The organism is Ruegeria sp. AU67 (assembly GCF_900312795.1).
Classification (GTDB): Bacteria; Pseudomonadota; Alphaproteobacteria; order Rhodobacterales; family Rhodobacteraceae; genus Ruegeria; species Ruegeria atlantica.
In genome coordinates this window covers 169,195-397,089 of sequence record NZ_OMPH01000040.1, presented here as the reverse complement: position 1 = coordinate 397,089, position 227,895 = coordinate 169,195, and the positions used below count along the sequence as shown (strand labels likewise).

At 56.6% G+C, this 227,895-nt stretch carries 217 protein-coding genes, 3 tRNA genes, 2 pseudogenes and 2 riboswitches (2 of these 224 cut by a window edge); of the genes and pseudogenes, 122 read left to right on the top strand and 100 right to left on the bottom strand.

Annotated features, from left to right (window positions below; translation table 11 throughout):
- Together DK510_RS21390 and DK510_RS21385 are read right to left on the bottom strand one after the other, a co-directional pair.
- Positions 1–476, bottom strand: the 5' portion of a protein-coding gene (locus tag DK510_RS21390; protein ID WP_109313815.1) for a shikimate dehydrogenase. The gene continues 358 nt to the left of window position 1, outside the view; 476 of the gene's 834 nt are visible here — the first part of the coding sequence; it begins with the start codon at positions 474–476; its stop codon lies beyond the left edge, outside the window.
- On the bottom strand, positions 473–1,072 hold the full coding sequence (locus tag DK510_RS21385) for a nucleoside triphosphate pyrophosphatase (protein WP_109313814.1): 600 nt from the start codon (positions 1,070–1,072) through the stop codon (positions 473–475). Before DK510_RS21385 ends, DK510_RS21390 begins: the two co-directional genes overlap by 4 nt.
- A 403-nt stretch (positions 1,073–1,475) precedes the next feature.
- Here DK510_RS21385 and DK510_RS21380 point away from each other — a divergent pair, with 403 nt between their 5' ends.
- The 7 genes from DK510_RS21380 (at position 1,476) to DK510_RS21350 (ending at position 8,841) form a co-directional block, all read left to right on the top strand.
- On the top strand, positions 1,476–1,925 hold the full coding sequence (locus DK510_RS21380) for a CopD family protein (protein ID WP_109313813.1): 450 nt from the start codon (positions 1,476–1,478) through the stop codon (positions 1,923–1,925).
- A 122-nt stretch (positions 1,926–2,047) separates the two neighbouring features.
- Positions 2,048–3,319 carry a transcription termination factor Rho gene (gene rho, locus DK510_RS21375; RefSeq protein WP_058275260.1) on the top strand — a complete coding sequence of 424 codons (1,272 nt, stop codon included), beginning with the start codon at positions 2,048–2,050 and terminating at the stop codon, positions 3,317–3,319.
- A gap of 30 nt (positions 3,320–3,349) precedes the next feature.
- Complete coding sequence (mnmE, locus tag DK510_RS21370) at positions 3,350–4,636, top strand: tRNA uridine-5-carboxymethylaminomethyl(34) synthesis GTPase MnmE (protein ID WP_109313812.1); 1,287 nt, start codon at positions 3,350–3,352, stop codon at positions 4,634–4,636.
- 12 nt (positions 4,637–4,648) lie between these two features.
- A complete protein-coding gene (gene mnmG, locus DK510_RS21365; RefSeq protein ID WP_109313873.1) occupies positions 4,649–6,517 on the top strand; it encodes a tRNA uridine-5-carboxymethylaminomethyl(34) synthesis enzyme MnmG in 1,869 nt (622 codons plus the stop codon).
- Positions 6,514–7,128, top strand: coding sequence for a 16S rRNA (guanine(527)-N(7))-methyltransferase RsmG (gene rsmG, locus DK510_RS21360; protein WP_109313811.1), 615 nt, complete (start codon positions 6,514–6,516; stop codon positions 7,126–7,128). Before mnmG ends, rsmG begins: the two co-directional genes overlap by 4 nt.
- Positions 7,121–7,924, top strand: coding sequence for a ParA family protein (locus DK510_RS21355; RefSeq protein WP_058279264.1), 804 nt, complete (start codon positions 7,121–7,123; stop codon positions 7,922–7,924). The genes rsmG and DK510_RS21355 overlap by 8 nt, the downstream gene beginning before the upstream one ends.
- A 20-nt stretch (positions 7,925–7,944) precedes the next feature.
- The gene (locus DK510_RS21350) at positions 7,945–8,841 is read left to right on the top strand and encodes a ParB/RepB/Spo0J family partition protein (RefSeq protein WP_058275136.1); all 897 of its coding nucleotides are present in this window, start codon (positions 7,945–7,947) and stop codon (positions 8,839–8,841) included.
- On the opposite strand, the gene DK510_RS21345 is transcribed toward DK510_RS21350, so the two are convergent.
- The 4 genes from DK510_RS21345 to rph are packed head-to-tail and all read right to left on the bottom strand — an operon-like array spanning position 8,831 to position 11,656.
- Positions 8,831–9,184, bottom strand: coding sequence for a YbaN family protein (locus DK510_RS21345; protein ID WP_058279262.1), 354 nt, complete (start codon positions 9,182–9,184; stop codon positions 8,831–8,833). The two genes, DK510_RS21350 and DK510_RS21345, sit on opposite strands and share 11 nt — an antisense overlap.
- A gap of 3 nt (positions 9,185–9,187) precedes the next feature.
- Entirely contained in the window at positions 9,188–10,339 is a 1,152-nt protein-coding gene (gene hemW, locus DK510_RS21340; RefSeq protein WP_109313872.1) for a radical SAM family heme chaperone HemW, read from the bottom strand.
- Entirely contained in the window at positions 10,332–10,946 is a 615-nt protein-coding gene (gene rdgB / locus DK510_RS21335) for an RdgB/HAM1 family non-canonical purine NTP pyrophosphatase (protein WP_109313810.1), read from the bottom strand. Before rdgB ends, hemW begins: the two co-directional genes overlap by 8 nt.
- Positions 10,943–11,656 carry a ribonuclease PH gene (gene rph, locus DK510_RS21330; protein ID WP_109313809.1) on the bottom strand — a complete coding sequence of 238 codons (714 nt, stop codon included), beginning with the start codon at positions 11,654–11,656 and terminating at the stop codon, positions 10,943–10,945. Before rph ends, rdgB begins: the two co-directional genes overlap by 4 nt.
- 112 nt (positions 11,657–11,768) lie before the next feature.
- Between rph and hrcA the strand changes: the two genes are divergently transcribed.
- On the top strand, positions 11,769–12,833 hold the full coding sequence (hrcA, locus tag DK510_RS21325) for a heat-inducible transcriptional repressor HrcA (RefSeq protein ID WP_109313808.1): 1,065 nt from the start codon (positions 11,769–11,771) through the stop codon (positions 12,831–12,833).
- Positions 12,834–12,843: 10 nt separating this feature from the next.
- Positions 12,844–13,407, top strand: a complete 564-nt coding sequence (locus DK510_RS21320; protein ID WP_109313807.1) for a nucleotide exchange factor GrpE — start codon at positions 12,844–12,846, stop codon at positions 13,405–13,407.
- Between the two features lie 58 nt (positions 13,408–13,465).
- Here DK510_RS21320 and mutS read toward each other — a convergent pair whose 3' ends face one another.
- On the bottom strand, positions 13,466–16,075 hold the full coding sequence (gene mutS, locus DK510_RS21315; protein WP_109313806.1) for a DNA mismatch repair protein MutS: 2,610 nt from the start codon (positions 16,073–16,075) through the stop codon (positions 13,466–13,468).
- A gap of 161 nt (positions 16,076–16,236) precedes the next feature.
- On the opposite strand from mutS, the gene DK510_RS21310 reads away from it, so the two are divergent.
- Together DK510_RS21310 and DK510_RS21305 are read left to right on the top strand one after the other, a co-directional pair.
- Positions 16,237–18,492, top strand: coding sequence for an NADP-dependent malic enzyme (locus DK510_RS21310; protein ID WP_109313805.1), 2,256 nt, complete (start codon positions 16,237–16,239; stop codon positions 18,490–18,492).
- 3 nt (positions 18,493–18,495) lie between these two features.
- On the top strand, positions 18,496–19,368 hold the full coding sequence (locus DK510_RS21305; RefSeq protein ID WP_109313804.1) for a ribokinase: 873 nt from the start codon (positions 18,496–18,498) through the stop codon (positions 19,366–19,368).
- Here the strand turns inward: DK510_RS21305 and msrA are convergent.
- The 3 genes from msrA to DK510_RS21290 form a co-directional block, all read right to left on the bottom strand.
- Positions 19,365–20,036 carry a peptide-methionine (S)-S-oxide reductase MsrA gene (msrA, locus tag DK510_RS21300; protein ID WP_109313803.1) on the bottom strand — a complete coding sequence of 224 codons (672 nt, stop codon included), beginning with the start codon at positions 20,034–20,036 and terminating at the stop codon, positions 19,365–19,367. The two genes, DK510_RS21305 and msrA, sit on opposite strands and share 4 nt — an antisense overlap.
- Before the next feature lie 98 nt (positions 20,037–20,134).
- The gene (locus DK510_RS21295; protein ID WP_109313802.1) at positions 20,135–20,416 is read right to left on the bottom strand and encodes an SCP2 sterol-binding domain-containing protein; all 282 of its coding nucleotides are present in this window, start codon (positions 20,414–20,416) and stop codon (positions 20,135–20,137) included.
- Positions 20,417–20,564: 148 nt separating this feature from the next.
- Complete coding sequence (locus DK510_RS21290; protein WP_109313801.1) at positions 20,565–21,791, bottom strand: argininosuccinate synthase; 1,227 nt, start codon at positions 21,789–21,791, stop codon at positions 20,565–20,567.
- Between the two features lie 141 nt (positions 21,792–21,932).
- On the opposite strand from DK510_RS21290, the gene DK510_RS21285 reads away from it, so the two are divergent.
- The gene (locus tag DK510_RS21285) at positions 21,933–22,700 is read left to right on the top strand and encodes a hypothetical protein (protein WP_109313800.1); all 768 of its coding nucleotides are present in this window, start codon (positions 21,933–21,935) and stop codon (positions 22,698–22,700) included.
- Between the two features lie 61 nt (positions 22,701–22,761).
- Positions 22,762–23,988, top strand: a complete 1,227-nt coding sequence (ilvA, locus tag DK510_RS21280) for a threonine ammonia-lyase IlvA (protein ID WP_109313799.1) — start codon at positions 22,762–22,764, stop codon at positions 23,986–23,988.
- Between the two features lie 109 nt (positions 23,989–24,097).
- Here the strand turns inward: ilvA and DK510_RS21275 are convergent, their stop codons facing one another.
- Positions 24,098–24,421 (bottom strand): Hpt domain-containing protein, encoded by a 324-nt coding sequence (locus DK510_RS21275; RefSeq protein WP_109313798.1) that lies wholly within the window; start codon positions 24,419–24,421, stop codon positions 24,098–24,100.
- A gap of 152 nt (positions 24,422–24,573) precedes the next feature.
- On the opposite strand from DK510_RS21275, the pseudogene DK510_RS21270 reads away from it, so the two are divergent.
- Positions 24,574–25,846: pseudogene (locus tag DK510_RS21270) on the top strand (PP2C family protein-serine/threonine phosphatase).
- Here DK510_RS21270 and DK510_RS21265 read toward each other — a convergent pair.
- Positions 25,843–26,286, bottom strand: coding sequence for an NUDIX hydrolase (locus DK510_RS21265; protein ID WP_058275119.1), 444 nt, complete (start codon positions 26,284–26,286; stop codon positions 25,843–25,845). The pseudogene DK510_RS21270 and the gene DK510_RS21265 sit on opposite strands and share 4 nt — an antisense overlap.
- A 76-nt stretch (positions 26,287–26,362) precedes the next feature.
- Between DK510_RS21265 and DK510_RS21260 the strand changes: the two genes are divergently transcribed.
- From DK510_RS21260 to DK510_RS21225, 8 genes are all read left to right on the top strand, one after another.
- Positions 26,363–27,340 carry an Hsp33 family molecular chaperone HslO gene (locus DK510_RS21260; RefSeq protein WP_058275118.1) on the top strand — a complete coding sequence of 326 codons (978 nt, stop codon included), beginning with the start codon at positions 26,363–26,365 and terminating at the stop codon, positions 27,338–27,340.
- Entirely contained in the window at positions 27,324–27,929 is a 606-nt protein-coding gene (locus DK510_RS21255; RefSeq protein ID WP_109313797.1) for a CoA pyrophosphatase, read from the top strand. Before DK510_RS21260 ends, DK510_RS21255 begins: the two co-directional genes overlap by 17 nt.
- The gene (locus tag DK510_RS21250) at positions 27,926–29,080 is read left to right on the top strand and encodes a CCA tRNA nucleotidyltransferase (protein WP_109313796.1); all 1,155 of its coding nucleotides are present in this window, start codon (positions 27,926–27,928) and stop codon (positions 29,078–29,080) included. Before DK510_RS21255 ends, DK510_RS21250 begins: the two co-directional genes overlap by 4 nt.
- 190 nt (positions 29,081–29,270) lie before the next feature.
- Positions 29,271–31,109, top strand: coding sequence for an ABC transporter ATP-binding protein (locus tag DK510_RS21245; RefSeq protein WP_109313795.1), 1,839 nt, complete (start codon positions 29,271–29,273; stop codon positions 31,107–31,109).
- Positions 31,106–32,938, top strand: a complete 1,833-nt coding sequence (locus tag DK510_RS21240) for an ABC transporter ATP-binding protein (protein WP_109313794.1) — start codon at positions 31,106–31,108, stop codon at positions 32,936–32,938. Before DK510_RS21245 ends, DK510_RS21240 begins: the two co-directional genes overlap by 4 nt.
- 38 nt (positions 32,939–32,976) lie before the next feature.
- Complete coding sequence (locus tag DK510_RS21235; protein ID WP_109313793.1) at positions 32,977–34,200, top strand: class I SAM-dependent RNA methyltransferase; 1,224 nt, start codon at positions 32,977–32,979, stop codon at positions 34,198–34,200.
- Positions 34,201–34,221: 21 nt separating this feature from the next.
- The gene (locus DK510_RS21230; RefSeq protein ID WP_109313792.1) at positions 34,222–35,007 is read left to right on the top strand and encodes an ion transporter; all 786 of its coding nucleotides are present in this window, start codon (positions 34,222–34,224) and stop codon (positions 35,005–35,007) included.
- A gap of 57 nt (positions 35,008–35,064) precedes the next feature.
- Positions 35,065–35,583, top strand: a complete 519-nt coding sequence (locus DK510_RS21225) for a murein L,D-transpeptidase family protein (RefSeq protein ID WP_109313791.1) — start codon at positions 35,065–35,067, stop codon at positions 35,581–35,583.
- Here the strand turns inward: DK510_RS21225 and DK510_RS21220 are convergent.
- From DK510_RS21220 to cysQ, 7 genes are all read right to left on the bottom strand, one after another.
- Positions 35,567–37,012: a nodulation protein NodH gene (locus DK510_RS21220; protein WP_109313790.1), complete on the bottom strand. Its 1,446-nt coding sequence runs from the start codon at positions 37,010–37,012 to the stop codon at positions 35,567–35,569. The two genes, DK510_RS21225 and DK510_RS21220, sit on opposite strands and share 17 nt — an antisense overlap.
- A 6-nt stretch (positions 37,013–37,018) precedes the next feature.
- Positions 37,019–38,719 (bottom strand): beta-1,6-N-acetylglucosaminyltransferase, encoded by a 1,701-nt coding sequence (locus DK510_RS21215; protein ID WP_109313789.1) that lies wholly within the window; start codon positions 38,717–38,719, stop codon positions 37,019–37,021.
- Positions 38,716–39,702: a glycosyltransferase family 2 protein gene (locus DK510_RS21210; protein ID WP_109313788.1), complete on the bottom strand. Its 987-nt coding sequence runs from the start codon at positions 39,700–39,702 to the stop codon at positions 38,716–38,718. The genes DK510_RS21215 and DK510_RS21210 overlap by 4 nt, the downstream gene beginning before the upstream one ends.
- A gap of 147 nt (positions 39,703–39,849) precedes the next feature.
- On the bottom strand, positions 39,850–40,860 hold the full coding sequence (locus DK510_RS21205; protein ID WP_234999189.1) for a glycosyltransferase family 2 protein: 1,011 nt from the start codon (positions 40,858–40,860) through the stop codon (positions 39,850–39,852).
- A 55-nt stretch (positions 40,861–40,915) separates the two neighbouring features.
- Positions 40,916–41,899, bottom strand: coding sequence for a UDP-glucose 4-epimerase GalE (galE, locus tag DK510_RS21200; protein WP_109313786.1), 984 nt, complete (start codon positions 41,897–41,899; stop codon positions 40,916–40,918).
- Between the two features lie 69 nt (positions 41,900–41,968).
- Positions 41,969–42,769, bottom strand: a complete 801-nt coding sequence (locus tag DK510_RS21195) for a 3-deoxy-manno-octulosonate cytidylyltransferase (protein WP_109313785.1) — start codon at positions 42,767–42,769, stop codon at positions 41,969–41,971.
- Positions 42,769–43,566 (bottom strand): 3'(2'),5'-bisphosphate nucleotidase CysQ, encoded by a 798-nt coding sequence (gene cysQ / locus DK510_RS21190; protein ID WP_109313784.1) that lies wholly within the window; start codon positions 43,564–43,566, stop codon positions 42,769–42,771. Before cysQ ends, DK510_RS21195 begins: the two co-directional genes overlap by 1 nt.
- 123 nt (positions 43,567–43,689) lie before the next feature.
- Between cysQ and DK510_RS21185 the strand changes: the two genes are divergently transcribed.
- On the top strand, positions 43,690–44,511 hold the full coding sequence (locus DK510_RS21185) for an ABC transporter permease (RefSeq protein ID WP_109313783.1): 822 nt from the start codon (positions 43,690–43,692) through the stop codon (positions 44,509–44,511).
- Here DK510_RS21185 and DK510_RS21180 read toward each other — a convergent pair.
- Positions 44,508–45,110 carry an alpha-ketoglutarate-dependent dioxygenase AlkB gene (locus DK510_RS21180; protein ID WP_109313782.1) on the bottom strand — a complete coding sequence of 201 codons (603 nt, stop codon included), beginning with the start codon at positions 45,108–45,110 and terminating at the stop codon, positions 44,508–44,510. The two genes, DK510_RS21185 and DK510_RS21180, sit on opposite strands and share 4 nt — an antisense overlap.
- 212 nt (positions 45,111–45,322) lie before the next feature.
- Between DK510_RS21180 and dnaK the strand changes: the two genes are divergently transcribed.
- The 13 genes from dnaK to radC all read left to right on the top strand — a co-directional run bounded on the left by dnaK (position 45,323) and on the right by radC (position 56,892).
- Positions 45,323–47,233: a molecular chaperone DnaK gene (dnaK, locus tag DK510_RS21175; protein WP_058275103.1), complete on the top strand. Its 1,911-nt coding sequence runs from the start codon at positions 45,323–45,325 to the stop codon at positions 47,231–47,233.
- 74 nt (positions 47,234–47,307) lie between these two features.
- Complete coding sequence (dnaJ, locus tag DK510_RS21170; protein ID WP_109313781.1) at positions 47,308–48,462, top strand: molecular chaperone DnaJ; 1,155 nt, start codon at positions 47,308–47,310, stop codon at positions 48,460–48,462.
- 129 nt (positions 48,463–48,591) lie between these two features.
- Positions 48,592–48,697: riboswitch (TPP riboswitch) on the top strand.
- Positions 48,698–48,742: 45 nt separating this feature from the next.
- Positions 48,743–49,546 carry a bifunctional hydroxymethylpyrimidine kinase/phosphomethylpyrimidine kinase gene (gene thiD, locus DK510_RS21165; RefSeq protein ID WP_109313780.1) on the top strand — a complete coding sequence of 268 codons (804 nt, stop codon included), beginning with the start codon at positions 48,743–48,745 and terminating at the stop codon, positions 49,544–49,546.
- A complete protein-coding gene (locus DK510_RS21160) occupies positions 49,543–50,520 on the top strand; it encodes an FAD-dependent oxidoreductase (RefSeq protein WP_109313871.1) in 978 nt (325 codons plus the stop codon). The genes thiD and DK510_RS21160 overlap by 4 nt, the downstream gene beginning before the upstream one ends.
- Complete coding sequence (gene thiS / locus DK510_RS21155) at positions 50,504–50,698, top strand: sulfur carrier protein ThiS (protein ID WP_109313779.1); 195 nt, start codon at positions 50,504–50,506, stop codon at positions 50,696–50,698. Before DK510_RS21160 ends, thiS begins: the two co-directional genes overlap by 17 nt.
- Positions 50,699–50,701: 3 nt before the next feature.
- A complete protein-coding gene (locus DK510_RS21150; RefSeq protein ID WP_109313778.1) occupies positions 50,702–51,466 on the top strand; it encodes a thiazole synthase in 765 nt (254 codons plus the stop codon).
- Positions 51,463–52,059 carry a thiamine phosphate synthase gene (locus DK510_RS21145; protein WP_109313777.1) on the top strand — a complete coding sequence of 199 codons (597 nt, stop codon included), beginning with the start codon at positions 51,463–51,465 and terminating at the stop codon, positions 52,057–52,059. The genes DK510_RS21150 and DK510_RS21145 overlap by 4 nt, the downstream gene beginning before the upstream one ends.
- Positions 52,056–53,018 (top strand): HesA/MoeB/ThiF family protein, encoded by a 963-nt coding sequence (locus tag DK510_RS21140; protein ID WP_109313776.1) that lies wholly within the window; start codon positions 52,056–52,058, stop codon positions 53,016–53,018. The genes DK510_RS21145 and DK510_RS21140 overlap by 4 nt, the downstream gene beginning before the upstream one ends.
- 20 nt (positions 53,019–53,038) lie before the next feature.
- On the top strand, positions 53,039–53,974 hold the full coding sequence (locus DK510_RS21135) for an ABC transporter substrate-binding protein (protein ID WP_109313870.1): 936 nt from the start codon (positions 53,039–53,041) through the stop codon (positions 53,972–53,974).
- On the top strand, positions 53,971–54,645 hold the full coding sequence (gene tenA, locus DK510_RS21130; protein WP_109313775.1) for a thiaminase II: 675 nt from the start codon (positions 53,971–53,973) through the stop codon (positions 54,643–54,645). The genes DK510_RS21135 and tenA overlap by 4 nt, the downstream gene beginning before the upstream one ends.
- Positions 54,642–55,370, top strand: coding sequence for an ABC transporter ATP-binding protein (locus DK510_RS21125; RefSeq protein ID WP_109313774.1), 729 nt, complete (start codon positions 54,642–54,644; stop codon positions 55,368–55,370). The genes tenA and DK510_RS21125 overlap by 4 nt, the downstream gene beginning before the upstream one ends.
- On the top strand, positions 55,367–56,101 hold the full coding sequence (locus DK510_RS21120) for an ABC transporter permease (protein ID WP_109313773.1): 735 nt from the start codon (positions 55,367–55,369) through the stop codon (positions 56,099–56,101). Before DK510_RS21125 ends, DK510_RS21120 begins: the two co-directional genes overlap by 4 nt.
- 35 nt (positions 56,102–56,136) lie before the next feature.
- Positions 56,137–56,892 carry a DNA repair protein RadC gene (radC, locus tag DK510_RS21115; RefSeq protein ID WP_109313772.1) on the top strand — a complete coding sequence of 252 codons (756 nt, stop codon included), beginning with the start codon at positions 56,137–56,139 and terminating at the stop codon, positions 56,890–56,892.
- 3 nt (positions 56,893–56,895) lie between these two features.
- Here the strand turns inward: radC and DK510_RS21110 are convergent, their stop codons facing one another.
- From DK510_RS21110 to secA, 3 genes are all read right to left on the bottom strand, one after another.
- Positions 56,896–58,452, bottom strand: a complete 1,557-nt coding sequence (locus tag DK510_RS21110; protein ID WP_109313771.1) for a phosphate ABC transporter substrate-binding/OmpA family protein — start codon at positions 58,450–58,452, stop codon at positions 56,896–56,898.
- Between the two features lie 24 nt (positions 58,453–58,476).
- A complete protein-coding gene (locus tag DK510_RS21105; protein ID WP_109313770.1) occupies positions 58,477–59,403 on the bottom strand; it encodes a hypothetical protein in 927 nt (308 codons plus the stop codon).
- A 100-nt stretch (positions 59,404–59,503) separates the two neighbouring features.
- Positions 59,504–62,221 carry a preprotein translocase subunit SecA gene (gene secA / locus DK510_RS21100; protein ID WP_109313869.1) on the bottom strand — a complete coding sequence of 906 codons (2,718 nt, stop codon included), beginning with the start codon at positions 62,219–62,221 and terminating at the stop codon, positions 59,504–59,506.
- A 176-nt stretch (positions 62,222–62,397) separates the two neighbouring features.
- Between secA and DK510_RS21095 the strand changes: the two genes are divergently transcribed.
- The 14 genes from DK510_RS21095 to DK510_RS21035 all read left to right on the top strand — a co-directional run bounded on the left by DK510_RS21095 (position 62,398) and on the right by DK510_RS21035 (position 76,541).
- Complete coding sequence (locus DK510_RS21095; protein ID WP_109313769.1) at positions 62,398–63,246, top strand: peptidylprolyl isomerase; 849 nt, start codon at positions 62,398–62,400, stop codon at positions 63,244–63,246.
- Positions 63,247–63,251: 5 nt separating this feature from the next.
- The gene (argJ, locus tag DK510_RS21090) at positions 63,252–64,478 is read left to right on the top strand and encodes a bifunctional glutamate N-acetyltransferase/amino-acid acetyltransferase ArgJ (RefSeq protein WP_108860568.1); all 1,227 of its coding nucleotides are present in this window, start codon (positions 63,252–63,254) and stop codon (positions 64,476–64,478) included.
- Entirely contained in the window at positions 64,475–64,873 is a 399-nt protein-coding gene (gene mutT, locus DK510_RS21085) for an 8-oxo-dGTP diphosphatase MutT (protein ID WP_109313768.1), read from the top strand. The genes argJ and mutT overlap by 4 nt, the downstream gene beginning before the upstream one ends.
- Positions 64,874–64,987: 114 nt before the next feature.
- Positions 64,988–65,182, top strand: a complete 195-nt coding sequence (locus DK510_RS22890) for a hypothetical protein (RefSeq protein ID WP_160116590.1) — start codon at positions 64,988–64,990, stop codon at positions 65,180–65,182.
- Between the two features lie 448 nt (positions 65,183–65,630).
- Positions 65,631–67,574: an AMP-binding protein gene (locus DK510_RS21080; RefSeq protein ID WP_200833269.1), complete on the top strand. Its 1,944-nt coding sequence runs from the start codon at positions 65,631–65,633 to the stop codon at positions 67,572–67,574.
- A 77-nt stretch (positions 67,575–67,651) separates the two neighbouring features.
- Positions 67,652–68,470, top strand: coding sequence for an ABC transporter ATP-binding protein (locus DK510_RS21075; protein WP_058275088.1), 819 nt, complete (start codon positions 67,652–67,654; stop codon positions 68,468–68,470).
- Between the two features lie 29 nt (positions 68,471–68,499).
- Positions 68,500–69,486, top strand: coding sequence for a branched-chain amino acid ABC transporter permease (locus tag DK510_RS21070; protein WP_058279216.1), 987 nt, complete (start codon positions 68,500–68,502; stop codon positions 69,484–69,486).
- 4 nt (positions 69,487–69,490) lie between these two features.
- On the top strand, positions 69,491–69,748 hold the full coding sequence (locus DK510_RS21065) for a hypothetical protein (RefSeq protein ID WP_058275086.1): 258 nt from the start codon (positions 69,491–69,493) through the stop codon (positions 69,746–69,748).
- 3 nt (positions 69,749–69,751) lie between these two features.
- A complete protein-coding gene (locus tag DK510_RS21060; protein ID WP_109313766.1) occupies positions 69,752–70,828 on the top strand; it encodes a branched-chain amino acid ABC transporter permease in 1,077 nt (358 codons plus the stop codon).
- A 75-nt stretch (positions 70,829–70,903) separates the two neighbouring features.
- Positions 70,904–72,184, top strand: coding sequence for an ABC transporter substrate-binding protein (locus tag DK510_RS21055; RefSeq protein WP_109313765.1), 1,281 nt, complete (start codon positions 70,904–70,906; stop codon positions 72,182–72,184).
- A 75-nt stretch (positions 72,185–72,259) separates the two neighbouring features.
- Positions 72,260–73,093: an ABC transporter ATP-binding protein gene (locus tag DK510_RS21050; protein WP_109313764.1), complete on the top strand. Its 834-nt coding sequence runs from the start codon at positions 72,260–72,262 to the stop codon at positions 73,091–73,093.
- A gap of 19 nt (positions 73,094–73,112) precedes the next feature.
- Positions 73,113–74,330, top strand: coding sequence for a phenylacetate--CoA ligase family protein (locus DK510_RS21045; RefSeq protein WP_109313868.1), 1,218 nt, complete (start codon positions 73,113–73,115; stop codon positions 74,328–74,330).
- Between the two features lie 119 nt (positions 74,331–74,449).
- Complete coding sequence (locus DK510_RS21040; protein WP_109313763.1) at positions 74,450–76,114, top strand: iron ABC transporter permease; 1,665 nt, start codon at positions 74,450–74,452, stop codon at positions 76,112–76,114.
- Between the two features lie 76 nt (positions 76,115–76,190).
- Positions 76,191–76,541: a DUF2794 domain-containing protein gene (locus DK510_RS21035; RefSeq protein WP_058275250.1), complete on the top strand. Its 351-nt coding sequence runs from the start codon at positions 76,191–76,193 to the stop codon at positions 76,539–76,541.
- On the opposite strand, the gene DK510_RS21030 is transcribed toward DK510_RS21035, so the two are convergent.
- From DK510_RS21030 to DK510_RS21020, 3 genes and pseudogenes are all read right to left on the bottom strand, one after another.
- Positions 76,538–77,275, bottom strand: a complete 738-nt coding sequence (locus DK510_RS21030) for a C40 family peptidase (protein ID WP_109313762.1) — start codon at positions 77,273–77,275, stop codon at positions 76,538–76,540. The two genes, DK510_RS21035 and DK510_RS21030, sit on opposite strands and share 4 nt — an antisense overlap.
- The gene (locus tag DK510_RS21025; RefSeq protein ID WP_109313761.1) at positions 77,272–78,654 is read right to left on the bottom strand and encodes a M17 family metallopeptidase; all 1,383 of its coding nucleotides are present in this window, start codon (positions 78,652–78,654) and stop codon (positions 77,272–77,274) included. The genes DK510_RS21030 and DK510_RS21025 overlap by 4 nt, the downstream gene beginning before the upstream one ends.
- A 63-nt stretch (positions 78,655–78,717) precedes the next feature.
- Positions 78,718–79,112 (bottom strand): annotated as a pseudogene (locus DK510_RS21020) (hypothetical protein).
- A gap of 138 nt (positions 79,113–79,250) precedes the next feature.
- Between DK510_RS21020 and DK510_RS21015 the strand changes: the two are divergent.
- Together DK510_RS21015 and DK510_RS21010 are read left to right on the top strand one after the other, a co-directional pair.
- On the top strand, positions 79,251–79,901 hold the full coding sequence (locus tag DK510_RS21015) for a carbonic anhydrase (protein WP_109313867.1): 651 nt from the start codon (positions 79,251–79,253) through the stop codon (positions 79,899–79,901).
- Between the two features lie 104 nt (positions 79,902–80,005).
- The gene (locus DK510_RS21010; RefSeq protein ID WP_109313760.1) at positions 80,006–80,542 is read left to right on the top strand and encodes an SRPBCC family protein; all 537 of its coding nucleotides are present in this window, start codon (positions 80,006–80,008) and stop codon (positions 80,540–80,542) included.
- Between the two features lie 36 nt (positions 80,543–80,578).
- Here the strand turns inward: DK510_RS21010 and DK510_RS21005 are convergent, their stop codons facing one another.
- From DK510_RS21005 to DK510_RS20990, 4 genes are all read right to left on the bottom strand, one after another.
- On the bottom strand, positions 80,579–82,636 hold the full coding sequence (locus DK510_RS21005) for a sterol desaturase family protein (RefSeq protein WP_160116589.1): 2,058 nt from the start codon (positions 82,634–82,636) through the stop codon (positions 80,579–80,581).
- A 275-nt stretch (positions 82,637–82,911) separates the two neighbouring features.
- Positions 82,912–83,934: an aspartate-semialdehyde dehydrogenase gene (locus DK510_RS21000; protein ID WP_109313758.1), complete on the bottom strand. Its 1,023-nt coding sequence runs from the start codon at positions 83,932–83,934 to the stop codon at positions 82,912–82,914.
- A 111-nt stretch (positions 83,935–84,045) separates the two neighbouring features.
- The gene (locus DK510_RS20995) at positions 84,046–85,080 is read right to left on the bottom strand and encodes a glycosyltransferase family 4 protein (RefSeq protein WP_109313757.1); all 1,035 of its coding nucleotides are present in this window, start codon (positions 85,078–85,080) and stop codon (positions 84,046–84,048) included.
- 23 nt (positions 85,081–85,103) lie between these two features.
- A complete protein-coding gene (locus DK510_RS20990; protein WP_109313756.1) occupies positions 85,104–86,276 on the bottom strand; it encodes an MFS transporter in 1,173 nt (390 codons plus the stop codon).
- Positions 86,277–86,415: 139 nt separating this feature from the next.
- Between DK510_RS20990 and DK510_RS20985 the strand changes: the two genes are divergently transcribed.
- Positions 86,416–87,558: a DUF3095 domain-containing protein gene (locus DK510_RS20985; RefSeq protein ID WP_109313755.1), complete on the top strand. Its 1,143-nt coding sequence runs from the start codon at positions 86,416–86,418 to the stop codon at positions 87,556–87,558.
- Positions 87,559–87,562: 4 nt separating this feature from the next.
- Here the strand turns inward: DK510_RS20985 and DK510_RS20980 are convergent, their stop codons facing one another.
- Together DK510_RS20980 and DK510_RS20975 are read right to left on the bottom strand one after the other, a co-directional pair.
- Positions 87,563–88,333, bottom strand: coding sequence for an HpcH/HpaI aldolase/citrate lyase family protein (locus DK510_RS20980; protein ID WP_109313754.1), 771 nt, complete (start codon positions 88,331–88,333; stop codon positions 87,563–87,565).
- Between the two features lie 15 nt (positions 88,334–88,348).
- Positions 88,349–89,761, bottom strand: coding sequence for a pyridoxal-dependent decarboxylase (locus DK510_RS20975; protein WP_109313753.1), 1,413 nt, complete (start codon positions 89,759–89,761; stop codon positions 88,349–88,351).
- A 240-nt stretch (positions 89,762–90,001) separates the two neighbouring features.
- Here DK510_RS20975 and hpaR point away from each other — a divergent pair, with 240 nt between their 5' ends.
- Positions 90,002–90,436 carry a homoprotocatechuate degradation operon regulator HpaR gene (gene hpaR / locus DK510_RS20970; protein WP_109313752.1) on the top strand — a complete coding sequence of 145 codons (435 nt, stop codon included), beginning with the start codon at positions 90,002–90,004 and terminating at the stop codon, positions 90,434–90,436.
- Positions 90,437–90,924: 488 nt separating this feature from the next.
- Positions 90,925–91,614, top strand: coding sequence for a fumarylacetoacetate hydrolase family protein (locus tag DK510_RS20965; RefSeq protein ID WP_109313866.1), 690 nt, complete (start codon positions 90,925–90,927; stop codon positions 91,612–91,614).
- A 10-nt stretch (positions 91,615–91,624) separates the two neighbouring features.
- Here DK510_RS20965 and DK510_RS20960 read toward each other — a convergent pair whose 3' ends face one another.
- Entirely contained in the window at positions 91,625–92,839 is a 1,215-nt protein-coding gene (locus tag DK510_RS20960; protein ID WP_109313751.1) for a winged helix-turn-helix domain-containing protein, read from the bottom strand.
- Positions 92,840–92,843: 4 nt separating this feature from the next.
- Positions 92,844–93,869, bottom strand: coding sequence for a LacI family DNA-binding transcriptional regulator (locus DK510_RS20955; RefSeq protein ID WP_108860587.1), 1,026 nt, complete (start codon positions 93,867–93,869; stop codon positions 92,844–92,846).
- A 114-nt stretch (positions 93,870–93,983) separates the two neighbouring features.
- Here DK510_RS20955 and DK510_RS20950 point away from each other — a divergent pair.
- Both DK510_RS20950 and DK510_RS20945 read left to right on the top strand, forming a co-directional pair.
- A tRNA-Arg gene (locus DK510_RS20950) sits at positions 93,984–94,060 on the top strand.
- A 246-nt stretch (positions 94,061–94,306) separates the two neighbouring features.
- Positions 94,307–94,900, top strand: coding sequence for a site-specific integrase (locus DK510_RS20945; protein WP_160116588.1), 594 nt, complete (start codon positions 94,307–94,309; stop codon positions 94,898–94,900).
- A gap of 73 nt (positions 94,901–94,973) precedes the next feature.
- Here DK510_RS20945 and DK510_RS20940 read toward each other — a convergent pair whose 3' ends face one another.
- The 4 genes from DK510_RS20940 to DK510_RS22885 form a co-directional block, all read right to left on the bottom strand.
- Positions 94,974–95,534: an STELLO glycosyltransferase family protein gene (locus DK510_RS20940; protein ID WP_160116587.1), complete on the bottom strand. Its 561-nt coding sequence runs from the start codon at positions 95,532–95,534 to the stop codon at positions 94,974–94,976.
- Positions 95,535–95,636: 102 nt separating this feature from the next.
- Positions 95,637–95,870: a hypothetical protein gene (locus DK510_RS20935; protein WP_109313748.1), complete on the bottom strand. Its 234-nt coding sequence runs from the start codon at positions 95,868–95,870 to the stop codon at positions 95,637–95,639.
- 92 nt (positions 95,871–95,962) lie between these two features.
- The gene (locus DK510_RS20930; protein ID WP_109313747.1) at positions 95,963–96,961 is read right to left on the bottom strand and encodes a glycosyltransferase family 2 protein; all 999 of its coding nucleotides are present in this window, start codon (positions 96,959–96,961) and stop codon (positions 95,963–95,965) included.
- 1,985 nt (positions 96,962–98,946) lie between these two features.
- Complete coding sequence (locus DK510_RS22885; RefSeq protein WP_160116586.1) at positions 98,947–99,120, bottom strand: hypothetical protein; 174 nt, start codon at positions 99,118–99,120, stop codon at positions 98,947–98,949.
- Between the two features lie 99 nt (positions 99,121–99,219).
- On the opposite strand from DK510_RS22885, the gene DK510_RS20915 reads away from it, so the two are divergent.
- The 3 genes from DK510_RS20915 (at position 99,220) to DK510_RS20905 (ending at position 105,032) form a co-directional block, all read left to right on the top strand.
- Positions 99,220–102,168 (top strand): glycosyltransferase, encoded by a 2,949-nt coding sequence (locus DK510_RS20915; protein ID WP_109313744.1) that lies wholly within the window; start codon positions 99,220–99,222, stop codon positions 102,166–102,168.
- On the top strand, positions 102,107–104,110 hold the full coding sequence (locus DK510_RS20910; protein WP_160116585.1) for a glycosyltransferase: 2,004 nt from the start codon (positions 102,107–102,109) through the stop codon (positions 104,108–104,110). The genes DK510_RS20915 and DK510_RS20910 overlap by 62 nt, the downstream gene beginning before the upstream one ends.
- A gap of 256 nt (positions 104,111–104,366) precedes the next feature.
- Positions 104,367–105,032: a class I SAM-dependent methyltransferase gene (locus DK510_RS20905; protein WP_160116584.1), complete on the top strand. Its 666-nt coding sequence runs from the start codon at positions 104,367–104,369 to the stop codon at positions 105,030–105,032.
- Between the two features lie 240 nt (positions 105,033–105,272).
- Here the strand turns inward: DK510_RS20905 and DK510_RS20900 are convergent, their stop codons facing one another.
- On the bottom strand, positions 105,273–109,034 hold the full coding sequence (locus DK510_RS20900) for a glycosyltransferase (protein WP_109313741.1): 3,762 nt from the start codon (positions 109,032–109,034) through the stop codon (positions 105,273–105,275).
- Between the two features lie 365 nt (positions 109,035–109,399).
- Positions 109,400–111,196 carry an ABC transporter ATP-binding protein gene (locus tag DK510_RS20895; protein ID WP_109313740.1) on the bottom strand — a complete coding sequence of 599 codons (1,797 nt, stop codon included), beginning with the start codon at positions 111,194–111,196 and terminating at the stop codon, positions 109,400–109,402.
- Between the two features lie 589 nt (positions 111,197–111,785).
- On the opposite strand from DK510_RS20895, the gene DK510_RS20890 reads away from it, so the two are divergent.
- Genes DK510_RS20890 through glf form a run of 3 tightly spaced genes read left to right on the top strand, consistent with a single transcriptional unit; the run spans position 111,786 to position 114,623 of the window.
- Positions 111,786–112,586 (top strand): glycosyltransferase family 25 protein, encoded by an 801-nt coding sequence (locus DK510_RS20890; RefSeq protein WP_160116583.1) that lies wholly within the window; start codon positions 111,786–111,788, stop codon positions 112,584–112,586.
- Complete coding sequence (locus tag DK510_RS20885; RefSeq protein WP_109313738.1) at positions 112,583–113,473, top strand: hypothetical protein; 891 nt, start codon at positions 112,583–112,585, stop codon at positions 113,471–113,473. The genes DK510_RS20890 and DK510_RS20885 overlap by 4 nt, the downstream gene beginning before the upstream one ends.
- Before the next feature lies 1 nt (position 113,474).
- Entirely contained in the window at positions 113,475–114,623 is a 1,149-nt protein-coding gene (glf, locus tag DK510_RS20880; protein ID WP_109313737.1) for a UDP-galactopyranose mutase, read from the top strand.
- A 137-nt stretch (positions 114,624–114,760) separates the two neighbouring features.
- Here glf and rfbA read toward each other — a convergent pair whose 3' ends face one another.
- Genes rfbA through rfbC form a run of 4 tightly spaced genes read right to left on the bottom strand, consistent with a single transcriptional unit; the run spans position 114,761 to position 118,117 of the window.
- Entirely contained in the window at positions 114,761–115,630 is an 870-nt protein-coding gene (rfbA, locus tag DK510_RS20875) for a glucose-1-phosphate thymidylyltransferase RfbA (RefSeq protein WP_109313736.1), read from the bottom strand.
- Between the two features lie 11 nt (positions 115,631–115,641).
- Positions 115,642–116,514, bottom strand: a complete 873-nt coding sequence (gene rfbD, locus DK510_RS20870; protein WP_109313735.1) for a dTDP-4-dehydrorhamnose reductase — start codon at positions 116,512–116,514, stop codon at positions 115,642–115,644.
- Complete coding sequence (gene rfbB / locus DK510_RS20865) at positions 116,511–117,551, bottom strand: dTDP-glucose 4,6-dehydratase (RefSeq protein WP_109313734.1); 1,041 nt, start codon at positions 117,549–117,551, stop codon at positions 116,511–116,513. The genes rfbD and rfbB overlap by 4 nt, the downstream gene beginning before the upstream one ends.
- The gene (gene rfbC / locus DK510_RS20860; protein ID WP_058272750.1) at positions 117,548–118,117 is read right to left on the bottom strand and encodes a dTDP-4-dehydrorhamnose 3,5-epimerase; all 570 of its coding nucleotides are present in this window, start codon (positions 118,115–118,117) and stop codon (positions 117,548–117,550) included. Before rfbC ends, rfbB begins: the two co-directional genes overlap by 4 nt.
- Positions 118,118–118,571: 454 nt before the next feature.
- Between rfbC and DK510_RS20855 the strand changes: the two genes are divergently transcribed.
- Together DK510_RS20855 and DK510_RS20850 are read left to right on the top strand one after the other, a co-directional pair.
- Positions 118,572–120,380, top strand: a complete 1,809-nt coding sequence (locus DK510_RS20855; RefSeq protein WP_109313733.1) for a hypothetical protein — start codon at positions 118,572–118,574, stop codon at positions 120,378–120,380.
- Entirely contained in the window at positions 120,377–121,177 is an 801-nt protein-coding gene (locus DK510_RS20850) for a hypothetical protein (protein WP_109313732.1), read from the top strand. The genes DK510_RS20855 and DK510_RS20850 overlap by 4 nt, the downstream gene beginning before the upstream one ends.
- A 121-nt stretch (positions 121,178–121,298) precedes the next feature.
- Here DK510_RS20850 and DK510_RS20845 read toward each other — a convergent pair whose 3' ends face one another.
- The 5 genes from DK510_RS20845 to DK510_RS20825 form a co-directional block, all read right to left on the bottom strand.
- Complete coding sequence (locus tag DK510_RS20845; protein WP_160116582.1) at positions 121,299–123,458, bottom strand: hypothetical protein; 2,160 nt, start codon at positions 123,456–123,458, stop codon at positions 121,299–121,301.
- Between the two features lie 86 nt (positions 123,459–123,544).
- Positions 123,545–124,594 (bottom strand): ACR3 family arsenite efflux transporter, encoded by a 1,050-nt coding sequence (arsB, locus tag DK510_RS20840; protein WP_109313730.1) that lies wholly within the window; start codon positions 124,592–124,594, stop codon positions 123,545–123,547.
- Positions 124,591–125,856, bottom strand: coding sequence for an organoarsenical effux MFS transporter ArsJ (gene arsJ, locus DK510_RS20835; protein ID WP_109313729.1), 1,266 nt, complete (start codon positions 125,854–125,856; stop codon positions 124,591–124,593). Before arsJ ends, arsB begins: the two co-directional genes overlap by 4 nt.
- The gene (locus tag DK510_RS20830; RefSeq protein WP_109313728.1) at positions 125,853–126,851 is read right to left on the bottom strand and encodes an ArsJ-associated glyceraldehyde-3-phosphate dehydrogenase; all 999 of its coding nucleotides are present in this window, start codon (positions 126,849–126,851) and stop codon (positions 125,853–125,855) included. The genes arsJ and DK510_RS20830 overlap by 4 nt, the downstream gene beginning before the upstream one ends.
- The gene (locus tag DK510_RS20825) at positions 126,848–127,681 is read right to left on the bottom strand and encodes a helix-turn-helix domain-containing protein (protein ID WP_109313727.1); all 834 of its coding nucleotides are present in this window, start codon (positions 127,679–127,681) and stop codon (positions 126,848–126,850) included. The genes DK510_RS20830 and DK510_RS20825 overlap by 4 nt, the downstream gene beginning before the upstream one ends.
- A gap of 223 nt (positions 127,682–127,904) precedes the next feature.
- Here DK510_RS20825 and DK510_RS20820 point away from each other — a divergent pair.
- Together DK510_RS20820 and bfr are read left to right on the top strand one after the other, a co-directional pair.
- Positions 127,905–127,980, top strand: a tRNA-Thr gene (locus DK510_RS20820).
- Positions 127,981–128,334: 354 nt separating this feature from the next.
- Entirely contained in the window at positions 128,335–128,820 is a 486-nt protein-coding gene (bfr, locus tag DK510_RS20815; protein WP_108860610.1) for a bacterioferritin, read from the top strand.
- A gap of 78 nt (positions 128,821–128,898) precedes the next feature.
- On the opposite strand, the gene DK510_RS20810 is transcribed toward bfr, so the two are convergent.
- From DK510_RS20810 to DK510_RS20780, 7 genes are all read right to left on the bottom strand, one after another.
- A complete protein-coding gene (locus DK510_RS20810; RefSeq protein ID WP_109313726.1) occupies positions 128,899–129,333 on the bottom strand; it encodes a hypothetical protein in 435 nt (144 codons plus the stop codon).
- 213 nt (positions 129,334–129,546) lie between these two features.
- On the bottom strand, positions 129,547–131,475 hold the full coding sequence (gene dxs, locus DK510_RS20805; RefSeq protein WP_109313725.1) for a 1-deoxy-D-xylulose-5-phosphate synthase: 1,929 nt from the start codon (positions 131,473–131,475) through the stop codon (positions 129,547–129,549).
- A 14-nt stretch (positions 131,476–131,489) separates the two neighbouring features.
- Complete coding sequence (locus tag DK510_RS20800) at positions 131,490–132,356, bottom strand: polyprenyl synthetase family protein (protein ID WP_109313724.1); 867 nt, start codon at positions 132,354–132,356, stop codon at positions 131,490–131,492.
- Complete coding sequence (locus tag DK510_RS20795; RefSeq protein ID WP_058272726.1) at positions 132,357–132,599, bottom strand: exodeoxyribonuclease VII small subunit; 243 nt, start codon at positions 132,597–132,599, stop codon at positions 132,357–132,359.
- The gene (locus tag DK510_RS20790) at positions 132,596–133,522 is read right to left on the bottom strand and encodes a histone deacetylase family protein (protein WP_109313723.1); all 927 of its coding nucleotides are present in this window, start codon (positions 133,520–133,522) and stop codon (positions 132,596–132,598) included. Before DK510_RS20790 ends, DK510_RS20795 begins: the two co-directional genes overlap by 4 nt.
- A gap of 64 nt (positions 133,523–133,586) precedes the next feature.
- Positions 133,587–134,288 (bottom strand): response regulator, encoded by a 702-nt coding sequence (locus DK510_RS20785; RefSeq protein ID WP_109313722.1) that lies wholly within the window; start codon positions 134,286–134,288, stop codon positions 133,587–133,589.
- Positions 134,285–134,797 (bottom strand): MarR family winged helix-turn-helix transcriptional regulator, encoded by a 513-nt coding sequence (locus tag DK510_RS20780; protein ID WP_058272723.1) that lies wholly within the window; start codon positions 134,795–134,797, stop codon positions 134,285–134,287. The genes DK510_RS20785 and DK510_RS20780 overlap by 4 nt, the downstream gene beginning before the upstream one ends.
- A 158-nt stretch (positions 134,798–134,955) precedes the next feature.
- On the opposite strand from DK510_RS20780, the gene DK510_RS20775 reads away from it, so the two are divergent.
- The 4 genes from DK510_RS20775 (at position 134,956) to DK510_RS20760 (ending at position 137,946) form a co-directional block, all read left to right on the top strand.
- On the top strand, positions 134,956–135,822 hold the full coding sequence (locus DK510_RS20775) for a branched-chain amino acid aminotransferase (RefSeq protein ID WP_109313721.1): 867 nt from the start codon (positions 134,956–134,958) through the stop codon (positions 135,820–135,822).
- Positions 135,823–135,950: 128 nt separating this feature from the next.
- Positions 135,951–136,901: an AraC family transcriptional regulator gene (locus DK510_RS20770; RefSeq protein ID WP_109313865.1), complete on the top strand. Its 951-nt coding sequence runs from the start codon at positions 135,951–135,953 to the stop codon at positions 136,899–136,901.
- Positions 136,902–137,010: 109 nt separating this feature from the next.
- Positions 137,011–137,376 carry a hypothetical protein gene (locus DK510_RS20765; RefSeq protein ID WP_109313720.1) on the top strand — a complete coding sequence of 122 codons (366 nt, stop codon included), beginning with the start codon at positions 137,011–137,013 and terminating at the stop codon, positions 137,374–137,376.
- 372 nt (positions 137,377–137,748) lie between these two features.
- Positions 137,749–137,946 (top strand): hypothetical protein, encoded by a 198-nt coding sequence (locus DK510_RS20760; RefSeq protein WP_109313719.1) that lies wholly within the window; start codon positions 137,749–137,751, stop codon positions 137,944–137,946.
- Between the two features lie 34 nt (positions 137,947–137,980).
- Here DK510_RS20760 and cobO read toward each other — a convergent pair whose 3' ends face one another.
- The 5 genes from cobO to DK510_RS20735 form a co-directional block, all read right to left on the bottom strand.
- Positions 137,981–138,580, bottom strand: coding sequence for a cob(I)yrinic acid a,c-diamide adenosyltransferase (gene cobO / locus DK510_RS20755; RefSeq protein ID WP_058272720.1), 600 nt, complete (start codon positions 138,578–138,580; stop codon positions 137,981–137,983).
- 57 nt (positions 138,581–138,637) lie between these two features.
- Positions 138,638–139,573, bottom strand: coding sequence for a DMT family transporter (locus DK510_RS20750; RefSeq protein ID WP_109313864.1), 936 nt, complete (start codon positions 139,571–139,573; stop codon positions 138,638–138,640).
- Between the two features lie 44 nt (positions 139,574–139,617).
- Positions 139,618–140,280 carry an HD domain-containing protein gene (locus DK510_RS20745; RefSeq protein ID WP_109313718.1) on the bottom strand — a complete coding sequence of 221 codons (663 nt, stop codon included), beginning with the start codon at positions 140,278–140,280 and terminating at the stop codon, positions 139,618–139,620.
- Positions 140,264–141,364, bottom strand: coding sequence for a chorismate synthase (gene aroC, locus DK510_RS20740; RefSeq protein WP_109313717.1), 1,101 nt, complete (start codon positions 141,362–141,364; stop codon positions 140,264–140,266). The genes DK510_RS20745 and aroC overlap by 17 nt, the downstream gene beginning before the upstream one ends.
- A gap of 94 nt (positions 141,365–141,458) precedes the next feature.
- Positions 141,459–141,899, bottom strand: coding sequence for a 6,7-dimethyl-8-ribityllumazine synthase (locus DK510_RS20735; RefSeq protein ID WP_109313863.1), 441 nt, complete (start codon positions 141,897–141,899; stop codon positions 141,459–141,461).
- A gap of 72 nt (positions 141,900–141,971) precedes the next feature.
- Positions 141,972–142,119: riboswitch (FMN riboswitch) on the bottom strand.
- A gap of 53 nt (positions 142,120–142,172) precedes the next feature.
- On the opposite strand from DK510_RS20735, the gene DK510_RS20730 reads away from it, so the two are divergent.
- Together DK510_RS20730 and DK510_RS20725 are read left to right on the top strand one after the other, a co-directional pair.
- Positions 142,173–142,784: an FMN-binding negative transcriptional regulator gene (locus DK510_RS20730; protein WP_109313716.1), complete on the top strand. Its 612-nt coding sequence runs from the start codon at positions 142,173–142,175 to the stop codon at positions 142,782–142,784.
- 74 nt (positions 142,785–142,858) lie between these two features.
- The gene (locus tag DK510_RS20725) at positions 142,859–143,467 is read left to right on the top strand and encodes a glutathione S-transferase (protein ID WP_109313715.1); all 609 of its coding nucleotides are present in this window, start codon (positions 142,859–142,861) and stop codon (positions 143,465–143,467) included.
- Between the two features lie 52 nt (positions 143,468–143,519).
- Here DK510_RS20725 and DK510_RS20720 read toward each other — a convergent pair whose 3' ends face one another.
- From DK510_RS20720 to DK510_RS20710, 3 genes are all read right to left on the bottom strand, one after another.
- Positions 143,520–143,963: a cytochrome c family protein gene (locus tag DK510_RS20720; protein WP_109313714.1), complete on the bottom strand. Its 444-nt coding sequence runs from the start codon at positions 143,961–143,963 to the stop codon at positions 143,520–143,522.
- Between the two features lie 184 nt (positions 143,964–144,147).
- Entirely contained in the window at positions 144,148–144,681 is a 534-nt protein-coding gene (locus DK510_RS20715) for a GNAT family N-acetyltransferase (protein ID WP_200833267.1), read from the bottom strand.
- Positions 144,678–145,226, bottom strand: a complete 549-nt coding sequence (locus DK510_RS20710) for a helix-turn-helix domain-containing protein (RefSeq protein WP_109313713.1) — start codon at positions 145,224–145,226, stop codon at positions 144,678–144,680. The genes DK510_RS20715 and DK510_RS20710 overlap by 4 nt, the downstream gene beginning before the upstream one ends.
- On the opposite strand from DK510_RS20710, the gene DK510_RS20705 reads away from it, so the two are divergent.
- From DK510_RS20705 to DK510_RS20690, 4 genes are all read left to right on the top strand, one after another.
- Complete coding sequence (locus DK510_RS20705) at positions 145,225–145,440, top strand: hypothetical protein (RefSeq protein WP_109313712.1); 216 nt, start codon at positions 145,225–145,227, stop codon at positions 145,438–145,440. The two genes, DK510_RS20710 and DK510_RS20705, sit on opposite strands and share 2 nt — an antisense overlap.
- Before the next feature lie 148 nt (positions 145,441–145,588).
- Positions 145,589–146,173 (top strand): ubiquinol-cytochrome c reductase iron-sulfur subunit, encoded by a 585-nt coding sequence (gene petA / locus DK510_RS20700; protein ID WP_058272711.1) that lies wholly within the window; start codon positions 145,589–145,591, stop codon positions 146,171–146,173.
- Between the two features lie 15 nt (positions 146,174–146,188).
- Complete coding sequence (petB, locus tag DK510_RS20695; protein ID WP_108860628.1) at positions 146,189–147,520, top strand: cytochrome b; 1,332 nt, start codon at positions 146,189–146,191, stop codon at positions 147,518–147,520.
- A 17-nt stretch (positions 147,521–147,537) separates the two neighbouring features.
- Positions 147,538–148,323: a cytochrome c1 gene (locus tag DK510_RS20690; RefSeq protein ID WP_108860629.1), complete on the top strand. Its 786-nt coding sequence runs from the start codon at positions 147,538–147,540 to the stop codon at positions 148,321–148,323.
- A 79-nt stretch (positions 148,324–148,402) separates the two neighbouring features.
- Here the strand turns inward: DK510_RS20690 and mtaB are convergent, their stop codons facing one another.
- Positions 148,403–149,659 (bottom strand): tRNA (N(6)-L-threonylcarbamoyladenosine(37)-C(2))-methylthiotransferase MtaB, encoded by a 1,257-nt coding sequence (gene mtaB, locus DK510_RS20685; RefSeq protein ID WP_109313711.1) that lies wholly within the window; start codon positions 149,657–149,659, stop codon positions 148,403–148,405.
- A complete protein-coding gene (gene dapF / locus DK510_RS20680) occupies positions 149,656–150,498 on the bottom strand; it encodes a diaminopimelate epimerase (protein ID WP_109313710.1) in 843 nt (280 codons plus the stop codon). The genes mtaB and dapF overlap by 4 nt, the downstream gene beginning before the upstream one ends.
- A 210-nt stretch (positions 150,499–150,708) precedes the next feature.
- On the opposite strand from dapF, the gene DK510_RS20675 reads away from it, so the two are divergent.
- Positions 150,709–150,784: transfer RNA gene (locus tag DK510_RS20675), tRNA-Lys, on the top strand.
- A gap of 4 nt (positions 150,785–150,788) precedes the next feature.
- On the opposite strand, the gene DK510_RS20670 is transcribed toward DK510_RS20675, so the two are convergent.
- From DK510_RS20670 to DK510_RS20665, 3 genes are read right to left on the bottom strand one after another with little or no spacing between them, the layout of a single operon-like run.
- Positions 150,789–151,907 carry a tyrosine-type recombinase/integrase gene (locus tag DK510_RS20670; protein ID WP_109313709.1) on the bottom strand — a complete coding sequence of 373 codons (1,119 nt, stop codon included), beginning with the start codon at positions 151,905–151,907 and terminating at the stop codon, positions 150,789–150,791.
- Entirely contained in the window at positions 151,904–152,077 is a 174-nt protein-coding gene (locus DK510_RS22880) for a hypothetical protein (protein ID WP_160116581.1), read from the bottom strand. The genes DK510_RS20670 and DK510_RS22880 overlap by 4 nt, the downstream gene beginning before the upstream one ends.
- Positions 152,078–152,093: 16 nt before the next feature.
- Complete coding sequence (locus DK510_RS20665; protein ID WP_109313708.1) at positions 152,094–152,333, bottom strand: hypothetical protein; 240 nt, start codon at positions 152,331–152,333, stop codon at positions 152,094–152,096.
- Positions 152,334–152,442: 109 nt separating this feature from the next.
- Here DK510_RS20665 and DK510_RS20660 point away from each other — a divergent pair, with 109 nt between their 5' ends.
- The gene (locus DK510_RS20660) at positions 152,443–152,898 is read left to right on the top strand and encodes a helix-turn-helix domain-containing protein (RefSeq protein WP_234999183.1); all 456 of its coding nucleotides are present in this window, start codon (positions 152,443–152,445) and stop codon (positions 152,896–152,898) included.
- Positions 152,899–152,901: 3 nt separating this feature from the next.
- Complete coding sequence (locus tag DK510_RS20655) at positions 152,902–153,213, top strand: hypothetical protein (RefSeq protein WP_109313707.1); 312 nt, start codon at positions 152,902–152,904, stop codon at positions 153,211–153,213.
- A 64-nt stretch (positions 153,214–153,277) separates the two neighbouring features.
- On the opposite strand, the gene DK510_RS20650 is transcribed toward DK510_RS20655, so the two are convergent.
- From DK510_RS20650 to DK510_RS20620, 7 genes are all read right to left on the bottom strand, one after another.
- A complete protein-coding gene (locus tag DK510_RS20650; protein WP_109313706.1) occupies positions 153,278–154,387 on the bottom strand; it encodes a phospholipase D-like domain-containing protein in 1,110 nt (369 codons plus the stop codon).
- A 21-nt stretch (positions 154,388–154,408) separates the two neighbouring features.
- Complete coding sequence (locus DK510_RS20645) at positions 154,409–155,332, bottom strand: site-specific DNA-methyltransferase (RefSeq protein WP_160116580.1); 924 nt, start codon at positions 155,330–155,332, stop codon at positions 154,409–154,411.
- Positions 155,310–157,199, bottom strand: a complete 1,890-nt coding sequence (locus DK510_RS20640; RefSeq protein ID WP_160116579.1) for an N-6 DNA methylase — start codon at positions 157,197–157,199, stop codon at positions 155,310–155,312. Before DK510_RS20640 ends, DK510_RS20645 begins: the two co-directional genes overlap by 23 nt.
- A gap of 162 nt (positions 157,200–157,361) precedes the next feature.
- Positions 157,362–157,544 carry a ribbon-helix-helix domain-containing protein gene (locus DK510_RS20635; RefSeq protein ID WP_109313703.1) on the bottom strand — a complete coding sequence of 61 codons (183 nt, stop codon included), beginning with the start codon at positions 157,542–157,544 and terminating at the stop codon, positions 157,362–157,364.
- Between the two features lie 140 nt (positions 157,545–157,684).
- The gene (locus DK510_RS20630) at positions 157,685–159,241 is read right to left on the bottom strand and encodes a relaxase/mobilization nuclease domain-containing protein (protein WP_109313702.1); all 1,557 of its coding nucleotides are present in this window, start codon (positions 159,239–159,241) and stop codon (positions 157,685–157,687) included.
- Complete coding sequence (gene mobC / locus DK510_RS20625) at positions 159,235–159,564, bottom strand: plasmid mobilization relaxosome protein MobC (protein ID WP_234999182.1); 330 nt, start codon at positions 159,562–159,564, stop codon at positions 159,235–159,237. The genes DK510_RS20630 and mobC overlap by 7 nt, the downstream gene beginning before the upstream one ends.
- A gap of 118 nt (positions 159,565–159,682) precedes the next feature.
- Positions 159,683–160,459: a helix-turn-helix domain-containing protein gene (locus tag DK510_RS20620; RefSeq protein ID WP_109313701.1), complete on the bottom strand. Its 777-nt coding sequence runs from the start codon at positions 160,457–160,459 to the stop codon at positions 159,683–159,685.
- Between the two features lie 512 nt (positions 160,460–160,971).
- Between DK510_RS20620 and DK510_RS20610 the strand changes: the two genes are divergently transcribed.
- The 7 genes from DK510_RS20610 to DK510_RS20580 all read left to right on the top strand — a co-directional run bounded on the left by DK510_RS20610 (position 160,972) and on the right by DK510_RS20580 (position 165,715).
- Positions 160,972–161,220, top strand: coding sequence for a hypothetical protein (locus tag DK510_RS20610; protein WP_160116578.1), 249 nt, complete (start codon positions 160,972–160,974; stop codon positions 161,218–161,220).
- Positions 161,221–161,348: 128 nt separating this feature from the next.
- Positions 161,349–161,783: a hypothetical protein gene (locus DK510_RS20605; RefSeq protein ID WP_234999181.1), complete on the top strand. Its 435-nt coding sequence runs from the start codon at positions 161,349–161,351 to the stop codon at positions 161,781–161,783.
- Positions 161,780–162,445, top strand: coding sequence for a MotA/TolQ/ExbB proton channel family protein (locus DK510_RS20600; protein ID WP_109313698.1), 666 nt, complete (start codon positions 161,780–161,782; stop codon positions 162,443–162,445). Before DK510_RS20605 ends, DK510_RS20600 begins: the two co-directional genes overlap by 4 nt.
- Positions 162,438–162,803, top strand: a complete 366-nt coding sequence (locus DK510_RS20595; RefSeq protein WP_234999179.1) for a biopolymer transporter ExbD — start codon at positions 162,438–162,440, stop codon at positions 162,801–162,803. Before DK510_RS20600 ends, DK510_RS20595 begins: the two co-directional genes overlap by 8 nt.
- The gene (locus DK510_RS20590; RefSeq protein ID WP_058272852.1) at positions 162,800–163,177 is read left to right on the top strand and encodes a biopolymer transporter ExbD; all 378 of its coding nucleotides are present in this window, start codon (positions 162,800–162,802) and stop codon (positions 163,175–163,177) included. The genes DK510_RS20595 and DK510_RS20590 overlap by 4 nt, the downstream gene beginning before the upstream one ends.
- Positions 163,174–164,310: an energy transducer TonB gene (locus DK510_RS20585; protein ID WP_109313697.1), complete on the top strand. Its 1,137-nt coding sequence runs from the start codon at positions 163,174–163,176 to the stop codon at positions 164,308–164,310. Before DK510_RS20590 ends, DK510_RS20585 begins: the two co-directional genes overlap by 4 nt.
- 379 nt (positions 164,311–164,689) lie before the next feature.
- Complete coding sequence (locus tag DK510_RS20580; protein WP_109313696.1) at positions 164,690–165,715, top strand: porin; 1,026 nt, start codon at positions 164,690–164,692, stop codon at positions 165,713–165,715.
- A gap of 61 nt (positions 165,716–165,776) precedes the next feature.
- Here DK510_RS20580 and DK510_RS20575 read toward each other — a convergent pair whose 3' ends face one another.
- The 5 genes from DK510_RS20575 to DK510_RS20555 are packed head-to-tail and all read right to left on the bottom strand — an operon-like array spanning position 165,777 to position 169,983.
- Positions 165,777–166,319, bottom strand: coding sequence for a DUF3833 family protein (locus DK510_RS20575; protein ID WP_109313695.1), 543 nt, complete (start codon positions 166,317–166,319; stop codon positions 165,777–165,779).
- Positions 166,316–166,933, bottom strand: coding sequence for a DUF3833 domain-containing protein (locus DK510_RS20570; protein ID WP_109313694.1), 618 nt, complete (start codon positions 166,931–166,933; stop codon positions 166,316–166,318). Before DK510_RS20570 ends, DK510_RS20575 begins: the two co-directional genes overlap by 4 nt.
- Complete coding sequence (locus DK510_RS20565; protein WP_109313693.1) at positions 166,930–168,153, bottom strand: MFS transporter; 1,224 nt, start codon at positions 168,151–168,153, stop codon at positions 166,930–166,932. The genes DK510_RS20570 and DK510_RS20565 overlap by 4 nt, the downstream gene beginning before the upstream one ends.
- A complete protein-coding gene (locus DK510_RS20560) occupies positions 168,153–168,698 on the bottom strand; it encodes a hypothetical protein (protein ID WP_234999177.1) in 546 nt (181 codons plus the stop codon). The genes DK510_RS20565 and DK510_RS20560 overlap by 1 nt, the downstream gene beginning before the upstream one ends.
- A complete protein-coding gene (locus tag DK510_RS20555) occupies positions 168,652–169,983 on the bottom strand; it encodes an NAD(P)/FAD-dependent oxidoreductase (protein WP_109313691.1) in 1,332 nt (443 codons plus the stop codon). The genes DK510_RS20560 and DK510_RS20555 overlap by 47 nt, the downstream gene beginning before the upstream one ends.
- A gap of 228 nt (positions 169,984–170,211) precedes the next feature.
- On the opposite strand from DK510_RS20555, the gene DK510_RS20550 reads away from it, so the two are divergent.
- The gene (locus DK510_RS20550; RefSeq protein WP_109313690.1) at positions 170,212–170,937 is read left to right on the top strand and encodes an SDR family oxidoreductase; all 726 of its coding nucleotides are present in this window, start codon (positions 170,212–170,214) and stop codon (positions 170,935–170,937) included.
- Positions 170,938–170,952: 15 nt separating this feature from the next.
- Here the strand turns inward: DK510_RS20550 and DK510_RS20545 are convergent, their stop codons facing one another.
- Positions 170,953–172,605, bottom strand: a complete 1,653-nt coding sequence (locus DK510_RS20545; RefSeq protein WP_109313689.1) for a DUF6504 family protein — start codon at positions 172,603–172,605, stop codon at positions 170,953–170,955.
- Between the two features lie 61 nt (positions 172,606–172,666).
- Positions 172,667–172,951 carry an I78 family peptidase inhibitor gene (locus DK510_RS20540; protein ID WP_109313688.1) on the bottom strand — a complete coding sequence of 95 codons (285 nt, stop codon included), beginning with the start codon at positions 172,949–172,951 and terminating at the stop codon, positions 172,667–172,669.
- Between the two features lie 130 nt (positions 172,952–173,081).
- Here DK510_RS20540 and DK510_RS20535 point away from each other — a divergent pair, with 130 nt between their 5' ends.
- Positions 173,082–174,194, top strand: a complete 1,113-nt coding sequence (locus DK510_RS20535; protein ID WP_058272862.1) for an S-(hydroxymethyl)glutathione dehydrogenase/class III alcohol dehydrogenase — start codon at positions 173,082–173,084, stop codon at positions 174,192–174,194.
- A 94-nt stretch (positions 174,195–174,288) separates the two neighbouring features.
- Positions 174,289–175,014, top strand: a complete 726-nt coding sequence (locus tag DK510_RS20530; protein ID WP_109313687.1) for an NYN domain-containing protein — start codon at positions 174,289–174,291, stop codon at positions 175,012–175,014.
- 41 nt (positions 175,015–175,055) lie between these two features.
- On the opposite strand, the gene DK510_RS20525 is transcribed toward DK510_RS20530, so the two are convergent.
- The 3 genes from DK510_RS20525 to DK510_RS20515 all read right to left on the bottom strand — a co-directional run bounded on the left by DK510_RS20525 (position 175,056) and on the right by DK510_RS20515 (position 179,525).
- Entirely contained in the window at positions 175,056–175,994 is a 939-nt protein-coding gene (locus tag DK510_RS20525; protein WP_109313686.1) for a DMT family transporter, read from the bottom strand.
- 148 nt (positions 175,995–176,142) lie between these two features.
- Positions 176,143–176,556, bottom strand: coding sequence for a group III truncated hemoglobin (locus DK510_RS20520; RefSeq protein ID WP_109313685.1), 414 nt, complete (start codon positions 176,554–176,556; stop codon positions 176,143–176,145).
- Positions 176,557–176,606: 50 nt separating this feature from the next.
- Entirely contained in the window at positions 176,607–179,525 is a 2,919-nt protein-coding gene (locus DK510_RS20515) for an error-prone DNA polymerase (RefSeq protein ID WP_109313684.1), read from the bottom strand.
- Between the two features lie 109 nt (positions 179,526–179,634).
- Between DK510_RS20515 and DK510_RS20510 the strand changes: the two genes are divergently transcribed.
- On the top strand, positions 179,635–180,099 hold the full coding sequence (locus DK510_RS20510; protein WP_109313857.1) for a DUF1203 domain-containing protein: 465 nt from the start codon (positions 179,635–179,637) through the stop codon (positions 180,097–180,099).
- Here DK510_RS20510 and DK510_RS20505 read toward each other — a convergent pair.
- Positions 180,096–181,088 (bottom strand): ABC transporter ATP-binding protein, encoded by a 993-nt coding sequence (locus tag DK510_RS20505; protein WP_109313683.1) that lies wholly within the window; start codon positions 181,086–181,088, stop codon positions 180,096–180,098. The genes DK510_RS20510 and DK510_RS20505 overlap by 4 nt on opposite strands.
- A gap of 87 nt (positions 181,089–181,175) precedes the next feature.
- Here DK510_RS20505 and DK510_RS20500 point away from each other — a divergent pair, with 87 nt between their 5' ends.
- The 3 genes from DK510_RS20500 to polA all read left to right on the top strand — a co-directional run bounded on the left by DK510_RS20500 (position 181,176) and on the right by polA (position 184,951).
- Positions 181,176–181,352: a zinc-finger domain-containing protein gene (locus DK510_RS20500; RefSeq protein WP_108859985.1), complete on the top strand. Its 177-nt coding sequence runs from the start codon at positions 181,176–181,178 to the stop codon at positions 181,350–181,352.
- Between the two features lie 13 nt (positions 181,353–181,365).
- Positions 181,366–182,028, top strand: coding sequence for a YrbL family protein (locus DK510_RS20495; protein WP_109313682.1), 663 nt, complete (start codon positions 181,366–181,368; stop codon positions 182,026–182,028).
- Positions 182,029–182,152: 124 nt separating this feature from the next.
- Positions 182,153–184,951 (top strand): DNA polymerase I, encoded by a 2,799-nt coding sequence (gene polA / locus DK510_RS20490; protein WP_109313681.1) that lies wholly within the window; start codon positions 182,153–182,155, stop codon positions 184,949–184,951.
- A gap of 41 nt (positions 184,952–184,992) precedes the next feature.
- On the opposite strand, the gene DK510_RS20485 is transcribed toward polA, so the two are convergent.
- Together DK510_RS20485 and DK510_RS20480 are read right to left on the bottom strand one after the other, a co-directional pair.
- Positions 184,993–185,223 (bottom strand): DUF2798 domain-containing protein, encoded by a 231-nt coding sequence (locus DK510_RS20485; protein ID WP_082637211.1) that lies wholly within the window; start codon positions 185,221–185,223, stop codon positions 184,993–184,995.
- A 79-nt stretch (positions 185,224–185,302) separates the two neighbouring features.
- A complete protein-coding gene (locus DK510_RS20480) occupies positions 185,303–186,052 on the bottom strand; it encodes a hydroxypyruvate isomerase family protein (protein ID WP_109313680.1) in 750 nt (249 codons plus the stop codon).
- Positions 186,053–186,233: 181 nt separating this feature from the next.
- On the opposite strand from DK510_RS20480, the gene DK510_RS20475 reads away from it, so the two are divergent.
- Entirely contained in the window at positions 186,234–187,172 is a 939-nt protein-coding gene (locus DK510_RS20475; protein WP_109313856.1) for a DMT family transporter, read from the top strand.
- Here DK510_RS20475 and DK510_RS20470 read toward each other — a convergent pair.
- A complete protein-coding gene (locus DK510_RS20470) occupies positions 187,169–187,747 on the bottom strand; it encodes a DUF1285 domain-containing protein (RefSeq protein WP_200833266.1) in 579 nt (192 codons plus the stop codon). The two genes, DK510_RS20475 and DK510_RS20470, sit on opposite strands and share 4 nt — an antisense overlap.
- 64 nt (positions 187,748–187,811) lie before the next feature.
- Between DK510_RS20470 and DK510_RS20465 the strand changes: the two genes are divergently transcribed.
- From DK510_RS20465 to DK510_RS20450, 4 genes are read left to right on the top strand one after another with little or no spacing between them, the layout of a single operon-like run.
- Positions 187,812–188,819, top strand: coding sequence for a MoxR family ATPase (locus tag DK510_RS20465; protein WP_058272869.1), 1,008 nt, complete (start codon positions 187,812–187,814; stop codon positions 188,817–188,819).
- Positions 188,816–189,691 (top strand): DUF58 domain-containing protein, encoded by an 876-nt coding sequence (locus DK510_RS20460; RefSeq protein ID WP_109313678.1) that lies wholly within the window; start codon positions 188,816–188,818, stop codon positions 189,689–189,691. The genes DK510_RS20465 and DK510_RS20460 overlap by 4 nt, the downstream gene beginning before the upstream one ends.
- Positions 189,688–192,450: a DUF4159 domain-containing protein gene (locus tag DK510_RS20455; RefSeq protein ID WP_109313677.1), complete on the top strand. Its 2,763-nt coding sequence runs from the start codon at positions 189,688–189,690 to the stop codon at positions 192,448–192,450. Before DK510_RS20460 ends, DK510_RS20455 begins: the two co-directional genes overlap by 4 nt.
- Positions 192,447–194,486 (top strand): hypothetical protein, encoded by a 2,040-nt coding sequence (locus tag DK510_RS20450; RefSeq protein WP_109313676.1) that lies wholly within the window; start codon positions 192,447–192,449, stop codon positions 194,484–194,486. The genes DK510_RS20455 and DK510_RS20450 overlap by 4 nt, the downstream gene beginning before the upstream one ends.
- A gap of 4 nt (positions 194,487–194,490) precedes the next feature.
- Here the strand turns inward: DK510_RS20450 and DK510_RS20445 are convergent, their stop codons facing one another.
- Complete coding sequence (locus DK510_RS20445; RefSeq protein ID WP_109313675.1) at positions 194,491–195,336, bottom strand: 2-keto-4-pentenoate hydratase; 846 nt, start codon at positions 195,334–195,336, stop codon at positions 194,491–194,493.
- A 115-nt stretch (positions 195,337–195,451) separates the two neighbouring features.
- On the opposite strand from DK510_RS20445, the gene DK510_RS20440 reads away from it, so the two are divergent.
- Together DK510_RS20440 and DK510_RS20435 are read left to right on the top strand one after the other, a co-directional pair.
- Positions 195,452–197,668 carry a response regulator gene (locus DK510_RS20440; RefSeq protein ID WP_109313674.1) on the top strand — a complete coding sequence of 739 codons (2,217 nt, stop codon included), beginning with the start codon at positions 195,452–195,454 and terminating at the stop codon, positions 197,666–197,668.
- 9 nt (positions 197,669–197,677) lie between these two features.
- Positions 197,678–198,139: a VOC family protein gene (locus DK510_RS20435; RefSeq protein ID WP_109313673.1), complete on the top strand. Its 462-nt coding sequence runs from the start codon at positions 197,678–197,680 to the stop codon at positions 198,137–198,139.
- Here DK510_RS20435 and yaaA read toward each other — a convergent pair.
- The 3 genes from yaaA to DK510_RS20420 form a co-directional block, all read right to left on the bottom strand.
- On the bottom strand, positions 198,130–198,900 hold the full coding sequence (gene yaaA / locus DK510_RS20430) for a peroxide stress protein YaaA (RefSeq protein WP_109313672.1): 771 nt from the start codon (positions 198,898–198,900) through the stop codon (positions 198,130–198,132). The genes DK510_RS20435 and yaaA overlap by 10 nt on opposite strands.
- A 35-nt stretch (positions 198,901–198,935) precedes the next feature.
- A complete protein-coding gene (gene recQ / locus DK510_RS20425; RefSeq protein WP_109313671.1) occupies positions 198,936–200,975 on the bottom strand; it encodes a DNA helicase RecQ in 2,040 nt (679 codons plus the stop codon).
- A gap of 78 nt (positions 200,976–201,053) precedes the next feature.
- Positions 201,054–201,341: a YggT family protein gene (locus DK510_RS20420; RefSeq protein ID WP_058272877.1), complete on the bottom strand. Its 288-nt coding sequence runs from the start codon at positions 201,339–201,341 to the stop codon at positions 201,054–201,056.
- A gap of 129 nt (positions 201,342–201,470) precedes the next feature.
- Between DK510_RS20420 and DK510_RS20415 the strand changes: the two genes are divergently transcribed.
- From DK510_RS20415 to smpB, 10 genes are all read left to right on the top strand, one after another.
- Positions 201,471–202,838: an MFS transporter gene (locus DK510_RS20415; protein WP_109313670.1), complete on the top strand. Its 1,368-nt coding sequence runs from the start codon at positions 201,471–201,473 to the stop codon at positions 202,836–202,838.
- Entirely contained in the window at positions 202,835–203,698 is an 864-nt protein-coding gene (gene mepA, locus DK510_RS20410; protein WP_109313669.1) for a penicillin-insensitive murein endopeptidase, read from the top strand. The genes DK510_RS20415 and mepA overlap by 4 nt, the downstream gene beginning before the upstream one ends.
- Positions 203,671–204,555: an esterase-like activity of phytase family protein gene (locus DK510_RS20405; protein WP_109313668.1), complete on the top strand. Its 885-nt coding sequence runs from the start codon at positions 203,671–203,673 to the stop codon at positions 204,553–204,555. Before mepA ends, DK510_RS20405 begins: the two co-directional genes overlap by 28 nt.
- Before the next feature lie 91 nt (positions 204,556–204,646).
- Positions 204,647–205,291 (top strand): queuosine precursor transporter, encoded by a 645-nt coding sequence (locus DK510_RS20400; protein ID WP_109313667.1) that lies wholly within the window; start codon positions 204,647–204,649, stop codon positions 205,289–205,291.
- A gap of 262 nt (positions 205,292–205,553) precedes the next feature.
- Positions 205,554–205,973: an alternative ribosome rescue aminoacyl-tRNA hydrolase ArfB gene (gene arfB, locus DK510_RS20395; RefSeq protein WP_109313666.1), complete on the top strand. Its 420-nt coding sequence runs from the start codon at positions 205,554–205,556 to the stop codon at positions 205,971–205,973.
- 60 nt (positions 205,974–206,033) lie between these two features.
- Positions 206,034–206,780, top strand: coding sequence for an SDR family oxidoreductase (locus DK510_RS20390; protein WP_109313665.1), 747 nt, complete (start codon positions 206,034–206,036; stop codon positions 206,778–206,780).
- Between the two features lie 81 nt (positions 206,781–206,861).
- Positions 206,862–207,875: a P1 family peptidase gene (locus DK510_RS20385; RefSeq protein ID WP_109313664.1), complete on the top strand. Its 1,014-nt coding sequence runs from the start codon at positions 206,862–206,864 to the stop codon at positions 207,873–207,875.
- A gap of 113 nt (positions 207,876–207,988) precedes the next feature.
- On the top strand, positions 207,989–208,402 hold the full coding sequence (locus DK510_RS20380) for a cytochrome c family protein (protein ID WP_109313663.1): 414 nt from the start codon (positions 207,989–207,991) through the stop codon (positions 208,400–208,402).
- A gap of 208 nt (positions 208,403–208,610) precedes the next feature.
- A complete protein-coding gene (gene idi / locus DK510_RS20375; RefSeq protein WP_058272886.1) occupies positions 208,611–209,153 on the top strand; it encodes an isopentenyl-diphosphate Delta-isomerase in 543 nt (180 codons plus the stop codon).
- Positions 209,154–209,200: 47 nt separating this feature from the next.
- On the top strand, positions 209,201–209,677 hold the full coding sequence (gene smpB / locus DK510_RS20370) for an SsrA-binding protein SmpB (protein WP_109313662.1): 477 nt from the start codon (positions 209,201–209,203) through the stop codon (positions 209,675–209,677).
- Between the two features lie 13 nt (positions 209,678–209,690).
- Here the strand turns inward: smpB and glpK are convergent, their stop codons facing one another.
- The 3 genes from glpK to panB form a co-directional block, all read right to left on the bottom strand.
- Positions 209,691–211,169, bottom strand: a complete 1,479-nt coding sequence (gene glpK, locus DK510_RS20365) for a glycerol kinase GlpK (protein ID WP_109313661.1) — start codon at positions 211,167–211,169, stop codon at positions 209,691–209,693.
- 67 nt (positions 211,170–211,236) lie between these two features.
- A complete protein-coding gene (panC, locus tag DK510_RS20360) occupies positions 211,237–212,079 on the bottom strand; it encodes a pantoate--beta-alanine ligase (RefSeq protein WP_109313660.1) in 843 nt (280 codons plus the stop codon).
- On the bottom strand, positions 212,076–212,915 hold the full coding sequence (gene panB / locus DK510_RS20355) for a 3-methyl-2-oxobutanoate hydroxymethyltransferase (protein ID WP_109313659.1): 840 nt from the start codon (positions 212,913–212,915) through the stop codon (positions 212,076–212,078). The genes panC and panB overlap by 4 nt, the downstream gene beginning before the upstream one ends.
- Before the next feature lie 169 nt (positions 212,916–213,084).
- Here panB and DK510_RS20350 point away from each other — a divergent pair, with 169 nt between their 5' ends.
- The 6 genes from DK510_RS20350 to DK510_RS20325 are packed head-to-tail and all read left to right on the top strand — an operon-like array spanning position 213,085 to position 220,583.
- Positions 213,085–214,572: an ABC transporter substrate-binding protein gene (locus DK510_RS20350; RefSeq protein ID WP_109313658.1), complete on the top strand. Its 1,488-nt coding sequence runs from the start codon at positions 213,085–213,087 to the stop codon at positions 214,570–214,572.
- Positions 214,573–214,632: 60 nt separating this feature from the next.
- On the top strand, positions 214,633–215,703 hold the full coding sequence (locus DK510_RS20345; protein WP_109313657.1) for a hypothetical protein: 1,071 nt from the start codon (positions 214,633–214,635) through the stop codon (positions 215,701–215,703).
- A gap of 40 nt (positions 215,704–215,743) precedes the next feature.
- A complete protein-coding gene (locus DK510_RS20340) occupies positions 215,744–216,691 on the top strand; it encodes an ABC transporter permease (RefSeq protein WP_109313656.1) in 948 nt (315 codons plus the stop codon).
- Complete coding sequence (locus DK510_RS20335) at positions 216,688–217,503, top strand: ABC transporter permease (protein ID WP_109313655.1); 816 nt, start codon at positions 216,688–216,690, stop codon at positions 217,501–217,503. Before DK510_RS20340 ends, DK510_RS20335 begins: the two co-directional genes overlap by 4 nt.
- The gene (locus DK510_RS20330; RefSeq protein WP_109313654.1) at positions 217,500–219,098 is read left to right on the top strand and encodes an ABC transporter ATP-binding protein; all 1,599 of its coding nucleotides are present in this window, start codon (positions 217,500–217,502) and stop codon (positions 219,096–219,098) included. The genes DK510_RS20335 and DK510_RS20330 overlap by 4 nt, the downstream gene beginning before the upstream one ends.
- A gap of 33 nt (positions 219,099–219,131) precedes the next feature.
- The gene (locus DK510_RS20325; RefSeq protein ID WP_109313653.1) at positions 219,132–220,583 is read left to right on the top strand and encodes an aldehyde dehydrogenase family protein; all 1,452 of its coding nucleotides are present in this window, start codon (positions 219,132–219,134) and stop codon (positions 220,581–220,583) included.
- Positions 220,584–220,586: 3 nt separating this feature from the next.
- On the opposite strand, the gene pncB is transcribed toward DK510_RS20325, so the two are convergent.
- Positions 220,587–221,879 (bottom strand): nicotinate phosphoribosyltransferase, encoded by a 1,293-nt coding sequence (gene pncB / locus DK510_RS20320; RefSeq protein WP_109313652.1) that lies wholly within the window; start codon positions 221,877–221,879, stop codon positions 220,587–220,589.
- A gap of 165 nt (positions 221,880–222,044) precedes the next feature.
- On the opposite strand from pncB, the gene DK510_RS20315 reads away from it, so the two are divergent.
- A complete protein-coding gene (locus DK510_RS20315) occupies positions 222,045–222,569 on the top strand; it encodes a hypothetical protein (RefSeq protein WP_109313651.1) in 525 nt (174 codons plus the stop codon).
- Here DK510_RS20315 and pncA read toward each other — a convergent pair.
- The gene (pncA, locus tag DK510_RS20310) at positions 222,566–223,159 is read right to left on the bottom strand and encodes a bifunctional nicotinamidase/pyrazinamidase (protein WP_109313650.1); all 594 of its coding nucleotides are present in this window, start codon (positions 223,157–223,159) and stop codon (positions 222,566–222,568) included. The two genes, DK510_RS20315 and pncA, sit on opposite strands and share 4 nt — an antisense overlap.
- Before the next feature lie 97 nt (positions 223,160–223,256).
- On the opposite strand from pncA, the gene DK510_RS20305 reads away from it, so the two are divergent.
- Positions 223,257–224,162 carry a rhodanese-related sulfurtransferase gene (locus DK510_RS20305; protein ID WP_109313649.1) on the top strand — a complete coding sequence of 302 codons (906 nt, stop codon included), beginning with the start codon at positions 223,257–223,259 and terminating at the stop codon, positions 224,160–224,162.
- 76 nt (positions 224,163–224,238) lie between these two features.
- Positions 224,239–224,739, top strand: coding sequence for a potassium channel family protein (locus DK510_RS20300; protein ID WP_058275022.1), 501 nt, complete (start codon positions 224,239–224,241; stop codon positions 224,737–224,739).
- Between the two features lie 7 nt (positions 224,740–224,746).
- On the opposite strand, the gene DK510_RS20295 is transcribed toward DK510_RS20300, so the two are convergent.
- Positions 224,747–225,076 (bottom strand): hypothetical protein, encoded by a 330-nt coding sequence (locus DK510_RS20295; protein WP_109313648.1) that lies wholly within the window; start codon positions 225,074–225,076, stop codon positions 224,747–224,749.
- A 164-nt stretch (positions 225,077–225,240) separates the two neighbouring features.
- Here DK510_RS20295 and betB point away from each other — a divergent pair, with 164 nt between their 5' ends.
- Both betB and DK510_RS20285 read left to right on the top strand, forming a co-directional pair.
- Positions 225,241–226,695 carry a betaine-aldehyde dehydrogenase gene (gene betB, locus DK510_RS20290; protein ID WP_109313647.1) on the top strand — a complete coding sequence of 485 codons (1,455 nt, stop codon included), beginning with the start codon at positions 225,241–225,243 and terminating at the stop codon, positions 226,693–226,695.
- 129 nt (positions 226,696–226,824) lie between these two features.
- Positions 226,825–227,895: the start of an FAD-dependent oxidoreductase gene (locus DK510_RS20285; RefSeq protein ID WP_109313855.1), read on the top strand. 1,374 nt of this gene lie beyond the right edge of the window; the window shows 1,071 of its 2,445 coding nt (coding positions 1–1,071); its start codon is at positions 226,825–226,827; the stop codon falls past the right edge of the window.

The following is a 227,895-nucleotide window of genomic DNA, read 5'->3' as shown; positions in this document are numbered from 1 at the left end:
GTGCGGTTGGTCAGCATAATCTCGGGCACTCCAGCCTCTACCAGGGCCTGCAAAACGGCGCGCGCAGCCCCGCCCGCGCCAAAAACCACGGCTGGCCCGTCCTGCGGGTTCCAGTCGGGCGCCCCTGCAAGCAGATTTTCCATAAATCCGTAGCCGTCGGTGTTATCTGCATGAATCGAGCCATCAGGCTGAAAGACAAGTGTATTCGCCGCACCAACCTTTGCCGCCCGATCTGACACGTGATCCGCGATCTGCAAGGCGGCTTCTTTATGGGGGACGGTTACATTTGCGCCGACAAACCCGGCTTTGGGCAGGGTCCGCAGAACACTCTCCAAATCCTCGGGTGCGACGTCCATAGGGATATAGTGCCCGGGCAGCCCATAAGTCTTTAGCCAATGTCCATGCAGTTTAGGGGATTTTGAATGTCCAATCGGATGCCCAATTACGCCGGCCAATGGAATTTGGTTATCCGTCATTGATCAATCACCCCTTTAACAGCCAGAAAATTCAGCAACTCCAACAAGGGCATACCCAAAACATTAAAATAGTCGCCGTCAATGGTCGCGAAAAGGCGCACACCTTCTTCCTCAAGCTTATAAGCCCCGACCGCATGACGAATACTGTCCCAGTTGCGGTTTATGTAGTCACGCAGATAGGCATCGGAACTCATGCGCATGCGCAGACGTACCTGACCAACATAGCGCCAGATCGGTTCACCATTCTGATAGATCACGGCCGCAGACAACAGCATATGCCGCTTGCCCCGCATTGCCTTCAACTGCGCCAGCGCGTCATGGGGCGTTTCTGGTTTCGACAAAAGCTGGCCATCGAATTCCAACACCTGATCACAGCCCAGAACCATCGCGTCCGGGTTCTTGTCGCTAACCTTGCGGGCCTTCATTTCGGCCAAAGTGTCTGCGATATCCCGAGGGGGAGCGTCTTCGGCCAACAGGGCGCGTTTGGCAGTATCCTCATCCACGCGCGCGGTTTCCACCGTGAACGGCACGCCCGCATTGCGCAAAAGCTGCGCACGGATAGATGACCCCGAGGCAAGGATGATGGGGACAGACATGTGGAAAACCCCTGAGCAAATCGTTGAGCGTTCTAGGATGGTTTGTATGGTTTTCCGGTTGACACGCAACCCCGGGAATTTCGCCTGAAACTTCCCTGAGTCGTTCGAAGACCGTCCTTTTGGGACAAGGATAACTTTGCTTCGCGGGAAAACTGGGATTTCCTGTCTTACCCAACGAGTTATCCCCAGATAAATTTGAATGATTTTGGTGTAAGATACTGAATTTAAATTAAAAAAATTGAAATCAACAGAATCATCTATTCGCGGCACAATTCTATCCACCTGGGGAAAACACTTGCGTAAAAAAGTAATCCACGGAATTTAGTCACCCTACAAAACCATCATCCTTTTTCTTTTCCTATTTTTTTATTAGGGAGGGTTCCAACCAACGTCCGGAGCCAGAATGACCGATCTTCTTTTCACGATTTACCCGTGGGTGAAGTCATTGCACATCATGGCTGTGATCTCATGGATGGCAGGTTTGTTCTATTTGCCCAGACTATACGTCTATCACGTTGAGAAAGCCCAAAAGGTCGAAGGCGCAGAAACCATCTTCTTTGAGATGGAAGAGAAGCTGCTGCGTGTGATCATGCGCCCTGCGATGTATGTAGCGTGGCTCTGCGGGTTGATCATGGTGTTCACGCCCGGCATCGTCGGGTGGGATTGGTCCTGGCCTTGGATCAAGGGTGTTGCTGTAATTGGTATGACCTGGTTCCATCATTGGTTGATGGCGAGACGTAGGGATTTCCTGGAAGGCCGAAATAAGCTCACTGGGCGGCAGTTTCGCATGATGAATGAGGTTCCCACCGTTCTGATGGTTATCATCGTTCTGGCGGTCGTTGTGAAGTTCTGAAGGCCTGTTTGACTCCGACGGCCCGCGCGCTTATGTAGGGATCAACACGCCCGTCCGGGCGGCGTATCTTCCGTACTGAAATTCCACTTCGTGCCGCAATGTCAGCGGCGAAGGTATATATCATGTCCACTGAATCCCTGAATCTGGCCGACCTGAAGGCCAAAAGCCCCAAAGACCTTCTGGCGATGGCCGAAGAGCTGGAGATCGAAAACGCCTCGACCATGCGGAAAGGCGAAATGATGTTCCAGATTCTGCGCGAACGCGCGGATGAAGGCTGGACCGTTGGCGGCGACGGCGTGCTGGAAGTGCTGCAAGACGGCTTTGGCTTTCTGCGCTCGCCCGAGGCAAACTATTTGCCAGGTCCGGATGATATCTATGTCTCGCCCGACATGATCCGCCAGCATTCCTTGCGCACCGGTGATACGGTCGAAGGGGATATCAAAGCGCCTGATGACAATGAGCGTTACTTTGCGCTGATCAAGGTCACCAAGATCAACTTTGAAGAACCGGAAAAAGCCAGACACAAGATTGCGTTTGACAATCTGACGCCACTCTATCCCGATGAACGCCTGAAGATGGAGATCGAGGATCCCACCATCAAGGACAAGTCGGCGCGTGTGATCGATCTGGTGGCCCCGATCGGTAAAGGCCAGCGATCGCTGATTGTGGCGCCGCCGCGGACCGGTAAAACAGTGATCCTGCAGAACATCGCGCATTCGATCGAACAGAACCACCCAGAGTGCTATCTGATCGTTCTGCTGATCGACGAACGCCCTGAAGAAGTTACCGACATGCAGCGTTCGGTGAAGGGTGAGGTTGTATCTTCAACCTTCGACGAACCCGCAACGCGCCACGTGGCCGTGTCCGAGATGGTGATCGAAAAAGCCAAACGTTTGGTCGAACATAAACGAGATGTTGTTATTCTTCTCGACTCGATCACAAGACTTGGTAGAGCATTCAACACTGTGGTGCCATCGTCGGGCAAAGTTCTGACCGGTGGTGTGGATGCGAATGCTCTGCAGCGTCCCAAGCGGTTCTTTGGTGCCGCGCGGAATATCGAAGAGGGTGGCTCGCTGACCATCATTGCCACCGCGCTGATCGACACCGGCAGTCGGATGGACGAAGTTATCTTCGAAGAATTCAAAGGCACCGGTAACTCGGAAATCGTTCTGGATCGCAAGATCGCAGATAAGCGCGTGTTCCCGGCCATCGACATCCTCAAATCCGGCACCCGGAAAGAGGATCTGCTGGTCGACAAGGGCGATCTGGCCAAGACATTCGTCTTGCGTCGTATCCTCAACCCGATGGGCACAACCGACGCAGTCGAGTTCCTGTTGTCCAAGTTGAAACAGACCAAGACGAACGGTGAGTTCTTCGATTCGATGAACACCTGACACCGGTCTTAAACGACGCGAGGCCTTCGAATGGATACGATATTCGCCTTGGCCAGCGCGCAAGGCAAAGCCGGGGTGGCGGTCATCCGCCTCTCGGGACCACACGCGCATTCCGCAGCTGCCAGCTTAACCGGAAGCCCGCTGCCGTCTCGTGGCATGCGGGTCCGTTCGCTGTACGCCACCGATGGCGCGCGGTTGGATGACGGGCTGGTTCTGACCTTTCAAGCCCCGGCCAGTTTTACCGGCGAAGACGTGGCCGAACTGCAGATCCATGGCAGCACCGCTTCGGTGAACGCAGTGATGCGGTGCCTGTCCGACATGGACGGGCTGCGGCTGGCGGAGCCTGGTGAGTTCACCCGACGCGCGCTGGAAAACGGTAAGATGGACCTGACTCAGGTCGAAGGTCTTGCTGATCTGATTGATGCGGAAACCGAGGAGCAACGCAAACAAGCGCAAACTATTCTGGCTGGTGATTTGGGTGTACTGGCGGAACGGTGGCGACGCGATCTGATCCGTGCTGCATCCTTGCTGGAAGCCGTCATTGATTTCGCGGATGAGGACATTCCAACAGATGTTACACCCGAGGTTAAATCCCTTGTGACGGGTGTCATGGCTGATCTGCAACGTGAAGCAGATGGCGTACAGATTGCAGAGCGCATTCGAACAGGGTTTGAAGTCGCGATTGTTGGTCTTCCGAATGCCGGAAAATCAACTTTGCTAAATGCTCTGGCAGGGCGAGAGGCAGCGATTACTTCGGAATATGCCGGAACTACTCGCGATGTGATCGAGGTTCGAATGGATCTTGCAGGACTTCCGGTCACATTGCTGGACACCGCAGGATTGCGGGAAACTGAGGATCACGTCGAAAGCTTGGGAATCGAACTGGCAAGAAAGCGCGCCGATTTAGCTGATTTGCGTGTGTTTCTGACAGATGACCCGAAGGACCTGGGTGTTCAGATGATGAATGGCGATATACAGGTTTTGCCGAAATCTGATCTTCGAGATCCATCCGAAGGTGGAATATCCGGAAAAACCGGGCAGGGTATTGATCAACTCATTTCCCAGATTTCGGATGTACTTAGTACCCGAACTACAAGCAGTGGTATTGCGACGCGGGAAAGGCACCGGGTTGCCTTGATCAAATCGCGGGAATCCCTGAGTTCTGCTATGGCGGTTCTGGAATCAGGTCCTGACTTGTATGATGTCGCAGCAGAAGAATTACGCACGGCAATCCGTGCACTTGAAACCTTGGTTGGCAGAATCGGTGTTGAAGACCTTTTGGATGAGATCTTCTCGAGTTTCTGCCTGGGTAAGTAAGGAGTGTTTCACGTGAAACATTCAGATTTCGACGTGATAGTAATTGGCGCTGGCCATGCGGGTACAGAGGCAGCTCATGCGGCAGCGCGTATGGGTGTCAAGACAGCACTGGTCACATTGTCCGCGTCAGATATAGGCGTCATGTCTTGTAACCCGGCAATTGGTGGGCTGGGTAAAGGCCATTTAGTCCGTGAAATTGATGCCCTGGATGGTGTCATGGGGCGTGTTGCCGATCAGGCCGGCATTCAATTCCGCTTGCTTAATCGACGCAAAGGACCAGCCGTTCAAGGTCCCAGAACACAGGCAGATCGTGGGCTGTACCGCGCGGCCATGCAGAAAGAGACGGAAAAACAGACAGATCTTTTCGTCGTTACCGGGGAAGTTGTCGATTTCCTGATGGACGGGAACCAAGTTTCAGGTGTGAAACTGGCCGACGGTTCTGAAATCAAGAGTAAAACGGTTATCCTGACGTCCGGAACCTTCTTGCGCGGTGTCATTCATATTGGTGATGTATCTCGGCCCGGCGGTCGTATGGGTGATCGCCCGTCAGTCAAATTGGCAGAACGGCTCGACAGTTTCGAGCTACCCCTGGGGCGTTTGAAAACAGGAACACCGCCGAGGCTGGATGGTCGGACGATTGATTGGAGTGATCTGGAACAGCAAGACGGGGATGATGACCCAACCTTGTTTTCATTCTTGTCAACAAAGGTGATTGCCCCACAGATTTCCTGCGGAATCACGCATACAAACGCGCGGACGCACGAAATTATTGAAAAAAACTTATCTCGATCGGCGATGTATGGCGGGCATATTGATGGGGTGGGCCCCAGGTATTGCCCATCCATCGAGGATAAGATCGTACGTTTTGCTGATAAGGAATCACATCAGATTTTTCTGGAGCCCGAAGGTGTCGATGATCACACGATCTATCCGAACGGGATTTCGACCTCTTTACCTCAGGACGTGCAGCTTGAGTATGTGCGTTCAATCAAAGGTCTTGAGGCGGCAGAGATCCTGCAGCCTGGTTATGCGATTGAGTATGACTATGTGGATCCGCGTGTTTTGACATCGACTCTCGCGCTACCAGATGTCGAAGGACTATATCTAGCAGGGCAAATAAACGGAACCACAGGATATGAGGAGGCAGCTGCGCAAGGCTTGGTTGCGGGGTTGAATGCTGCGCTAAAGGTGCTTGGCCGGGAGCCACTGCATTTTACGCGTGCTGACAGCTATTTTGGCGTGATGATCGACGACCTGACAACGCGCGGTGTTGTGGAACCTTATCGCATGTTCACGTCACGCGCAGAATTCCGTTTATCACTACGTGCGGATAACGCAGACCAGCGCCTTACGCCAATTGGGTTGGATATCGGCTGTATTGGCGGTGATCGGAAGAGAGTGTTTACCAATAAAATCGAGAGGCTGTCCGCCGCAAAGTCCCAACTGACGGAAAAAACCTTTACTCCAAAAGAAGTTCGAGCAGCTGGTATCAATGTCAATCAAGATGGAAACCGCAGGGACGGGATGGCTATTCTGGCGTTCCCGGATGTTCACTTTGGTGATCTTGTTCCTCTGATGCCCGAGATTGAGAGTGTTGAGGAGGAGATCCGTCTGCAAGTAGAGCGGGACGCTTTGTACGCAAACTACATTGCCCGGCAACAAAAAGATGTTGAGGCGATGAAACGCGATGAATCATATGAGATTCCACGGGGTTTCGACTATTTTGCGATGGAAGGGCTATCTTCTGAAATGAAGCAAAAGCTTTCAAATGCAAAGCCGGAGAACATTGCACAGGCGGGGCGTGTCGAAGGAGTTACCCCTGCGGCACTGACGTTGTTATTGGCTAAGCTTCGTCGCGATCAGAAGGTCCGTAAGGTATGAATGGGGCCGCTATTGATGATTTGGATGTTTCACGTGAAACATTCGAGCGCCTCACAACCTATGTAGAGCTTGTGAAGCGGTGGAACCCGAAGATTAATCTCGTTTCACGGAAAAGCTTGGATGACATCTGGGTTCGACACATAAAGGATTCCGTACAAGTTTATAGAAGCGCAGGCCCATTCGAAAACTGGGTGGATTTGGGTAGCGGAGGCGGATTCCCCGGGATGGTTTGTGCCGTAATGGCCATTGAAGACGCACCAGATGCCCAGTTCACCTTTATTGAAAGTGACCAACGAAAGTCCGCCTTTCTGCGCAACGTTGCACGCGAGTGCGGCGCGAAATGCACTGTTGTTTCCAAGCGAATCGAAGTGGTTGAACCGTTGAGCGCTGATATCCTTTCTGCGCGAGCTCTTGCCGATCTTCCTACACTATTGTCCTTTTGCGACAGACATTTGAGCAAAAAGGGGCTGGCGCTGTTGCCGAAAGGCGAAAGGTGGAAAAAAGAGCTGGAAGAGGCGCAGGAAGAATGGAATTTCGACGTTGACCCGATTACAAGTTTAACTGAGCCTCAGGCCGTTATCCTTAAAATCAAAGGAGTATCACGTGGTTGATTTGTCTCGTCCCTCAGGGCCCCGGATTATTGCGGTAGCCAATCAGAAGGGCGGGGTTGGGAAAACCACAACAGCGATCAACCTTGCGGCCGGCCTGGCCGAGGCTGGATGCAAAGTGCTGGTTGTCGATCTTGATCCTCAGGGGAACGCGTCTACCGGGTTGGGGGTCGAAGATCGGGATTGGACGACATATGACCTGATACTGGATGACGCGCCTTTAGAGGCGGTCGTTCAGGAAACCGAAATCGAGGGGTTGTTTGTTGTCCCGGCGACGGTTGATCTAAGCTCGGCGGATATTGAGCTGATATCCAATGAAAAACGCAGCTATCTGTTGCATGACGCACTGCGTCAAACCGCAATCGACAAGTTTGACCTGGATTTTGTGCTAATCGACTGCCCGCCTTCGTTAAACCTTCTGACCGTCAACGCTATGGTCGCTGCACATTCTGTCCTGGTGCCATTGCAGAGTGAGTTCTTTGCGTTGGAAGGATTATCGCAATTGATGCTGACTATCCGAGAGGTGCGCCAGACTGCGAATCCGGACCTCAGAATCGAAGGTGTTGTGTTGACCATGTATGACAACCGCAACAACTTGTCCCGCCAGGTCGAAAAAGACGCGCGTGACAATCTGGGTGAGATGGTATTTAAAACCAAGATACCCAGAAATGTGCGGGTCAGCGAGGCTCCGTCTTACGCGTTGCCCGTTTTGCAATACGACTCGGGATCACTGGGGGCGATGGCTTACCGGCACCTGGCCCGGGAAGTCATGCACAAGAACAAGAAAGTCGCCGCCTAAGCGACAGTGAGGAGGGCACCGTGGCCGCCAAAAAAACAAAACCCAGAGGTTTGGGCCGGGGACTTTCCGCTTTGATGGCGGATGTGACGCAGGATACCGGGGGGCTTATGCCCACAGACCCGCGTCGTCCGGATATGAAAGTTCCGATTGAAAAACTGCGAGCGAACCCGAACCAGCCACGCAGAACCTTTCAGCAAGAGCGATTGGATGAGCTTGCGGCCTCGGTCAAGGAAAAGGGCATCATTCAGCCGCTGATCGTGCGTGAGGTTCGCGGCGGCGACTATGAAATCGTGGCAGGCGAACGCCGCTGGCGTGCGGCTCAGATGGCGCAGCTGCATGATATCCCGGTTATCGTGCGGGATTTTGACGACACCGAAGTTCTGGAAGTCGCCATTATCGAGAATATTCAACGCGCAGACCTGAATGCTGTCGAAGAGGCTGCGGGTTACAAGCAGTTGATGGATCGTTTTGGCCATACACAGGAAAAGCTGGCCGAAGCGTTGGGTAAAAGCCGCAGCCATATTGCGAACCTTTTGCGTTTGCTGTCGTTGCCGATGGACGTTCAGAAGCTTGTTGTTGAAGGAAAACTGTCTGCCGGTCATGCCCGGGCGCTGATCACAGCTGAAGACCCCTCTGAGCTGGCGAAGATCGTCGTCAAGGACGGGCTGAGCGTGCGTGCGACTGAAGCGCTGGTGAAAAAACAACAGCAGGGGGATGCTCCTCAGGCGGCGCCGCGGTCCAGAAATCTGAATGCTGGCAAGGATGCGGATACGCGCGCGTTGGAGAAGGATCTTTCGGCCATTCTGGCGATGAAAGTAGCCATCAACCACAAAGCGGGATCGGAAACGGGGCAGGTCGTGCTGACCTACGAAAACCTTGATCAATTGGACGATCTTTGCGCCAAGCTCAGCCGTTAGGGCGGGTCCAGATAAAAATCATAACCCCGCTAAGGACAACTGCCTGAATGATCAGGACGTGGCTTGGAAGCGCAAGAACGACAGACAATCCAAAAACGGCGGCAACCGACAGGGTGGCCGCCTTTTTTGCGGCCGGACGAATGGCGCCCGAGCGTTGCCAATCCAAGATCATCGGCCCGAAGGTTCCATGACTGACCAGCCAAGTGTGCAGTCGGGAGGAAGATCGGGCAAAAAAGAACGCGGCCAGCAAAAGAAACGGGACCGTCGGCAGCAGCGGCAACACAATGCCGACAACAGCCAACCCGACGCAGATCAATCCCATTGCGGCCCAGAGGTACTGCATCGTTTATCCCAATAACTCTCGAATGACCGCATTCAGGACTGCGCGACCATCTTTGGTGGCGATCAATCGGCCGTTTGATCGGTGTATCATACCAAGCTCTTCCAGGTCTCTCAGTTTGTTTTCTGGCAGTGTAAGATCGGAAAGTGCATTGAAACGATCAACATCTAGTCCTTCAGAAATTCTCATACCCATCATAAGGTATTCACTTGCCTGATCTTGCGTAGATAGCAATGATCTTTCTTTCTCGCCGTTTCCTTTTTCAACAGCACTGAGCCAGGCGTTGGGTGACAGATAGGTCTCTGTCGCTATCTTCTGGCCGTCCAGCGTAATACGCCCGTGCGCGCCGGGTCCGACACCGACGTAATCTCCGTAACGCCAATAGATCAAGTTGTGCCGGGATTCTGCCCCCGGACGGGCATGGTTAGAAACCTCATAGGCGGGCAGGCCGTGGGCTTCGCAGATCTCTTGTGTGGCCAGATACATGTCGGCGGCGTGGTCATCCTTGGGCAGTCCACGCAGCTTACCAACTGCATACCGGTCCCCAAAGGCGGTGCCTTCCTCAATCGTCAATTGATAGAGCGAGAGGTGATCGATGGCCATCGACAGCGCCTCGGTCAGTTCTGCTTGCCAGGCCTTCGGGGTTTGATGCTGACGTGCGTAAATCATGTCAAAGCTGACGCGGTCAAAGCAGTCGCGGGCGATATCAAATGCGGCGCGGGCCTCGGAGACCGTGTGGATACGACCCAATCGGCGCAGGTCCTCGTCATTCAGGGCCTGAACGCCCATGGAAACTCGGTTCACGCCTGCATCGCGATAGGCGGCAAACCGGCCTGCCTCGACCGATCCGGGGTTGGCCTCAAGCGTGACTTCCATGTCATTTGCAGGGCGCCAAAGCTTGCGCGCCTCGTCGATAATGGCTGCCACCGTTTCTGGTGCCATAAGGGACGGCGTGCCGCCACCAAAGAAGATCGTGCTTAAAACCCGATCTGGGGTTTCAGATGCCGAGCGGTGCAGTTCAGCTAAATATGCTTTAAGCCATTGTTTTTGATCAATATTTTTCGAAACATGGCTGTTGAAATCGCAATAGGGGCACTTAGCCTCGCAAAAAGGCCAGTGCACATAGAGGCCGAAACCTCCATGCCGCCAGTCATCCACCGAAACAGCCTTGAACAAAGGCATTTACGGCGCGTCCGCGATGGCTGATTTTGTGTTTTTCCGCCGGAACCATTTCCGCACAGGTCACATCGTGCCCGTCCGGTTGGAACATCGGGTCATAACCGAAGCCGTTTTCCCCACGGATGGGCCAGACAAGCTGACCGGGCATGACGCCCTCAAACACTTCGTCATGACCATCGGGCCAGGCCAGAACCAGCGTGCAGCGAAATTGTGCTGTGCGTGGATGAGGCGCCTGTGCGGCCTCGAGCTCATCATGTGCGCGGGTCATCGCCATCAGGAAATCGCGGCCATTGCCGGTTTCTGCCCAATCGGCGGTATAGACACCGGGTGCACCGTCCAGCGCGTCAATGGTGATCCCGGAATCGTCCGACAGGGCAGGCAGGCCGGTAGCTTGTGCCGCCGCATGGGCCTTGATCCGGGCGTTACCGACGAACGTATCTTCGGTTTCTTCAGGTTCCGGCAGGTTCATCTCTGCCGCGCCAACAACCTTCACGCCGAAGGCCTCAAGGAGATGGGTCATCTCCTCAAGCTTGCCTTTGTTGTGCGTAGCCACCAGCAGCCTTTCGCCGTCGAACTTGCGGGTCATGCGGTGGCTGCCTTCTGGGCCGCAACCAACTCACTCACGCCTTCTTCTGCCAGATCAATCAGCTGGTTCATTTGATCACGGCTGAAAACAGAGCCCTCGGCGCTCATCTGCACTTCGATCAATTTGCCGGATCCGGTCATGATGAAGTTACCGTCAACGCCGGCTTCGCTGTCTTCGGGATAGTCCAGATCCAGGACAGGTTGGCCCGCGTAGATGCCGCAGGATACGGCTGCGACGGGATCGACCAGCGGGTCGGAAATGACGTCACCGGCTTTCATCAGTTTGTTCACGGCCAGACGCAGCGCCACCCAGCCACCGGTGATCGAGGCGCAGCGGGTGCCGCCATCAGCCTGGATAACATCGCAGTCCACGGTGATCTGACGCTCACCTAACGCAACCCGATCCACGCCTGCGCGTAGCGAACGACCGATCAGGCGTTGAATTTCTACGGTACGGCCGCCTTGCTTGCCACTGGCCGCCTCGCGCCGCATGCGGGTGTTTGTTGCGCGGGGCAACATACCGTATTCGGCAGTAACCCATCCCAGGCCCGAGCCTTTGATGAACGGTGGCACGCGATCCTCAATCGTGGCGGTGCACAGGACATGGGTATCGCCTATTTTGATCAGGCAGGAACCTTCGGCATGTTTGGTAAACCCCGTTTCGATTGAAACGGCGCGCATTTCGCTTAAATCTCGTCCTGAGGGTCGCATGGAAAATCCTTTGTTTGCTGGGTTGGGGATAACGTCCCGGTGCCTTAGGATGCAACCCCGATTGACCTTTCAGATGTCTGCGATTTAATGCCGATCCAGCAGAGGATTGCCGATGAGCAAAGCAAGTAGAGTTCTGGACGAAATGAATGACCGGTCACGCGAGGTGTTCCGGTTGATCGTCGAGAGCTATCTGGACAGCGGCGAACCGGTCGGAAGCCGCTCTCTGACCCGCACATTGTCGGAAAAGGTCAGCGCCGCCACCGTACGCAATGTTATGCAGGATCTCGAATTTTTGGGTCTTCTCGACAGCCCGCATGTCAGTGCAGGCCGTGTGCCCACGCAGATGGGTCTGCGGATGTTCGTCGATGGGTTGCTGGAAGTGGGTGATCTTGGTGTAGACGATCGGCAGAAGTTGGATGAAACACTAGGCTCTAACGCGGGTGACGTGGGCGGGATGCTGGACCGAGTTGGTTCGGCCTTGTCACACGTGACACATGGCGCATCGCTGGTTCTGACCCCCAAGCAAGAGTCCGAGATCAAGCATATTGAGTTCGTCTCGCTGGCCCATGACCGGGCTTTGGTGGTTCTGGTCTTCGCGGATGGGCATGTGGAAAACCGGCTATTTACGCCTCCGCCGGGTCAAACACCCAGTTCGATGCGCGAGGCGGCGAACTTTTTGAATTCCCTGATCGAAGGACGAACGCTCAGCGAAGTGCTGCGTCAGATGCAAACCCAGATTACCGCGCGCAGGCAGGAAATTGATGTATTAGCGCGCGAGATGGTCGACAGCGGCATGGCGGCCTGGGATGGGGACGGGACAGACTCGGCCCGTTTGATCGTGCGCGGGCGGGCGAATCTGCTGGGGGAGCCTGGCGAAGCCGAGGAATTGGACCGAATCCGAACGTTGTTTGACGACCTGGAGCGAAAGCAAGACATTGCTGAATTCCTCGAATTGACCGAAGAAGGCGAGGGTGTGCGCATTTTTATCGGCTCTGAGAACAAACTTTTCTCACTTTCGGGTTCCTCTTTGGTGGTGTCTCCATATATGAACGCTGATCGAAAGATAATTGGTGCGGTTGGGGTCATCGGACCCACTCGTCTGAATTATGGGCGGATCGTGCCGATCGTGGACTATACGGCGCAACTGGTCGGCAAACTGATTTCCGACCGGAGCTAGAGGGTAAGAGATGGCAGAGCCCAAGAACGAAGAATTTCTAGACGATATTGCAGCCGCCGAGGCGGAAGAGCTGGCCGAGGAATTTGCTGAGATCAGTGAAGAAGCGCTGGAACTTGATGCGCTGCGTGCTGAGCGGGATGATTTCAAAGACAAGTTCATGCGCGCGCTGGCGGATGCGGAAAACGCGCGCAAGCGGGGTGACCGGGCGCGCCGCGATGCGGAACAATATGGCGGATCGAAACTGGCCCGCGACATGCTGCCGGTTTACGACAACATGAAACGTGCGCTTGAAGTCGCGACCGATGAGCAGAAAGAAGTGGCAGGACCCCTTCTGGAAGGCGTGGAACTGACCATGCGTGCGCTGAAGGACGTGTTCCAAAAGCATGGGATGGAAGTGATCACGCCCGAAGTTGGCGACCGGTTTGATCCCAACGTGCATGAAGCGATGTTCGAGGCCCCGGTGCCGGGTACCCGTGCAGGTGACATAATACAGGTGTCCGCAGAAGGCTTCATGTTGCATGATCGCCTGCTGCGGCCGGCGCAGGTTGGGGTATCGTCTACTCCGGCAAGTTAATTGGCTTCGTTGAAGCCAAGCCTTGGGCGAGAGTATTTTTGAAAAGATGAAGGGGCGGTCAGGTTTTGGCCGCCTCTTTCAGTTTGTAGATCAGGTCGAGTGCTTCTCGCGGGGTAAGCTCATCCGGCAGAATATCGTCCAGCATGCCGGTTACCAGAGAAGCTTTGGGCGCTGGCGGTGGCGGGGCGGCTGAAAACAAAGGTAGATCGTCGATCAGGGTCTTTTGCTTCCCCCCTTCGCGTTCGGTTTTTTCAAGTTGATCCAGAACGATACGGGCACGTTCAACGACCGAGGCGGGCAGTCCTGCCAATTGGGCGACCTGCACACCATAGGACCTGTCAGCCGCGCCTTTGTGGACTTCGTGCAGGAAGATCACCTCGCCTTCCCATTCTTTGACAGCAACGGTGGCGTTTTCCACGCCTTCCAGTTTGCCGGCAAGTGCGGTGAGTTCATGGTAATGGGTTGCGAACAGGGCGCGGCATTTGTTGGAGGCGTGCAGATGTTCCAGCGTGGCCCAGGCGATGGACAGGCCATCATAAGTGGCCGTGCCGCGACCTATTTCATCAAGAATAACAAGAGCGCGGTCATCAGCCTGATTGAGGATGGCGGCGGTTTCGACCATTTCGACCATAAAGGTCGAGCGTCCGCGGGCCAAATCATCCGAAGCTCCGACGCGGCTGAACAGTTGGCTGACTAGCCCGACATGCGCCTTTTCCGCAGGCACGTAACTGCCCATCTGGGCAAGCAGGGCAATCAGGGCATTCTGGCGTAGGAAGGTCGATTTACCGGCCATGTTGGGACCTGTCAGCAGCCAGATCGCCGCGCCTTTATCAGCACTGAGATCGCAATCATTGGCAACGAAGGCGTCACCGTTTTGCTGGCGCAATGCCTGTTCGACCACCGGATGTCTTCCGCCCTGAACATCGAACGCGCGCGAGGCATCAACCTGTGGGCGGCACCAATTCTCACCACGTGCCAGATCGGCCAGAGCAGTAGTCAGATCCAGTTCAGCCAAACCGCGCGCGGCTTGATTGAGCCGTGCGGCCTTATCCAGAATTTCGACAGAAAGCTTTAAATAGAGCCGCTTTTCTATCTCAAGCGCCAAGTTTCCGGCGTTTAGAATGCGGGTCTCGATCTCGGACAGCTCCACGGTCGTGAACCGGACTTGGTTGGCGGTTGTTTGGCGGTGGATATAGGTCTCAGAAAATGGAGGACTCAGCATTTTCTCGGCATGGGTGGCCGTTGTTTCGATGAAATAGCCCAGCACATTGTTATGCTTGATCTTCAGTGACGTGATGCCGGTGTGTTCCGCATATTTCTGCTGAAACCCGGCAATGACGGAACGACCTTCGTCGCGTAGGGTGCGGGCTTCGTCCAGTTCGGCATCATAACCCGGGGCGATGAACCCGCCGTCCCGGGCCAGCAATGGGGGTTCGGCCACAAGCGCTTCGTCAAGCAGGTTCAGTAGGTCGTCAAATCCGACCAGATTTAGCAGGGCGGTGGCTAGGACAACCGGCAGGTCTTGACCCGCGCAGAGTTCAGCGATTGCGGCGGCCTGTGTCAGGCCGTTGCGAATGGCGGTCAGATCCCGCGGGCCACCGCGGTCCAGTGACAGGCGGGACAGCGCCCGATCCAGATCCGGGGTTTTGCGCAAAGCCTCCCGCAGGTCTGATGTGATCAGGCCATCGTCGGCCGCAAAAGTTACAGCATCCAGCCGCCCGTGGATGACGTCCAGATTGCGGGATGGGCTCGAAAGCCGTTGGTCCAACAGCCTTGCGCCACCCGGTGTGACAGTACGATCCATCACAGATAGCAGCGAACCAGCGCGGCCACCGGACAGGGATCGGGTCAGTTCCAGATTGCGCCGTGTGGCAGCGTCGATCTGAACGACGCGGTCCTTGGTTTCTTTCAACGGGGTTTGCAGAAGCGGCAGTTTGCCTTTTTGCGTGATTTCCAGATAGTCGATCAGCGCACCCATGGCCGAGATTTCGGCGCGGCCAAAACTGCCGAACGCGTCCAGTGCGCCCACGTGAAACAGCCCGCAGATGCGCTTTTCCGCCGCAGTGCTGTCGAAGCTGGCACGCCCAATTGGGGTCAGCGAGATACCCAGATCCATAACGGGTTCGTTCAGTTTGTCCTGCACACCATCGGCCACGATCAACTCGGATGGAGCCAGCCGGGCCAGTTCGGGACTGAGGCGCACTGAGGTCAAAGGCATAACGTGAAACGCGCCAGTTGAGATATCGGCCCAAGCCAGCGCGGCCTCATCGCGAACCTTGGCATAGGCGGCCAAGAAGTTGTGGCGGCGAGCCTCAAGCAGGGCATCTTCGGTCAAAGTGCCAGGTGTTACGAGGCGCACAACATCGCGCTTTACGACCGATTTAGAGCCTCTTTTTTTCGCTTCAGCCGGGCTTTCCATCTGTTCGCAGACGGCCACGCGAAACCCTTTCCGGATCAGCGTCAGCAGATACCCCTCGGCCGCATGGACCGGTACGCCGCACATCGGAATGTCGGTGTCGTTATGCTTTCCGCGTTTGGTCAAGGCGATGTCCAGCGCTTCGGCGGCGTTGACGGCGTCCTGAAAGAACATCTCGTAAAAGTCGCCCATGCGGTAAAACAGCAAGGCATCGGCATGCGCCTCTTTGATTTCGAGATATTGCGCCATCATCGGCGTGACTGTGGACAAGGCTGACCCCTTTTGGCGTATTCCGGTCGCGACCTTACAAATCCACCCATCTCGACGAAAGGTGAAAAGTATTCTCGTTGAGGCGCGCGCCTGCCTGCGCTATGAGGCAAAAGTCCCGCAGATGTAAAGAAACGACCCATCACATGCCCAAAGCGAAGATCACCAAAGAAGAGGCGCTGGCCTTTCACCTCGACCCGACACCCGGCAAGTGGGAGGTTCAGGCCACCGTTCCCATGACGACGCAACGCGATCTGTCGCTGGCTTATAGCCCTGGTGTCGCTGTTCCATGTGAAGCTATCGCCGAAAACCCAGAGACTGCTTACGACTATACCAACAAGGGCAATCTGGTTGCGGTGATCTCAAACGGTACTGCCGTTCTGGGCCTTGGTAATCTTGGCGCGTTGGGTTCGAAGCCGGTGATGGAGGGGAAATCTGTCCTGTTCAAACGGTTCGCCGATGTGAACTCGATCGATATCGAACTTGATACCGAAGACCCTGACGAATTCTGCCGCGCCGTACGCCTGATGGGGCCGACCTTTGGCGGTATCAACCTGGAAGACATCAAGGCGCCCGAGTGTTTCATCATCGAGCAGCGCCTGAAGGAAGAGATGGACATCCCAGTCTTCCACGACGACCAACACGGCACGGCGGTGATCTGTGCGGCGGGTCTGCTGAACGCGCTGCGTATCTCGGGCAAAAAGATCGAAGACGTGAAAATCGTGCTAAACGGCGCGGGTGCGGCGGGTATCGCCTGTATCGAGCTGCTCAAGTCGATGGGCGCAAAACACGAGAACTGCATCGTCTGCGACACCAAGGGCGTGATCTATCAGGGCCGGACCGAGGGCATGAACCAGTGGAAATCTGCCCACGCGATCACCACCGAGTTGCGCAATTTGGAAGAGGCGATGAAGGGCGCGGACGTGTTCCTTGGCGTGTCAGTCAAAGGCGCGGTGACACAGGATATGGTCGCCAGCATGGCGGACAATCCCGTGATTTTCGCCATGGCAAACCCGGACCCGGAGATCACGCCGGAAGAGGCGCATGAGGTTCGCGTTGATGCCATCGTCGCCACCGGGCGCAGCGATTATCCGAACCAGGTCAACAACGTTCTAGGTTTCCCTTACCTGTTCCGCGGCGCGCTGGACATTCACGCCCGCGCTATCAATGACGAGATGAAGATCGCCTGTGCCCATGCGCTGGCCAATCTGGCGCGCGAGGATGTGCCGGATGAGGTTGCAATGGCCTACGGAAAATCTCTGACCTTTGGCCGGGATTATATTATTCCGACGCCGTTTGACCCACGCCTGATCCACCGTATTCCACCTGCCGTGGCAAGGGCCGGGATGGACACTGGGGCAGCCCGCCGCCCGATCATCGACATGGACGCCTATGAGCTGAGCCTGAAATCCCGCATGGACCCGACCGCCAGCATCCTGCGCGGCCTGAACGCCCGTGCACGTCAAGCGCAAAGCCGGATGATCTTTGCCGAAGGCGACGATCCACGCGTCTTGCGCGCGGCGGTGATGTATCAGCGATCGGGTTTTGGCAAGGCGCTTGTTGTTGGTCGCCCTGACGATGTGAAGGAAAAGCTGGAAGCCGCCGGTCTGGAGGACGCGGTGCGCGAGCTGGAGGTGATTAACGCCTCCACAACCACGCATCTCGAAGCCTATAAGGATTTCCTTTACAAGCGTCTGCAGCGCAGTGGCTTTGATCGCAAGGATATCCATCGTCTGGCCGCGCGGGATCGCCATGTGTTCTCTTGCTTGATGCTGGCGCATGGCCACGCCGATGGCATGGTCACCGGTGCAACGCGGAAATCGGCACATGTGCTGGAACGCATCAATCATGTGTTTGACGCTGATGCCGAACATGGGGCCGTTGGTGTGACGGCGCTGTTGCACAAGGGTAAGATCGTTTTGATTGGTGACACGCTGGTCCATGAATGGCCGGATGAGCATGATCTGGCCAATATCGCCGAACGCTCGGCCTCGGTCGCGCGGCATTTGGGGCTGGACCCACGCGTTGCCTTTGTCAGCTTTTCCACCTTCGGCTATCCGGTATCTGAGCGGGCTGAGAAAATGCACGTAGCGCCCGAGATTCTGGATAAGCGCGGCGTCGATTTCGAATATGATGGCGAAATGACCGTGGATGTGGCGCTGAACGTGGAACAGCAAGAGGCTTATCCCTTCTCGCGTCTGACGGGCCCAGCCAATATCCTGATTGTACCCGCGCGGCATTCGGCCTCGATCTCGACCAAGCTGATGCAAGAGATGGGTGGCGCGAACGTCATTGGCCCGATCCTGACCGGTGTCGACAAGCCGATTCAGATCTGTTCGACTGGCTCGACAGCAAATGACATTCTGAACATGGCCATTCTGGCCTCTTGCGATATTGGATAAACCGTGACGATCTGGAACCTAGGCTCGATCAATGCGGACATGGTCTATGCCCTGCCGCATCTGCCCACTGCCGGTGAAACCCTGGCCGCTTCGAACTTGGAGCGGTTTCTGGGTGGCAAAGGGGCCAACATGTCCGTTGCAGCGGCGCGTGCCGGATCGCGCGTGGCGCATATCGGTGGCATTGGGCCGGACGGGCGCTGGGCCCTGGATCGCATGACCGAATATGGCGTCGACACCCGGTTCATTGCCGAGGTCGAAGTGCCCACAGGTCACGCGATCATTGCGGTGGACGAGCAGGGTGAGAACCAGATCATTCTGTATCCCGGCGCGAACCACGCCATCGAGCAGGATCAGCTGGGACAGGCCTTATCGCAGGCTGGTCCCGGTGATCTGCTGGTCATGCAGAACGAGACCAACGCCCAGGTCGAGGCCGCCCGCATGGGCCGTGATCTTGGACTGACCGTCTGCTATGCCGCCGCGCCGTTTCAGGCTGATGCCGTGCAGGCGGTGCTGCCTTATCTGGACTTCCTGATCCTGAATGAGGTCGAAGCAGAGCAGCTGCGCGAAAGTACAGGCCAATCCGTCGCCGAATTGCCTGTTAAGCATGTACTGGTCACGTTGGGGTCTAAAGGCGCGCGCTACCTACCCAAGGATGGTGAGGCACTTGAGATTTCGGCACACAAAGTGAAAGCCGTGGACACGACCGGCGCAGGGGATACCTTTACCGGTTACGTTCTGGCCGGAATGGACCGCGGGTTGCCGATGCCGCAGGCGATTGCACAAGCAAATCGTGCCGCGGCCCTGATGGTCACGCGGCACGGTACGGCGGATGTTATTCCCGACCTCAAAGAGGTGCTGGAGGCCCGGTTCGGTTAGGACCCGGCGAAAGGTGCGTTGCTACCCCAAAGCTGTTTGACGCGCGCATCCCGACCGCAGGCTTTGCGGTAGGCTTTGTATGCGTTTTTCTGGCGTTTCGGACCAAAGCGGGTGAGCACCAGCTTGTCGCCCTTGTAGTAATCCTGATGGTACGCTTCGGCCGGGTAAAAGGTGCCCGCGTTTAAGATGGGCGTGACTACGGTTTGACCCAGCGCTTGCTGCGCATTGGCTTTGGCTTTCTGCGCTAACGCCTTTTCGCCTGTGTTAGAGACAAATACAGCAGTGCGATAGCTGTTGCCGCGATCACAGAACTGGCCGCCTGCATCGGTTGGATCAACGGAACGGAAGAACATGCTCAGCAGCGTTTCACGAGAAACCCGCGCAGAGTCGAAGGTGATCTGAACAGCCTCGTAATGTCCGGTGCCACCTTTCGTCACTTGGTCATAAGTCGGATTGGCTGTCTTACCGCCGGTAAAGCCGGATACGGCGCCAATCACGCCGGGAACCGATTCAAAATCGGATTCAACACACCAGAAACACCCTCCGGCGACAGTCAAGGTTTCGGTGCCGGCAGCTGGTGCGGGCAGGGCGCGCAGCATCGCGGCCAGAGTGATCAGGACAAACAGAAGCGACGGTTTAACGAAACAGAGGTATGCGGTCCGGGTCATGGCAGATCTCCTTCTGAGATCAGGCTGCCCCGACTTTTCTGCCGTTGCAATCCGCTGACATGGTTTGTCACGCGCTGGTGAGACGAGTTTATCGGCGCTTACCCCAGCAACTGTCCCAGTTTCATCGCCACACCCATATTGCCCGAGATCTTGAGCTTGCCCAATGCCACACCGGTCATCGGGTTCAGCTTGCCGGTCAGTAGCTTGGTCAGGTTTTCCTGCGAAATTCGGATCGTGCAGTCTGCATCCTGATCTTGCGTCGTCGCCTGATTGTCGATCAGCACGATCACCCCGTCATCACCGCAATCGAACTTGAGAGAGCCGTCAAATGACTTGCCATTCAGGCCTTTTTGAATTCCGTCAGCGATGTCCTGAAGCATGGTGTACCCTTTCCTGTTGACCTTTGCGTAAAGACAAACAGGCAAAGCAGGCAAGGGTGACGCTACTGGAACTGACTGGTCAGCGAAGACAAAGAAAAACCCGGCATCCTTTCGGGCACCGGGTTCGTCGTTGCAGCGATGGCATGAATTATTTGGACAGACGCTTCTCGCGCGAGGCCAGCAGTTTCAGACGCAACGCGTTCAACTGGATGAAGCCAGCCGCGTCTTTCTGATCATATGCCCCGGCATCGTCTTCAAAGGTCACGTGTTCCTCAGAATACAGCGAGTGATCCGACCAGCGGCCAACGGTCGAGGCCAGACCTTTGTACAGTTTGACGCGGACGGTACCGGTGACGTGTTCCTGCGACTTGTCGATCGCGGCTTGCAGCATTTCGCGTTCGGGTGAGTACCAGAAGCCGTTATAGATTGCTTCCGCATATTGCGGCATCAACTGGTCTTTCAGGTGCATCGCGCCACGGTCCATAGTGATGGATTCGATGCCACGGTGTGCTTCCAGCAGGACGGTGCCGCCAGGTGTTTCATAGATGCCGCGCGATTTCATGCCAACAAAGCGACCCTCGACCAGATCGAGACGCCCGATGCCGTGTTTGCCGCCATATTCGTTCAGCTTGGTCAGAATGGTTGCCGGGCTCATCGCTTCGCCATTGATGCTGACCGCGTCACCTTTTTCGAAACCGATCTCGATGAATTCGGGCTCGTTCGGCGCATCTTCGGGGTGAACCGTGCGCTGATAGACATAGTCGGGCGCCATATCGGCGGGGTCTTCCAGAACCTTACCCTCGGACGAGGTGTGCAGCAGGTTGGCATCGACAGAGAAGGGTGCCTCGCCGCGTTTGTCCTTGGCAATCGGGATCTGGTTTGCTTCGGCAAATTCCAACAGCTTGGTCCGGCTGGTCAGGTCCCATTCGCGCCAGGGCGCGATCACCTTGATGTCGGGGTTCAGCGCGTAAGCCGCCAGTTCGAACCGCACCTGATCATTGCCCTTGCCGGTTGCGCCGTGGGCAACCGCGTCGGCACCGGTGGCTTCAGCAATCTCAACCAGACGTTTCGAAATCAGCGGGCGCGCGATCGAGGTGCCCAGCAGATACAGGCCCTCATACTGCGCATTGGCGCGGAACATGGGGAAGACAAAATCGCGGACGAATTCCTCGCGGACATCCTCAATAAAGATATTCTCGGGCTTGATTCCCAGCATCTCGGCCTTTTGGCGCGCTGGCTCAAGTTCCTCACCCTGACCCAGATCGGCAGTGAAGGTTACGACCTCACAACCATACTCGGTCTGCAGCCATTTCAGGATGATCGAAGTATCAAGGCCACCGGAATAGGCTAGAACAACTTTCTTGGGCGCGGACATCTGACTTCCCCTTATTCATAAGACGATTGGCCCCTAACGGGTTTTGTGAGCGGGGGCAAGTTATCTGCGTTGACGCAGGGTCTGAATTGGGGTGAAACGGTCGGATAGAGAACAAGGATTGGTTGAGAGGGCGGTTCAAAGATGTTGGGTTGGCAGATTTTTGTCCATTCCGTGCGGATGGTATTTGGAAATATCAAACAGGTGCTGCAGATCACTGTAGGTCCTGCCTTGATCGCAACAGCGCTGATCGTAGCGCTGTTCATGGTGTCAGGCATTCCGTTGGAAGCTTTAGACGAAGGCGCAGGAGAATTGCCACCGGGAGCGTCGGTAGGCGGTATTTTTCTATTCGTTATCGGCCTGATCGCCGTGCTTCTTGTCACAATCTTCTGGATCGCGGTTTCTTGGCACCGCTATATCCTGCTCGAAGAATATCCCACTGGTATCTTCCCATCCTTTCGGTTCGATAGAATTCTCGCCTATCTGGGACGCGCCTTGATGTTGGGAATACTGATGGTAGTCGCGTGGATGCCGATGGGGCTGGTCTTTGCATTGCTTGGTGAAAGCCTCGCAGGTTTGTCGATCATCCTGTTTTTGGTTTACGTGGTCTTTCTGTTGGTGTGCTTCTACCGGCTGTCGATTATCCTGCCTGCAGCCGCCATTGGGGACCCCATCACACTCGGCGAAGCATGGACCAAAACGCAGGGTATTGCAGGCTCGATATTGGTGCTGCTTGTTGTTTCGTTCCTGTTCCAATTTCTTGTGCAGCTTGTTTTTACGGCTCTGGCGATCATTCCGGTGCTGGGAATCTTGTTGACGGTGTTGTTTGGAACTCTGGTTCTCCCGATGATCAACGTCAGCATCCTGACTACCATGTACGGAATCTTCATCGAAAAGCGGAAACTCACCTGAGCGCGCCCGTACACATATGTACTCCTTGCCCTTTCGGCGGTGATGCGGCACTGAAACGTTCATGACCGATTTCATGACCCGCGCCCGCGCCGCCGAACAGGTGATGCGTTCTGTTTTTCCGGCAACGCCGTTGCAACGGAATGCCCACCTGTCCGACCGCTATGGCGCCGATATCTGGCTTAAGCGTGAGGATCTCAGCCCGGTGCGGTCTTACAAGATCCGCGGCGCGTTCAATGCCATGCGCAAGCAGCAAGGGCAGGATCTGTTCGTCTGCGCCAGTGCGGGCAATCATGCGCAGGGTGTTGCCTATATGTGCAAACATCTGAACGTACGCGGTGTCATTTTCATGCCTGTAACCACACCGCAGCAGAAAATCCAGAAGACCCGGATTTTCGGCGGCGACAATATCGAGATCCACCTGACCGGAGACTATTTCGACGACACGCTGGCCGCCGCGCAAGACTGGTGCGTCCAGCAAGGTGGGTACTTTCTGTCGCCCTTTGATGATGAGGACGTGATCGAAGGTCAAGCGTCCTTAGCGGTTGAGATTGAGGAACAGCTTGGACAGGTTCCCGATCATGTCATCTTGCCAGTGGGTGGCGGCGGTATGTCGTCTGGCGTGGCCACATGGTTCGGGGACCGGACGCATTGTCTGTTCGTGGAGCCGGCGGGTGGCGCTTGTCTGCGCGCGGCTTTGGCGGCGGGCCATCCGGTGGCTCTGGATCACGTAGATACATTTGTCGACGGTGCGGCAGTAGGTCGGATCGGTGAAAAGCCGTTTGAGCTGTTGAAATCTCGCCATTTGTCCGACGTTTTGGTTCTGTCCGAAGATCGCATCTGTACCACCATGATCGAAATGCTGAACGTCGAGGGCATCGTGCTGGAACCAGCGGGGGCCATGGCGGTTGAGGCTGTGGGCGACGTGCAAAGCTTTATCCGGGGTAAGACCGTGGTGTGCGTCACCTCAGGCGGCAATTTCGATTTCGAACGCTTGCCCGAGGTTAAGGAACGGGCGCAGAGGTATTCGGGCGTCAAAAAATACTTCATCCTCCGCCTGCCACAACGTCCAGGCGCATTGAAGGAATTTCTGGGCATTCTAGGTCCTGAGGACGATATTGCCCGCTTTGAATACATGAAAAAGTCGGCGCGCAATTTCGGGTCGGTGCTGATCGGTATCGAAACGCGAAAGCCTGAGAATTTTGTGCGCCTGTTTGCACATCTTGATGATGCGGGTTTTACCTATACCGACATCACCGAAGACGAAACGCTGGCGCAGTTCGTGATCTGAAGCCACGATCAATTTGTGTGTCTCTCCGGCCTGTTCAATCTTCATTTCGGTTTCTGGAATTGCCGGGAAATGTAGCGTCGCGAACAGGAAGAAGCCACGCTGACATTCGCTAAAGACTGCCGAGCCCCGCCTTAAATTCGGCGGTTGAGCGTTCAAAAATGCTGAGGATATTGGCAAAGTCGACCGCCTGGCTGTCCCCTTGTGCCGATTGTCGTTCCCCGTCCTGACACAGCTTGGCCACAACCTCGAATCCAAGGCTCAGCGCGCTACCTTTTACGAAATGCAAGTTTTGTTCAAGCTCGGTGCGGGCGGTGTCGTTCCGAAGCCGGGTAAGGGCTTCGTTCACCTCATCAAGGAAGATCTGCACCACTTCATCAAACTCATTGGCGCCAACCTCGTCCCTTAGTTGCCGGACCCTGGACCAGTTGATCATACCATCCTCGCTTTATCTGCCCCGGGGATTTGGTACCGCGGAACCGGTAAAGAGCAGGTTAAGCGGAATGAATTTCGGCTTTCACCCATTGTTAAACTGCGGCGCGATAGGGTCTTCCCATTCCGATAAGCGCCGCTGGGTAGAGGGTTAAGGTGACAAGGGTCAGTCAGGCAGACAGTGGATCAGATCTGGATTTTGGTGTGATCCAAAAGGTGCTTGTTGTCGATGACAGCCGCCTGCAGCGCCGTATTCTGGTCGCCTCGCTCAAAAAAATGGGGCTTCGACGTGCTTGAGGCCGACAGCGGCGACGTTGCGATTGAAATGTGCGCGGCGGACCCGCCGGATCTTGTCCTCAGCGATTGGGTTATGCCGGGGATGAGCGGGCTGGATTTCTGCAAAGCGTTCCGCGCCTTGGACAACAAGCAATACAGCTATTTTATCCTTCTGACCTCCAAAAGCGAAAAGCAAGAAGTGGCGCGCGGTCTGGATGCCGGTGCGGATGGTTTTCTGATCAAACCGCTTGAGGCGGATGAACTGCGGGCGCGTATATCAGCCGGTGCGCGTATTCTGGATATGCAGCGCGAGTTGTCCAAGAAAAATCAGTTGATCGAAACCGCGCTTGAGGAGCTGCGTGTCGCCCATGACGCAATCGACAAGGACCTGATCCAGGCACGCAAGATACAGGAATCGCTGGTACCCGAGCTGACGCGCGATTTCGGCAAGTCCCGGGTCAGCATGTTGCTGAAACCCTGCGGTCATATCGGCGGCGATCTGGTGGGGATGTTCTCTCCGGGTGTGAACAGGCTTGGGTTCCACAGTATCGATGTGTCCGGGCATGGCATCACGTCTGCGATGATGACTGCACGCTTGGGGGGCTATCTGTCCAGCAATCATTTCGACCAGAACGTGGCGATGGCGCGGCGGTTCGACAAATTTTATGCTCTGCTACCGCCGAAAGAAGTTGCCGAAACCCCGAACTCGCGACTGATGGCGGATACGGGGATCGAAGAGTATTTCACGATGGTCTATGCCATCGTAGATCTGCGCAACGGGCATGTGAAAATGGTGCAGGCCGGGCACCCTCATCCGCTGTTGTTATGTCAGGACGGCAGAACGGAATTTCTGGGCGAGGGCGGGTTGCCTATTGGATTGCTGCCGGACGTCACGTTTCAGCGGACCGAGTTCTACATGCAACCCGGCGACAGGCTATTGCTGTATTCCGATGGGTTCACAGAATGCAGCCTCGCCGACGGTGGCCTGCTGGACGAGGATGGCTTGCGACAGATGGCGCTGGATTGCGGGCCGGACCGAAACGGGACGGAGTTCCTGGACGATATGTTCTGGCGGCTGACACAGGCGATAGCGCCTGGCCGAGGTATGGATGATGATGTTTCGGCTGTTTTCTTTGAATACAATGGACACTAAAGCCGCTGTTCATGCAGTCCGGCAAAGTGGCGATCTCCGTCATTGCCCAGCAATTGGACCGCATCGGCGGTGTCCATCCATATGGCTTCATGGAACGGCTCAGACGGTGGACCCATGCGCTGGATGGGACGCGCGCGATAGATATGGCACAGCTTTTCCGCCCACAAATCGTATTCGGGCATATAAGTGAACCGACGAAAAGCGCCGATGCGGCGGGGCGACGCGATCAACCAGCCGGTTTCCTCGAACACTTCTCGGTGCAGGGCAGTGATGGGTGATTCGCCCGGATCAATTCCGCCACCGGGCAATTGCAGATCGGGTCCGGGTTCTGTCTGACAGGTCAGCAAAAGGCTGCGGCCTCGGGGCAGCAACGCATAAACACCCACCCGGCGTGTATATGTTCGCCCGGCCTGAGGGGTTTCACCAAACCGTCTGATCATGTATGGCCCCTTAAAACCCGAATAGTTCGACCTATATGCTGGCGGTATGCCAACCTGTGGCGTGTAAGGAAACCCCATGTCTCTTGGAACAAAAATCGCGTGGGACGACACCGTCCTGCCCTTTCAACTTGATGTATCGGATATGCGCGGCCGCGTGGCCCGTCTGGATGGTGTGCTTGATGGCATCCTGAGCCAGCATGACTATCCAGAAAAGGTCGAGGCTCTGGTGGCCGAGATGGCCCTGCTGACCGCATTGATCGGCCAGACAGTTGCGCTGCGCTGGAAGCTGTCCCTGCAGGTTCAGTCTAAAGGTCCGGTGCGCATGATTGCGACCGACTATTATGCGCCTCAGCAAGAGGGGGAGCCGGCCCGCATTCGCGCCTATGCCAGCTTTGACCGCGACCGTCTGACTGATGGTGCGCCGTTCGATCAAGTGGGCGAGGGGTATTTTGCCATCATGATCGATCAGGGTGAGGGGACCCAGCCGTATCAGGGAATCACCCCTTTGGCCGGTGGGTCGCTGAGCGCCTGTGCCGAGGCGTATTTCGCCCAGTCGGAACAGTTACCGACCCGGTTTTCGCTGAGCTTTGGCAAATCGACCGAACCCGGCGTTGGCGAACATTGGCGCGCCGGTGGTGTCATGCTGCAGCACATGCCTAAGGCTTCGCCCTTCGTGGCATCCAGTGAGGGCGACGGAAACATCCTGACGGCGGATGACCTTGTCGATGGTGAAGAAGGTGAAAACTGGGGCCGCGTCAACATCCTGCTGGATACGGTCGACGATTTGGAACTGATCGGTCCGTCGATTGCACCTACGGATCTGTTGGTCCGGCTGTTTCACGAGGAACAGCCGCGGGTATACGATGCGCAGTCAGTGCAATTTGGCTGTACCTGTTCAGAAGACCGTGTTCGACAGAGCCTGTCGATCTATTCGGCCAAGGACATCGAAAAAATGACCACGCCCGAAGGCGACGTGACGGCTGATTGTCAGTTCTGCGGTGCACATTACGTGCTGGATCCTGCTACGGTCGGATTTGATGCTGACAACGCCTGATCCAACAGATCAGCTGCGGGCGGCCTTGGGCCGCCCCGGCAACGGGTCAAGTGATTTTGACCTGAATCCCGATTTTGCCCTGCCTGAGGGTCGCAAACTGCGCCCTGCCGGTGTTTTGGTTCCGATTTCAGTAGCAGATGGTGCCCCGCGCTTGATTTTGACCAAGCGATCCTCGGCGCTTAAGCATCACCCGGGGCAGATAGCGTTCCCAGGTGGTAAGCAGGATAACGGCGATGCGGACGTAACCGCCACCGCACTGCGTGAGGCGCGCGAAGAGATCGGACTGCCGCAGGAAATGCCGGAAATTCTTGGCCACCTACCGACGCATGAAACAGTGACCTCATTCACCGTCACACCTGTGGTGGCGATCCTGCGGAAACCTTTCCAACCCGTGCCTGAGCCGGGCGAAGTGGCCGAGGTGTTTTCAGTTCCACTTGCACATGTGCTCAACCCTGCGAATTATATCGTTGAATCGCGCCGCTGGCGCGGACAAAGGCGGTATTACTTCACGGTACCATTCGGCCCTTATTACATCTGGGGCGCAACAGCCCGAATTCTGCGGGGATTGGCATCACGGATCAACGAATGACGCAAATTTCAGAAGACTGGGTGACGGAACCTGCAACGCAACGGGTTTGTGCTGTCCTGACCGATGCCGGATACCAAGCCTTGTTTGTGGGTGGATGCGTGCGCAACGCGCTGTTAGGCGCTCCGGTATCGGATATCGACATCGCCACAGATGCGCGGCCTGAAAAAGTGGCCGAGCTGGCTCAGAATGCTGGGCTTAAGGCTATACCCACAGGGATTGATCACGGCACAATCACCGTGGTTAGTCAGGGTATCCCGCATGAGATCACTACCTTTCGCCGTGATGTTGAAACGGATGGCCGTCGCGCCGTCGTCGCCTTTTCGGACAAGGTCGAAGAGGATGCCGCACGTCGCGATTTCACGATGAACGCGATATATGCACGGCCCGACGGGACAATTTTGGACCCTCTAAACGGTTTGCCAAACCTGCAAGCGCGCCGCGTCCGGTTCATCGGCACTGCCGCGAACCGCATTCGCGAGGATTATCTGCGTTCGCTGCGCTATTTCCGGTTTCACGCCTGGTATGGCGATGTCGAGGCAGGGTTCGATCCCGACGCTCTGGCTGCCATTGCGTCCAACTTGGAAGGTCTGGCCGGCTTGTCCCGCGAACGCGTGGGTGCTGAGCTTTTGAAGCTTCTGGGCGCACCAGACCCCGCGCCGTCCGTCGCCGCAATGCGCAGCGCCGGAGTACTGGTGCAGCTATTGCCGGGTGCTGATGATCGTGCATTGGCCCCGTTGATTGCATTGGAACAGCAGGCAGGCGCTGATCCGGAACCGGTGCGGCGACTGGCGGCGATTGCGCCGCCGGAAGTCGCAAAAACCCTGCGCCTGAGCCGCGCGCAATTGCAGCGCCTGACCCGAATGCGGGATGAGGCGTCCAGCCCGGCCAGCTTTGCCGAATTGGGATTTCGGTACGGTGAAACAGACGGGCTGCACGAAGCGCTGTTGCGATGTGCTTTTTTGGAAATGCCTTGGTTAGACTCAATAACGTACGATCTCCACGTTGGTGCGGGCGCGACCTTCCCGATTAAGGCAACCGATCTGATCCCCGAGTTCACCGGTCCTGCGCTGGGCAAGAAACTGGCCGATCTTGAGGCGAAGTGGATCGCCTCGGGGTTCACACTGGGCCGCGAAGATCTGCTTGGCGGATAAAGGAAGTCTCAAAAGGGGATGACAAGTAAAAGAGTTTATGATTATTTGCCCCTGTCACATGAATGGAGGGATGCGAATGTATTACGGGATCTGGGACAGCTAAGGCTGGAACACTTTGACCCGTAGGGGTGGTGTTCTGGCGCCATCTTTCTTCGCATGACTTACTTTTTGCTCAACCGGAGCACTCTCCATGTTTCGCTATTTCGAAAACCTCGTTGACCCTTTTGTTGCCTACAAGGAAACCGACACGCCGCCGACGCGGTTGTGGCCATTCATGCTGGATTACTCGCAACCTTTCATGCGGGTGTTCTTCTGGGCTGGTTTAATCTCTGTCGTTGTTGCGGCAGTTGAAGTTGGCCTGATTTACTACATGGGCCGAGTGGTTGACCTGCTGTCGGGCCCTCCGGCCGAGGTCTGGCAGAACCACGGCACCGAATTTATCTTGGTGGCAGCGTTTGTGCTGTTGCTGCGCCCGATGCTGCATGTCGTGGATGTGCTGTTGTTAAACAACACGATTCTGCCGAATTTTGGCACCCTGATCCGCTGGCGCGCCCACAAACACGTTCTGCGCCAATCCGTCGGTTGGTTCGAGAATGATTTTGCCGGTCGCATTGCCAATCGGATCATGCAAACGCCGCCTGCTGCAGGCGAGGCCGTGTTTCAGGTGTTTGACGCCATCTCATTTTCGATAGCCTATCTGATTGGCGCGGCGATCCTGTTGATGGCGGCGGATCCACGGTTGCTGTTGCCGCTGCTGATCTGGTTTGCGCTTTACGCCGTTCTGGTGCGCTGGACGGTGAAAAGGGTCGGTCCGGCTTCGCAGGCTGCGTCCGATGCGCGCTCGGCTGTGACGGGTCGGGTGGTGGACAGCTATACCAACATCCATTCGGTCAAGATGTTCGCCCATAACGAACAAGAGTTGGACTATGCCCGCGAAGCCATTGAAGAAACGCGTCGTACCTTTCAGGTCGAAATGCGGATTTTCACCATAATGGATGCGGTACTGGTCGCTCTGAACGGTTTGCTGATCGTCGGCGTTGTTGGTTGGGCCATTTCCCTGTGGATGCAAGGGAGTGCATCTGTGGGTGTCGTTGCGGCGGCGACTGCTTTGACCCTGCGACTGAACGCGATGACTGGATGGATCATGTGGGCGCTGACCAGCTTCTTCCGTCAGCTTGGTGTCGTGGCCGAGGGCATGCAAACAATTGCCCAGCCCGTTGACCTGTTAGATGTGCCGGATGCCAAGCTCTTGCAGCTGAGCAAGGGCCAGATCGACATCCGTGATTTGTCACACCATTACGGTCGCAAGACCGGCGGGCTGGATCACATCAATCTGACCCTCAATCCGGGCGAAAAGATCGGTCTGATCGGGCGGTCCGGTGCGGGAAAATCGACCCTAGTTAAGTTGCTTTTGCGGTTTTACGACGTTGAACAGGGCGCGATCCTGATTGACGGTCAGGACATTTCCAGGGTCACGCAGGACAGTTTGCGCAGCCATATCGGTATGGTTCAGCAGGACAGCGCCCTGTTGCATCGGTCGGTGCGTGACAACATCCTCTATGGTCGCCCCGATGCCACCGAAGAACAGATGATCGCCGCCGCCAAACAGGCTGAGGCGCACGAGTTTATCCTTGATCTGCAAGACCCAGAAGGGCGCACGGGGTATGATGCGCATGTGGGCGAGCGGGGTGTGAAACTGTCCGGCGGTCAGCGGCAGCGCGTGACGCTGGCGCGGGTGATCCTGAAGGATGCTCCTATTTTGCTGTTGGACGAGGCGACATCCGCTCTAGATTCCGAGGTCGAAGCGTCAATTCAGGAAACTCTCTACGGTATGATGCAAGGAAAAACCGTGATCGCCATCGCCCACCGGCTGAGCACCATCGCGCAGATGGACCGTATTCTGGTCATGGATGGTGGTCGGATCGTTGAACAGGGCGGGCATTCGGAACTGCTGGCGCAAGGTGGGCTTTACGCCCAGTTCTGGGCGCGGCAATCTGGGGGCTTCCTGAATCCGGAGGCCGCTGAATGAGGATTGCCGACCTCATAAACCCGTTCAAAAACATCGAAACGCCCCCGCCGCAAACGCTGGGGGCGTTCATTCGCTGGTGCCTGTCGGGCGCATGGCCAATGATCTTCGTCGCGGCGTTTTTCTCGGCTACTGCGGGTGCGATGGAGGCGGGCACTGCGTGGATGCTGGGCCTGGTCATTGACGCAGCAACCAGAAGCGGGCCTGGGAACTTTTTGACCGCCAACAACGTCTGGATGATCCTTGGGGTCGTTGCGTTTTTCATGCTACTGCGCCCGGCCCTGTTCGGGCTTTCGTCGCTGACCAACAACTATATCGTCATGCCCAACATCACGCCGTTGGTTCTGGCTAAGCTGAACCGGTGGACACTGGGCCAGTCGGTCACATATTTCGACGACGATTTTGCCGGACGGATCGCGCAAAAGCAGATGCAAACATCCAACGCGATGGCGTCGGTCGTGTCCGAGACGATCAGTGCGATCGTGTTTGCCTTGGCCTCGCTGGCGGGCTCATTGCTTTTGTTAGGGTCTATTCATCCGCTGGTTATGCTGCCATTTGCGGCTTGGCTGGTTGTGTATTTCCTGCTTGTCCGTTGGTATCTGCCGCGCATCCGTAAACGCTCAGCGGCGCGGGCAGGCGCTCGCGCGATGGTGTCCGGGCAAGTCGTCGACACGATCACCAATATCAAAACCGTTAAACTGTTCGCCCATTCGGAATTCGAAGATCATGCTGCGCGGAATTCCATGGTTGATCTGCGAGAAAAGATGTTGGCGTTCGGAAGCCTGTCGGCCAGTTTCCGCTTTATCTTGATGCTGTTGGCCGGGGTTCTGCCGGTTTTGCTGATAGGTGCAACGCTGTGGCTGTGGCAAGCGGGGTCTGCGACAGCCGGTGACATTGTGGCCGCAGGTGCCATTTCCATCCGCATTGCCCAGATGACCGGCTGGGTAAGTTTCACCCTCATGGGTCTTTACGCAAATGTTGGCGAGATCGAGAACGGCATGAATACGCTGGCCAAACGCGAACGGGTTGAGGATCAAACGGGCGCGGCGGAGTTGTCCGTACCCGAAGGCCAGATCACCTTTGACCATGTCAGCTTTGCCTACGGTCGGGATGTTGGCGGTGTATCAGGCCTGAACATGACCGTGCACCCCGGCGAGAAACTGGGCATTGTCGGCGCTTCGGGGGCAGGGAAATCAACCTTGGTTTCGCTGCTGTTGCGCCTGTACGACGGTGAAAAGGGCACGATCCTGATAGATGGTCAGGACGTATCCGGAGTAACGCAGGACAGCTTGCGCCGTCAGATCGGCATGGTCACGCAGGAAACCGCGATGTTCAACCGGTCGGCGCGTGAGAACATTCTTTATGGTCGCCCTGACGCCTCGGAAGAGGAAATGATTGAGGCGGCCAAAAAGGCTGAGGCACATGAATTCATCCTTAGTCTTCAGGATGCCCACGGCCGCACCGGCTATGACGCGCATCTGGGTGAGCGGGGAGTGAAGCTTAGCGGTGGTCAGCGTCAGCGGATCGCGTTGGCGCGCGCCATCCTCAAGGATGCGCCTATATTGGTGCTGGACGAGGCGACCTCGGCACTGGATTCCGAGGTTGAGGCCTCGATCCAGACGGCTTTGCATCGGGTGATGCAAGGCAAGACGGTTCTGGCTATCGCGCATCGGTTGTCCACACTCAGCGAGATGGACCGGATTATTGTCCTGGACCAAGGGCGTATCGTGGAAACCGGCACACATGACGCGTTGTTGGATCAGGGCGGGCTATATGCCCGGTTCTGGCATCGTCAGTCAGGCGGGTTCATTCAGGCTGAAGCTGCAGAATAAGGGTTTTGTTGCCGGCCAAGCCCCGGTATCAGGCCCTCATGACGCAAACTTACACCATTACCCGCCTTGGTCATCAAGGCGACGGCATCGCTGATGGCCCCGTTTACGCTCCGCGTACCTTGCCGGGTGAGGTCGTCAGCGGCACGCTGCTGGATCAATTCCTGACAGATTTCCGTGTCGAAACGCCTTCGGACCAGCGGGTCAAGGCACCGTGTCGTCACTACAAGTCCTGTGGTGGATGCCAGTTGCAGCACGCCGCAGATGGATTCGTTGCGGATTGGAAGGTCGAGGTGGTGCGCACCGCGCTGGCGGCGCAGGGGTTGGAGGCGCCGATGCGCCCGATCCATACGTCACCAGAACGGTCCCGCCGTCGCGCGACGATCGCGGTACGACGGACCAAAAAGGGCACTCTGGCCGGGTTCCATGGCCGCGCGTCAGACACGATCACCGAGATCCCGGATTGCCAGTTGCTCGACCCGGCCCTGATCGCGGCCATTCCGGTGGCCAAAGCACTGGCGATTCTGGGTGGCAGCCGTAAAGGCGTGTTGGCGGTGACGCTAACCTTGTCCGAAGCCGGGCTTGATGTGGCGGTCAAAGGCGGCAAACCGCTGGACGGCCCGCTAGAGCTGGCTTTGGCACAAGCGACCGAGAAACACGGTCTTGCCCGGCTCAGCTGGGATGGTGAAGTAATTGCCATGCGCCAGCCACCCGTTCAGCGGTTTGGTCAGGCAAATGTTGTTCCGCCGCCCGGCGCGTTTCTGCAGGCGACAAAAGACGGAGAACAGGCTCTGTTAAAGGCCGTTTCCGAAGCTGTGGGTGGTTCCAAGCGCATTGTGGATCTGTTTGCTGGCAGCGGCACATTCTCTTTGCCCATGGCAGAGGGGACCGAGGTTCACGCCGTCGAGGGCGAAGCTGCGATGACGCAGGCGCTGGATCAGGGGTGGCGCAGGGCGCAGGGCCTCAAACGGATAACGACCGAGGCACGAGACCTATTTCGGCGACCGCTGATGCCGGATGAGCTAAAGTCTTTTGACGCTGTGGTGATCGACCCGCCACGCGCCGGGGCCGAGGCGCAAGTGACCGAACTGGCGCAAGCCCTGCGCCCGGTGATTGCCTATGTGTCCTGCAACCCGGTGACCTTCGCCCGCGATGCGAAAATTCTTGTTAATGCGGGCTACACACTTGAATGGGTACAGGTCGTTGATCAATTTCGATGGTCGTCACACACCGAACTTGCGGCACGGTTCACCCTGAACCCCTAAGACTTACAGGAGACCACCCGAATGGCGATCACTCAACGCCTGCTGACCCTTATCGAAGCACCAGCTTTCGGGAAGTTCATTACCGGTGTCATCATCTTCAACGCGGTGCTGCTTGGGATGGAGACATCACCGACCCTTATGGAAGCTGCAGGTCCATTGATCGTGACACTGGACAGCCTTTGCCTGACCATTTTCGTTGTTGAAATTGCGATTAAACTGCTGGCCACAGGGCGCAGGTTTTTCACCAACGGCTGGAATGTCTTTGATTTTGTGATTGTCGGCATCGCTCTTGTACCGGGTGGGTCCGGCCTGTCGGTGCTGCGGGCCTTGCGGATTCTGCGGGTTCTGCGTGTCATCTCGGTCGCGCCACGCCTGCGCCGCGTGGTTGAAGGGTTCATTTCGGCCTTGCCGGGCATGGCCAGCGTGTTCCTTCTTATGGCGATCCTGTTTTACATCGGTGCGGTGATTTCAACCAAACTGTTCTCGCAGACTTTCCCGGACTGGTTCGGCGATCTGGGCCTTTCAGCCTATACGCTTTTCCAGATCATGACGCTGGAAAGCTGGTCCATGGGGATCGTGCGCCCGGTGATGGAGATCTATCCTTACGCCTGGCTGTTCTTTGTGCCGTTCATCATGGTGACCACTTTTGCGGTGGTAAACTTGCTGGTCGGTCTGATCGTGAATTCGATGCAAGACGCGCACCATGCCGAGGACGAAGTCAAAACCGATGCCTATCGTGACGAAGTGCTGGAGCGGCTTGAAAGCATCGAGCGGCGCCTGACAGAGCAGCAAAACATCAAAAAGTGATTTCAGTTTTCACATTTTCTGGCATAATACAGAAAAAAAGAGCAGCAGGCAGTGAACATGGATCGTCGAGCATTTGGATTGGGTGCAATGGCAACGCTGAGCCTCTCAGCTTGTGCCTCGGCCAAACCCAGAATTCTAACTTACAACGGACCCGAAGTGACCTCTCTGGTCATCAACAAGGGAACGCGGAAACTATATCTTCTGCACAATGATAAGATCCTGAAAGAATATAGAGTTGATCTTGGATTTGCACCCAACGGCACCAAAGCAAAGCGAGGCGACGGGCGTACGCCGGAAGGCAGCTACCTGATTGATCGGCACAATCCCAATAGCCGCTATCATCTGTCGCTGGGGATCTCGTACCCGAATTCTGAAGATGTCGCGAAAGCGAAGGCCATGGGTGTCGATCCGGGCGGCGATATCTTTATCCACGGACAGCCGAACCGTCGCAAAGAGCGTAAACGCGCTAAAAAGACGTCGGATTGGACTGCGGGCTGCATCGCCGTCAAGAATGACGAGATCGAAGAGATCTATTCAATGGTAAATCGGGGAACGCTGATTACTCTGCGTCCCTAATCGGTTTCCAGGGCCCAAATCCGAACTGCATATAGTCACGCTGGTACGCCTGGGCGGCCAGCGTTTCCAGTTTGCCGTCATAAATCTCGGCCAGCGAGAACGGAGTATCCGGTTCGCTTAGGTCGGGTAAAGGCGGTGTGCTATGCCCCATCCGGCGCGCCAGATCGGGCAGGGCGGTTGTGACTTCATCCTCCCTTAGGACCAGGTCGGGCAATGCGAAGGAAGCCATCCCCTCAAGGGCCTGCGACTGACTGCACCATGCCGCATCCACGCGTATGGCGGTCTGTTGGGCAAGGTTTTGACGCAGGAATGTCAGGAACGCTGAAAACGCCTCGTAATGCTGCTCAACCGGGTAATTGCCATCGCGCAATTGCCCAGGGATCGGAATCTTTAACCGGTTGCGCAGGACGTGTCGGATTTTCGGATACGCGTCGGAACCCGTGTTGAGGATATGTCTGCAAAAAGCGCGATGCGCGCGCGCCAATGGGTGTTGTAGCACGGCGAACTTTCGATGCCCGGGATTGGAAAGAAACCACTGACGCGTCTGTTTCCTGTTCTGATTGGTCAGCAATTGTTCAACATCAACATGGTCCAGCGCGGCCATCCACCTTGCTACCGGGCTTTCCATTCCCCCGCGGATCGGCATGTACATCAGCGGCGTCTTTGGTGCGGCAACGTAATTCGCCACCAATGGACGTCGGCGTGGTTCAAAATTCGGAGTGCTGTGCAGGTTAAAGCTGTCGATCTGTGACAACGCCTGCTCCATCTCATCGGGGTTCGTCACTTTCGCCAGCGCCGGCTCGGGGTTTTGCGGTTTGAGTGTTTCGTCGATCGCCGACAGCCTGCCTGACACACCCAACCAGGCGGCAAGACCATTCAGAAGGTGCACCTGGTTCAGGTCTTCATAAGCAATGTAAAATGGGGTCTGGCCGCTTTGCTGCAAACGCTGCGACAGCATCAGGTGATACTCATGCTGCCGGTTCAGGTATTTCATGAACGCTTCGGCATCGAACTCAACCTGTGCTTCACGGCGACGCTTGATGTTTTTCAGCTGCCACTGCTTGGTTTCGCGCGCAATCTTCAATGAGATGAAGCTGTCCAGAGGGTTTCGGGTCAGAATGATCTTGGCGCAGCGCGGATCGCCCAAAGCTGGCTCTAACACACGTGGATCATGTCCCTGAAAAAGGCGAAACCCGTTCAGTTCCCCTGGTGCCTGCCGGATTGCCTCAAGCAATGTGGAAGGGTCACGATCCCTCTCTTCCACCGAGATGCCCAGCAGAGTGTCGGATTTCAGACGCCCGATGAAATGGGGATTGAACGCCTCGCCATGGCTGGTGACTCCTTCGATGGCGTTCAGGTTCGCCTCTAGCAAGTTGGAACCGGTCCGCATGGCTGCAAGAATGATAAAATAGTCAAATTGGGGCGTCATTTATCTTTACTGCACCAGATAGGGTTTTCGATATGGCCGGACCCGGCCCGTAAAGCTGTCGTCCGGTGGGAAATCGCCCATCAGATAAGGGTGCATGCCCTGGTTCTTCAGGTTTTGCAGGAACTGGCCAAACCCGGACAGATCCACCATTTTTGGCGCTTCGGTCAGGTGGCTGGTTTGGGTGGTTCCGGTATCCTCGACCACGGTCTGCAAAGGCTCGACCGGAGATTCAACGAATTCTGCCAGCGTCCACCTGCGAACCCGCGCCTTGGTCCAGACAGAAGACAGGATTTCCAGTTGCTTGGTTTCGATCTGCTGCAACCGCGCGGCTTCGGCGCGGATATCGGCAAAGTTCTGGTTTGATCGAAACAGCGGGATCGCCCAGGCCCCGGTTATGACGGAAATCAGCGCATTCTTGTCCCGAGCCAAGAGCCAGTTGATCTCTTGCGTGTCAGCGGGGCCGAACTGAAAACACTGTTTTTCGCCACGCGTGTTCCATATCAGGTTCGAAAGGAAAGCCGTTGGGTTGTAGTCCCGCAGCTTTGCGCAATCGCTGAGGCCGCCGTTGACGATGGTTTCTCCGCCGGCGAATTCTGCGCGCTTCGGGTCAAACAGATGCCCGTGGACACGCGCGCCGGTGATGTTGCTCAACCAGGGTTCAAAATCTTCGAACACTTCGGCAAAGCCCTGAAAAACCGAATACGGAGAGGATGTCAGCCCGTTTTCGTTGCCGTGCCTTGGAAACCGGCTTTGCATGTACAACCCGTCGCGCCCACGTGTGCGCCGTTCGACCGCTTTGGAAAACACCCGGTCAATTTTGCTTGGGTTGGGCTCTGTGGGTTTCATGGCGCCGGCCTGATCGGTCAGAAAGGCCTGATACAGGCGATCCGCGTTGGGCCAGGCTTTACGGGCAACAAAACAATCGGACCTGCGCAGTAGCTGCAGGTGGTCGTCATAGAAAATATGCGGACGACCCTGATAGTCGAATTTGGATAGGGTCAGAGACCGGCTTTCGATATGGGTGGAATACAGGCGCGCCAGCGTCTGGAAGTAGCTTTCGTCAGGTATCCAGACGCGCCGAAAATACCGATCATAGGTCTCGCGCTTTGGATCCTGCAATATAGCCGACAGGGTTTGGCGGGTCAGACACCACCACTGGCTACCCATATGCGGCACAAGCCCTTCGGGTATGTGGCGTCGAATGCGCAACGCGCGTTGCAGTTTCACATAGGCGTCAAACAGTTTGCGGTTCTTGCGCCACGAGAACGGAAATCTCAGGGTAAAGCGTTCCTGATCCAAGCCTCCGATGGTCCAGCTCACATCAGAGGTAGTGGCGCTTTCGATGAAATCCACGCGCGGCCTGTCCGAGAGGTAATTGACCAGTTCATCCACTGGCCGCAAAGGAATACAGGACCCCGAAGTCAGGAAAACATGGCGGACATCGGGAAATGTCTCAAGCATCAGTGCGGCGGCAGATTGCGAGGCGGCAACGATGCCCCACCCACCCCAGTTGCAGACATGACGGTCAGAAAACCGGATCAGCGGGTCATTCGCACAGGCGGCTACGAATTCCGCATAGACCTTGTTTGGCACCTTGCGGTCCACATGGATCACCACCGGGCACCCCGAAGACGTCCAGTGGCGGGCCACTTGCCCGGCACGGTTCAGCGCGGTGTGAACCAGCATAATGATGCCCAGATTGCTCATGCCCAGTTTCCTTTTGACATGAGGCCTAAAATCTCAAGTTGTCGCCAGTTGATATAAGCTTCGGACTTGTCGCACCAGAACTCGGGCATGTCCGCCAAATGTTCGGCATAGGCGCGATATTCCCCAGAGCTGCGGTAATGCTGGCCGCGCTCCATCTCTTCCTGGGCCTTCTCGCCCAGTGTGCTGATGAGTTTGGCGTGCAACAACGCGCCGCTTGCTTTTTCGCCACCCCATTCATCAAACACCTGGTTCAATCCGCGTGGCAGCAGCGCATGGGTCGAGCTGACATAGACATAGCGCTTGTCCCATTTCACCAACGGAATCTTGTTCAGCGCAGGCGCTTTTTTCGGCGTGTCCTTAAAGAACACACGCGCGCGAGGTCCGCCTTGAATCCAGAGATTTCCGTAGGTCGGGTTCTTTGTGATAGTATAGTTTCCTGCATCAAACCATTTGGCGATTTCGAACGGGTTTTGCCCCTCGGAATAGATGGCGTCTTCGACCGGCCCTTCGGGATACATGTCGATCAGCATTGCGCTGAAGCTGCGAACAGAGCAGCCGTCCAGCCAGTCGGTTAAGGCACGGATAGGCCGTGTGTCGCAGAACGGGTAGATAAAGAACTCGTCCGGGTCGACTGTTAGAACCCAGTGGCGGTGTGCATATTTGCGTAACAGGTAGTTTGTCCAGTCCACCCCAAACGACGCACGCCTATAGCTTGCATCAGCGCGCCAGACCGACACATCGGGTTGACCCGCCAGATATTCCAGTGATCCGTCATTGCTGGCGTTATCAACGAACAGAAAATGGTTGATGCCCAGCTGCCGGTAGTAGGTCAGAAAATACGGCAGGCGAATTTTCTCATTCCGTATGACGCTGACTAGCAGGACGTCTTTCCGTGTTATCGAATTTGTATTTACGGAAACGGGATTAAGATCGCGCCGCTTTCGAAGGCAACGCAATATACGGCGCTTACGCCGCAATCTCATCCGGTATGAATCCAATAGGCCCACGCGACTGCCCAACCTTTGTTATTTACGCGAGCGTGCCCGGAGCCTTTACAAGCCAGAGTGGTACCGGACAATTGCCGTTTTATGCCATTTTTCCATATTTCGAAGCAACGACTTTAAAAACCGTTAGTTTGAGTTGTGGCTTTCCCAGTCAATTGTTCCCATCAGACCCAGTTGCTGCAATGAGTTCCAACCGGTGTATCGCTTGGACTCTGGCGCCCACATGACGGGGCGATCCGTGATGCCGTCATAGTAGTCTGCAAACTGTTCGGGATCGTGAAAGTGTTGCCGGCGCTCTTTCTCGATCTTTGATTTTTCCACAACTTCGGGCAGGAATTTGGTGTGTAACAAAACACCAGATGGTGCTGTGCCGCCGGGCCCTCCGTAACTGGCGTTCAGATGTCGTGGCAATGCGGAATGGCACGAATTCACATAGGCGTAGCGCCGCGACCACCGGACCAACGGGATTTTGTTCAGCGTCGGAGATCGGCGTGGGGCGTCGGCAAAGAACATACGCTCGCGCGCGCCGCCCTGCACCCAAAGGTTGCCCAGCGGGCTTTGCCGTTGTGCCCGGTAGGGGGCGGCATCAAACCAACTCACCACCTCGGTCGGGTCGGTTTCAGGATCATAGCCTTGTTCCCCCAGCGGGCCTTTAGGGTAAAGATCCAGCATCAGCGCGCCGAATGCCACACGTCCCTGATCATCTAACCATTTCGTCAGGTCCGGTAGGGGCCGGGTGTCATGATCGGGGTAAATCAACAACTCATCCGCATCGACCATCAGAGTCCAGTGGTGGTGCCGATAGCGCATTTGCAACCAAGTCAGCCAATCCAGCCCATAGCGCGACGTGCGATAGCTGTCCCGGGTCTGCCACAGTGACACGTCCGGCTGTTCCTTGAGAAAGGGTACCGAGCCATCGTCGCTGTCGTTGTCGACGATCAGAAAGTGATCAACCCCCAATGCGCGATAATGGCGCAGGAACCAGGGCAGGCGGGTGATTTCATTGCGCAGCGTGGTGAAGGCTAGAATACCACCGGGTTTGATGTTCGCCGTGCGATCGCTCAAACTGGACAATTGATGGCGGCTGCGAAAGGACCGCCACAACAATCGCTGCCGTTTCAGCCGCAACTTGTACATTTGCACCCATGAGATGGGCGGAAGCGTTTCTTCCCCTGTACCAGTCACAATAGGCTCATTTTTCGTAATGGCCGTTCTGATGCCAGCGCCACGCATCGGCAATCATCGTCTCTAATGTGGACCTTTTGGGCGACCATCCAAGTTCCTCGTCAGCGCGCACAGAACCAGAGACCAACTTTGTGCAATCCCCAGCCCGGCGCGGTCCGATTGCATAAGGCACGTCGCGGTTGGTGACGGCATTGGAGTGGCTGATGACCTCCATCACCGAAAACCCCGATCCAGTGCCCAGGTTGAAGACGCGGCTGTCTTTGCCTTGTTCCAACCAGTTCAATCCCAAAACGTGGGCATCGACCAGATCGCAAACATGCACATAATCGCGGATGCAGGTGCCGTCTGGTGTTTCGTAGTCCGTCCCAAAAACGGTCAACCCGTCGCGCTTGCCGTCGATGGTGTCCAGCATCAGCGGCACAAGGTGGGTTTCCGGGCGGTGGAACTCGCCCACCTCGCCATCAGGGTCGGCACCGGCCACGTTGAAATACCGAAAGATCACGTGGTTCAGCCCGTGCGCGGCCTTGAAATCGCGCAGGATGTCTTCGATGGCACGCTTTGAGGCGCCGTAAGCGTTCAGCGGCAGTTGCGGCGTGTCTTCGTCCAGCACCACATTGTCATGCTCGCCATAGGTGGCGCAGGTGGACGAGAATACAAAGTTCTCACATCCGGCGGCCACTGTGGCTTCGATCAAATTCAGCGAACCGGTCACGTTGTTGGACCAGTATTTGCCGGGCTCGGACATGGCCTCACCCACTTGGCTGAGGGCAGCAAAGTGCATTACGGCCACGGGTTCGTATTTGGCGAACACCTCATCCAGTCGAGCGCGATCCAGCAGATCGCCCTGTTCGAACGGGCCAAACTTCACCGCGTCCTGCCAGCCGGTAACGAGATTGTCGAAGGTCACAGGCGTGTAACCGGCTTGAGAAAGCGCCTTACAGGCATGAGATCCAATGTACCCGGCACCGCCAGTGACAAGAATATTTTTCATAGATCGTCCCAAATTGTGATGCCACGCCCGGTTAGGCGTTGTTTTGACAGGGGTTCAGGGAAAATTGGGTCAATCCAACCCCATCGCGGCCATCATCTCTTCGAGTTTCGGCACATCTTGTGGGTTGTTCAATTCCCAGAATTGGCGGCCCTTCGCCTCCACCTCAACGCACAGAACCTTGCGACCATTTTCCATGAAGCGCAGCTGTTCCAGCCCTTCCAATTGCTCCAAAGGTCCCACTGGCCAGGTTGGATAGGCTGACAGCGCATCGGGGCGATAGGCGTAGACGCCGACATGGTGAAACACCGGTGTCGGTTCGGGGCCAGCAAAAGTTTCGGCAGTAAAAGGCACGACTTCTTTCGAGAAATACATTGCGCTGTGATCGGTGGCAAATACGGCTGTTGTGCCGCCGACCCGCCCGTTTTTGCGATCGTTCAGCAGACTGTTCAAAGCATCTCCGTCACAACGCAGAACTGGCGTTGCGACCCCGACGTCGGGCGCGGCGCGCAGACCGGCGATCAGGTCTTCGACAAACCAATGTGGTGTCAGTGGCGCATCCCCTTGCAGGTTCACCACGATCTCATAGCCCGCGCCCAGAGCAGTATGGGCCTCGGAGCAGCGCTCGGTGCCGTTACCGCAGGTCTCGGATGTCATTACCACCTCGGCCCCGAACCGCTCGGCCACGTCGCGGATTCGGTCGTCATCGGTGGCGACAACCACCTTGTCCACACCTGACACAGAACAGGCGGCGCGCCACGATCGTTCGATCAGGGTCATCGCGTTGCCGCTTGCCCCGGTCAGCGGAACCAGGGGCTTGCCAGGGTAGCGGGTCGAGGCATAGCGGGCGGGGATGGCAATCAATACGGACATCAGGCCTCCTTCAGGTCAACGCCCGGAGCGTAGGCGATAAAGAACGGGTTTGCATAGCCGTCCTTGCCGTAGGTCAATGACGAGTGGTCATCGAAACGAACAACCTTGCCGCCCGCACCCGCCAAAACGGCGTGACCGGCGGCTGTGTCCCACTCCATCGTGCGCCCGACGCGGGGATAGAGATCCGCTTCCCCTGTTGCGACCAGACAGAATTTCAGGGACGAGCCCGCGCTTTTGCTGTCCTTGACCTGATATTTGTTGATGTAATCTTCGGTCGCCTGATCGCGGTGTGATTTTGACGCGACGATCAAAAGTGCCGAATTGTCCGGTTCAGACACCGAAATCGGGGTTACGTCGCCGGCCTGAGCCTTGTTCAACGCGCCGGTTTCCTCAGCCGATTGACCGTCAGCTTGCGTGTAGAACATGCGCCCTTTGGCCGGTGCATACACAACGCCCCGAGTTGGCACTCCGTTTTCGACCAGTGCGATGTTCACCGTGAAATCACCGCGCCGGTTGATGAATTCCTTGGTGCCGTCCAGCGGATCGACGATCAGAAATGTGTCGCCTTTTTCGGAATGTGATGCGGCCTGTTCTTCGGTCACAAGCAGAATATCCGGGAACGCGGCGCGCAAACCTGCCGATATCAGGGCATCGGCAGCCTCGTCCGCTTCGGTCACGGGGCTGGCGTCGGATTTGACTTTGACGTCGAAATCATCCGACTCGTAGATCTGCATTATCGTGTCCCCGGCTTCCAGCGCCAGACGTCTGATTACGGGAATAAGGGCGTCGTAGGTCACAAAAATGCTCCGTTGCTGTAGTTTGTTGATCGAAATCCCTGTGGGCCTTATGATGCGGCGGTTACGGAACGGCAAGAATTTCGTGGCAGTTTGCAGGCAGTTCAGCGGGAAAGAGTGTACTGAGTGTTTTATTTTAAGCGAAAACAGACGCTTTTGGGCAGCGCTTTCACGACCGCTGAGCTTATCTATCATGCGGTTGTGCACGGGATACGATCAAAACACGCGAATGCCGTGATCGCGATCATCATCAATATCGTGCAAATTCTCGCACTTGTGACCGTTTTTTATCTGATCTTGTCGATGTTGGGCACACGAGTGGCCAAGATCCGGGGTAACTTTATCCTGTTTCTCTTATCAGGTGTCTTTCTGTTCCTGACTCACATCAAAGCCGTCTCGACCGTCGCTGGCGTGGCTACAGGAAACAACCCGATGATGCTGCATTCTCCGATGAATATGATGGTCGCATTGTTGGCGACCGCCTTCGGATCGCTTTATACGCAATTGGTTTCGATCCTTGTGATCCTCTTCGCCTACAGCGTCATAATTGAGCCGCTGGAGATCCAAGAGCCCGGCGGCGCGTTCTATATGCTGATCCTGGCCTGGTTTACGGGATGTGCAGTGGGTGTTTTATTAATGGCGCTCAAGCCGTGGTTCCCCGGGACCTCTGAAATTCTCAAAAACTTGTACCGACGCATGAACATGATTTTTTCGGGTAAAATGGTTGTCGGGAATGCGCTGGGTGGCTTCTTGCTGAGTTTCTTTGCCTGGAACCCGTTGTTTCACATAATTGACCAATGCCGTGGCTTTGTCTTTCGTAACTACTATCCGCGTAACTCCAGTTGGGAATACGCGCTTTGGGTTGGGCTGGCCTTGCTGACAATTGGATTGCTGGGGATTTTTTACACCCGCCAGCATGTGTCGGCCAGTTGGGGCGCGCGCCGCTAACTCGCCACCCGTAGGGTCAGGTTGATCCGCCCGCCTTTGGGCAACAGCTTGGATGATCCGAAACGGATGCGGTCTACCCCGTGATAGGTCAGACGGGCGGGGCCGCCCATGACCACGACGTCGCCGGAGTTCAACCAGACCGACTCGGTCTTGCCGCCCCGGGTTTCGTTTCCGATGCGGAAAAGGGCATCGTCGCCCAGGGATATCGACAGGACAGGCCAGGAAAAATCGGCCTCGTCCTTGTCTTGATGCAGCCCCATGCGCGCACCTTCGCCGTAATAGTTGATCAGACAGCAATCCGGATCGCGTTGGGTGCTGGCAAGCTTGCGCCAGATGCCCAGTATCGTATCAGGAATGTCGGGCCACACCATTCCTTTAGGGTGCTGCGCCTGATATCGGTAGCCCCCCTTGTCAGTGACCCAACCAAACGCTCCGGCTGAGGTCATGCGCACCGACATTTCCTTGCCCGAGGGCGTAACCGGCCGGAACAGCGGCGCCGATTTCAGAATCGGGCGCAACGCCTCAATCAGTTGCGTTTGTGCCGCAACGTCCAGATAGGCTTTTCTGATGTCAAATCCGCGCAAGAGCAGCCGCGCCATTGAAGATTCCCCAATCCTTGCCAAAACCTTGTCAAAAAGGCCGCAGATTCCCGAAAACCTGCCTTTTACACCGCTTGCAGGCCTCTGATCTCGCCCTTATATACGCCGGGACGCGCGATGGTGTAGTGCTGTTGCGCAAACCAGATCGGGACCGGACGCCATAACGGGTCCGGACCTCGAGACATCGCCTTGAAGAGAAAGGGATTGAACATATGGGAAAAGTAATCGGTATTGACCTCGGCACCACCAACTCGTGTGTGGCCATCATGGACGGCTCTCAGCCAAAGGTCATTGAAAACGCAGAAGGGGCGCGGACCACGCCCTCGATCGTCGCCTTCACCGAAGATGAGCGTCTGGTCGGTCAGCCTGCAAAACGTCAGGCGGTCACCAACCCCGACAACACGATCTTTGGCGTCAAGCGTCTGATCGGTCGTCGTGTGGATGATGCAGAAGTCCAGAAGGACAAGAAAATGGTGCCGTACGCCATCGTGGATGGCGGCAACGGTGACGCGTGGGTGGAAGCCCGCGGTGAAAAATACTCCCCAAGCCAGATTTCGGCCTTCACTCTGGGCAAGATGAAGGAAACCGCCGAGAGCTATCTGGGTGAAGAAGTCACGCAGGCGGTCATCACCGTTCCCGCGTATTTCAATGACGCCCAGCGTCAGGCCACCAAAGATGCAGGCAAAATTGCCGGTCTGGAAGTGCTGCGGATCATCAACGAACCGACAGCGGCTGCGCTGGCCTATGGCTTGGACAAAGAAGAGACCCAAACCATCGCGGTTTATGACCTTGGCGGTGGTACGTTCGACGTGACCATTCTGGAAATCGACGACGGGCTGTTCGAGGTCAAATCGACCAATGGCGACACCTTCCTAGGTGGTGAAGACTTTGACATGCGCATCGTCAACTACCTGGCGGATGAATTCAAAAAGGAACACGGTGTCGATCTGTCCAGCGACAAGATGGCCCTGCAGCGTCTGAAAGAAGCCGCGGAAAAAGCCAAGATCGAACTGTCCTCGACCTCGCAGACCGAGATCAACCAGCCGTTCATCTCGATGGGCGCCAACGGTCAGCCGCTGCACATGGTCATGAAACTGACCCGTGCCAAGCTGGAATCGCTGGTCGGCGATCTGATCAAGAAGTCGATGAAACCCTGTCAGGCCGCATTGAAAGATGCCGGTCTGTCGGCAGGCGACATTGATGAGGTTGTTCTGGTCGGTGGTATGACCCGCATGCCGAAGGTGATCGAAGAGGTCACCAAATTCTTTGGCAAAGAACCGCACAAGGGTGTGAACCCGGACGAAGTTGTTGCCATGGGCGCCGCCATTCAGGCCGGTGTTCTGCAGGGCGACGTCAAAGACGTGGTTCTGTTGGACGTGACCCCGCTGAGCTTGGGTATCGAGACGCTTGGTGGCGTGTTCACTCGTCTTATCGACCGTAACACCACGATCCCGACGAAAAAATCTCAGGTATTCTCGACCGCCGAAGACAACCAGAACGCTGTGACCATCCGCTGTTTCCAGGGTGAGCGCGAAATGGCTGCGGATAACAAGATCCTCGGTCAGTTCAACCTTGAAGATATCCCGCCCGCACCGCGCGGCATGCCTCAGATCGAGGTGACTTTTGACATCGACGCCAACGGCATTGTCTCGGTTTCGGCCAAGGACAAAGGCACCGGCAAAGAGCAGAAGATCACCATCCAGGCATCGGGTGGTCTGTCGGACGAAGATATCGACAAGATGGTTAAGGACGCCGAAGAGAACGCCGAGGCGGACAAGGAACGCCGCGAGCTGATCGAGGCAAAGAACCAGGCGGAAAGCCTCATCCACTCGACCGAGAAGTCGATGGAAGAGCATGCCGACAAGGTCGACCCGACCACCATCGAAGCCATCGAGCTGGCGATTGTCGCGCTGAAGGACGAGCTGGAAACCGAGAATGCCGACAAGATCAAGTCAGGCATTCAGAACGTGACCGAAGCCGCCATGAAGCTGGGCGAAGCCATCTACAAGGCGCAGTCTGAAGAGACCGAGGATGAGCCTGCGGCGGCGGATGCTGCTCCGGCTGGTGAAGACGATATCGTCGATGCCGAATTCGAAGATCTTGACGACGAAAAACGTAAGTAACGGGAAACCGGGCCAATTCGGGCCGGTCCGGTCACCGGGCCGGCCCGATTACGTTGCGGCAGAAGGAAATACTGATGTCAAAACGCGACTACTATGATGTGCTCGGCGTGTCCAAGGGCGCATCAGCGGACGAGATCAAGAAGGGCTTTCGCACGAAAGCCAAGGAATTGCATCCCGACCGTAATAAGGACAACCCGGATTCTGAGGCTCAGTTCAAAGAAGCGAACGAAGCTTACGACGTCTTGCGCGATGCCGAAAAAAAGGCCGCGTATGACCGTTTTGGTCATGCCGCGTTTGAAAACGGTATGGGCGGCGGTGGCCGTCCAGGTGGCGGATTTGGCGGACAGGGCGATTTCTCCAGCGCCTTCTCGGACGTGTTCGACGACCTGTTCGGCGATTTCATGGGTGGCCAGCGCGGTGCTACCGGGGGTGGTCCACGGGCCGCGCGCGGGTCAGACCTGCGTTACAACCTGCGCGTAAGCTTGGAAGAAGCATTCTCTGGTCTGCAAAAGACGATCAACGTGCCTGCCGCCGTGGCCTGTTCAGCTTGTGATGGTTCAGGTGCGGAAGGCGGGGTTGAGCCCACAACCTGCCCGACCTGTTCCGGCATGGGTAAAGTGCGGGCGCAACAGGGCTTTTTCACAGTCGAACGGTCGTGCCCGACCTGTTCGGGTCTGGGTCAAATTATCAAGAACCCCTGTAAGTCCTGCGGCGGCGCCGGGCGCGTCGAAAAAGAACGCGCGCTGTCGGTCAACATTCCGGCCGGTGTGGAAACCGGCACACGCATCCGTCTTGCGGGCGAAGGTGAGGCCGGGATGCGCGGTGGCCCTCCGGGTGATCTATACATATTTGTCGAGGTGTCGGACCACAAGCTGTTCGAGCGCGACAGCGTAAACCTGTATTGTCGCGTTCCGGTCAGCATGGCCAAGGCAGCGCTGGGCGGTTCGATCGAAGTGCCCACCATCGACGGTGGCCGTGGTCGCGTGCAAATTCCGGCTGGCAGCCAGTCAGGACGTCAGATGCGCTTGCGCAGCAAAGGCATGCCCGCCCTTCGCGGCGGTGGCGTTGGCGATATGTTCATCGAACTGGCCGTCGAAACCCCGGTCAATCTGACCGGCCGTCAAAAAGAGCTTCTGCGTGAGTTTGACGATCTGGGCGAAGACAACCACCCGGAATCAAAAAGCTTTTTCTCGTCCGTCAAGTCATTTTGGGACGGTATGAAGGGCTGAACCTGAACACCTGAACATCAAACAGAAGCCGGTCCGTTGAGGCCGGCTTTTGCATTTCATAAGTCCAGTTTGACCGTAATCTGTACCAAAATTGGCCCTTGATTCCCCCGCCATCCCCTGAGAGTGTCGCCCCAACCGTTGGGGTGCCCTGCTTGGGGGCTGAGAGGCGTGAACGCGCTAACCCATCGAACCTGATCCGGGCAATACCGGCGTAGGGAACGGTCTTATAGTGCTTAGACGTTTTCCATGCCCGTTGCCCATTTTGAACCGGAGCAACGACATGGCACCCATTGCCTTAACAATCGCAGGATCTGACAGCGGCGGAGGGGCCGGAATTCAGGCAGACCTCAAGGCCATGTCTGCGCTTGGCGTTTACGGGGCCAGCGTGATTACCGCAGTGACGGCGCAGAATACTCGCGCAGTTACGGCGGTGCATGGCATCCCTGTGGACGTCATTGCAGCGCAGATCGAGGCTGTTCTGACCGACCTGGATGTTGGCGCGATCAAGATTGGAATGCTGGCGACCCCTCAAATCATCCAATGTGTCGCAGATAGTATCGCCGAATTTGATGGGCCGGTAGTTTTGGATCCGGTCATGATTGCGAAATCCGGCGATGCGTTGTTGGCAGAAGAGGCGGTGCAAACCCTGCGCGACGTATTGTTGCCACGCGCGACCGTGTTAACGCCAAACCTGCCCGAAGCAGCCTGTCTGCTGGGCTCTGAGTCTACGGACAGCCGCGAACAGATGATCGCGCAAGGGCAAGACCTGTGTGCACATGGCGCTGGCGCGGTTCTGATGAAGGGCGGTCATGGCAAGGGTGACATCTGCCATGACATATTGATCTCACATTCGGGCGTGATTGCTCAGTTTCAAGCGCCGCGCCGACAGACCCGCAACACCCACGGAACCGGCTGCACCCTGTCCTCATCCATAGCGGCGGGGTTGGCCAAGAGTCTTTCGCTGACCGAGGCCGTGGTGCAAGCACATGACTATCTGCAGGGCGCTATCGCTCAGGCCGATGCTTTGAACATCGGGCAAGGTCACGGGCCTGTTCATCACTTCCATCAGGTTTGGCCCGCGTGACCGTCTGGTCGATCATAGGGGCAGGTGTGGCCGGGTTGGCCGTTGCGTCCGAACTTGTCGCGCGCGGGGCCAAGGTTCAGGTGTTTGATCCCGGCGGTGCACCGGGGCCGCATGGGTGCTCTTGGTGGGCGGGCGGAATGTTGGCACCGTGGTGCGAGTATGAAAACGCGGAGGAACCTGTCCTGCGCCTGGGGCAATTGGCAATCGACTGGTGGGCCAAGCGAACTCAGGTCCACAGGCGCGGCACACTGGTTGTTGCTAACCCACGGGACCTGCCGGATTTACGTTGTTTCGCCCGACGAACGGAGGGATTTTCTGAAGTTGATGACAGAGAAATAACCTTATTAGAGCCTGATCTCCACGATTTCAGAAAGGGTCTCTACTTTGATGCGGAAGCCCAATTGGATCCGCGTCAGGCCTTACTGGATCTGTCACACCAGCTTCAGGATCACGGTGTTGAATTCCACCATGTGCGTGCGCCGACGGGGTTGAACAACGCCATTGATTGCCGAGGTCTGCACGCGCGCGAATACCTGCAGGACTTGCGCGGCGTGAAGGGTGAGATGCTGGTGATCCGGTGCCCAGATGTGACACTGACCCGGCCTATACGCCTGCTTCATCCACGCATGCCGCTGTATATCGTTCCACGCGGCGACGGCGTCTACATGCTGGGCGCAACAATGATCGAATCCGAGGACAGCAGCCGAATTACCGCACGCTCGATGCTTGAGTTGCTGAGCGCAGCCTACGCCCTGAACCCGGCCTTTGGTGAGGCTGAAGTGTTGGAAATCGGTGTCGATCTGCGCCCTGCTTTCCCCGACAACCTGCCGCGTATTCGGCGACTGGGACCGACAATCTACGCCAACGGCCTCTACCGCCACGGCTACCTGCTGGCCCCTGCACTGGCAAAGGGCGTGGCTGACCTGGCGTTGGACAACAAACATTCGGAGATGGTTGATGAAGATCGTACTTAATGGCGAGATGCGCGAGGTGCAGGCCGGAACTCTTGCCGACCTATTACAGGAATGTGGGTTTTCGGGCCGGGTGGCGACGGCTGTGAACGAGGGTTTTGTGCCCACAAGCCTGCGCAAAGCTCGCAATATCAAGGATGGCGATCGGATCGAAGTCGTCGCCCCGATGCAGGGGGGCTGAACGATGAAGACGTTCTATGGCACACCTCTGTCGAACCCGTTGATGCTGGGCACCGCGCAATATCCAAGCCCCGCAATCTTGGAACAGGCATTTCGGGACAGCGGGGCCGGGGTGGCCACCGTATCTTTGCGACGCGAAGCGGGCGCAGGACAAACCTTCTGGCAGATGGTCCGCGATCTGAGCGTTCTTGTCCTGCCCAACACAGCAGGTTGCCATACGGTGAAAGAGGCTGTGACCACCGCTCATATGGCGCGAGAGGTGTTTGACACCAAATGGATCAAGCTGGAACTGATCGGGCATACCGACAGCCTGCAGCCCGACGTGTTCCAACTGGTCGAGGCCGCGCGCATTCTGAGCGAAGACGGGTTCGAGGTGTTTCCGTACACCACGGACGACCTGATCGTGGGTGAGCGCCTTTTGGCGGCGGGGTGTGAAGTTCTGATGCCTTGGGGGGCCCCGATTGGTTCGGGCCGCGGTCTGAACAACGAATACGCCCTGCGCGCAATGCGCGCTGAGTTTCCCGAAATACCACTGGTGATTGACGCTGGTATCGGCCTGCCCAGCCACGCCGCACATGCGATGGAGCTTGGGTATGATGCCGTTCTGCTGAACACCGCGGTGGCACGGGCCGGCGATCCCGCCGCAATGGCCAAGGCGATGAAGCTGGCCATCGAGGCCGGGCGATTGGCCTATCAGGCCGACCCGATCGAAGCGCGCGATATGGCCGAACCCTCGACCCCTGTTATTGGAAAGGCGTTTTTGTCATGAACCTCGACCGGTTTTATCCAATCTTCGACCATTCCGACTGGCTGCGCGGGATGCTGCCCTTGGGCGTGAAACTGGTGCAGTTGCGGATCAAGGACCAAGCGGATGCGGTCGTACGTGAACAGATCGCGGTTTCGCGGGATCTGTGCCGTGCGCATGGGGCTGTTCTGGTGGTGAATGACCATTGGCAGGTTGCCATCGAGGCGGGCTGCGACTGGATTCATTTGGGACAAGAGGATCTGGATGACGCAGATCTGAAGGCGATCCGACGCGCAGGGCTGAAACTGGGTGTCTCGACCCATGACGATGACGAGCTTGAGCGTGTTCTGGCCATGAGCCCCGACTATGTTGCGCTTGGGCCGGTCTACCCAACGATCCTGAAAAAGATGAAATGGAAACAACAGGGCCTGCCGCGTGTCACTGAATGGAAAGCGCGCGTGGGGGAAGTCCCTTTGGTCGGTATTGGCGGGATGAGTGTGGAGCGCGCGCCGGGTGTGTTGCAGGCCGGGGCGGACATTGTCTCAGTCGTGACAGACATCACCTTGAATGCAGACCCAGAAGCCCGCGTACGTGCGTGGATCGAGGTCACCACATGAGCCGCTACGCCCGTCAGATGATCCTGCCGGAGGTCGGCGCGCGTGGACAGGCCCGCCTATCCGGCGCGCGGGTTCTTGTGGTGGGGGCCGGGGGGCTGGCAGCACCGGTTTTGCCTCTGCTGGCTGGTGCAGGGGTCGGACATTTGACCATCATGGATTCCGATGAAGTGGCCCTGTCGAACCTCCATCGCCAGACCTTGTTTGCTGAAGGGGACTGTGGCCGCCCCAAAGCCGAAGTCGCGGCTGAGCGGTGTCAGGACATAAACTCTGAAATTACGATCTCCACGAATAATCAGGCTCTAACTAACCTAAATTCGCAACGTTTTGCCTCACAAGCCGACGTTATCCTCGATTGCGCGGACAGTTATGCGGCAAGCTATACGCTGTCGGATTCGTGTCACGCGCTGGGCAAGCCGTTGATAAGCGCCTCGGTCTTGGGGTTGTCCGGCTATGTCGGCGGTTTCTGCGGTGGCGCCCCATCTTTGCGGGCGGTTTTTCCAGACGCGCCAGGCAGCGGTGCAAGCTGTGCCACTGCTGGTGTGTTGGGTCCGGTCGTCGGAATGATTGGCGCAATGCAGGCGCAAATGGCGCTGAGCGCTATTCTTGGGCTGGACCCTTCGCCATTGGGACAGATGGTTCAGTTCGATGCTCGCACGATGCGAAACAGCACGTTCCGCTTTGACGACGCGCCCGAGCCCAACCATCACTTCCCGTTTGTATCGGTCTGCCAATTGACCACCGATGATCTGATCATCGAGTTGCGCAGCTCGGATGAGGCCCCTGAACCCATTCATCCCAAAGCGCTCCGCGGGTCTTCTGAATTGGTAAAACCAGAGCCTAACAAGAACAAAAGGCTGGCACTGTGCTGCGCCACTGGTCTGCGTGCGTGGCGTACTGCCGAAAAATTGCAACCGGATTGGCCGGGCGAGATCGTTCTCGTCGCGGCCTCAACCTCGTGAACGAAAAGGATACGCGAGATATGAAAAAGCTGATGACAGCAATTGCCCTGCTGGCCGCCGCGCCGGCCTGGGCCGAAGACAAGATGACCGTTCTTCTGGACTGGTTCGTTAACCCCGACCACGGGCCCATCATCGTGGCGCAAGAGAACGGATACTTTGCCGACGAGGGGCTGGAAATTGAGATTGTGCCACCCGCGGATCCATCGGCCCCTCCGCGTCTGGTTGCCGCCGGGCAAGCTGATCTGGCGGTGTCCTACCAGCCGCAACTTCACCTGCAAATCCATGAGGGCCTGCCGCTGAAGCGCGTCGGCACCTTGGTCGCGACGCCGTTGAACTGCCTGCTGGTGCTACAGGACGGTCCGATCAAAACGCTCGCCGACCTCAAGGGCAAAAAAATCGGCTTCTCGGTCGCGGGCGTTGAAGAGGCCGTTCTGGGCGCCATGCTGAACGCCCATGATGTCGCGCTGGATGATATTGAGATGGTCAACGTCAATTTCTCGCTGTCGCCCTCGCTGATGACGGGACAGGTGGATGCGGTGATCGGTGCCTTCCGGAACTTTGAGCTGAACCAGATGGACATCGAAGGCGTCGCGGGCCGTTGTTTCTACATCGAGGAAGAAGGGGTACCGTCTTATGATGAGCTGATCTATGTCGCCAATCCCGACACGATGGATGCCGACAAGGTCGCCCGTTTCCTGGCTGCGACCGAAAAGGCGACCCAGTTCATCGTTAACAACCCGGAAAAAAGCTGGGATATCTTTGCCGCCACCTCACCCGAACTGCAGGATGAACTGAACGCGCGCGCTTGGGTGGATACACTGCCCCGCTTCGCGCTGCGCCCGGCGGGCTTTGATGCAGGTCGCTATGCCCGTTTCGAGACGTTCCTGAAAGACAGCGGCATGATCGACAGCATCAATCCGGTCAGCGACATCTCAGTAGATGTGACCGTGCAATGAGCGACTATGGCAAAGCATTTGCGCTTATGCGCGATGCCGCGCAGGGGCCATGGCGGGATTACACCCGTCATGCCTTTGTCGAAGGGATGAAGAACGGAACTCTGCCGCGTGCGGCGTTTCTGCATTACTTGCGGCAAGATTATGTGTTCCTGATTCATTTCTCGCGCGCCTGGGCGCTGGCAGTCGTGAAATCGGAAACACATGCGGAAATGTTGGCAGCCTCGCGCACCGTGAATGGGCTGATCAGCGAAGAGATGAAGCTGCATATCGGGATCTGCGAAGCTGAAGGCATCCCGCAGGACCAGCTGTTTGCCACGCCGGAACGTGCCGAGAACCTCGCCTATACGCGGTTCGTGCTTGAGGCCGGTTTCAGCGGCGATTTGCTGGACCTGCTGGCGGCGCTTGCGCCTTGTGTGATGGGCTATGGTGAGATTGGCACAAGACTGGCGACCGAGGCGACGTCTGACACCTATCGCGATTGGATCGCCACCTATGCCAGCGATGACTACCAAGATGCCTGCGTGGCGGTTGGGGAATTGTTGGATATGGCTCTAACGAGGCGTATTGGCGAGAATTTCGAAGCATCCCCGCGTTGGACTCGTCTGTGCCACACCTTCCGTACCGCGACCGAGTTAGAGGTCAATTTCTGGCAAATGGGCCTGACCCCATGACCCCAGCCCCCGATCTGACCGTCCGTGGTTCGGCTGCGATTGGCGACGCGTTGTTGTTCGCGCCGTTGACCCTGACGCTTGCAGCAGGGCGGTGGACGTGTCTGCTGGGTGGATCGGGGGTCGGCAAAACCACCATTCTGCGCCTGATTGCTGGCTTGGACACTGGCGCAGAGTTCACTGGACAGATCCGCGCCAGTGACGGGCAATCTGTGCGGGAGCGGGTAGCCTACATGGCGCAGGACGATCTGCTGCTGCCTTGGGCGACTGTGGCGCAGAACGTCCTGCTGGGTGCGCGGTTGCGTGGAGAAAAGCCAGATTTGCGCCGCTGTGATCAGCTGATCGAACGGATGCGCCTGCAGGATCATATGGCAAAGAAGCCCGGCGAACTCTCTGGTGGGCAACGTCAACGCGTGGCCTTGGCCCGCACGTTGATGGAAGATCGGTCCATCGTTCTACTGGACGAGCCGTTCTCGGCCCTCGACGCCCGCACCCGCGCGGATATGCAGGACCTTGCGGCCGAAGCGTTACAGGGCCGAACTGTTCTGCTGGTCACCCATGATCCGGGCGAGGCTGCGCGGTTGGGTCAATCCATCGTGGTCATGACGCAGAACGGCATAACGCCCTGCCAGCCCCCACATGCACCGGCCCCGCGCAAGGTGGACGATCTGGAAACGCTGGAAACGCAAGGCGCGCTACTGCGGCTGTTGCGGGAGGAGGCGGCATGAAACTGCTGTCGGGCCTTGCCGCCACTCTGTTCGCGTTGGCAATCTGGCAGGCAATCGTCTCGGCAACCGGCCTTCCGAAATTCATCCTTCCGGGCCCCGCTTTGGTGGCTGAGACCTGGTGGCAAAACCGCTGGATCATTGCTGAACACACATGGGTCACGGCCGTTGAGGTCATAATCGGCCTGGCCTGCGGGACGGTATTGGGGGTCGTTACCGCGCTGCAACTGGCGAATTCCCGCGCCGCGCGGGTGCTGGTGCAGCCGATGCTGGTGTTCACGCAGGCGTTGCCGGTCTTCGCGCTGGCGCCGTTGCTGACGCTTTGGCTGGGCTATGGTCTGTGGTCCAAGGTCGCGATGGCAGTGCTGATCATCTATTTCCCGATCACCTCTTCCTTTTTTGACGGGTTGATGCGCACGCCGCCCGGATATCTTGATCTGGCGCGGACCATGCAGGCCAGCCGGCGCGCCGTTTTGTGGCACATTCGTATCCCCGCAGCTTTGCCCTCATTGGCTTCGGGCATGCGGCTGGCGGCCGTCTATGCCCCGATCGGAGCGGTGATCGGCGAATGGGTCGGGTCGTCGCAAGGATTGGGGTACCTAATGCTGCTAGCCAATGGGCGGGCCAAAACCGGTTTGATGTTTGCGGCGATGCTGACTCTGGGGGTGTTTTCGATCCTGTTGCACATGGTTGTCCGACGGGCAACTGAAGGCATTGCGGGTGAGATGCGTTAACCATTCAGAAACCGATTCTGCGGCACGGTGGTCCCATGACTCAGGACGCCTTTGCCGAAGCCCCGATGCTGTTTGAAACCGACGAAGCCCCGGTGCAACCGCTGCCGTCTGGTCGCTTGCCGTCGTATATCAAAGATCACCGCAAACGTTTGCGCGAACGGTTCATGTCTGGTGGTTCGGCGGCAATGCCGGATTACGAATTGCTGGAACTTGTCCTTTTTCGCTCGATCCCCCGGCAGGATGTCAAACCCTTGGCCCGAGCGCTGATGGATACGTTCGGCGATTTTAATCGCGTTTTGACTGCGCCCGAGGAGCGGCTGCGGAAAATCAAAGGCGTCGGTGATACGGTGATCACCGACCTGAAAATCCTTGAGGCTTGTGCGCATCGGATGACGCGTGCGCGGGTAATGCAACGGCACGTCATATCAGGCTGGGACGCGTTGCTGGATTATTGCCATACGACGATGGCCCATCGTGAGACCGAGCAGTTTCGCGTGTTCTATCTAGACCGAAAAAACGTTCTAATCGCGGATGAAGAACAGGCCAAAGGCACTGTCGACCACGTTCCCGTCTATCCGCGAGAGGTCGCCAAACGCGCGCTGGAGCTGAATGCCTCGGCGCTAATCTTGGTACACAATCACCCATCGGGCGATCCGACACCTTCGCAATCGGATATCGATATGACCAACCGAATTCAGGATGCCTGCGTCGCGCTGGGCCTGACGCTGCATGACCATCTGATTATTGGCAAATCGAATGAGTTGAGCTTTCGGTCCGAGGGCTATTTGTAAGGGTTACTGAACCCAGACCTCGACCCTACGATTGACTTTGCGACCCCAGTCCGTGTCATCACAGGCCATAGGCATCGCCTCGCCAAATGCGTCCACGGCGATCTCGACGCTATCCGGAATGGCTGTTTCTACCGCCGATAGCACCGCGTTGTGCACGGTTTTTGCCCGCAGCAATGCGATTCTGGCATTGGATGAGGCCGCGCCGTCACCATCACTGAAACCGACAAAGGTCAGTTTGCGCGCGTCGATGGCTCCGGTTTCAAGGGCATGGGCCAATTGCCGGATGTTTGAGCGTGACTGCGCATCGGGTCTTGAGGAACCTGCCTCGAACCGGAACGACAGCGACAGGCGCGATTGCGGGCGCAGCGTGTCGATCATGCGCTGCAACTCTTCCAACCCGACCTCGGCACCACCTGAAACCACTGCGTTGGCCAGACGATCCCCTTGCAACCCGATCCGCATGGTTTCGGGTTCTTGATCCACAAATCCGGCATCGCGGATCGCCATCTGTGCCTCGGCGCTTTGCGAATAGGCCAGGAATTGCCGTGCGATGCGGGGCAGGCGGATTTCCGGCAGATACAGGAACATCGGCGATGTCAGCGGATAGTCTTCGGTCTTGATGGATTGCCGCGTGGCGGTCAGCGCGTGACCGCAACCGCCGGTCAAAGGCAGGCCCCGGGCAGGCCCGACCTCGGCATGGCTGGCGATACCGATGGCAAAAGGGTCATCAGCAACAGCGCGAACCAGATCGCTGCTACGGGTGTGACGGACGATTCCCTCGGCCAGCGTGGATTGAGCGGGGGCCAGCAACCGATCCTCAACCCCTTGCGCCAAACCTGATCGGGCGTCTGGTAAGTGCAGGGAAACGGGCGCATCGGGTCCTCCTAATTCAGACCAGTTTTGGATCTCGCCGGAAAACACGCTCATCAGTTCTGCGGGCGAAATTTGCCGCGCCGGGTTTTCCCGGGCCACAATTGGGACCAGCGCGTCCAGCGCGATGACCCGGGAACGCCTTGCATCTGCCAGATCACCCAGACCAGCGGTCTGCGCAGCCTCCTGTTCCGATGGGCGAATTTCACGCAGTGCCATGACGATATCGGTCTCATCGGCGATCAGATCCGCAAAGCCGCTACCTGTGTTGTTGGGGGCGAAATAGAACCGTCCCAAAGGAGCATCGCGCCCGGTCTGGTGAAGCTCATAGGTGAATGCGCCCGAATCCAAACGCTGCGGCGTCGCCGACATCCCCTCTTGCTGGGCGAAACCAACGATCAGGGCCGGCAGTACCTTTTCCGCCATGACGGAGGAACCAGAGAACCGAACCTCGGCCACGAAATCCGTAAGGTTGGGGCAGGCGGGTCCTTCGCAGGTAACACCCGACCCATCCACTGTCAGCTCACCGAACTGCGTATCCACGCGATAGAACTCGCCATCAAAGCTCAGAAGGTTGCCTGTGACCTCGACCTTGCCGTCTTGCGAGGTCAGCGTGATATCCTGTGCGTGCACATATGACGCCAGAGTCACCGAAATCAGTGTGGCCACTGCCACACGAAAAAATGTCATAAGAAAGTCGAGCCTGCCTGCGGTTTAATTTGCCGCGATTGTCAGGTCTTGGAGCAGATTATTCAACACCAGAAAATCACCGGCCCGCGTGCAATCCGGCATGGGCAGCGTCAAATCGCGCGACCGCAGGCGGCGATCGCCACGCAGCTCGAGTGATTGAACTGCCAAATCCCGGCCGCAATTTGCCTCGGTCACTTCGGCCTCCACCGTCAGTTCGATCGAACCGGTCTGGCTGGTTTCGCCTGCAGGGAAGGAATAAATTTCGATATTCTGCGCGTCGCCGAACGCCTGTTGGCCCAGATGCACGACCTTACCCGCACCTTTCGCGTCAGGGTTCGACGATACATGTCCGGCGGTTCCATAGCTGGCCCCAAATTCCAGCGCATGGATCTGCAGGTCTGTCTCACCCTGCCATTGCAGTGCGATGCGGTTGTAGTTGGCCAGGTCGGGGATGTGAGTGGTGGCTACGGTCCCGGTCTGATCATCTACCGAGATCAGAAAGATCGCATATTCCGACAGGGCCGGGATCGTCAGATCCAAAGCGCCGTTTTTGTCCGTTCGTTGGGTAACTGTTAGTCCGCTGTGATGGATTTCGATCCGTTCATTGCCGTGGCAGGGGGCTTTGACGGTCAGGCGCGCCGCAGCGCCGGGGACGGATTTTGCGCGGGCACTGAGAGTGCAGCTTTTCTGATCAGAGGGGGTCGATCGGGCGGGTTGCAGGGCTCGCCGCGATGCCTTGATGTCGGTGGTTGCATCAGCGGCCGGAAGCGAGGAGGTCAGAACAATTCCTTCCAGCCCGGCAATCACCGAGGACTGATTGGCGGCAGCCACAGTTACAGGAGCCTGCGCGCCATCCGATTGCGCTGGCGATCCATTTTGCATCAGGTAACCAATGGCTAAAGCACAAGCGACGGTGCCGCCAGTGGTCACGTAATTCTTTATTACAAACAAAACACCCTCCCCAGTTGAAGGAGCGAGTCGCATCCTGAAGTTGAATCACGGCCAATATGTGGCCGTGAAACGGACTCAATGTGTTTTGATCAAGGTGACGTCAGGTCAGTCGGCCGTGGCAATGTTTGAATTTCTTGCCCGATCCACACGGGCAGAGATCGTTGCGCGACGGGTTCCCCCAAGTCGAGGGATCGTCTTCGACAAAGCCGGGGCGTGCATCGCCTGAAGCCTGAGCTTCGGCCAGTGCTTCGGCCTTATCGGTAGCTTGATCCACCGCCTGTTGTGCCTGTGCTTGCTGTGCCTGCATCTGTGCCAGCATCTCGCGCTGTTCCTCTTCGGTCAGCGGACGGACGCGCGACAATTGCTGAGTCACGGTTTCGCGTAGACCGTCGAGCATGGACTCAAACAACTGGAAGCTCTCGTTCTTGTATTCATTCAGCGGGTCGCGCTGGGCGTAACCGCGGAATCCAACGACCGAGCGCAGATGTTCCAGCGTCAGCAAGTGCTCACGCCATTTACTGTCGATCGTCTGCAGCAGAACCTGCTTTTCGATGTTGCGCATATTTTCAGGACCAAAGGCCGCTGCCTTTTGCGCCATCATCTCATCGGCAGCATTAACCAGACGCTCGCGCACCTGTTCATCATCGACGCCTTCCTCGGCGGCCCAGTCCTGTACGGGCGCATCGATGGTCAGCTTTTCCTTGATCGCCTCGTGCAGACCGTCGGTGTCCCACTGATCGGCATAGGTTTTTGGCGGCATGTGTTCGTCGATCAGATCGTCGATCACCTGTTCGCGCATGTCCGAGACGATCTCGGACAAGTCATCGGTAGACATGATCTCGCGCCGCTGGCTGAACACCACTTTACGCTGGTCGTTCATCACGTCGTCGAATTTCAGAACGTTTTTGCGCATGTCAAAGTTGCGACCTTCGACCTTGGACTGTGCGCGTTCCAGCGACTTGTTCACCCAAGGATGAACAATAGCCTCGCCTTCTTTCATGCCCAGCGTGGTCAGAACCTTGTCCAGCCGCTCTGATCCGAAGATGCGCATCAGGTCGTCTTCGAGGCTTAGGTAGAACACTGTGCGGCCCGGGTCACCCTGACGGCCCGAACGACCGCGCAGCTGGTTGTCGATCCGACGGCTTTCGTGACGTTCGGATGCCATGACATATAGACCACCGGCCGCCAGAACCTTTTCCTTTTCTTCGGCGTGGCGGGCCTCTTCCTTGGCTCGCAGCTCGGCAGGATCGGCCTCGGGGTTTTCGGCCAGCGCCTGCAGCACATTCATCTCGACATTGCCGCCCAGCTGAATGTCGGTGCCGCGGCCAGCCATGTTGGTGGCAATGGTCACCGCACCATACCGGCCGGCATCGGCCACGATCTGTGCCTCTTGCTCGTGCTGGCGGGCGTTCAGAACGTTATGTTCGATGCCTTCCTTTTGCAGCAGCTGGCTTAGCAGTTCGGATTTCTCGATCGAGGTTGTGCCCAAAAGAACCGGCTGGCCCTTTTCCTGCGCTTCTTTGGTCTCATTGATCATCGCGCCGTATTTCTCATCGGCAGTGCGATAAACCTGATCGTCTTCGTCAAGACGGGCAATCGGCCTGTTGGTCGGAACCTCGACCACGCCCAGACCGTAGATTTCGGCGAATTCTTCGGCCTCGGTCAGCGCGGTGCCGGTCATGCCGCCCAGCTTGTCATACAGGCGGAAGTAGTTCTGGAAGGTCACACTGGCCAGTGTCACGTTTTCAGGCTGAATCTGCACGCCTTCCTTGGCTTCGATGGCTTGATGCAGGCCTTCGGACAGGCGGCGACCTGGCATCATCCGGCCAGTGAATTCGTCGATCAGAATGACGTTGCCGTCACGGACGATATAGTCTTTGTCACGTGTAAACAGCTTGTGTGCGCGCAGACCCTGGTTGACGTGGTGAACGACTGTGGTGCTTTCCGGATCATACAAAGTATGGCCTTCCGGGATCAGACCGTTGGCGTTCAGCTGTTGTTCCAGGAATTCGTTTCCCTCATCCGTAAAGGTCACGTTCCGGGACTTTTCGTCCAACGAGAAATGGTCATCCTGCAGCGACGGGATCAGGGCGTCGATGGCGGTATACAGGTCCGAGCGGTCCTCGGACGGGCCCGAGATGATCAGCGGCGTCCGCGCCTCGTCGATCAGGATCGAGTCGACCTCGTCCACAATCGCGAAATTGTGGTATTTTTGGTAAATCTGATCCAGTTCCGCTTTCATATTATCGCGCAGATAATCAAAGCCCAACTCGTTGTTGGTGGCATAGGTGACGTCACAGGCGTAGGCGGCTTTTTTCTCGGCGTCCGGCTGACCAGACCAAATCACACCGGTGGTCATGCCAAGGGCACCAAACACCTTGCCCATCCATTCGGCGTCACGCTTGGCCAGGTACTCGTTTACCGTGACCACGTGCACGCCCTTGCCGGTCAGTGCGTTCAGATAGGCGGGGAAAGTGGCAACCAACGTCTTGCCCTCACCCGTTTTCATCTCCGAGATATTGCCCTGATGCAGGAACGCGCCGCCCATCAGCTGTACGTCAAAGGCGCGCAGACCCAGCGCGCGTCTGGCACCTTCGCGAACGTTGGCAAAGGCTTCGGGCAGCAGGTCGTCCAGCGCCTCACCATCAAGTGCGCGTTTACGCAGTTCGGCGGTCTTTTCGATCAGGCCCTCATCGGACAGTTTTTCGAACTCAGGTTCCAGCGCATTGATCTTTTCGACCAGCGGGCGGGTCGCCTTGATCTTGCGGTCGTTCGGTGTTCCGAACACCTTTTTGGCGAGCGTTCCGAGTCCCAGCATGTTCACTCCAGCGGATCTGTTCTTGTCTTGGTTGCGACAGGCTTGCCCACCTTGCTTGCAACCCATAGATACGGGGGATGAAAGGCGGCCCTGTCCAAGGCTTCAAAGCGATGTAAGCGGCAGGTCCCAGAGTGTCAACGCCACGCCCCGTCGCGGCAAAGAAATAGGATGATTCCATGCCCAAAGGCCTCACTTTTCTGCCATCGCTGGCTCTTGCTGCCGTGATGGCGATGCCGGTTGCTGCCGAAACCAAGCCGGACGCGGATACGGTTGTCGCCAATGTGAACGGGGATGAAATCACACTGGGTCACGTTATCGCATCTGTCGCGGCGCTGCCGCCGAATTACTCCGAGGTCGAAGATGATGTTCTGTACGAATTCGTCATCGAGCAATTGATCCAGCAGCAATTGCTGGCGCAGCAGCAGGACGATCTGAACCGGCTGAACCAGTTGGGACTGGAAAACGAAGGCCGGTCCATGCGGGCGGTGCAGACAGTAAATGCGTTGCTGGGCGATGTTGTGACCGAAGAGTCAATTCAGGCAGCCTATGACGCGGAATTCGGCAACTTCGAAGGCGAAGATGAGTTCGACGCCAGCCATATTCTTGTAGCCACCGAAGAAGAAGCCAAGGAAATCAAAACCCTGCTGGATGACGGCGGCGATTTTGCCGAGACGGCCAAGGAAAAGTCGACCGGCCCATCGGGTCCGAATGGCGGGTCATTGGGATGGTTTGGCAAGGGCCAGATGGTTCCGGAATTCGAAAACGCCGTTGTTTCGTTGGAAAAGGGTCAGATCTCGGATCCGGTGCAAACACAGTTCGGCTGGCACCTGATCATTCTCAACGACACGCGAAAATCCGAAGCGCCGGGGCTTGATGCCGTCCGTGAACAGCTGGCCCAGTCTCTTCAGCAGGACGCGATTCAAGCCAAGATTGACGAGCTGACGCAGCAGTCGCAGATCGAACGTCCCGCTTTGGACGGTGTTGGCCCCGAGGTCATCCGTCAGATCGATCTGATTCAGGAGTAACCCCAGTGGCCGCGATCACCAAGGTTTCGCCGCTCGCGCCAGCGGGTTTTCCCGATCTGCCTGCCATTGACGGTGTGCGTTTTGCCACCGTCGAGGCTGGCGTGCGTTATCAGGGCCGCACCGACGTAATGTTGGCGGTTCTGGATCCAGGCACATCTGTGGCCGGGGTGTTCACTCGATCGGCCACCCGCGCTGCCCCCGTGCTGGACTGTCAGGACAAGATCGGCGGGTCCAGCGATGGGCCAGCGGCGATTTTGGTGAATTCGGGCAATGCCAATGCCTTTACAGGTCATTATGGTCAAACCTCGGTGGCTGAGGTCACGCAAGCAGTGTCCAAAGCGACCGGCGTTGCAGTGGAACGCGTCTTCACCTCTTCCACCGGCGTGATTGGTGAGCCGCTGCCCCACGACCGCATCGTGGCACAGCTTGAGGCGTTGAAGGCGGGCCTCAGCCGACACGCGATCGAGGACGCAGCGCGGGCGATCATGACCACGGATACCTTTCCAAAAGGGTCCAGCGTAAAGGTCGAGATTGACGGAAGAACAGTCTCTATCGCAGGGATTGCCAAGGGGTCAGGCATGATCGCGCCGGATATGGCGACGATGCTTGTCTACATCTTTACCGATGCACAGGTCGAACAGTCCGCCCTGCAGGCGATGCTGAGCGCCCAAACCGACCGGACATTCAACTGTATTACCGTGGACAGCGACACCTCGACCTCGGACAGCCTGTTGCTCTGTGCAACTGGAGCTTCGGGCGTAGATGCCACCGGCAACCCGGCGTTTGTCGAGGCGCTGGAAAGCGTGATGCTGGATCTGGCGCAACAGGTGGTGCGCGACGGTGAAGGTGCTACGAAATTTGTGGAAATTCGTGTAACCGGTGCCGCGTCGGATACGGACGCCAAGGTGCATGGTCTGGCCATCGCCAACTCACCGCTGGTGAAAACGGCCATTGCTGGTGAAGACCCGAACTGGGGCCGGATCGTCATGGCTATCGGTAAATCCGGTGCCGCCGCTGACCGCGACCTGCTGAGTATTTCCTTCGGTGACATTCTGGTTGCCGAAAAGGGCTGGGTCAGCCCGGATTACCGTGAGGATGACGCCGCCGCCTATATGAAAGGTCAAGACCTTGTGATTGCGGTCGATCTTGGGTTGGGCGAAGGCAAATCCACCGTTTGGACCTGCGATCTGACCCACGGCTATATCGAGATCAACGCGGATTATCGCTCGTGAAGACCTTACTGGTGTCCGCTGTCGCCCTGATCGACATTGAGGGCCGGGTGCTTCTGGCCCAACGACCCGAGGGCAAATCTATGGCCGGTCTCTGGGAATTCCCCGGTGGCAAGATCGAACCCGGCGAAACCCCCGAGGCCGCCCTGATCCGCGAATTGCATGAGGAACTGGGTATAGACACCTGGGCCTCATGCCTCGCCCCGCTGACCTTTACCAGCCACAGCTATGACGATTTTCACCTGCTGATGCCGCTGTTTGCCTGCCGCAAATGGGAAGGCATACCTCAGTCCAAAGAGGGTCAGGCGCTGAAGTGGGTGCGCGCGAATGACCTGCGCAATTATCCAATGCCGGCTGCAGATGTGCCGTTGATCCCGATTTTGCGGGATTGGTTGTAGTGGTTTCTATTCAGATGTTGCTTCAGGTAAATGAAAGATAACTTGTTGCGTCACTCTTTTTTCATCTCAGGGTTGTGTGACAGCAAGAGCATAAACATAGAGGTATGAGATTCAATGAAGTGGTTATCAATTGCTGGCTCAGTAGCAATCCTAGGGATAGCCGCGGCGGCGCAAGCTCGTGACGATTGCCCCGATGCCAACTACAATTTAAGGGGTGAATGGTTTAATCCAATCAATTCGGATGAACCTGCGAATGAATTCCAACTTGTGTTCGAAACACTCGATGATGGCGCATATGGCTGTTACTAAGTTCGGCAAATGTACTTTGACGATGCTAAGCCCGGTGAGGTTTATCTTGCATTTTTAGCTGGCCAAACTGAAGAGAGCCTTTCCGTTGTAATTGCTGCGCCTGATGGCAGGATTACGACGCCCGATGGCCGCCCTAGTGTTAGCCGGGATTCGTTTATTTATTCTTTTGGAATATCAAAAACGGGTCTCACAAAAACCACCTTCGAACACGCCACCTTCAACCTTAGCGTGCGAGGCAGACCGCGCTCCTACGCCCAGATCGAATAGCTTGTTACAATTCGTAAGAATTGAGAAAACATCAGGAAAAAGTTGACGCTGATCTTTCCTGCGTCCCTTATCGGGGCGTTGGCGTCCGGGGTGATACCCGGATCTGCCGTTTCCGGCTCGGAGGAGGGGTCGGATGGGGAGGAGAAAAAGATTGGCTCAGACGCAGTCGGGCGCTGAAGGGATGCACTCTCTTCCGGCGCTGCTACACCGCAATGCGACCCAGTTCGGGGACGCCCCGGCCTACCGGGAAAAGGAATTCGGAATCTGGCAATGCTGGACCTGGGCCGAAACGGCCAGGGAAATCCGTTCGATTGCCCTGGGCTTTCTGGAACTTGGCGTTGAAAAAGGCGACCACATCGCAGTGATCGGGCGCAATCGTCCGGCGCATTACTGGTCGATGGTTGCGGCTCAGATGGTGGGTGCCGTGCCGGTACCGCTTTATCAGGACGCAGTCGCCGAAGAGATGGCCTATGTGCTGGATCATTGCGGCGCAAAATACGTCGTCTGTGGTGATCAGGAGCAGGTCGACAAGGTCATCGAGATTCAGGAGAACCTGCATCAGGTCAAACACATCCTCTACACCGATAAGCGCGGGATGCGGAAATACGATCACAGCCAGATGAACGCATTGGACGATCTGATGGCCGAGGGCAGTGCCGGTCACGCGCGTTTTGATGCGGAACTGGACCGCCGGATTGCTGAGATCGATTACGACGGCACCTGCGTCATGTTGTATACGTCGGGCACCACGGGCAAACCCAAAGGCGTGGTGCTGTCGAACCGGAATGTGATCGAAAGCGCCAAGAACTCCGCTGAGTTCGATCATTTGAACCGGAACGAAGACATCCTGTCTTACCTGCCGATGGCTTGGGTAGGCGATTTCATCTTTTCAATTGGTCAGGCCTATTGGTGCGGCTTTTGCGTAAACTGCCCCGAAAGCGCCGACACGATGATGACCGATCTGCGCGAAATCGGGCCGACTTATTTCTTCGCTCCGCCGCGGGTTTTTGAGACTCAGCTGACCAATGTGATGATCCGGATGGAGGACGCAGGTAAACTGAAGCAGCGCATGTTTCACTACTTCATGGCGCACGCCAAGAAAGTGGGCGGCCTGTTGCTGGACGGTAAACCTGTCGGCTTTGGCGACCGCATGAAATATGCGATGGGCAATATGTTGGTCTACGGGCCGCTCAAAGATACGCTGGGTTATGGCCGCTTTCGCGTTGGCTATACGGCGGGTGAGGCGATCGGGCCGGAGATTTTTGATTTCTACCGCTCGCTCGGCATCAACCTGAAGCAACTTTACGGTCAGACCGAAGCGACGGTTTTCATCACCGTTCAGCCGGATGGTGAGGTGCGCGCCGACACCGTTGGTGTGCCTGCCCCGGATGTCGAACTGAAGATCGACGACAAGGGTGAGATCCACTACCGCTCACCCGGTGTGTTCGTTGAGTATTACAACAACCCGGATTCCACGGCCTCGACCAAAGATGCCGAAGGCTGGGTGGCTACTGGGGATGCGGGGTTCATCGAGGAAAGTTCGGGGCATCTGCGGATCATCGATCGCGCAAAGGATGTGGGCAAGATGGCCGATGGGTCGATGTTTGCGCCGAAATACGTCGAGAACAAGCTGAAATTCTATCCCGATATCCTTGAGGTTGTTTTGTTCGGAAACGGCAAGGACCGCTGCGTGGCCTTTATCAACATCGACCTGACGGCTGTTGGGAACTGGGCTGAGCGCAACAACGTGGCCTATGCATCCTATCAGGAGCTGACAGCGAATCCCCGTGTGTTAGAGACGATTCGTAGCCATGTCGAAGAGGTGAACAAGTCTGTAGCCGCTGATGAGATGTTGTCGGGCTGTCAGGTGCATCGCTTTGTGGTTCTGCACAAAGAACTGGACGCGGATGACGGTGAGATGACCCGTACGCGGAAGGTGCGACGCGGATTTGTCGAGGACAAGTTCAGTGACATCATCGATGCGCTTTATGACGGGTCCAAGCAGGTCTCGACCACGACCGAAGTGACTTATGAGGACGGGCGAAAGGGTTCGATCAGCGCAACGCTTGAGATTATCGATGCACCGGTCGTGCCGGTTGCGCAGCACAAGGTGGCGGCGGAATGAGGGCCGGTCATGCCCGCTTGACCTGTAGTCATCGCCCCGCCCGCCGTCCCGTTATTGCGCAAGTCAGGGAGTGACTGATGCTGGATAATTCCGAAGGATATGTCACCGAAGACGGCCGCAAGATCGGCGGCGTGGTGATGGAGATGAAGAACATCACCCTGCGTTTTGGCGGTGTGGTGGCGATCAAGGATATCTCGTTCGACATTCGTGAAGGCGAGATCCGCGCGATCATCGGTCCGAACGGCGCCGGTAAATCCTCGATGCTGAACGTGATTTCAGGGTTCTATATCCCGCAGGAGGGCGAGGTCTGGTTCCATGGTGCCAAGCGTCCGCAGATGCGCCCTTATGAAGTTGCGCGGCAAGGTATTGCTAGGACGTTCCAGAACATTGCCCTTTTCGAAGGCATGAGCGTGCTGGACAACGTCATGACCGGGCGGCTGAACTATATGAAAACCAACCTCTTTCAGCAGGCCATGTGGAAGGGAAAGGCTGAGGCGGAAGAGGTTGAAAACCGCGAAGCGGTCGAGAAAATCATCGACTTTCTCGAAATTCAGCACATCCGCAAGACGCCGGTTTCCCGCCTGCCTTACGGGTTGAAAAAGCGGGTCGAGTTAGCCCGCGCTTTGGCGGCCGAGCCTAAGCTGCTGCTGCTGGACGAACCAATGGCCGGCATGAACGTTGAAGAAAAAGAGGACATGAGCCGCTTTATCCTCGACGTGAATGACGAGTTCGGCACCACCATCGCCCTGATCGAGCATGACATGGGCGTAGTGATGGACCTGAGCGACCGCGTGGTCGTGATGGATTACGGCAAAAAGATCGGCGACGGTACCCCGGACGAGGTGCGCAGCAATCAGGAAGTCATCGACGCCTATCTGGGGGTGAGCCATGACTGAGCAACTGACAGACATTAGAGGGGGCACACATGCCTGATCAGCTGATTTTCGCGATGGAGGTTTTCCTCAACGGTCTTATGGCCGGTGTGCTGTACGCTCTGGTCGCGCTGGGCTTTGTATTGATCTACAAAGCGTCCGGAATCTTCAACTATGCTCAAGGGGTTATGGCCCTGTTTGCCGCCATGACGCTAGTCGGGATCATGAACGGGCAGGTCCCGTTTGCCCACTTGATCAACGCGACTTTCGGGACCCATATCCACAAGTTCGGATGGAATGTACCTGCGTTTGTGGCGATTATCCTGACGATGGGTGTCATGGTTCTGCTGGCCTGGGCGGTGCAGCGCTTTGTGATGCGGCATCTGGTCGGGCAAGAGCCAATCATCCTGTTCATGGCGACCATCGGCCTGGCCTATTTCCTTGAGGGCGTGGCTGACCTGATGTGGGGATCCGAGATCAAGACATTGGATGTCGGCCTGCCGCAGGGTATCAACCTGTGGATCGATGAGACCACGTTCAACATTTTTGGCTACGGCTTCTTTATCGACAATCTGGACCTTGTGGCGACGGTGATAGCCGCGCTGCTGGTGACCGCACTGGTCGCGTTCAGCCAATACACCAAGCAGGGCCGGGCGATGCGCGCCGTGGCGGATGACCACCAGGCGGCTCTGTCGGTCGGCATCTCGCTGAACTTCATCTGGATTATGGTGTGGTCGGTTGCGGGTTTTGTCGCGCTGGTTGCGGGCATCATGTGGGGCACCAAGTCGGGCGTGCAGTTCTCACTGTCGCTGATCGCGCTCAAGGCGCTGCCGGTGCTGATGTTGGGCGGGTTCACCTCAATCCCCGGCGCTATTGTCGGTGGTTTGATCATCGGTGTCGGTGAGAAACTGTTCGAGTTTGCCATTGGCCCGTTGGTGGGCGGTGCAACCGAAAACTGGTTTGCTTATGTTCTGGCGCTGATCTTCCTCGTGTTCAGGCCGCAAGGTCTGTTCGGTGAGAAGATCATCGAGAGGGTCTAGCGGCATGACCAAGCTGATCGCCATCATCAACGTGATCGCATGGGCCGGGTTCTGGGCTTTTGGCTACATCGCGCTCACTTCGGATGATTTGACCGAAGGCCAGTTGGTGATTGCAGCAATTCTGGCTTTTGCCGGGCTCGCCATGGGCATCCTGGCCTACATGAAACTTGTGCGCGCCTCAGAGGCGAGCGGATATGCAAAAGGCTCCAGGCAGCTGGACGCCGAGGCCCGCAACCGGGCGCAGGAAGAATGGGGAAAGTAAGACATGTTTTATCGTGAGGCCGGGGATTTCAAAACCTCCTACACAGATGACAGCCAGACCTTTCCGATCAAGTTCGACCGGTATCGGTATTATGTGGTTTTGGCGGTGGCGTTTGGGATCATCCCGTTCGTCATCAATGACTACTGGGCCAATGCGCTGCTGTTGCCCTTTTTGATTTATGCCATTGCGGCGATCGGGTTGAACATCCTTGTGGGGTATTGCGGGCAGGTATCCTTGGGTACCGGTGGCTTCATGGCTGTGGGTGCCTATGCCTGCTACAAGCTGATGACCTCATTCCCGGATGTCAGCATGTTCATCCATGTCATTCTGGCTGGCGGTATAACGGCCATTGTCGGTGTGCTGTTCGGCCTGCCAAGCCTGCGGATCAAGGGGTTTTATCTGGCGGTGGCCACGCTGGCGGCGCAGTTCTTCCTTGTGTGGCTCTTTAACCGGGTGCCGTGGTTCTACAACTATTCGGCATCGGGTCAGATCAACGCGCCGGAACGGGATGTGATTGGCATCATCATCACCGGTCCGAATGCCCCTGCCTGGGCCACCTATCTGTTCTGCCTGATCTTCCTGGCTGTCAGTGCCCTGATCGCACGCAATCTGACGCGCGGCACGATTGGCCGGACATGGATGGCGATCCGTGACATGGACATCGCGGCCGAGATCATCGGGGTGAACCCGCTAAAGGCAAAGATGAGCGCCTTTGCCGTCAGCTCGTTCTTCATCGGTATAGCGGGCGCGCTGTTCTTCGCGGTCTATCTCGGCGCGGTCGAGGTTGGCGAAGTCTTTGGCATCCAGAAATCGTTCCTGGTCTTGTTCATGATCATTATCGGCGGGTTAGGGTCTATTTTCGGATCGTTCGCCGGTGCAGCTTTCCTTGTTTTGCTGCCGGTGGTCCTGAAAGTGGTGGGCGTCGACGTTCTGGGCTGGCCCACGGATATCGTGGCACATCTGCAGCTGGTGATCGTCGGCGCGCTGATCATCATGTTCCTGATCCTGGAACCGCACGGGCTGGCGCAGCTGTGGCGTGTGGCGAAAGAGAAACTCAGACTATGGCCGTTCCCACACTAAGGGATTGGCCCAATGAAAAAACGGGCGGAACAAGCCTGAATGCAACATCGGACTAACCAAGGGAGGAGACACCCGATGAAATTGAAACTGGCAACCGCGGCGCTAAGCGCCCTGATGGCTGCAGGACCCGCTCTGGCGGATCTTGTGATCCCCGATCTGAGCTATCGTACCGGGCCTTACGCCGCTGGCGGCATTCCGTTCTCGGATGGCTATAACGACTATTTCACCCTGCTGAACGAGCGCGATGGCGGCATCGGCGGTGTTCCGATCCGGATGGTCGAATGCGAAACCGGCTACAACACCGAAAAAGGTGTGGAATGCTATGAAGCCACCAAGGGCGAAGGCGCTTTGGTGTATCAACCGCTGTCGACAGGCATCACCTATCAGCTGATCCCAAAAGTCACCGCAGACGACATTCCGCTGCACACGATGGGTTATGGCCGGACCTCGGCCAAGAATGGTGACGTATTCAGCCATACCTTCAACTATCCGGCCAACTATTGGGACGGGGCCTCGGGCGCGGTCAATTACCTGCTTGAGGAAAACGGTGGTGACCTTAGCGGCAAGAAAATCGCGCTGGTCTACCACAACTCGGCCTATGGTAAGGAACCGATCCGTACGCTGGAAGAGCTGTCAAAAAAGCACGGCTTTGAACTGGTCGCCCTGCCAGTCGATCACCCGGGTCAGGAGCAGAAGTCGCAGTGGCTGCAAATCCGCCGTGATCGTCCTGACTATGTCCTGATGTGGGGCTGGGGGGTTATGAACCAGGTTGCGGTACAAGAGGCTGCAAACATCCGGTTCCCGATGGAAAACTTCATCGGTATCTGGTGGTCCGGTTCTGAAAACGATGTGCTGCCAGCGGGCGAAGCCGCCAACGGCTACAAGGCGCTGACCTTCCACAACGTAGGCACGGACTTCCCGGTCTTTGACGACTTGCAGACACACGTGGTCGACGCAGGCAAGGCGGCTGGTGCGGGCGATCAGGTTGGTACGGTTCTGTACAACCGTGGTCTTTATGCCGCCGTCCTTGCTGCTGAAGCCATCAAGAAAGCCCAGGAAATCTCGGGCAATGCGGAAATAACTCCGGCCGAGATGCGCGCTGGCATGGAAGCGTTGGAGATGACCGAAGAGAAGATGGCCGAACTGGGCTTGGCGAACTTTGGTCCGACCTTCTCGGTTTCATGCGAAAACCATGGCGGTGACGCCCTTGTGGGTGTGACGCAGTGGGATGCAGCGAACAAGACCTGGACGCTGATCTCGGACTTCAAGCAGACCGATGGTGAAGTGATCGGCGCGCTGATCGATGAAGATTCTGCAGCCTATGCAGCAGAAAACAACATTGAAGGGCGTTGCTAATATAGCGCTTTGAACAAACCGGGGCGGCGGCAGACCGCCGTCCCGAACCCCACACTCGCTTAAGGACATGCGCAGATGCTGGATACGGCACAAAACACTGACACCAAGTCGGAAACCCTGCTTGAGGTCAACAATATCGAGGTGATCTACAATCACGTGATCCTCGTTCTGAAAGGCGTCAGCCTGACTGTGCCCAAGGGCGGTATCACGGCCCTGCTGGGCGGTAACGGCGCAGGAAAAACGACGACGCTCAAGGCGGTGTCGAACCTTTTGCATTCCGAGCGGGGTGAAGTCACCAAGGGAACGATCGAATATCGCGGGACCAGCGTTCACGAAAGCGACCCTGCCGATCTGGTGGAAAAAGGCGTCATCCAAGTGATGGAAGGCCGCCATTGTTTCGAACACCTGACGGTCGAGGAAAACTTGCTGACGGGCGCCTATACCCGCAAGGATGGCAAGGCCGCCATCCAGAAGGACCTTGAACTGGTCTACACATATTTTCCCCGTCTGAAAGAACGCCGCCGGTCGCAGGCAGGCTACACTTCGGGTGGTGAGCAACAGATGGTTGCAATGGGCCGAGCTTTGATGTCACGGCCCGAGACGATCCTCCTGGACGAACCCTCGATGGGTCTTGCGCCGCAGTTGGTCGAAGAGATTTTCGGCATCGTGAAGGACCTGAACGAAAAAGAAGGCGTGTCCTTTTTGCTGGCAGAACAGAACACCAATGTGGCTCTAAGGTTTGCGCATTACGGCTATATTCTGGAATCCGGGCGTGTGGTGATGGACGGCCCCGCCGCCGATCTGCGTGAAAATCCGGACGTGAAAGAATTTTATCTGGGCATGTCCGACGAAGGCCGCAAAAGCTTCCGTGACGTGCGGTCTTACCGCCGCCGCAAGAGGTGGTTGTAAGCGAATGGAGGATCTGGCGATGACCTACTACGACGCTCTCGAAACCCGATCAGCCGATGAACGCTCCGCCGATCAGGCACAGGCGCTGCGTACTCAGATTAACCGCGCCCTGTCCGCTCCGGGCTTTGCCGCGCATCTGGCCGATGCGGATACCAACTCGGTGACCTCGGTCGACGATCTGGTCAAATTGCCTGTGCTACGGAAATCGGACTTGGCAGCGGCGCAGGCGTCCCGCCCGCCATTTGGCGGATTCACCGTCAAGCCGGCGCGGCACTTCCATCATGTGTTTCAGTCGCCCGGTCCAATATATGAACCTGGCAGTACGGATCATGATTGGTGGCGCATGGGGCGTTTCCTGAACGCCGCCGGCGTCGGACCCGGAGATATCGTGCAAAACTGTTTCGGCTATCACCTCACGCCAGCTGGTATGATTTTTGAGAGTGGCGCGCGCGCGGTAGGGGCCGCTGTGCTGCCAGCGGGTACCGGTCAGACCGAATTGCAGGTGACCGCGGCACGCGATGTGGGCTGCACGTCTTATGCGGGCACGCCGGACTATCTGAAGGTCATTCTGGACAAAGCAGATGAGATGGGCGTGGCCCTGAACTTCTCAAAGGCTGTTGTAGGCGGCGGCGCGCTGTTCCCATCTTTGCGTCAGGGCTATGCTGATCGGGGTATTTCCTGCCTGCAATGCTATGCCACGGCCGATCTTGGCAACATCGCCTACGAGAGCGCCGCCATGGAAGGGATGATCATTGACGAACTTGTCCTTATCGAGGTTGTCACCCCCGGCACCGGAACACCAGTAGAGCCGGGTGAGGTGGGTGAGGTTGTGGTGACCTCTCTGAACCCTGATTACCCGCTGATCCGCTTTGCCACGGGTGATCTGTCCGCGATCATGCCGGGCGTGTCGCCCTGTGGGCGGACCAATCTGCGTATTAAAGGCTGGATGGGTCGCGCAGATCAGACCACCAAGATCAAGGGTATGTTTGTGCGCCCTGAACAGGTGGCAGCATTGGTCGATAAGCACGAGGAAATCGTCAAAGCCCGGGTCATCGCCGCGCGTCAGGGAGAGATGGACACGATGACCGTCCAGATCGAAAGTGTGGGAGGCGACGATATGGCCTATGCCAAATCTGTGGTCGAAGTGCTGAAACTGAAAGGCGCAATCGAGGTCGTAACCCCCGGATCACTGCCGAAGGACGGGTTGGTGATCGAGGATCAGCGCGTTTACGAATAACCCCGAGCCATGTCTGCGGCAGTATGTGCCGCAGATTTGTTTTTCCTGCACTGGTGTTTCTTAGCATTTTGGTCGATTAAAGGCTGATCAATAGCCAACGCCAGTTACAATCTAGGTCCATGGCCGAAATCGACTATTCAGAACACGGGAAACGCAATCGTGGCGCGCTGGGCACCCGGATGGTGGCCACTGTGGCCTGTATGGTAGCAGCGGCTTGTCTTCTGCCGATGGTTGCGGTTGTTCTGGCGGCGGTGACGGGGGGTACGGAAACGGTCTCGCATCTGTTCGAGACGGTTCTACCCGGGTATGCACTGACAACCGTGATCCTTGTCGTTCTGGTGGCTATCGGCACGTTCTCTATCGGGGTTGGCGCGGCGTGGCTGGTGACGATGACACGCTTTCCCGGTGTGCGCTTTCTGGAAATTGCACTGGTCCTGCCGTTGGCTTTTCCGGCCTATGTTCTGGCTTATGCCTATACGTTTATTCTGGATCACCCCGGTATCGTGCAGACCACACTGCGCGACGTGACGGGTTGGGGGCCGCGCGATTATTGGTTCCCGGAAATCCGCTCGACCGAGGGCGCGGCGGTGATGCTGATCCTAGTGCTCTACCCTTATGTCTATTTGCTGGCGCGGGCCGCGTTTCTGCAGCAAAGTGCCACCGCTTTTTTGGCCGCTCGTGCGCTGGGCAAAAGCCCGTGGTTGGCATTCTGGCACGTGTCTTTGCCGATGGCCCGCCCGGCCATTGCCGGTGGTGTCCTGCTGGCCATCATGGAAACCATCGCCGATTTTGGAACCGTCGCCTATTTTGGCGTTCAGACCTTTGCCACGGGCATCTACACAAGCTGGTTCTCGATCGGCGACCGGGCGGGTGCGGCGCAGTTGGCTTTGTGCCTGCTGGGCTTTGCGCTGGTCATGGCTGTGGCCGAGCGGACGCAGCGCGGCAAGGCAAAGTACTATCAGGCAGGCAAAAGCCATGCCCCGCTGCCCTCGGCGCAGCTTAAGGGCTGGCAATCCGCAGCAGCCATAACCTTGTGCGCTATTCCAGTGGTGCTGGGTTTTTTGCTGCCGGTCTTCATCCTGATCCAGATGGGTCTGACCTCTGAACAAAACCTGCTGTCTCGGCGATATATCGGGTTCATTCAAAACTCGCTGACACTTGCCGGAGTGGCCGCCGTGGTTACGGTCTGCGCCGCTATCTGTGTTGGGTTCTTTCAGCGACTTCGTCCGGGTCGGGGATCATCGACCACAGGCTATCTGGCGCGGTTGGGCTATGCGGTGCCCGGCGGCGTGATCGCTGTTGGCCTGATGGTACCCTTCGCCAGATTCGACAACGCGCTGGATTCGTGGATGCGCCAAACGTTCGACGTCTCGACTGGTCTGCTGGTGACGGGTTCGATCTGGTTGCTGGTGGCGGCTTATATGGTGCGATTTCTTGCGGCAGCGCTCAGCGCGTATGAAGGCGGGCAGAGTACAGTGCACGCCAATATGGATGCTGCGTCCCGGTCTTTGGGCCAATCGCCGCTGGGCACCTTGCGCCGTGTGCATTTGCCAATCCTGACACCCTCGTTGCTGACGGCCTTGCTGATCGTGTTTGTGGACGTGATGAAAGAGCTGCCCGCGACCTTGATCATGCGCCCATTCAACTTTGATACGCTTGCGGTCCAGGCCTATCGTCTGGCCTCGGACGAACGGTTGGAGGGGGCAGCGGTTCCCTCGCTTGTGATCCTGGCAGTTGGGCTTTTGCCGGTGATTCTGATCTGTCGGCAAGTTGGGCGGCGGTAGGACGAAACGATTCAAAATTACCACACCTGTTGGCACCGGACTTGATTCAAATGCGTTTTCCGGCAAGGCTGAGGGTATGAACATGCAGCCTCCCAGCCGGTTTTCTGCAAACTCGGCCCAGATGCCCGTCGCGTTCGACCGGCGCGAGATGTCACATATACTGTCTGTCTATGGCAAGATGGTCGCCGCCGGAGAATGGCGTGACTATGGCATTTCCAACCTGCGCGATATGGCGGTTTTTTCCATTTTCAGACGTACGGCAGAGCATCCGATCTACCGGGTCGAAAAACACCCTCGTCTGCGGTCCAAACAGGGGATGTATTCGGTGATCGGAATGGACGGGCGTATCTTGAAGCGAGGCCATGACCTGCGCACCGTGCTGCGCGTGTTGGAACGCAAGCTGATCCGGTCGGTTGACCTTGATTAGAGCCTTTTGTGGGCTGTTACAGACCCGTCGCCCTGCTCCAGAATCCGTGTGATTGCTTGATCCATCGGCTCGAACGTCACGTCCATGTGGTAGGCGTTGGCATGAAGCAGCATGTTCTCGCCATAGACCCATGCCACGTGGCCTTTCCAGAACAACAGATCCCCGCGCTTTGGTTCAGTCCCGGCAGGCAGCGCCATACCCAGTTCGCGTTCCTGATCGCTGCTATCACCGGGGCAGGGTATGCCGCAGGCCAGCAAACCGGCCTGAACCAACCCGGAACAATCAATACCGAAGCGACTGTTTCCCCCCCAAAGATAGGGTGTGCCCAGAAACAGCTCGGCCACCGCTACGGGATCGGTCAGGTGAGTTGCGCTGAGTTTGGCGTGAATCGCCGGAATGAACCCCAGTTCTGTTTCCAGAAACCTATTCTGTTCCGACAGCACGCATAATTTGCTGCCGAAACTCAGCGATACGCGGTCCTGGCTTTTCATGTCGGGCTGTTTATAGGCATGTGTCGCGGGCGCGGTGACCCAGTGGGTCTGTTGCGCCTCAGGTCCCAACTGATCGGACCTGACCCAACCGGGATAGCCGTCCTTGTCCGAGGTGATCCGGCTCCATCCATCGGTTTTGTCAACAACATCTACCGGGTCGCCAAACAACAGCTGCCGGTCCCTAGGGCCATTCGGGCTGCGCAACAAATCAACAACCGGATTTACGACGCGCAGGCGGGTCATAGGTTCAGAATCTCGGGCAGGGCGGTCAGCAAGGCACGCGGCCCTTGGCCCAGACCGCCTTTGCTGCGTCCGGGGGCCTTGCTGGGCTGCCAGGAATAGATGTCGAAGTGCATATAGCGGCTGTCACCCACAAAGCGGCGCAGGAACAAGGCCGCGGTGATCGAGCCTGCGAACCCACCTGATGGAGCATTGTCCAAATCAGCAATGCCGGGTTCGATCATCGCCTCATAGGGTTCATGGAAAGGCATCCGCCAGACAGGGTCGGCCGATTGCCGACCAGAGTTGGCCAGCGCGTCTGCCGCGCCATCGTCATCGGTGTAAAAGGGCGCCAGATCGGGGCCAACTGCTACGCGTGCGGCACCGGTCAGCGTCGCCATCGAGATGATCAGGTCAGGTTCACCCTCATCCGCCAGAGCCAATGCGTCGGCCAGAACCAGCCGCCCTTCGGCGTCGGTGTTGTTGATCTCAATCGTCAGACCCTTGCGCGAGGTCAGGATATCCCCCGGACGGAAGGCGTTCCCCGCGACCGAGTTCTCGACCGCCGGGATCAGCACCCGCAGTTGTACAGGCAGCTTTAGTGCCATGATCATCCGCGCCAGACCCAGCACATTGGCCGCGCCGCCCATGTCCTTTTTCATCAAGGACATCGAATTCCCTGGTTTCAGATTCAGCCCGCCGGTGTCAAAGCACACACCCTTGCCGACAAGGGTCAGTTTGGGCCCGGTGTTGCCCCATGTCATCTCGATCAAGCGCGGAGCTTGCGCGGCGGCGCGTCCGACAGTGTGAATCAGCGGGAAATTTTGATCCAACAGGTCGTCGCCTTTGATTACCAAACAGGACGCGCCGAATTCCTGCGCCAAATCCTCGGCTGCGGCCTGCAACTGATCCGGTCCCATGTCCGAGGCCGGTGTGTTGACCAAATCGCGGGTCAGCGCCTCGGCTCTGACCAGCGCCTCAATTCGCACGGCATCAACACCCTCGGGTGCAACGAGTCGCGCCTTGGCGGGTGATTGATTGGTGTAACGGTTAAAGGCATATCCTGTGAGCAGCCAACCAAGGCACTCGTTGCTTATCGCATCAGCGGGCACACCTGATGCGATGTGATAGGTTCCCTTCCGCAAGGCTTCGGCCGCCGCTGCCAACGGGAACCGTTTGCGCGCGCGCTTGCTGCTGTTTCCGTAACCCGCCAAGGCCATTTCAGGCGCACCATCTGATTGCGGGATCAGCAGTGCCTGTCCCATGGCCCCGGTGAATCCATTGGCCTCGACCCACGATGCGATGTGGCTTGGCTGGTCTTGCAGCCAATTGTCGAGATCGGGTTGCGAAATGACATGCAGCGGAACAGAGGGTTCGGACGGCGAAGCGAAGGACAGGATCATGGGTATCTCGGCTGGTTCGAATTGCGCCCAGCCTAGCCGCCCACGATCCGTCCGCAAGCCCCGTCAGAGGGAAAGATCCTGCTGATCCCAGATCACGGTCAGCGTTTCTCACCTACACGGATCAGGCGCGACAGGGTGGCACCCGTCGCGACCGCATCCCCGGCATCCACAGATTGCGCCACATCACCGGCGACTCGGGCCAGCGCGGTCATGCCAATCTGTTCGGCTATGGCCACCAATGACCGGGCGCATTTGCGCAGCGAAGCCCAGTCGCGCTGACGCCAAAATCGCTCGCAGTTTGACAGGCGCACGGCCAATTCCTCGACCGTACGGCACAATACATCCAATGCGTTCTTGTCGCCCAATTGGCGATACAGCCCGTTCAAGCGGTCCGTATCCAGCCGAACGGTTTCCTTTTGTTCAAGCGTGACAATTTTATCCACCACATCTACCCCAATTCTCTACGCCCCCACGGCATAGTTGGACATTGGCGGTAGAATCCTTTGCAAAACCTTGCGTCGATGCTGGAAAATGGGTCGAATTTTCTGCGAATTCAGGTTACAGCAGCCGACAGACAAAAGAACGGGGACATGAGAATGGACTTAGCCAAACCTCTGCCGACCTATCTGGTCAAGCGGTACCACGGATGGAAAGCCACCACCTATTCGGAGAACCAGGTCTGGTATCGCCGCCTGGCCACTGAAGGGCAGCGCCCGCGTGCGATGGTGATTTCGTGCTGTGACAGCCGGGTTCATGTGACATCGATCTTCGGTGCCGATCAGGGCGAGTTCTTTATTCACCGCAATATCGCAAACCTTGTGCCGCCTTACGCCCCTGATGGCGATCACCACGGTACCAGTGCGGCAATCGAATATGCGGTCACGGCACTGAAAGTCGCGCACCTGATCGTTCTAGGCCACTCGCAATGCGGAGGTGTTCAGGGCTGCATCGACATGTGCAAGGGAAAAGCCCCGCAACTGGAGGCGAAAGAAAGCTTTGTTGGCCGCTGGATGGACATCCTGAAACCGAAATATGAATTGGTTGCCGATGTTGAAGACAGCGTCGATCAGGCACGGCAGTTTGAACGGCAGGCAGTCGTGGCATCGCTGGAGAACCTGATGACCTTTCCCTTCGTTTCCTCTGCAGTAGATGACGGCTCGCTGAGCTTGCATGGGCTGTGGACCGACATCGGTGAAGGTGGCCTGCAATGCTATGACCCGGCCGAGAAGAAATTCGTGGTTGTCTAAACGGTCTGACATCTGAGAGTTTTCGAATGGCGCGGATCAGGTCTCTGATTTCGCGACATTTTTTGCTATGATCGAAACAACACTCTTTCGATCAGGAGCGCGTCATGCGATTCATAAAACGTATTTTCATCACTCTGCTTGTTCTTATTCTGGTTCTGGTTGGTGTGTCTTACCTTTTGCCGGGCAAGGCCGAACTGTCCCGCAGCATCATGATCAATGCACCCGCCAGCGCGATCTTTCCTTACGTGAATTCGATGCAGGAAACTGAAAAATGGTCACCTTGGTTGACGCGCGATCCCGAAACCCAGCTGTCCTACAGCGGCCCTGAGGCAGGTGTCGGCAACACCTTGAATTGGGCATCTGAACACCCTCAGGTTGGTACTGGGTCACAGGAAATCGTCGAAAGCGTTCCGGATCAAACCGTCAAAACGGCGATTGATTTCGGTCCGATGGGGTCCGCATCGGCCTCCTTCGATTTAACGCCCGAGGGTGATCAGACTCAAGTGACTTGGGGGTTCGAATCCGATCTAGGCATGAACCCCATGTCACGCTGGATGGGCCTGATGATGGATAAATGGGTCGGCGGAGATTACGAGCGCGGTCTGACAAATCTCAAGGCATTGGTCGAGGGGCAGGGGTAGACTGTTTGCGAAACTCTACTTTGCAACAAGTTGACATTACCGGTTTTCGGCGGATTGAGGAGACCGTTGTGCGACCTTGAGCTGAGATTTGGAAGCGTCTGAAATCCTGTTCCATGCGTTTCTCAGAATTGCCCTGTATTGCTTCAATGGCCGCTCAAAAAGGGCGGCAAATCCGAAACAGATCGCCAGAGTAAGACCAAGCAACCAGAGATCATATCCTAACAGATCTTCCGGCAAAACAGCGTCGAGAAGATGCAGTGTTGGGTAATGCACAAGGTAGAGCGAAAAGCTGCCCCCAGCTATCCAACGTATGCTGCGAGAGGTGAGGCTTTTGTTCCGCATCGGCAGGTCTGCGGTAAGCACTCGGACACCGTGCAGGTGCATTGCAATACAGATTGCAATAGCTGTGTTCCAAAGTACTTCATCGGAGTAGACAAGTACTGCGTCATGGTTGTGATGTTTAATAGCCTGAATCGTGATGTTCTCTAAAGTCTCGGGTACACCGGTCATCTTCAATGCAACCAAGATTAGGATGCTGCCAATGGCCACAAACCATGCTTTAATTCGCGCATAGCTCGAATGTGTATCTGGAGTCTTTTTCCAAACCAAAACACCTATCAACCAGGCTGGGAACATTGCCAACACTGGTATTCCAACCAGTAGGGCAATCAAAGCAACGATGACAATGCGTAATGGGCCTTTAAGGAAGACGATGCTGCCAAACAGTAGGTAAAACCCAACTTCGTAACTCAGCGACCATATTGGTCCGTTTGTGCCCAACCGGACCCAATCGGAAATGCCGGTCCAAAGGTTAGTGATAGTCAAACCCCGCCAAAAAAATTCGCCCACCGGCAGAGATGAATAGTACAAATCTGGATATGCTGTCATGTCGACCCGTGTACCGATTGCGTCAAATATAATGGTCAGGAAAAGCGCTGGGACGAGCACTGAATATATCCTAGAGATACGGTTGAATGCATATCGTCCAAGTGTCTGATCCCGACCTGCCGCATAGGCGATCACGACGCCAGACAGAACGAAGAACACTGCAACAGCATCGCTGGCAACGTTCCAATCACGCAAGAAATAATAGTCCCCACGGGTGAATCGAATGTGCGCCATATGGCCAACCAAAACAGTAAACGCAGCGCTCGCACGCAGAAAGTCCAGCCATAGGGAAAAGCCAGGTTGTATCGATTCTGTGTTTGGCGCGACCGTTTGCGTCATGCCCGCGGATGTACCAATCCGCCCCTCGATCGCATCCCAACTCTCTTTAAATGGAAGAATGAGTGCTGCGGTCAGCGAGGGGTAAGGCTGATCGATCGGCTTTCCGGCTCCATCCGATACACCGAATGTAAGTTTTTCTTGCTCCGATGGGATGTATAGCGTGCCAAACATCCAGTCCCACAGTGCGAACATAGAGCCATAGTTTTTGTCGTGATGCTTGGTAGCAACTGAATGGTGGATTTGATGTTGTGCCGGTGAAATCAGAATATGCTCGATTACGCGGCCATAGCTAATCCAGATATGACTGTGTCGAAAATTTGCACTCAATGCGTTGAACAGGAAGTACAGCGCATTGGCACCACCGATCGTCAGTATATTGATATCACCAAGAAAAACATAAAGGCACAATCCCTGAACGACACCCACAACAATTGAAATCAGAAAATTCCGAAGCAAAGGCTCAATGGGGTGTACCCGCTGAACGGTAAGCGGCGTAAGGACATCCGCCGAGTGATGTACTGCGTGGAATGGCCATAGAAATTTCATCTCATGGTGGGCGCGGTGTGCCCAGTATTTACAGAAATCGCTCGAGGCAACAATTATTAGGGTAGCCACAACAGCTTGTGCCCAACCCGACTGAGCAGGCTCATATTCGTCACCGCCGAGCAAGTTAAGCAGGGCATAGGCCACAGTTGTTGGAAAAAACAACGCCCCAAAAATTCCAAACGCGGCAAACGCCCTGCTGGCAAAAAATAGCTTAACATCAAGCAGGTTAGACCGATGCGAATAGACGTATTTGGGGACAAGCCACTTTGAAAATTTGCCCGGGCTTCCACGGTACCGCCAGATGAAGTATGCGATGATCACAGAGCAGCTGATGTAAAAGATTGAATACCGCACGTTTAGATCGATCGGTGCGCTAAGAACACCCTCAAGAAATGAATTTAATGCATCCAAAATCAGTACTTTCTTAGCGTTTTCTTAAGAATAGTTCCACAATGCGGCATCAATTGGGCTTTTCGTCGACCGAACGCGGGCAACACAGCGCATTGTTTCCGGCGCCTAAGCAACTCAAAAAAGCTCTAAAAAAACCCCGCCTACAATGTGACGGGGTTGGTGGAGCAAAATTCTATGGAATAGTGTCAGCCCTTCTTCAGAACCTCACGGCCCAGAAGTTCCGCAATCTGCACTGCATTCAGCGCTGCACCTTTGCGCAGGTTGTCCGAGACGCACCACAGGTTGATACCATTTTCAACGGTCGAGTCCTGGCGGATACGGCTGATGAACGTGGCAAAATCGCCTGCGCATTCGATCGGCGAGACGTAGCCACCGGCCTCGCGCTTGTCGATTACCATGATGCCCGGTGCTTCGCGCAGGATATCGCGGGCTTCGTCTTCGTCCAGGAACTCTTCGAATTCGATGTTCACGGCCTCAGAGTGGCCAACAAAGACTGGAACGCGGACGCAGGTGGCTGTGACCTTGATCGACGAGTCGACGATCTTTTTGGTCTCGACCACCATCTTCCACTCTTCCTTGGTCGAGCCGTCTTCCATGAAGACGTCGATCTGGGGAATGACGTTGAAGGCGATCTGCTTCTGGAACTTGTTTGGTGGCACGTCCGTAGTGGGATTATAGATCGCCTTGGTCTGATCCCACAGCTCGTCCATGCCTTCTTTCCCGGCACCAGACACCGACTGATAGGTCGACACGACAACGCGCTTAATCTTGGCGCGGTCATGCAGCGGCTTCAGCGCGACAACCATCTGCGCGGTCGAGCAGTTGGGGTTGGCGATGATGTTCTTGTTTTTGTAGTCGTGGATCGCCTGCGGGTTACATTCCGGCACGATCAGCGGAATGTCCGGGTCATAACGATAGAGCGACGAGTTATCGATCACCACGCAGCCGGCTTTGGCCGCCTTGGGGGCGTAGACCTTGGTCGCCTCGGACCCTACGGCAAACAGCGCCATGTCCCAACCGGTGAAATCGAACGTATCCAGATCCTTGGTCGTGAGTGTCGTGTCGCCAAAGCTTACTTCGGTGCCCAGCGAACGACGGCTTGCCAGAACAGCAAGTTCATCGACGGGGAACTGGCGTTCAGCCAGAATGTTCAGCATTTCGCGGCCCACGTTACCCGTGGCGCCGACGACTACGACGCGATAGCCCATTTCATGTCTCCAATGTTAAGGACGCGCGTTCATAGCCGCGTTGCAGCAAATAAAAAAGAGTTTTCGGGGTTTATTTCGCGCAATGACACCGATTTGACGTGGCGCATCGCCTCAGGTGTCGGTCAAAAGGCGTTCATATAGCGCCACAAGCGTCTTTGCCTCACCACTGATGTCGAAATTCTGCTCGACATGGACGCGGGCGACGGCTCCAGAACGCGCAAGGGAATCGCGGTCGGACAACAACTGGGCGGCGGCTTCGGCCAGCGCGGGGATATCACCGGGTTCGACCACACGGCCCAGCGACGGGTCGGTGACGATCTCGGAGAACGCGCCTACATCCGTGGCAACAACCGGCACGCCGCAAGCCATTGCTTCCAGCGGCGTCAGGCCGAACCCTTCCCACCGTTGCGGGGCAATGAACAGGTCCAGCACCTGATACCATTCGGCGATCTGATCGACGGTCACCTCGGGCATGAACAGAATGCGGTCGGACAGGCCCGCCTTGGCGACCTTGTCTTTCAGTTCGGCCAAGAAGCTGGTGTGCTTTTCCGTGGCGCGGCCCATGACGATGCCATGGACGTCGTCGAAGCGGCCGCACAGGTCGATCATTGCGTCGACAAAGGCATCGGTGCCCTTCTGGTGACGAATGCGGCCATAGCAGCCCAGCAATAGACCATCTGGCAAACCCAGCCGCGCCCGAACTGCGGCTTTGTCTTCGGGCGGTGTGAAATCCTGCAAGTTGATGCCATGCATGATGACTTGCGCATCCCTCTCCAGATACCCGGCGGTTTTGCGCGAAGTCGCGACGACCGCGTCCATTTTGTCGATCAGCCATTTGGTGTAGCCGCTATGCGCGCGTTGCGAGGCGCTGGTGAACAGCAGCTTCAATCGCAGCCGCAGCACATTGCGCAGGATCAGGCCCAGCAGCATCTCGGTATTGCGGCGCGCGTGCCAGACACGCAGCGTTTTGCGCGACAGAAAGGGCAGGTGGCCCAGCGGGATATGTGGGATGTCATCCGGCAGACCCGGCCCGGTGGCCGCGATGTCGATCCATTGCACTTGCAGCGGCACCAACCGGGCAATCGTCGCGGTCACACCCGAAAGTCTGCGTTTGAGGTTGGGGGCAATGACGCGCGGGTCGGACATGGACACTCCTGGCAGTTCCAGCGTTAGTCGACGCTGTCGCGGCTGAACAAATAGATCACGCAGCCGATGGCCAGCGTGACCGCAAAAAAGCCGAATATCGCTGTGTAGGGCGCGGTCGGGCTGATGTCCACCGTGGCGGCATGGATGCGGCCGGTGACGAATTGCGCCAGTCCTACACCGCCAATGCCGAAGAGGTTCAGCAAGGTCATGCCGCGCCCAACCAGATGCGGCGGAACAAAGGCCCGTCCATGAGCCATGATGACCGGGAAGCTGGCCCCCAGAAACCCGATCGCTGCCATCAGGACAACCGCCAGCCAAACTGCGTTGTCGACCCAAAAGCACATCAGAACCAGCCCCACTGTGCCCAGCGCGTTGCCGCCAAAGATCACCCATTTTCGGGTGCCCAGCATTCGATCGAGCGGCCCATACGCAAAGGTACCTGCAATCATCGCCGCCCCCATGATCAGGGTCGCTGTCCCGATCTGGGTGGTGCTAAGGCCGAAGATATCGCTGAGGTATGGCCCGGCCCAAAGGCCGCGCGTCGCCGCCGACGGGGCATAGGCCACCAGCATCAGCGGCAAGATCGCCCACAGGGCGGGCTCTTTCAGCAGGTCCAGCACCGATCCCCTGTGTTCGGTCTCGACACGTTTGGGATCATGCACGCTGAACCAGATGCCCAACGCGATCGCGGCGGAAAAAACGGCCAGCGTCCCCATCGTGGCCCGCCATCCCATCAGCTCGACCGCCAGCGCAGTAGGGTACGAGGCAACCAGATTGCCGACCGATCCAACGCCCAGCATGACAGCCGCCAAAGTGGCGAAGCGGGCAGGTGGGAATTCGCGGGCGAAGATATAGTAAGATGCCATCAACACCGGTGAGCAGCCGACCCCGATCAATCCCATGGCGATGGCGATGTGAAATGGGGAGCTGGATAGGGCAAACAATGCCGCTCCGCCGGCACCACCGACCAGCAGCAAGACCGCCGCCGTCAGGCGCGGTCCAACTCGGTCCAGTGCCCAGCCTACGGGCAACTGCATGGCGGCAAAGATCAGAAACCAAAGACCGGACGCAAAGGCCAGATCCTCGGGTGTGGCCCCGATATCGCGCCCCAGATCAACACTGAGAACCGCGAGAAAGGCGCGAAAGAACTGGCTGAGCACATAGCCCAGGCACAACACCACCAGACCTGCCTTCATGAAAACCCTCTCCCCCAAACCGGCGAAGAAATGCTTGGCACGTCACGGTGCCACACACAAGCGCGTGTGCTATACTGATTTTGCCGGACAGTGATCACATTCGGGCTATCCTTGACCCTACCGTTTATCCGAGGTGCCAATGAAAGACGCCCAGGCCGCGTTCTATGACAGTCTTCCCCTGTTGCGGGACTTTACCCGTTTGGTGGATCCGGCGCGTTTCTCTGCTGTTCCGGGCGATTGGGCGTTGGGTGTGGCTGATATCGTCGACTCCACCGGTGAGATTGCAAAAGGACGATACAAGACGGTCAACATGGTCGGCGCGGCGGTGATCTCGGGCATGATCAACGCGCTCCACGGCAAGGAGTTCCCTTATGTTTTTGGCGGCGACGGTGCCGGATTCGCCGTTCCCGCAAGTGAGATCGACACCGCCAAAGCGGTATTGGCGGACCTCAGGCGCTGGGCGGACGCAGAATTCTCGATCTCGCTACGCGCGGCGTTGGTTCCGGTTGCCGAAATTCGTAAGGTAGGAAAAGACCTGCGGGTCGCACGCTATGCGCCGTCTGATGGGGTGGATTACGCCATGTTCTCGGGTGGCGGGTTGGCCTGGGCTGAGGCGCAGATGAAGGCTGGTACCTTTATGGTGCCGCCTGCCAAACCTGGTGCACAGCCCGACCTAACCGGTTTGTCCTGCCGGTGGTCCAACAGCAAGGCACGCAATGGTCAAATCGTCTCGGTCGTCGTTCAGCCCACAGCAAATGCAACCGAGAGTGACTTTGCGGATTTGGCCCGCTCGGTTCTGTCAGCTTCGGAGGGGTTGGAGCGTTCGGGTCATCCAGTACCAGAAGATGGCCCGCCGATCAGCTGGCCACCGCCGGATGTTGGCCTGGATGCCCGCGTATCACGAGCTGGGAACAATTTGTTGCTGCAGCGGATCAAATTGCTGGGCCAGAACTTTTTGATCGCCCTGTTGTTCACATCGGGCAAACGGTTGGGCAATTTCGAACCCGGCCATTACAAGCGCATGGTCAGCCGCAACGCCGACTACCGTAAATTCGATGATGGGCTGAAAATGACGCTGGATTGTGACGCTGCCACGTTGACGCAAATCCGGATGATGCTTGAACAGGCACGCGGACAGGGCAAGATCCGCTATGGGCTGCATGCGCAAGACGAGGCAATGATGACCTGTATCGTCCCCTCGGCGACGCGCGACGATCATGTTCACTTTGTGGATGGGGCATCGGGTGGTTATGCGCAGGCCGCGGCCACCATGTACGCCTGACGCGCTATTTCGCCTTCCATTTCGCCGCCAGCGCCCGGGATGCCTGCGCCAGCAACATCACATCAATGCCGACCGCAAGAAACTGTGCGCCCATTTCATAATAGGCTTGGCTGGCCTCGTCATTGGTGCCCAGAATGCCGGGCGCTTTGCCCGCGGCCCTGATCTTTGTGATGGCATCCGCAATGACAGCGCGCACTTCCGGCGCTGCGTTGTTTCCTTGATATCCCATGTCGGTGGACAGATCCGCTGGGCCGATAAACACTCCGTCGACGCCTTCGACCTTCAGGATATCATCCAGTGCGGCCATCCCGGCGCGGTTTTCCACTTGAACCAAAAGGCAAATTTGATCGTCTGCAGATTGAATGTACTCGGGGATTGAGCCGTACATTGTCGCCCGGGCCGCACCGGCCCCTACGCCGCGCACACCTGATGGCGGATAGTGGCAGTCCCGAACCAACTGTTGCGCCTGATCGGCGGTTTCGACCATCGGTACCAGAACGGTTTGCGCCCCGGCATCCAGCACCATCTTGATCAAAGCGGTGTCGCCAACCGGAACCCGCACCACCGGATGCGAGGAGCTGGCAGCCAACGCCATAAGCTGATCACGGATTGATCGGATATCGTTCGGCGCGTGTTCACCGTCAATGACCAGCCAGTCGAATCCGGCGGTGCCCATAATTTCGGCAGTGATGGATTCCGCAAAACTCATCCAGCAGCCTATCTGCCGATCACCCTGTATTAGAGCCTGTTTGAAGCTGTTTTTTGGGACTGGCATGGCCGGGCCTCCTGTTTATGTCAGTGTGCGGGCGATTTCGGTTATGACGTCATAGGCCATTCGAACATCGTCTTCGGTGGTTTCGAACTGACCGGCCTGAAAACGGATCACCCGATCACCATCCACGCGGGTTTGCGTCAAATAGATGCGGCCGTCGTCATTGATGGCGTTCACCAGGCGCAGGTTCAAATCGTCCAGGTCTGTTTGGCCCGTCGGTGCATAGCGGAACGTCCACAATGACCACATCGGCTGTGTGACGATTTGGAAATCCGCCTCGCTCGCGAGCCGATCATGCAGCGCTACGGACCAGTTCACGTGATTGCGCAGGCGTTGGCGCAACCCTTCCAGCCCATATGCCCGGATCACGAACCATAGCTTGAGCGCCCGGAACCGACGGCCAAGTGGCACAGACCATTCCGAATAGTTGATGATACCGTCCTTGCCATGGGTCTTGAGGTATTCAGGGCTGATCGCCAGCGTCTGCACCAGATCATCGGGGTCTTTCAGGAAATGCGCACAGCAATCGAACTGCACACCCAGCCATTTATGCGGGTTGAAAACGATACTGTCGGCCTGATCCACGCCGGGCCAGTAGTGGCGGTATTCCGGGCAGATCATGGCCGATCCGGCCCAGGCCGCATCTACGTGGGAGTAAAGCCCGTATTCCTGGGCGATCTTCAAACATTCATCTACGGGATCCGTCGCCCCCGTTCCTGTACCGCCAACGCAAAGGATGACGCCCGCCGGATGCAAACCAGAGTCTAAATCGGACTGGATCGCTGCCTCCAGTGCTGCGGGATCCATCCCGCGCCAATCTCCCTTGATCGGAATCCGAACCAGATTGTCTTGCCCGATCCCCGCAACCCAAATGGCACGATCGACTGACGTGTGCACTTCGGCCGAGCAATAGACGCGCAGAGGGTTTTGCCCAAAAAGACCCTGTTGATTTCCCTGCCACTTCAACGCCTTTTCGCGCATCGTTAGCACAGCAGCCAATGTCGCTGACGAGGCGGAGTCTTGAATAACGCCAGCGAATCCCTCGGGCAGGTCCAGCGCGTGGCGCAACCAGTCCATCATCCGTGTTTCCATCTCGGTCGCAGCCGGTGACGTTTGCCACAACATACATTGCGGTGCGATGGCGCTGGCCAGAAACTCGGCTAGGACCGATGGGGCAGAGGCGTTCGAATTGAAATAGGCAAAGAACCTTGGATGTTGCCAATGGGTGATCCCCGGCATCACGATCTGTTCGAAATCCTGAAACACGTCCTCCAGTGGCTGTGCCTGCTCGGGTGGCCGCGCGGGCAGGGCGTTGAGGATATCCCCCGGCTCAGTCCGGGCGCGGACGGGTTTGTCACCTACAGTCAGGTGGTAATCCTGCGTCCACTCAGCAATTCGTTTGCCCCAATCCGAAAACTCATCCCACTTCATCTTAACCCTCAGATTTCTGCCAACCCCGGGATCGGACCGGGACTTAGTTTCTTTGTGCGTCCAGTGATCGTCATTCTGAAGAAAACGTCAATATTAATTGCTTTGTTTACTAATTTTGAGATGCGGCTCGAAGCTGCGGCGTGCCTAAAAGGGCAGTATATTGCACGTTCAAGTTACTGATATCATAACTAAAATTCTTGGACAGTTGCAGTTTGATCCAATTTGGGCAAAAATTCCAATATGACTAGAGACCTGCCTAATACGTCCCGCTCATTGCCGATTGCACTGCTGCGGGCGCGCGAAAGGGTCATGGGGCCCATTCGAAAAATGCTGGCTGATGCGGGTGTTACGGAACAGCAATGGCGCGTTCTGCGTGTTCTGAAAGAAGAAGGCCCTCAAGAGCCAACGCATATAGCGGATCGATCGTGCCTTTTGCTGCCCAGTCTGACGCGCATTCTGCAAAAACTGGAAGCCAAGGATTTGATCCGGCGCCGGGTCCATCCCGAGGATAAGCGTCGTCAGATCATCGATATCACGGCCAAAGGCGAAAAGATCATCCAAGACAACATGCAGGTGACACTACGTCTGGCTGAAGAGATCAAGACTCAGCTAGGCCCGGATCGGCACGAAGCGCTGCTGGACTTACTGAACGATCTGCATGATCTGAAGACCTGATTGCACGTCGCGCATGCAAAGGCTTTTGTCCCCGCCAGAGAAGTATGGATATCCTCCGGCGGGGTGGCCAGACTTTGACTGGACTGCGTGTCTGGCCCGCGGCCGGATGGATTTATCCGGCTCACACCTCAGAGAAACAGCCACCTGAAAATAAGCGGACATCCGGACGCAAAGACCGTGTGGGGGTACAGGTCTTTGGCCGTCGCTCTCTGATTCAGTTGCACTCGCCTACAGGCAAATCACCTGATCAGCGACGAGTGGATTTCGGATATCGCCAGGGAATGAGTGTCAAAACGATGGTGGCGTGATCCATGATACAACCAAAGGTAGCGCGCACCCAAGGCTTTCCAAGGCAAAACTTTGAATTGTGAACAGCCAGCCACGGGGCTAGTTCGCGTGATGGTGATGCCTGGCGCGAACCTGCATGGCTTGTTCAACTGGTCCTGCCAACTTAGAAACAAGCTGCAAGTTGCAGTTAGGGGGCTTTGATACCGGACAGCTTGTTTTCCTTACCCGACCCGATTTCGATCCCGGTTGAGGGTGAATTGTCGACCTATCCCGTGGGGCGCATTTTCTGTGTCGGCCGAAATTATGCGGCCCATGCGGCCGAAATGGGAAATGAGGTCGATCGTGAGGCGTCTTTCTACTTTACAAAATCTGCTCTGAACGCGGTTCTGTCGGGTGCAACCGTGCCTTATCCGCCTGGAACTGAGAATTTTCACCACGAGATGGAACTGGCGGTCGCGATCGGCAAACCCGTTTTCCGTGCGACGCGTGCCGATGCGCTGGATGCGGTTTATGGCTATGGTTGTTCGTTAGACATGACGCGCCGTGACCTGCAAGTCCGCGAACGGAATAAACAGCGCCCGTGGCATTTGGGCAAGGATCTGGAATACGGCACTGTGTTGGCCGCTTTGACCCGCACGGCAGATTGGTCCCCGGACGACAATAAACGCATTTATCATAACGCGAACGGGGAAACGCGACAGGACGCGACGCTGGAAGAGCTGATCTGGAAGATAGATGAGGTCATCTGCCATTTGTCCGGATACTATCACCTGCGGCCCGGTGATCTGATCCTGACTGGTACACCGGCTGGAGTTGGCCCGGTGTTGGTGGGCGATTTCCTGGAAGGCGGGATTGACGGGTTACAGTCTATCAGCCTGAGTCTGATCTGAAAAAAAGACCCTATTTAGGGTCCTTTAACCAATCACGGGCGAATTCCACGTTGTCCAGCCCGGCAAATCGTCGGACTCGGTCGAGCTCTGACTGCAACCTTTTGGTTCTGGCATCGGACCAGCGCACGGATCGTTCCGGCCATAAGGCGCTGATTTGCAGCGCCCCGCAATCCCGGTTGGCTTTCATGTCAATCCGCCCGATCAATCGGTCGCCCTCAAGCAACGGGAACACATAGTAACCGTAAGTGCGCTTTGGGGCAGGTACAAAAACCTCGATGCGATAGTGAAAGCCGAACAACCGTTCGGCACGGTTACGGTCGCGCAGCATGGGATCAAATGGGCTAAGGACCCGAATGCGGCCTGGGGGACGGGGTTCAGCCTCTGCATCCTCGGAAATGGTTGGTCGGGCGATCACTTTGCGCAGCTTGCCGTCCGCGCAAGTCACCTCGATCGCTTCCAATTTTCCCTGAATTAGACCCTGTTCACACCAAGATTTTGCCTCGCTTGTCGTGACAGTATCCCAAAACGCAGCCAATTCGCCCGAGGTTGCAAACCCCAACCGATCAAGCGCCGCGTTGCACAGCCAATCCACCGTCTCCTCGGCATCACAGGGCATATTGCCCAGGCAAAGATGCGTTTCGATCACCCGCTCAGTTAGATCATAGCGCTTTTGAAATCCTTGCCGCCCTATGACCGTCAGTGCGCCCGAGCGCCAAAGAAACTCCAGCGCCGTTTTTGACGGATGCCAGTCCCACCAGCCGCCGGACCCCTTTTTCTCGTCCTTGCCAACATCGGACGAGGATACTGGCCCGTGATCCCGTATATGTTGCAGAACGGTTGCAAATCGCTGCTCGAACCCGTCGCGGCGCCAGTTTTTCCATCGGGACTTCAGCAGATCTGCATCGCGCTGAAACCGCAAATGCCAGTGCGGATAAAACGCCATCGGAATGACAGCGGCGTCATGGGTCCAGTGTTCAAACAGCGCCTTGTCGCTTTCGTACAAGCGTTTGAGATTGCCTGCGCGATAGGATGGGCGCCGCGAAAACAGGATCATGTCATGGGCGCGCGCAACCGTGTTGATGCTGTCCAATTGCACAAAGCCAAGACGATGGATCAGGTCCAGCAATTCCGCGCCTTTTGCGCCGCCCGATGGCGGCTCGGCCAATGCATGACGATCCATGAACAGCGCGCGAGCTGTTCGGTTGTCCAGCCGTTGCAGCGCCACGCGTTCAGCGCCGCTTTAGGGTGTCGCCAAAGCTGATCTTGGGGGTCAGGGTCACACGCGTGTCGACCTCGGCATTGGGATCAGCCAATTGCGCCGCGATGATCTCTGCGGCTGTGCGTCCGATCTCCAACCTGCAGGCGTCCATTGTGGCCAATTTTCGCGGCAGACCCTGCAGAAGCTCGACATTGTTGAACCCGGCAAGGCCGATCTGTCCCGGCACATCAATACCCTGATCCAGCAGATACAGCAGCCCACCTGCACCGATCATGTCATTGGAGTAATAGAGGAAATCCAGATCGGGGGACCGTTCCAGCATGGTCTGGGTCATCTCACGCCCTTTGGCCAGGGCCGATCCACCAGAGTAGAATTCGCGATCCTCGATCTCAACCCCGTGTTTGCCCAGAACTTCGGTGAAGCCTTCGAACCGTTTGCGCGCCCGGTGATCCAGCGGCATTTTCGTTCCCATGAACCCGATATGCTCATAGCCCGCCTTTAGGATCGCCTGCGCCATTTCGCGCCCGGCACGACGATGGGAAATCCCAACCATCGCGTCGACCGGTTTGCCGTCGGTATCCATGATCTCGACCACCGGAATACCAGCTGAATCCAACATGGCGCGCGCGGCCTCGGTGTGTTCGAGGCCAGCAATGATTACTCCGGACGGCCGCCACGAGAGCATCTCGTACAGCACTTTTTCTTCTTTTTCCGGCATATAGTCGGTGACGCCCACAACCGGTTGCAGCTCGGTGTCTTCCAGCACCTGGTTAATGCCGGTCAGAACTTCAGGGAAGACCATGTTCGACAGCGAGGGAATGATCACCGCCACCAAATTCACCCGGCTGGATGCCAATGCGCCCGCAATTTTGTTGGGCACATACCCCAGCTCTTTCGCGGCGGCCAAGACGCGGGTGCGCGTGGCGTCCGAAACATCGCCCCTGTTGCGCAGAACCCGACTGACCGTCATTTCCGATACTCCGGACGCTTCCGAGACATCACGAAGGGTAAGCGGGCGTTTGGTTTCTGTTGTCACTGAGGCACCTGCGATGTTGTTTTGCCCGATGGTAGCGTGAACAGCGCAAGTTTTACAACCGTCGCGCAAAGGCCATGACAAGGTTGAAAAACCGGGCTAAAGAGAGCGTCGCACGGCCCCGTGGCTCAACTGGATAGAGCAGCCCCCTCCTAAGGGGCAGGTTGCAGGTTCGAATCCTGCCGGGGTCGCCAACCTAACTTGCAGCGTTGTCAGTGATTTGCGGGCAAAGCATCTGTTGTTGAATACTGCGTGCAACTACAAGCGCTGCGCCTCCGCTGTACTGACAGCCGTAACGCTGCACTCAGATCGCCCTTCTACGCACGAAGGAGTGATGCGAGATGGCTAAGATAAACAAGTGACCAAGCGGCAAATGGCAGGTAACGGTAAGGTATCAACGACCAAGCTCCAGCAAGTCTTTCACTAAGAGAGCAGACGCGGTGAAGTGGGCTCGCTCAGCCGAGTTGCGAGCTGAGCGTGGTGTTCTGACACAAAGCAACCGTGGCATGTCAGCAAAGTTGACGATCGGCTTTGCCCTTTCAAAGTACAGAGATACTGCAGCGCCGACACATCGCAGCGGAGACCGGGAGCAGCGTTGCATCGATGCTATGTTCAAGCATCATGAGCGGTTCACACGCCTTTGGTTGGACACCCTGACAGTTGCGGAGGTATCCGAGTGGCGCGACGAGCGGTTGCAGAAGGTTTCTGCAAGCCCGGTCGTTAGTGAGTTGACGGTGTTGCAGGGCGCAGTCGGGCGGGCGCCTGATGCTGGTGCCGTGAACGTAGTGCAGCAGGTCAAACGGCCGCGTGTAGATGATCGACAGGAGCGACGGTTGCAAGCTGGTGAGTTGCAAAACTTGCTGCAGGCATGTGACCAAGATCGAAACAAGCTACTTCGTCCGCTTCTTGTTCTGGCTGTGGAGACAGCGATGAGACGTGGCGAGTTGCTTGCGATGCAGTGGCGACACGTTGATCTACTACGATGCACTGTGCTCTTGCCCAAGACGAAGCCAAACTCAAACTGGCTGCAGTGAGTATGGTCGAATTCTCTGTTTAGAGCGCCTTGGAGCAATTGAATTAAGCTGATTCAGCAGTTTTCGATATCTTCTAGCCAGGCATCAAGTGTTTTTTTTCATCGGATGAAACAATTCGCTCCACCAACAATGCCCAATAGGCGCTTTGTAAATTTTCTACAATACTATTTTTTTTGTCTATTACTTCATTAACAATCGAAACTACGTCTTGGCCCCTTAGGAACATTGGAATTTCGGATTCGAAGTCCTTCAAAAGATTGTGTGGATTTCGCTCTTGCACAACTGTAGCTTCTGTAAATCCGAGTTTATATCCTGCTGCCCACATAATCGGTTGGGCCACCAGCCCTCTCAAAATATCCGTAAACCGAAATGTCACGCTTGTAGGCAGATACAAGAGTGCAAAAAGCTCTTTCCGGATTGCTGTATTTTGTGAGTTGAACGGGCAAACTGTATTCTCAGAAAGTACGACAGGCTTATCCGAGTTAAAAATACACTCTTGGTCGCTAGTTAGGCGATAAATTGCATCCACATCTGGGTCATCATCTGCGAGACCTTGCCAGATACCCACGTTACAAGTCAGTTCTCCGCTATTTTCTCGAAGATCGAAAGAGGTTTTTAGTAGTTCAAGAAGCAAGCCTCTCGGCCGAATATTCTGTGCAGTATACCATTGGTAAATGTTTATGAATCCCATGCCTGGCGCAATCAAATGATAGTTGCCCTCAAACTGCGGAAACCCCTAATTGTCCTTTGGTAAATTGTCGTCATCAGTGTCGACGATCATCTCCGCGCCATTCCGCGCTGCAAGCAGATACCCGATCATCTTGCGGCAATAGTGGTCAAAGGGAAGTGCATCAGACAATCTGAACCCCAGCGAAAGCTGCCGTTCAACTGAGAGATACTCAGCGCCATCGCAGGACCAGTTGTCTGGTGTCTTACGGTCCCCGACCACAACAAGATCAACCTCGGTCATACCAGCCAACTGCTCCACTGCTACGCTGGGGTCGAAAATCGTGATTATTACTACTGTTGACTTCGTTATCCTGCTTTCCATTTCGCCATTGGCTAGGTGTCTATCGATTGCAACGTATCGCGCACTAGCGTCATTCTTCTAGGCCGGGCTTGTCTATAGTAAGGATGCTGCTGATTGAGTTCACTGGGAATCATACGTTCGCCAGCACCCTTGGATCTCAGGAACTTTAGATACTGATCAATCTTGTGCCAGGAAGAAATCAGCTGTCCTTCCAACCTAGATAGTTTTTCAATTTCTTGAGCCGACGAAGCTCCCTGGTCAATGTAACCATGCGACCTGAGAACTTGGCGCGCCCTCCGCATTGAGTCTTCTACACTTGTGCTGTGATAGTGAATGACCGTCAACCCGGTATCAATGAAGCCCTCGTTGTCGGTCGAAGAGCCTACGTGACAACCCAGATCGACGCTTACAAAGGACTCTGAATGGAAGAATGACTTTAGATGGGTGAACTGAGAAGGGGTGAATTCCAGCACGTCAACACAGGGTCGCTGACTAAAGGCTTCAACCGGCATAGACCACATTGTAAAGGACGCCTTGTATCGTTGACCTGTCACCGGGAGTCGGTCGAAGAAGGCCTCAATTCCATCAAGCGATATTCTTTTGCGCCGAAACCATTGTTCGAAAAGTTTGTCGAGTGCGCCCGTCACCTTCAAGATACTCTTGCCATCGTATTTTTCGATGAACGCTTTGCGAAACGCATCCAACTTCGGGGATCGGGGTCGCAATTCTGCTGGTGATGCCACGGCAAGAAACTCGTCGGTATCAAGCTTAATGAGAAAGTTGCCTGTGCCTTTGTGCGCATGCATCAGCTGAGTGAGTTCGATTGCTAGATCGTCCAACCCAGAGTTTGAGTGATGGACGTTCAATCCCTTTTGTTTGTAAAGTTCATACACTTGCAGGACTTGCTCATCATCTGAGCCGTCTAGGATGTGGATGTTTTCGATCCCGAACAGATGGGCGTGATAGAGGATCCAGTCCTTGATGAGCTCACCCTCATTCTTTGTCATCAGGAAAATCTTAAGTTTGCTCATAGATATTTTTCCAAATTTTCGTAGGTTGGCAGCCCGTACCTCAAATGGAGAAGTGTAAGTCTCTCGGTTGCTTACTTTTCTGACGCTAAACACCTTAGTTCCAGCGCAACAGCTGTAGCAAAAGCTTCGAGAGAGCGTAGTGGACAGGAACTCTCGACATGCTGATCCTGTCAATTCTGTTTTGCTCAAGAAAATCGATATAGGCCTCTCCAAAGATGCTGACACCGCGAGGATAGTGATAGCGCGTGCCGTCTTCCATGGACTTATTTTTGATTTTAATTCGGTTGTTCTGAATTACCCTGTTCTTAAAAAAAGTTACTCTTAAGTATCAGCAAAAACTGTGAGGTGTACCACGATGTTGGATTGTATCGTGCATCATACGGCATAAGCTGTTCAAATACGTCGATCCGAAATGCGTTAAAGCAAGCGTCAAACCAATCGACAGGTTGTATGTGCAAGGATGTGTTTTCGAGTCCTTGACGATTCACCGACTCAGGAAGTTCAGCGATTTTTGTCGGATTGGTATTATAGTCGAAACATCGAGGAACGCCGATAGCCGGGCGATAGTGTTCAAGAAATCTCTCGAACTCTTGAAATCCTTGTTCCGGAAGCATGCTATCAAATTCAAGATCATCATCCAAAAAAAATAATGTAGTCATATTTGGTAGCTTGCTTGCGAACGTATTCTACCCCAGCGTTTCTACCGGTCGTCCAAGTTGAGTTAGGGGCATAAACTGCTGTGCTCTGCGTTTTTGTTTTCCAGCTAATTACAATAGTTTTCTATCGAATGCACTCATAGTGGCTGGGCAATTCAGCTTCAGTCTGAACGATATATATGCAATTCACCAATCAAGTCCCATTCACAGTGAGTGCCGGCAAAAACCACCTGACCCATAGCTTGCCGGTTGCTGTCAGATGGTAGATAGTCGCATACCTGTCCCCCCTACAACACTTTTTCGAATGCGGGACCAAGTTGCCCGAGACCCCGAGCGCCAAGTGTACATAGGCGGAGTTCCGTGGTCTCGAATTGACGTATTTTGCAGCATGCCATGTGGTGATCCAACGTATCTAACTTCGGTAACCTAACTAAGACTTCAGCCAGTACGGCAGGCCTTAGGTTCAACCCGTCATCTCTCTTCAAAATGATCTCAACTGTTATTTTGGATAGGTTGGATAAGATGGATCAGAAAGGAGCCACACTAGGGGACGCGCGACATCACCGCCTCAGGATCGCCGCACGAGGAACGGGGTTTTGGTTTTGGGCGGGGGGGGGTGAAAATACAGCGCCGGAGGTCATTAACATTTTAACGAAGTTCGGTTTTGAAGCGCTAGATTACTATTTGGTGCGTGGAACTTTTCTCCTGAAGAACAGTCGACTCATTGATCAACGGCCCGCGAACTCAACCTTGCCGATCTGAAACTCCACGGGCATTATTTCGAGATCATTATACTTGCTTTCGAACCAAGGGTGGCTGTTTTTGGAAAGGCGTCGGCAAAATTATATTAGATCCGCCCAGAAAAGGGATCGCCGACTGAGGGCAATAAAAGCGCTGCCACGCAAAACGACATAAGGTTAAATCAATTTTCTGGCGTCGGTCGTGAAAATGATGCCGGAAATTCTAAACGCGGAATCAATCCCACTATCTCCGAATGACGCAGCTTTTGTCATCTTCTGCGGGTCGAAGTACTGTTTTCGGCGCAGCGCTGGGTTTGTTACTATGGGCTCGTAACTGCCGATTCCTAAAATAGGGCAGGAATTTCAATATCAGGAAATCGACAGGACTTCGCATAACAGCTATCTGCGCAAAGTTGCCGTGCGGGATGGGCGCATCATCCGTATTTCGTGGGCTCTCAGCCGACATCCGAGCCTTTCACTCAGGCGTGACGGGCAACTTGGAGACCAATGTCGGCTAAGCGCTGATAAGCGGCCCAATACACCTGCAGCAACCAAGTTTATCAGCAACGGCAGGTCAGGACTCAAACTGCTAGCCTAGCCGGTGGGTGGCGTTACAGACACTGCTGGCGGCGTTCGAGAGATCGCGGTCGACATTCATGATGTGAGGCGGCTTGCCGTGGTGCTTGGCAACCAGGCGCAGGGCCTTGATCAGAGCAGCATCGACTTCGACAAGGTGTTTCAGAATGTCTTCAGGCAGGATCATGCGAAATCTCCCTGTTTATGTGCGGCGGATGTCGGTGGTGGCGGTTATGGACACTAGAACCTTCATATTGTAGGGAGGGTGAGATCGGATAGCGGTCCAATGCAAGCCATTCCCAGAATGCGGATAAAGCGTTGTGTAGCAACACAAAAAAATGAGGATGAGTGGTTGAATAACCCTGAACTCGAAAACCCGACCTCGTATTTTGTCAGCGCTCAAGCCTTTGAGCCTGTAAACTTTCAGACAATGTCCACATGGGTTGAGCATACTCCCTTTGCTGCTTGGCTTATTGAAGCACATCGGCCAAAAACGCTGGTCGAACTGGGAACTATGCACGGGGTTTCCTATTTCGCCTTTTGCCATGCAATCCAGCGTTTAGGCCTAAGTACTCGCGCATTCGCAATCGACACTTGGGAGGGTGACCCGCACACTCAACACTACGGTGAGGATGTTTGGGATTTGGCGAGTGGTTACAACACAAGTCACTTTAGCAAATTCTCGAATCTGATCCGACGAAATTTCGACGATGTGGTCGAAGAGTTCGATGAAGGAGAAATCGACCTTTTGCATATTGACGGATATCACACATATGAAGCCGTCCGTCATGACTTTGAGACATGGAAGCCCAAGCTGTCAGACCGTGCGGTAGTGCTATTTCATGACACCCAGGTCACCAAAGGCGACTTCGGTGTCTACCGGTTCTGGGAAGAAATCCGTTCTACCGCTCCGTCGTTCGAATTCCATCATGGCTGTGGATTGGGTGTCTTGGCCGTGGGAGACAAAGCCTCTGATGGGGTTCTGAGGCTTGCGGCAGCTTCGGATGATCCGGAAACTACGACCCGAGTACGTCGGATCTATGAGACACTTGGACGTGGCGTGTCAGATTCGATCGCGCTACTCAATAGGTCTGAAGAAACCACGAATCTACGGGGGGAGGTCGCGGGTTTACAGCGCCATGCCGTTTCGCTTCAGGAAGTTCTTCAAAACAAAACCCTCGAAATTGAGAACGTTGAGCGTGATATTGCTCAACTATCTCAATTTAACACCGATCTTGTAGAAACCATCAACCACCATTCGCATGAGCTAAGACGTCGAAAGGATTTGCAGGCGCGGAGGGATCGGAGGCGTCTCAAGAGCCGCCTGAAGCGTCTTTTGCAAAGTTTGAGTGGGTCAAAGCGCAAGAAAGAGTTGTTGCGGGTCACTCCAGAAGAAAAAGAGCTATTGGCGACAGGCCTGTTCGACGCGAAATGGTACACCGCTAAGTACGCGGACGTTTTGAATTCTAAGGTGCGACCGGCTCTTCACTATCTGAAACACGGAGCAACGGAGGGCCGCAATCCCTCGGCTGATTTCGATACTGCCATATATCTTGAAGAAAACCCGGATGCCGGTGTCTCGGGCCTCAACCCATTAGTGCATTACGCGTGTATAGGGCACAGGCGCCCTCGCAACAAAGACACGTCGATCCGCTGCGAGCCTCCGGCGGAGCCAGGATCTGTTTCATTCGCGGTCGACCCGCTCATTTCTATCGTCACGCCAGTTTATAATGTCGATCCGGATCTTCTGCGTAAGGCCGTCCACTCTGTGGAACGACAGACCTACGGTAATTGGGAGATCTGCCTTTGTGACGATGGTTCGACTCGTGAAGACACCAAAGAGACCTTACGCAACCTTGCCGTAGAATCCGATCGAATCAAGGTAAAGTGGTCGAGTCAGAACGAGGGCATTGCAAAGGCCACAAACGCGGCAATTGCTTTAGCTGAAGGCGAATTCGTAGGCTTCCTTGACAACGACGATGAGCTTCACCCGAGCTGCTTAGAGGAATATGTTGCTGTCATCAACGATCAGCCGAGCGTCGAGGCAATTTACAGCGATGAGAACAAAATTGATTTGGAAGGACGTCAATCGCAGCCTTTCTTGAAGCCGGATTGGTCACCGCGCTATTTCCTTGAGGCTATGTATGTTGGCCATTTCCTGTTGGCCCGTCGTGACATCCTCCAAAAAATTGGAGGCGCAGACCCTGATTTCGACGGAGTGCAGGATTTCGAACTTATGCTGCGCGTCTCTGAAGTGGCTGAGCAGATAGTGCACATTCCGAAGGTCCTATATCATTGGCGGATGATCCCAGGAAGTGTCGCGAGCGATAGCGAAGCGAAACCGGGTCTTACTAAGCTGCAGGCAGCTGCAACGGCAGGGCACAATTCAAGAACTCAGCGCAATGCGGTGGTGACGCCTCATCCAAACAAGCCTCACAGAGTTATTGTAGGGCCGAGAAAGACCGGTGTAAATCCGCTGGTGTCGATCATAATTCCAACTCGCGACGCGTTCGTACATATTGATCGCTGTCTGACATCTATCTTTACAAAGACCGACTACCCGGAATTCGAAGTGATCGTTGTGGATACCGGCACCACAGACCAAGATGCGCTTGACGCGATGGCTAAGCATCCGATCCTCAAAGAGGACTACAAGGGGCTCTTCAACTATTCTCGTGCGAACAATCAAGGTGTAGCGAGAAGTCGTGGTGAGTACTTGGTATTCCTGAATAACGACACAGAAGTCGTTGATGACCAATGGCTGAATCGGCTGATTTTCGAACTGGCAGACCCTGGCGTTGGCGTCGTAGGCCCGACGCTGCTTTATCCTGACGGAACGATACAGCACGCTGGTGTTTCGCTTGGCCTTCGCGGGACAGCGGATCACGTGCTGCGGCACCGTCAGCCTGAGGAGGACGGCTACTACGGTTCACTTTCTTGTGCGCGCGAGGTTTCTGCGGTGTCTTTCGCCTGTGCGATGGTGCGCGCTAGAGACTTTCACGAGTTAGGCGGGTTGGAAGAGTTCTATGGCACGCACTACCAAGACGTGGATTATTGCTTGCGAGTACTTGAAAACGGACAGCGGGTAATATTCACTCCGCATACACGGCTCATCCATTTTGAAAGCGTCTCAAGAGGAAACGACTACGACTATTTGGACCGTGGAGTGCTGCGTGACAGATGGGCCGCAGAAATCGCGTCTGGAGATAGGTACTCTAGATGGGAAGAGAACTAGAATTAGTGGTGAAAATTTGCGAATAATCTTTGTTTGTCACGGTGCAATCGACACGAACAGCGGGATTCACATCTCGAACTTGGTACGTGTGCTCTCTGATCTTGGTCATTCCTTGATGGTGGCTGTGCCCACTGCCGAAGACTCTCCGGACGTAACTGAGTTGCCATGCGACGTTGTGCATTTTCCGGATGCTCCCTCTTACCGGTTTGAAGGCGGCAAACCAGCGGAAATAGTGCATGCTTGGACACCTCGCCAGCATGTCGCTGCTGCAACCCAGGCAATCTGCGCGGCTCACGAGTGCGGTTATGTCGTACATTTTGAGGACCATGAAGATGAAATAACGGCCGCTGCGCTTGGGATTAGTCCCTCCAAACTGGAAAGCTTCGTGCGACGCGGTAAAACAATTCCGGCTCAATTCGCGCGCCCTCTCGCATCCAACGCCTTTGTAGAGGGCGCATTGGGCGCAACGTCACTTATCGAGCCGTTACTAGAGCATGCTCCAGTAGGTAAACCAGCGCTGGTCATCCATCCTGCGGCGGAAGACAATTTGTTCTACCCGCGCCCGAGATCCGAAGAACTTCTCAAAGAAATCGGGGTTAACCTGGAAAGCCGAGTAATAGTTTACAATGGCAACGTGCATTATTCGAATGTACAAGAGGTCCGGTCGCTTTATCTCGCGGTGAATCTGCTTGGAAGAAGTGGTATGAATGTAACACTCATACGCCTCGGAAAGGATTACGTGCCGCTTCACGAAAATGATAAGGAGGAAATCAGGCGTCACGAAGTCCGGCTTCCTTTTCAGTCCCGGCAACGGGTTGCTGAGCTTTTGACATGTGCGGATGTGCTTGTTCAACCAGGGCAGGCGAATGCCTTCAATCGCTATCGGTTTCCTTCGAAATTGCCCGAGTTTTTTGCCAGCGGCCGCCCTGTTGTTCTCCCACGCGCCAATATCGGATTGTCCGTTGAAAACGGAGTGAACGGCTTGGTTCTAGAAAGGGGAGATGCTTTGGAAATTGCGCATTCAGTGAGGAAAATACTGATGGATGAAGGACTTGCTAAACGTTTGGCGAATGGTGCGCGGAATTTTTACGAAAAACGTTTGTCTTGGTCGCGCAGCGGCAATACCCTTTCAGATCACTACAAGAACTACCCTTTGAATCCTGAAAGCCAGAAAGAGCCAAATACAGAACTCGATGACGTGGCCGAGCACTATGCAACTTGTGGTGTGATGGAGGGATTGGGTTATGCAACTGTGAAAGACTTCTGTGATAGTGTGGACCGGCTGCCGCAACTCGCCGTCCTCAACCAGGACCTGAAAGACGCTCAGAGGCCGTGGATTTTCAAGGCTATCTTGGCAAGTGTACCGCGCGGTGCCAGATTGTGTGAAATCGGCGGAGGCGATCCTTGGGTCGCTGACCTTCTTGCGCGGCTTGGGTACGAGGTGGTGTTGGTTGACCCCTATGACGGACGGGATCGCGGCCCAGACGAATTTGAGGCCATCCGTGCCGCTTATCCACACATTACCTTTGTGCGCGGTTTGTTCCCGGACGCCCTCGTGGAGTTGGATGACCAGACGTTCGATTGCATCTACTCAATTTCGGTTCTTGAACACGTACCTATCGATCTGATCGGGGATCTCGTGGATGCGATCAAGTCTCACAGCAGATCCAACAATAGCCCGACTATCCATGCGATTGACAACGTGCTCATCGGTAATGGCGATAAGGAACACCGAGACCATCTCGTTGAGCTCGTGCGCGGTCTTGGGTTTAGCGCCGACGACGTCGGCACGCTTCTGGAACGGGCGCACAATGATGTCGAGACTTATCTGTTGTCGTCAGAAGCGCATAATCGTTGGCGTGGCCAGATGCCATATGAGGACTTCCCGATGCGACGTTGTATTTCCGTGCAAATCAACGCTCCAGCAAGCGCCTCTGGCTGAGCAACTCGAAGATTCTGACACTCAAGGGTGCGCCAGTCTTTCGCGATCAAAACCAAGCTAAGTAATAGTATTCTGCAGAGTATTTGAAGATGGGGTCAATTACGCCAAGCGTGAGGAATTCGAATTGCGAAGAGTAATTTAGAAGGTAAAGCATCGAATGAAATGCAATTGTTGCGGTTCAGAAGACTGGCAAGACATGGGTTCCAGAAAAGGAGTCCGGTGCGGGCAGTGCAACTCGCTCGAGCGCACACGGTTCTTGAAACTGCTTCTGGACAAGTATGATTTTCCCCGCCCAGGGATACGAGTGTTGCATTTAGCGCCTGAAAAATCGCTTTTTGACGTACTCACCGGTAAGAACGTCAAATATGACCCCGTTGACATAGAGCCCAAGAATTTTCCGTTCTGTTCTGTGCGCAAGTTCGATCTTTGCGTGGATGCTGCAAAACTACCGTCAAACCATTATGATTTGATTATCCATTCGCACGTGATGGAGCACATACCTTGCAATGTTTCAGCGGTCCTTTTTGACCTTCACCGGTCCCTGAAGCCTGACGGGGTACATTTTATGTGCATACCGTTTATGGGCGGGACATCTGCCGAAGACCTTGGAAAAATCAGCAAGGAAGACGCCATTGCCTGGTTCGGTCAAGACGATCATGTTCGCCGGTTTGGCGCGGCAGACGTTCAGCGCAATCTGGGCATGCTCTTCAAGATCCCCCGAAAATACTCAATGCTCAACTTTTCTTCGGCCAAAGAGCTAGACGAGGCCAACGTTCCGGAAAGAGAGCGCCATGGATTTACCGGCTCGTCCATTTTTCCATTGAGGAAAAACGATCTTCTTCTGCAAACACCGGAAACGCATAGCTCATCGAATTCGGAACGAGGTTTCAAGCTTTTCTCTGGAATCTTTGGGCGGGCATAAAGCCGGTCGCTTCCTGCGGTCGACTAATCTTTGTTTTGGATCGGGCCTGTCCAGAGCGAGTTTGAAGATACGACTCGGTTTAGCATGATAACGCGCGGCACTACAGGTGATGCCTCCTTTTGCAGGCATATTCATCTCTTTATACAGTCAAAAGATTGACATTACATCAAAAGGGCGGTCTGGAAACGGCGTCGTGACACGCTTGGATACGCTACCGAATGGCAGTCCTTCTTGATACCGCTAGAGGTCAAACAATGAATTTCTTTGTTTTTCGTATAGCCGCTTAACAGTGCGCTCGTTGTAGCAATAGGTTCGTGCGGCATCTCGGATGGTGTTAAGTTTGGTTCGATCGTCAAAAAGGCCACTTAGTGCCGCAACCCAGCCAACTTGTGTGTTTTCGGCCAGAATTCCGCATTCATGCGTCTCGATCGTCGATCGATAAGACACAACTTTGGATACTACCGGCGCAATTCCCAATGCACCGTAGTCCAGAACTTTCAAATCGGACTTTGCGGAATTGAATGCGCTGTCTTCTAGCGGCGCCAGACCAATGGCGAATTGCCCCAGCTCTCGTAGCCAGCGAACAAAGCGCGGATAAGAACCTTGCGATGAATCTGGCGCAACAACTTTCAACCAAGGACGCTTGGGGGCGTTGGAGGTCACTCCTATTAAGGTCAGAGAGAAGTCGTAACGCGAAGCCAACGTCTCCAAAGCGCTAAAAATCATAGCAAAATCTGAGTCGTGCGTGCGAGTTCCCGCATAAACGAGGCGCAATGGTCCGGATCCCAACGCGAATTCGCTCCGGTAGTTTCGCCAGAGCCGGGGGTCGATGCAATTTTCCAGTACAGTTGGATTTACCTCTGCATAACGTTGCGCCAAAACGTCTGTCGAAACCCAAACCCGCTCGGCGGCGTTCATCACAGTTTCAAAGGCTGCTATCTTTGGTTTGTAGAACTCAAACTCTGGGTGGCGTTCGTCGATCAGTCGAAAATCATCATCGTTGTCCATTATCAGCCGTGTACCCGACGATTTGCATGAGCGGATAAATTCGTCGGCCTGCTTCTCGGTGTCGAACGCGGTACGCTGAACAATGGCGACATCGCCGGACGCTTCCGCCTCACGCGCAGGGATGAGACTAAATTCGACCTCTTCAAAAGCGCTTTCGCTCGTCAATGGGCAATACAGCCGGATAAAGGCACTGCTTTGAGGATAGGTGCCATCCTGCCGGACGATGCCGTTTACTCTGAGCGCGCGCTTTCGCAGAACAGCTGGCGCTGGATTGCGCACGTAAGAATGTTGCCGCAGCGTGGACACATCACCAAGAATGACTTGGGCACGCTTGTCAAAACTGTAGTCGTTCCTAACCAGTTCCGAAAGTTCATTAGTGTTCGTCGCCGATTTAGAAACTGCTTCTTTAAGTTCATCGGGCCCAGTGACTTGCTGAATACCGGACCCAAGCGTATAGGATACCGCGGGAACTTCGTCCGAAATTAGCCGCCCGCCGCAAGCCAACACATCAAAGATGCGGTTGGAAATAAAACCAAATTCCCGCATGGATTGCCAATGATCATTTAAAACCACCGCGGCGCCTTTGTAAAATGACGGCAGTTCCGCGTTGCTTATATTCTCGCCCTTAATCATGTGGGCCGGTAGGAATTGATCCCAAAGCGTCCCGTAAACACCGACATCCACATCTGCCTCCACTGCCCAACGCACGATCGGTCTGTATTCGTTGCGCGAATTTCCAACGAACAGAATATTGGGATCATTGGGTGCCGCTTTAACCGACTGGCTGAACCGATCTGTATCCGTTGCCTGAAGTAGTGGTTTGACAGTTGTTTGCACGATGGGTTGCAGGAAGTTCGCGTAACTGAGAGATGCCACATACACGAGGTCGTATTGCTCCATTTCTTCAAACGAGACCTGATCAGGATGGCTTATCACCCAAAGGATGTTCAACTGGTCAGAGGAGGGTTCAAATCGGCTTAGCCCACGAATACAAAGAAGTACGCTGTCGCCAGTACGCTTGTTCCCCCACTCTTCTAAGAAATCGATCGCGACCTCGCAGCCAAGTTGACGACAGGATTTTGCCAGTGCCTCGGCGTAGTGGTAATCTCCCCATTGTTGTTTTTGTTGCTTGGGCGCAGGAATCTTGATCGATATCTGCGCGGCTTCGCCACGCTGTTCAACGGGCAGAAGTATCCCCATACCCTCAGCGATGCGGTCAAGCGTTTCATGCATCGGTTCTTTGCTGCCCTTGGCGAAAGGCGCGATTTCGATCTCGTGGCTTTCGGGATCTACCAAGCCAACTTTCGACGCGGGGTCGGACGCCATCGAAAGGCCGATTGCCCTTTCCAGGGCGTGCTCTACCTGACCGTCATTCGTGGTATGAACCTGATAAACCGGTGTTTCGAACAAGTACGCCGAAATCTCGGCCAGCAGACTCGGTCGAATCCAGAACATTGAACCGGCGAAGTACCCCCATGGCTGCGACAAGTTTTCTGAAATACTCAGATCACTGATCAGATCGCGCAGCGACCTTTCCGTTTGCCCCGAAGTGGCGGCCTTCCACATCTTGTATGTTTCTTTGGATCCAACCGCTTGGACTGACGGATCATCAAAGGATGACAGGATTGAACGTACCAATTCCTCGGAAGCAAGTACGCCATCCTTCATGATATCCCGCCATGCACTGCCCCAGGGATCTACGTTGCGCTTAGTATGCAGCTTGCAGACCAGATCGTAGTTCAGCAGCGTTGGAATGATGTCGAGGAACGGGCCAATATCGCGGCCAAGGTTTGGATAGAGAAGAACGACCGCGTCCGGGTGCCAAGACTTTATCTGAGCGATGACTGGATTGTCTTCCTGCAAAGGCGTGGTCACGATCAGGTCAAACGGTTTAGGGATATTTTTTAGTTGGTATAGAAACTCGTCAACGTATTCTGCGTAGTATACATGAAATACGACCGCGATCCGCCGTCTTTGATGTTTAATGGCTTCGTTACGGCCCTTGTACAACCGCCGCGTCGCTTCCAACTGTATATCGCAGACCAGGTTCCTATAGTCCGAACTGTGCGCATACTCACTGTTGGTAATTCGATCTATTCGGGAATCATTGCTGTAGTCCACGCCGATATACGGCGCACCAAGGATTGGTGTTTTTGAAGCTAACCTAAGGATCAGATCCCAATCGACTAACCTGCGAATGGACTCATCAAACTTGAAATGAGCAAAGTTGCGGTGCATGCAGAATGCATTCAAGTCGATAGTATTCCTCCTGATGCACGACGTAAGGCTGAAGCTCTCATAAAGGTAACGAGTCGAGCTCTCTTCCTTGTCAATCAGAGCAATACCGCAATAAGCGGCCTGTAAATCATGCGTAATCAAAAAGCGAAGCATAGTCTCCAGATATCCCGAACGCCAGGCGTTGTCGGAATCCAGGAAGAACACCCATTCGTTCCGAACCTGCGCAAGCCCCGTATTCCGCGCTGCTGAAACGCCACCGCGTTCAGTTTTCTTGAAAAAACGAATTCTTTTGTCGCCTACGACATCAACAATTTCAGCTGTATTGTCGTCGCTACCGTCGTCGACAATTATCAATTCCCAATTTGCATGGCTTTGGCGCAGCAAGGAACTGATCGCGGCCGGCAACAGCTGGGCGCGGTTGTACGTCGGCATGATCACCGAAACGGTCATATCCGCGACCGAAGGCCCGGCTTCCCGCAATCTGCTCAGAAATTTTTTCTCTTCTTCGAAATCCCAATTTTCGTGAACTGGATTTTGGACTCCATAGCAGAACTTTAATAGATTTGCTTCGATCTTGATGCGCTTGGGATCGCGTTTTTGAGCAGAGCTATAGAACCTGTCACGGCGCCTCTGTGAAAAGAGCATGTCGTTTTTGGATAGTGAATAAAGCAACCGTGAAATCACTTTCCGATTGAACTGCTTCACAGTCCTGGCAACGAAACTCGGAAAAGTGATTTTGTGATTGAGAAAATTCAAGTCGCCTCGTCCGGCTTAGTTTGCTATTTTTGGCTTTCCTACGTAGGATGCCCTGTATCCATACATTTCAGCTTGAATTCCAGCTATTCGTGCGTTGCTTATTATTCGCACGCCAAGCATTGGTGTTCTTACCTCTGCTGCATTTAAAGCCCATTGCAGCTGGATGACCAGTTTGAATCGTTACCAAGATCAAAAAAACGGAGGCAATGTGTTGCCTGCTGGCGGGCGTTGGTGGAGCTGTTGCTGAGTGGCTTAGAGTAACTGTTCGGGCCGCGTGGCGGGGATAGATTCAATCAATCAGCCTGGAAGACCGGCGGAAACAACTACCCTCTCATGTCTCAAGGTGCCCGTGCGTTTCTTGGCTACTAAGACTGGTCAGAAATTTCAGCCACGGCCTTCGGTTCGCTTTTCCTGAATTGCTGATCAAACAGTTTGCGAAACTGGCCCTCAGCCTGCATTAGTTCATCTAAGTTACCTTCCTCGATAATGGCTCCGTCTTGAACCACCACGATCTTGTCAGCCTCTAGAACGGTGGAGAGACGGTGAGCAATGACGATCACCGTCATATTCGCTGTTAACCTGTCCAAAGCTTCTTTCACAAGCGCTTCCGATTCCGCGTCGAGTGCGCTAGTCGCTTCGTCCAGCAGTAATATCTCGGCGTTGCGCAAGATCGCGCGAGCAATTGCAATCCGTTGCTTTTGGCCGCCGGACAAGAAGGTTCCGTTTTCACCAACCTGAGTGTCATAGCCATTGGGAAAGTCACAGATGAAGTCATGCGCATATGCTGCCTTTGCAGCTTCGATGACCTTTTCGTCTGTCGCGTCTGGCGACGAACAACGCAAGTTTTCCATCACCGAGGCTGAAAACAAGAATGTGTCCTGTCCAACATACGATATCTTTTTTCTGAGCGAAGAAAAGCTGGCGTCCTGCAAGTTTTGGCCGTCTATCTCGACGGATCCTTCATCGGGGTCATAGAACCGCATGATCAAGCCAAAGATCGTCGATTTTCCGCCCCCGGACTGACCAACCAATGCTGTGGTTTTTCCAGCCTCGAAGGTCACGTTCATGTTTTCGATTACCGGAATTGAACCGTGGTATCCAAAGGTGACATTGCGCAAGCCGATCTCGCCGGGCCCGTTCAACAGGTCGTGCGCTTCAGGGCTTTCCTGCATGGTGTCCTCTTGATCCAGCAAGCCAAACAACATGCCAACACCGACCATAGCTGCCTCAATCTGAACACGCATTTTTGATAGACGTTTGGCGGGCTCATAAGCCATCAGCAGTGCCGTGATAAATGACATCAACTGACCAGCGGTCGGTTGTTCCGTACCCGCGATTCCCAAGGTCGAAACGACCAGAACGCCGGCAACGGCTAGACCGGCCAGAAACTCCATTAACGGGCTGGCGATCGACTGCAACCGCGCAATATCGTTCGAGCGTTCTTCGACCTTGAGGATGGCCGTTTCCATACGGGTGATCATCCGATCCTCAAGAGAGAAAACCTTGATGATCTTGATGCCGGCCGAAGTTTCCTGCAGCACACGAATAATTTCTGCCAGCGATTTGAACTCCTGCTGCATGATCGAGCGTACGCTTTTCAAAAGATATCGCACGCCTAGCAATGCCATGGGTCCGACTACGAAAAACATGATGGATAGCACGGGCTGCTGGTACACCATGACGACTACAAGACCCAACAGGGTCAAGGCATCCCGGACAAAACCGGTAACCACGACATCAATCAAATTTCGGGCGGCTTGCGCACCTTGAGTCGTACGCATTAGCAGATCCGAGGATTCATTCTGGGCGAAGAACGAAATGCCATGCCGCAACAACTTACGATAAACGCGATCTTGTTGCATCGCGATGATTCGGTTTCCCGCACGCGCAAGGTAGATGGACTGTATGTAAGAGGCGAACGCTTTGGTCAGGAAAAGCAGAACAACGCCCAGAGCGATCGCAAAAGCCCAATCTTGCATATCAGGACTAGTCATCGCATCAACGATGTACTCCATCATGAAGGCTGAGCCAGCAGTGGTCGCTGCAACGGCGATCATTGCAACGATGGCAACGGCATAAAGAGGACCTTGGGCAAAAAAACTCTCGCCAATGAGGCGGCCCATATAGCCTGATCGCCATTCGGTCCAGGCACGCTTAATCATTGCTTTCTCCAGATCGTGAAATCATGCGTTCGCTCAGTTACCCTATAATCGTTCCCGCCTAAAGCGCAGATCAAATGACGCGACAGAGTTGCCCAATCCTAAGGTTGCGCGGGGGCCTTGGCAGATAAGGGTTGGCGCTGGGTTGTACAAGGTTTTGGTGCTCTCGTTAAACAGGCTGGCGCGATGTATTGTAGGCTTTCGTGCGCCGACCTTTAAGTGGTGTCTATTTGTCTAAGCCCGTAGCTGTCCGCACAGCTTTATAGCGTCTTGTATGCACCTTCTGCTACGCGAGATCCCTTGATTGTGATGGATAGATTGAAGCGTTGGCAGAAGTTCGCGTTAGCCCGCGTGAAGTGGTCGGGTGATTTTCTTTTTGGTTTCATTGTGATATGTATATGTTTGGAAGAAAGGAAGCTCTGACATTGTGGGGCAAATTGCTGTAGCATGAGAGTAACGATTGAATTTCAGCGGTTTTTTGCCGCAGGAAATCCTTGACGCGTAGCGGGAAAAGGGTAGACCAGTTTCGCTTGTGCTTAGTAAATACGGCCCGTAGTAACGCGGTGCAAAAAAAATTATTGGTAATGGAACAGTGTCGATTAAGGCCGTCATTCTGAGTTTGCCGAAAGATGTTGAACGGCGACGATTCTGCGAAAGCGAATTTACCCGCTTTGGCTTGAACCATGAGTTTTGCGATGCCATTGCTGGAGACCAGCTGAACAGCTCTGAGTTGCAGCACATTTATGATGCCGACATGAATCGGATCAAATTCAAACGCCCGCTCAGCCGCAACGAGGTCGCATGTACCCTTGGGCATCGCCGGATATGGCAAGATATTGCGGCCTCTTCCGACTTCGTGAGCCTAGTATTGGAAGATGACGCGACATTCGTGAAAGATCCCAGGCCATTATTCAATGAACTGGCTGAATGTGGCGAATGTTTCGAAGGTGTTATGATAAAGCTGGATGGCATTTCGAGGAACAACGGACAGGTGATTAAATCCGTGGCAGATCAGGATCTTGTCCTGTCGGATCGCCTGCCACCCAGAACCACAGGTTATATCATCGGCCGGCGCGCTGCCGCTCAACTATTGGCGATCGAGGCTCCGATTGCGCGCCCCATCGACATCGACCTGAAATTCTATTGGGAACACAACGTGCCTATCCTCACACTTGCCGAGCAGATGGTCGCAGAGCGCAAAGAGGTAGACAGCACGATTGATCACTGCCGCAGTAAAATGAAACCCGGCTCGCCCATGGCCAGATTCGTTCGAAACCTAATGTACCAGACAAAATACACGTACGGACGGTTGAGCCATCCGTTGAACCCAGACATGATTGAAGGGCTCGGCCCTTTGATGCAGGCCGGCAATCGGGTTCGGAACCGCGCATGAAGAATAGCCTTGTGGTTGTCCGTGCGGGCAACAAGTCATTGCACCATCGGTGGCAAGAAATTCCCTATGAAGATCGCACCTACGATCTTCTGATCAGCTATTTCTCAGACGAGGCATTTGCGGCATTCAAACCTGAACCCGGTGTCGAGGCTGTGCTAGTAAAAGGCGGCAAATGGGATGGGTTGTTCAAAACCCTCGCTGACCGTGACCTTGATAAGTATGACTACTATTGGCTGCCGGATGACGATCTGGACATCAGCGCTACGGATGTAAATGCGCTGTTTGATGCCATGCAGGTTCACGGATTGCGTATTGCACAACCGTCGCTGACCCCCGAAAGCTATTTCTCGCATTTTGTATTCAGCCAATGCCCGGGCTTCGTGCTGCGGTACACAAACTATATTGAGATCATGGCCCCGTGCCTGCACAAGGATATCCTGCAGAAAGCACTGCCGCTTTTTCAGGGCACCATGAGCGGCTATGGTCTGGACTATATATGGTGCCGATGGGCCGAGGCTGGCGCGTTTCGAACTGCCATTCTGGACGAGATCGCGATGCACCACACGCGGCCGATCGGAAAGAACCTGAAAGCTGCGATGGCCGAGTCGAATAACCTCAGCTCAGAGGAAGAAGAGGCCGTTCTAAAGCAGATGTTTGATCTGTCGCGGCGTACCGTTCCGGTCGTCTTTGCCGCGATCCTGCAAGGTGGGCAACCCATCTCGGGTCGTTTGCAGTTGGGATGGCACATGTGCCGGGCGTGGATTTCGGTCCTGCCGAAGTTCCGCAGTGCCAGCGAGGCGCGGTCGGGGATTTTCAAAATTGCCCGCCGTCAGCTGATCAAACCCCTCGACATGACGACGATTTCGATGAAACAGGAAAGCCCCTGATATGCAGTTTTTGATGGTTGGGGCCGGATTGTCTGGGGCTGTGATCGGTCGGGAACTTGCGGAACAAGGGCATGATGTCGCCGTGGTCGACAGCCGTGACCATATCGGTGGAAACTGCCACACAGAACGGGATGCCGATACCGACGTGATGGTCCATGTGTACGGGCCACATATCTTCCATACGGATGACGAAGAGGTTTGGCAGTATGTGAACCAATACGCTAACTTCTTGCCTTATAAGAACCGGGTCAAAACCACCTCGCGCGGGCAGGTCTATTCGCTGCCGGTGAACTTGCATACGATCAACCAGTTCTTCGGCAAGACCATGCGCCCGGACGAAGCGCATGCGTTTATCACCGAAGAGCAGGCCGACACATCCATCACCGACCCGCAGAGTTTCGAGGAACAGGCGATGCGGTTCGTCGGTCGCGACCTTTATGAGGCGTTTTTCAAAGGCTACACGATCAAACAGTGGGGATGTCACCCGTCCGAGCTGCCGGCGTCGATCCTTAAGCGTCTGCCAGTGCGGTTTAACTACGACGACAATTACTTTTTCCATAAATTCCAAGGCATGCCCGAGAATGGGTATACCGACATGATTGGTGGCATCCTTGATCACCCTAGTATCACCGTTAAGCTGAATACCACTTTCGATCGCAACATGGCGGATGGCTTCGATCACGTGTTCTATTCTGGCCCGCTGGATGGCTATTTCGACTACGAGCTTGGGCGCCTGGGCTATCGCACACTTGACTTTGAACGGTTCACCTATGATGGCGACTATCAAGGTTGCGCGGTGATGAACTATGGCGAGGAAGAGGTGCCCTTTACCCGGATTACCGAGCACAAACACTTTTCGCCATGGGAAACGCATGACGGCTCGGTCTGCTATCGCGAGTTTTCCCGCGCGGCGGGTCCGAATGACATTCCCTATTACCCGATCCGTCAGGTAAAGGAAAAAGCGTTGCTTAGTGAGTATGTTGCGCTGGCCGAAGAAACCCAAAACGTCACATTTGTTGGCCGTCTGGGCACCTATCGATATCTGGATATGGATGTCACGATACGCGAAGCCCTCGAAACTGCACGCGCTTCTTCAGCCGCGATCGCGGCGAAACAAATCCTGAAACCGTTTTACGTCGCGCCAGTTTAGGCGCGAGCATCGGGCCGTTTCAGTCCAGTGCTTACTCGTTTTACGTTTTTGACTGATCGGATGGATCGCCTTTGTTCCCGCACCGGCAAAGTTGCAGTTCGTTCCAAATCGTCAGGCGCAGTTATTCGGTGCTAGCTTTAATCGCTCAGCAGCGAATGAAGGTAGGTGCCATAGGTTGATTTTGCGAATAATTTTGCGCGCTCTTCAAGAGCGGCATCATCGATCCACCCATTGCTCCAGGCGATCTCATCAAGGCTACCTGTTTGCATACCCTGACGTTCTGTCAGCGTTCGCACAAAACTTCCCGCCTCCAACAAAGTGCCGTGCGTCCCTGTATCCAGCCATGCAAAACCCCGGCCAATTGTTTGAACATCAAGCAGGTTTTCGTCCAAGTACATCTGCAAAAGCGACGTAATTTCAAGCTCGCCGCGCTCAGACGGTTGGATTTCTTTGGCCCGCGCAGGTGCATCACCATCGAGAAAGTAAAGGCCGGTGACCGCGTAGTTTGACGGCGGGTTTTGTGGCTTTTCAATAATCTGGCGAACCTTTTGGCCCTCAAAAGCAACAACGCCATACCGTTCCGGGTCGGCGACCCGATATGCAAAAACCGTACCACCTTGTTTGTTGGCATCTGCCTCGGCAAGCAGGGTTGGAAGGCCGTGGCCGAAGAAGATATTGTCACCCAAGATCAATGCCGAAGGAGCGCCGGCGAGGAAATCTTCCGCCAGTGTATAAGCTTGCGCCAACCCGTCAGGAGAGTCTTGTACGATCCACGTCAATGACAGCCCATATTGACTGCCATCACCAAACAGGCGAATGAACTGTTCCTGATCGTGTGGTGTTGTGATGATTGCAACTTCGCGGATCTGCGCCAACATCAATACACTGAGTGGGTAGAAAATCATTGGCTTATCGTAAACCGGTAGCAGCTGCTTAGACACGGCCATCGTAATCGGGTAGAGCCGCGTTCCAGAGCCTCCGGCTAGAATAATTCCCTTACGTTGCATGTGTTAACCTTTCAAAATTGGCTTTTTGGACTCTGACCTAATTGCCTCAGCACCTCGGTCACCCCGGCCTTCCAGTCAGGGCGAACAAGCCCATATGTTTTTTCAAGCCGGGAGCAGTCCAGACGCGAGTTTTTGGGGCGGGCAGCCGGCGTCGGGTATGCGCTGGTCGGGATATCTTCAACCGAAATATCTAAGCCTGCCTGTAAAAAAATCTCGCGTGCGAAATCTGCCCAGCTTGCGTCTGGGCTTCCTGCATAATGAAAGAGGCCACCCTCCACACTGGACCCTGCCTCGGCCATTCTAAGCAATGTATCTGCGATGTCTGCGGCAGGCGTGGGGCCCCCAACCTGATCGGCAACTATGGTCAGGTGGTTGCGTGTTTCCGCCAATCGAAGCATCGACTTGACGAAATTGCTTCCATGCGCCGAGAACACCCAACTTGTGCGAAGAATACCATGCCAACCTCCGGCTGCTGCCACCTGTTCTTCGCCTTCCAGTTTGGTCCTACCGTAAACTCCAAGCGGGCTAGTCGCGTCGTTTGTTGTTCGTGCATACGTCCCCGATCCATCAAAGACATAATCCGTCGAGATGTGGATGAAAGGAATGCCTCGTTCGGCCGCCGCATAGGCCATAGAACCAGGCGCATCAGCGTTAACGCGCCGAGTAATATCTTTCTCGTCTTCAGCCTTATCGACCGCAGTATAAGCAGCGGCGTTGATGACCACATCAGCGTTGGTTTTCCTAATGTGGTCAGCGCAATTTTCCGGATGTAAAAGGTCGGCATCCTCGCGACCCATCGCCTCTAATAGGATACCGCGCGCGGGCGCTTGCCGTTGCAATTCTGTAGCAACCTGCCCGCTTCGACCGAAGACGAGTATTTTCATTTGGCGATACCAAGGCGATCACCAACACCATCGCGGGCCAGAAGCGAATTTAACCAAGCTTCGTTGTCCAGATACCATTGGACGGTCTGTTCCAATCCCGTCTCAGGAGTATAGGTTGGGTGCCAGCCAAGGTCTTCAACAATTCGAGTTGGATCAATCGCATAACGGCGGTCGTGGCCAGGGCGATCAGTAACGAAAGTGATCTGTTTAGCATAAGGTTTCTCTGCCGGTCGAAGCCGGTCCAGAATACTGCAGAGCAATTTGACGAGTTCAAGATTTGTCATCTCGTTTTCGCCACCAATGTTGTAGCTTGCACCTACGGCCGCTTTTTCCAGAACAAGCAGCAGCGCCTCTGCGTGGTCCTCGACATGCAGCCAGTCGCGCACGTTGTCTCCCTTACCGTAAATAGGTATCGGCTGCCCAGACAATGCCTTGTGGACAACGACCGGTATCAGCTTTTCGGGAAACTGATATGGACCATAGTTGTTTGAGCAATTTGTCAAAACAATTGGTAATCCATATGTTTCGTGCCAGGCGCGAACAAGGTGGTCCGAGCTCGCCTTCGACGCCGAATAGGGCGAATTAGGTTGGTAAGGACTTTCTTCTGTGAAATACCCGGTTTCTCCCAGAGTTCCAAAAACCTCATCGGTCGAGATATGGTGAAAGCGAAATCCAGATGGCTTGCCCGCATCAGTCCAGTAAGCGCGCGCCGCCTCCAAAAGAACGTATGTACCAGTTACGTTTGTATCAATAAACGCAGCGGGGCCGTCGATTGAACGGTCAACATGGCTTTCAGCGGCCAGATGCATGATCGCATCTGGATTGTGTTTCTTAAGCACAGACGTCATCGCCGACGGGTCGCGAATGTCTGCGTGTTCAAAGGCGTAACTATCCGCATCAGCAACTGTTGCAACGTTGTCGAGGCAAGCCGCATAGGTCAGCGAATCCACGTTGATTATGGAATGACCTTGGGCAATTGCACGACGGACAACCGCGGACCCAATAAATCCGGCGCCTCCGGTGACCAAAAGCTTCATTTTGAGTCCTCAAAAGTGAATGGTGATTCCTGCTCTGACAGGCGCAGAGCAGCCGCATCTTTTTCAGATAGCTTTATTTCGGTTGATTTAAGTGGCCATTCAATGCCGATTTCGGGGTCGTTCCAGTGAACAGCCCCCTCGGTTTTTGGCGCATAAGTGTCCGAACACTTATATACAATTTCGGTGTCCGGTTCCAACGTCATGAAACCATGAGCAAAACCAGCCGGGACGAGCAGCATGCGTCCATTTTCAAAACTTAGCTCTTCGCCTACCCATCGACCAAATGTCGGAGACCCCTTACGAATATCCACCACGACATCGAAGAATTTTCCTCGTCCGCAGCGAACAAGCTTATCTTGCGCTTTCGGTGGCGCCTGGAAGTGCAGGCCTCGGACCGTTCCAATTTCACTGGACACTGAGTGATTGTCTTGAACAAAAACCGTCTTGATCCCGGCAGAAGAGAACTGATCACGGTTGTAAGTCTCTTCGAAAAAACCTCGGTGATCGCCAAATCGCCGCGGCTTAATCAGCTTCACCTCTGGTATAGAGAGGGTTATGAATTCCATAATAGACATTACCTATAGTGCCATCCTGCGGTGCAAGCAGGGTCAAGAATGGGCTAGCTCAATCGCCATCGCTGGACAATATCCAAATAGGCTTATACTCGAAAACGGAGGCCGGGAAAGTCTCAATGTAGAAAGTTGCGTGTTCGCGGGCCTGTCTGCAAGTCAGTTGGCCTCCGAGCGACCGAGCGCTTGTCGTCAACTAAGCAGTTAGTGTCTTCAGAGCTCTTATTGAGGCAATAAGCTATGTCCTCGGACATGCCTCAAGTTGTGTCAGTTATCAAATGCTTGATGTCAGGTTTCAACGCACGATTGCCGTGTGCTCCTGCTCTATGAATTGGAGACCCCGAGGTCATCGGGGATTTAGTTTCAGTCAGTTTCATAGACTACTGGCAGTCGAGTTCGATGCTTGGTATCAACAGCGCTGAAATTTTACTCACCTCGTGTTGGAGGGTCTATGCTGTCGCAGGAACGAAACAAGGCTGAAGTCGTTCGACGGACGGGATACGCGTTTTCGACAATTTCGAACCTCATCGAAAACCACGACGTCATCGCGTTCGATGTTTCCAAAACATTGCTGTCGCGCTGCGTGCTAAATTCGGATGGAGTTTTCCGTTTCATGGAGAAGTCACTCGGAGTCGAAGGTTTCTGTGGCGCAAGACTAAAGGCGGAGCAGCTTGCCGAGCGGCGTTTTGGAACTATTGAAGCATCCGAGATCAGTCTAAACGAGATTTACAGCCTTCTTGCAGTCCTTCTGCCGGACAACATCGTGACGCCTGACAATGAAAGAGAGTGCGAAGAAAAGTTTCACTTTTCAAATCAAGCCTTTGTTATGGTTGCCTCAGTTGCTCGGGAAAAGGGGAAGCGACTGATCGGTATCAATGACACGCAACTGAACAAAGACCAAGTATCGAGGCTCCTGGAGGCACTCGGGATTGAACTGGAAGCGCTATATAGCCCTTTGGATGGTCGTCACTTTCTTTTGAAAGTTGCAGCTAAAGAGGAGGCTGCACCGAACCGTGTTCTGCATTTCGGCCACCGCAAACTCACCAATTTGAACGACAAGGTGGACAGCGCCGTAACAGCAATTTATGTAATTCAACACCGCGATTGTCTAAGGCAGGATGATGCCCCATTTGTTGATCAAGGTCGCGGAGAATACACGTTCACTTCGGACTTGATTTTGGGCCAGATCGCAGCGCGAATGCCTCATGTCGACCCCGAGGAACCCGATCTTTACAGTTTCGGCTTCAATGTTTGTGGGCCGCTTTTGTTGGGGTTTTGTGACTATCTTGCGGAACACTCAATGCAGGAAGAGTTCGATGAACTACTTCTTCCGCCTGGCGAAAGCCACATTTTTGAGCAATCGCTAAGTATTCTGAAACTGCCATTATCTTGTTATTCGATCAGCGATGTGAATGACGTTTTAACCAGTAAATTTTCGAACGCTTCTGACAATGAACGCGAACAGTTGCGGCATCGAATTGAAGCATGGAGGGCTCAAGATTCAAAAAGCATTGCTGTTGTGGATGTTGATGGCAGCGCTCGGGACTTTGATTTTTCGACTTTGCCACGAGTGCATCGGTATTGTATTTTTTGTCAAAGTTCTCCGGATCGCCAGGCAAGAGCATCAGCGTATATGCTTGACGGTTTGAATGCGATGAACACCGATGTGTCGGTAACGGTAGGCACAGTCCTTCTTGATTTGCTGTTTGCTAATCCCAAAATGTCCTTCCCCAAACTGAATTCGGGGACGAATATATCTTTGACTTTGAATGGCCAAATAGAAGCGATCGCCGATGTTGAACTCCTCGCTTCTAATTGCGTCCAACGAGGGGCTCTCGATTTCCTCCGTATGATCGCGCCAAGAAAAGGTACGTTAGATCGCCAAGAACTGAAGGACTTCAACCTTTTCTGTCTTACGCGTCTGATCACAACACCGACTGAACGGGAATATCGGGCATTCGAGAATGTTCCGTTTCCGCAGTGCAAGGGTGAAAGCGAATGGAGAACGATCGAATCTTACTGGAAACCTGAGTCAATCTGGTCCAAATACCTGACCGATTTTCGTCGGCAGATTCACGAGCAGCAGCTGCACAACTACGACCTTATGCTGCCAAATTCCATTAAGGACTTATCTATGCGAGACGACATAGGGCAACTAGATTGGCGTCGCATAATGTACCGCCACCCGCTGAAAATCTCGTACTGGAATTCAGTGCGGCGTTTTCAGCGTCAAAAACAAAATGAACTGGGTCAGAAATGACCGTTTCAAATGGCGACCCATTGAAGATTTTCGTTCCGTTTGTGAATGAAAAGATGGCAACTGAACTGTTCTCTGAAAACAAGTTTTTATTGGATAGCGATATTCATCTGATTGACAATCGCGGTCGATCAGCAGGTCTGCCGACGCTATACAACGAGATTATAGAAAAGCACTTGAACGAGGACATGTGGCTGTTCTTCGTTCATGAAGACTTCGAAGTTCAGGGAGAGTTGTTTGACACAGAGAACTTGGCACACGAAGCAGTCTACGGGACCTTTGGAATAAGACTGGACGGGCATGCACCGGTCGCGTTTGGACAGCATAAGTGTAGTGAAAAAGACGGCTCATCGGTGCTACAGGTTGGTCTGCCGGTTACGTCACCGACTTGGGTTGAAACATTGGATTGCGTGGCGATCTTTATACACACTCGGCTGTTAAGGGATCGGCCTAGGTTGCGGTTTGATGAGGACCTAACGTTCGACCTTTATGCCGAAGACTTTTGTATCAATGCACAAGAGAATTTTGGCGTTCCCGTTATGGTTTTGCCCCTTAAATTTCAACACTACTCTAAGGGATATGTTACAGAGCGTTATTGGAATGGAATAAAACATCTGGGCGAAAAATACCCAAATGTTGGTGTGCCCGGAAGTTGTTCGTTTATTGGAGGGAAATCGCAAGAGCTTGAAACCCATTATACCTATGATTTGCCGGCTAACAGAAAAAAAAGGCGTGATAGGGAGGCGAAAAAAAGCCGGGACTATTTTAAGGCTTTGCGATTATTTAGAAAACGCCCTTAGTTGGGGGGTAATACGTAGCAGGTCATTTGACCCCGTATTACATTCATGGATGCTGGCGAAAGAAAGACGAAGTTAAACCTACTATTGCAATATCGGTGGAGTTTTCGAAATATGTGGGTGGCTATAGTTTAATTTTCTTTCTTTTTCGTAACACAAACTTCAGTAGGGTGTACGAGAAGGGGTTGAGTTGAGATGCATATGCTGCTCGCCACCGACTATTTTTGGCGTTGCGATAATGTGTGTTACGTACACCAATTCGGGTCAAGCTCTCACCAGTTGTGTCTCCCACTCCATCGAAAATTCTGACATTCTTGAATCTATGGGCGTCCAGGCGGTGCGGCTTTCTCAGAAATTGACGCAAGTCGCGTTCATCTTTCGGCTCAGTATATTTAGAAATCGTCTCGACCGACATTGCCCGGAGTACAGACTCGATAGCTTTCAGCGCGGCATCTTGAATTATTTTCGCGCGCCGGAGGTTGGCCGCTTCCAAGTCGCTGACATCAGCAGTGCTCCAAGATATATCACCAGAGGCATTTTCTTGTAATCCAAGGACGCTGCCATGATCTGCTGAACAGAAAAACTCAACGATATCCCGAAAATCGGTAAACCAGGCGGCCAAATGGGACGGAAGCCCATTTGATGCTGTATAGCTTTCATAATCCAGACCGCCGCGCCTTAGGATTGATATGGCGTGAGGACTTGTTCCAAAATACAGACCGAAGACATCCGCTTCCGTGCCCACGATCTCGCAAATTGAACGCTGTAGGCTACCGCGCCAGCCGACATCAAACACAGCGGTCTTCGTGCCTGCAGGAAAGGCTGAACGGTAATATTTCGTCAGAACGTCGCGCTCATGCGCGAAAGATTGATAAAAAGCCTCGGGGCTTTCCCTGAGAAGACCCAAGGCCTGTTTGCGTGTTTTTCTCGTGAGTGGCTCTGTTTCACTCAAGCCGTGATTTGCAAAGATTCCTTTTAGGCTTGGTCCGCCTGAGATCTTGTTCAGGAAGTCTTGCAATGTTTCCGAATTCGCCAAGGTCGTATGAAGCATACCACCAATAGTGTCGGGTTCCAGAACAGTGAATGGCAGCGTGAGTAATCGCCTAGACGCCGCTAAGTACTGCGTGTCATATTTGTCTGGCCACAGCAGTTCGAACGCAACTTTGGGAAACATCCCATCGCGTGCAAGAAATGCAATTCGCGAGATGCCCTTTTTGTCCATCACCTGCTTCATCCAGATAAGCATCGATGTGATCAATGGCGCGACCATTACGGCCCCGACGGCTTCAAAGTACTGGTCCTCGGATAAAGTGCGGAAGTCTAACTTTTCAGCATCGTAATGATGGGTTTCCAGAAAATTTGCGGAAAAAATCTGAGAGACTGGGCGCGTTCCTGCAAGAATATTGGAATGGTGCTTTGGCTTTGGAGATCTGGCAGGTACGTCCTTGCTAGCCAATAACACGTAAGACTGTATACCTGCGCCGGCGGCCATTTTGCCATCGGCATGTCCGTTGTCGCCGATATGTAAAATTTTTTTCCGTGGAACACCGAAGTGCTCAACCACGTCTGCGAACAGGTTGCCCGTGTGTTTGGTCTTCCCTTGCTCATTCGAAACGAAGACGCGTTCCCAGCCTGTTATTCCTTTTGCCTCCAGAACTTTCTCAAGATATTCTTGGGGAAGGTACATATCCGATGTTACGACAAGCCTTTTTTGAGTGTTTTGAAGCTGGTCTACCAACTTGCGTCCAAAGTTGGTGGCGTGAAGCAAGTCCATTTCTGTTTCTAGCTCGAGCTGTCTGATCTGCTTTGCTTGTTCACCGCTGCAATTCGTGAGTTGTTGGAAACATCGATAAATCTCGTCTAACGAAACGTCCTCTAGCCCATTGTGCTCTGCGTCTTCCCGGGCCAATTGTTCGGCCGCGACCCGGTAGTCTTTAAAAAAATCGGTTACCTGTTTTGTTTTTTCATCCCTTTCCATGAAACCAAATGCATCGATTGGAGAGTTGCAATGGCGAAAAAGGAGGGTGTCAAAGATGTCAACAGACAGGAAATCGTAATCTCCGATCTTGGAAAGCACTGCGCTACTGGAAGACACATTCATTGTTTTTTTGCGATTGCTTAAAAGAGCCAAAATAATCTCACGATAATTAGGTTTGTCTGACTTGATGCTTCCGTCAGGGATCGGCAAAAGCACTGACTCATTCTTGCGCAGAAACTCTGTGAATGCAGACGACTTATCAAGCTGAAACTGACAGTCGTCCATTTTCAACATCTGCTGAAGCACGAATAGTACTTCAAGACAAAGCGTTCGTGAACTCGAGTTTTCGGTTCACTTTACGCTTTTGAGTGATCTCCGCGACTGACCATTTGTCAGTTAGAATTGAGTGTTTTCTTAGAGTATTGCGTTTCGACCTCTGGAAACCGCGCGCGCGTTCGGTTTGCAAATGCCACCAACGACAGCATCACCGGGACCTCTACCAAAACACCGACCACAGTCGCCAGTGCCGCGCCCGAGTTCAGACCGAACAGGCTGATGGCCACAGCGACAGCCAGCTCAAAGAAATTGGATGTGCCAATCATTGCGCAGGGTGCGGCGATCCGGTGTGGCACCTTCAGGGCATAGGCTGCACCATAAGCCAGGGCAAATATGCCGTAGCTCTGGATCAGGATGGGTACTGCGATCAGGACGATCACCATCGGTTTGGCCAGAATGGTCTGTCCCTGCAAGCCGAACAGAATGACGACAGTGGCGATCAGGCCCATGACCGACCAGGGTTTGACGCGTGCGGAAAACGCGTCGATAGCCTGGGGCGATCCCAATGTACGGCGCGTTATCAGGCCGGCGATCAGCGGCAAAACGACATACAGCACAGTTGCCAGAACCAGCGTTTGCCATGGAACCTGGATATCGGTCACGCCCAGCAGAAAGGCCACGATCGGGGCGAATGCCACCACCATGATCAAGTCGTTCACGGAAACCTGCACCAGCGTATAGGTCGCATCGCCCTTGGTCAGCTGAGACCAGACGAACACCATAGCGGTGCACGGTGCCGCACCCAGCAGGATCAGCCCGGCGGTATATTGGGCCGCGTCTTCAGGTTCGATCCATGGTGCAAAGACGTGCTCAAAGAACAGAACCGCCAGAAAGGCCATGGTGAACGGCTTAATCAACCAGTTGACCACCAGAGTCACGATCAACCCGCGTGGTTGCCGAGCAACGCCCGCCACTGCGCCGAAATCGACGCCGACCATCATGGGGTAGACCATCGCCCAGATCAGCAGGGCCACGACCAGATTGACGCTGGCCACTTCGGTTGAGGCGATCAGTTGAACCAGGCCGGGTGCAACCAGTCCGATCAATACGCCGCCAACCATGGCCAGCGCGACCCAGACGGTCAGGTAGCGTTCGAAGATGCTCATGTATATGCCTCATTCGTCTGGTCGGTTAGTTTGCCGGATGTCAGGGCGGCCAGCGCGACCATAGCAGCAGCGGTGCCCAGAACCAGTGGAAGCCCGCCAATCTGATAGGTAAGTCCCGACAGGACAGTGCCGACCAGACGGCCAGTCGCGTTGGCCATGTAGTAAAAGCCCACATCCATCGTCACACGCTCGGACTTGGTGAAGGCCAAGATGAGGTACGAATGCAGCGCCGAATTGACGGCGAAGATTGCCCCAAATGCCAATAGGCCCACAACCAGCGTAACGGTCAGCCATGTCTCGGGGCCGGATGAGAGCAGAACCGCGATGCTCAGGGCAGCAGGCACACAGAACAGCGCCGCGGCCCAATTCTTGGCAGCGTAGATCAGATCCCCTTCTGAGCGTTCCTTTGCACGCAGGATTTTTGGCGCGCTGGCCTGAACTGCTCCGTAAAGTATGACCCAAACGGCCATGAACGTGCCGATCATGAAAAATGCGGCACGGTTGCCATGCTCAGTTCCATCCGACAGCACCGCGTAGAAATAGATCGGGATGCCGACCACGAACCACACGTCCCGCGCCCCAAACAGGAAGACACGAGCGGCGGATAGCCAGTTCACATTGGCAGATTTTGAAAAGACCTCGGAGAATTTGGCGCTTTTGCGCCCTTTGGGCAGACCGGTCGGCATGAACAGGATGACGGCGACGAGGAATGCGGCAAGTATGATCGCCATTGCCAGAACGGCCCACTTAAAGCCCACTGTCGCCAACAGTGCCGCCCCAAGCAGAAACCCAAACCCTTTCACAGCGTTCTTCGAGCCGGTCAAAATAGCGACCCAGCGAAACAACCCTCCGCCCTCGGTCGGGGCCAGCAGTTTGACGGCGGATTTTGAGGACATCTTGGCCAGGTCCTTTGCAACTCCGCTGGCCCCTTGCACAATCATCACAAAGACAACTTTTACCGGGATCGCCCAATTAGGGTCTAGTTGCGTAAGAACCAGCAACGCTGCAATCTGCAGTGCCAGCCCTGCATAAAGCGTCGATGTCAGCCCGAACCGCGCCGCGATCCAACCGGCGGCAAGGTTCGTGCCCATGCCGGCGATCTCATACAGAACAAACAGATATGCCAACTGAACCGGCGAGAATCCCATGCTATGAAAGTGCAGCAGCACCAGCATACGCAGGGCCCCGTCGGTCAGCATGAAGGCCCAATAGGCTGCTGTGACCGTGATATAGGCCGACATACCTTCGGGCCTTTGGGTCACAGCGATGCACCAACCATCAGGGCAACGTCGACCAGACGATGCGCGTAACCCATTTCATTGTCGTACCAGGCATAGATCTTCACCTGTGTCCCGTTCACCACCATGGTCGAGGGCGCATCCACAATCGAGGACCGTTCGTCGTTGGTGTAGTCGGTGGAAACCAGCGGCCGCGTCTCATAGCCAAGGATATCTTTCAACTCACCTTCGGCCGCGGCCTTGAAAAGCGCGTTGACCTCTTCGACTGTGGTTTCACGCTCAACCTCGAAGACGCAGTCGGTCAGCGAGGCATTCAGCAAGGGAACCCTCACCGCGTGGCCGTTCAGCCGCCCCTTGAGTTCCGGGTAGATCAGCGTGATTGCCGTGGCCGACCCGGTGGTGGTCGGGATCAGAGAGTTCAAAGCAGATCGCGCCCTGCGCAGATCTTTGGCGGGGCGGTCCACGATGGTTTGCGTGTTGGTCACGTCGTGAATTGTGGTCATCGACCCGTGGCGAATACCAAGGTTTTCGTGGATGACCTTGACCACTGGGGCCAGACAATTCGTGGTGCACGAGGCCGCCGTCACGATGCTGTGGACATCCGGATCATAAGTGGCCTCGTTCACGCCCATAACGATGTTGGCGGTCGGGCCATCCTTGACCGGGGCCGAGACAACAACCTTCTTAACACCCGCTTCGAAATAGGGGGCCAGCTTGGTCTGGGTCTTGAAGATACCGGTACAGTCAATCACCACATCGACACCGTCCAGCGGTAGTTCCGCCAGATCTCTGGTGCCGATAAAGGGTAGGCGGGTGCCGTTGATCGTAACGCTGTCGGCGTCATGCGCGAACGCGGCATCCCAGCGCCCATGAACCGTGTCAAACTCCAGCAGGTGCGCGTGCATTTCGGGATCGCCTATTGCGTCATTGATCCAAGCGATCTTTGCGCCTTTGTCGAGCAACGGTTTCAAGGCCAGTTTTCCCATCCGGCCCAATCCGTTCACAGCATAAGTCGTCATTTCATGTCCTCAGTGGGCGTTCTGCCGATGTCATCAACAGCAGATTGCAGTGCGATCCGGTCGAGGCTTTCGACCGGCAAAGACGTAAAGGCCTCAATCCGGCGCTTGAGCGCGCCATATGCATGTTGAAATGCAAGGCTTTTTTCGGCATCCGTGCCCTCGGCCCTGACCGGGTCCGGCATGCCCCAATGGCCACTGATTGGCTGGCCTTCCCAAGCGGGGCATTCTTCATTTGCGGCCTGATTGCAGACCGTGAAGACGAAATCCATCTCAGGCGCGCCGGGGGTTGCAAATTCGGACATGTTCTTGGACCGCAGGATGGATGTGTCGTGTCCTTTGTCGTCCAGAACTTGCACGGCCATCGGGTTGAGCTCGGATGTGGGTTGCGTGCCGGCCGAGAAAACGTTGAACCGGTCGCCTCCCAACGTGCGCAGCAGGGATTCCGCAAAAATCGAGCGGGCAGAATTGCCCACACACAAAAACAAGACGTTGAACTTACGGTCTGTCGCGGCCTCATTTCCCTGAGAAAATGGCATGCAGATATCAGGGCGACCGCGACAGCAATCGACAATCAGATAATCAAGCATCTGCTGCACGTTTTTCATTTCAATCGAATAGAGCAGCGACGTCCCAGAACGTTCCTGCTTGACCAGCCCCGAACGCTGAAGCGCGTTCAGATAGTTCGACAAGGTGCTGGCCTTCACGTCGAGCTCCGCCGCCAGCTCGCCCGCCGGGACACTGTCAGGAAAACGTCGCATGAGCATGCGAAACACAAGGATACGCTGCGGATGACCCAGGATGGCCAATTGGCCTGCTATCTGTTTTATCATATTTCATGAAATATTAAAATAAGACAATCCAGTCAACCGAAAATACATGGCCATCGAAGGTGAGCGTAAGCGTTGGAACAGGCGTGATATTCTTGCTGGAGCGTGGTGATGGAATGGGCTTCAAGCGATCTGAGCTGTGGGAATCACCATCACACACCGGTAGGCGTCCGAGGATATCGAGACTTGCACGCATCTGCCCGAGGGTTTAAAGGAACCGTCGCTTGCCTCAATAGCTCAGCTGGTAGAGCAGGTCCTTCGTAAGGACAAGGTCGGGGGTTCGAGTCCCTCTTGAGGCACCACTTTCCCTTGGATAGTTAAGCTAGCGGCCTACCTCGTAACTCACTTTTGGTTCGATCCTGCGGGCTATCATCGGATGCTAGCGCAGCTCAATCTCCGAAGCTTTTTGCCTGCGTGATTTTCATCCGCAAGGGCCATGCTTCCGATCGGTAAGCAGGTATCAGGGAATCGTATGTGCGGTGGAAAAACGCTTTCAAGTGACGGGTTCTGATTTAAACGAGAATCGTCAGGAAATTTGCAAATACCTGTTTTAAGACAGATATTTGAAGGTTTTGGGTTAAGCCGCTCTGGTGGTAGCATTCAGCTTTAAAAGTTGTTTCCACGCCACTTCTTAGACATAGCCAAGGAGTTTCATCATGAAAGGTGACAAAAAGGTAATTGAATACCTGAACAAAGCTCTGCGCCACGAACTAACGGCCGTCAGCCAATACTGGTTGCATTATCGCCTGCAAGACGATTGGGGCCTTGGCAGCATGGCCAAGAAAAGTCGAGAAGAATCCATTGAAGAGATGGAACACGCCGACAAACTGATCGAACGGATCATTTTCCTGGAAGGTCATCCCAACCTGCAAAAACTTGATCCCCTGCGGATCGGCGAAAACCCGCGGGAAACGCTGGAATGCGATCTTGCGGCGGAACAAAGCGCGCGCGCGCTGTACAAAGAGGCGAGGGATGTCTGCAAAGAGGCCGGAGACTATGTCTCGATGGGATTGTTCGAAAGCCTGATGTCGGATGAAGAAGGTCATATCGACTTTCTGGAGACTCAGATCGAACTGTATGATCGCGTCGGGCCTGAACTTTTCGCGCAACTCAATGCGACCAAAATGGAAGACGCCGAATAGGTGGTCGTTTTGGCGACGATGGCCGCGGGTATTGGGGTTCCTATCAGCGGGAGGCTGCAGGATTAGGGCGTCGTTGCCCTAAACACATTCCTGAACGCCGAGACCTATCAGGTACTCACCGGTCACGAACAAAAGCTCATTTGGTCCGGCGAACCGCGCTTTGGACATGAACCAGTTTCTGACCGGGTTTGGGTAGTAGCTGGACAGTGACGCGCTTTTCCTGTCGAACTCATCTGCCGTCATTTTCTTTCGGTTCGAGCGATGGGGGCCATGAAAGCCAAAGATAGTCTCGGTCGAAACGCAAACTTCGTCCGCACCCAGCAGCATGGTGCAGCTAGAGTGGCAAAAATCTCCGATGATTTGAAACTGCGCGTTTGTCCGGTTGGCGATTTCGATCTGAACCATGCGATCCACAATCCGCCCGCCCGGATCATTGCCAACCTGAATCTCTTTTGAACTTGTCGGCATGCTCATCAGAAAGAACGACGCCAACGTTGCTATCATGCTTTTCATCCGCCCGCCTGCTCAAGGGTGGAGTTTTCGTTTTTCCTACCATTATCAGAAAAGCGGGCGTGCAGGAACGGCGCGCCGGGACGCATGTGGTTTCTGTGTTCTCAAGTACTCACCCGAAACCGGATGAATTCGACGGCTTCCACAAAATTACACCAAAATCGGCACTTATGGTTTCTTAAACAACGGTGGTTTTTGGGTGCCCAACGTCGTGCCTCAGGCGCGTTTTTCGCCGATGGTTGCTACACCCAGAACGGATAGCACTTTGGCCTCGATCTGTTCGGCATTCAGGCCCGCTACTGTATACATATCAGCGGGGTTGGCCTGGTCGATAAAGGTATCAGGCAGAACCATCGAGCGATACTTGAGCCCCTGGTCAAAGACGCCTTCATCGGCCAAAAGTTGGGCAACATGGCTGCCAAAGCCGCCGATGGCACCTTCTTCAATGGTGATCAACGCCTCGTGGTTGGCGGCCAGATCCAAAATCAGGTCGCGGTCCAAGGGCTTGGCAAATCGAGCATCAGCGATAGTGGGGGCGATCCCACGTGCAGCCAAAGCTTCGGCCGCTTTTTGCACTTCGGCCAGCCGTGTCCCGAAGGACAATAGTGCGACCCGCGCGCCTTCTTGGATGATCCGGCCTTTGCCGATTTCCAGAACTTCACCACGTTCGGGTAAGTCGACGCCGACACCTTCGCCGCGAGGATAGCGGAACGCAATCGGGCCATCATTATGCGCGACGGCGGTGGCCACCATATGCACCAACTCGGCCTCATCCGCCGCGGCCATGACCACGATGCCGGGCAGGTTGGACAAATAGGCGATATCGAACGACCCCGCATGGGTCGCGCCATCCGCGCCCACCAAACCCGCACGGTCGATCGCAAAACGAACCGGCAGGCGCTGAATGGCTACGTCATGCACGACTTGATCGTACCCACGCTGCAAAAACGTGGAATAAATTGCACAGAAGGGCTTCATCCCGCCGGCGGCGAGAGCGGCGGCGAAGGTCACGCCGTGCTGTTCGGCAATCGCCACATCGAAACAGCGTGAAGGGTAGCGTTCCGCAAACAGGTTCAGCCCGGTGCCATCGGGCATCGCGGCGGTGACAGCAACAATTTTGTCGTCGCGCGCGGCCTCTTCGACCAGGGTCTTGCCAAAGACCGATGTGTAAGAGGGTGCGTTTGAAGGTGCTTTCTTCTGCTCGCCCGTCACCACGTCGAACTTCGCTGTCGCATGGCCTTTGTCGCGGGCCTGCTCGGCTGGGGCATACCCCTTGCCCTTCTTTGTCAGCACATGAATGAGGATCGGGCCCGTGGCGCGGGCCTTGACCGTGCGCAGGACAGGCAACAGCTGATCCATATCGTGCCCGTCAATCGGACCGAGATAGGAAAAGCCCAGCTCCTCAAACAATGTGCCGCCCACGGCCATGCCCTTGAGCATCTCCTTGGCGCGCTTGGCGCCCTCGCGGAAGGGTTCCGGCAACAAAGACACTGCACCTTTGGCGGCGGCTTTCAGATCGTGGAATGGCTCTTCGGCGTAAATGCGCGACAGGTAATTGGACAGCGCGCCGACGGGCGGTGCGATGCTCATTTCATTGTCATTGAGAATGACGATTAGGCGTTTCTTCAGGTGTCCGGCGTTGTTCATCGCCTCAAAGGCCATGCCTGCAGACATTGAACCGTCACCGATCACGGCAATCGCGTCACCCAATCCCTCGGGCGTCACACCGCCCAGATCGCGCGCAACGGCAAACCCCAGCGCGGCACTGATCGAGGTTGAGCTGTGTGCTGCGCCAAACGGGTCATAGGGGCTTTCGCTGCGCTTGGTGAAGCCGCTCAGCCCGTCCTTCATGCGAAGCGTACGGATACGGTCGCGCCGTTCGGTCAGGATTTTGTGCGGATAGCACTGATGACCAACGTCCCAGATGATCTTGTCGCGCGGCGTGTCGAACACGGCGTGCAGGGCGGTCGTCAATTCGACCACGCCCAGACCCGCGCCCAGATGCCCGCCGGTGACGGACACGGCTGATATTGTCTCGGTCCGCAATTCCTGCGCTAACTTATGCAACTGTGCGTCCGAAAACTGCTTGAGATCCGCAGGGCGGTTCACAAGGTCCAGCAGGGGCGTATTCGGGCGGTCAGACATGTGGCGTTCCTGGCTTAGCTGTCCCGGGCAATAACGAAGCGTGCCGCGTCCTTCAAGGTTTCAGCATTGGCACCGTAACCATCCAACGCCGCGCAGGCCTGATCGACCAGTTCTACAGCGCGGGATTTTGCGGCGTTCAGACCCAGAAGCGAGACAAATGTCGCCTTGCCCGCCTCGGCGTCCTTTTGCAATCGTTTACCGGCCTTCTCGACATCACCTTCAATATCCAGAATGTCATCAGCGATCTGAAAAGCAAGGCCAAGCGCCTGGGCATATTGGCGCAAGGGTTCGGGATCTGCCTGGGCCAAACGCGCACCGGCGCAGGCGGACCATTCAATCAGAGCACCGGTTTTGCCCGCCTGCAACTTGGTGATCTGCTCCAGTGTCAGGGGCGCGGCCGCTGTTTCAGCCGCCATATCCAGCGCTTGCCCCAGCACCATTCCCTGCGCACCGCTTGCTTTGGCCAGGGTTAGAGCCAATTCAGCACGAATTTCTGCATTTCCGACCTCGGGCCGGGTGCACAGCTCAAAGGCCAATGTCTGCAGGGCATCACCGGCCAGAACGGCGGTGCCTTCGTCCCACTTTAAGTGCACGGTCGGACGTCCACGTCGCAGATCGTCATCGTCCATGCAGGGAAGGTCATCATGGACCAGCGAATAGGCGTGCAGGGCTTCGATGCCTGTCGCAGGCCAGATTGCCTGTGTTGAGTCGATGCCATGCATCCGCGCGCTTTCCATCACGAGAAACCCACGCAATCGCTTGCCGCCCTGGGTGGTGTAGGCCATCGCCCGGGTAACATCCAATTCGTCCAGCGCGCTCAGGACCAGATCGAACTGAGCCTGAATCCGCGCGGCATCCTGCGCCAGAATTTCCTTGAACATTTACTGACCTTCGACAGGCGTCGTCCCGGTTGGCTGCCCATTGGCATCCAAAGTAATGGCTGCGACCTTTTCTTCAGCCCGCTTCAATTCGTCTTCGCAGCGTTTCTTCAACGCGGCACCGCGCTCATACAGCGCAATGGACTGATCCAGCGCCACGTCACCACGCTCCAACTGGCCGACAACGGCCTCAAGCTCTTTCATCGCTTGTTCGAATGTCATCTGATCAACAGGAGTATCGGTCATCGGGCTGCCTTCATCAGTTCTTCCACATGGGCACGAGTGGCCTCGGCAAGGGCGTTCAGATCATACCCGCCCTCCAAAGTCGAGACGATACGGCCCTCACACAGCTCATCGGCGATCTTGCACAGCTCAGCCGTGACCCAGGCAAAATCGCCTGTAGACCAGTTCAAGTTGGCCAGCGGATCGTCCTGATGCGCATCGAAACCTGCCGAGATGATGATCAGTTCCGGATTGAATGCGCGCAGTCTCGGGAAGGCTTGCGTTTCGTAAGCTGTCCGCATCTCGGTCCCACCTGAGCCAGGGGCCAGAGGGATATTCAAAACCGTCTCAAAGGCACCGGTCTCATCCGGGCGACCCGACCCAGGCCACAAAGGCATCTGCTGGCTGGTGATCACCAGCGCGCGGGCTTCATCCCACAGCAAGTCCTGTGTGCCATTTCCATGGTGAACGTCGAAATCCACCACCGCCACGCGCTTTAATCCATGATGATCCAATGCATGCTTGGCCGCCAGCGCAGCATTGCCAAACAGGCAAAACCCCATTGCCGTTTCCGTTTCGGCATGGTGACCGGGCGGGCGGATCGCGCAAAACGCATTCGAGGCTTCGCCGCCCAAAACCATATCCACCGCCCGCACAACCGCACCGGCAGCCCGGTAAGCCGCGTCCACCGACCCCGGAGACATGAAGGTGTCGCCGTCAATCTGTTTGAAGCCATCGGAGGGTCTGTTATTTCGGATTTCACGGATATGGCTTTCCGGATGCACGCGCAGCAAGTCGTCATCCGCCGCCAAAGGGGCGGTTACACGTGTCAGTTCCAAGCCTTCTAATGCGTGAAGAATGTGCTCTAACCGCGCCACCCTCTCGGGGTGACCTTGCGGTGTCACGTGATCAAGGCAATCGGCGTGGGTCAAAAGGGCGGTTGTCATCGGGATCCCATCTTCATCTGGCCAAAATTATCCTCGCCGAAGGCAAGAAAGCGCCGCGGCTGAATCAATCTGGTGCCAGCATATATCCGGCGCCGCGGACGGTCTGCAGGTAACGCGGCTGCTTGGGGTCCTGTTCGATCTTGCGGCGCAGACGGGTGATCTGAACGTCCACCGCGCGTTCCTGCGCCTGACCCTTGTCGCGGCCCAGATCTTCGACCAGTTTGGTTCGGCTGATCGGCTCTCCGGGCTGGGCCGAGAAAATCTTCATCAACTGGCTTTCGGTCGCCGTCAGGCGCACCGGGTCTTCGCCCTGCCACATCTCGCCACGCTCGATATCGTACCGGATCGGACCAAGATGCAGTATCTTCGCCGTCGCGTCCTGCGCAGGTGCTTCCGGCATCCGCCGCAGGATCGCATTGATCCGCAATAACAGCTCTTTTGGCTCGAACGGTTTGGCTAAGTAGTCATCCGCACCGGCCTCAAGCCCGGCAATGCGATGTTCGGTTTCGCCGCGCGCGGTCAACAGCAGGATAGGAGTGGTATGGGTTTCGCGCAGCGCCTTGGTCAGGCTGACCCCATCCTCGCCGGGCATCATCACGTCCAGCACGATCATGTCGAAATCCAACCCCGAAAGCACCCGCCGTGCATGTGCTGCATCCCGTGCAGCCGTGACCAGAAATCCGTTCCGCATCAGAAACTTCTTCAACAGATCGCGAATGCGCTCGTCATCGTCGACGATCAGCAGATGGGCATCCATTTCGTTCATGAGGTGGTATCCCGCAGTTTCGTATAGGCATGACGCATATCAGCATCCATCATTGCTTCAAGCACTTTACGAAACCCCGACACAGCCTCGGGTCCCGCCTTTTTGTACGCCGCTCGCATTCGAACGCGCTGAGCCTCAGACAGTTTGGCCTCTAGCGCCTTGCCCTGTTCTGTCAGAAATAGGTGTCTTTCGCGTTTGTCCACTGATCCGACCCGGCTTTCGACCAATCCGTCGTCGATCAACGTCCGCAAAACCCTGTTCAGAGACTGTTTTGTTACGCCCAGAATGGCCAGAAGGTTGTTGACAGTCGTACCCGGCGCGCGGTTGATGAAGTGGATTGCCCGGTGGTGCGCCCGTCCATAGGCCATTTCGGTCAGTATGCGATCAGGATCTGCGGTAAAGCCGCGATAGGCGAAAAACATCGCCTCTATCCCCTGCCGCAACTGTTCGTCGGTCAAAAACAACAGGCTCTCGCCACCAAAGGCTGGGGCGGGACGGGTATCCGACATAGTATGCCTCATTCGTTACTCTATCCGAGTTTATGTCAGCGTTATTGACATTCCAAGAGTGGACAGGTATCGAATCGCAGTTTTTGCGTAACTTTATGTCCGAAACGGACTTAATTGGCGCAATAATCGGAAATTTGTCCCAGGTCAGGAGGTTTCGCATGGCGGGGTATGATGATCGTGACGGTGTCATCTGGTTGGATGGCAAACTGGTGCCCTGGCGCGAAGCCAATGTGCACATCCTGACCCATGCAATGCACTATGCGTCTTCGGTGTTCGAAGGTGAGCGTGCTTATAACGGCAAGATTTTCAAAAGTCGCGAACATTCTGAGCGTTTGATTGCCTCGGCCGAAGCGCTGGACATGCCTATGCCCTATTCGGTGGATGACATTGAGGCCGCCAAGGACGAAGCGCTGAAAGCCAGCGGTCTGCAGGACGCCTATGTCCGTGCGCTGGTCTGGCGTGGCTCGGGGGAAGACATGGGTGTGGCATCAGCCAAGAACCCGGTCCGGATGGCCGTCGCCGTGTGGCCTTGGGGTGCCTATTATGGTGACGCCAAGATGCAGGGTGCCAAGCTGGATATCGCGGAATGGAAACGCCCCAGCCCGGAAACTATTCCGGTGCACGCCAAGGCGGCGGGTCTGTACATGATCTGCACCATCTCGAAGCATAAGGCCGAGGCCAAGGGCTGCTCGGACGCGCTGTTCATGGATTGGCGCGGTTACGTGGCCGAGGCGACAGGTGCGAATGTGTTCTTCGTAAAAGATGGTGAGGTACATACACCTCTGGCTGATTGCTTCCTGAACGGGATCACCCGTCAGACCGTCATTCAGATGCTGAAAAACAAAGGTATCACCGTCCACGAGCGCCGCATCAAGCCCGAGGAAATGGCCGATTTCGAACAGTGCTGGCTGACCGGCACCGCAGCTGAGGTGACCCCGGTGGGCCAGATCGGCGATTATACGTTCGAGGTCGGAGACCTGACCCGCGAGATCGCCGCCGATTATGAGGCGCTTGTGCGCGCCTGATAACACTCTGATGCATTGACAGAAGCCCTCGCGCTATTGCGGGGGCTTTTTCATTGCCGCTTGTTCATAAAAACATGCAGATCGTCCGCATGGCTGGACGAACGCGCAGCCGCGTCTATCTTACAGCAATGTTGGATCTGCTTAGCGATATACTTACCCGCCTGTCCTTGAAGGGCACGTTTTACTTTCGAACCTCTTTCACGCCGCCCTTCGGTATACAGGTGCCGGCCTATCAAAATGTGGCCAGATTTCACTTTGTACAGCGCGGAGAGTTGAAAGTATTCGTCTCTAACACAGGGCAAACCTTGCGATTGAAGCAAGGCGACCTGATCGTGATCCCGCACGGATCCGCCCATGCGTTATTGTGCAATGAGATTCAACCGCTGGATGCCCTGCCGCTTGAACAGGTGTTGGAAGAGGCCGGGTACAAGGGCGACGGGGTTCTGATTTATGGCGGCGAAGACAAAAGCCGCGATACGCAACTGATCTGCGGTCATTTCTCTTTCACCGGGCCGCCGGGGCGACAGGGAACAGGGCATATGCTGATTGATCGGCTTCCCCCATACATCCTGATCGAAAACTATGGCGAGGAAGCCGGGGCCTGGATCGAAGCCACCCTGCGTATGATCGGGTCCGAGATCAACGGCGCGCGGATTGGTGGTGACCTCATAGCGTTGAAACTGTCCGAGGTCCTGTTTGCGCAGGCCATCCGCGCCCATCTTGAACATCAAAGCCCCAGCGATACCGCGCTTGCCGGGTTCGCCGATTCCCGCATTTCGCGTGCATTGACTGCGTTTCATCATTCGCCCGCGCAAGAGTGGAGCGTCGAGTCTTTGGCACGTGAGGCCGGAATGTCTCGCACTGCGTTCGCACAGCTATTCGCAGACAAGATGGGGACAACGCCCATGCAGTATCTGACCGATTGGCGGATGCAGATTGCGTGTCACGGATTGACTGAGGCCCGCTGGAACGTGGCCGATGCCGCGGCCGAGGTCGGCTATGCCTCGGAAGCCGCCTTTTCGCGGGTGTTCAAAAAGCAGGTTGGCGTATCGCCAGCCGCCTATCGATCAATGCACTGATCGAATTGAAACTCTGGACGATCTGCAACGTTTCACGAACGATCCAGAATTAAACGTTCCGAGATCCTTTCCTAGTTTGAGGTCATCCCATATCAGGAAAGGAACTCTCATGTCTCTCCGCTTTGTCACCCGCAATATTCACGCTTATCTGGACTATCCTGTTGCCATTGCGCTGATGGGGTTGCCCTTTTTGCTTGGACTGGGGCAATCCAACCCGATGGCGTTGTGGCTGTCGGTGGTCACCGGCGTCGCGGCGTTTGTTTTGACGGTGTTGACGGATCACCATTTGGGGATCTGGCGCGTTCTTCCCTACAACTTTCACTTGGCGGTCGATCTTCTGGTCGGCGTCGTTTTCCTGGCCGCGCCCAGCCTGTTTGGGTTTTCGGGAATGGATGCGATCTTTTACTGGCTGAACGGGGCTGCGGTTGTCGCCGTCATCTCGCTTAGCGCACCAGAGCAGGGTGTTACGGCCTGAATCTGACGCACCTTGGGTTCACCGCAACAACGTGAATTTCCAAAACCCCAGAGCCGCTTGTCTCACCGACAGGCGGCTCTCTGGTCTGTTTATTGCGCCGAGTACCAGCATATGTGGCCCTAAAAAGGAGATTTCAGGAAAATGGTTTTCTCAAAATGCCTAAAATAAATTCGTTCACCGCCGTTCAACTGCGGGGTTATCCAGGAAGTGCTATTTTGATCTTGCAAATTCCGACAAAAATAATCAGATAAAGATCAAGGCCAGATGTGTTAGCATCCAGCACGGGGTTTCGAGGCGGTCTGCGGGCTTAGCGTATAGCCTGGTGAGAGCGCGCCACCGCCTCGGAAACGACACGCGCAACAGGAAATGACGATGGGTGACCCACTTGATGAAATCATGGCACGGCACGAAGCGGCCACCGCTTGCGGATGTTGCTGTGACGACGACTATTGCGCCTATGTCGACAAACCCAAAACAGCCCAAGGCGACAGGGCGGCACAAACGCTGCCGGACAGCGCCGCGTGTCGACGCGGATCGGTGAGGTTTCTCAACGAAAACCCGCCAGCTTAACAGCCCCTGAGTGAGGCTGTTAAGACTCTGATGCTTAGAAATCCACGCCGCGCTGGGCTTTGATTCCGGCTTGAAACGGATGCTTTTCCTCGGTCATCTCGGTGACCAGATCGGCATAGTCCCGCAACGCCTGCGGTGCGTCCCGACCCGTCAGGAACACGCTGGTCTTGTCAGACCGTTCTTTCAGCCCATCGATCACCTGTTCAACCGACAGGTATTCGTACCGAAGCGCGATGTTGATCTCGTCCAGTACGATCAGATCGTATTCGCCGCTGGACATGAGGGCGCGTGCCTTGTCAAAGGCGGCGTTTGCGGCGGCAATGTCGCGCTCACGATCCTGAGTGTCCCAGGTGAAACCTTCGCCCATCGTGTGCCATGTCACCAGATCGCGTTCTTCGAAAAAGCGGCGTTCGCCGGTTTTCCACTTGCCTTTGATGAATTGAACAACGCCGACCTTCTGGCCCCAACCCAGCGCACGGATCACGACCCCGAACGCGGCCGAGGACTTACCCTTACCCTTGCCAGTGTTGATCAGCACCAGCCCGCGGTCGGGATCAACTGCCTCGGACACTTTCTTGCGGTGCTGGGCCTGCACCTTTTGCATCTTTTCCTTGTGGTCCTGTGCGTCGCTCATGGGAAACCCTCATCTTGTGTTGGGCACACCCTAGGGGAAGTTCTGCAAAGGTAAAGGTCAGGCTTTGGGATCCGTGACCGCGCGCGTCTTGCCGCGCTCCAAGCCCAGTTGATGTTCGCGCCAGATCACCACGACGTTACCGACAATCACCAGCGCCGCTCCGGCCAGCATGACCAGCGTTGGCAGTTCACTGAACCAGACATAGCCAATGACGATGGCAAACAGCATCGAGGTGTAATCATAGGGCGCCAGCATCGAAGCCTGCCCAAACCGATAGGACGAAGTCACCAGAATCTGCGCCACTCCTCCTATCAGACCAGCCAGAATCAAAAAGCCTGCCTGTTCCCATGTGGGCATGACCCACCCCCAAAAGACGGTCAGCCCGGACAGGATGGTCGCCGTCATCGAGAAATAGAAGACAATGGCCGCAGGATGGTCGACCTGCACCAACTGCCGGATGTGGATCTGCACAAAGGCCCGGGCAACGGTCGCACCCAGAATACACAATGCGCCGAAGGTGGCAGCAGCTTCCATGTTGTTGCCACCCAGTCTGGGCCAGATCATGATCAGGACACCCAAAAGCCCGATGGACACAGCCGCGATTCTGATCTTACGGATGCGTTCGCCTAACATCACCGCGGCAAGGATCAGGGTGAAAATCGGGGTGGCATAGCCAATCGCCGTCGCTTCGGGCAGCGGGATCAAGCCAAGGCCGGTAAATGTAAGCCCCATCGCCGTGGTGCCCAACACGCCGCGCCAGAAATGACCCGAAGGTTTGCGGGCTTTGAACCCTTGCGCCAATTCTCCGCGCGCCATCAGCCAGATGACAATCACCGGAATGGCAAAAAGGGACCGGAAAAACACCATCTCGCCAGGTGGGAAGTGATCGGACTGCGCTTTGACAATCGCCGCCATGACCGTGAACAAAAACACCGCGCTCGTTTTCAGAGCGACGGCCAGCAACGGTCGATGCGATGTTAAGTGTTTTGCCATCGGCGCGAACCTGCGCTTTTGGTAGGGAAAGATCAACGCGTTGTTTACAGATTGGTCCAATCGGTCGGCAGTGGGCTGCCGATCTCTTGCGCGAACTCTTCCAGAAAGCGGATCATGCGTGTGATTCTGCGCTGTGCGATCTCTTTGCCACCCTCGGTCAGCATATCGCCAGGAAGGCCCAGTAGTTTGACCTTCCAGTGGTCGATTGAAAAATGCAGGTCGTCCAGCGGGCGGTTGGCAGCAAAGGGATCTGCCGGATCATAAAGCGACCGTCCCAAAGCACCGGAGACTGAGAAATTCCGGGCAACTCCAATCGCGCCCAGTGCGTCCAGCCTGTCGGCATCGCGCAGAATGCAGGCTTCGGGCGTTTCCGGCGTGATGTTGGCCGAAAAACTATGTGCTTCGATAGCATGTTTGATTGCGTGGATCTGACCTGCAGAATAGCCCAAGTTGATCAAAATAGACTCTGATTCTTCGGCCGATCGGCGCGATGCCAAATGGCGGTCTGGGTCGTCCTTGGACAAGTTTACCAGATCATGCAGATAAGCGGCGGCCAGCAGCACCGGCATGTCAGTCTGGTCGTTTGCAATGGCCTGCGCGTTTACCCAGACCCGGTCCAGATGGGCCAGATCATGCGCAGGGTCGGTTTCCATAAGTTGCGCAACGACGGCGCGCAGGCGTGTGCGCAGATCAGCCGATCCGTCCACGGTTCTCTCCGATCTGGCCGCGATGCAGCAGCAGGTGGTCGAGGATCACGCAAGCCATCATCGCCTCACCCACCGGAACGGCGCGGATGCCTACGCAGGGATCGTGGCGACCTTTGGTGATGATCTCGGTTTCTTCGCCGGATTTAGTGATAGTTTTGCGTGTGGTCAGGATCGAGGATGTGGGTTTGACAGCAAACCGCACAACAACGTCTTGTCCAGTCGAGATACCGCCCAAAATACCGCCCGCGTGGTTTGAGCTGTATTGCGGGCCGTTCTGGCCCATAAAAATCTCGTCCGCATTGGCTTCGCCCGTCAGTTCGGCAGCGGCCATGCCTTCGCCGATTTCGACACCTTTGACGGCGTTGATGGACATCATCGCAGCGGCCAAATCAGTGTCTAACTTGGCGTAAACCGGCGCGCCGATGCCTGCTGGGACGCCACGGGCCACAACCTCGACAATCGCACCAACCGAGTTCCCGGACTTGCGCAATTCGTCCAAGTAGTTGGCCCAGTCTTCGGCGGCTTGTGCGTCTGGGGTCCAGAACGGGTTCTGTTCGATCTGGGACCAGTCGAAATTGCCCCGGTCAATCTTGTGCGGGCCGATCTGGGTCATGTAGCCGGTGATTTGTACATTCGGGGCAATTTGCTTGATCGCTTCTCGGGCCAACCCACCAGCCGCGACACGTGAGGCAGTTTCCCGAGCCGAACTGCGCCCGCCACCGCGATAGTCGCGAATGCCGTATTTCTGCCAGTAGGTGATGTCGGCGTGACCGGGACGGAACTTGTCCATGATATCGCCGTAGTCCTTGGAGCGTTGATCGGTGTTCTCGATCATCAGCTGCACGGGCGTGCCCGTTGTCTGGCCTTCGAACACACCGGACAGAATTTTCACCTGATCGGGTTCGCGCCGCTGGGTGGTGAACTTGTTCTGACCCGGTTTGCGCTTGTCCAGCCAGTGCTGGATCATGCTCTCGTCGATCGCAACACCCGGAGGGCAGCCATCGACGGTCGCACCCAATGCGGGCCCGTGGCTTTCACCCCAGGTGGTGACGCGGAAGAGGTGGCCAAAACTGTTCATTGACATGGGGCATGCTCCTTTGCGCGTCGTGATTAGCTGGCGAGGCCCTTGGCCTCAAGCGGATTTGCGGTTGGGGCAGGGGAACCCCAACCAGCTGTGCCTATGCGGCACGCGTCAACGACGCACGCGTTTGGGTGATCTTCAGGGCCGCCTGCGCAGCCTCGCGACCCTTTTCGACAAAATGCGCGCGATAGATGGCATTGTGGTGATCGGTTTCCTGATACTGGTGCGGCGTCAGCGAGACTGACAGTACCGGAACACCGGTGTCCATACTGGCGCGCATCAACCCATCGACTACGGCTTGCGCGACGAAATCGTGCCGGTATATGCCGCCATCCACGACAAACGCCGCGCAGGCGACCGCGGCGTAGCGCCCGGTTTGGGCCAGATCGCGGGCCAGCAGCGGCATTTCGAATGCGCCGGGGACGTCGAAAACGTCAACCTGTTCGGCGGGGACAAGCTCTAGAAACCCTTCGAGAGCCTGGTCAACGATTTCGGAATGCCAGTTGGCTTTCACAAAAGCATAGCGGGTGTGTGTCATCATGATCTCCTTTCGCAACAGACACGTCACCCAAGGCGATCACGGGCAGGCGCAAGCCAGGGCCGACGCGCTGCACGTTCTCTTTCATCCGGACTATAACCGTCGGCTCTGGCATCTCACCAGATCTGCTGACACCCCGCACACCGGGGCCGCTCGCGGGCTTACGGGTCATCGCCCGCATACCGCCGGTGGGGAATTTCACCCCGCCCTGAGAACAGCCGGACCTTGCCAATGTGCGAAGGGTTCTGCAAGAGGTTTTGCAGGAGGATAGCCATGCACCCCAATCCAGCCTTCCGCGCAGAAGAGACCGAGCGCCACGTTACCTTTGCGCGTGACCGCGCGTTCGGGGTTCTTGCGGTGTCGACGGATGAAGCGCCGTTGATTAGCCACGTGCCGTTTCTGCTGTCTGAGGATGGCGCGCTGGCCGAGCTGCATCTTGTCAGATCCAACCCGATCGTCCGCATGCTGAAAGAGCCTAAACCGGCAAGAATCGCCGTCACCGGACCAGACGGATATGTATCTCCGGATTGGTACGGGATCGCCGACCAGGTTCCGACATGGAACTATGTCGCTGTGCATCTGATCGGTCAGTTAGAACAGCGGCCGCACGCGGAGTTGCTGGACCTGTTGGACCGCCAGTCCGCCTTTTATGAGGCACGCTTGCTGCCTAAACCGCCTTGGACGACCGGCAAGATGAGCCAGGACGCGTTGGATAAGATGATGCGCATGATCGTGCCGTTTCGGTTTCGCATTGACGACATTCAAGGCACCTGGAAGCTAAACCAGAACAAGCCCGATGCAGCCCGCCTGAGCGCGTCAGAACATATCGCAAACGACGGGATCGGGTCCGAGCTTGATGCTCTGCAAAAGTTGATGAGAGGGTGAGGTTGGCGCACCAATTGACGGGTTTTGTTTTGCATTGGGTGATGTAGAGTTCCGGCAATTCAGGGAGATCTCTTATGAAACTCTATTTTAGTCCCACTTCGCCCTATGTCCGTAAGGTTATGGTTTTGTTGCATGAAACAGACCAGTTGCAGGATGTCGAACTGCTGAACGTTGCAACAACACCAATTTCCCCGGCCGAGCCGCTATTGGCCAAGGCTCCGCTGACAAAGGTGCCCGCGTTAGAGCGCCCCGATGGGCCGACCCTGTTCGACAGCCGTGTTATCTGTGCATTTCTGGACGCGCGCGGGCAGGCCGGTCTTTATCAGGACGGTGCCCGGCATTGGGATGTGCTGACGCTTGAGGCGCTGGCGGATGGTATTCTGGATGCGGCGTTGCTGATCACCTATGAGGCTCGGATGCGGCCCGAAGACAAGCAATGGGAGGGCTGGGCCGATGCGCAATGGGACAAGATAGAACGCGCTTGCGCCGCGTTGAACCAGCGGTGGATGGCGCATCTGTCCGGACCGTTGGATATAGGGCAAGTCGCAGTGGCCTGCGCACTGGGCTACGTCGATTTCCGTCACGATGCGCGCGGATGGCGCAAGGGAAATGATGCGCTGGCCGCATGGTACGAGAAGTTTGTCGAACGCCCCAGCATGGCCGCAACGCAACCGCCGGCCTGATCGGGGATCAATGCGCTGGTCGCTCTGACGGCAGAACGACCAGCGACAGACATCATTCGTTGAACGTCGCCAGATAGGCCGCGATGTCATCGGCGCCCTTTTTCAGTTTGACGCTCATGTTTGGGCGCGCGGTTTCGTCATCCAGATATTCCTGGATAAATGCGATCGGGTTTTTGGAATACGTGGCGATATTCTCTTGTGTCCAGACCAGCCCTTTCTGACCGGCGCGGATCATGTCGTCGGTGAACATTCCGATGGGCAAACGTTCGCTTCCGTTCAGGTAATCTGACTCGGTTCCTGCGACGCGACCGACGACGCCGTAAAGATTCGGGCCAGTGATGCCGCCTTTGACCAGAACTTGGCCATCTTTGATGATTGCGTGGCAAGAAGAGCAGCGATTGTAGAGTTTTTCGCCTTTCGCCGGGTCACCGGCCGCTATCGCCTGAAAGGACACGGTCAGTGCGAGGATCATGGTTGGTGCAAAGAGCTTTGACATGAGAGACGTCCTGCAGAGATTGGGATTTCCCGCATTTCGATCATTTGCGTCTAAAGTTCAATCGAAATCAAACATGACTAAGCCTTTGTAAAATATCTATTTTTAACTCAGATTTTCTACATCTATATCCTGCAGAAGCGGCGCGTCTTGCTATGTCGGGTATCACCGTGAATTCGAGCTTAAGTCAAAGGTATCGGTACATATAGGTCGTCGCGTGACGGGATTCTCCGTGCGGGTCGAATGCGAAATCGGGGATGACACCTGCCGGCTTGAACCCGACAGACCTGTAAAGGGATTCCGAGACGTCTCCGGTGCGCGTGTCTAGTGTAATGAGTGTCTTCCCGGCTTCTTGTGCGGATTTCAGGGCTTCTTGCATCAGGGCCTTGCCCAAACCGCGACGTCTGGCATCGGGGTGAACGATCATCTTCGAGATTTCTGCCCGGTGGGGCTGATTTGGGGGCATGGCAAGCAACAGCTGTACCGTACCGATCATGCGACGCTGGTAAAATGCGCCAAACAAGTGCCGCGCGCCTGTTTCAATGGCGGGTTTGACGTCATCCGTCCAGAATCGCGCGGCGCTGTCATGGTCGAGCGGCATCATGAAGCTGATCGCGGCACCATCGGCAACGCTGTCAACAAGCGTGCGGCACAGGTCTGTCAGATTGTTGTCGATATCCGTCGGGTTAAGGCGGAAGACGTTGGGTGTCTGAACGGTCATGACAATGCGATCACGTAAGTGCAGGGACTATGGGTCGTTTCAAATACGGTCTCGCCAAATAAAATATACCGCAGGCAATCCCCTTGTCGAAGGTCATAAGCTTTCCTCTCGACCGTGATTTCGATCTGCCCGGACAAGACATACAGGTGATGCTCTTGCCCAGGAACTGCGGGTGCATCATAGGCGATGCGCTGCCGCGCGGTCAGGGTTCCTTCGATCAATTCAACCGAAAGGTGCCCACTGGGGGGCGAAACGCTGCGACGTTGAAACGCGCGCCCACGATCCGTCCAGAACGGCTGGTCGTGCCGCCGGACGATCGGTTGGAAACTTTGCTCCAACGGGGTAAGTAACTGAGAGATCGGTACTGCATAAACCGTTGCCAGACGGCCTAGCGTCTCGGCGGTCGGGCTGACTTCGTTTTTCTCGATCCGCGACAGGGTGGCGCGACTTAGACCGGTTCTTCCAGCCAAAGTATCGAGGGTCATGCCGTGCTGCTCTCGCAATCCACGCAAATGCGTGGCCAGTTTGTCAGAGGTGGCTTCCATGGAACTTCTCATATACGGAAATATTCCCGAATATGACGAAAAGTTCAAGATGGGCGGATCGGCATTCTGTAAAACCTTTTGGGGCTGGGTCGGTTCTGCACCGTTCTACCCGCCGAAGCGAATCGAATCACATTTGGAAAAGCCGGGGGACCGGAGTGTTTTTGCCAAAAAACAGGTCCGTATCTTGAAACTTTCGCCCCTCGTTGTGACATGAATGCCCTGTTGTGGCGCACTGCGCGCCTATGACCGCTGGACGAACCGAATTCTCCCGGATAGATAGCCGCGATGAGACGCCGCTTTGATGCGGTGCTGATGCATGTTTGCTCGGGTTACCCCCGGGCGCCGGAATCGGAGAAAACCTCGTGTCCCACGCAGAAGACCACGAAGGCACCCGCAGAGATTTCCTCTACTACGTCGCAGGCGGCGCAGGTGTCGTCGCGACGGGTGCAGCCGTATGGCCCCTGATCAATCAAATGAACCCATCGGCAGACGTTCAGGCGCTGTCCTCGATCCGCGTGGATGTGAGCGGCGTTGAGCCAGGTACGCAGCTGACCGTGAAATGGCTGGGTAAACCTGTGTTTGTCCGCCACCGCACAGGTGCCGAAATTCAAGAAGCGCAGGAACAGGACGCCGAAGGCGTTGATGCACTGCCTGATCCGCTGGCCCGCAACTCCAACCTGAACGCGGATGCTCCGGCAACCGACGCCAACCGCGTGATGCCGTCGCCCGAGGGCGAAGCGCCGGGCGCGTGGATCGTTCAGATGGGCGTATGTACGCACCTTGGCTGTGTGCCGCTGGGCGATGCTGGCGACTTTGGTGGCTGGTTCTGCCCCTGCCACGGATCGCACTACGATCTGGCCGGACGTATCCGCAAGGGTCCCGCACCTGAAAACCTGCCCGTTCCGCCCGCTGAGTGGACCGACGCCAGCACCATCAAACTCGGCTAAGGGAGACCCAAACTTATGTCCGGAATTCCCCACGATCATTACGAGCCGAAGACAAACGGCGAGAAGTGGCTGAACAGCCGCTTGCCCATCGTCGGCCTGATTTACGACACCATCATGATCCCCACCCCCAAGAACCTGAACTGGTGGTGGATCTGGGGCATCGTCCTGGCGTTCTGCCTGGCGTTGCAAATCGTCACCGGTATCGTTCTGGTGATGCACTACACCCCGCATGTCGATCTGGCCTTCGCTAGCATCGAGCACATCATGCGCAACGTGAATGGCGGCTATATGCTGCGCTACATTCACATGAACGGCGCGTCGCTGTTCTTTGTTGCGGTCTACATCCACATCTTCCGTGGCCTGTTCTACGGCTCATACAAAGCCCCGCGTGAGATCACGTGGATCATCGGTATGCTTATCTATCTGATGATGATGGGTACTGCCTTCATGGGCTATGTTCTGCCTTGGGGTCAGATGTCCTTCTGGGGTGCGACCGTGATCACCGGCCTGTTTGGCGCGATCCCGTTTGTGGGTGACGCGATCCAGACCTGGCTGCTGGGCGGACCCGCGGTGGACAATGCCACGCTGAACCGCTTCTTCTCGCTGCACTATCTGCTGCCGTTTGTTATCGCGGCTCTGGTCATCGTGCATATCTGGGCCTTCCACACCACCGGCAACAACAACCCCACAGGTGTTGAAGTTCGCCGCACGTCGAAAGCCGATGCCGAGAAAGACACGCTGCCGTTCTGGCCGTACTTTGTGATCAAGGACCTGTTCGCGCTGGCCGTGATCCTGGTCGTGTTCTGGGCCATCGTCGGCTACATGCCGAACTATCTGGGCCACCCGGACAACTACATCGAAGCCAACCCGCTGGTCACGCCTGCACACATCGTGCCCGAATGGTACTTCCTGCCGTTCTACGCGATCTTGCGCGCCTTTACCGGTGAAGTCTGGGTTGTACAATTTGCCAGCTTCATCACCGGTGGCATCGTTGACGCCAAGTTCTTTGGTGTGATTGCGATGTTCGGTGCGATCCTGGCAATGGCGCTGGCGCCCTGGCTGGACACGTCGACCGTACGTTCGGGCAAATACCGCCCGATGTTCAAATGGTGGTTCTACCTGCTGATCATCGACTTCTTTGCCCTGATGTGGCTGGGTGCGATGCCCGCGGAAGAGCCCTATGCGACCTTCTCGCTGATCGCGTCCGCCTACTGGTTCGCCTATTTTTTCGTGATCCTGCCGATCCTGGGTGTCATCGAAAAACCGCTGCCACAGCCAGAGACCATCGAAGAAGACTTCAACGCGCATTATGGCAAGGCTGACGCCGACGCCACGCCGGCCGAGTAAGAAGAGGGACCGGAAACATGTTCAAGAAACTTGCAATCGGTGCCGCGTTTGCTTTGGCCCTTACCCCTGCTGCGTCCTTCGCAGCAGGTGGGGGCGAGCAGCACATCGAAGACTTCCACTTCTCGTTCGAAGGCCCCTTTGGCACCTGGGATCAAAACCAGCTGCAGCGCGGGCTTCAGATCTATACCGAGGTCTGCGCAGCCTGCCACGGCCTGCGCTATGTGCCTCTGCGTGATCTCGAAGCGCTGGGCTATTCGGAAGAAGAAGTCATCGCCTATTCGGCAGACAACTTCGAAGTGTTCGATCCCGAGCTGGACGATTTCCGTCCGGCAATCCCGACCGACCACTTCCCGGTCAATGACGGTGTTGGCGCACCGGACCTGAGCCTGATGGCCAAGGCCCGCGCCGGCTTCCACGGGCCTTATGGTCTGGGGATCAACCAGTTCTTCAAAGGCATGGGTGGTGCGGAATACATCGCCTCGCTGCTGGACGGCTATACCGGTGAAGAGAAAGAAGAGGCAGGCACCATCCTGTATGAGAACAAAGCCTTCCCCGGAGGCTGGATCTCGATGGCGCCCCCGCTGTCCGAAGATCAGGTTGAATTCGCCGATGGCCACCCGGCCACTGTTGAAGCCTTGTCCGAAGACATCGCAGCCTTCCTGATGTGGACTGCCGAGCCAAAAATGATGGAGCGCAAATACTCGGGCTTCGTCGGCGTGCTGTTCCTGTCGCTGTTGTCGGTGCTTCTGTATCTTGTCAACAAGCGCCTCTGGGCAGGCGTGAAAGGCAAGAAACGAGACTGAGTTTCACAGCCCCGCAATGTTTGAACCCCCGCGCTGCCGGCTGCGGGGGTTTTTTTGTTGCAATCGGGTAGGGGCCGGATCAGGCTTGTAGTTGCGTGCCGGTGGCGCTTGTGATTGTTGCCTTCACGATTTGCCCTTCGGGCCGTGGTGCCTCAAAAGCGACCTCGGTGAATTGTTCGGTGCGGCCCATATGCGAGTTTTCCATCAGGATGTGATGAGTTTTGCCGATTTGGGCTTGCAGATGCTGTGTGACCTGCGCCTCACCGGCCGCGCGCAGGCGGGCGGCGCGGTCCTTGATGATGTTCCCATTCACCTGCTGCGGAATGCGGGCGGCCGGGGTGCCTTCGCGCTTGGAATATGGAAAAACGTGCAACCAGGTCAGATCGCAATCTGTCACCAGTTTCAGCGAGTTTTCGAAATGATTATCCGTTTCGGTCGGGAACCCAGCGATGATATCGGCGCCAAAGGTCATCTCGGGGCGCAGCTTGCGGGCTTCTTCGGTGAACCGGATGGCGTCATCGCGCAGATGGCGGCGTTTCATCCGTTTCAGGATCAGGTCGTCGCCATGTTGCAGGGACAGGTGCAGATGCGGCATCAGGCGCGGTTCGGTCGCGATGGCCTGCATCAGGTTCTCATCCACTTCGATCGAGTCGATGGAACTGATCCGCAGGCGTGGCAAGTCAGGCACCAGTTTGAGGATACGCATGACCAGATCGCCCAGCTTGGGTTGCGCAGGCAGGTCGGCGCCCCATGAGGTCAGATCAACGCCGGTCAGTACAACCTCGTTATAGCCCCGATCCACCAACCGCTTGATCTGATCCACAACAACACCTGCAGGGACACTGCGGGAGTTCCCACGGCCATAGGGAATAATGCAGAAAGTGCAGCGATGGTCACAGCCGTTCTGAACCTGTACATAGGCGCGTGAGCGGGTGCCAAAACCGTCGATCAGGTGGCCTGCGGTTTCGGTGACGGACATGATGTCGTCGACCTGCACGGCTTCGGTCTGGCCTATAAAGTCCGCCGCCATGCCTTTCCATGTCTCGGGCTGCATTTTTTCAGTATTGCCAATGACCGCGTCGACCTCATCCATTTGGGCAAAGGTGTCAGGCTCGGTCTGGGCCGCGCAGCCTGTCACGATCAGCCGCGCGTTAGGGTTTTCCCGCCGTAGCTTGCGAATCTCTTGCCGGGCTTTGCGCACCGCTTCTGCCGTGACGGCGCAGGTGTTCACGATCACCGCGTCGGTGAGCCCGGCCTGCGCTGACAGCTCTTTCATCGCCTCGGTTTCATAGGCGTTCAGGCGGCAGCCCAGGGTGGTGAACTTCGGCGCGCTCATTCCAGTGATTCCAGAAATTCAGGTGTCAAAGTGCCCGAGAACACGTGACAAGTGGGCCCGGTCATCCAAACGCCATCGTCGCGCCAGTCGATCCAGATCGTCCCGCCGTCCAGCTCAATTTGTACTTTGCGCTCGGTCAGGCCGCGACGCGCAGCAGCAACGGCTGTGGCGCATGAGGATGACCCCGAAGCCAGGGTGATGCCCACGCCACGCTCCCACACGCGCATGCGGATGTGGTCCGGTCCAATGATCTGCGCAATTTGGACATTGGTTCGTTCAGGATAGAGTGGATGGTTCTCGTAACGCGAACCGAACTCGGTCAGAGGGATGGCTTCGGCATCGTCGACAAAAAAAGTGCAATGCGGATTGCCCATCCCGGTGGCCGTCGGAGCCCCCTCAATGGGCAGTTCCAGCGTGTCGACCTCCTCAGACAACGGAACCTCGTTCCAGTTTAGTTGGGGGTGTCCCATATTCACTGAGGTCAGGCCGTCCCCGGCGTCCTTGGCGTAAAGGGTGCCGCGTTCGGTCGTCAGTGTCAGGTCGGATCTATCCGATTCCTCCATCAGGAAACGGGCGATGCAACGGGTGGCATTTCCACATGCTGCCGAGGTAGATCCATCTGAATTGTAGAACACCAGATGCGCGTCCGACCTGCCGTTTTCGATCACGGCAAGCTGATCGAATCCGACCCCGAATTGACGGTGCCCGATTCCCTGCGCAAGTGCCGGACTAATCCGCGTTGCAGACGCGCGCGCGTCCACAATGACAAAGTCATTGCCCAGCCCGTGCATCTTCATGAAGGGCAAACCAGTGTTCTGTAATCCTTGCATGGCGCGCATATAACCCTGCGCCTGAAAGGAATCCACCCTGCGACGCAGATTCCTTAAAAAAGGGGTTGACCACCCAGCGCCACCTGCCTAATTAGGCCGCCTATCGGGTCGCCGGAAACACTGATTACTCTGGCGATACGAGGTGCAAATAAGGTCTTGAACCCGGTCGGGAAAATGACTTAAAGAGCGCCACGGATCGACAAGATCCAGCAAAAGAGTGGGCCGTTAGCTCAGTTGGTAGAGCAACTGACTTTTAATCAGTGGGTCGCAGGTTCGAATCCTGCACGGCTCACCACTTCTCATAAATTATCCTTTCCCTGCTTGGGGTTGGTGTCGGATTTGACGAACCTCTTGGGAAGGTTCGCCAAATTGCGCTCGCCATTGGGGCGGGCGATCAGTTTCTCGATTGCGGAATCGGCCATGCCTTCGCGTCCAGCGGCCTCGGTGTAGCGCTGCACGAGGGCCAGTGTTTTGTGTCCTGTGACCGCGCCGATCTCGTGTGCGGTTGCCCCAGCCTCGGCCAAGCGCCGCGCGCAGGCCTTACGAAGGCCGTGGGCGGAACACTGGGGCAGATTGGCGTCCTCGGTCCAACGCTGCATGAGATTACCCAGCCCACCTGCTGAACGCATGGTGCCTTTCTGGGTGGCCAGGAAAGGCCGGTCCTTCGGCAGCTTGTCCAGAACCTCGGCCAGGTCCGGGTGGATCGGCACGGAAACCAGCACGCCGCCAGACCGCTGTGTCTTCTGCCGCCGGTACTCGATCTTGCCATTGCGGACGTTCTTCGGACCCAGCTTCACCGCATCCACCCGCGCCGCGCCGGTGTAGAGCATCAACGTCACCGCAGTATGGGCCAACGTGCCCGGCTTGTGGGCCTTGAAGAACTGCGCCAGCTCGTCCTCGTCCCAGGTATGGAAGCCGTCACCGCCCACGCGAAACGGCTTCGTCGCCCGCGCTGGGTTGTCGCCTCGCCAATCCAGTGTGATCGCGAAATCCATCAACTGGATCAGCCGCTTGCGCAGGTTGTTCGCGGCAGTTGGGGTCTCCGCTTTCTCGGCCAAGATCGTCTGCACATGCCGTCGCTGCATTGGCCGCACCGGCTTGTCGCCGTGCTCCTCCCGGAACTTCTCGACGATCCCGCGATAGACCTTCTGCGTGCTGTGCGCGAGATCGAGGAACTCGGGTGAGCGATACCAGAGCGCCACAAGCTGACTGACGCTGTAGGGCTTGGTCCGGTCCGCCCCGATCAGCCCGCGCGTCTTGTGCCCGTTCACCGCGTCCTCATAACGACGGACGAAATCCTCCGACCCGTAGTCGCTCCCCAGTTCTGCTGAAAATCCACCCTTCCGAAACCGCCACCGCCGCTTCCCGTGCCGGTCGAAATAGGCCGTCGCGCCGGGAAACTGCTTGCGGCGTTTCACGGGCGATCCCACGGGTTAATGACCTCGTCGGTCTGCTTCTCGGTGCTATAGATCACAACCTTGCCGTCGCGGCTGATCTCGGACCTGACGACCGGAATACCCGCGTCCCGGTACGCCTTGAGGTATCGTGTCAATTCGCTCTGCGTCAGCGTCGCGCGGGGCATGGCCATGTGGTGCTCCTTTCCGTCAGAGGCTATGGTGCTGCGGCTCGCCCAAGGGCAAGCGCGGCTGGTCGCCGTCGGGGCGTTTCACCCTGGTCGCGTTCTTCTGGAACCGCTCCCAGCCGCTCATGGTCAGAAGCTTGGTTTTCGCGGAAATCTCGACGAACTCCAGCCGTCCATCGTTCATCAACGCGCGAACTTGCGCGGCGCTCAGTCCGACGAGATCACCCAGCTCTTTCGGTGAAAGCAGTTTTTCCTGTGCCAAAACCCTCTCCTTTTCGTAAGGTAGCGCGAATCGGATTGAATGTGCTCGCGCGGGGTGGTCCGATAACAAAACACAACGAATAACGTTCATTTGTGCGTATAGCATCCATATGGACGCAACTGCAAGTGGATTGCTGTCGAAAATGGCGGATCGTCCCTATGACTACCTGAGCGCCTTGGGCGCGCGCATCGCGATTGCGCGCAACGAGTTGGGTATGTCGCAGGCTAAACTGGCTGAAGCGCTCGGAATCTCGTTACGCGCCTACCAGAGCTATGAGCTGGGTAAGCGCTCGATCCCGGTCGAGGCGTTGGTCGAGATGCACCGAAAGTTCGATGTTGACCTGAATTGGATTTTGTTGGGAGTTGAAGCAGTACGTATGAAACATGACATCGCCGCCCTTGAGGAGTTCGAGGTCGCGCTGGACAAGTACCTGTCCGACAGCGGCACAAAGCTGAAAAGCGAAAAGCGCGGGGCGATTGCCGCGCGTTGGTACCGGTCCTTTCTGGAAGGGAAGGAAATCGCCATGGACGACGTCCACACCTGGATCGAACTGTTGAGAGAGTAGCGAATGGACATGAGACAACCCGAGGCGTGGCAACGCCATCAACTGGCGTCAACCGAGCGGATGCAGGCTGACCTTGGCCGCTACACGCGCCCGGTGATGAGCATCATGGCAACCTGCTCCCTGGTCTACCTGATGACCTGGGGGCCACTCTACGCGTTCTGGGAAGTAGACAACATGCCTTGGATTCCGCTTCTGGCCGCGGCCTTCTCCGGCGTTGTAGTCGCAATGACCTTTCCGGCCTTCGCCTTGGCAGTTGGGATTGAAAGCTACTTCTACCGTCGCCTGTGTTCGTCACAGGCCAAACCAGTCAAATAGGCCAAATACGTGATGCTTCAGGCCGTTGGGTGAGTAGTACGAGTAGACGACGTCGCCCGGATGGCTAGATGTATCTCCACCATGTAGCTCGTTCCTTGTCGCTGATACTCATTTGCGTGGATTCATTCTTGAACCCGTCTTCCAGCGTCGCCTTGATCTGATTTCCTTTCGGGCTGCCAACGTCATGAACCTCATAGGTAACGGTGCCGCCACTTTTTTCGAACCTGGCGTAAGGATCGTCGAAGTCCTTCAATTCGGGGATTTCTAGCTTGATCGTGTTCTGCTTATTGTGCGCTTTTGCAGGGTTCAAGCCATGCACTGTACCTGATTGAACGCTCTCGACTTGCGTGATGTCTTTGAAGAACTTGTCGGCCACGCGAAACGGAATTTGGGTTTGCGTCCCTCGTGCCTTGCGCAGTCGCATCAACACAGTAGTGCCTGAGGGATCGGCCTCATGCGACTCACTTGCATTGGTACCGACGGGGGGAGCTGGTTTCTTCTTCGGCTTCTTTGCGGCAATTTTTGGCGGGGCGTAAGTGCGTGACCCGAAAAGCTTTTCGGTAGCAGAACCATCTGATTTCTTTTTGCTTTTTCTTTGTGGGGGTCGAATATTTGCTTCTTTTTTGATGTAGCCGTTGTCCAGAAGCTTCGACAAAAGCGGCTTGTCCAGCTTCAAGGCAAAGCCAGAACTCGTGTCCCGCCACGATGCCATAGCGTCGAGAGCGCTCTCAATGACATCGTCGGTCAGCGCCGTGTCGAGCTGTAACCCGGCCTCGACGTTGGAATATAGGCCTGAAGCGGTCATGTTGTTTGAGCCGACGATCAAACGTGCCTCTTCGACATTTCGAAACAGATAAACCTTTGGATGAAAAACACTTCCAGCTTCATTGTGATAGACGAAAGTTTCGCTTGTTCCATGGTCTTCGAGTTTAACTAGCGCTTTCAGGCCTTCAAACGACGTATTGTGAAGATCAATGCCAACAATGAACCTTAGATGCCCGCCGCTTTTAAGAAACTTGATAAGGCTATCTTCCAAGTGGGAGACGCCCGAGGCTCTCACCCAGGCGACAGCTACATCCAAAGAGTCCCAATACGTCTCGATCCCTGTGACTTCTTGGATTTGCTTCAGAAGCTCAGTACCGAACCGGATAGCAAGCGGTTGGTTATAAAACATTTCTCACCCAGACTGATTTGACTACACCAACGGTAGATGTGTTTCTGGTTCTTCGTCGATAGGCAAATACGGTACTGTCAGCTGGATTCCGTCCATCAGATCAGAGTAATTCTTTGCTTTCGGCCCTTTAGACTTGGTTTTGCTAGGCTTCGAGAAGATTAGGACATATTCGTGCACGTTCTTGAACAAAAAGTTTGGGGGGTAGGGATAGCTGCCAAAAATCGGGCGCTGAGCACCAAACGATCCCCACTTTCCTCCAGTGCCATCTTTTGACCAGATGACCTCGTTCACCATCACGAAGCCCACACTTCGCAAGAGCACTGCGAAATCCGTCGCCAGGGGAAACGTCAACAGACCGTGATCAGTGTGCTGATTCACATTGGCGGTCACCACACACATCTTTCGACCAGGTTGGAGCACTCGATAGCATTCTTCAAACACGGGACGAATTCCGTCCAAGAATTCGCGATAGTTCTGAATGTTACCCAGATTGTCAGGACCATCACCATAGTCGGCCTTGTCCCAATAGGGCGGACTTGTCACGACGAGTCCAATGCTATCGTTGGCAACTGCGTCCATGTTTCGGCTGTCGCCGTGAATCGTATCTAAGGGAACGAAGTCATCTTCATGCCCGTTCCTCAAAGCAGAGCATTCCTTCTTAATGATCTCGACGTATGCAGGGTTCTGTTCAACACAAACAGCTCGCCGGCCGAGGGGGATCGCGGCTTTGGCGGTCGTGCCGGTACCCGCAAACGGGTCGAGAACGGTCTCCCCATAAAAGCTGAAAAGCTTTGTGAGCCGATGGGGAATTTCAGTAGGAAAGGCTGCCGGATGGTCTTTATGCGCTTTGTTCGCAATGGACCAAACTGTTTTCGTGTACTCGCGCCACTCCTCTTTGGTCAGTCGGCTTTTTTCTTTAATTTCAGGCGGCACGCGTTTTGTCATAGGCTTCTTCCCTGTGGTTCTTGAGGTGGTCCGGCTCAAAGAGCCGGGCTTCTGTTGCGATTTCATGGTAGATTGCCAACTCTCGAGCGAGGCGAGCTTCTTGCCCCAACGATTGGAGCAAAACCGCGTCAATCTCGCTCTTGATTTCCGGAGCTGAGCTAGCAGAAAAGGTGTATGAGACCTTTCCTCGGTTGACGCTTCGATTGGGTGCTCGCTGTACTGCTTCCCATAGTTCTTCGCCTAGGTTTGCCAACTGCCCAAGGGTTGAGGAGGCGAAGGCTGATTGTCCGACAGGTATCTTTTGCAGCGTCGCTCGGTTTACGTGGAATCCATCCCCGTGAACATGCCACCACCAAAACACCAAATTGCTTGAAAGAAGAGCATATCCAGCCTTCGCATCTTCTACAGAGCAGAATGACAGCCTGATTAGTGGGTTAGTTGAAAGAACCTCTTCGTCGCCCTTCGCGTGAGAAAATGGACGTGCAATACCCAAAAAGTTATATGCCGTTGGTGCAACAAAGACCTCATGTTCGGCACCGCCAGGGACTTCCCGGAGCGTGGACCTGCCCCATTCCTTAACGATGTGCGACAGGATAAGAGGGTGCTGCGAAAGATCTGCAAGCAAACGGGACTGCATCGTACCATTGATTTTCGGGATTCCTGGGCGAATACCGACTTCCAATTTCGTGTATTCAATAGCCTCCAGCATCCGTTGGCGATCTTGGCCACGCCATTTCCTCAGAGGGCCGGAGTAGACCGACTTGGCGTTTTGTCGCTTTTCCCACAAAATGATCGTGTTCCGCGTTTTGACGTCTTCACCAAACAGAGCATGAGGTTGACGATCAAAATGTGCGAACCTCCAGATGCCGCTCTGGCGCTCAATTAGGTGTCGACACGTGGAAAACTGCCTACCGGAGTTGCACGCGACAGATAGTGGCACCACCAAAGCGCCATGCGCCCGGGAGCCAGCGAGACGCGTCATCTGTTCAATAAAGACGGGGTACAAATCGGCTGTTCGCGTAGGGTTCGCTGCAACAGTTTCGAATCTGTGCGCCAATTCATGCCAGTCATTTCTTGAGCCGAATCTAGCGTAAGGGGGGTTCCCCAAGATGACATCAAATCCCTCGGCGGCAGACGGAAAGACTTCGGAAACTTCCTTTCTGCCTTCCGACTTTGAGGCACATCCATCTGGGTCAATTGACAACGTGTCGATGTGTACAAGGTTCCGTCGCAGCCTGCTCCATGCCTCGAATGGTGAACTTTCGGCTTCAAGCGCTGCGTCTAAACAGTCAACAAGAATGACCGTGGCAGCTCCGTCCAATGCAATCGGGTCAATATCGCACCCAAAAAGGGTGTCACACGCCAAGTGAAAGGTATTGCTAGACGGAGTTCTTTTCACCAATTCAACCAAAGCGGCTCGCAGAAACACACCGGTCCCGACAGCCGGATCGAGGACTTTGGGGGCGCTTTCCAAGGTGCAATCTGAAAAGGCTGAACGCGCCATGAAGGACGCCACGTCTGGAGGTGTGTAGAAAACACCAGCGGTTTTCTTCGCAGTACGTGCGGTATTTGTCGAAGGATCGCGCATCACACTCAGCCGCGAGCCGGGTCCGTGCACCTCAAGGATGTAAGGTAGTAGCTCGTAGACACCTGGCGAATTGGCGATGCATTCCAAGTCAGACCGAATTTCAGCGTCCAGCTTCCGCCAAAATGACTGGCGTGTTGTGCTTAGTCGTATGTCCAGGAACCAACTTAATGCGTACTCGATCCCCAGACCTTGGTTCCTGCCGCGATCAGCTGATGCAGCAAACCAGGCCGAAAGACAGAGCCAGGATGCTCTTTCGACATCCCCAGAGACCTCCTTCATTAACCGGTCCGGAAGCATCGCTATGTCACCATCCAATGCAACGCGTACGCGAGAAACTGCCGCCCTGGCGTGCCGGGCGACACTTTCAACAGCGCTCGAAAGCACGTAGCCGCGTCTTGGAACCCCATGTTGAGATTCTTGATGGTCAATAGTTCGTCGCATTTAGCTGCTTTCCAATCGAGTGCGCGACTTCCTGATCAGGTGTGTCTGGCCTTCGCTTTCCAAGTAATTCGAAATAGCTGCGCGAATGACCCATGCTAGAGACACACGGTTCTGCTCGGCTATGGCCTCAAGTTCGGTAATATCGCTCTCATCCAACATCGCAGTAACGCGGCGCTTTCCCATTGTTAGAGTTCTCCCTTGCCGGTGCCGGGCGTGACATGAGGTTCTTCAAATTGCATCACTTTGAACACAAGCGCTACAACATTTTGTATTAATTTTCGGTAAAATTCGCTAGATGGTGTCCAACGTGCTACATCTCACACTCAATGCGTCAGCCCCCTATCCATCTCGCGCTCCCGTACCTCTAGCTCTGTCTCAGCCTCTCTTCGGCGGCCTTCGCTAAGGTCAAGCTCTCGTTCAACCTCGCGTCCAGCGCGTTGTAGGTGGCCTCTTCGCTCAGCAAGCCACGCAACGCCTGCATTGACGCGATCTGCGAGCGTATGAGCAGCGTCGCGCAGCCCGCGATACCATCCAACTGGGCTTGCAGCCTCTTCGTCGAGCGCGCTTCCAAGCCGCTCAATTCCGCGGCTGAGGTTTCGCAGGCCGTCACCAACCGCTCGACGCAGGCGAGCAAGTCGCGCTCCAAGGCTGTCAGGGGCGTCGTCATTCATCTCTCCTCGATCTTGATGCAGATGACCGGCGTCCCGGCCAGCGTGCAGGTCTTCAGCTCGGTCCTGTCCGGGTCCAGCGTCAGCCAGGTCTGTTCCCCCTGCTCGATCCGCGTCAGGCCCAGCTCCGCCATCTCCGAGCGTGTCAGCAGGGCCGTCCAGAACCAACTCGCGGCCATCATCGAGGCGATCCCCGTCACGATCAGACCCGAGATCACCCAGGGCGAGATCGTCAGCCAGTGCCTGATCTGTTCGGTCCGCGTCTCGAACAAGCTCCTGTTCTCGTTCAGGAAGCGGCGCGTATCGCTCTCGATGGTACGCCGCGCGGCGCTCGCAATACCCGTCAAATCGGTCCTGAAGCTCTCCAGCTGGGATGCCATCGAGGCGGCGTAGTCCTGGCGTATCGTGTCCAGCTCCGCGTTCAGTTTCTCGCTTAGCCGGGTCGGCTTGCCAGTCTTCATGGAAAATCTCTCCTTTCAGGCGCCAGCGTTCGCCGGTCTTGGGGTCCTGGGCGGTCAGGTAGGCCTTGCCCACGCGGGGCAGGTCGAAGCCCGCATCGGCCAGGGCGTCGACCATGCTGGCGCGATCCTCGATCAGACCCATCGATATCTGATCGAGGATCCAGGCATGCAGCTCGTCGCGGCCATAGGCGCGGGTCGGGGCCTCGATGGTGTCGCGCACCTCTTGCGCGCGCTCCAGCTCCATAGGGTCAGCCCAGCCGTGGCGCTGGTTCATGAGGTCGCGCAAGGAATCGAAGGCGTCCTGGTAGCCCGGTGGCGCGATGTTCAAGCTGCGCCCGGTGGTCAGCTCCAGGCGCGGAGTGCAGAAGTGCAGCTCGACGCGGTCCTCGTGGCTGTGCCGGACCCAGAGCATGTCGTATTGCTCGCCGTCCAGCCCTGCGAAGGCCAGCTCTTCGAAGGCGTCCATGACCTCGGCCTGCTGCGCCTCGCTGGGTGCGTCCTCACGGGCAAAGCTGATCACGCCCGCGCGGTAGGTCCACTGGTGGCGGCTGGCGTCGATCAGCGCCTCTGTGCGGCTTGGGTCGCCTCGCAGGACCTCAGGCAAGGGATCGCGCGTTACGGTCAGAGGCTGGCCGTCAGCGTCGCGGACCAGATCGCGGTTGCCGTCATAGGCCAGCACGCGCTCCGCCACGAGGTAGCCGACCGGCCCTGCGCCCGCGCCTTTGCCGTTGGGGAAGAACTTGATCAGCACCGCCGCGCCTCATCAAGGAGCGCGGCAAGCTGGCGTTCGATCACAACGAGGCGGCGCGCGAGGGTCAGGCTGTCGAGGTCGGTGCGGCCCACCAGCATCGCCCGGTTCAGCCAGCGCGCGATCTGGTTGAGGTTGCCGCCGATGCGCCCCATGGCCAGCACAAGTGCCGGATCGACGCGCGGCACAGGCTTGCGTCTGCGCGCCTCCGTCAGGCCTAGCGCCTCGCGCAAGAGCGTCGCGGCGGGCAGGCCAGCGGCCTCTGCCTTGGCGCGCAGCTCGGCCTTCTCGTTGGCTGTGCAGCGAAAGACGAAGGTCTCCGTCAATGGCTCCTTCGCGCGGGTTTTACCCGCGCCGGTGGGGTTCGAAGGGGAGGCTTGCCGCCCCTCGCAAGGTCCCGTGTCATCCGCGCCAGCGTATGACATGGGTCGCCTTGCTGTTTGCTCAGACCGCATGGCGGTGCTCCACGTTTTCTGACGTTTCGCGGATCAATTCTCTGAGCAATTGGAGCTGGTCCTGCCACTCTGCGCTGCCCAACTGGGCGGGTGTCCGTGCCGGAAGCCAGAAGCCCTGGTGATGTTTGTGCGGTGACAGGGGCAGGCTGCGTTCGAGCGTGGTCATCCCCTCCCGGGCCAACCTTTCGTTCCAGTCCTGGACGAAGCAGATGCCCCTTGGGACGAAGACCAGGCGCTGGCCACTAGGGCTGCGTTTTGAGCGCGTTCCGCCGGATTGTCCTTCATCGGGCAAATCCGGCGCGGACGCGCGCCCTTGTTCTGTTCTAAGTTCTTGTTCTCTGTTCGGGGGGCGATCCTGTCCCCCTTTGCTGGACAGCTCTGTCCCGCTTTGCGGACAGGATTGTCCCCCTTTGGCGCGGCGAAGCGGGACAACCTTGTCCCCCTCCCGGCGGCGATCCGTGGCCCGCCGCATGGCCGCTTCGGTCGGACGGTAGCGCGAGGATTTCCCCTTGTTGGTACCGCGCTCTACGGTCATGTAACCCGCCGTCTCGACCTTGTTCAGCGCCCGCTTGACCGACTTGGCGTGCTTGCCTATGGCCGCACCGATGGTCTCAAAGGACGGGCGGCTTTCGCCAGTCTCGTGGTCAGCGTGAGCCAACGCCAGGTAGAGCGCCACGCGCAGGGCGTTGTCGTCCAGCTCGTGGTCCGTGACCATCTCCAGCAGGAATTGCAGCTTGATCTTGCAGAAGGGCAGAAGCTCAGACATGGGCCCCTCCCGCGATTGCGATCACGCCTGCGATCTGGTAGGTTTCTTCAGCAGACTTTTCGATTTGGTCGTTGACGCGGGTGCCAGCCCAGTCAGCGACCTTTCGGTTTCTAGGCCCCCGGAAAAGGTTCGCCAGAGGCGCGAAAAGGCCAATCAAGTCAAGGGGCAGGTTTCTCCGGTTCGCCAGCGCAAGCCGTTGATTTCCCCCGCCCCGCACAGTCCTGCACGGCTCACCACTTTTTCAAAGGATTAGCAAGGATAATGGCTGGCCAACTCTGACACGAGAGCCAACATCATCCTTTATCTGTTTTTAGGTGTGGTTCTGTGTGTTGAACGAGTAGGGCTCTAACCCACGCGCCAGCCAGTGGATGAAGTACTAGACCGCAAAGGGCGAACTGCCGACCGATTTGCATAACGCTGCAATCGAAGGGATGTGGTTCAGGTTGGGATGCAACCCCGCCATTCATTCATTTGTTCAGGGGCTAGGACAGCGCGATTTCGCTGACCCGCTGATGACCGAAAAGTTTGGGACGACCACTATTCCCGGCCAGATCAGCTTCGGCGTGACTGGCGGAAAGAGGCATGATTGGGAATTGAGAAAGGTGGCCGGTTCGATTTATCCGACCAACCAGGAAGACTGGCCTGTTTATACACAGATTTTTGAAAGCCGAAGCATCGTGATTTCAGCCGAACACGGTATGAAATCAAACGCCCTTGAGTGGCTGATCGCTTGTGTGCTTGCGACTGCGCAGGAACGCTGACGTGATACCTAATCACAAACCCAAAGGGTCCCCCTTTCGCCAACCTCTTGCATTGACTATGTGTAGCTGAACGCCAGCGGAGCGTCGCCGGCCCTTGATGTCTGCCTTGAACAATCGGGAGCGCGCCAATGTTCTTTCTCCGTCCGGCACTTGCTGCATTTTGTGTATGTGCATTGCCTGCAGTTGCGATAGCTCAGTCCGAGGTGGCCGCTTCGGAAGGTCTGCAAATTGAGTTGAATACGGTTCAGGATGTCGAAAACGCCTGCCGACTGACCTTTGTCGTGGAAAACCAAACTGGGACAGCCATTGACGAAGCCAGTTTTGAGACAGTGATCTTCGATGCCTCCGGTAGCGTTGTCAGACTTTCTCTATTCAACTTCCGCGACTTACCTACGGAACGACCACGTGTGCGCCAATTCGATTTGCCGGGCATGGCCTGCAGCTCGGTCGGAAAAGCCCTGATCAACGGCACAAACACATGCAAGGTGGCCGGGGCGGACAGTTCGATATGTGAAGACGGGCTGAAACTGCAAAGCCGAACAGATGTGGAGTTGATTGGATGAGCCCCTTTGAAGCATTGCGCGAAATCCTTGATCTGGGAGGACCTGTTGTTGCGATCCTGATCGCGATGTCGGTGGTGACCGTTGCGGTCACGCTTTACAAAGTCTGGCAATTCGCAGCATCCGGGGTCGGGCGTCACCGGGTGTTGTCCGAGGCGCTGGCTGCCTGGGATGCGGGCGATCCGCAAACCGCCCACGCCCGTCTGGACAAAAGCCGCAGTTACCTTGCCCCCCTGGTACGGGTTGCGATGAATGCCTCAGATACGCCGGGTCTGGACCAACGGCTGGATGCCGAGGCCGGTCTGGCGCTTGCCGGGCTTGAGCGCGGCTTCCGACTGATGGACACCGTGGCGCAGCTTGCGCCGCTGCTGGGTCTGTTTGGCACGGTCCTGGGGATGATTGAGGCGTTTCGCAGCCTGCAATCCGCTGGATCGTCTGTCGACCCATCCCTGCTTGCCGGAGGTATCTGGGTTGCCCTGCTGACAACGGCTGTGGGGCTTGCCGTGGCGATGCCGACCTCGATGCTGTTGTCCTGGTTCGAAAGTCGCACGGCGCGCGAACGGGTCTTTGCGGACAAGGCGCTGCGCACAATTCTGGTGCCGGGGCAGGCCGTTCCGCAGGCCGACGATACCCGGGCCGTGGCGACCGCCCCCGGACATGCGTAACACCGCACCCTTCGTACGGCGTCCCATGTCGATGACTCCGCTCATCGACGTGATTTTCCTGCTGTTGCTGTTCTTCATGTTGACCTCGACCTTTGCCAAATATGGCGAGATCGAGCTGAGCAATGCAGTGGGCGGCAGTACGACTTCGGCGACACCGACCGAGCGGTTGTTCCTGCAGTTGGGGTCGGAGCGGCTGGTGCTGAACGGGCAAACGGTCTCTCTCAATGATCTGGAAACGCAATTGGAGGCCGGGCAGGTTCTGGTCAGTTTGGACCCGGATACAACGGCGCAGCGTGTCATCGACGTATTGGTCCGGCTGCGCGGGCGTGACGGGTTAAGCGTTCTGGTGCTGGAATGATCAAGTACAGGCGCCCCAAACGCAGACGCGACTCGACGATTGCCCTAATCAACGTCGTTTTCCTGATGCTAATCTTTTTCCTGCTCACCGGCACGCTGGCCCCGCCGTTAGATCCGGATCTTGAGCTCGTGAACACCGCAGACCTTGAAGGGCGCGAGCCACCTGATGCGCTGATCCTGCACGCCGACGGCACGTTGAGCTATCGTGGAACGCCTACAGATCCCGAAACGCATATGCGTGGCCAAGGGGACGAAGCCGTGCGCATCGTCCCCGACCGAAACGCACCGGGCCCGCGTCTGATCGAGGTGACCGGCGCTTTACGCCGTCTAGGCGCTTCATCCGTCTTTGTTGTGACCGAGAAGGCGCTGGAATGATCCGCCGGTCGGTTATGATTGCGGCGGTGGCCATTCTGGTGTCGCTGTTTTTGCACCTGATGGGGTTAAGCGTGACCGGGCAGCGGCTTGCAGAAGACGCGCCAGGCGGCCAAGCGCCTGAATCAATTGAGCTAAGCACGACATTCGAGGATCTTGCCGAGGTTGTCGCCGAACCGATTGAACCTGAACCGGCCGAGGCACCAGAGCCACCGGTTGAAAGGCTGCCTGAGGAACCGGAAATCCCGGTCAGTGAGGCGCTTGTGGCGTCTGAAAACCCGCAGGAGGTTTACGCGCCTGATATCGGCGAAGCCGAAGTGGTCCAGCCGACTGCCACGGAACCGGTTGAGCCTGATGTGGCAGAGACCGAAAACACATCCGAAGGCGATGCCGCCGCCAGCGAAGATGTCAACGAAACCCCACCGGTCGAGGCGGAAACATCGACCGATGTGCCCGAAGGAATCCCCGAGGCTGTCGCGGTCGAGCCAGAGGTCGCGACCGAGGTCCAGCCCGTATCGCCCCAACCGCAAGAGCTGGCGGCGCTGCCGGTCACCCCGTCGCCCGAGGCCGCGATCCCTGTTGTACCGTTGGAGTCCGAGGCGATTGAGCCGGATGATCCGGTTGATCCAACCGAACAGGATGCAAATGAAGACGTGACAGAATTGGCCGTGACGTCTTCGATCCGGCCGCAGCGCCCTGAACGCCAACCGACGCCGGAACGGCGGGGGGTGCTGAATGGCGCGCGGGACTTCAGCGAGTTGCAGTTTCCGTCAGAGGTGGTTGAATCGCCCCTTTACGCCTACAGGCGCGAAGGTCTGGATGCCTTCACGTCTGGCAGTAGTGGCAGCCGTTCGGGCGGGCGTGGCCCCGGCAATTCGGACACTACCAATTATGCGGGTGAGGTCTTGGTCCACCTGAACCGCGCACCCCCGGTATTTGTTGCTGCCCGGGGGTTTGCTAAGGTGTTTTTCGAAATCAATCCCGATGGCACGCTGGCGTGGGTCGATGTCATCGACAGTTCAGGGTCGTCCGATGTTGACCGGGCCGCAAGGGCGCAAGTGCAGGCGGCCTCGCCCTTTCCGCTGCCGCCAGGTGGGGTCAGCCGCAAGCTGTCTTTCTTCTACACCAGCAATTGATTGGTGGGTTTCATCAGCCGATTTACCCATCACAGAACCTGTTTTGAGCGGGATTTTGCCCGAATCTGCCCATTTTAGGCAGGTTGGATCTGACCTTGGGAAGTCTCAATTGCAAACATGTACGTTTTTTGGCATTTAAAGGGGTGTCGTCGCATTTCTTTGATCAACTTTTTGTAACGAAACACAGCTGATCGCGAAACATACGTAAATACTCAGGAAATTGGGTTTCGTGCGGTATTCTGCATTTGCAAAGATGCAACAAATACCAACTTTGCCCAGAATGAAATGCAGCGAAACCATTGCGCACGCTCGGAATTTTTCCGAGTAGGCCAGCAGTCGCCTTAGCGGCTGCACTCCTCTCAAAACTTGTGGGTTTACCATGAAAAATCTTCTCATTGCATCGACGGCTCTGATTGCAACTGCAAGCGTTGCAGCGGCCGACGTTAAATTCAGCGGCTACGGTCGTTTTGGTATTGGCTACCAAGAAGATCGTACCGGTACTGTTAACAACTTTACCACGGACGCAAACGGCGACATCGTCGCTGATGGCACCGCGGACGTCGACACCGACAACACCATCCTGGTCTCGCGTTTCCGCCTGAATATCGACGGCACCGCAGAAACCGATGGCGGTGTTGAGTTCCAGGCACGCGTTCGTCTGCAGGCTGACGACGATTCCGGCAACGGCGAACAGAACAGCGCGGGTTTGAACGGCGCACGCTTCTCGGTCATTTACGGTGGTCTGCGTGTTGACGCGGGCAACGTTGCCGGTTCTTTCGACAACCTGGCCAACTACTTCGGTAACGAACCGGGCCTGGAAGAGTTCCTGGGTCAGTATTCGGGGGTTGACTACAGCTTCCTGGAGTACACATCGACCGGTTCGGGCGCGAATGCCGTGTTCTTCCAGTACGCAGTTGGCGATTTCGCATTTGGTGCGTCATATGATCAGGCAACTGTTGCTCTGGACGGTGTTCCGCAAGACGCAGACCGTTGGGACATCAGCGCAACCTACACTTTCAACAACATCACTGCCGCTCTGGCTTATGGTCAGACCAAGGCGAACGTGAACAGCGCGAGCGAAAAGCAGTCGCTGACCGTTCTGACCCTGGGTGCAGAATTCGGTGATTTTTCGGGTACTCTGTTTGTAGCTGACGATGACGTTGTTGATGACGCCGAGAACGGTACCGCATACGGTCTGTCGCTGGCATACAATCTCGGCGCCGCAACCACCCTGCAGTTTGCTTACGGTGACGGTTCGGCTGACAACGATACCCGCAATATCGGTATTGGCGCCATCTACGACCTGGGCGGCGGTGCATCGCTGCGTGGTGGTATCGGCGAAATCAAAACGGGTGACGAGGACGGGCGCATCCGCGCTGACTTCGGTGCTCAGTTCAACTTCTAAGTTGAGCTAAACCACAAAGTTAAAGAGCAGGCCTTCGGGCCTGCCCTTTTCTTTTGCTAGCTTATTTCTTCTCAAAGAACAGGATGACCTCGCCCAGCCGGACGCCATAACGCGAGACATAGGCTCGGTTCAGCAGACGGTCATCGTCCAGCAGCCACATCCAGTCGTCAAAGTTGACCCGCATGGTGCCCTCTTTGACCGGCAGGTCGATCTTGTATGTCCAATTGAACGTATCGCCGCGCTCGACCCCGGTGGCGGTTCCCAGAACGCCGGGGGCCGTGCCGGTCCAGGTGTCCTCGCCCGTCTTAGTCAACGTCCAGACACGCTGCTCGGTGGCGCCGTCATCATAGACAAAATCCTCGACCAGGGTCAGGATTTCACCATCCCACGATCCGTCAATATCCACCGTAAAGCGGCGCGGAACGTTGCCCAGAACATCCTGAAACTGGCCATGGGCGACGGTCTTGCCCTCAAAAAACTCTTCAAGGTTCAACTGCCGATCAGACAGAAAGGTCTTGGGAACGCGCGGTTTGGCTGAGCAGGCGGTCAGAACGGCCAGTCCGGCGACTGCCAGGCCCGCAACAAGGACCCGACGCGAGATCATTGCAGCGGCCTTTGTTCTGCGTCCGCATCATAGCCGTTTGAACTGGGGACATGTGCGGATTTAACCTCGGGCGCGGGGCGCATCGTGGCAATCAGCTCTGCGACCTTGATGCCGAACTTGCGCATCTCGGACCGGTTCATGATTACACCGTTTTCGGTCAGGTACATCCAGTCGGTGACGTCCAAAGTGTGCCCACCGGCATCCTCGGGAAGAATAATGCGGTAGGTAAGTTTGACAGTTGATCCTGAAATTGTTCCATGACCTTCACCGACGATGTCATCCGCCGTGGCGATGAACGTATTGCCGGTGCCCAGCGTCAGATACCATTTACGTGTCATCTGTTTGCCGTTGGAATAGGTGAAATGCTCGGCCAACGTGCCGGTGTTGCCATCCCAGTTCCCAACCATACGGGCGACAAAGCTGTTCGACATCTTGCCGTTCGGCCCATAGATCAGCCCCTCGGACAGGATTTCTCCGTTCAGTACCTCTTTCATTTTGAATGCAGGCCCAGTGCCGGTGTAGTCGGCCGGTGTTTGCGACCGGAAGCTCAGGAACCGGTTCTTGGCAATAAACAAAGCGAGAGCGGCGAACAGTAAAACAACAAGCGTTTTCATTTGGCTGAGACCTCCGTGGGCAACGTCAGGACCATGCCAAACGCGCCAAGTTTCAGGATGCAGGGTAGTACCGCATAAGCCAGATTGAGTGTTTCCAGGGCTTGGGCGGAATTTGATTGGCCAGGTGAAAAGCCGCTGCGTTCCAGCAGGGGCAATGTAAAGAAGGCGGCAAGCGCGAGGCCCAGCTTGCCCGCAAAGGACCAGATGCCGAACGCGGCTGAGGCGTTCAGGCCGGCGCGGGTCAAAACGACCGAGAACATGGCCGGCAGGACCACCATATCGGCCCCAAGTGCCGCACCCGAGGCAAGGCAGATCAGAGCAAAGCCCAAAAGCTCACCCGCCGGCAACATCGCAGCACCTATGAAGCTGGCAATAGACAGCGGCATAGCAATGATTAGGGTCTGTTTCGGACCAATGCGATTGCTGAGCTTGGCCCAAAGTGGCACGCTGGCGCCGGCGCTGAGGAAAAACAGGATCAACAAGGGACCCGCCTTGCCCGGCAATTGCAGCCTGTCTTCAGCGAAGAACAGAAACAGGGTTGAGGTAATGGCGACCGGCAAGCTGTTGACCAGCGCCAGCGCCAATAGTCGCAATGCTCCAGCCCGGCCCAGCCCTGCAAAAGACAGGCCCTCGCCAGTAATAGGCGTGCGCCGCCACATTGGGAATGTCAGCGCGATAGTTACGATCGACAGGACGCCCAGAAACAGCCCAAAGGCGGGGTATCCCTGTGCGCTCGCCCCTAAAGCGACGAACAGTGCAGGCGCGCTCGCGGCAATGACAACCCCCGCCAATTGTCCACCTTCGCGGAAGGCTGCCAGTGTCATTAACTCTTTTGCGCCTGGTGTTTTGGCCAGGGTTGCGCTGCGCCCGTAAAGCAGGATGGTCCCGAGGCTGTAGGCCGAGAACAGCAGGATCAGGATCAGGATCAGCGATGTCACGCTTGCGCCCTGTGGCAAGGCAAAGAGCAGCGGAAAGCCAACCGCCAGCCCAACGGCGGCCATAGCGGCGAACGCCAACTGACCCTTCGGCCATCGGTCAATCGCCCAGCCTATCAGCGGGTCTTGCACAAGATCCACAAGCCGGATCAACAGCAGTACCGTTCCAATCACCCCAAGGCTAATCCCAAGGTTAACCGCAGCAAAACGCGGCAGGTGGATGTAAAGGGGAATACCCGCCGCTGCGAGCATCAGCGCATAGAGGCTGACCCGGGGATACAGCATCACTGTCCCTTCAACTGGCGTGTAAAACTTGCAGATCTGGTGTTGTCGCCAAGAAAGATCGACATGAATGTATTTTTGACGCCTGGCCCGGACAGAGTGCAGGTTTTGCGCCCGTTCCGCCAGAAACCAACCTTGTTCGGCCCTTCCGAGATGGCCAGATAGCTGTCGCCTTTGCTGACAGCCTGAAAGCACTGTTCAAGCTGGGCTTGTGTCAGCCCGCTGTTTCCTTGCCGTGTCATCTCGTCCAGCGTGGATTCGACAAGAGCCTTCTGCTTGAGGTTTTTGCGGTAGTTCAGCTGCAATCCGAAATCATCGCTCCAACTGAACGGGGCACCGCCTGGCGTGAACAGCTTTGCGTCATAGATCGGCAGGCCAAGGTAACGGAACGTGGCGGACCCGCGCAGTTCGGCGTTCGGCAATTCGTTCGACACGGTTGACGCTTCCAGCCCGACTGGGGCCAGCAAGGTCAGCGACAGCAGAGCGACGCACCAGACCGAGCTATTCGGCCGCGACAGGGATGACCGGGTCATTTTTGGCAACGCCATTGTCAGCTCCGATGGTTTGCGGGGTGCCATTCAACTGCGCGACAACATGCATCGCGCTGGCAATCCCGTCTTCGTGAAATCCATGCCGGTTATATGCACCGGCAAACCACGTTTTGTTCTGTCCCTGCATGTCGCGAATTTGCCCCTGGGCCTTCAGTGCGGCTTGATCGAAAACCGGATGGGCGAATTCGACTTCGTCATAGATTTTGTCTGCGGGAATATCCGCCGCAACATTGAGCGTTACAAACATCGGATCACTGTCCGGAATGTTCTGTAATCGGTTCATCCAGTAGGTAACGCCGACATTTCCGGCCTGTGAACGATAGGTCCAGCTGGACCAGCAGGCCCGTCTTTTGGGCATTTGGCCGGGATCGCAATGCAAAACAGCCTTGTTGGGTTGGTACTTGATCGCGCTAAGGGCAGCATTTTCTTCGGGTGTGGCGCTGTCGCCCAGAATGGCCAGCGACTGGTCGGAATGGGTGGCAAGGATGATCTCATCATACAGGTCAGCCTGGCCTTCGCTGAGTACGGTCACGCCCAGTTCATCCCTCTGAACATGCTGCACGGGGGAGGCGACGCGGATTTCGCAACTGCGGGCGCGCAATGCAGCCTCGATCCGGCGGACATATTCAATGCTGCCACCTTTGACCGTCCACCACTGATGCTGCTTTGACCGATCACCGGCCAGCAAGGCATGGTTTTGGAAGAACTGCACCAGCGAACGTGCGGGAAAGCGGTCAATGAATTCGACGGGGGTAGACCAGATCGCCCCGCACATGGGCATCAGATAGTTGTGGCGGAACCAGTGGCCCAAACGTAGTTCGTCGATCAGTTCGCCAATCGTAGTGTCATTGTTCTTGGCAGCTTCCGGGGCTTCTTTGCCAAAGCGCAGGATGTCCGAAATCATCTTGTAATAGGCCGGACGCATCAGGTTGCGTTTTTGCGCTGTCAGCGTGCGCAGATTGTTCAATCCGTATTCGAGGCGACCATTGTCGATCGTGGCGCCAAAGCTCATCTCGCTTTTGATCACGGGAACGTTCAATTCATCGAACAGTTTGGTCAGGTTGGGGTAGGTGGAATAGTTGAACACGATAAAACCGGTGTCGACCGGTTGATCGCCGTTTTTACCAGCCATGACCGTTCGGGCATGGCCGCCCAGTCTTGGCTCGGCCTCATAGACCGTTACATCATTGTCTTCGGATAGATAGTAAGCTGCGGATAGGCCTGATATTCCTGCACCTACAATTGCGATTTTCTTGCGTGCGCCCCTTGGTTCGTCGAACATGTGATCCCCTTAGTTAGGCAATTTAAAAGGATTACGCATCAGATGCGTGTACGGATCAATCACGTTGGACTTTTTTTGAACGTGCGTTAAATCGTGATGTCTTGCCCGGTTTTTTGAGCGTTAACGTGATCCAGCTTTGTTGCCGATCCGTAAAATCCTTAAATTGTCTGAAACAACACGAAACCAATGTCCGGGCCATATGTACCCGACAGTCCGGATGGCCCAAGCATGAGCAGTTTTGACGGAAAAACTTATTGGATCGTTGGCGCCAGTGAGGGGCTTGGCCGATCTTTGGCCCAGGCGCTAAGCCGACAGGGGGCAAAACTGATCCTCTCGGCGCGCAATGCGGCGCGATTGGCCGAGATTTGCAAAACCCTTCCGAACGCGCGGGCGGTGCCGTTTGATGTGACCGATCTGGCGGCTGTGCGCCGGGCTGTTGCAGATGTCGGCGTGGTGGATGGGCTGGTCTACAATGCCGGTGCCTACGAGCCTATGAAATCGGCCGATTGGGATACCGAAGCTGTTCTGTCCATGACAGACGTGAACTACCTTGGCGCGCTGCGTGTGTTGGGTGAGACGGTGCCAGGGTTTCTACGGGCCGGACAGGGCGACATTACCCTGATCGGGTCTTTGTCTGGCTATCGCGGGCTTCCGGCTGCTGTCGGATACGCGGCCAGCAAGGCGGCGCTTGTCTCATTGGCTGAAACGATGCGATTTGATCTGGCAGGCACGGGGGTAACTGTTCGGATCGTCAATCCGGGCTTCATTAAGACCCGCCTGACCGAAAAGAACACGTTCAAGATGCCGATGCTGATGACGCCTGAGGACGCGGCGGACCGGGTGGTCAGGGCGATGTCGCGCCGCCGGTTCCGCACCGATTTCCCGGCACCGTTCTCTTGGGTGATCCGTTTGCTGGATTACCTGCCGGATTGGCTGATTTACCGCGGGAAATAGACTCTAATCAGGAGTTTAACCAAACTGCCCCTGACAGAACCAGCCTGCCGACATCGTGCCGCCATGGCCGTAAAACAGCCACAGCCGCTCACCTTGTTCGGTGACCACCACCCAATAGTCACGCACGCCGCTGCGCCAGTTGGGGTCATCCAGCCACCATTCGGGTGCGATCCGTTCCGGGCCGGTGGCCTGGGCCAACTGCCAGTCGCGCCCGCGCCAGCGAAAGGCGGCTGGAACATCCGGGGCTTCAGCGGCCATCACCGGCTCGGGCTGCCACATCTGCAACGGGCGTGGGCGCGACGGGGCAGGCCAGTCACGGGCGGGTTCCGACCACGCCGCCGCCAACGTCTGCGCGGTTTTTTCGGGGATATGTGAGGCCGCCGGGTGCCGCCGGGTGATCACGTCCAACCCGACCCGCGCGCCCAGTTTGCCGATCAGATCATCTACCGCTGTATTGCCCTCCAGCCGCGCGCGAGCCACGCGGCGCGCCTCGGCGTGACCGGCCACGTTGCGGGCATGGATGGGCTCGGTCTGGATCGCCTCAAGCCGCAGCATGTCGATGCCATAGCCTGCGTCTATTTTGTCGATTTTCATCTCTAACAAAGGGCGAATTCGGTGTTTGTCATAGGTTGGACGGGCCAGACCAACTTCGATGATCTCGGCCGCCTGATCGGCGCGATGCGCCTCGAGCCGCAGGGTGCGGACGCCGCGCGCCTTCTCTTCCAGCTTCGCACACAGCGTGGGCAGCACCCGGTCGATGGCGGCCATCACGTCCTCGATCAACCCGATCGGGTTGGGCAGGGTCATCCGCACCGCAAAGTGATGCGGCGGACGCGCGGGGGATACCGGTTCTGGCGCGCTGCCCATTGCCTGATCCAGTCTCATCACCAGCCCGCGCCCGAACCGTCGGGCGAGAGAAGCCCGGGGTTGGCCCAAAAGATCGCCGATCCGGCGCAGGCCCAGCCGGTTCAGTTGTGCCACAACCTGATCTTCCAGCCGCAGCGCCGCAATCGGCAGAGGGCTGAGCGCGCCATAAGATTGCCCTGGTGCTGCGATCCGCGCGCCACCGCCCAGAGCCATCACTTGCGGCGCGGCCCCGCCCTTGGTCCAGTGCCGCCGTTTCCCTGCGCGCGCGCGGGTGGCGCGTGCCTCTTGGCTGATGGCGTCGCCGTTGCGGTCAGACGTGGCCTCTTGCCCCGCATAACGCGCCAGCGCCCAGGCTGCGCCCAACGTGTCGGCGATACCCATCTGCACGCTTAGCCCCATATCGGCGCAATCGGTTTCAATGACGCTCAGCAGCGCCTCCTCCCCGCCGAACAGATGCGTGCAGCCCGACAGGTCGACGATCAGACCATCGGGGATCTCTTCAGCCACCCATGGGCTGAACTTGCCGGCCCAGCGGCGCAGCGCGGTCAGAAACGCGGCCTCGGCGGGGGCGTTGCGGTGTCGCGTGATCAGGGCCGCGCACATGGCATGGGCATCACGCACGGGCTGGCCCACACGCAGACCTGCGGCCTGCGCTTCTGCGTTCAATGAGGTGATCACCTGCATGTTCGACTGTTCCGCAACCACCGCCAAAGGGCCAACATGCAGCCCCCGCGCGGCACGGATCAGCCGTTCAGCCCCCAGACGGGGGAACCACAGTGAGAGTATTCGGCGTTTTGGCATTGGCAGACATCAAAATGTTCCCATTTTGTTCTTACCGTAGAATCATGCCTCGAGTCCACGCTTACCCGCAGGTCAGGCGTTGAATGATTCCGGCTCCGTTCACGAAAACATTCAGCCGGTCGATGCGATAATCCTGTGTGGCAATGTCATCGGGACCCAGAACACGCGACCGTTCGGGCAACTGGGCTTGGATGGTCGAAACCGGTTGGCCGATGGAATCGGCAAAATCGCCGCCCAGGCAAAAGGCCAGATCAACCGGCGCGTCCGTTGAGGCGGGTGTATCCACAGGTGCAGTCGTTTCAGCACAGCCTGCCAGCAGGACCAGCGCGGGAATAAATCGGTGCATTGGCGTTTCTCCTTCTGACAATGTCGTTACTGCAATATCAAACATTTAGCCAACCTGCCACCAAAGCGCAGTTGAAAACACCCTGCAATTGACGCAGGGTCGGGGCAAATAAGACAGGGAGACAACGATCATGCGCACCCGTGCCGCCGTCGCCATTCAGGCGGGCAAACCTTTGGAAGTGATGGATGTGAACCTCGAAGGCCCCAAGGCGGGCGAGGTTCTGGTCGAAATCAAGGCCACCGGCCTTTGCCACACCGACGAATTCACCCGGTCGGGTGCTGACCCCGAAGGCCTGTTCCCGGCCATTCTGGGCCACGAGGGCGCGGGTGTGGTTGTCGACGTCGGTCCGGGCGTCACCAGCCTGAAACCGGGCGATCACGTGATCCCGCTCTACACCCCTGAATGTCGTGAGTGCGAATACTGTCTGCACCCCAAGACCAACTTGTGTCAGGCGATCCGCGAAACCCAAGGCCGGGGCCTGATGCCCGACGGAACCTCGCGGTTTACGACTTTGGATGGTGACCCGATCCTGCACTACATGGGCTGCTCGACCTTTGCCAACCACACGGTTCTGCCCGAGATCGCGCTGGCCAAAGTGCGTGAGGACGCGCCTTTCGACAAGATCTGCTACATCGGATGTGGCGTGACCACCGGCATCGGTGCCGTCATCAACACTGCCAAAGTTGAGATTGGCAGCCGGGCTATCGTGTTCGGTCTGGGTGGCATCGGCCTGAACGTCATTCAGGGCCTGCGTCTGGCCGGAGCGGACCAGATCGTGGGCGTCGACCTGAACCCGTCAAAGGTCGAAATGGCCACCAGGTTCGGCATGACCGATTTCGTCAACCCGTCCGAGGTTGAAGGCGATCTGGTGCCTTACCTGGTCAATCTGACCAAAGGTGGCGCGGATTACACATTTGACGCCACCGGTAATGTCGGCGTGATGCGCACGGCTCTGGAAGCGGCGCACAAAGGTTGGGGTGAATCGATCATCATCGGCGTGGCACCTGCGGGGGCCGAAATCTCGACCCGCCCATTCCAGCTGGTCACCGGCCGCTCGTGGCGCGGCACCGCCTTTGGTGGCGCTCGAGGTCGGACCGATGTGCCCAAGATCGTCGACTGGTACATGGACGGCAAGATCGAGATCGACCCGATGATCACCCACACCATGGGTCTGGACGATATCAATCACGGCTTCGACCTGATGCATAAGGGCGAAAGCATTCGGTCAGTGGTTGTTTACTGATCAAACTTGAAAAATCTGAAAGGGTGGGCTTTTGCCCGCCCTTTTTGTCATTACATTCCTCGTTACGAATAAAATTTATAGTTGAGGGATTGAGGTGACAACAGTAAGGACAGACCGCCTTGCGGTTCTGATTGATGCGGACAACGTGCCCGCAAAACATGCCGATGAGATTTTTGAAGAAATAGCTACTTTAGGCGAAGCTGGCCTGAGGCGCATTTACGGTGATTTTTCTAACGGGTCGCCACTAGGTTGGGACGCTAAGTCATTGGCCAAATATGCCATCGTTCCCCACCAACAATTTGCCAATACATCCGGTAAAAACTCCAGCGATATCGCGTTGGAGATTGATGCCATGGACATTCTGCACTCGGAAAGGTTTGGTGGTTTTGTTCTGGTGTCGTCTGACAGCGACTTCACCCAACTTGCCAGTCGGATCCGGGAACAGGGATTAGATGTTTTTGGTATTGGAGAACGTAAGGCACCCAAAGCCTTTGTCACAGCGTGCAATAGGTTTATTTACGTTGAGAATATCAAAAAAATTGAATCAGTCAGCCAGCAGGCTGAGACTGCGGCCCACCAAAAATCTAAATATGATCTGAACCATGCCTTCCAGTTGATTCACAATGTGGTTCGGAACACAGATGAGCCAGACGGATGGGTTAGGCTTGGGCTCGTTGGCAGCCAACTCAGCAAAATCTACGCGGACTTCGATTCCCGTACTTACGGTTACAAGAGGTTGAGCGATTTGGTGCGTGCGACCGGAAAATTTGAAGAAAAAGGGGCGAACGGCCACTTTATGATCAGGCATAAGGACAGCTAAGAAAGGCCGTCAGAGACCCCTGAGATTGCGTGTTTTTGCCCTTACTCCCCTGGCCGTGACGCCCCGGTATCCGACCGAGGTGACCGCACCCGCAGGACGGGCGTGTTGGCCGAGGTCGTGTTGGTTCTGCTTTCGCGCCACACCACGTAGACGCCGGATGCGATAATGACGCTTGCACCGACTGCAACCCAGACGTCCGGACGTTCACCAAAGAAAGCCATGCCGAAAATCGTAGCCCAGATGATCTGGCTATATTGACTGGGGGCAATAACCCCGGCGGGTGCCGCACGATAGGCCAGAATGATCAGATGCTGGGCGATGACCGAGAACACACCGACCAGCGCCATCATCGCAAGATGCAGCAGGGATGGCGGTTGATAGACGGCAGGCTGTGCAAGGCTCATCACTGCGATGGCCAACAACATGGGGTACAGGATCAGCACGGCTGAGCGTTCTTCATTCCCGATCTTGCGCACCAGAACCGAGGCGAAAGCGCTGCAGAACGCTGCCATCAACGCAGCCAGATGGCCTAGGGTAATGTCGGTGGCCCCGGGACGAAGGACAATCAGGACACCGATCAGACCAACACCGACTGCAGCCCAGCGCTGGGCGCGGACCACCTCGCCAAGGATGGGGATCGACAGGACCGTCACGATCAGTGGAAAGGAGAACAGCAGCGAATAGACCTCGGCCAGCGGCAATACGGAAAAGGAGTAAAACGCGCAGGACATTGCGGTGACCATCAAGCCCGACCGCAGCAGCACCAGCCATGGGTGGCGGGGCAGGAAGTTCCCGGTTGTCCGGTCGGTCAGAATCGTGACGGCCATGGGCACAAAGGAAAACAGCGTGGCAAAAAAGATGATCTGCATCACCGAGTAGACGCCGCCAAGCGCCTTGATCAGCGCGTCATGGCTGGCAAAGACCGCAAAGCCCAAAAACGCATAGCCAAGTCCCCGAAGGGTTGAGTTCTGAGTGCTCATCGTTGTGGCCTCGGGTGATGTCTCGGTGTTGTGACTGTGCCATCACACTGCGTATGTTGCGGGTGGCTTGCCTTTGAGTAAACCCATTTTGGCTGCGCGCATAGTCCTTAATTTACCGCTAACATTGCATGGCCGGTATGATTTGGGATCAACGCAGGATCGGTGGTGCATCCTTGGGTTGACGTGCGGATTGCACGCCCGCTTTCATTCCCACCCCGATGCGACGGGCCAGCGCAACCCAAGGCGTCGCGGTTTCAGAGGGCAGCGTCTGGGTTGCGACCTCTTCGAACAGGTCCAGCCAATGGGCGAAGAACTCGGGCTTTACGTCGGACCGCTCGATATGGACTCGTTGCGGGTTGCCGTCATAACTGCGCTCGAACAAAATCGCGTTGCGCCAGAACGCGGCGATCTTTTCCTCATGTGCGGGCCAATCGTGGACATGTTTGTTGAAGACGGGCCCCAGTACCGCGTCCTCTCGCACTCGGGCGTAAAATGCGTGGACCTGTGCGCTGATCTGATTCGGCGTTGCAGGAAAGCGTGGGGGCAGGGTGGGTCTGGTCATTGGGGTGGTCCGATTTCGACTCTGTTCAGGGGCATTATCCCGTTCTGCGGTCATGCGACAGGCGTGGTTTTGTCGCGCGGGTCCGGTGTCAGAATATGCCGCAGCAGGGCGACGGGATGCGCCCGTAGGCTGAGGCGGGTGGCGACGTAGTCCTCGACCACCTGCTCGCCCAAGGTCATTTTCGGCAGGTAGGCCTCGGGTTCATCCAGCGCCTCCCCCTCCAGATCTTGCGAGAACAGCGGCAGGGGTTTGGCTGTGGCGATCGCTTTGGCCTGCCACAATGCCTCGCGCCGTGTCAGGTCGCAGGCGGCGAAGGCATCCGCCTCGGCCAGCCGTTCGATCACCGATGGTCCCAAACCGGCACGGCGCCAGACATCGTCGACCTGATGGTAGCCATTGCCGCGCGCGGCTGTCAGCCAGCTGGCATCTTCCTCGCTGAGGCCCTTGATCTGGCGGAAGCCCAGCCGCAGCGCCAGCCCGCCCTGACCGTCAGGTTCCATCACATTGTCCCAAAAGCTGGCATTGATGCAGACCGGGCGCACTTGAACCTCATGCTCGCGCGCATCGCGGACGATCTGGGCGGGGGCATAGAACCCCATTGGCTGTGAATTCAGCAGGGCGCAGGCGAATATCCCCGGATGATGGCATTTGATCCAGGCCGAGGCATAGACCAGCAGCGCAAAGCTGGCCGCGTGGCTTTCGGGGAAACCATAGGACCCGAACCCTTCGATTTGCGAGAAGCAGCGTTCGGCAAAGTCGTCTTCATACCCGTTACGCTTCATCCCGCGCAGGAACAGCGCGCGGAATTCGCTGACATTGCCGTGCTTCTTGAAGGTTGCCAGAGACCGGCGTAGCCGGTCGGCCTGTTCCGGGGTAAAGCCTGCGCCGACAATGGCGATCTGCATGGCCTGTTCCTGAAACAGCGGCACGCCCAGCGTTTTGCCCAGCACCTCGCCCAACTCGTCCGAGGGGAAGCTGACCTCCTCCTCTCCGTTCCGGCGGCGGATATAGGGGTGGACCATGTCGCCCTGAATGGGGCCGGGGCGGATGATGGCGACCTCAATCACCAGATCATAGAAATTGCGGGGCCGCATCCGGGGCAGAAAGTTCATCTGTGCCCGTGATTCCACCTGAAACACGCCAATCGAGTCCGCCTTGCACAGCATGTCGTAGACGACAGGGTCCTCGGGCGGCAGGGTGGCGAGTGTATAGCTGGTCTGGTGGTGCTGCCCGATCAGATCAAAGGCCTTGCGGATGCAGGTGAGCATTCCGAGGCTGAGGACATCGACCTTGAGGATGCCCAGCGTGTCGATATCGTCCTTGTCCCAGCAGATGACCGTGCGGTCCTCCATCGTGGCGTTCTCGATAGGAACAAGCTCGTCCAGACGCCCCTCGGTGATGATGAAGCCGCCGACATGCTGAGACAGGTGACGGGGGAACCCGTCGATCTCATATACAAGCATTAGAGTCTGTTTCAGACGGCGATCTTCGGGGTCGAGGCCAATCTCGCGCATCCGTTCCGCCTCAAGCCCCGCGGCGGAGAAGAAGCCCCAAAGCTGAGAAGAGAGCGCTGAGATCGTGTCTTCGGTCAGTCCCATCGCGCGGCCAACCTCGCGGATGGCGCGTTTGCCGCGATAATGCACGACCGTGGCACAGAGGCCGGCGCGATGGCGGCCATAGCGGTCATAGATGTGCTGGATCACCTCTTCGCGGCGCTCATGTTCGAAATCGACGTCGATATCGGGGGGCTCATCCCGCGCCTCGGACACGAAGCGCTCAAAGACCATCGTGCCCATCTCGGGGCTGACCTCGGTGATGCCGAGGCAGAAACAGACGACCGAATTGGCCGCTGAGCCGCGCCCCTGGCAGAGGATGCCGCGCGAGCGGGCGAAATGAACGATATCGCGGACTGTCAGAAAGTAGGGTTCGTATTTCAGCTTGCCGATCAGGGCGAGCTCATGCGCCAGCATCTTTTTCGCCTTCTCGGACGCCCCGGCTGGGTAGCGCCATTGCAACCCTTCATGCGCCAGACGATGCAGGCGTTGGGTCGGGGTTTCCTGCTCGCTGCCCTCGCTGGGGTACTCATAACGCAGCTCGTCCAGCGAGAATGTGAGCTGTTCGCTGAGTTCATGCGCGCGGGCGACGGCCCCCTCATAACCTTTGAAGATGCGCAGCATCTCGGTCTCGGACCGCAGGCGTTGTTCGCCATTGGCCAGCGCGTCTCGGCCCAGCTCATCGACCTTGCGGCGCAGACGGATGGCGGTCAGCACATCACCCAACTTGCGGCGGCCCCCGTGATGCATAATCGGTGTGGCGCTGGCGAGTGCAGGGGTGCCGAGCTGTTTTGATTCAGTCTCTAATAAAGAGAAATATACGCTATCTGCGCCGTCATACCGGGGGTGCATCAACAGATGCATCCGCCCGGCAAAGCGGCGCGTCAGCTGTTGCGCTTGTGTCCGCCAGCCGTCCGCGCCGCCCGGAAAACGGGCCGTTTGTGGCCACAGCAGCAGGTGGAGACCGTCGGAAAACTCCAGCAGGTCGGTCAGGTGCAGGATGCAGTCGCCTTTCTCGGCGCGCAGACGGCCCTTGGACAGGATGCGGCACAGATTGGCCCAGCCCTGCCGGTTCAGGGGCAGGGCGGTAACCGTGGGCGCATCGATAAAGATCAGCCGTGCCGCCGGGATCAGGCGGGGCACCGCGTGGATCGGGTACGAGGGCGGCTTGGGGATGTGATCGGGGCAGGGTGGGCCTATGGAGGTGTTCTGCGCCTCCCACTCCAGCCGCTCGCGCACCTTGCGGGTGATCTCGCGCGCCTGCGTATGGGCGCGCACGATTCCGGCGACCGAGTTGTCATCAGCGATGGCGATGGTGGGCAGGCCCAGGGTGACGGCACGCTCCATATACTCCTCGGGGTGGGATGCCCCGGTGAGGAAGGTGAAATTCGATGTGATCGACAGTTCGGCATACATGACGATTCCGCATTATATTCACGTTTTGTTCTTTTTCGAGTCCTTTGCGCAGGAAACGGGTCGATTGGGTTTGCTCCGATGGGCAGTGTCGGGAAAAAGGAGACCCAAAATGTTCAAAATCACCGCATTGCCCACCGACGAGGTACGCGCCCTTCAGGCCGGTCACCCGGATTCCTATGGCGCAACGCCAGAAAGGGCCGTTTCCACGGGTGCCGGCAACCCGTGTCGCCATTGTTTGCAGAACATTTCCGAGGGCGAAGAAATGCTGATCTTGGCCCACAGGCCTTTTTTAGAGACACATCCATATGCGGAAACCGGGCCGATCTTTCTGTGTGCTGCACCCTGTGAGCGATGCGAAGGGCAAGACCTGCCCGAGATCCTGACCTCGTCGCCCGACTACCTTATTAAGGGCTATGGTGCAGATGACCGCATCGTCTATGGCACCGGGGCGATCACGCCCACGGATCAGATCGGTGCAAAAGTCAGAGAAATCTTTGCCCGGCCAGATGTGGCCTATATCCATGTCCGATCCGCGCGAAACAACTGCTATCAGGCAAGAATCGACCGAGATTAAAGCTTGACCCTATGCATTCCCCGGCGCGGCTGATCCGGATCAACCGCCGGGGCGTCCTCGGAGCGGCTGGACGTCAAGGCGAGGAACACATCCTCTAGATCAGCCTCTTCAGTGCGGACGTCGCGAATGCGGATATTGGCTGCGCGGACGGATTCCAGAACTTGCTCGGCGTTGGTTTGGGCGCTGCGATATTGCAGAACAAGGTTACCATCGTCGCGCAAGGCGGCTTCGACCCCTTTGGTTGCGGGCAGATCGACGACTGGGTTGTCGGGCACGATGACCATGGTACGGCTGTCCATTCGGCCCAGAAGGTTGGCGGTGCTGTCCTGCGCGATTTTTTCACCGTGGTTGATGATGGCAATCTCGTCACACATTTCCTGCGCTTCTTCCAGGTAATGGGTGGTCAGGATGATGGTCATGCCCTGTTCGTTCAGCTTGCGCACATTTGTCCAGAGCATCTGACGCAATTCGATATCCACACCTGCTGTCGGTTCGTCCAGCACCAGGATCTTGGGGTGATGCACCAGCGCCTTTGCCAGCAGCAACCGCCGCCGCATGCCACCCGACAGCGTGCGGGCATAGGATTCGGCCTTGTCGCTGAGACCGACCAGTTCAAGGATCTCATCGCTGCGGCGTTGGGCCTTGGGTACGCCGTACAAACCGGCCTGCACCTCCAACGCGCCGCGGGGGGTGAAAAACGGGTCAAGGTTCAGCTCTTGTGGCATCACGCCAATCGCGGAGCGGGACTGGCGTGGGTTGCGGTCCTGATCGTACCCCCAGATCGACACTGACCCGGCCGATTTCACCACCAGACCAGCCAGAATGTTGATCAAGGTCGATTTACCGGCCCCGTTCGGGCCCAGCAGGCCAAACACCGACCCCTGTGGAATGCTCAGGTCTATGCCCTTCAGTGCCTGTTTCTCGGGCTGGCCCTTGCCACCCCGATAGGTCTTGCGCAGTCCATCGATCCTGATTGCCGCATCGGTCATGAGACCCTTGCCCCCGGTTTGCTCATCGCTCATAAACGCACCTAATGCATGCCCGCGAGGCCGACAACCAATGAAGGATCGCCAGCCGTGACACTTGATGCACCGGAAACCAAGTTCGTCGAAACCGCACGTGTCGCCTGTGACGGCGGCGAAGGCGCATTGGGCCATCCGCGCGTTTGGTTGCAGATCCCCGAAGATACCGGCTGGGTCGAATGCCCGTATTGCGATTGTAAGTACGTACTGTCGGAGCACGACGCGCAATAAATTCGGAGGCCGGATGCTTTTTGCAGTGCAGCTTTTGCGGGTGTCCGATCAGGACCCGATTGCCAGCGGCGGGCATCGAGACGTGTATGCGTGCCCGGGGCAATCTCACTTATTGGTAAAGGTGACGCGCCCGCGCAAACGGCCCAACCGATCCTTTGCAAAACGGTTGATCCGGCGGCTTCTGCCCGATTCTGTATTCCGCAATGCGCTAAAAGAAATCGAGGGCGAGATGAAGGCGGCGCTGAAAAGCGGCACCGACATCGAGCACCTGCCCTTGGCGCGATGTTTTGGCATAGCGCAAACCGACATCGGCCCGGCGATCATTGTGGAACGGATCGAATCCGATGACGGACAGCTCGCACATCCCCTTGCGAAGTTGTGCGAAGATGGAGCGCTGAGCGTTGATGTTCTGAATGAATTGAACAATTTTGCCAAAAAACTGTTTAAACTTCAAGTTGTTGCCCGCGATATTCACGAGACCAACATTGTCTACGGGCTGCGCAATCAAACCCGGATGTTTCTGCTGATCGATGGTTACGGAGAGCGCAATCTTATTCCCTTGCGCACATTGAGCCGAAGATTGAACGACCGATCGCTGCACAAGCAGATGAACGGCATTGCCGAGCGTGTGGGGCTGATCTGGGACAGAACCGGGCAGGAGTTCCGCGTCGCGTGATTGACGGCCTGCGTGAACGTTCCGGCACAGATTTCCGGCCTCATGTGTGGATTGACTACCTTCTTTGCTGGCCACCCGCGCGGGCCTGTGGCAGAACCGTTTCCAACCAGAACGGAGCGCGCGCATGAGCAATTTCGGAAAAGGGTGTCACCTGCATCTGATTGACGGATCGGCCTTTATTTTCAGGGCCTATCACGCGCTGCCGCCACTCACGCGAAAGTCGGACGGGCTCCCGATTGGCGCAGTTTCCGGCTTTTGCAACATGTTGCAGAAATATGTCGAAGGGAACGCTGGCCCGGACGCACCGACCCATGTGGCGGTGATCTTCGACAAAGGCTCGCACACGTTCCGCAACGATATGTATGACCTCTACAAGGCCAACCGTGAAGCGATGCCCGAGGACCTGCGCCCGCAGATGCCCCTGACACGCGAAGCGACGAAAGCCTTCAACATCGCTTGCAAAGAGTTGGAGGGGTACGAGGCCGACGACATCATCGCGACCCTTGCTGTGCAGGCGCGTGAAGCGGGCGGGCGTGTGACAATCGTAAGCTCGGACAAGGACCTGATGCAGCTTGTTGGCGGCGGTGTCGAAATGCTGGATGCGATGAAGAACAAGCGCATCGATCGCGATGGCGTGATTGAGAAATTCGGTGTTGGCCCTGAACGCGTGGTTGATGTGCAGGCACTGGCGGGCGACAGCGTCGATAACGTTCCCGGGGCTCCAGGCATTGGGGTCAAGACGGCCGCCCTGTTGATCACCGAATACGGTGACCTGGAAACGCTGCTGGACCGGGCCGAAGAAATTAAGCAGCCAAAGCGCCGCCAAACCCTGATCGAAAAGCGCGACCAAATCGAGCTGTCGAAGAAACTGGTGCAACTGGACGAGAACACACCGCTGGATTTCACGCTGGACGATCTTGAGGTGAAAGATCCCGAACCTGACACCTTGCTGGGTTTTCTGGCAGATATGGAGTTTCGCACGCTCACCAAGCGGATCGCGGACAAGTTGGGTGCCGAAGCGCCAGCGATTGCCGATGCGCCGGCGCCGGCTGCTGAGGTGGTCGAAGCTGAAGCTATCCCCTTTGATGCGTCGAAATACGAATGTGTGCGGGATGCCGGTGCGCTGCAAAAATGGATCGACCAGGCGTATGAGCGCGGCTGGATCGCCGTGGATACGGAAACCACCGGCCTGAATGAAATGATCGCTGATCTTGTTGGCATCTCCCTGTCGGTTGAGCCGGGCGAGGCGTGTTACATCCCGCTGATCCACCGCGAAAGCGCCAGCGACGATCTGTTCGGTTCAGACGCGCTGGCCGAGGGGCAAATGCCCGTCAATGAGGCCCTGAATCTGCTCAAACCTATGTTCGAAGACCCGTCGATCCTGAAGATCGGGCAGAACATGAAATACGACGCCAAGATTTTCGCCCGCTATGGCGTGAACGTGGCGCCAATCGATGACACGATGCTGATGTCCTATGCAATGCATGGCGGCGAGCATGGGCATGGGATGGACACGCTGTCCGAACGCTATTTGAACCACACGCCGATCCCGATCAAACCGCTGCTGGGTTCGGGTAAATCGGCGATCACATTCGACAAGGTGCCGATTGATGAAGCGACCGCCTATGCGGCCGAAGATGCCGATATCACTCTGCGCCTATGGAAGCAGTTCAAACCGCAACTGCATCAGGTGCAGGTGACAACCGTCTATGAAACGCTCGAACGCCCGCTGGTGCCGGTTCTGGCCGAGATGGAGATGCACGGTATCAAGGTTGACCGCGATGTGCTGAGCCGGATGTCCAACGCATTTGCCCAAAAAATGGCCGGATTAGAGGCTGAAATCCACGAATTGGCGGGTGAGAATTTCAACGTCGGTTCCCCCGCTCAACTGGGCGAGATCCTGTTTGACAAGATGGGTCTGGAAGGCGGCAAAAAGGGTAAGACCGGGAAATATTCGACCGGGGCTGACATTCTCGAAGACCTCGCGACCGAGCATGAATTGCCGCGCCGGGTTTTGGATTGGCGGCAATTGTCAAAGCTGAAGTCGACCTACACCGACGCGCTGCAGACCCATATCAATCCAGATACGGGCCGGGTGCATACATCTTATTCCATCACAGGGGCGAATACGGGGCGCCTGGCCTCGACCGATCCGAACCTGCAGAACATTCCGGTGCGTACCGAGGAGGGTCGGCGCATTCGCGAGGCGTTCATAGCCGAACCGGGCAATGTGCTGGTCAGCCTCGACTACAGCCAGATCGAGCTGCGCATTCTGGCGCATATCGCCGACATTTCGGCCCTGAAACAGGCGTTTTCCGACGGGCTGGACATTCACGCCATGACCGCGTCCGAGATGTTCGATGTGCCGCTGGACGAGATGACGCCGGATATCCGCCGTCAGGCCAAGGCGATCAACTTTGGTGTGATCTACGGCATTTCAGGCTTTGGTCTGGCGCGCAATCTGCGCATCCCGCGTGCCGAGGCACAGGGGTTCATCGACCGTTATTTCGAACGCTTCCCGGGTATTCGCAAGTATATGGACGAAACTGTCGCCTTTGCCAAAGAGCATGGCTATGTGCAGACTTTGTTCGGACGTAAAATCCATACACCTGAGATTAACGCCAAAGGTCCGCATGCCGGTTTCTCGCGCCGGGCGGCGATCAACGCGCCAATTCAAGGAACGGCGGCGGATGTAATCCGGCGCGCGATGGTGCGGATGCCAGATGCGATCAATGGTCTGCCCGCCAAGATGCTGCTGCAGGTGCATGACGAATTGCTGTTCGAAGTCGCCGAGGATGCGGTGGACCCTTTGATCGATGTCGCACGCGACGTGATGGAAGGCGCATCTGATCCAGCTGTGAAGCTGGACGTAAAACTGAGCGTGGATGCCGGACAGGGTGCGAACTGGGCCGAGGCGCATTAGGGCGCTGCTCATCAGGCCCGGCGGGCCCTCATAGCAGCGGGTCAGTCCTGCGGTCTGACCCAGCCCTCGACCATACGTTTTACCGTTGGTCCAAGGGTCAGGATGACGGCGAAGGCGATGGGCCAGCAAAAAGCCCAGGAACCCATCCAGTCACCAAATGTGGACGGTCCGAAACCGACAGCTTTGACCGTGGCGATGCCAGTGACGATACAGGACATGAGGCCGGACATGATCAGTCCGAATACAGCGTGGGCCAAGCGGGCAGGGATCATTTCGGGCATCCTTAAGGTCGCGATGCCCCGGTTTTAGATATTTTCCCCCTGATTTCCAGACGGAATAGGGAATCTGGCGTCACATCCAGCCCAATGAGTGCACGGTTCTGGATGTTGACGGTGTGTATTCGGCGCTAACCCAACCGGAATATCCCGACGCCGTCATAGCGTTAAAAAGCTGAGCGAAATCCGTCGGACCGCGTCCCGGTTCAGAGCGGTCCGGGGCTGCTCCGACCTGGGCATGTACGACCCGTGGATGAAACTGTTCCCAAACCTGCAGCGCATCTCCGTGGATCATATGCGCGTGAAAACTGTCATATTGCAGGCCGACATTCGGGCGATCCACACGATCCAGGATATCAGCAGCCAGGTTGTAATCATTGAGGAAGTAATCGGGCTGAGACACGGGGTTGAGCGGTTCAATCGTAAATTGTTGGTGCGGTGCAAGATCGGCCGCCCATTGCAGGTTGTGCACCATGCATTCAAACGCGTCCGGTCCCGAGGAATAGCCTGACATGATGTGGATCAGCCCCGGGCGGAGAACCTGAGCATAGCGCAAAACACGGCGGATATCCGACTGGAACCGGTCTTCACCACCGGGAACAGCGGCATAACCGGGATCGCCGCCGATGTAATTGGGTGGGGGCGCATTGATCAGCACCAGATCCAAACCGTTGGCCAGCAACGCGCGGTGTGTCTCTTTGGCGGCCAGTTCGTATGGAAACAGAATCTCGACCGCTTTGAACCCGGCCTCTGCGGCGGCCTGAAACCGTTCCAGGTAGGGAAGCTCGGCAAAGAGCAGAGAGATATTGGCGGCGAATTTTGGCATCGGAGGCCTTTGGTTAGCTGGTGCGCTGACCTTATCCGCGAGGCGATTTTAACGAAAGAGACTGAAAACGACAGTTTGTCGAAATTCGACCAGATCGGGCTGACTGAATCAGCGAGGGTCGGGGCAACGCGGCGAATCATTTCAGAACACCGTGCCAACAAAAGGTTCGAACATAATGGCGATGAGCCCAGACCCCGCGCGCGGGAACACCCTTTCTGCGCCTGCCGGCCAAAATTCGGTCCTGTCCGGCAACGGCTTGGCAGTGGCGTCCATGCTGACGTGGGCGGCTGGGTTTCCGGCGGCCGAGGTGCTGTTGCAGACATGGCCGCCAGTTGCGTTGTTGGTTGCGCGCATGGCCATGGCTGTTGCGTTTCTACTCCCGATTTGGGTCATGATAGATGGCCCGGAACGGGTCCTACGCGCCCGTTGGGGACATGCGTTTGTTGTCGGCGGGTTTGGCATCGGTCTGGGGATGTTTCTGCTGATCGTGGCGCAAAAACTGACGGACCCGGTCACAACGGCCATCATTGCCTCATGCGCGCCATTGATTGCGACATTGCTGGAACTTGCGTCTGGTACTCGGCGACTCAAGTGGAATTTTGCTGTTGGGGTTCTGATCTCGGTAGTGGGCGGATTGATCGCCACCAGCGCCGTCGCCCCGGCAAAGTTGGGTTTGGGCGCGGCCTGTGCCGTTGCAGCGACAGCACTGTTTTGCTGGGGTAGCCAGGCAACCTCGCGAGATTTCCCCGAATTAAGCCAGACCGGGCGCGCAGCGGTCACATTTGTTGGCGGGTTCTTCATGGCAACCATCCTGATGGCCGGAGCACATCATCTGGGCATGGATATCGTGCCATCCATTTCTATCGACACGCGTCAAATTGGGATGCTGGCGATCTATTCGCTGATTTCCATGGCGCTCAGCCAGATCCTGTTTGTCGCATCGATTGGCAAACTGGGCGTCGCGCTTACGTCCTTTCACATCAATGTCGCCCCCTTCTACGTGATGCTGATCATGTTGGTGTTGGGCGAAGAGTGGAACTGGACCCGTGCGCTGGGCGCAGGGGTTGTCGCGATGGCTGTTGTTCTGGCACAGGATCGTCGGGTCGCAAAACCGGCCTAGTCGGTCAGGCTGTCCGACCGGACAAGCGGGAAAAACTGCCCACCGGACCAGACGCCAAACCAGCCGTCTTTGTGCGTTGCGATGTCCACAAGACGATAAAAGCTTTTGCGATCTATTCGCGCCTCAAGATTTGCGCGAACCAATACATAAGGTGACGGCTCGTCTGTTTCGGGATCGATGACAATCCGGATCGGGTGATCAGGACCAGCTATCGCGGTATCACCAACACGGGTCGTAAATGTCAGTATTTGGGCCCGACCCTCGCCTGTCGCGTCAAAATCCACGGCCACAAAAGGCGCATCCTCGACAGTGATTCCCACCTTTTCCACCGGGGTCACAAGGTAGTATTTGCCGCCTTCTTTCTTAAGAATTGAGGAAAAAAGCTTCACAAGCTCGAACCGGTTGATCGGCGACCCTAAATAAGTCCAAGACCCATCTTTTGCGATATGGATGTCCAGATCGCCGCAAAACGGAGGATTCCACAGGTGAACAGGGGGTAAACCCCTGGTTTTGGCCGCTTTGACCGAGGCCGCCAGCCCGTCCGGAGAGGGGGTCACAGGTTTTTGTCCGCTCATTGCTTTTGCCATTTCCTTTTCGCGCGATACACTTCAATCATAATAGTCCACGGAAGGGAAAGTCATGACCGAACCTGCCGACCTCGTGTCCGAGATCGAAGCGCTGGAAATCAAACTGCAAGAGGCCAAGGCCTCGATCACCCGTCGCTTTATCGGACAGGAAAGGGTCGTGGACCTGACGCTGACCGCCCTGTTGTGCGGTGGCCACGCCCTGCTGATCGGCCTGCCTGGGCTTGGCAAGACGCGGCTGGTTGAAACGCTGTCGACCGTGATGGGTCTGCACGGCAACCGCATCCAGTTCACACCCGACCTGATGCCCGCCGATATTCTGGGGTCCGAGGTTCTGGACACAGCCGAGGATGGCAGCCGCCACTTTCGCTTTATTTCCGGCCCGATCTTCTGTCAGCTGCTGATGGCGGATGAAATCAACCGCGCCAGCCCCCGGACTCAGTCAGCGCTTTTACAGGCGATGCAGGAACGCACTGTGACTGTGGCTGGCGAAGACCGCGATCTGGGTGAACCATTCCACGTATTGGCGACGCAAAACCCGATCGAGCAAGAGGGTACTTATCCACTGCCCGAGGCGCAGCTGGACCGTTTCTTGGTTCGAATTGACGTGGATTATCCCGATCGACAGACCGAGCGCGATATTCTTTTGGCCACGACTGGCGTGGAAGAGGACGAAGCGCACGAGATTTTCAGCAAGGAAGAGCTGTTGGCCGCTCAGACCCTGTTGCGCCGTATGCCGGTCGGGGACTCTGTTGTGGAACTGATCCTCGATCTTGTCCGCGCCTTCCGCCCCGAAGAGGCGGGTGTTTCCGAACGGGTGGCTGAAACCGTCGCCTGGGGCCCCGGCCCCCGTGCTGCACAAGCGCTGATGATGACAGTGCGTGCCCGGGCGATGCTGCAGGGGCGTTTGGCCCCAAATTCCGAGGATGTGCTGGACATGGCGCGTCCGGTGCTCAGCCACCGGATGGCGTTGAACTTTGCGGCGCGGGCGCGCGGTGACAGTTTGGCTGACCTGATCGACTCGACTGCCGCTGGTCTTGTCCGCACCGAGGCTGCGGCGTGAATGCGGCGCTGACCCTTCGAGAAAGATCTGAGGCCGAGGCGTCCCGGCTGCCGCCGTTGTTGGCACGGGCTGAGCAATTGGCCGGAACCGTTCTGCTGGGCGACCACGGCCGCCGCCGCGCGGGGCTTGGTGATGACTTCTGGCAATATCGCCCTGCTCAGATCGGCGACAGCCGCCGGATGATCGACCATCGGCGCTCTGCCAGGGGGGATCAGCAATTTGTGCGCGAACGCGAGTGGCAGATTGCGCAATCGGTAATGCTGTGGGTCGATCAGGGCGCGTCGATGCGGTTTGCGTCCGACAACAACCTGTCAACCAAGGCCGACCGCGCTCGTCTGCTGGGGTTGGCAACCGCGATCCTGCTGGTGCGCGGGGGTGAGCGCGTCGGCCTGACCGGCACGACCCTGCCGCCACGGCGCGGCAACGCGCAGGTCATCCGACTGGCAGAAGCATGGTCCGAGGATGCTGAGTCCGACTATGCGCCACCCGAACACCGCGCCATGATCCCGCATGCCCGCGCCGTTTTCATTTCCGATTTCCTTGGTCCGCTGGATGAGGTTGAACTGGCCCTCACCAAAGCCGCCGACCGTGGGGTGCGAGGCTTGGTGCTGCAGGTTCTTGATCCCGGAGAAGAGACCTTTCCCTATCGCGGTCGTACGATTTTTGAAAGCGTCGGCGGTTCCGTTCGCCATGAAACCCTAAAGGCCGGAGATCTGCGTGAGCGGTATCTGGAACGGCTTGCCAAGCGTAAGGACGCACTGACCCGGCTGTGCCGCGCGACGGGGTGGCAACTAGGGCTGCATCACACCGATGACAGTGCGCAAGCGGCTCTGTTGTGGCTCTATCGTGCGCTGGATGGGGGAACGGGATGACGGTTCTGGCAGGCATTGGCTTCACCGCACCGTGGGTGTTGATGGGTCTTTTGACCCTGCCGATCCTGTGGTTGATCTTGCGTGCCGTGCCACCCGCGCCGATCCGTCGGTTGTTCCCGGCCGTGACGCTACTGCTGGGGTTAAGGGATGACGAAAGCGTTTCTGACCGCACCCCATGGTGGTTGCTGTTGCTGCGCATGCTGGCGGCGGCGGCGATTATCATTGGATTGGCCGGACCGGTCCTGAACCCCTCGCGCGATCAGGCAGGCTCGGGTCCGTTGCTGCTGGTGCTGGATGCCAGCTGGGCCGGGGCGACCCGCTGGTCAACGACTCTGGATCAGATCGATGTGCAGTTGACCGAGGCCGGGCGCGCAGGCCGTACCGTGGCCATCCTGCGCCTGACCGAACCTGACGCCCCCGTATTCCAAGCCGCCGAAGCATGGCGCGGCCGTTTACCCGGGCTGACGCCGACACCGTGGCAACCGACCCGGGCGCAAGTCGAAATGGCGCTGGCTGCCATGGATCAGGTGGACGGAGGGTTTGCCACCCATTGGTTCAGCGACCGCCTGACTTACGAAGGGCACGAGACGATCCTGTCTGCCCTGCGCGCGCGCGGTGATGTGACAGTCTATCAGGCCCCGTCGCCTGCGGTTGCGATTTTGCCTGCTACATATCAGGACGGCGTTATTCAATTGTCCGCGCAACGGGCGGAACCCGGTCCTGCAGATCGCATCACGATTCTGGCTCAGGGGCGTGACCCCGCCGGTGCAATGCGTGTTCTGCAATCGGCCGAGATGGAGTTTGCCAGCGGTGAGACACAGGCGCAGATAGAACTGTCGCTGCCTTCAGAACTGCGCGCGCGCATCACCCGGTTTGAGATTCAGGGTGAGCGTTCGGCAGGGGCCGTCACGCTGACCGATGATAGCTTGCGGCGGCGCGAAGTCGCCCTGATTGCCGGATCGCTGAACCGCGAAGGGTTAGAGCTGTTGTCGCCGTTGCATTACCTGACGCAAGTGCTGACCCCAACGGCGGACTTCGTCGATGGCGGATTGCTGGAAGTCCTGCCCGCCAATCCCGATGTGATCGTGCTGGCCGATGTGGCGAAACTGGCAGGGTCCGAACAAGCGGCGCTGGTCGAATGGGTGGAACAGGGCGGTTTGCTGCTGCGCTTTGCTGGCCCTCGGATGGCGGCCAGCGATCTTGGCCGGGATGCCGAGGATACCCTGTTGCCGGTGCGTCTACGCAGCGGCGGACGCTCGGTCGGTGGCGCGATGAGCTGGGGCGAAGCCAAAGGGCTGGCACCTTTCCCTGAGAACTCGCCCTTCTACGGGCTGCAGGTGCCGGAAGATGTCACAGTGACCACGCAAGTCATGGCGCAACCAGACCCTAATTTGGCGGATCGGGTCATTGCCTCACTTTCGGATGGCACGCCCTTGGTGACCCGCAAAGCGTTGGGTTTGGGGCAGGTGGTACTGTTCCATGTCACGGCAGATGCGGAATGGTCCAGCCTTCCCTTGTCTGGGCTTTTTGTTGAAATGCTGGACCGGCTGGCGGTGTCCTCAGCGGCGAAATCGCGGCAGGAGTCACAGTTGCAAGGCACCACGTGGGAACCGATTCAGGTTATGGATGGCTTTGGTGTTCTGTCTGATGCCGGAAATCTACCGGGCGTCGATGGTGTTGAGCTTGTGACCAGCCAGATCGGTCCCGATCTGCGACCCGGCCTTTACGAAAGCGGCAAACAGAAATTGGCTCGGAACGTTTTGACCGATGAAACGGTGCTCAGCCCAGCGGTCTGGCCGTCGGATGTTCCAATCAAGGGGCAGGAGATCAGCACCGAAACACCCATTGGGGGCATCCTGCTGAGCCTTGCATTGCTATTACTGACGATCGACGTCATCGCCTCGCTGGCGTTGTCCGGTCGCCTGGGTCTGGCCAGGGCTGCGGCTGTCGCACTAGGGGCGATTTTGCTGGTGCCCGAAGTACAGGCGCAAACGCCCGAAAGTACAGATTTCGCGTTGAGCGCCACACAGGAATTGGTTCTGGCGCATGTTCTGACGGGTGATCAGCAGGTTGACGATATTGCGGCTGCAGGAATGCGCGGATTGGCTCAGACGTTGTTTTTCCGAACCTCGGTAGAACCTGCTGAACCCATTGGCGTGGATCTGGAACGGGACGAGTTGGCGTTTTTCCCGCTGCTTTATTGGCCGATCTCACCCGACCAGCCGCAGCCGTCGGCAGAGGCTTATGCCAAGCTCAACGCTTACCTGCGTTCGGGCGGAATGATCCTGTTCGACACCCGCGATGCAGATGTGGCGCGCTTTGGGGCCGCCAGCCCGAATGGGCGCAAGCTGCAACAGATCGCGGCTCCGCTGAATATCCCTTCGTTAGAGCCTGTTCCGCGTGATCATGTCCTGACCCGTGCCTTCTACCTTTTGCAGGATTTCCCGGGTCGCTACGCGGGCACCGAAGTGTGGGTCGAGTCGGCACCCATGGATGCTGAGCAGATCGAAGGCATGCCATTCCGCAACCTCAATGATAACGTGACGCCGGTGGTGATCGGCGGCAATGATTGGGGTGCGGCCTGGGCCATTGATCGCAACGGTCAGGCACTGCTGCCGGTTGGTCGCGGCTATGCGGGTGAGCGGCAGCGTGAGCTTGCAAACCGCTTTGGTGTCAATCTGGTGATGCATGTGCTGACCGGGAACTACAAATCAGATCAGGTGCACGTGCCTGCCTTGCTGGACAGGTTGGGACAATGACAGGAACCGTCATCTTCGATCCGCTGATCCCCTGGCCCGTTCTGGCCATCGTGGTTGCGATTGCCGTCGCTGGGGTTGCTCTGGCCCTGTGGCGCGGTCTGTCTGGCTGGGCTTTGCGGGGATTGGCGGCGCTGGTTGTGATCGCTGCGCTGTCAGGTCCGGTCTATCAGATCGAAGATCGCGCGCCGCTGACCGATATCGTTCTGATGATAGAGGATGAAAGCGCGAGCCAAACCCTTTCGGACCGGGCGGATCAGACTGCACAAGCCACAAAGGAGTTGGCGGCCGAGATTGAATCCCGTGACAATACGGAACTGCGCCGCATTCGCGTAGGCGACGGAGACGGGGACGAAGGCACCCAAGTCATGGCGGCCCTGAACGAAGCGTTGGCCGAAGAACCACGCGCGCGGATCGCGGGCATTTTGGTGGTGTCGGACGGCATCGTGCATGATGCCGATCAGGCCCCCGACCTGCCCGCGCCCATGCATCTTTTGCAAACAGGGCGTACAACGGATTGGGATCGCCGTTTGATCGTCCGCAATGCACCTGCCTTTGCCATTATTGATGAACCCGTCACCTTGACCCTAAGGGTTGAGGATAGCGGTGCATCGCCCATTGGGGCCTCGACCGCGCCGCTCGAAATTTCGGTCGACGGGGCCGAAGCCGAACAATTCACGATTCCCATTGGTGTTGATGTAGAGCTGCCGATCACGCTGCCCCATGGCGGGCGCAACGTGATTCAGTTCACCGTGCCAGAGGCTGAGGGCGAACTGACCGATCGCAACAACACCGCGCTGATCCAGATGAACGGGGTCCGTGACCGGCTGCGCGTGTTGCTGGTGTCCGGAGAGCCGCATCCGGGCGGGCGAACATGGCGCAACCTGCTAAAATCTGACAGTTCTGTGGACCTGGTACATTTCACAATTCTGCGCCCGCCCGAAAAGCAGGACGGGGTGCCGGTGGATGAGCTTTCGCTTATCGCCTTCCCGACGCGCGAGCTGTTTCTGGAAAAGATCAACGATTTCGACCTGATCATCTTTGACCGCTACAAGCGGCGCGGCATCCTGCCAGCGATCTATCTGGACAACGTTACCAACTATATCAACGAAGGCGGTGCCGTTCTTATTGCTGCCGGACCGGATTTTGCCAGCGCCGACAGTATCTTCCGCTCACCCCTGGCACCGATCCTGCCCGCGCAACCCACCGCGCGGGTGATCGAGGAACGCTATGTGCCGATGGTCACCGATTTGGGGCATCGCCATCCGGTCACGACTGACCTTGGCGACTCGGATAACTGGGGTGCTTGGCTGCGCCAGATCGACGTCAATCACCGCGCGGGTGAGGTGTTGATGACGGGTGTGGATGACCGGCCCCTGTTGGTGCTCAACCGTGTTGGCGAAGGGCGCGTGGCGCTGCTGGCCTCGGACCATGCTTGGTTGTGGAGCCGGGGATTCGAAGGCGGCGGACCGCAGCTGGAATTGCTGCGCCGGTTGGCGCATTGGATGATGAAAGAGCCCGAGCTCGAGGAAGAGGCCTTATGGGCCGAGGCCAATGGTCAGGTGATGCGCATCATCCGTCAGACGCTGGGGGATGAGGTCGGGCCGGTAACCGTAACTCGTCCGAACGGCGAAACGGTCGAGATTACCCTCGATGAGGTCTCTCCAGGGCGGTTCGAAGCACAGTATTTCGGGCCGGAAATTGGCCTCTACCGCCTGCAGGAAGGGGAACAATCCACCGTCATCGGGCTTGGCCCCGCGGCACCCAAGGAATTCGAACGCACGATCGCAACGGCCGAGGTTCTGGAACCTGTGACGGCAGAATTGCGCGGCGGTACAGTGCGTTTGGAGGAGGGTTTGCCGTCGATCCGCAACGTACGTGCCGGGCGTCCCGCATCAGGGCGCGGATGGATCGGTCTGACCCCGCGCGACGCCTATGAAACACGTGACGTGACGCAGGCCGGGCTATTGCCACCTTGGCTTGTATTGCTGCTGGCGGGCGGGTTCCTTCTGGCGGGCTGGCTGCGCGAGGGACGGTGACAGGTCAGTCAAACACCACGCTGACCGTGGGATTGCCTGGCAAGCCGTCGTAAGACACTGATGCCCCGCCTTTACCCTTTGCAGGCGGGAATAATGGCCCGAATGATCCGACGGAAATCAGGTCCCCCGGTTGAAATTCAATCCCTTTGGACATCAGCCAAAGGGCGGCATTGGCCGGATGCCCCAGTACTGCTGTGCCCGGTGCCTGCGCCAGAATCTCGTCATCTGCGGCGCGGAGGGTGACGGTCATATCAGCCAAGGCCTGCACCATAGCTGCCGGATTGGACACAGGGATTTCTGCTCCCATAACACCCAGCTTCGGAGCAACGCCAATTGCTGTCAGCGTGACCGGGGTGATCGGTTCACCCTTGGCAAAGGTCAGGTCCGGTAGCTCGATAAACGGGCGAATGGCTGAGATGCCTTGCAGCACCTCCTCAGGCGACGTGGCCTGATTGATATCCGCTGTGCCAACAACCAGCACCAGATCGGCCTCAAACACGGGTCGCGCACCCCAGTCTGATGGAACGGTCGCGCCGTCATCCAGCATCATGTCGCGGAACAATACGCCCTGAACCGGTTCGGATGCGCCAAATCTTTCTTGTGCCGATGCGCTGGTCAAACCGGCCTTGTAGCCGATGACCGGCCCTAAATGTGGCTCTAATGCAGACACTATGAGCGCTTGCGTGCACAGCGCGTCATTCATTGTGCCATCAGATGAAAGGGCAGGTGTGGGTGCAGCTGAGAGGTAATCCGCGACGAACCGATCGATCTGGCCATCCGTTGCGCAGCCCGCCGCCACAGGATGAGCAAATACGCCACAGGCCAACAACGCGCCGAAGAAACACCGCATATCACACCTCCGTTTTGGCAAGAGTGGCACGAGGTTCGATCATTGGGCAACGGCTTAAACAGTTCTTCACTCTCTGCCCGGATGCTGGACACAGATTGTCCCGGAAACACCAAAGATGAGTCTTGCAGGAAAACTGTCACAGGAACGGCGCGCACGTCTGGCGGCCGAGCGGTTGTTGGAAATGAAACAGGCAGAGCTGTCGGCCGCGAACCGCAAACTGGGCTTGCATGCGATGGCATTGACCAGGCGGATCGGTGAAACCCAGGCCGAGGTTGAAACGGTCCGGGGTGAAAATGAAAAGGTCAAGTCCGATCTGACGGTCGCCAACGCCAAGATCGAGGTGGCCGAGCGCCGCTTGTGGCATTCAATCCAAACCATTCAGGATGGATTCGCGTTCTTTGACGAGGAAAGTCGCCTGATTGGGGCAAACGCGGCTTACTTAAGCGTCTTTGACGGGCTGGAAGAGGTTGCGCCGGGTGTGACCTATCCGAGGATTCTGGAGATCCTGACGACCGAGGGGCTGATTGATCTTGGGTCCGAGCCGACGCCCGGCTGGCGCGATAGAATGCTGCAGAGATGGGCCATGCCACACCCGCAGCCCGAGGTAATCCGGCTGTGGAACGGCCATTACATTAAGCTGATCGACCAGCGTGGTCATGGTGGCGATGTGGTGAGCCTGGCCCTGAACATCTCGGCATCCGTGCGCCATGAGGCCGAATTGACCGCTGCTCGTGAACGGGCCGAGTCGGCAAACCGCGCCAAATCGGCCTTTCTGGCCAATATGAGCCATGAAATTCGAACCCCGATGAACGGCATCGTGGGCATGACCGAATTGCTGACCGAAACACCTTTGGATGAAGAACAACGGCTGTATTTGAACACCATCCGCAATTCCGGTGAAGCGCTTTTGGTGATTATCAACGACGTCCTGGACTATTCCAAGATCGAGGCGGACAAGCTGACCCTGCACCCGGAACAGTTCGACTTTGAACGCTGCATTCTTGAAGTCGCGATGCTGCTGCAACCCAGCGTTCGGGACAAGGGGCTTTCGTTGCTGGTGGATTACGATCTGTTCCTGCCCACATTGTTTGTCGGCGATCCGGGGCGGGTCCGGCAGGTTTTGACCAATCTCGTCGGCAATGCGGTCAAGTTCACGTCCGAGGGCCATGTCCTGATCCGTGTCACCGGTGTGCCGAACCCGGATACCCAATCCTGCGACGTGCATGTTGCAATCGAAGATACCGGCATCGGCATCGACGAAGACAAGATCGGGCACATTTTTGGTGAATTCAATCAGGTCGAAGACGAACGGAACAGGGCCTTTGAGGGGACCGGTCTGGGCCTTGCCATTACCAAGCGACTGATCACATTAATGGGCGGTGCTATCTGGGTGGATAGCGAGCCGGGGCAGGGGTCCTGCTTTGGCTTTCGTGTCTCACTGCCGACCGCTGAAGGTCCGCAACCTGCCCCGCCCGATCTTGACGGGCGCCTGCGCCATGTGATGATCGTCGAGGATTTGGCCGCCAACTGCGCGATCCTGTCCAAACAGCTAGGGCGGCTGGGGGTTCAGGGCACCGTTTGCACGTCGGGGCGAGAGGCGCTGACGGCGCTGGACGACAGTGTGGACCTTCTGCTGTGCGATCATGACCTGCCCGACATGGACGGGCTTGAGCTGGCTGTCCTGCTGAAAGACAGGGGGTGGGGCGCTCTGCCGATTGTCGTGATGTCGGCCAATCCCGGTGTCATTCACGCCCACCCCGCGCGCCACCTGATCGAAGGCGTTCTACAAAAGCCGATCCCCAGGGCTGAGCTATACGCGCGCCTGAAAGCGCTTGGCCACCCACAGGGCGTTGAGTCGCTTTCGGAGACCGCACCGATCAATCAGGCACCTAACCAGCCCGCATGTGAAGGAACGCAGCGTATCATGCGTGTTCTGGCGGCCGAAGATAACCGGACCAATCAACTGATCCTTAAGAAGATTGTCAAAGATCTGAACATCGACCTGCGCTTTGCCGGCAACGGGATCGAAGCGGTGCAGGCGTATCAGGAGTTTGACCCAGACCTTGTCTTTATGGATATCTCGATGCCTAAAATGGACGGCAAACAGGCCACAGCCGAAATCCGGCGCCGTGAGATTGAGACTGGCCGTCATGTTCCTATTGTCGCCCTTACGGCTCATGCGATGGCTGGTGACGATCAGGGAATCTTATCTGCCGGGCTGGATCACTACCTGACCAAACCGCTGCAAAAGCAGACGATTCACCAGATGGTTCTGACCCATAGGCCGGATGATTGTTGCCCGGTTGTTGCAGAGGAAATCCGGGCTGACTAGATTGAACCCATGTCTGAAGATCGTGGATTTCAGCCCCGCGCGCTGGGTGAGATTGCCATCCGCTGTGTGGATATGGCCGCCATGGTCGCGTTTTATGAAAACGTGATCGGGTTAAAGCGTCTTAGCGGTGACCACAACAGCGCGATCACCTTCTTCCAGATTGCGCCCGGATATAGTGGCCACACGCAGGTCCTGGCCCTGTTTCACCACACAGTTGCTCCGCGACTAGGCCTGCATCCTATCGGATCGCAAAAACCGGTGACGGGTGGAGCGTCATCCCTGCATCACATCGCATTGTCGCTGCCATTCGACGAACAAGAAGCAGTGATGCAGTGGTATGACCACCTTGGCCAGCCCTACCGGATCGAGCAGTTCGGATGGATCGGTTGGCGCGGTATCTTCACCGAAGACCCCGAAGGCAATACGGTTGAACTCGTCGCCTATGACCCGTCGATGTTGGATCAAGCCTGATAGGGCCGCACAAAGACGGGTTTGTTTTCTTCTGACAAATCGGGGCGGTATTCATAGCCACCTGAGTCAAAGTCCAGCAGTCCTTTGGGGTCGTCCAGCCTGTGCTGAATGACATACCGTGCCATCGCACCGCGCGCTTTCTTGGCAAAAAAGCTCACGATCTTAGGCGTGCCTGCTTTGTCTTCCATGAAAACAGGGGTGATAACGCGCAGCTTCAGTGCTTTAGGGTCTACTGCGCCGAAATATTCCTGGCTGGCGCAGTTGACCAAAACGTCCGACCCAACCTCAGCACCTTGCGCGTTGAGCGCTTTGCTCAGTTGATCGCGCCAGTATTCATACAGGTTCTTTCCGCGGCGGGTTTTAAGCTTGCTGCCCATCTCAAGCCGATAGGCCTGAATGGAATCCAGCGGGCGCAGCACACCGTAAAGACCGGACAGAATGCGAAGATGATCTTGCGCCCAGGCCATCTCCTCGGCATCCAGCGACGCAGCTTCAAGCCCTTGATAGGTGTCGCCCGCAAAGGCCAGCGCGGCGGGGCGTGTCACATCCGCCTCGGGCGCGTCTGAGAATGCGCGATACCGGTCGCGGTTCAGGCGCGCGAGATCATCGCTTAGGTCCATCAGTTTTTTCAGATCACCCAGTGTCAGATTGCGGGCGGTTTTCGACAGGCGGATGGCATCGTCCTGAAAGTCTGGCTGCGTGACTTCGACATCCCGTTCCGCCCAGTCCAGCCGCTTGGCCGGGGAAATAACTACCAGCATATCCGCTCTCTTTCCTTGCCTGTACTGGGCGGTATCTAGTCCGTCTGTCGCAGCACGTCCAGAAAGGCGGCTCCAAACCTTTCGTGACGGCGGTCACCCAGAACATGTTCCATTGCGCGCGGGTCATCTGACCGCAATTGTGCAACTTTGGCCAGTTGCGAGGCCGAGCAAGTTAGCTGCTTGTCGACGCCCTCCGGACCGCGTGACAGCTGCGACTGCACTTCAAGCAGTTGGTCATAGATATCGCCCTGATCCCGGCCAGCCAATTTGCGGCGCGCGGGATGAACGGCTTCAACCTCACCGGCGACGACTTCAAGAAACGTGTCACCGTAACGCTCCAGCTTTTTCGCGCCGACCCCGCCAATTCGGGCCATATCGTCCAGAGACAGGGGGCGTTTCTCAGCCATTTCGATTAGCGTTCGGTCAGGGAAGATGACATAGGCTGGTACCCGTGCGGATTCGGCCAAAGCGCGCCGTTTGGCTTTCAGGGCCGATAGTAGCGGCGCGTCTTCCTCGGACACCATCATTTTGACCGCCGGGCGGCGTCCGGCCTTGCGCAATGTGTCCTTGCGCAGGTTGATCCGGGCCTCACCCTTCAGGATGGGCTTGGCAGCCTCGGTCATTTGCAGTGCGCCGTGGCGTTCGGGGTCGGGGCGAACTAGGTCATGCCCCATCATCTGTCGGAAGATGGCCTGCCATTGCGGGCGCGACCACTCTTTGCCGATCCCATAGGTCGACAGTTGATCATGACGTCGCGCGCGGATCTTGTCGGTTTCATTGCCCAGCAGGATGTCGATCAGGTGGCCGGCGCCGAACCATTCCTCGGTGCGCAGGATTGCAGACAAGGCCATGCGGACGGGCGTGGTCCCTTCGAACACTTCGGGCGGGGTGTCACACAGATCGCACTTGCCGCAAGGTTCGGCCTGTTCTCCGAAGTAGCCCAACAGAGTCTGACGGCGGCATTCCAATGCTTCGGCCAGACCCAATAGAGAATTCAGGCGTGCATGGTCGGCCATGCGGCGTTCCGGTGGGGCCAACCCTTCGTCGATTTGCGAGCGGCGCAGGCGAATATCGTCGGGGCCAAACAGGGTCAGCGTTTCGGCAGGGCTGCCATCACGTCCGGCACGGCCGATTTCCTGATAATAGGCCTCGATGGATTTGGGCAGGTCGGCATGGGCGACCCATCGAATGTCGGGTTTGTCGATGCCCATGCCAAAAGCCACGGTAGCAACCACGATCAACCCGTCTTCGCGGGCAAAGCGGGTTTCGACGATGCGACGATCCTCGGCCTCCATTCCGCCGTGATAGTGGCAGGCGGAATGCCCTTCGGCGCGTAAGGCCTGTGCCAGCACTTCGGTTTTGTTACGCGTGCCGCAATAGACGATGCCGGATTGCCCTTTTCGGGCACCGGCAAAGTCGAGGATCTGTTTGCGGGGGCCATCCTTGGCTCCAAAGGCCAGGTGGATATTGGGCCGGTCAAACCCGCGCAGGAACTTGTTGGGGGGTGTTCCGTCGAACAGTTTTTCGACAATCTCGTCCTGCGTTTCGGCATCCGCAGTGGCGGTGAAGGCTGCTAGGGGGACGCCCAGCGCGCGCCGCAGCTCACCGATCCGCAGGTAGTCGGGACGGAAATCATGGCCCCACTGGCTGACGCAATGGGCTTCATCCACGGCAATCAGACTGACGTTGATCCGACGCAGCATTCCCAATGCTGACACCGCAGCCAGACGTTCGGGGGCCATATAAAGCAGCTTGAGCCGCCCGACCTCCAGCGCTTCCCACACAGCATCTGTTTCTTCGGGCGTGTTGCCCGAGGTCAGAGCACCTGCTTCAACGCCGGCCTCTTGCAGCCCGCGAACCTGATCGCGCATCAGGGCGATCAGCGGGGAAATCACCACCGTCACGCCATCCCGCATCAACGCAGGTAGTTGGAAGCAAAGGGATTTACCGCCACCCGTCGGCATGATCGCCAGCACGTTTTCACCTGCGGTCACAGCATCGACGATCTCTTCCTGCCCGGGGCGGAAGTCGTCGAATCCAAAGACATCTCGCAGCATCGGTGCGGCGTCGAACATGTGCGGGGTTGCCCTGTTTTAAGGTTTATCTGCTCTTAAGACAGGACAATCACATACTAAGATTCGGTGAACAAGGCCTCAGACAAAATAGCCCACATTGTTGATCAGAATAATCCGCAAAGCATAAACGCCGATCAGTACCACCAAGGGTGTCAGATCGAGTCCGCCCATATTGGGCAGGATGCGACGGATCGGGCCATAAATAGGCTCTAATATGCGATTCAGGCCGTACCAGATTTGTGCGACCAGCTGTTGATGCAAATTAAGCACCTGAAAGTTGATCAGCCAGCTCATGATCACATGGGCCAGGATGATGAACCAGACAATGTCCAGGATCAGCAGAAGGATTTGGATCAGCGACAGCATGGGCACTCCGTTTTCACATTTGCTGAGACGTAAGCGCCCCTGCGGCAAAGAGCAAGTGTAAGCCAACAGAACCCTTGCGAATTAGGCCAAAGCCCCGTCTTATGAAGACAACGATAAACAGGGGCAGTTATGGCAGAAATTTCCAAGCGCAAGCGCATTTGGGGTTGGTGGTTTTTCGACTGGGCCAGTCAACCGTATCACACCTTGCTGGTTACCTTTGTTTTTGGTCCCTATTTTGCCGGGGTGGCGGCAGAGTATTATCTGACGTCCGGTCTGGATGCCGACGCAGCCGATGCGCGGGCGCAGACGGTGTGGGCGAATTGCATGACCATCATTGGGCTGATCATCGCCTTTGGCGCACCGTTGATGGGGGCCATGGCAGATGTCTCGGGGCGCCGAATGCCGTGGATTTTTGCGTTTTCGGTGATGTACGCCGTTGGTTCGGCCGCGCTTTGGTACACGATGCCAGACGGGTCGAATATGTGGCTGATGCTGTCGGCCTTTGGTTTGGGCTTTGTTGGCGCGGAATATGCGTTGATTTTCATCAATTCGCAGCTGCCCGATTTGGGGGACGAAAATGAGGTTGGTGAGATTTCGGGGTCAGGATTTGCCTTTGGCTATTTTGGTGGGCTGATCTCACTTGCGATCATGCTGGCGCTGTTCGTCGAGCAGGCCAACGGCAAGACCCTGATCGGAATGGATCCGCTGTTTGGGCTGGATGCCTCACTGCAGCAAGGCACACGTTTTGTGGGGCCATTCACGGCGGTTTGGTTCGTTCTGTTCATGATCCCCTATTTCCTGTGGGTCCGTGATGATGCGCCCACCGACAAAAAAGGCAGTGTGGGCGATGCGCTGCGCCTTCTGGCCAATTCGATTTCCAATCTGCGCCACCGGGTCAGCCTGGCCACCTACCTTGGATCATCCATGTTCTACCGTGACGCGTTGAACGGGCTTTACACCTTTGGCGGTGTTTTTGCGCGACTGGTGCTGGAATGGGACCTGATCAAGATCGGTGTCTTTGGTATCGTCAGCGTTCTGGCTGCGGCTGCGTTTTCGTGGATCGGCGGTAAGCTGGACAAGAAATACGGCCCTAAACCAGTGATTTTGGTGGCTATCTGGGTGCTGATCTTTGTTTGCATCACCATCGTGTCGATGGACCGCACACAGATCTTTGGCATGTCTTTACCCGAAGGATCCGGCCTGCCTGATCTGGTGTTCTTTGGCTGTGGGGTTCTGATCGGCGGTATGGGCGGTATTCTGCAATCCGCCAGCCGTTCGATGATGGTGCGACACACCGACCCCAAAGCCCCGGTCGAAAGCTTTGGGCTTTACGGTTTGTCGGGTCGTGCCACAGCCTTTGCCGCCCCCTTGCTGATCGGAATAGCCACAACTGTAACCGGCAGCGCAAGACTGGGGGTGTCACCCATCGTTCTGTTGTTTATTCTGGGCCTAATACTGATGCGCTGGGTGAAACCGGAAGGGGATCAGAGCAGATGATTTTATTACGTTTTTTGACGATACTGGCCGCGATTGTTCTGACGAACACTGCTACGGCGCAGCCTCTGGCAAAGCAGTTGTTCGGGGCGCAGAAAGCAAGTTCGCAGCAAAAATCCGCAGCCTTCGGCAGTTATTCGCGTGGATGCGCTGCAGGGTCGGTGCAATTGCCCGAAACGGGACCGACATGGCAGGCGATGCGGCTGTCACGCAATCGCAATTGGGGGCATCCTGAGGCGATTGATTATGTGCAGGACCTTAGCAAGTTCGCGGCAAAGCAGTCCGGGTGGAACGGGCTATATGTCGGCGATATCAGCCAGCCGCGCGGTGGGCCGATGACATCCGGGCACCGCAGCCATCAGCTGGGTCTGGACATCGATATCTGGATGCTGCCCGGCGACAACATGCGCCTAAGCCGCAAGGCGCGTGAGAATATCTCGTCGATTTCGCTGCGCCGGTCGAATGGCGCGTTTGTCAATGGTAACTGGACGAAACAACACCATGCCGTGCTGCGTCAGGCCGCAAAGGACAAGCGAGTTGCACGAATTTTCGTCTTTCCCGGTGCCAAGGCGGAAATGTGCAAAAACGAGAGGGGCAATCGTGCCTATTTGCGCAAGATCAGGCCCTGGTGGGGACATCATTATCATTTCCATGTCCGTCTGAAATGCCCACGCGGCTCTAAAGGTTGCGTTAATCAGGATCCTCCGCCAAAAGGGGATGGCTGTGCCGAGGCGCAGCAATGGGTGAATAATATCCTTAGCCCACCCCCACCCGACCCAAATGCCCCAGCGCCCAAGAAACGGCGCGAATATCGATTGGCCGATCTACCTCAGCAATGTACACAAGTTCTGCAATCCAACTGATCGTCGCGGTATTACTGGCCGGGGCGGCTTGGGCAGTTGATCTCAAGACACCCAACCACCTTGGCAGTTTTACATGGCGTCACACGGCCGAGTGGTTTGGCGGGATTTCTGCCATCCACATCTCGGATGATGGCCGCCATTTGATTGGAATGACCGATCGTTCGACACTGATTGCCGCACAGGTCGAGCGTAATGACGACGAAATTACCGACATTCAGATCACTGAAAATTGGCCTCTCATTTCCAGCAGAGGACGCCCTCTGACTGGTAGGGTCGGGGATTCCGAAGGCATAGCCATTGCCCCTGATGGCGCCCTGTTCGTCTCGTTCGAAGGTATCCACCGCGTGGTGTATTACCCCGCGCCAGGGAACAAAGCGCAGGTTCTGCCGCGGCCCAAGGCGTTCGACGGCTTTGAGGTCAACGGCTCGCTTGAGGCGTTGGCCATTGATCAGCGCGGCCACATTTTCACAATGCCCGAGGAAAACCGAACAGCGAAGGGTGATATTCCTGTCTATCGGTGGGACGGTCAGTCGTGGTCGACGCCTTTCGTTTTGCCGCAACGGGGGGACTTTCTGCCAGTTGCAGCAGATTTCGGACCGGATGGCAGGCTTTACGTTTTGGAACGGGATGTCGGTTGGATCGGGTTCCGTTCGCGTCTGCGGCGATGGGAGTTGAACGGTGACACACCAAGCGCCGAAGAGGTTCTGTTCCAAACTGGGACCGGTGCACATGACAACCTCGAGGGTTTGTCTGTCTGGCGCGACGACGAGGGCCGCTTGCGGGCCACTATGGTGTCAGATGATAATTTTCTGGCGCTTCAGCGTACTGAACTGGTCGAGTATGCTCTGCCCGATTGACACGTCCAAAGCAAAGGTCTAGAAGCGCGGCTTGCCTTGGGACGGTCCCTTGGCCAAGTCGCCGCTACCTTGTCAAAACGGGCATCTGAAAATGCAACGCGCTTATATTCCCGGCATTATTGCCATGGCTACCATTGTTGTGGCCTCGAACATTCTGGTCCAGTTTCTTCTGCTGGACGGCCTCCTGACCTGGGGTGCCTTTACGTTCCCTGTGGCCTTTCTGGTCACGGATATCATGAACCGTGTCTACGGCGTGCAGGCTGCCCGCAGGGTGGTATTCGCCGGTTTCGTCACCGGTATCATCTGCTCGCTGATCGGCACGCAGATCATTCTGCAGGGTGACGGGTTCACCTATACCGCCGTACCGTTGCGGGTCGCGGTTGCGTCGGGCACCGGGTTCCTGATCGCCCAGCTGACTGATGTTGCGGTGTTCAACAGACTGCGCGGCGGTCGCTGGTGGCGTGCGCCGCTGGCCTCGACGCTGGTTGGGTCAGCGCTGGATACGGCGCTGTTCTTCACCATCGCCTTCTCGGCCTCAGTCACAATCTTTGGTGCCGACGCTGACGCGGCAATCAGCTGGGCATGGGAACCCGTTCCCTTCATGCTGACCGGCCCGATGGCACCCCTCTGGGTATCGTTGGCCTTTGCGGATTGGCTAGTAAAACTGTCGCTGGCGATGATCGCGCTGATCCCGTTCAAAGTGATCGTCGCGCGGTTGACCGCTCAGCCGGCGTAAAAAAACGTTTTGAGTTTCGTGCAACTCGTGGCACGATTCCAGTAACCGAAACAGTTTGAAAGGAGGTGATCCAATGTCGAGAAAGGGATTGGAGAGAGGTGTTGGAACAACCGGGGGGATCGCCTGTTAAGGCAGCCCTTGGCGGAGCGCTCGCTCCGGCTGGTCGATTGATCTAACCGACCCAACCTCCTGAGCTTTCGAAGGGCCGTCCCATGCGGGGCGGCCCTTTTTGTTTTCGGATCAGGCCTGTAAGGTCAGCCTCATGTTGCGCATCACCGACGATATCACCCTGCAAGACTGGGAAATGACCGAGAGCTTTGTTCGCTCATCCGGTCCCGGCGGGCAGAACGTCAACAAGGTGTCCACCGCTGTCGAATTGCGGTTCGAGGCGGCGCGCTCACCTTCTTTGCCTGATCCCGTCAAATCGCGGCTCAAGCGACTGGTGGGGCGACGCTGGACCAAAGAGGGCGCGATCATCATTCAATGCGACGAAACCCGCAGTCAGGCGCGCAACCGCGAAATAGCGCGCAACCGGTTGGCCGAGTTGATCACCCGCGCTATGGTTAAACCCAAGCGCCGTATCGCCACCAAACCCACCTACGGTTCGGTCAAGCGACGTCTGGCTTCCAAAAAGGCACGCTCAGACGTCAAAGCCTTGCGCGGTAAAATACCCGAAGATTGATCTGGTATCTTTGCGGCGCATCGCTACTCTGATTTTGCGCAGCTGCAAAAGGACAAGATCATGAGGTTAGAGGGAAAAACCGCAATCGTGACCGGTAGCGCATCAGGCTTTGGTGCCGGGATCGCGCGGAAATTCCTGTCTGAAGGTGCCCGCGTCATGATCGCCGATATCAACGGTGATGCGGCCGAGGTTCAGGCGAATCAATTGGGCCCGAACGCCTTTGCACATCAAGTCGATCTGGCCAACGGCGCATCGGTTGAGGCGATGGCAGACGCAGCCTTTGATCGACTGGGGCATCTCGATATCCTAGTCAACAACGCCGGCGTCACCCACCTTCCCACCCCGCTGGAGGATGTGAGCGAAGAGGATTTCGACCGCGTTTTCAACGTGAACATGAAATCTGTCTATCTGACGGCGCGCGCACTTGTACCGCATATGAAATCGCGTGGTACCGGTGCGATCCTGAACGTGGCCTCGACGGCTGGCCTGTCGCCGCGTCCGAATCTCAACTGGTACAACGCCTCCAAGGGGTGGATGATCACCGCGACCAAGACTATGGCGGTCGAACTGGCCCCATCGGGTGTCCGGGTAAACGCCATCTGCCCGGTTGCAGGGGAAACGCCCTTGCTCAAGTCTTTCATGGGCGAGGATACGCCCGAGGTTCGCGCCAAGTTCCTATCGACCATCCCGTTGGGTCGTTTCTCGACACCCGAGGATATGGCCAACGCCGCCTGTTTCTTATGTTCCGACGAGGCCAGCATGATCACCGGCACAGCTTTGGAGGTCGACGGTGGCCGTTGCATCTGATCCGCTCTTCATCTGGCAAGAAATATCCCCGCCGGAGGCAGCGCGCCTGCGCGCTCTTCTGCTCCAGCATCTGAAGACGCAATGACCTCCGGACCCCGAAACCTGATCACCGATGTTCCCGGTCTTTTGGTTGGAAACGCTCAGGATGACGCGCTCAAATCCGGCGCAACCGTTCTGACGGCACCCAATCCCTTTACGGCGTCCGTTCACGTGATGGGCGGTGCACCGGGCACGCGGGAAACCGACTTGCTGGCACCTGACAAATCTGTGTCGCGCGTGGATGCCATCGCTCTGTCCGGTGGCTCGGCCTTTGGCCTGGACGCCTGTTCCGGGGTAGCTGACGCGCTTAGGGCGCAACACCGCGGGTTTGAGGTTGGCAATGTCGTCGTCCCCATCGTTCCGGGTGCAATCCTGTTTGACCTGCTTAATGGTGGCGACAAAGCCTGGGCCGAGAACCCCTATCGCGCGCTGGGGCGTCACGCATTCGAGGGAGCGTCCGATCAGTTCGATCTGGGTACTGCAGGCGCAGGGACTGGTGCCTTGGCTGCCATGCAAAAGGGTGGGCTCGGATCTGCCTCGTTTGTGATGGAAAACGGGGTCACGGTTGGCGCATTGGTTGCTGCCAATCCGCTCGGCAGTGTCACCACGCCGGGTGACCGCCATTTCTGGACCGCTCCGTTTGAAATCGGCGACGAATTCGGAGGATTAGGGCCTGATTCCAACACGGGTCTTGGTCGTGTCTTGACCAGTCGCAAGGCCAAAGCAATGCGACCCGCCCAGCCGGACAAGGCCAACACCACCATCGCAATTGTTGCCACTGACGCGGCGCTGTCCAAGCCGCAATGCCATAGGTTGGCGGTGGCTGCCCATGACGGGATCGCGCGGGCGATTGTTCCCGCACACACACCAGGCGATGGCGATCTGGTGTTCGGCGTCAGCACAGGCAATCACGACCTTCCAGAGGCTGAACTGGGGCTTCTTGGCCATGTGGCTTCGATCTGTCTGTCGCGGGCCATCGCGCGGGCCGTATTTCTTGCCTCGCCGGCGGCGGGTGATCTTTTACCCTGTTGGTCCGGCTTACATGACTTAAGTTAAGGACGGCCTATATGCCGCAGTGGCACAGTGCCCTCGCGCGGCAATCTGCGCGTTGACTCTTTTTTGCGCCGACGGTCCATTCGGTGCAGCCAATTCGTATCGGAGCAAAAGCTATGAATCGCATTCTCGCGACCGCAATCGTCGGCCTTCTGGCCCTTCCCGCATATGCCGAAGGTGACGCCGAAGCTGGAAAGAAGACTTTTAACAAGTGCAAATCCTGTCACCAGATTGCCGATCCTGAGGGTGAAGTCATCGTAAAGGGCGGTAAAACCGGTCCGAACCTGTATGGGATTGCAGGCCGGACCGCAGGCACCGTTGAAGACTTCAAATATGGTGACAGCATCGTTGCCGCTGGTGAAAACGGTCTGGTCTGGGACGAAACGACATTCGTCGAATATGCAAAGGACCCCAAGGCGTTTCTGAAAGATTATCTGGGTGAAACTTCGGCCAAATCCAAGATGACCTTCAAGCTGAAGAAGGGTGCCGAGGATGTTTACGCTTATATCGTAAGTGTTTCTGGCGAATAAAACCGCAGACCAAACACCGTTTGAGGTTACAAAAGGCCGCAGCCCCTGCGGCCTTTCGTGCGCTTGATAACCGCGTTGAACAGCGCCAATTTGAAAGTGCGCGGTATTTCATGCATTGCACGCATAAATTCGCAGAGCCAAGCCGACCCGGTGGCAGCCAATTTCGAATTTCCGGCCCTTCGGGTGGATCGGCAGCAGGAGACGACAGATGGGAATCATGATCCCGGCCTGGGTTGATGGCGAGTTGACCCCAGTGGACAAGCTTGAGGCGCATGAAAAAGGCCTGCGGCACAAGGCGGTGTCTGTCTTTGTCGTGCGCGGGACCGAAATTTTGATGCAGCGTCGGGCTTTGGGCAAATATCATACCCCTGGCCTTTGGGCGAATACCTGCTGCACCCACCCCGACTGGGGTGAGACACCGTCTGTCTGCGCCGTGCGCCGGCTGCGTGAGGAATTGGGAATTACCGGGCTTTACCCGGAATACCGTCACCGGCTGGAGTATCACGCCGATGTCGGCAACAACATGATCGAGCACGAAGTGGTCGACATCTTTCTGGCCCATGTGCGCGGCCCGCTGAAGATTGAGCCCAACCCGGAAGAGGTCATGGAAATTCGCTGGGTCGATTACCACGATCTTCTGGCCGAAGTGCAGCGCTATCCCGAGCGATTTACACCGTGGCTCAAGATCTATTTGCACAATCACGCCGACACTATTTTCGGACCTGATCTGATTATCTCGGCCACCTCCTGACGGCTACGCCTTGCAAGGGCCGCCCAAGCCGCATAGATCAACGCGTCATGGCTAAGCAAAAGACAGACCCGAATTACAAAGTCATCGCCGAAAATCGGCGCGCACGCTTCGATTACGCAATCGAGGACGATCTTGAGTGCGGCATCATGCTGGAAGGGTCCGAGGTCAAATCCCTGCGTGTAGGTGGGACGAACATCGCCGAAAGCTATGCCTCAGTCGATCATGGCGAGCTGTGGCTGGTCAACAGCTATATCGCCCCTTACGAGCAGGCTAAATCGTTCAAGCACGAGGAACGCCGCCGGCGCAAACTGCTGGTGTCACGTAAGGAATTGTCGAACCTGTGGAACGCGACCCAGCGCAAAGGCATGACACTGGTGCCGCTGGTTCTGTATTTTAACCACAAGGGCAAGGCCAAGATCAAAATCGGTATCGCCAAGGGTAAGAAAAACCACGACAAGCGCGAAACCCAGGCCAAGCGTGACTGGTCACGACAAAAGCAGCGGTTGATGAAGGATCATAGCTGATCCTTCATACCTCTCAGAACGCCATCGCAGCTGATACCGCACGTTTCCAGCGGTCATAGGCGGCATCGCGCTCTTTGGCAGAGAGGTTCGGTTCGAACCGGCGATCCAGCGCCCAGGTTTCCGCAAATCCCTGTTGATCCGGATAAACGCCTGCGCGCATACCGGCCAGCCAGGCCGCGCCCAATGCGGTAGTTTCCTGCATTACCGGCCGGTCAACCTCGGCGCCCAGGTAATCCGACAATCCCTGCATCGCCCAGTTCGACGCGCTGGCGCCACCGTCGACACGCAGGATAACGTCGGTATCTGCACCCCAGTCGCCCTGCATGGCGTGCCACAGATCGCGTGTCTGATATGCGATGCTTTCCAGCGTGGCCTTGGCAAATTCGGCACGGCCTGAATTCCGGGTCAGACCGAACACGGCGCCACGGCAATCGGGTTTCCAATAGGGCGCGCCGAGGCCGGTAAAGGCGGGCACCAGCACGACATGCTGGTTCGGGTCTGCCTTTTGAGCCATCTCGCCGCTTTCTGGCGCGGATTCGATGATCTGCAATGCATCGCGCAGCCATTGCACGGCAGCCCCGGCCACAAAGATTGACCCTTCCAGCGCATAGGTCCGTTTGCCGTCCAATTGATAGGCGATGGTGGTCAACAGGCGGTTCTTCGACTCGACCGGCTTATCCCCTGTGTTCAGAAGAGCAAAACAACCGGTGCCATAAGTGGATTTCATCATGCCCGGCTGGAAACAGGCCTGCCCGATTGTGGCGGCCTGTTGATCACCGGCAACACCTAGAATCGGGATATTTCCTCCGAATAGGGTCGTATTTCCAAAATCCGAGGCACAATCTCGCACCTCGGGTAACATGTTCATCGGGACGTCCAGCAGATCACAAATCTCGGCGCTCCACTCGCCCTTGTGAATGTCGAACAGAAGCGTGCGCGCCGCGTTTGTGGCGTCTGTCGCGTGGCTGCGCCCTTCTGTCAGGCGCCAGATCAGAAAGCTGTCGATGGTGCCGAACATCAGCTCTCCGGCCTCGGCCCGGTCCCGCGCACCCGGCACGGTGTCCAGCAACCATTTAACTTTGGTGCCCGAGAAATAGGGGTCCAGCAGCAGCCCAGTCTGGGCGGTCACGTCATCCTCGCACCCGGCCTGCTTGTAGCGCGCGCAGATCTCGGCGGTACGGCGGTCCTGCCAGACGATCGCGTTGTGGATTGGTGCGCCAGTAGCGCGGTCCCAAACTACTGTTGTTTCGCGCTGGTTGGTGATGCCGATGCCCGCGATCTGATCAGAGGTTACCCCGACGCTATCCATAACTTCGCGGCAAACGCGCAGAACACTGTTCCAGATTTCCTCGGCGTCGTGTTCGACCCAGCCTTCCTGCGGGAAGTATTGAGTGAATTCGTGCTGCGCGGTGCCTGCGCGCTGCATCTCTGCGTCGAACAGAATTGCCCGCGATGATGTGGTGCCCTGATCAATGGCAAGAATGTAGGTCACGCCTGCGCCCCCCGTCGTTTGGTTTTGCGGGACTTTAGCGCAAACAATGACGAACGTGCCAGTGTGTTCAGACAGGAATATTGTCGATCAGCCGCACACCATCAGCCCAAGCTGCTGCGAACAGGCGGGCAGGGCGGTTTGCGTGGGTTATTGGGTCCAGAGTTTCGGCACACCGCAGTTGTATATATTCCACCTGCGTGAAGCCCGCGGCCAGCAAATCGATCTCGGCCTGTGCAGACAAAGGATCAAACGGCGCGCCGTCTTTCAGGGCGGCCGCCAATTCCCGCATGATCCGGTTTTTGTGGGCGGCAATATCCAGCCCTTCGGACGACAGTCGCAGATTGCGCGATGACATGGCCAGACCCGAGGGCTCGCGCACTGTGGGGCATCCAACAACCTCGGTCGGAATGTCGAGATCACGCGCCATTCGGGTCACGATCATCAGCTGTTGATAGTCTTTTTCCCCAAAATAGGCTCTATCCGCCTGCGTTTGCAGGAACAGTTTGGCCACAACTGTGGCAACGCCGTCGAAATGTCCGGGACGGAATTCACCTTCCATCACATCGGTCAGGCCCGCGACGGATACGGTGGTGGCAAACCCCTGCGGGTAAATTTCCTCAGGCTCCGGAACATAGATCGCATCAACGCCGTAGGGGGCCAGTTTCTGCGCATCCTCGTTCTCGGTGCGCGGGTACTTTGCCAGATCCTCGGGGTTGTTGAACTGTTTGGGGTTCACAAAGATCGTGACGATCACCCGGTCACAACCTGCCTTTGCGGCCTCGACCAGCGACAGATGCCCCTGATGCAGCGCGCCCATGGTCGGAACCACGCCGATCTCTTCACCCTTCCGCGTCCATTCCGAGGTCAAGGCACGCAGGTCGGCCAGACGGCGAAAAATTGGGGCGGTCATGTCTTTGGTCCTTTGGTCGGGGCCTGATCGGAAAAGACGTGTTCGTCCGCTGGAAAGGTTCGTGCGCGCACCTCGGCAGCATATTCGGCAATGGCGGCTTCGGCCAATGGGCCAAGCTCAGCATAGCGTTTGACGAATTTCGGTTTGAAGGCGGTGAAAAAGCCAACCATGTCGTCGACAACCAGAATCTGACCGTCGCACCCCGCCGAGGCTCCGATTCCGATTGTCGGAATCTCGATTTCACCGGTGATCTGGTCGGCCAGTTTCTGCGGCACTTTTTCAAGAACGACCGAGAACGCGCCCGCCTCGGCCACAGCGCGGGCATCTTCCAGTACAGCCTCGGCCTGTTCGTCCCGACCTTGAACCTTGTAGCCGCCAAGTGTGTTGATCGACTGCGGGGTCAGGCCGATATGCGCCATCACCGGAATCCCGCGCTTGACCAGAAAGCGGATGGTCTCGGCCATCTCGACGCCGCCTTCCAACTTAACTGCGCCCGCGCTGGTTTCGGACATCAGCCGGGCGGCGTTGCGGAATGCCTCGGCAGGTGAGTGCTCGTAACTGGCAAAAGGCATGTCGATGACCATCATCGCACTTTCCAGACCGCGCGCGACGGCCTGACCATGCATCACCATCATCTCCATCGTCACACCCAGTGTCGATTCCAGCCCGTGCAACACCATGCCGACGCTGTCGCCCACCAAAACGAAATCACAATGATCATCCATCAACCGCGCCATCGGCGTGGTGTAGGCTGTCAGGCTGACCAGCGGCTCGCCGCCTTTGCGGGCGCGGATATCCTGTGCATTCGGGGCTTTTTTACGGGCGGTGGCGCTCATTGTCGCTCCTCCGGTTGTCATGTTGCAGCGCGGCATAACAGATGGGAGCGGGCTATAGAAACCCCGGTTGCGCGAACATTTCCTTGAATGACCTAAGGTTTAAAGGGAAGTTGGGTGCAGTACGGCTCAAAAAAACGCAGGTTTCCATTTTCAGTGGGGAGTAATTTACATGACAAAGCAGACATTTCGGTCCTTTGCTTCGGTGCTGGCGGTTAGCGCCAGCCTGTTTGGTACACAGGTATTCGCTAAATCCGACATTACCATAGCGTTGCAACTAGAGCCGCCGCATCTGGACCCGACCAGTGCCGCAGCGCAGGCCATCGATTCGGTGGTTTACACCAATATCTTCGAAGGCCTGACCCGGTTTATGGGTGACGGATCGGTGGTTCCTGGTCTGGCTGAAAGTTGGGAAATCTCGGAAGATGGAAAGGTCTATACCTTCAAACTGCACGATGGGGTTACCTTCCACGACGGCACCACGATGGATGCCGAGGACGTCAAGTTCAGCCTGGACCGCGCCCGATCCGAGGATAGCGCAAATGCGCAAAAGGCCCTGTTTGCCGGGATTGAAAACATCGAGGTGGTCGACCCGCTGACCGTCAAGGTGACCCTGTCTGAGCCAAACGGGAACTTCCTGTTCAACCTGGCCTGGGGTGATGCGGTTATTGTCGCGCCCGATAGTATCGAGGGCATCAAGACCAACCCCGTCGGAACCGGCGCATTTACCTTTGGTGAATGGGTGCAGGGCGACAGTATCACCCTGAACCGCAACCCGGATTATTGGGGCGATCAGCCTGCGTTAGAGACTGCTACGTTCAAATTCATCTCGGACCCGACGGCGGCTTTTGCGGCCATGATGGCCGAAGATATCGACGTGTTCGACAATTTCCCCGCGCCAGAGAACCTGCCGCAATTTGAGGCTGATCCGCGCTTTCAGGTGCTCGTCGGCTCGACTGAAGGGGAAACCATTCTGTCCACCAACAACAAGATGCCACCCTTCGATGATATCCAAGTGCGTCAGGCATTGGCCCATGCGATTGACCGTCAGGCGATCATCGATGGAGCGATGTTTGGCTACGGCACGCCCATCGGCACCCATTTCGCGCCGCACAATCCGGCCTATGTCGATCTGACCGGGGACTCGGCCTACGACCCCAAGAAGGCCGCCAAGATGTTGGCCGATGCTGGATATGCGGAAGGGTTTGAAACGACGCTGCATTTGCCACCCCCATCCTATGCCCGCCGCGGGGGTGAGATTGTGGCCGCCCAACTGGCCGAGGTCGGGATCACGGCCAATATCATCAACGTTGAATGGGCTCAGTGGCTGGAATCGGTGTTCAAAGGCAAGGATTTCGGCCTGACCATCGTCAGTCATACCGAGCCTATGGATATCGGGATCTATGCGCGTCCTGACTATTACTTCCAGTATGACAGTACGGATTTCCAGGCGCTGATGGACACGTTGAATTCGACGACAGACCCAGAAGAACGCACCCGTCTGCTGGGTGAGGCACAGCGCCTGATCGCAGACGACTACGTCAACGGGTACCTGTTTCAACTGGCCAAGCTGGGCGTGGCCAAGGCTGGAGTTCAGGGCCTGTGGGAAAACGCGCCTACGGCCGCAATCGATCTGACGCAGATCAGCTGGTCCGAGTGACTCAAGGCAGGGGCCGCTGGTTTACGGCCCTTGCATTTAATGTTGTCGAGTGAGCCAAGGATGATTTTGTTTCGTGTCCTGTTTCTGGTTTTTGTGACCGTTGCCCTGGCGGCAACGTCTGTGGAACCGGTTGTGGCGCAGAACATTCTGGACAGTCGGTTGGACACGCCCATCGGGACGCCAGAGAACCCGCTGGATGTTGGTATCGGTATTCGAATAGATCAGATCACCAGCGTTGACCAGAAGGCCGAAAACTACGGTGCCGTGGTTGTGCTGCGTGTTGAGTGGACCGACCCTGCGTTGGCTTTTGACCGGCAAGAGCTGGGGCGCGATTTCCGGGTTTTCAACCCCCCGGCGCTGGCCGATCATGCCGCTGAGATCGGGACGGTGGTACCAGCATTCGTCATTCACAACCAACAATCCAACAAGTGGATTCACGAAGCCGCCGCCTCTCTGCGATATGACGGGCGGGTGTTGTATGTCGAGAAATCCTCGCTGACATTACAGGCCCCACATTTCGATTTTCGGAAATACCCTTTCGACACACAGGAGTTTCATTTCGAGGTCGTTTCGATCTTTCCATCCCAATATGTGTCCTATCATCCGATGAACGAGTTCTCGGGCCTTGGTGACCTGCTGGGCGAAGAAGAGTGGATTCTGGACAATGCACGGCTTGAAACCTCTCAGGTCACGGGCCTTTCCGGTCAGGACAGCGATCAGGTTGCGCTGATCTTCGAAGGCCACCGGCATCTGACCTACTATGTCATTCGGGTGTTTCTGCCAATGCTGGTGCTGATCTCGGTTGGCTGGGCACTGTTCTTTCTGGATGAATACCGCAGACGGATCGAAATTGCCGGCGGAAACTTGCTGGTATTTGTGGCTTTCAACTGGGCGATTTCTGCTGATCTGCCAAAGCTTGGATACCTGACATTTCTGGATTTCGTTCTGCAATGCATGTTCCTGATGACCGGCGCATTGATTGTGTTCAATGTCGCCTTGCGCAGGCTCAAAGTCTCGGGTCGCGAATCCGGGGCGCGCAAGCTGGATAACTACGCCATCAAGTGGATTTACCCGCTGGGTTACGCCGCAATCGTTGGCTATGCGGTTTTTGCCTATCTTCTGGTTCCATAGGTGCTGGACCCGCAGGGCGCACACCCCTAACGTGGCCTCGATGCTTCGCTATGCCCTCAAACGACTGATATCGCTGGTAATCAGCCTCGCCGTCGCCTCGGTGGTCATATTTGCCGTGATTGAGGTGGCACCCGGCGATCCGGCATCATTCATGCTGGGCGTCAATGCGCAAGAGGATACGCTGGCAGCCCTGCGGGCCGAGTTGGGTTTGGATGTCTCCAAGGTGCAGCGGTATTTCAATTGGGTTGGCGGGATGATGGTGGGGGATTTCGGAACCTCTTACACCTATCGCACGCCAGTATCGCAGATGATCGCGGATCGGCTGTGGGTTTCGCTGCCACTGGCGCTGTATGCGCTGACCCTGTCCACCGCGATTGCGTTTCCGATTGGCATCTACGCCGCCGCGCGCCGGGGCAAACCGGGCGATCTGACGGTGATGGGGGCAACGCAACTTGGCATTGCAGTACCGAATTTCTGGTTCGCCATGATGCTGGTTCTGGTCTTCGCCATCAACCTGCGCTGGTTCAATGCCGGAGGGTTCGCAGGCTGGGCTATGGGGTTCTGGACCGGAATGCATTCCCTGACACTGCCGGCCATCGCGCTGGCCCTGCCGCAGGCGGCCATTCTGGCGCGGGTCATGCGATCGTCTTTGTTGGACATATTGGGCGAAGACTTCATGCGCACCGCACGTGCCAAGGGGTTGTCGCGGCGACAGGCCCTGTGGCGGCACGGGGTGCGCAACGCGCTGATCCCTGTTCTGACCATCATCGGGTTGCAGTTTTCCTTCCTACTGGCGGGATCTATTATTATCGAACAGGTCTTTTATCTGCCCGGTCTTGGGCGATTGGTGTTTCAGGCAATCTCGGCCCGCGATCTGATTGTGGTGGAATCCGTGGTAATGCTGCTGGTCTTTGCTGTCATCACCGTGAACTTTCTGGTCGATCTGGCCTATGCAGCCGTTGATCCAAGGTTAAGGAGCCTGACATGAGCCGGAGCCTGATACTTGGGGCTTGTCTGTCCTCGCTGGTGCTGTTGGCGGCGGCGGTTTCATTTGTCTGGACGCCCTATGACTACACTGCGCTGAACATCCCCGACAAACTGCAGCCTCCCAACGCGCAGCATTGGTTTGGCACGGATCATTTCGGACGCGACATGTTCTCGATGATCATGGTCGGTGCCCGTACCTCGATTGCCGTGGCTTTGGTGGCGGTGGGGATTGGCATGGCGCTGGGCGTGCCTTTGGGCCTGACAGCGGCGGCGCGCAAAGGGTCGTGGCTGGACGAGCTGATCATGCGCGGAAATGATCTGGTCTTTGCCTTCCCTTCGCTGGTCATTGCCATACTGATCACTGCCGTTTTCGGTGCTGGCGCGATAAATGCGATCATCGCCATCGGCATTTTCAATATCCCGGTTTTTGCACGCATCACTCGCGGCGCAGCGCTATCTTTATGGGAGCGGGAGTTCATCCTGGCCGCGCGCGTTTCGGGCAAGGGCGCTGCCCGCGTTTCCGCGGAACATATCCTGCCTAACGTCGCCAACCTTCTGATCGTTCAGGGCACCATCCAGTTCTCTCTGGGCATTCTGGCTGAGGCTGGCCTGTCTTATGTCGGCCTGGGCGCGCAACCGCCCACGCCAAGTTGGGGCCGGATGCTGGCTGATGCGCAGACAATGGTCAGTTTTGCCCCGCATTTGGCTCTAATTCCGGGTCTGGCGATCATTGTCACGGTGCTTGGGTTGAACCTGCTGGGAGATGGGTTGCGCGATTGGCTGGACCCCCGGATCAGGGTGGCGCGCGCATGAGTTTGCTTGAGATCGAAAACCTGACGCTGTCCATTCACGGCACGAACATCCTGAAACAGGTCAATCTGTCCATTGCGCCTGGTCAGATCGTGGCCGTGACCGGGGAAAGCGGATCGGGCAAATCGATGACCGCGCTTGCGGTGATGCAGCTTTTGCCGGACGGGGCCAAGACAGCAGGCTCCATCCGGCTGAACGGCTCAGATCTGCTGGACTGCAACGAAAACGATATGTGTGCCTTGCGCGGTGCTGCGATCGGTATGGTGTTCCAAGAACCAATGACCGCACTGAACCCGGTCAAAACCATCGGCGATCAGGTGATGGAGACCATCCTGATCCACAAGGCCATGCCGCCCAGACAGGCGCGAGACCGGGCGGAGGAAGTTCTGACCCGTGTTGGCCTGCCGCCGGATCGCTTCCCGCTGTCCCGCTTTCCGCACGAACTGTCCGGGGGGCAGCGTCAGCGTGTCGTGATTGCGATGGCGATTGCGCTGCGCCCTAAACTGTTGATTGCGGATGAGCCGACCACAGCGCTAGATGTGACAACGCAGGCGCAAATCCTTGAGCTTCTAAAAGGGCTGGTGTCGGAATACGACATGGGGCTGTTGATGATCACCCATGATCTTGCCGTGGTTGCGGATATGGCCGACCAAATTGTTGTCATGCGCCATGGCGAAGTCGTCGAATCCGGGGCCACTGACTACCTGCTACACCACATGCAACATCCATATACCCGTATGCTGTTCAAGGCTTCGGGGCATCAGGTATCCCTGCCCGAACCTGCGCATTCCCGTCCCTTGCTCGAGGTAGAAAAAGTCATTCGCGACTATCGTCTGCCTCGCAAGGGGCTGTTTGATACACCGGGGCACCACAGGGCAGTGGACCAAGTCAGCTTTACGCTCAATAGCGGAGAACGTCTGGGTCTAGTTGGGGAGTCGGGTTGTGGAAAATCGACCCTAACAAAAGCCATTTTGGGTCTGGAAGAAGTTCAGGGTGGTGACATTCGTCTGGATGGCCAGCCTGTCTTTTCGGGTCACAAACCCAACCTCGCCGTGCGGCGCAAGATGCAGGTGGTCTTTCAGGACCCCTATGGTAGCTTCAATCCACGTCACCGCGTGGCCCGGCTGATCACTGAACCGTTCCATCTGCTCGATGCTCCTGTAATGGGGTCCGAGAGGCAGGACCGGATCGCTGAAATGTTGACAGCGGTGGGTCTCAGCCCGGATGACGCTGGTAAGTATATTCATGAATTCTCGGGCGGTCAGAGACAGCGCATCGCCATCGCCCGTGCCTTGATCATCCGGCCCGAACTGATCTTGTTTGATGAGGCTGTTTCGGCCCTTGATGTGTCGGTCCGGGCGCAGATTCTCGACCTGTTGGCCGAACTATGTGAGGCCTATGATCTGACTTATCTATTCATCAGCCATGATCTGAGCGTCGTGCGCACCATCACTGACCGCGTTATGGTGATGCGGGCCGGAAAGATCGTCGAAGAAGGCGATACCGAAAGTGTCTTCTCTGACCCACAACACCAATACACAAAAGACCTGATTAATGCCGCGCCAGTGCTGCCAGGCATTGGTCGGGATGTGGCGTGAACCACATATTAGAGCCGAATATAGGAGTATCTCATGCCCAGCCCCCTTTGGTTTGATCCGAGCCTGTGTCTGATCGGCGGCAATTGGGTACCGCCAATCTCCGAACAAACATGGCCTTTGATCAATCCTTCTGACGGCTCAGAGATCTGCCAGATCGCAAGGGGTGGCGCGCATGATGTTGATGCTGCGGTCAAGGCGGCTCAGACTGCGATTGACGGGGATTGGGGACGAAAGACTGCGCTGGAGCGGGGCCGTATCCTTACGCGTATGGGAAGGATGGTTTTGGAGCGTGTCGAGGACCTGGCCACGCTAGAGGCCATGGATGTCGGCAAGCCCCTGACGCAGGCACGCGCAGATGCGGTTGCGTTGGCACGGTATTGCGAATTCTATGGTGGGGCCGCGGACAAGGTCATGGGCGAGACCATTCCGTATCTGGATGGCTACACCGTCTATACTTTACGGGAACCGCACGGCGTGACGGGGCATATCGTGCCGTGGAACTATCCGATGCAGATCATCGGGCGGTCGGTTGGGGCTGCGCTGGCGATGGGAAATGCCTGCGTTCTGAAACCTGCGGAAGAAGCTTGCCTGACCGCGCTGGCCTTTGCCCATCTGGCGCAAGAGGCCGGTTTAACTGCCGGTGCCCTGAACGTCGTACCCGGGTTGGGGGCCGAAGCGGGGGCTGCCCTGTCGGGCCATTCAGGCGTGCACCATGTCTCGTTTACCGGGTCAGTCGCTACTGGGGCGCTGGTGCAGCAGGCAGCGGGGCAAAATGTGGTGCCCGTGACGCTGGAGCTTGGGGGGAAGTCACCTCAACTGGTGTTTGACGATGCCGATCTGGACGCGGCCCTGCCCTTTCTGGTGAATGCGGGCATTCAGAATGCCGGACAAACCTGCTCGGCCTCGTCACGCATTTTGGTGCAGCGCGGGGTTTATGATCAGGTCAAGCATCGTATGGCAGCGGCCTATGCAGATTTGACCGTTGGCCCTGCGCGGGACGATCTGCGCGTCGGCCCGCTGATATCGGCCCGTCAAAAGGACATCGTTTCGGACTTTCTGGCCAGGGGCGCAGACCTGACCGTCGCAGGGCAAGGACAGATCGTAGACGGTGCACCGTCCGAGGGGGCCTATGTTGTGCCGACCCTTTTTGCGGACGTTCCGCCGGATCACAGTCTGGCCAAGGATGAGATCTTCGGTCCCGTGCAGGTGCTGATCCCATTAGATTCCGAAGAAGACGCGGTGAAGATTGCAAACGGCACCGATTACGGGTTGGTCGCCAGCATCTGGACCCGCGACGGCGCACGGCAGATGCGGCTGGCAAAGCAATTGCGCTCGGGCCAGGTGTTCATCAACAACTACGGCGCGGGTGGCGGCGTAGAGTTGCCCTTTGGTGGTGTCGGAAAATCCGGACACGGCCGCGAGAAAGGGTTCGAGGCCCTATATGGCTTTTCACAATTGAAAACGGTCGCGGCGTACCATGGTTAGAGCCTAAACAATCACCTCGATCGCCTCTTGCGCCCCTACACCGAACACTCGTTTGTAGCGTTCGATCTGATCCTTCGGTCCCATCGCCTTTTCCGGGTTGTCCGACAGTTTCACGGTCGGCTGGCCATTGGCGGACACAGCCTTGCAGACCAGCGAGAACGGCGCCAACGCGTCGTTTGGAACGAGGCCGCGGAAGTCGTTGGTCAGCAATGTGCCCCAACCAAACGAGATTTTGGTCCTGTCGGAAAACTGAGTGTGCAGTTCCCGAATTTTGTCGACATCCAGACCATCCGAGAAAATCACACGCTTTTCCAGGGGGTCTTCCCCACGGGATTGCCACCACTTGATCGCGGTTTCTGCGCCTGTTGCGGGATCACCGCTGTCAATGCGAATGCCGGTCCATCCGGCCAGCCAATCGGGTGCGCGATCCAGAAAACCCTGCGTGCCATAGGTGTCCGGCAGAATGATGCGCAGATTGCCGTCATGTTCGTCGTGCCAGTCGCTCAGTACGTCATAAGGCGCTTGCGCCAGTTCGGAATCGTCTTTGGCAAGGGCACTGTAGACCATCGGCAGTTCGTGCGCGTTGGTGCCGATGGCCTCAACTTCGCGCCGCATGGCGATCAGGCAGTTCGATGTGCCAGTGAACGACGGTCCCAGACCTTCGATCATGGCCTGCACGCACCAGTCTTGCCAAAGAAAGCTGTGTCGACGCCGGGTTCCGAAGTCAGCGATTCCAAGCCCGTCAATATCCCGCAGCTTTTCGATCTTCTTCCAAACGCGGGTCATGGCCTGGGCATATAGCACCTGCAGCTCAAACCGCCGCATGTTGTTCAGCACTGCGCGTGAGCGCAGTTCCATCAGAACCGCAAGCGCTGGGATTTCCCACAGCATGACCTCGTGCCATTTGCCTTCAAAGGTCAGCTCGTACTGATCGCCCTTCCGTTCCAGGTGATAGGGCGGCAGGCGCATGTTTTCGAACCATTCCATGAAATCCGAACGGAACATCTGGCGCTTGCCATAGAACGTATTGCCCCGCAGCCACGTGCTTTCTCCCCGACTCAGGCCAAGCGATCGGATATGATCCAATTGCTCGCGCAGCTCGCCTTCATCGATAAGTTTGGCCAAAGGGATGTGATTCGACCGGTTGATCAGGGAAAAAGCCACATCCGTTTGGGGCTTATTTCGAAACACTGACTGGCACATCAGCAGTTTGTAGAAATCCGTGTCGATCAAAGACCGTACAATCGGGTCAATCTTCCATTTATGATTGTACACGCGTGTCGCAATATCGACCATGGGGAACTCCTGCGATTTCCGTTGTTAGATCAATCGGTGCATGGAATGGCAAGAGTCGCTAGAATGATGACAATGACAAGGTCAGGTCACATTGCGAGCATATTGTGTGATCTTTTCACAGTTTAGTGAAAAGAGAGGGATGGTTGAACGAGGTTAATTTGGTGAATGGTTCTCGAGTACGATTTTGACATCGTTGTTAACGAAGAATTGGAAGATGACGCCGGTTCAGAGCGATTGGACATGTCCGTTGCGCGTGCCCGATTCCGTCATGTGAAAACGGCTGACGCGCTTCGGGCGACGTCACCGAAGATTCGCAAGATTTTCCAAAATGCTGGGTTCGATCTGGATTCAACCAACAGCGACATGACGCACGGGTTCTTCGCCGGCGGAGATGTGGCCGAACGCGAACGGATTTTGCGCGCGTTGTTCACTAATATTCGGGCAGCTGGGATCAGCGGCGAATATTGTGGCGAGTTCGACTTTCATCAGTTTCTGGAGGACGTAAAAACTGCGAAGCCACACGTCGATCAACGCCGACAAGTTGCCGATTGGACGCCGAATCCACGCTATAAATCACCTGCGACACCGGAGCGGCGCTCGATCCTCGGACGGATTGGCTTTGCTCTGGGACTGGCGGTGATTTTGTTTGCTATCCTCAGATACCTCGCTGCTGCAGGGGCAACACCTTAGGCGAGCGTCACACCAGCCGCTCGCATCGCCGTTTCTGCGGCCGCCAGCGACCCATCGAGGTCGATCGCCCGGCAGGCATCCATGCGCACGGTAACGTCAAAGCCCAACCGGGCTGCATCAACGGCCGAAAAATGGACGCAGAAATCTGTCGCCAGCCCAACCATAGTCAGTTTGGTGATGCCACGTGATTTCAAGTAACCTTCCAACCCGGTTGGTGTCTTTTGGTCGTTTTCGAAAAACGCAGAATAGCTATCGATGCCGCGCCGAAAACCTTTGCGAATGACAAGGTCGGCATGGGTATTCAGGTCCGGGTGGAATTCCGCACCATCGGTGCCCTGCACACAGTGATCCGGCCACAAGACCTGCGGCCCATAGTGCATGTCGGTCCAGTCCAAAGGGAATTTGCCGTCATGTTCACTGGCAAAGGACGAATGTCCCGCCGGGTGCCAATCCTGCGTCAGGATCACGGCGTCGAACTCTGCCATCATCGCGTTGATTGGGTCCACGATCTCGTGGCCTCCGGGCACCGCCAGCGCACCACCGGGGCAGAAATCGTTCTGAACGTCGATTACAATCAGGGCATGGGCCATCGGGTATCTCCTCGCATTGTTCTATCGGTAGGGGGCAGGGAAGGGGGCGTCAATCCGGTCTCTTGCGACTCTTGTCCAGCAGGTTTAGACCGCGCGCATGTATACGATCGCTGCTCTCTATCACTTCACCCGTTTTTCGGATCACGTGTCCCTGCGCGACCCGCTGCTGGACCTATGCCGCGCGCAATCAGTCAAGGGCACCTTGTTGTTGGCTGCCGAGGGGATCAACGGAACCATCGCCGGCCCGCGTAGTGGGATCGATGCGGTGCTGGCCCACATTAAGGCTCTGCCCGGATGTGCGGATCTTGAGTGGAAAGAGGCCACATCGGATCATCCGCCCTTTGGCAAAATGAAGGTGCGTCTGAAGAAAGAGATCGTGACCATGGGTCAGCCGGACGTCGATCCGCGCGCCCGCGTTGGCAACTATGTCGAACCCGAAGACTGGAATGATCTGATCCGGTCTGACGATGTGGTCGTGATCGACACACGCAACGACTACGAAGTGGCGATTGGTACGTTTGAGGGCGCAGTAGACCCTGAAACAGCCAGTTTCCGTGATTTCCCGGCCTGGTGGGAAGAAAACAAAGACCGCTTTCACAACAAGCGGGTCGCCATGTTCTGCACCGGCGGTATCCGTTGTGAGAAATCGACCAACTACCTTTTGGGGCAAGGGGTCGTGGATGTGTATCACCTGAAAGGCGGCATCCTGCGGTATCTCGAAGAGATGCCCGCCGAGGACAGCAGCTGGCAGGGTGAGTGCTTTGTCTTCGACAATCGCGTCTCGGTTGGGCATGGGCTGGTTGAAGGGCCGCACAACCTGTGCCACGGCTGCCGCAGCCCGATTCTGCCAGAGGATATGAAGCGCGCGGAATACGAGCACGGCGTGTCCTGCCATCGGTGCATCAACGAGACATCAGACGCGGACAAAATGCGGTTCCGCGAACGCCAGAAACAGATCCTGCTGTCACGTCAGCGCGGGCAGGAACACCTAGGCATTGAATGATGGGTGAATGATTAAGGTTGCGGGTACAGGCCGGAACCCTGATGATCGCGGAAAAACCTAGGCCATCGGAAGTTTTATGCACCGCGAACCTACAACACTGGAAGAGTGGAAATCGACGCTTATCGCAGCGGTTGGACTGGTTATTGCCAGTTTTTTCGCATGGTATGGTCTGTCGCGCCTGAGTGAGGCGGCCGCAGGCGAAACCATTGGTACTATTGTGTCGGTCTGCCTGGTGGTTTGGGTCGCATCGCAATCCTGGTACTACATGACACAGGTGAAACTGCCGCATCGACGCTTGTTTCTGATGGGTGTGTCCTTCATTCAGGTCGTGCCGTTCTTGTTCGCGGCGGCATATGGCGCTTTCGGCTACGCCGACAATTGCGTGGTCGGTGCAGATGCTCCAGCCGATTTCCTGTATTTTTCATACGTCACCTTCACCACTGTGGGATATGGCGACATGATCCCAACAGGTTTATGTCGCGGGCTGGCCGTCGCTGAGGCTGTTACCGGCTACATCCTCTTGGGTATGTTTGTTGCTGCTACGGTTGCGCTCTACACCCGCCACCATAAACATTAGACGGTCACTATTTGTTCTGATCAATCCAGCGGGACATCATCTGTTTGTCGCGGAAACACTCGGATGGGATAGGTCTGCGCCTGCTACGGGAAATGCGTTCAGCAAAGGCAACCTGCTTGCCGGATGGATAGTCCGCAAACGGCGATGGATCGGCTGGCTTGTGCGCCGAAATCCAGGCAGACATCGACTTGCGATCCCGTTGTGCCTCGACCGGGATTTCCAAGGCCGACTGCTGGGCAATTGCGTGAGCGTATCGCATTTGCCGGTCTGTGACCGGCAACAGGTGATAGTCGTTTGATGGGCCATCCATGGCCGGGTTGCGGGCGTGGTAAGACATCGGATTGTTCCTCTGACTATGTAGAACATAAATGGAACATTAAGCTTTTTATTCAAGAGGGAGCCGATTCACATCAGCGGGAGTCCGCCGTGAATTGCTTTTATTGACTGGTCAATCAATAAAATATAAATGCGAAAGAAAGGACCTCTGAGAAGGAAATCGGCATGAAGTTTCAGCCCAAAGCGAGCCATTTCATCAACGGCGCATATGTTGAAGATACCAACGGCGCCCCTATCGACGTGATCTACCCGGCCACCGGTGAAATCATCGCCCGGCTGCACTCTGCCACGCCGGATATTGTGAAACAGGCTCTAACAAGTGCCAAAAACGCTCAGGCAGAGTGGGTGGCAATGTCCGGGACCGAGCGTGGTCGCATCCTGAGACGGGCATCTGACATCATGCGTGACCGCAATCGCGCGCTTTCGATCCTCGAAACCCACGACACCGGTAAACCCTTGCAGGAAACCCTGGTGGCCGACGCCACATCGGGTGCGGATGCGTTGGAGTACTTTGGGGGGCTGGCTGCGTCATTGACGGGTGAGCATATCCCGCTGGGCGGCGGAGACTTTGTCTACACCATCCGCGAGGCGCTAGGCGTTTGCGTCGGTATCGGCGCATGGAACTACCCGACCCAGATCGCATGCTGGAAAGGGGCCCCTGCGCTGGCCTGCGGCAACACGATGGTCTTCAAACCGTCCGAAACCACGCCCCTGTCGGCGTTGCAGGTGGCCGAGATCCTGATCGAAGCGGGCGCGCCAAAGGGCGTCTATAACGTGATCCAGGGCTACGGCGATGTTGGCGCATCGCTTGTGACCGATCCGCGCGTGGCCAAGGTTTCGCTGACCGGGTCCGTTCCGACCGGTCGCAAGGTCTATGCCGCGGCCGCTGATGGTATGAAGCATGTCACCATGGAACTGGGCGGCAAGTCCCCGATGATCGTGTTCGACGACGCCGATATCGAAAACGCTGTTTCGGGTGCGATCCTGGGCAACTTCTATTCCTCGGGTCAGGTCTGTTCGAACGGCACCCGTGTCTTTGTGCAGAAAGGCGTCAAAGAGGCATTCCTCAAGCGCCTCTCTGAACGTCTGGCCACTGCGAAAATCGGTGATCCGCTGGATGAGGACGTCAACTTTGGCCCTATGGTCAGCGAAAACCAACTGAACATCGCGCTGAGCTATGTTGAAAAAGGCAAAGCCGAAGGCGCGCGTCTGGTCTATGGGGGAGAGCGGATCGACGGTGACGGCTTCTACATGCAGCCCACAGTGTTTGCGGATGTGACGGACGATATGGCCATCGCGCGCGAAGAAATCTTTGGCCCGGTCATGTCCGTACTGGATTTCGATACCGAAGAAGAGGTGTTGGCCCGCGCCAACGAGACCGAGTTTGGATTGGCAGCCGGTGTCTTCACCAACGATCTGACCCGCGCGCACCGCATTGTGGCCGGGTTCGAGGCGGGCACCTGCTATATCAACACCTATAATCTGGCTCCGGTCGAGGCCCCGTTCGGTGGGTCCAAAATGTCGGGTGTCGGGCGCGAAAACTCGAAACTGGCGATCAATCACTTCAGCGAGATGAAGACGGTCTATGTTTCGATGAACGACGTCGAAGCGCCTTACTAGTCAAAACCGGCCATTCAAGCTCTGTTCCCGACATTTCGCGTCGGGAACAGAGCATAAGCCACATAAGACATGTGGCTGACTTCCTCCAAAGGGTGCCGTTTTCGGTTCCGTCGGTGGGAGATCAAGTTCATGAAAACGCATGCACAGGCCGTAGTCATCGGCGGAGGATTGGCTGGCTGTTCAATCCTGTACCATTTGGCCAAACTCGGTTGGCGGGACGTAGTCCTGCTTGAACGGGATGAACTGACCAGCGGATCTACCTGGCACGCGGCGGCCAATATCCACGGGCTACACGACAACAACAATATCACCCGCATCCAGCATTACACGATGAACTTGTATAAAGAGCTGGAGCAGGAAACCGGCCAGAGCTGCGGCGTTTTTCAGCCCGGTTCCCTGTATCTGGCTCAGACTGAAAACCGCGAACACCAGTTGCGTCTGCAAGAGGCCAAGGCTCGGTTCTATGGCCTGAATTTCTACGAGGTCAGCCGCGAACAAGCGATGGAACTTCACCCGCTGGCGCGGTTCGACGATATCCGCTGCATTATGTTTGAACCCGAAGGCGGCAACGTGGATCCTTCAGGCGTGCCGCACGCCTATGCCGCAGGCGCGCGCGCCATGGGTGCAACGATCGAGCGCTTTTGCCCCGTGTTAGGCACTGATCAGCAGCCAGATGGGTCGTGGATCGTGCGTACCGAAAAGTGCGACATCCATACGCAATGGGTTGTGAATGCCGCAGGCCTTTGGGGCCGAGAAGTAGCGGCATTGGCGGGTTTGACTCTGCCGTTGCAACCGACCGAACACCAGTATTTCGTGACCGATTCCATTGACGAGGTTGCCAACCTAGGTCGCCGTTTGCCGTCGATCGCCGATCGGGACGGCGAGTACTACTTCCGACATGAAGGCAACGGGCTGCTGATTGGAGCCTATGAGAAGGACATGAAGTTCTGGGCCGAAGACGGCACGCCGTTGGACTTCGCCCATGATCTGTTCCCCGACGATCTGGACCGGATCATGGACAACGTGATCCGCGCAACCGAGCGTGTGCCCGCAGCGGCGACGGCCGGTGTGAAACGGGTGATTAACGGGCCGATGATCTGGTCCCCGGACAGTTCCGCCCTATGGGGTCCGGTGCCGGAACTGAAGAACTATTTCCTCTGTGGGGGCCTGATCCCCGGCTTCTCGCAATCGGGCGGGCTG

What these genes read in the sequence shown, in the direction of transcription:
- rfbC (WP_058272750.1), bottom strand. Translation starts at nt 118,117, where the DNA reads ATGGAATTCATAACCCTCTCTATACCAGAGGTGAAGCTGATTAAGCCG.
- DK510_RS21195 (WP_109313785.1), bottom strand. Translation starts at nt 42,769, where the DNA reads ATGTCCGTATTGATTGCCATCCCCGCCCGCTATGCCTCGACCCGCTAC.
- DK510_RS20790 (WP_109313723.1), bottom strand. Translation starts at nt 133,522, where the DNA reads ATGACAACCGCCCTTTTGACCCACGCCGATTGCCTTGATCACGTGACA.
- DK510_RS20390 (WP_109313665.1), top strand. Translation starts at nt 206,034, where the DNA reads ATGAGGTTAGAGGGAAAAACCGCAATCGTGACCGGTAGCGCATCAGGC.
- DK510_RS21275 (WP_109313798.1), bottom strand. Translation starts at nt 24,421, where the DNA reads ATGATCAACTGGTCCAGGGTCCGGCAACTAAGGGACGAGGTTGGCGCC.
- DK510_RS21180 (WP_109313782.1), bottom strand. Translation starts at nt 45,110, where the DNA reads ATGGCGCGGCTGCTCTTGCGCGGATTTGACATCAGAAAAGCCTATCTG.
- DK510_RS20655 (WP_109313707.1), top strand. Translation starts at nt 152,902, where the DNA reads ATGGACATGAGACAACCCGAGGCGTGGCAACGCCATCAACTGGCGTCA.
- DK510_RS21285 (WP_109313800.1), top strand. Translation starts at nt 21,933, where the DNA reads ATGTTGGGTTGGCAGATTTTTGTCCATTCCGTGCGGATGGTATTTGGA.
- DK510_RS20770 (WP_109313865.1), top strand. Translation starts at nt 135,951, where the DNA reads ATGTTGGATCTGCTTAGCGATATACTTACCCGCCTGTCCTTGAAGGGC.
- dxs (WP_109313725.1), bottom strand. Translation starts at nt 131,475, where the DNA reads ATGTCTGACCGCCCGAATACGCCCCTGCTGGACCTTGTGAACCGCCCT.
- DK510_RS21310 (WP_109313805.1), top strand. Translation starts at nt 16,237, where the DNA reads ATGCCCAAAGCGAAGATCACCAAAGAAGAGGCGCTGGCCTTTCACCTC.
- galE (WP_109313786.1), bottom strand. Translation starts at nt 41,899, where the DNA reads ATGAAAAATATTCTTGTCACTGGCGGTGCCGGGTACATTGGATCTCAT.
- DK510_RS20800 (WP_109313724.1), bottom strand. Translation starts at nt 132,356, where the DNA reads ATGTTCAAGGAAATTCTGGCGCAGGATGCCGCGCGGATTCAGGCTCAG.
- DK510_RS21045 (WP_109313868.1), top strand. Translation starts at nt 73,113, where the DNA reads ATGACCTACTACGACGCTCTCGAAACCCGATCAGCCGATGAACGCTCC.
- DK510_RS20985 (WP_109313755.1), top strand. Translation starts at nt 86,416, where the DNA reads ATGAAAGACGCCCAGGCCGCGTTCTATGACAGTCTTCCCCTGTTGCGG.
- DK510_RS20515 (WP_109313684.1), bottom strand. Translation starts at nt 179,525, where the DNA reads ATGTATGCCGAACTGTCGATCACATCGAATTTCACCTTCCTCACCGGG.
- DK510_RS20620 (WP_109313701.1), bottom strand. Translation starts at nt 160,459, where the DNA reads ATGTCTGAGCTTCTGCCCTTCTGCAAGATCAAGCTGCAATTCCTGCTG.
- thiD (WP_109313780.1), top strand. Translation starts at nt 48,743, where the DNA reads ATGGCACCCATTGCCTTAACAATCGCAGGATCTGACAGCGGCGGAGGG.
- DK510_RS20415 (WP_109313670.1), top strand. Translation starts at nt 201,471, where the DNA reads ATGGCAGAAATTTCCAAGCGCAAGCGCATTTGGGGTTGGTGGTTTTTC.
- bfr (WP_108860610.1), top strand. Translation starts at nt 128,335, where the DNA reads ATGAAAGGTGACAAAAAGGTAATTGAATACCTGAACAAAGCTCTGCGC.
- DK510_RS20580 (WP_109313696.1), top strand. Translation starts at nt 164,690, where the DNA reads ATGAAAAATCTTCTCATTGCATCGACGGCTCTGATTGCAACTGCAAGC.
- DK510_RS20810 (WP_109313726.1), bottom strand. Translation starts at nt 129,333, where the DNA reads ATGAAAAGCATGATAGCAACGTTGGCGTCGTTCTTTCTGATGAGCATG.
- DK510_RS21210 (WP_109313788.1), bottom strand. Translation starts at nt 39,702, where the DNA reads ATGAGATTGCGGCGTAAGCGCCGTATATTGCGTTGCCTTCGAAAGCGG.
- rsmG (WP_109313811.1), top strand. Translation starts at nt 6,514, where the DNA reads ATGAATGGGGCCGCTATTGATGATTTGGATGTTTCACGTGAAACATTC.
- thiS (WP_109313779.1), top strand. Translation starts at nt 50,504, where the DNA reads ATGAAGATCGTACTTAATGGCGAGATGCGCGAGGTGCAGGCCGGAACT.
- DK510_RS21135 (WP_109313870.1), top strand. Translation starts at nt 53,039, where the DNA reads ATGAAAAAGCTGATGACAGCAATTGCCCTGCTGGCCGCCGCGCCGGCC.
- rfbB (WP_109313734.1), bottom strand. Translation starts at nt 117,551, where the DNA reads ATGAAGCTTTTGGTCACCGGAGGCGCCGGATTTATTGGGTCCGCGGTT.
- DK510_RS20635 (WP_109313703.1), bottom strand. Translation starts at nt 157,544, where the DNA reads ATGGGAAAGCGCCGCGTTACTGCGATGTTGGATGAGAGCGATATTACC.
- DK510_RS20435 (WP_109313673.1), top strand. Translation starts at nt 197,678, where the DNA reads ATGTCTGAAGATCGTGGATTTCAGCCCCGCGCGCTGGGTGAGATTGCC.
- DK510_RS21015 (WP_109313867.1), top strand. Translation starts at nt 79,251, where the DNA reads ATGGACTTAGCCAAACCTCTGCCGACCTATCTGGTCAAGCGGTACCAC.
- DK510_RS21095 (WP_109313769.1), top strand. Translation starts at nt 62,398, where the DNA reads ATGCCCAAAGGCCTCACTTTTCTGCCATCGCTGGCTCTTGCTGCCGTG.
- pncA (WP_109313650.1), bottom strand. Translation starts at nt 223,159, where the DNA reads ATGGCCCATGCCCTGATTGTAATCGACGTTCAGAACGATTTCTGCCCC.
- DK510_RS21345 (WP_058279262.1), bottom strand. Translation starts at nt 9,184, where the DNA reads ATGCAGTACCTCTGGGCCGCAATGGGATTGATCTGCGTCGGGTTGGCT.
- DK510_RS20585 (WP_109313697.1), top strand. Translation starts at nt 163,174, where the DNA reads ATGATCCGCCGGTCGGTTATGATTGCGGCGGTGGCCATTCTGGTGTCG.
- DK510_RS20650 (WP_109313706.1), bottom strand. Translation starts at nt 154,387, where the DNA reads ATGTTTTATAACCAACCGCTTGCTATCCGGTTCGGTACTGAGCTTCTG.
- DK510_RS21255 (WP_109313797.1), top strand. Translation starts at nt 27,324, where the DNA reads ATGCTGACAACGCCTGATCCAACAGATCAGCTGCGGGCGGCCTTGGGC.
- DK510_RS21250 (WP_109313796.1), top strand. Translation starts at nt 27,926, where the DNA reads ATGACGCAAATTTCAGAAGACTGGGTGACGGAACCTGCAACGCAACGG.
- DK510_RS20795 (WP_058272726.1), bottom strand. Translation starts at nt 132,599, where the DNA reads ATGACCGATACTCCTGTTGATCAGATGACATTCGAACAAGCGATGAAA.
- DK510_RS21110 (WP_109313771.1), bottom strand. Translation starts at nt 58,452, where the DNA reads ATGACATTTTTTCGTGTGGCAGTGGCCACACTGATTTCGGTGACTCTG.
- DK510_RS20380 (WP_109313663.1), top strand. Translation starts at nt 207,989, where the DNA reads ATGAATCGCATTCTCGCGACCGCAATCGTCGGCCTTCTGGCCCTTCCC.
- aroC (WP_109313717.1), bottom strand. Translation starts at nt 141,364, where the DNA reads ATGTCAATGAACAGTTTTGGCCACCTCTTCCGCGTCACCACCTGGGGT.
- DK510_RS20885 (WP_109313738.1), top strand. Translation starts at nt 112,583, where the DNA reads ATGAAGAATAGCCTTGTGGTTGTCCGTGCGGGCAACAAGTCATTGCAC.
- DK510_RS20555 (WP_109313691.1), bottom strand. Translation starts at nt 169,983, where the DNA reads ATGTTCGACGAACCAAGGGGCGCACGCAAGAAAATCGCAATTGTAGGT.
- smpB (WP_109313662.1), top strand. Translation starts at nt 209,201, where the DNA reads ATGGCTAAGCAAAAGACAGACCCGAATTACAAAGTCATCGCCGAAAAT.
- msrA (WP_109313803.1), bottom strand. Translation starts at nt 20,036, where the DNA reads ATGACCCGGACCGCATACCTCTGTTTCGTTAAACCGTCGCTTCTGTTT.
- DK510_RS20340 (WP_109313656.1), top strand. Translation starts at nt 215,744, where the DNA reads ATGCTTCGCTATGCCCTCAAACGACTGATATCGCTGGTAATCAGCCTC.
- DK510_RS20345 (WP_109313657.1), top strand. Translation starts at nt 214,633, where the DNA reads ATGATTTTGTTTCGTGTCCTGTTTCTGGTTTTTGTGACCGTTGCCCTG.
- DK510_RS20830 (WP_109313728.1), bottom strand. Translation starts at nt 126,851, where the DNA reads ATGACGACTTATGCTGTGAACGGATTGGGCCGGATGGGAAAACTGGCC.
- DK510_RS20485 (WP_082637211.1), bottom strand. Translation starts at nt 185,223, where the DNA reads ATGATCCCTGCCCGCTTGGCCCACGCTGTATTCGGACTGATCATGTCC.
- DK510_RS20440 (WP_109313674.1), top strand. Translation starts at nt 195,452, where the DNA reads ATGAGTCTTGCAGGAAAACTGTCACAGGAACGGCGCGCACGTCTGGCG.
- DK510_RS20545 (WP_109313689.1), bottom strand. Translation starts at nt 172,605, where the DNA reads ATGCCAAAACGCCGAATACTCTCACTGTGGTTCCCCCGTCTGGGGGCT.
- DK510_RS20600 (WP_109313698.1), top strand. Translation starts at nt 161,780, where the DNA reads ATGAGCCCCTTTGAAGCATTGCGCGAAATCCTTGATCTGGGAGGACCT.
- DK510_RS20705 (WP_109313712.1), top strand. Translation starts at nt 145,225, where the DNA reads ATGGAACTTCTCATATACGGAAATATTCCCGAATATGACGAAAAGTTC.
- DK510_RS20610 (WP_160116578.1), top strand. Translation starts at nt 160,972, where the DNA reads ATGACCGAAAAGTTTGGGACGACCACTATTCCCGGCCAGATCAGCTTC.
- DK510_RS20825 (WP_109313727.1), bottom strand. Translation starts at nt 127,681, where the DNA reads ATGATAAAACAGATAGCAGGCCAATTGGCCATCCTGGGTCATCCGCAG.
- DK510_RS21140 (WP_109313776.1), top strand. Translation starts at nt 52,056, where the DNA reads ATGAGCCGCTACGCCCGTCAGATGATCCTGCCGGAGGTCGGCGCGCGT.
- DK510_RS20715 (WP_200833267.1), bottom strand. Translation starts at nt 144,681, where the DNA reads ATGACCGTTCAGACACCCAACGTCTTCCGCCTTAACCCGACGGATATC.
- dnaJ (WP_109313781.1), top strand. Translation starts at nt 47,308, where the DNA reads ATGTCAAAACGCGACTACTATGATGTGCTCGGCGTGTCCAAGGGCGCA.
- hrcA (WP_109313808.1), top strand. Translation starts at nt 11,769, where the DNA reads ATGAGCAAAGCAAGTAGAGTTCTGGACGAAATGAATGACCGGTCACGC.
- DK510_RS21230 (WP_109313792.1), top strand. Translation starts at nt 34,222, where the DNA reads ATGGCGATCACTCAACGCCTGCTGACCCTTATCGAAGCACCAGCTTTC.
- DK510_RS21295 (WP_109313802.1), bottom strand. Translation starts at nt 20,416, where the DNA reads ATGCTTCAGGACATCGCTGACGGAATTCAAAAAGGCCTGAATGGCAAG.
- DK510_RS20560 (WP_234999177.1), bottom strand. Translation starts at nt 168,698, where the DNA reads ATGGCGTTGCCAAAAATGACCCGGTCATCCCTGTCGCGGCCGAATAGC.
- DK510_RS21080 (WP_200833269.1), top strand. Translation starts at nt 65,631, where the DNA reads ATGCACTCTCTTCCGGCGCTGCTACACCGCAATGCGACCCAGTTCGGG.
- DK510_RS20990 (WP_109313756.1), bottom strand. Translation starts at nt 86,276, where the DNA reads ATGAAGGCAGGTCTGGTGGTGTTGTGCCTGGGCTATGTGCTCAGCCAG.
- DK510_RS20445 (WP_109313675.1), bottom strand. Translation starts at nt 195,336, where the DNA reads ATGCGGTGTTTCTTCGGCGCGTTGTTGGCCTGTGGCGTATTTGCTCAT.
- DK510_RS21070 (WP_058279216.1), top strand. Translation starts at nt 68,500, where the DNA reads ATGCCTGATCAGCTGATTTTCGCGATGGAGGTTTTCCTCAACGGTCTT.
- DK510_RS21010 (WP_109313760.1), top strand. Translation starts at nt 80,006, where the DNA reads ATGCGATTCATAAAACGTATTTTCATCACTCTGCTTGTTCTTATTCTG.
- DK510_RS20590 (WP_058272852.1), top strand. Translation starts at nt 162,800, where the DNA reads ATGATCAAGTACAGGCGCCCCAAACGCAGACGCGACTCGACGATTGCC.
- DK510_RS20565 (WP_109313693.1), bottom strand. Translation starts at nt 168,153, where the DNA reads ATGCTGTATCCCCGGGTCAGCCTCTATGCGCTGATGCTCGCAGCGGCG.
- DK510_RS20330 (WP_109313654.1), top strand. Translation starts at nt 217,500, where the DNA reads ATGAGTTTGCTTGAGATCGAAAACCTGACGCTGTCCATTCACGGCACG.
- petB (WP_108860628.1), top strand. Translation starts at nt 146,189, where the DNA reads ATGTCCGGAATTCCCCACGATCATTACGAGCCGAAGACAAACGGCGAG.
- DK510_RS20980 (WP_109313754.1), bottom strand. Translation starts at nt 88,333, where the DNA reads ATGCCAGTCCCAAAAAACAGCTTCAAACAGGCTCTAATACAGGGTGAT.
- DK510_RS20710 (WP_109313713.1), bottom strand. Translation starts at nt 145,226, where the DNA reads ATGGAAGCCACCTCTGACAAACTGGCCACGCATTTGCGTGGATTGCGA.
- DK510_RS21075 (WP_058275088.1), top strand. Translation starts at nt 67,652, where the DNA reads ATGCTGGATAATTCCGAAGGATATGTCACCGAAGACGGCCGCAAGATC.
- DK510_RS21240 (WP_109313794.1), top strand. Translation starts at nt 31,106, where the DNA reads ATGAGGATTGCCGACCTCATAAACCCGTTCAAAAACATCGAAACGCCC.
- DK510_RS20575 (WP_109313695.1), bottom strand. Translation starts at nt 166,319, where the DNA reads ATGATCTCGCGTCGGGTCCTTGTTGCGGGCCTGGCAGTCGCCGGACTG.
- DK510_RS21385 (WP_109313814.1), bottom strand. Translation starts at nt 1,072, where the DNA reads ATGTCTGTCCCCATCATCCTTGCCTCGGGGTCATCTATCCGTGCGCAG.
- DK510_RS20930 (WP_109313747.1), bottom strand. Translation starts at nt 96,961, where the DNA reads ATGAGCAAACTTAAGATTTTCCTGATGACAAAGAATGAGGGTGAGCTC.
- DK510_RS20540 (WP_109313688.1), bottom strand. Translation starts at nt 172,951, where the DNA reads ATGCACCGATTTATTCCCGCGCTGGTCCTGCTGGCAGGCTGTGCTGAA.
- DK510_RS20730 (WP_109313716.1), top strand. Translation starts at nt 142,173, where the DNA reads ATGCACCCCAATCCAGCCTTCCGCGCAGAAGAGACCGAGCGCCACGTT.
- DK510_RS21145 (WP_109313777.1), top strand. Translation starts at nt 51,463, where the DNA reads ATGAACCTCGACCGGTTTTATCCAATCTTCGACCATTCCGACTGGCTG.
- DK510_RS21260 (WP_058275118.1), top strand. Translation starts at nt 26,363, where the DNA reads ATGTCTCTTGGAACAAAAATCGCGTGGGACGACACCGTCCTGCCCTTT.
- DK510_RS20475 (WP_109313856.1), top strand. Translation starts at nt 186,234, where the DNA reads ATGAGCCCAGACCCCGCGCGCGGGAACACCCTTTCTGCGCCTGCCGGC.
- rho (WP_058275260.1), top strand. Translation starts at nt 2,048, where the DNA reads ATGTCCACTGAATCCCTGAATCTGGCCGACCTGAAGGCCAAAAGCCCC.
- mnmE (WP_109313812.1), top strand. Translation starts at nt 3,350, where the DNA reads ATGGATACGATATTCGCCTTGGCCAGCGCGCAAGGCAAAGCCGGGGTG.
- DK510_RS20535 (WP_058272862.1), top strand. Translation starts at nt 173,082, where the DNA reads ATGCGCACCCGTGCCGCCGTCGCCATTCAGGCGGGCAAACCTTTGGAA.
- DK510_RS21220 (WP_109313790.1), bottom strand. Translation starts at nt 37,012, where the DNA reads ATGACGCCCCAATTTGACTATTTTATCATTCTTGCAGCCATGCGGACC.
- DK510_RS21000 (WP_109313758.1), bottom strand. Translation starts at nt 83,934, where the DNA reads ATGGGCTATCGCGTCGTAGTCGTCGGCGCCACGGGTAACGTGGGCCGC.
- DK510_RS21290 (WP_109313801.1), bottom strand. Translation starts at nt 21,791, where the DNA reads ATGTCCGCGCCCAAGAAAGTTGTTCTAGCCTATTCCGGTGGCCTTGAT.
- DK510_RS22880 (WP_160116581.1), bottom strand. Translation starts at nt 152,077, where the DNA reads ATGGCCATGCCCCGCGCGACGCTGACGCAGAGCGAATTGACACGATAC.
- DK510_RS21265 (WP_058275119.1), bottom strand. Translation starts at nt 26,286, where the DNA reads ATGATCAGACGGTTTGGTGAAACCCCTCAGGCCGGGCGAACATATACA.
- DK510_RS20305 (WP_109313649.1), top strand. Translation starts at nt 223,257, where the DNA reads ATGTATACGATCGCTGCTCTCTATCACTTCACCCGTTTTTCGGATCAC.
- dapF (WP_109313710.1), bottom strand. Translation starts at nt 150,498, where the DNA reads ATGCGCGCCATGCAAGGATTACAGAACACTGGTTTGCCCTTCATGAAG.
- DK510_RS20720 (WP_109313714.1), bottom strand. Translation starts at nt 143,963, where the DNA reads ATGTCAAAGCTCTTTGCACCAACCATGATCCTCGCACTGACCGTGTCC.
- DK510_RS20510 (WP_109313857.1), top strand. Translation starts at nt 179,635, where the DNA reads ATGTTCAAAATCACCGCATTGCCCACCGACGAGGTACGCGCCCTTCAG.
- DK510_RS21055 (WP_109313765.1), top strand. Translation starts at nt 70,904, where the DNA reads ATGAAATTGAAACTGGCAACCGCGGCGCTAAGCGCCCTGATGGCTGCA.
- DK510_RS20995 (WP_109313757.1), bottom strand. Translation starts at nt 85,080, where the DNA reads ATGTCCGACCCGCGCGTCATTGCCCCCAACCTCAAACGCAGACTTTCG.
- polA (WP_109313681.1), top strand. Translation starts at nt 182,153, where the DNA reads ATGAGCAATTTCGGAAAAGGGTGTCACCTGCATCTGATTGACGGATCG.
- DK510_RS20895 (WP_109313740.1), bottom strand. Translation starts at nt 111,196, where the DNA reads ATGATTAAGCGTGCCTGGACCGAATGGCGATCAGGCTATATGGGCCGC.
- DK510_RS21030 (WP_109313762.1), bottom strand. Translation starts at nt 77,275, where the DNA reads ATGACCCGCCTGCGCGTCGTAAATCCGGTTGTTGATTTGTTGCGCAGC.
- DK510_RS20520 (WP_109313685.1), bottom strand. Translation starts at nt 176,556, where the DNA reads ATGACCAGACCCACCCTGCCCCCACGCTTTCCTGCAACGCCGAATCAG.
- radC (WP_109313772.1), top strand. Translation starts at nt 56,137, where the DNA reads ATGACTCAGGACGCCTTTGCCGAAGCCCCGATGCTGTTTGAAACCGAC.
- DK510_RS22885 (WP_160116586.1), bottom strand. Translation starts at nt 99,120, where the DNA reads ATGATCCTGCCTGAAGACATTCTGAAACACCTTGTCGAAGTCGATGCT.
- betB (WP_109313647.1), top strand. Translation starts at nt 225,241, where the DNA reads ATGAAGTTTCAGCCCAAAGCGAGCCATTTCATCAACGGCGCATATGTT.
- DK510_RS20975 (WP_109313753.1), bottom strand. Translation starts at nt 89,761, where the DNA reads ATGAAGTGGGATGAGTTTTCGGATTGGGGCAAACGAATTGCTGAGTGG.
- DK510_RS20750 (WP_109313864.1), bottom strand. Translation starts at nt 139,573, where the DNA reads ATGGCAAAACACTTAACATCGCATCGACCGTTGCTGGCCGTCGCTCTG.
- DK510_RS20295 (WP_109313648.1), bottom strand. Translation starts at nt 225,076, where the DNA reads ATGTCTTACCACGCCCGCAACCCGGCCATGGATGGCCCATCAAACGAC.
- DK510_RS20495 (WP_109313682.1), top strand. Translation starts at nt 181,366, where the DNA reads ATGCTTTTTGCAGTGCAGCTTTTGCGGGTGTCCGATCAGGACCCGATT.
- DK510_RS20480 (WP_109313680.1), bottom strand. Translation starts at nt 186,052, where the DNA reads ATGCCAAAATTCGCCGCCAATATCTCTCTGCTCTTTGCCGAGCTTCCC.
- idi (WP_058272886.1), top strand. Translation starts at nt 208,611, where the DNA reads ATGGGAATCATGATCCCGGCCTGGGTTGATGGCGAGTTGACCCCAGTG.
- DK510_RS20935 (WP_109313748.1), bottom strand. Translation starts at nt 95,870, where the DNA reads ATGACCGAGGTTGATCTTGTTGTGGTCGGGGACCGTAAGACACCAGAC.
- DK510_RS21025 (WP_109313761.1), bottom strand. Translation starts at nt 78,654, where the DNA reads ATGATCCTGTCCTTCGCTTCGCCGTCCGAACCCTCTGTTCCGCTGCAT.
- cobO (WP_058272720.1), bottom strand. Translation starts at nt 138,580, where the DNA reads ATGAGCGACGCACAGGACCACAAGGAAAAGATGCAAAAGGTGCAGGCC.
- DK510_RS20300 (WP_058275022.1), top strand. Translation starts at nt 224,239, where the DNA reads ATGCACCGCGAACCTACAACACTGGAAGAGTGGAAATCGACGCTTATC.
- mutS (WP_109313806.1), bottom strand. Translation starts at nt 16,075, where the DNA reads ATGATGGCGCAATATCTCGAAATCAAAGAGGCGCATGCCGATGCCTTG.
- arfB (WP_109313666.1), top strand. Translation starts at nt 205,554, where the DNA reads ATGTTGCGCATCACCGACGATATCACCCTGCAAGACTGGGAAATGACC.
- DK510_RS20765 (WP_109313720.1), top strand. Translation starts at nt 137,011, where the DNA reads ATGTCTCTCCGCTTTGTCACCCGCAATATTCACGCTTATCTGGACTAT.
- DK510_RS21035 (WP_058275250.1), top strand. Translation starts at nt 76,191, where the DNA reads ATGAACATGCAGCCTCCCAGCCGGTTTTCTGCAAACTCGGCCCAGATG.
- DK510_RS20455 (WP_109313677.1), top strand. Translation starts at nt 189,688, where the DNA reads ATGACGGTTCTGGCAGGCATTGGCTTCACCGCACCGTGGGTGTTGATG.
- panB (WP_109313659.1), bottom strand. Translation starts at nt 212,915, where the DNA reads ATGAGCGCCACCGCCCGTAAAAAAGCCCCGAATGCACAGGATATCCGC.
- glf (WP_109313737.1), top strand. Translation starts at nt 113,475, where the DNA reads ATGCAGTTTTTGATGGTTGGGGCCGGATTGTCTGGGGCTGTGATCGGT.
- rfbD (WP_109313735.1), bottom strand. Translation starts at nt 116,514, where the DNA reads ATGAAAATACTCGTCTTCGGTCGAAGCGGGCAGGTTGCTACAGAATTG.
- DK510_RS21235 (WP_109313793.1), top strand. Translation starts at nt 32,977, where the DNA reads ATGACGCAAACTTACACCATTACCCGCCTTGGTCATCAAGGCGACGGC.
- mtaB (WP_109313711.1), bottom strand. Translation starts at nt 149,659, where the DNA reads ATGAGCGCGCCGAAGTTCACCACCCTGGGCTGCCGCCTGAACGCCTAT.
- DK510_RS20605 (WP_234999181.1), top strand. Translation starts at nt 161,349, where the DNA reads ATGTTCTTTCTCCGTCCGGCACTTGCTGCATTTTGTGTATGTGCATTG.
- dnaK (WP_058275103.1), top strand. Translation starts at nt 45,323, where the DNA reads ATGGGAAAAGTAATCGGTATTGACCTCGGCACCACCAACTCGTGTGTG.
- DK510_RS20400 (WP_109313667.1), top strand. Translation starts at nt 204,647, where the DNA reads ATGCAACGCGCTTATATTCCCGGCATTATTGCCATGGCTACCATTGTT.
- DK510_RS20450 (WP_109313676.1), top strand. Translation starts at nt 192,447, where the DNA reads ATGACAGGAACCGTCATCTTCGATCCGCTGATCCCCTGGCCCGTTCTG.
- DK510_RS20350 (WP_109313658.1), top strand. Translation starts at nt 213,085, where the DNA reads ATGACAAAGCAGACATTTCGGTCCTTTGCTTCGGTGCTGGCGGTTAGC.
- DK510_RS20335 (WP_109313655.1), top strand. Translation starts at nt 216,688, where the DNA reads ATGAGCCGGAGCCTGATACTTGGGGCTTGTCTGTCCTCGCTGGTGCTG.
- arsB (WP_109313730.1), bottom strand. Translation starts at nt 124,594, where the DNA reads ATGAGCATCTTCGAACGCTACCTGACCGTCTGGGTCGCGCTGGCCATG.
- rph (WP_109313809.1), bottom strand. Translation starts at nt 11,656, where the DNA reads ATGCGACCCTCAGGACGAGATTTAAGCGAAATGCGCGCCGTTTCAATC.
- DK510_RS20855 (WP_109313733.1), top strand. Translation starts at nt 118,572, where the DNA reads ATGCTGTCGCAGGAACGAAACAAGGCTGAAGTCGTTCGACGGACGGGA.
- hpaR (WP_109313752.1), top strand. Translation starts at nt 90,002, where the DNA reads ATGACTAGAGACCTGCCTAATACGTCCCGCTCATTGCCGATTGCACTG.
- tenA (WP_109313775.1), top strand. Translation starts at nt 53,971, where the DNA reads ATGAGCGACTATGGCAAAGCATTTGCGCTTATGCGCGATGCCGCGCAG.
- DK510_RS20315 (WP_109313651.1), top strand. Translation starts at nt 222,045, where the DNA reads ATGGTTCTCGAGTACGATTTTGACATCGTTGTTAACGAAGAATTGGAA.
- DK510_RS20465 (WP_058272869.1), top strand. Translation starts at nt 187,812, where the DNA reads ATGACCGAACCTGCCGACCTCGTGTCCGAGATCGAAGCGCTGGAAATC.
- DK510_RS20325 (WP_109313653.1), top strand. Translation starts at nt 219,132, where the DNA reads ATGCCCAGCCCCCTTTGGTTTGATCCGAGCCTGTGTCTGATCGGCGGC.
- DK510_RS21205 (WP_234999189.1), bottom strand. Translation starts at nt 40,860, where the DNA reads ATGTACAAGTTGCGGCTGAAACGGCAGCGATTGTTGTGGCGGTCCTTT.
- DK510_RS20550 (WP_109313690.1), top strand. Translation starts at nt 170,212, where the DNA reads ATGAGCAGTTTTGACGGAAAAACTTATTGGATCGTTGGCGCCAGTGAG.
- DK510_RS21225 (WP_109313791.1), top strand. Translation starts at nt 35,065, where the DNA reads ATGGATCGTCGAGCATTTGGATTGGGTGCAATGGCAACGCTGAGCCTC.
- DK510_RS21245 (WP_109313795.1), top strand. Translation starts at nt 29,271, where the DNA reads ATGTTTCGCTATTTCGAAAACCTCGTTGACCCTTTTGTTGCCTACAAG.
- DK510_RS20385 (WP_109313664.1), top strand. Translation starts at nt 206,862, where the DNA reads ATGACCTCCGGACCCCGAAACCTGATCACCGATGTTCCCGGTCTTTTG.
- DK510_RS20850 (WP_109313732.1), top strand. Translation starts at nt 120,377, where the DNA reads ATGACCGTTTCAAATGGCGACCCATTGAAGATTTTCGTTCCGTTTGTG.
- DK510_RS21150 (WP_109313778.1), top strand. Translation starts at nt 50,702, where the DNA reads ATGAAGACGTTCTATGGCACACCTCTGTCGAACCCGTTGATGCTGGGC.
- ilvA (WP_109313799.1), top strand. Translation starts at nt 22,762, where the DNA reads ATGACCGATTTCATGACCCGCGCCCGCGCCGCCGAACAGGTGATGCGT.
- recQ (WP_109313671.1), bottom strand. Translation starts at nt 200,975, where the DNA reads ATGTTCGACGCCGCACCGATGCTGCGAGATGTCTTTGGATTCGACGAC.
- DK510_RS20725 (WP_109313715.1), top strand. Translation starts at nt 142,859, where the DNA reads ATGAAACTCTATTTTAGTCCCACTTCGCCCTATGTCCGTAAGGTTATG.
- DK510_RS20760 (WP_109313719.1), top strand. Translation starts at nt 137,749, where the DNA reads ATGGGTGACCCACTTGATGAAATCATGGCACGGCACGAAGCGGCCACC.
- DK510_RS20505 (WP_109313683.1), bottom strand. Translation starts at nt 181,088, where the DNA reads ATGACCGATGCGGCAATCAGGATCGATGGACTGCGCAAGACCTATCGG.
- DK510_RS20775 (WP_109313721.1), top strand. Translation starts at nt 134,956, where the DNA reads ATGGCGGGGTATGATGATCGTGACGGTGTCATCTGGTTGGATGGCAAA.
- DK510_RS21050 (WP_109313764.1), top strand. Translation starts at nt 72,260, where the DNA reads ATGCTGGATACGGCACAAAACACTGACACCAAGTCGGAAACCCTGCTT.
- yaaA (WP_109313672.1), bottom strand. Translation starts at nt 198,900, where the DNA reads ATGCTGGTAGTTATTTCCCCGGCCAAGCGGCTGGACTGGGCGGAACGG.
- DK510_RS21120 (WP_109313773.1), top strand. Translation starts at nt 55,367, where the DNA reads ATGAAACTGCTGTCGGGCCTTGCCGCCACTCTGTTCGCGTTGGCAATC.
- DK510_RS20915 (WP_109313744.1), top strand. Translation starts at nt 99,220, where the DNA reads ATGCAAGCCATTCCCAGAATGCGGATAAAGCGTTGTGTAGCAACACAA.
- DK510_RS20690 (WP_108860629.1), top strand. Translation starts at nt 147,538, where the DNA reads ATGTTCAAGAAACTTGCAATCGGTGCCGCGTTTGCTTTGGCCCTTACC.
- DK510_RS20735 (WP_109313863.1), bottom strand. Translation starts at nt 141,899, where the DNA reads ATGACACACACCCGCTATGCTTTTGTGAAAGCCAACTGGCATTCCGAA.
- DK510_RS20405 (WP_109313668.1), top strand. Translation starts at nt 203,671, where the DNA reads ATGTACACAAGTTCTGCAATCCAACTGATCGTCGCGGTATTACTGGCC.
- DK510_RS22890 (WP_160116590.1), top strand. Translation starts at nt 64,988, where the DNA reads ATGAAGTGGTTATCAATTGCTGGCTCAGTAGCAATCCTAGGGATAGCC.
- DK510_RS21380 (WP_109313813.1), top strand. Translation starts at nt 1,476, where the DNA reads ATGACCGATCTTCTTTTCACGATTTACCCGTGGGTGAAGTCATTGCAC.
- DK510_RS20660 (WP_234999183.1), top strand. Translation starts at nt 152,443, where the DNA reads ATGGACGCAACTGCAAGTGGATTGCTGTCGAAAATGGCGGATCGTCCC.
- DK510_RS21065 (WP_058275086.1), top strand. Translation starts at nt 69,491, where the DNA reads ATGACCAAGCTGATCGCCATCATCAACGTGATCGCATGGGCCGGGTTC.
- rdgB (WP_109313810.1), bottom strand. Translation starts at nt 10,946, where the DNA reads ATGACCCGCAAGTTCGACGGCGAAAGGCTGCTGGTGGCTACGCACAAC.
- DK510_RS20570 (WP_109313694.1), bottom strand. Translation starts at nt 166,933, where the DNA reads ATGAAAACGCTTGTTGTTTTACTGTTCGCCGCTCTCGCTTTGTTTATT.
- rfbA (WP_109313736.1), bottom strand. Translation starts at nt 115,630, where the DNA reads ATGCAACGTAAGGGAATTATTCTAGCCGGAGGCTCTGGAACGCGGCTC.
- DK510_RS21040 (WP_109313763.1), top strand. Translation starts at nt 74,450, where the DNA reads ATGGCCGAAATCGACTATTCAGAACACGGGAAACGCAATCGTGGCGCG.
- panC (WP_109313660.1), bottom strand. Translation starts at nt 212,079, where the DNA reads ATGACCGCCCCAATTTTTCGCCGTCTGGCCGACCTGCGTGCCTTGACC.
- DK510_RS20780 (WP_058272723.1), bottom strand. Translation starts at nt 134,797, where the DNA reads ATGTCGGATACCCGTCCCGCCCCAGCCTTTGGTGGCGAGAGCCTGTTG.
- pncB (WP_109313652.1), bottom strand. Translation starts at nt 221,879, where the DNA reads ATGGTCGATATTGCGACACGCGTGTACAATCATAAATGGAAGATTGAC.
- DK510_RS20645 (WP_160116580.1), bottom strand. Translation starts at nt 155,332, where the DNA reads ATGACAAAACGCGTGCCGCCTGAAATTAAAGAAAAAAGCCGACTGACC.
- DK510_RS20525 (WP_109313686.1), bottom strand. Translation starts at nt 175,994, where the DNA reads ATGAGCACTCAGAACTCAACCCTTCGGGGACTTGGCTATGCGTTTTTG.
- DK510_RS21060 (WP_109313766.1), top strand. Translation starts at nt 69,752, where the DNA reads ATGTTTTATCGTGAGGCCGGGGATTTCAAAACCTCCTACACAGATGAC.
- DK510_RS20470 (WP_200833266.1), bottom strand. Translation starts at nt 187,747, where the DNA reads ATGAGCGGACAAAAACCTGTGACCCCCTCTCCGGACGGGCTGGCGGCC.
- DK510_RS21125 (WP_109313774.1), top strand. Translation starts at nt 54,642, where the DNA reads ATGACCCCAGCCCCCGATCTGACCGTCCGTGGTTCGGCTGCGATTGGC.
- DK510_RS20595 (WP_234999179.1), top strand. Translation starts at nt 162,438, where the DNA reads ATGCGTAACACCGCACCCTTCGTACGGCGTCCCATGTCGATGACTCCG.
- mepA (WP_109313669.1), top strand. Translation starts at nt 202,835, where the DNA reads ATGATTTTATTACGTTTTTTGACGATACTGGCCGCGATTGTTCTGACG.
- DK510_RS21215 (WP_109313789.1), bottom strand. Translation starts at nt 38,719, where the DNA reads ATGAGCAATCTGGGCATCATTATGCTGGTTCACACCGCGCTGAACCGT.
- DK510_RS20420 (WP_058272877.1), bottom strand. Translation starts at nt 201,341, where the DNA reads ATGCTGTCGCTGATCCAAATCCTTCTGCTGATCCTGGACATTGTCTGG.
- DK510_RS20785 (WP_109313722.1), bottom strand. Translation starts at nt 134,288, where the DNA reads ATGAACGAAATGGATGCCCATCTGCTGATCGTCGACGATGACGAGCGC.
- secA (WP_109313869.1), bottom strand. Translation starts at nt 62,221, where the DNA reads ATGCTGGGACTCGGAACGCTCGCCAAAAAGGTGTTCGGAACACCGAAC.
- DK510_RS20640 (WP_160116579.1), bottom strand. Translation starts at nt 157,199, where the DNA reads ATGAAGGAGGTCTCTGGGGATGTCGAAAGAGCATCCTGGCTCTGTCTT.
- DK510_RS21320 (WP_109313807.1), top strand. Translation starts at nt 12,844, where the DNA reads ATGGCAGAGCCCAAGAACGAAGAATTTCTAGACGATATTGCAGCCGCC.